Below are 230,686 nucleotides of genomic sequence, written 5' to 3' on the forward strand. Positions count from 1 at the left end.
GTTCCTCGATGATGTCTTCTGGCAGAAGGTCAGGTCTGGTACTTGCAATCTGGCCTACTTTGATGAAAGTGGGGCCCATTTCTTCCAGAAAGAGGCGGATTCGTTCTCCGCGCGTCTTTTCGACATGTGTGCCATCCTTTTTGAGCAATATTTTCTTCGGCAGGGACAGAACCTCATCAAGTCCCAACTCTTCTACGATAAATCCGAAACCACTTTTGGAGAAGGCCAAAGCAATCTCCCGGTATCTTCTTATATGTTCGATCCTTTTTTTGAATATCATTGCGGGCCTCCCATGTTTTTCCGAACCCGTCTCCTTCTAGTATATGGTGAGGGGTAGGTGTCCATCTATTGTAGCCTGATTTTCAGGATTCATCAAAATAATTATAGTAGATTGCATGAAGCGCCCTCTGGGCATCTTTTTGGGCCACGGCGAACATCATGCTGATCTCTGAAGCCCCCTGGTTGATCATACTGATGTTGATGTCATTTTTACTAAGGGCGACCGTTGTCTTTGTAGCGACGCCGATGTGATGTTTCATTCCTTCTCCGACTATGATGATCAGTACAAGGTCGTTTTCGACATGTATCGACTCGGTTTCAAGCGTATCTTCGATATCAGCGATGACCGCCGCCAATTTATCATTGCCTTCGAACTGATTAGATCTGAGTATGATGGATAGATTATCTATACCCGAAGGGATATGTTCATAGGAGAGGTCATGGTCCTCCATGATCTGCAGCAGCCGTCTTGTAAAACCGACTTCCCGGTTCATGAGGTATTTATTCATTGTGAGCGATGTGAAGCCCTCATCGCAGCTGATGCCGATGACCGGCATCCGGGGTATATACTCCCGTTCGGCTACAATCTTCGTTCCCTCTATTTCCGGGGCGTTCGTATTGCGTATCATGATGGGGATATTATGTTTATAGACAGGTTCCAGTGCTTCATCGTGGAATACGCCGAACCCGGCATATGACAGCTCACGCATTTCGCGGTAGGTGATCTCCTCGATTTTATGCGGCGATCTGATACGGGACGGATCGGCCGAATAGATGAAGCTTACATCCGTAAAGTTTTCGTAGAGTGATGCATTAACCGCACGTGCCACAATGGCCCCTGTAATATCCGATCCTCCTCTTGGGAAAGTGACGATCTGACCGCTTTTTGAATATCCAAAGAATCCGGGGATCACCACGACTTGGCCGGCGTCCTTCAACTTTTCCAGTCTGTCATAGGATTCGGGAAGCAGCAGTGCATTGGAAGGTTCATCCGTCACCAGTATCCCCGCTTCACCAGGGCACATATAAGTGGCATCGACCCCTATTTTATTCAAATACGCGCTGACCAGCTGCGCATTAAAATCCTCCCCGCATGATTTCAAAGCGTCAAGCAGGCGCTTCTTCTCATTGATATCCGCCAGATATGAGCGCAATATTTCTTCATATTTCTCCAGCAGATGGTATTCCAGTCCAAGTTCATCGACCATTGCGGCAAATCTTCCTATGATATCCGTGATGATCTCTTCGACCGGCAGGCCGGCAGTATGATTGGCATGTAGGGCAATCAGCATATCCGTCACCTTCGTGTCGCCAGTGCTTCTTTTGCCGGGAGCGGAAACGACCGCAATGCGGCGTTCACTGTCACTTTTCATTATATCGGCAATCTTTTTGACTTGTGCTGCATTACAGAGGGAACTGCCTCCAAACTTAGCTACCTTCATCCCTTTGCACCTCTACTTTTCTGAATTTTAAAAACAATAATACATCAAAAATCATATAATGTGTACCCTTATTTGAATTGCTGCTTGAATTATCCGCCTTTTCTCTCTAATATATAGTCTTATATGAAAGTATGATTGGAGAAAGGTGATGGTGACATGAAAGTGGCAATACTTGGTATGGGAACGGTCGGTTCCGGAGTGATGGAAGTCATTCGGATGAACCGTCAGGAGATTGAGAGGCAAATCGGGGCCAGCTTCTCCATCAGCCATGTTCTGGTCCGGGATAAATATAAGGAACGCGGAGTCGAGCTTCGCGGTGTGACGATAACGGATGCCATCGATGAGATCCATGCTGCAGATATTGATGTAGTGGTTGAAGTGATGGGCGGCATGGCGTCCACCCGGGACATGCTGCTCGAATTCCTTGAGAAAGGGGTGCATGTTATCAGCGCGAATAAAGATATGCTGGCCGAACATATCGATGAACTGGCTGAAGCCGCAAACAGGAATGGTGCCATGCTGATGTATGAAGCCAGTGTAGCAGGCGGCATACCTATAATTAACGGTATAAGTCAAGGACTGAACGCGAACCGCATACAGGAAGTGATGGGGATACTGAACGGCACCACCAACTACATATTGACCAAGATGACTGGTGAGGGCTGGGATTACGAAAAAGCGCTTGACGCCGCCAAGGAGAAAGGATATGCAGAAGCTGATCCGACAAATGACGTGGCCGGTTTCGATGCCCAGAGGAAAATTGTGCTGTTGTCCCGGCTGGCCTACAACCGCAAGGTGGATATCGGGAAAGTCCGGGCACAAGGCATCGATTCAGTAGAACTGAAAGATATAGAGGCAGGCAGGAGTGCCGGATTGACGATGAAGCTGATCGGCCGGAGTACATTCCATGATGACCGTCTGTCGATTGAAGTGGCGCCCGTCTTCCTGCCGGATGATCATCAGCTTTCTACAGTATCCAACGAGAAGAATGCAGTATATATAAGCGGCAATGCGGTAGGGGAAACGATGTTCTACGGGCCGGGTGCCGGTGGCAGGGAAACTGCATCCGCTGTAGTATCCGACCTGATCAGCTGCCTCAGGCGCATGGAGTGCGTTGAACGGAATATTGTGCCAGCACACGAGGCGGTCATCACAGAAGATGCCAGTCCCAAAAGATTCTACGTCCGGTTCACCGTTGACGAAATATCCGCCGGGGAACAGTTATCGCAGCACGGCATAGATTATGAACTCATCGAGCGCGGGGAAGCGGCTGTGATCATCACTTCCGCGATCAAACCGGAAAAGCTGCGGGCATTGGTGGAGAATAATGACAGCATTTATGTAACCTATAAAGTGGAAGGGGATTGATTCAATGCATTGGAACGGTCTGATTGAAGAATATAAAGCATATCTGCCGGTGGACGATGACACACCGCGCCTTACCCTATATGAAGGGGGGACGCCTCTTATCCGGCTCGATGCACTGAGCCGGAAGTTCGAAGCAGAACTCTATGCGAAGGTGGAAGGCCACAACCCGACGGGTTCCTTCAAGGACAGGGGGATGGTCATGGCAGTTGCCAAAGCGAAGGAAGCGGGTGCCCATACAGTCATCTGCGCATCGACCGGCAACACTTCAGCTTCAGCAGCAGCCTATGCTTCTCGGGCAGGGCTCAATACCATCGTGGTCGTGCCGGAGGGCAAGATTGCTCTAGGCAAGCTGGCCCAGGCGATGATGTATGGCGCGGAAATCATATCCATCCAGGGGAATTTTGATGAAGCATTGAAGGTCGTTCGTAAAATCGCTAAAAAAAATGACGGCATCACGTTGGTCAATTCAGTCAATCCATATCGATTGGAAGGACAGAAGACGGCAGCTTTTGAAATTGCTGAAGTCTTAGGGGCAGCACCGGATTATTTGACGATTCCAGTTGGCAATGCGGGTAATATTTCAGCCTACTGGAAAGGGTTCAAGGAATATGATGCCAAAAATAATACTGGCCTACCGAAGATATACGGATTCGAGGCAGAAGGAGCTGCGGCCATCGTCAATGATCGGGTGATTGAACAGCCCGAGACGGTCGCCACGGCAATCCGGATCGGCAACCCGGCAAGCTGGTCGCTGGCTGTAGAAGCCCGCGACGAATCAGGCGGTCTCATAGAATCGGTGACGGATGAAGAGATTCTTGCAGCCTATGAAATGTTGGCAGCAGCCGAGGGTATTTTTGCAGAACCAGGATCCAATGCCAGCACAGCAGGCATGATCAGAGCGCTTGAAGAAGGTAAGATCGAAAAGGGCGCCACCGTCGTCACAGTCCTTACCGGCAATGGGCTGAAGGATCCTGAGACTGCGATGGAACAAATCATAAAGAAGCCGAAGCTATTGCCGAACGATGAGAGTCAGATCATTGAGTACATTGAAAGTCTGGGTGAAAATGATGCACCACTTTAAGGTACCGGCCACCAGCGCCAATCTCGGTCCGGGCTTCGATTCCGTCGGGCTGGCGCTTGAAAAGTATCTTTATATAAAAGCAAAGGAAGGCTCCGGATTCAACATTATATTCGAGGATGATTTTCTTGATGTGCTGCCGCATGATGAGAGCAATCTTGTCATAAGGACAGCCCAGGATATCGCCCGGAAATATGGCTGCGGACTGCCCGGTCTTGAGATTCGGATGGGCAGTGATATTCCGCTCAGCCATGGGCTGGGTAGTTCGGCTTCTGCGATAGTGGCTGGAATTGAATTGGCTGACCGGTTTTGCGGGCTGGGCCTGACGGCTTATGATAAGGTGTTCCTTGGCAGTGAAATAGAGGGCCATCCTGATAATGTCGGACCTGCAGTTACAGGCGGGCTGTTCGTCGGTTATTATGATGGGGAACTGTTCTACCACGTATTGGATGTCGAAGGTCTGTCTGCAATAATCAGCGTTCCTCCATATGAAGTGGAAACACAAGAAGCCCGACGGGCTTTACCTGAAACATACAGCAAGCAGGATGCCGTACGTCAGAATGCCTTGAATAATGTCCTTCTACTTTCCATTATGAATAATGACTATAGTACGATGCACAGACTGATGACAAAAGACCGCTACCACGAACCCTACCGCCGGCAGTTCATCGCCGAATACGATGAGGTGAGGCGTGTGGCTGAACAGGCAGGTGCCATCGCCACGACCATCAGCGGAGCGGGGCCGACATTGCTGACTTTATGCAAAAGCAATGAAGCTGCTGCAGTATTTGAGCAATTGGACAGCGTTCGTGGCTGTCATCACGAAAAAGTGGATATATGCAGAAAAATTCCCGGGATGTAGACATCCCGGGAATTTCTATCTGCCATTATATTTTCTGACGACCTTCTCGAACAGGTCATAGGAATACTTCTGTGCATCCTTATCATAGATGTAGCTTACAGCCATGATTTCATCTGCACCGAATTTATTCTGGAATAATCTTAGTCTCTCAAGCGCAGTGGCTTCACTGCCCATGATCGCTACAGGGAAGCGGCTTTCGACGATCTGCCTTTCAGGCGGCGACCAGATCGATTCCATGTCTGAAACAGGCGGCTGCAGTTTTTTGCCCCCGCCCCTGATGACATTCAGGACGAATTGCGCCATCGTAGTGGAGAGATGCTTCGCCTCTTCATCAGTATCGGCCATGATAACATTCAGGCAGGCAATCTTGTAGGGTTCCGCCAACTGGTCGGAGGCCTCGAACTCCTGTTCATAGATCTTGAAGGCTGCTTCCATATGATCTGGTGCGAAATGTGCCGCAAAAGCGTATGGCAGTCCCAGACGGGCCGCAAGGTGTGCAGAGTCGGTGGAAGAGCCGAGTATATAGAGCGGGATTTCTGTGCCGTTGCCGGGGAAGGCTACAACCTGGGTCTTTTCATCCGAAAGGTATTTACGGATTTCTTCGACTTCTGAACCAAATGTATAGACGCCATCATGGTTGTTGCGGCGGATGGCAGACGCGGTACGCATATCCGTACCAGGGGCGCGGCCAAGGCCGATGTCCAGACGGTCCCCGAATATGGCGTGCATGGTGCCAAACTCCTCTGCAACGATCAGAGGGGAATGGTTCGGCAGCATGACGCCCCCGCTTCCGACACGGATATGTTCTGTGTGGTGCAGGATGTGATGGATCAGTTGGCGCGTCGCAGAAGACGCGATTGAAGTGGTGTTATGGTGTTCAGCCACCCAGTATCTTTTATAATCTGAACCGTCGACATGTTCAGCGAGGTCGACCATATCCTTGAATGCATCTTTGGCATTTCCGCCCTCACGTACAGGCACAAGGTTAAGAATGGATGGGGTCAGTTGTTTTGACATAGATAGAATCCTCCTTATAATGGACAATTATCATCCATTAGATTTATTTTGTCTAACAATGGGCTTCAAAAGTATAAAAATCTACCGTTCCATGTTAAAATCTTATAATGTATAATAAAGCTATTTTTGGAGATGGGTGATTCTAATGGAAGTATATGCAGACTATGCGGCGACTACCCCTATGGATGGAGCGGTCCGCAAAGCACTCTTGGAAGATGACGGCTTCGGCAATCCTTCAAGCATTCACCGGGCAGGCAAAGATGCCCGGGCCAAAATCGAGAAGGCGCGCAGGGGGATTGCACAACTTTTAAACGCCTCTTCGTCAGAAGTCTTTTTCACCAGTGGTGCCACTGAAGGCAACAATATGGCAATCAGAGGGGTGGCGAACCAATACGTCCGCCCCCATATCATCACGACCGAGATAGAACATGCCTCCGTCCTGAACACATTGAGAAGTCTGGATGCGGACGTCACCTATCTCCAAGCTAACGCGGATGGCGCGATAGATGTCGATGAACTCAAAAATAGCCTGCGGGATGAAACGGTACTTGTGTCGATTATGCTGGTCAATAATGAAACCGGCGTGATGCAGCCGATCTATGAAATACAAGAAGCGTTGTCAGAGCATACGGCTTTGCTCCATATAGATGCGGTCCAGGCCTATGGGCACATGAGGGTAGACGTCAAGGAGCTCGGAGCGGATCTGCTGACATTGAGTGCACATAAGATGTACGGCCCAAAAGGTATCGGCCTGCTCTATAAACATAAAGATGTGAAACTCATCCCGCTCATCACAGGCGGTGGCCAGGAGAAGGAACTTCGCGGAGGCACTGAAAACACCATGTGGATCGAAGGCCTGTCGCTCGCGATGCATCAGGCATCCGATGCAATAACGCGCAGAAGCATACGGGAGATGCAGATTAAAGAGCAGTTCCTCAACTTGCTGACACAATCCGACATTCCATTTGAAGTGAACGGAGACGTCAATAAGTCGGCAAGCCACATCATCAACATCCATTTCCCTTTTGCCGAAGCAGAATTCATGCTGACGGCATTGGACATGGCCGGCATCCATGCTTCAGCCGGTTCCGCGTGCCAGGCCGGCACATTGAACCCTTCCCATGTCCTCACTTCGATGTATGGCGAATCGGACCGTAACCGCCAATCGATACGGTTCAGCTTCTCCTATATGATGACAGATGAGGAAGTGGAAGCCATCGTCACGGCACTTGAAGATATATACGGAAGACTTATGCGTTAGGCATACTCGGAAAGGAAGGATAACATGAATAATTCAGATATAACTGTCGTCGTCGGTATGAGTGGCGGCGTAGACAGTTCAGTGACAGCTAAGCTCCTGAAAGATCAGGGCTATAATACAATAGGCATCTTCATGAAAAATTGGGATGATACGGATGAAAATGGCGTATGCACCGCTACAGAAGACTATGAAGATGTGCGCCTAGTAGCTGAGGAGATCGGCATACCGTACTACTCTGTGAACTTCGAGAAGGAATATTATGACAGGGTATTCGAATATTTCCTCGAGGAGTACAGAAAAGGGCGGACCCCTAACCCTGATGTGATGTGCAACAAGGAGATAAAATTCAAGGCGTTCCTTGATCATGCCATGAAGCTTGGTGCAGATTACGTTGCGACCGGACACTATGCACAAGTCGTGCATGATGAGGAGGGTACAAAGATGCTGAGGGGCATCGATAATAATAAAGATCAGACGTATTTCCTCAACCAACTATCCCAGGAGCAATTATCCAAAGTGATGTTCCCCCTTGGCCACTTGGACAAGAAGGAAGTGCGCAGGCTGGCGCGCGAGTATGATCTGGCCACAAAAGATAAAAAAGATTCGACCGGCATATGCTTCATCGGCGAAAGGGACTTCAAAACATTCCTGAGCAGTTATCTGCCCGCCAATCCAGGGCGCATGATCAATATGGATACCGGGGAAGATAAAGGCCGTCATGACGGCCTCATGTACTACACGATCGGACAGCGGCAAGGTCTCGGCATCGGCGGAGACGGAGGACCCTACTTTGTGGCTGGGAAAAACCTTGAAACAAATGAATTGTATGTAGTATCCGGCTACGACAATGAAGCATTGTCTTCTTCAAGCCTCGAAGCTTCAGACATCAACTTCATCAACCCAGTACCGGAAACGTTTGAATGCACCGCCAAATTCAGATACCGCCAAGAAGATGTACCGGTGACCGTCAAGCAGATGGACGATAGGCTGCTTGTAGAATTCCACGAACCGGCGCGCGCCGTTACACCTGGACAGGCAGTCGTCTTCTATGATGGGGAAGTGTGTCTCGGCGGAGCGACGATAGACCGTATATACAAAGAATCAAAAGAATTGGAGTATCTTGCATAATGACCATCAGATATGAACAGTTGATCAAAGAGGGCAGAACTGAAGAGGCACTTAAGGAGATATTCAAGGAGATAGAGTCATCACCTGAGGAAGAAGCACATTATATCAACGCCGGCAATCTGCTGCATCGGGCCGGCCAAGATGAAGAAGCAGAGCGATTTTTGCAGAAGGCGATCACCTTGAATGAGGCGAGTACGAGCGCCTACTATGCACTCGCGAACGTCTACTTCGATAATGAACGGTTCAAGGAAGCGGTAAGGCTCTACTTGCTGGCCTACACCCGGAACCCAGACGATGGTGATCTGAATTTCATGCTGGCCATGAGCCATGTACACCTGAACGAACCTGAACAGGCCATTCAATTTTTTGAAAAAGCACATGAAGTAAAGCCTGATGATGCGGATATCGCGTTCCAATATGGTCTTCTCTGCTGTCAAGTCGGGCTGTACGGGCCCGGGGAGACCTTGTTGAAGAAAGTATTATCCATGGAAGAGAACGCGGATGCCGAATATAACCTTGGACTGGTTAAGCTCATGAAAGATGATGAAGCGCAGGCGATAAGCCATTTCCAGCGCGCAATAGAGATCCAAGAGGACCATCATCTTGCCCATCATGCACTTGCACGACTCAACGATTGAGAGGACCGGAACGAGGAAGGTGATTCCATTTGGATCAATCTACAATCTACGATGATACATTCATAACAGGGGAAGTGGAGCGCGTCATATTCGTCAGTGAACAGACGCGTTTTACTGTGCTCAAGGTACTCATCAATGAAACGAATACGAACTTCAGTGACGAAGCGATCGTCACGGGCTACTTCCACGCGGTCGCAGAAGGCGACACATATAGGTTCTCAGGCAAAGTGACCCGTCATGCACGTTTCGGGGAACAATTCAGTGCGGACATGTTCAGGAAAGAGCAGCCGACGACGATGCGCGGGCTGATCCAATACCTCTCAGGGGATACGTTTCCAGGAATAGGGGAAAAGACAGCCAAAAAGATCATTGAAACCCTTGGCGTCAATGCATTGAAAAAAATTGCAGATGACCGGAGTGTACTGGATGATGTGGCAGGCTTGTCCAAAAAGAAGCGCGATATGATCCACTACCGCATATTGGAGAACAGCCAGACTGAGCGTCTGGTCATCAAACTGACCGATCTTGGTTTCGGTGCCAGGATGAGTGCTAAAATATTGAAGACCTACCAGGACCAGGCACTCCAGGTGATAGAGAAGGAGCCCTACCGACTGGTTATGGACATCGATGGCATCGGTTTTCATACGGCGGATCGTATAGCGATGAATGCTGGTATCGGTAAAGATGATGTCAGCCGTCTTGAAGCCGGCATCATGTATCTAGTGGAGAGTGTGATCATGTCGGATGGTCATACTTATGCCACACGGGACACTCTTGTCGGAATGACACGGGAATTGCTGAACCATGACGCTGAGCAGTACTTTTCGGACGAGACCATCAACCAGTCGATCGATCAGCTGTCAGACGACGACCGGCTCGTCCAATATGAGGACCGCATCTATGTCCCCTCCCTTTTTTATTCCGAATACAAATCGGCCGAGCAGATCTTCCGCATGATGAATGACCGTTCGGAAGTATCAGCGGGTGAAGAGAAGGCAGGCGAAATCATCGCAGATGTTGGTGAACGCTTCGATATCCACTACAACAATAGGCAGAAATCTGCCATGATCAGTGCGTTGACTGAAAAGATCTCCATCATCACAGGCGGTCCCGGAACAGGGAAAACTACAATAGTCAAAGGCATCATCAGTGCCTACCATGAATTGAACGACTTGAAGCCTGCCGACGAGTATGACGGTGACGAATACCCGATTAGACTCGTCGCCCCCACTGGCCGGGCATCCAAGCGCCTCAGTGAAACTGCAGGCATCAAGGCGTCAACCATTCACCGTATGATAGGTTGGGGCATGGATACCGGTAAGGATGAAGTGATCGACGCAGAAATCGATGCAGACCTCATCATCATAGATGAGATGTCGATGGTCGATACATGGCTGTTCTTTCAGTTGATGCGCAATGTCAAACCTTTCACGCGGCTGGTGTTCGTCGGGGACCGCGATCAATTGCCATCCGTCGGTCCCGGCACCGTGTTCAAAGATCTGATCGAGTCTGGAGTCATTCCGACGACCGAGCTCGATACAATATACCGTCAAGGCGAAGGATCTTCGATCATCCGATTGGCACATGAGATAAAAGAAGGTAGGAAAATGGACATCACCGAAAAGTTCAAAGACCGCCTTTTCATTCCCGCTAAAATGAACCATATTCCGGATATCGTCGATAATGTGGTGAAAAAAGCGGTCGACAAAGGATATGACATGCGTGATATTCAAGTGTTGGCTCCCATCTATAGAGGGGATGCCGGAATCCTGAAGCTCAACCGCATCCTCCAGACCATCCTCAATCCTGAAGCTGAAGATAAAAATGAAATCGCCTTTGGCGATGTCATATTCAGGAAGGGGGACAAAGTCATACAGCTCGTCAACCGGGGTGAAGACAATGTCTTTAACGGTGACTCCGGAGTGATCGATTCCATACTCTTCAAAGATGAAGATGAAGCAGAAAAGGATACGATTCTGGTTGATTATGATGGCATCCATATCGCATACGAACGCAAAGAACTGACGGAATTATCGCACGCCTACTGTACGAGCATCCATAAAGCGCAAGGGAGCGAATATCCGATCGTCATCATGCCGGTCGTCAAAAGCTATCGCCATATGCTGATGAAGAACATCGTCTATACAGGGATCACACGTGCGAAAGAATCCCTTATATTGTGTGGGGACCAAGAAGCATTCTATGATTCCCTGGAGAAAGAGGGCATCCACAGACGCACTTCTCTGTCCGAGATGATCCGGCTGCTCTTTAACAAGGATGATAAGCCGGCAGACGAGATGCCTGAAATCCTGACCGAATCGAAAATGTTCCAGATTCCTGCCATGATAAATATGGAAGGCGTGACACCATACGATTTCAATTGACAGATCCGATGAATATTCCTATAATCAAATCAAGGTTAAAACAAGTGGAGATCCCGAGTGACTGGATTGTGATGGACAGAGACATTGCAGCAGCTGAGAGCAGTGACGCATCCTTTCACGTGCTAATCTCCACCCACTTTATATATATGCAAAGTGATGACTATGTCATAACTTGGGTGGTACCGCGGTTCAGATCGTCCCATATTTTGGGGGGATCTTTTTTTATTTTAAAAACTAAGGAGTGACTGTAATGAAAAGACTGACCGGTAACGAAATCAGGGATATGTTCCTTGAATACTTCAGGGCACACAATCATATGGTGGAGCCGAGTGCACCGCTTGTACCGATAGATGACGACTCCCTGCTGTGGATCAACTCAGGGGTGGCGACTCTAAAGAAGTACTTTGACGGCCGCACCATTCCAGAGAACCCTAAAATCGTCAATGCCCAAAAGGCGATCAGGACAAACGATATTGAGAACGTCGGCTTTACAGCCCGTCACCATACATTCTTTGAAATGTTAGGCAATTTTTCGATAGGGGATTATTTCAAGGAAGATGCGATCCGCTACGCATGGGACTTCCTGACGAACAGCGAGTGGATCGGCTTCGACCCATCACTCCTCTATGTCACCGTCCACCCAGAAGATGAAGATGCCTACAGGATATGGCGGGAGATGATTGGCCTTGATGCTGATCGCATCATCCGCATAGAAGGTAACTTCTGGGATATCGGGGAAGGTCCGTGCGGCCCGAACAGTGAAATCTTCTATGACCGCGGTCCGGATTTCGAACCGGGTGCTCCGGCGGATGAAATGTACCCGGGTGGGGAAAATGAACGCTATCTGGAAATCTGGAACCTCGTATTCAGTGAATTCAACCATAACAAGGATGGTTCCTATACACCACTGCCGAAAAAGAACATTGATACGGGCATGGGGCTCGAAAGGATGGCCAGCATCATACAGGAAGTGCCGACCAACTTTGATACGGATCTCTTCACCCCAATCCTTGCTGAGATCAGTAGGATCAGTGGCCACCGTTACGGCGAAGATGCCAAAGCCGATGTTGCGTACAAAGTGATAAGCGACCATATCCGCACCGTGAGCTTTGCGGTTGCGGACGGTGCACTCCCTTCAAACGAAGGACGCGGTTATGTATTAAGACGTCTGATCAGACGCGCAGTCCGCTTCAGCAAAGAGCTCGACATCAACCGTGCCTTCATGTTTGACCTGGTGGAACCGGTATCTGAAATAATGGAAGGTTTCTACCCGAACGTGGGCGAACGCAAGGCATTCATCAAGGAAGTCATCAAAAAAGAAGAAGAGCGCTTCCTTGCCACGCTTGATGAAGGTATCCAAATCTACGAACAGTTCAAGAAGAAAGCGCAGCAGGATGATAATGTCATCAGCGGCGAAGATGCCTTCAGACTCTATGACACTTACGGATTTCCGTATGAACTGACCAAGGAATATGCAGAGAATGACGGCATGACGGTTGATGAAGCAGGTTTTATCGAAGAAATGAAAGCGCAGCGTGAACGGGCAAGGAATGCCCGGAAATCGGGTGACTCGATGCAGGTCCAGTCTGAAACGCTTGCGCGCCTTACTGCGCCGAGTACATTCACCGGTTATACTTCTAAAAGCGAAGAAGCCGTGCTGCTTCACATCATCCATGCGGATAGCGAGATGGATGCTGCAGAGGCGGGCCAGGACGTGGAACTCATCTTTGACCGTACACCGTTCTATGCAACAAGCGGCGGACAGGTGGCAGATAAAGGGGAGATCCGGGCAGACGGTGCAAAACTTACAGTCAGCTCAGTCTACAAGGCACCGAACGGGCAGAATGTGCATGTGGCACATATCTCGGAAGGTAGACTTTCCAAAGGTGCCACATATGACCTGGAAGTGGATGCAGAAAGCCGTAACTTCATCATCAAAAACCATACTGCAACGCACCTTCTGCACCAGGCGTTAAAAGATGTGCTTGGCGATCATGTAAGCCAGGCAGGTTCACTTGTGGAAAAAGAACGGCTGCGTTTTGACTTCTCCCACCTTGAAGGCCTGAGCGCAGAAGAAACCGAACAGATAGAAAATATAGTGAATGCCAACATCTACCGCAATATGGCTGTAGAGATTGAGGAAATGCCGATAGAAGAAGCAAAACAAAAGGGTGCTACGGCACTGTTCGGTGAAAAATACGGCGACGTCGTCCGCGTAGTGGATATCAACCAGTACTCGATAGAGCTATGCGGCGGTATCCATGTCAGAAACACCGGTGAAATCGGTACTTTCAAGATAGTATCTGAAACAGGCATCGGGGCAGGCATAAGACGTATAGAAGCTGTCACTAGCAAATACGCGGTGGCGTACTACAAAGAGAAGGAAGCAGTTGTAAAAGAGATTGCCAAAAACCTGAAGGTCAAAGATGGCCAAGTCAATAAGAAGGTCTCAGCGCTGCTTGCTGAAAACCAGTCGATGCACAATGAAATCAAGAATTTGAAAGCATCTCGCCAAGATGAAAAGCTCTCAGAGGCCACCCATGAAACCAAGGATATCAACGGTGTGCCGGTGCTTTCCATGGAAGTGCAGACAGAAGATGCCAAGGAACTGAGAGAAACGATGGACCGCCTAAAATCACGGGCCCAAGATGCAGTAATTGCGCTCGGTTCGGTGAATGGCGACAAGGTATCCCTTGTGGTGACAGTGCCTAAATCATTGACCGACCGCCTAAAAGCCGGCGACATCATGAAGGGCATGGCTTCAACAGTGGACGGGAAAGGCGGTGGGCGCCCGGATATGGCACAAGGTGGCGGCACCGCTCCAGAGAATATAACAAGTGCATTACAATTTGTTGAAGACTATATTAAAAGTACTTTATAAAAACAATCAATGCTATACTGATTGAAAAGGGAAGCAACGATGGGAGTGCTGTAATTGAACCAGTTTGATGAAACAATGAAATTCAGTGTAGACGACATGAAAACTGAAAATGTCAAAGACATCATGGCCGTCGTCTACAGGACACTGGAAGAGCGTGGGTATAACCCAATCAACCAGATCGTCGGATACCTCCAAAGCGGTGATCCGGCCTATATCCCCCGGCATAATGAGGCGCGCAATAGAATTCGGCATATCGACCGTGATGAAATAATGGAAGTCCTTGTCAGGAGCTACATCGAGAAGGAAATACATGAATAGGATACTCGGACTTGATGTTGGGACGAAGACCATTGGTGTGGCGCTGAGTGATGCACTCGGGTGGACAGCGCAAGGCGTCACCACGCTCAAAATCGACTACGATGAAGGGATATACGGTATCGAAGAGATCGTCAGGCTGGCGATGGATAATGATGTCGAGAGAATAATCGTAGGATTGCCAAAGAACATGAATAATTCAATTGGAGAGAGTGGAGAGCGTTCAATCCACTTTGCCAAATTGCTTGAAAACGCGTTGCCAGATGTTAAAATAACACTATGGGATGAACGTTTAAGCACAATCGGGGCAGAGCGCTCGCTACTTGAAGCGGACCTCTCCCGAAAAAAAAGGAAGGCAGTTATCGATAAGATGGCCGCAGTATTCATACTGCAGGGCTACCTCGATAACCCGGTCAAAGGAGATTGAACTATGAGTCAGGAAGAAATGGAATTCAACATGGAAGAGGAAATGCTGACACTATACGACGAAGAGGGGAACGAAGTACTTTACCGCAAAATGCTCGAATTCCATCATCCAGGGTTCGATAAGGAATACGTCATTCTTGCAGAGGAAGGAAACTTCTCCAATGAGGATGAAGAGATAGAACTTATTCCGATGATCAATGTACCCGATGGAGATGGCGAAGGCGGTAAGTTCATGCCCGTCGAGACGGATGAAGAATGGGATATGATCGAAGAAATCGTCAATACTCGTATGGACGAACCGGAACAGTAGATTTTTTCTGGAATTACGGATGGCTTCCAATTTTATTGGAAGCTATTTTTGAGATAGGAGTTATACATGAGCAAATACGAAGATATCAAATTTTCAAAGAATGTATCGTCATACCTGTCCTTGTTCGTCATCGCCACGTTGGCGATACTGTTTGTAATCGCGGCCTTCTCCATATATGTATACGTCAAATCTGGGATCGAGCCTCTGGACAGCGATTCTACAGAAGTCAAAGAAGTGAAGATAGAGCAAGGTTCGACAGCCGATAAGATAGGTGAAGTCCTGGAAGAGGAAGGGATCATCAAAAGTGGCATGATGTTTGAATACTACCTTAAACTAAATAGCATCACCAATTATCAGGCCGGAAACTATGAACTTTCTCCTTCAATGGACTTCGAAAAGATTGCAAAGACGCTTGAAACAGGGCGTATCTATCAGGAAATCCAACATAGACTGACGGTACCTGAAGGCTATTCGATAGATGAGATTGCCGCCCAGATGGCAGAGCAGCTGCCTATCAAGGAAAAAGAATTCATGGATCTGATGAATGATGAATCCTACATCAAATCGTTGATTGAGGAATATCCTGATATGCTGTCTGATGCAATACTCGATGAAGAGGTCAAGTTCCCGCTTGAAGGCTATCTTTTCCCTGCAACATATGACATCACTGAGGAAGAACCGAAGGTAAAGGACATTATTGAACAGATGCTTGATGCCACTAAGAATAATTCATACAGCGTCTTCAATTCGAGTGAAGGATATACAATGACTTTTGAAGGCGAGACGAAGGAACTTTCATTCCATGAGTTCCTCACATTGTCTTCCCTAGTCGAAGAAGAGGCGACATCGCTGGCCGACCGCTCCAAGATCGCAAGCGTGTTCTTAAACCGCATGTCCGAGAACCCGGCGATGCCGCTTCAGACTGACCCAACTGTATTGTATGCCCTAGGTGAGCATAAGGAACGCACATTATTTGAAGACCTTGAAGTGGAGGATCCTTACAACACTTACAATATTACAGGCCTTCCACCTGGTCCAATCGCGTCTCCAGGCATGGAGTCTGTACAGAGCACAATGAATCCTTCCAATACAAACTTTTATTATTTCCTTGCAGACAGCGAAGGCAATAACCATTTTGCTGAAACATTCGAAGAACACACTGAAAACAGGGAAAAATATATTAATAACAATTAGCATGTAAAATCGTCTTTTCAACTGGAATAATCTGTGCTAATATGATTCTGACGAACAAAGCAACTGATAACTTTTGTTATCAGTTGTATTTTTTGTATATATGGTGGCTTATATGGACATTTATGAATATATTAAAGAAATGAACACTGAAAAAGAATTATTTCCTGAAATGCTTGCGTATGCACAAGAAAACCGTGTACCCATCATGGACCAGGACGCCCTATCAGTCATGAAACATTATATCCATCTCTCAGGCACAAAAAGAATCCTTGAGATAGGTACTGCCATTGGCTACAGTGCAATGCACATGCTATCGGTAAGCCAGGATATCTCTGTCGTCACTATTGAGAAAGACCAGGATTCCCACGCACATGCTAAACGATTTTTCGAAATGCAAGGTGTGTCAGACAGGGTGAGGAGCCTTTTGGCAGATGCCAAGGAAGTGGTCCCCGAGGAACTTGGTGAACAGAAGTTCGATCTTCTCTTCATCGATGCATCAAAAGGGAACAACGGGAATTTCTTCGATAAGTTCTCTCCTCATGTCAAACCGGGTGGTCTGATCATCATCGACAATATACTGCTTAGAGGATTGGTCACAAAGGAAGAAATCACTGCCCGCGGCACCCGGAGAATGAAGGAGAAGGTGGACGGGTTCAATCGGATGATAAAAGAATCGAAGATGTCTTCAGCCTTTTTGCCGGTCGGCGATGGCCTACTCATAATTACAAAAGATAAAGAGGAGCAAGGCGAATGAGAAAACCAACAGTCATTGGCATAGCCGGGGGTTCAGGCTCCGGCAAGACATCAGTCACACGCAAGATAATGCATGCCTTGGACGGTCACAGCGTCATATTGATCGAGCAGGACTATTATTATAAAGACCAGAGCGATAAAACATTCGAGGAACGGCTGAAGACCAATTATGATCATCCATTTGCATTCGATAATGATCTTCTCATTTCCCACATTGGCCAGCTCATCGAGCGCAAGCCTGTAGAAATCCCGACATACAACTATGAGATCCATACGCGGAGTGATGAGACCATTCTGGTTGAGCCGAAAGATGTCATCATCATCGAAGGCATATTCGCACTTGAGAACGAAGCACTGCGGGATTTGATGGACGTCAAACTCTATGTGGATACAGATTCCGACATCCGTATATTGAGAAGGCTACAGCGTGACATCGAAGAGCGGGGCCGGACGATGGATTCAGTAATCAGCCAGTACTTGAACGTAGTCAGGCCGATGCACCTGCAATTCATCGAACCCACTAAACGCTTCAGTGATGTCATCATCCCTGAAGGTGGCAAGAATGATGTGGCGATTGATCTCATCACGACCAAAATACGCACATTGCTTAACGAATCAAAAATTAACTAGACTTATAATTACTGGAGGCTTATAACCATTATGGATATGAATAAAGAATTTCCAATGACAAAAAGCGGATATGAACAATTGCAGGAGGAACTCGAACATCTGAAAGTCGTAAAACGCCCCGAAGTGGTTGAGAAGATAAAAGTCGCAAGAAGTTTCGGTGACCTCTCAGAGAACTCTGAATATGATGCAGCTAAAGATGAGCAAGGGTTCGTCGAACAGGAAATCACCAAAATTGAAGATATGCTGCGCCACGCCAAAATCATTGAAGACAGCAACAACAATAATGTAGTCCAGATCGGCAAGACCGTCACATTCAAGGAACTGCCTGATGGAGACAAAGAATCCTATCAGATTGTCGGCAGTGCTGAAGCCGATCCGTTTGAAGGTAAAATATCAAATGAATCGCCGATAGCCCAGTCCCTGATGGGTGCCAAATTGAAGGATTCAGTAAATGTACCGCTCCCGAACGGCAATGAAATGAAAGTGGAGATTGTTTCCATTGACTAGGGGACCCATCGGTATCATCGGTGCGATGAAGCCGGAAGTTGACATTCTACTGGAATGGATGGATATCAGCTCATCGGAGGAACTGGCCCATACCACCGCGTACACCGGTGAACTTTTCGGAAGAGATGCGATTGTCGTCGAGAGCGGCATCGGAAAGGTGAATGCAAGCATGATCACCGCACTCCTCATTGAACGATATAACCCAAGCCTCATCATCAACACGGGTGTGGCCGGGGCCTTATCGGATACCCTTGATGTGACGGACATGGTTGTCAGCACGAATGTGCTGCATCACGATGTCGATGCTGTCGACTTCGGCTATGAGCTGGGGCAAGTGCCGGGCATGCCAAAAATGTACTATGCTGATAAGGGCCTCGTGAAGTTGGCGATGACCGCGATTTCCAAAAATCAGGATATAACTGGTCATAGCGGCCAAGTGGTCAGTGGTGACTCATTCATCAGCAATGCGGCCCAGAAGGGCGCCATCCTGCAAAACTTCAAAAAAGCCTATGCGGTGGATATGGAATCGGCGGCCATCGCACAGACTTGCTATCAATTCTCGACGCCATTCGTCATCATCCGTTCGATTTCAGATAGGGCGGATGACAGTGCAGATATGGCTTATGAAGAATTTTTGTCTAAAGCTTGTATTCATTCATCTGAAGTTGTAAAATTATTAATGAAGGACTTGTGACCTGGAGGGATACTCAATGACTTTTCTCATGATCATTTCAATCATCATTACAGTCGTCATCGGTTTTCTGGTTTACAAAGAGACCGAGACAGAGGATAATGACATCATTGAATAGTTAAAAAAGCGCCTTAATTTTTTAAGGGGCTTTTATTTTTGTGATAGAATATAAAAAAACTCACTGGGAGTGCGGACATTGAAGCTTCTTAAAAAATATTTTTTACCAAGCGACTATTTCAGGGAATTCCATAGCATAACGCCTGAATATTTAAAAGAGCGCGGCATACGCGCAATCATCACGGATTTGGACAATACTCTGGTGGGGTTCGACGAACCCGATGCCAATGAAGAAGTGTTGAAGTGGCTTAAGGAGATGAAGGATAACGATATAAAAGTCTCCATCGTTTCTAACGGGAGCCAGCAAAGAGTCGGTGATTTCAGTGACCCGCACGAAATCCAGTATATATACCGGGCCAGAAAGCCCCTAGGGCATTCCTACCGGAGAGCGCTCGCCAATATGGGGGCAGCTAAATCTGAAACGGTCATGATCGGCGATCAGCTTCTGACGGATGTATTGGGGGCGAATCGGACCGGGTTGGAAAGTATTCTGGTATTGCCCGTCAAAAAGAAAGATGGTTGGGCCACTGTGGTCAACCGGAGAATTGAACGCATCATAATGAGATATTTTGACCGTAAAGGTCTTATTCAATGGAGGGACTGACATTTGGAGTCTATTAAATGTATTGGCTGCGGAGCAGAACTGCAGAGCGATGACGAAAAACAACCGGGTTATATACCCGCAAGCGGACTGGAAAAGGAAAATCCGATCTGCAAACGATGCTACCGTCTGAAACATTATAATGAAGTGATGGATGTGGATGTCGATTCCGGAGATTTCATGACGATGCTGAATGCCTTATATGAAACGGACGGTCTGATCGTCAAAGTGGTTGATGTATTCGACTTCAACGGCAGCATCATCCCGTCCTTCAACAGGATTGTCGGGGACAAGAAAGTGGTTGCGGTCATCAATAAGATTGACCTGCTGCCAAAATCGGTCAACCGCAGCCGGCTTGTGCATCGCGCTAAACTCATGCTCAGTGAAGCGGGCATCAAAGCTGTCGACACTGTAGTAGTGAGTGCTATGAAGAATGAAGGGATAGACAAGCTGCTCGAGCGCTTGTCGAAGTTGTCGGAAGGCAAGGACATCTATGTTGTGGGCACGACGAACGTAGGTAAATCGACACTCATTAACCGCCTGATTGAAAACACATCGGGAGATAAAGAAGTGATTACGACAAGCCAGTTCCCTGGAACCACCCTCGACCTCATCGATATCCCACTGGATGGAAATGCGTTCATCTATGATACACCTGGTGTGATGTTGAATTCCCAAATGGCCCATTATGTCTCAAGCGACAGCTTAAAGCATATAACTCCAACTAAAGAGATCAAATCCAAAGGGTTCCAACTGGACTCCGGGCAGAGTCTTTTCATCGGTAACTTGGCGCGTATCGACCATAATTATGGAGAACGCAACAGTTTTAACGTATTTGCACACCACGCGCTTACCATCCACCGGACCAAGACGGATAATGCAGATGAATTCTACAGCAAACATTATAATACTCTGTTGGCGCCACCCGAAATTGAAACACCTTACTTGACCGAGTCCTATGAAAGTCATGAATTCGATATCGAAGAAGATAGTGACATAGAAATAAGCGGACTGTCGTTCATCCGCGTAGGTGGCGGATCTACAGTGACTGTACGCGTGCCTGAAGGTGTGGAAGTCACTTTGAGGCCGACGATATTTAAAGGAGACCAGTAATGGGTAATTATGCAGTAATAGGATTCCCTGTATCGCATAGTCTCTCACCTTTAATCCATAATGCGAATTTCGCTGCTAAGGGGAGGTCTGATGAATACTTGGCGATTGAAGTTGAACCTGACGCGCTTGATGCCATACAGGAGACGGCATCGGCTAATAAACTGAAAGGGTTCAACGTCACCCTCCCACATAAAGAAAGTATCATGAAGCATCTGGATGAGATTGAAGCGGATGCCCGAAACATCGGTGCTGTGAACACCGTGTCCATAAGAAATGGAGTATGGAGGGGCCATAACACCGATGTTACAGGCTATATGAATGCGTTCCATGGCAAGTTCGGTAAAAGTCGACGCAAAGTACTCATCATCGGAGCCGGTGGTGCAGCGAAAGCAGTACACCGGGCACACGCGAACATCGGAGATGACGTGACCATAGCGGCACGCCGAAGTACTGCCATGGAGGGATTTATAACGACGGACTTCTCCTTCACGCTGTTGCCTGAGCTGACTGGTCAAGAAGCATTCGATGTCATCATCAATTCGACACCGGTGGGACTCGCAAATGAAGATCTTGTAGAGGTGTTGGACTTGCCGCAAGGATTATTCGGCGAATCGACAATCGGAGTCGACCTCATCTATAAACCGGAAGTAACGCCATTCCTCGATTATTTCAAGGAAGCAAACCGTATGAACGGCATGCCGATGCTCATCCATCAGGCAATGGATGCATATGAAATATGGACTGGCGACAAGGGAGATTACGAAGCAGTTAATAAAAAGTATAAAGAATATAATGGAGGCCAATCATGAATACACTCACTTCTCGTCAAGTGAAACAATTGAAAGCAGAGGCGCATCATCTAAACCCCATCTTCCAGGTTGGGAAAAATGGAGTCAATGAGAACTTCGTCGAGCAGATCAACGACGTTCTTGAAAAGAGGGAGCTCATCAAAATATCAGTCCTGCAGAACTGTCTGGAGGATAAGGATAATATAGCGGCCCAAATCAGCGAAGCCACGAACAGTCATGTCGTCACCATAATCGGAAAGACGATTGTATTGTATAAAATGTCTGAAGAGAACAAGAAGATCGACTTGGGATGAGGATAGGCTTCTTTGGAGGGACATTCGATCCTGTGCACCTCGGTCATATACATGGCGTCGTTGAGGCTAAGATCGCCCTGGATTTGGATAAGATCATCCTGATTCCTGCAAAACAGTCACCGCTGAAAGATGAATCCACCACTGGTGACAGACACCGTCTTGAAATGTTAGAAAGAGCCGCCGCTCCCTACAAGTTCATGGAAATCCTCGATTGGGAAATTACTCGGGAAGGTATGAGCTACACTTTCGACACCGTCCAATATCTGAAGGAGGAATATCCATCAGATGAGCGGTATTTCCTTATCGGTTCCGATCAATATGAAGGATTCCACAAGTGGCATCGTCATGAAGCGCTGCTTAAAATGATGAATTTCGTTGTAATGAGCCGCCGCTCCGATGAACTGGCCATAGATGAACGCTTCATTGCCCTTAGCCAGCCTGTTATGGAGATTTCTTCTACAGTCATTCGGGAAAGGATAAAAAAAGGGGAAGTGGCAATGCATCAGCTCGAGCCTTCTGTATACCAGTATATAAAGGAGCATCGCTTGTATGAAACATAAAGTGGCGTTAGATATGGTAAAGGCCAAACTACCTGAAAAAAGGTATAAACATTCCAAAAGAGTAGCAGAGACGGCAGTTAAAATGGCTGAAATATTCAAGGGAGACAAAAATAAATGCTTCCTTGCAGGCATACTCCACGATTTCTCGAAGTACGATGAACTGGGCGAGATGTACCAGTACGTCACAAAGTATAAGCTCGACCCTGAACTCCTCAGCTATAAATCTGCGGTTCTGCATGGCCCAGTGGCTGCAGTAAAAATGCGTGAAGAGTACCGGGTGCAGGATGAGGAAATCTACCAGGCGATCATGAACCACACGAGCGGCAGGAGCCATATGTCGCTTAATGAAAAAATCATCTATGTTGCAGATTATATTGAGCCGAAAAGAAGTCAGCCCGGCGTGGAAACGATACGGGAGCTTGTTTTTGATGACCGCAATCTGGATCTTGCGGTCTATGAGATTACTAAAGCCAACATGCAGCATCTATTGTCTAAGGATCAGCCGATCTATCATAAGACATTGGAATGCTTGAATTACTATAATATGGTCAAGGAGTGAATGTATGAAAACCGGACAACTAATCGAACTTTTAGCAGAAGCATGTGATGATAAGCGTGCAGAGGAGATCATGAAATTTGATGTTTCAGGGTCAAGCAGCGTCACCGACTATTATCTTATCTGCGACGCAAGCTCGGACCGCCAGGTTCAGGCGATTGCCGATGAAGCAGAGGATGCGTGTCAAAAACACGGCGTAGAGACGAATATGGAAGGCTATAAGGAAGGTAAATGGGTATTGCTCGACGCAGGCAACGTCGTCCTCCATATCTTCCATAAACCAGAGCGTGAATACTATAATCTTGAGCGTCTGTTCAAGAATGGTGAACGCGTTGAAGTCTGAGTCAACCTACCAACTTTTCAGCCGCCATTATGAGGCACTCACCTATGATCTGCCATATGATCTCTGGCTGGACATCATCAACCATTTCAAAGGGGGGCGGCAAAGTGTCCTGGATATCGGATGCGGTACAGGCCGTCTGACCAGTCAGCTTGATTTCGACAAGGTGACTGGCATGGATCAGTCCCCACAGATGATAGAAGAGGCAAAATCAAAAAATTTGAAGCAAACATCGTTTTTAACTGGAGATATGCTCGATTTCCGCCTTGATGAGAAGTTTGATATGGCAATTGCAACCGTCGATGTGATGAACTACTGCAAAGACCCTAGTGAAGTGGCCCAGGTGCTTAAGAACGTCTACGATCATCTGAATCCAGATGGTATCTTCCTATTCGATATCCATAGCGTCTATAAAATGGAGCATGAATTTAATGATATGACCTATTCGGATGAAACAGATCATATCACTTATATATGGCATGCCATTACAGGTGAGCATCCACTGTCGGTAATCCATGATATGACGTTCTTCGTAAAAGAGGAAGACGGGGACACATACCGTAAAATTGCTGAAACCCATGAGCAACGAACCTATAAGCATAAGGAAATGATTCGGGTAATCAATCAGACTGATTTTTCAATCCTCAATTCCTTCAGTGATTTCTCAATAGATAATCCAGTGACCGATATTTGTGACAGGGTATTCTATGTATTGAAAAAATAAACAGACGGAATGACCTGGCAGATGCCGGGTCATTTTTATTTTTCGAGTTTTATTATTTACTTGCAATGTAAAAAAAGAAAAACGGCCATTTCTCCCCATATATATATGAGAGATTATTCTAGGAGGAAATGCAGTGACTGAATTCATGGAAGTATGCAAAAGGTATAAAATTCCCATCGCTTGTGCGGCCGTGTGTCTAGTGTTTTCGATAATTGTGTTTAAATTAATGTCTTCCAATGAGGAAGAAATGCCGATGAAAGCCTACGAACCTAAAGCTTATGAAGAGTCATCCGATGAAGCCCCTGAAGAAGAGCAAGCTGAATCACAGACAATCATGGTGGAAGTCAAGGGTGCGGTGAAATATCCCGGTGTGTTCGAAGTCCCTAATGACGCCCGTGTAAAAAATGTCCTTGAGATGGCGCAGATCAAAGGGAATGCCGATCTATTGACCGTCAATCAATCCATGAAACTCAAGGATGAACAGGTGGTGTATGTACCAGCTGTCGGGGAAGAAATTGCTGAAGGTCTTGTTAATCAGACGGAAGAAAATGAAGAGGCAGAAGCGCTTGTAAACATCAATACTGCAGATGTAGACGAACTTACGACGCTTAATGGCATAGGTGAAAAGAAAGCTCAGCTTTTTTTGGATTACAGGGAAGAGAACGGGTTGTTCATGAAGCTTGAAGATATAAAGAATATCCCTGGCATCGGCGATAAAACATTTGAAAGTCTGAAACCTTATATTACAATAGATGAATAGGATACAGGAGGGGTAACATGAGAATCAATTGGCATCAGTACTTTCTCGCACAAAGTCATCTGCTCAGTCTGCGGTCGACTTGCGAGCGACTTAGAGTCGGTACGACCATCGTTAAGGATAACAGGGTTATTGCCGGTGGCTACAACGGGTCAGTCTCCGGAGAAGCGCACTGCATCGATGTTGGGTGTCTGCTCGAAGGGGGGCATTGCATCAGGACGATCCATGCTGAAATCAATGCATTGCTGCAATGTTCCAAGTTTGGCGTGTCGACTGAAGGCGCAAGTGTCTATGTGACGCATTTCCCGTGTGTGCATTGTACAAAATCATTGATACAGGCCGGCATCAGCTCCATCTACTATGCAGAAGACTATAAGAATCACCCTTACGCGTTGGAACTCCTTGATAAAACCGGTGTCCATCATGAACGTATCGCATTCGACCGGGAAAACATCCTGGAACTATTCAAACAGGAGTCATGAAGTCGTTCCTGATTTTATTATCACTCGTAAATGCCCATATCATCTGCAATGACCCCTTATTAGGGGCATTTTTTATATCCATAGCCTGTCTGGTCTGCATCAAGAGGATGGAGGGCTATTCATATCTTATTTTCCATATTACTTTGACAGCCATCCTGACGATGGCTGTTTTTATATTGTCTGAAAAACCTGTGCTTGAAACGGTTCAATCCATTACGATAACTGAATACAAATACTACCGTGAAGGTCTGGGGCATATTGCCGAAGCGGACGGGAATAGTCTTGATGTGTATGTACCTGAAGGCATCGAGTTGCCGATAGGCACCCGGTGTGCCGGCCCCTTTCCGGTGGAGCAGCCTGAGGCGACACGCAACTTCATCAAATACGATGCCGTTAGGATGATGGGGGTCAACGGCATGGATGGCCGCATATATATGGATAGTGGGGATCTGGATAGGTGCGGGAGCCACACACAACCAACTTTACATATGAAGATTGCACAGGCACGCGATACATATATGAAGAAGGTGCTTAGAAGTACGGAACACGATTACAAGTATGATATCCTGACGCTGTCGATCGGCAATAAATCATATATAACGTCAGAGTTTTTTGATGCTCTGCAGAAGCTCGGCATCTATCATCTGTATGTCATCTCAGGCACGCACGTCGCTTTCATCGGTGCAGTAATATTCCATATCCTCAATCGATTGCGTCTGGAAGTGGGTACGATCAGGATCATCATGATCGTTGTGCTGCTGCTGTTCCTTGCATTGAACTTTCCAAGCCCGAGCGTATTCCGTGCCGTCTTTATGACGATTACACTATTGCTGCTGTCATTTACAAGGAGTAGACCATACCTTACAGTCATTTCTCTATCTGCGATCATCCAGATAGCCATGAATCCTTGGATTGTCCACCATGCAGGCTTCCAGTTATCATATCTTACGACTTTCGCCATTGTTCTTTCCAAAAACTATTGGATGGGTTATGGCTTCATAGCACAGTTGCTCGGCATTACGCTTATTGCTGAAATTTCTACAGTCGCCACAGTACTGATGCAGTTCAATGAACTCAGCATCAGCGGAATAGTGATGAATATGATCTATGTGCCTGTTTTTACACTGGTATTTTTCCCGATGGTCATTTTCTATAACTGCTTGGTGTTAATGGGTATTCCCGAATCGGTGGATCTTCTATATGCTTTCATGTTCGACAATCTAAAAGGTTCGATCGTATATTTGGCGGATATGATGACCCATCGGATCGCCGTCAAAAATTTAAGTGCCGTGGCGCTGATCATCGTTGTCATCGCCTCCTATTGGATGATGTACGCCCTATGTCTGAGGGAGATGAAATCCTTCATCCTCTCACTTTTGGTTTTCATCACTACACTGTTCACATCTGATGCAATCCATCAATATGACGTCACCGTCACCATGGTGGACGTCGGTCAGGGTGATGCCTTCATCGTGACCGACCATGTGAATGACCGGACCATACTGATCGATACAGGGGGCAAAAGATACTTGAATCCGGACTCGAAGAAACTATCGGTTCAGACCGTACTCCCCCTGTTGAAAGAAGCGGGAATCAACAGTATAGATCTATTGATCCTGTCGCACTTCGACCTTGATCATGTCGGGGAATCAAAGTATATAATGGAGAAACTCGATGTAAAACAGATTTATCTGAATCCGCTCGACCCGAGCTTTAAAGAGTGGTATGCTGATTTGTCCGTAGTGCAAAAGGGCAGGGTGGTGGATGCTATGGAGGCGCCTGAAATTGAAGTAGGGGCCATCAGCATCAGGAAATTATATCCCACCTCCGAACTGGCAAGTGATGATTCCAACCAACACTCACTGGTGTTGGAGGTTTCGGCAGGTGCCTACACCTTCTTGTTTACAGGAGACGCTGATACGGAGGGTGAAACCCAGATCATAGAGCAGTACGGATCAATACATGCAGATGTACTGAAGCTTGGCCATCACGGTTCGAATACTTCGACTGGAGAGGCGTTCATCAAAAATGGGTCATTTACATATGGTCTGGTATCTGCCGGAGTAGACAACCGCTACGGTCACCCCCATGATGAAGTGATGGAGCGGACTGCCCATCTCGAAATGTTCGACACTTCCATACATGGTATGGTCCGGTTCAATATAAAGAATGAAGTGATGTGCGTCGAAACAAAGTTCGAACAGAAAAATCACTGCATAAAAAAAAGAGCTGATTATTCAGCTCTTCATTAACCTGCAACAATCTGGAAAATCTGTGCCACGACGTAGATCGCCGTCAAACCGAGGAAACCGACAACAAAGCCGACACCGGAATCCACGACATCGTTATTCTTGGATTGAACATGTTTTTCGAATTTATTCATGAGATAACCTCCTAAACATATCACTAACATTATATGATATTTAACAAAAAAAAGCTATAATGGATTTAGAATAGACAGAAGGGTGACGACCAATATGGATCGCTTACAGCTCATTTATGGCAATAATGCACTAAGGATATCAGAAAAAGCTAAGAAATTGGCTGAGGATTATGTCGGGGAAGCGGATGATTTCAGCATCGTTGCCCTGAACTACAGGGAATCGACAATCGAGCAGATTATAGAAGAAGCACAAACTTTACCGTTCCTATCGGACAGGAAGGCTATCTTGGTTGATGATGCCTATTCTTTTACAGGAGCTAAAGTTCGCGCTGAAGTAGATCATGATATTGATCTGCTGGTGGAATACATCAACAATAAAAACGATGATGCACTCATCATATTCAAAGTCTATCATGAGCAGCTTGATAACCGTAAGAAGATAACCAAACTGCTTAAGAAAAAAGGCGCCATCACTGAAATGGCCGAGATGACGGAGAATGAAGTCAGAAGTTTCATCAATGCGACAGCTGAAGAATCCGGTGTTGAGGTGGATCCTAAAGCTTTGAACCTGTTTATTGCACGTGTCGGCATCAAATATGATCAAGTCAGGAATGAGTTGGATAAACTCCTCCTCTATACTGATGGGAAGATCACTGAAGAGGCTGTGGAGGAGATAGTCAGTGTAAGTCTTGAAGAGAATATCTTCAGGCTGACCGATCTCATACTATCAGGTCAGAAAGCTGCTGCAGTCAAACTGCTCCGTGCGCTGATGCTTCAGAATGAAGAGCCGATGCAGCTGCTGCATCTGATCATCAATCAGCTGAGGCTGTTGTATCAAGTTAAGCTGATGATGCAGCAGGGCTATCAGGGGGACAATATAGCGAAAGCCCTGAAGGTGCACCCCTACCGGGTGAAGTTGGCTGCACGGGAAATAGGCAAATACCGCCAGGATGAATTGGAGCAGAAGATGGTCAAATGCCGCGATATCGACTATAAGTTCAAATCCAGTTACCTGAACCGTCAGAGCCTGTTTGAGCTCTTTATCCTGGAAATATAAAAAGGCCTCCGAGTGGAGACCTTTCTTCATGAATAAACCCCTTCACAGAGGAGGGGGTTTATTTTGTCATCAATTTTGATTTCAAGCGGGATGCTTTATTATCATGGATCAAGTTCTTTTTAGAAGCTTTATCTACGTATTTAACAGCATTGGAAACGAGTGTTTCCGTATTTTCCGCATTATTTTCTTTTGCAGTCATGGCACGCTTGACAGCAGTACGCATTTCATTTTTCTGAGCAATGTTTTGACGTTGAGCTTTATCAGTCGTCTTTACTCTTTTGATTGCTGATTTAATATTAGCCATTGCATTCACCTCCACCTTGTAGTTGTACAACATTGATTGCAACAAGAAGTATTTTATCAAACATCGCACCCTTATGCAATATAAACAGAAAAGGAATTGAATGAAATTGTTATTGTTGCTATAATACAACCATTGCTATTAGAGAAAGTTGGAAGATATATGAATGATCAAGAGCGTCTGGAACGACAGGAAAATATACGTAACTTCTCCATAATCGCCCATATTGATCACGGCAAGAGTACTCTTGCTGACCGCATCCTTGAAAACACCAAGTCGGTCACATCAAGGGAGATGAAGATGCAGCTGCTCGATTCCATGGATTTGGAGCGCGAGCGCGGCATAACAATCAAATTGAACGCAGTACAGCTTAAATATACCGCAAAAGACGGGGAAGACTACATCTTCCACCTTATCGATACGCCGGGACACGTCGATTTTACATACGAAGTCTCCCGTTCATTAGCCGCGTGTGAAGGTGGCATCCTTGTTGTGGATGCCGCGCAGGGCATTGAAGCACAGACTCTGGCCAACGTCTATTTGGCGTTGGATAACGATCTGGAACTGATTCCGGTCATCAACAAGATCGACCTCCCGGCAGCTGAACCCGACCGCATCGCCCAGGAAGTGGAAGACGTCATAGGCTTGGATAAGGATGAAGCCATACACGCTTCCGCCAAGGCAAATATCGGCATTGAAGAAATTTTGGAACGGGTTGTAGAAACAGTGCCACCGCCAAACGGCGATCCTTCTGCACCATTGAAGGCACTTATCTTCGACTCGGTCTACGACCCTTACCGCGGCGTAATTTCCTCAATCAGAATCGTCGATGGTACAGTAAAGCCTGGTGACAAGATACGCATGATGGCCACCGGTAAAGAATTTGAAGTGGCTGAGATAGGTATCAATACGCCTAAGCCACTGCCCGTGCAGGAATTGACTGTCGGAGATGTAGGCTATTTGATGGCTTCGGTCAAAAATGTCAGTGATTCTCGCGTCGGGGATACGATTACGTCTGCCGATAACCCAGCAGAAGCGCCTCTTCAAGGGTACAAAAAGATGAATCCCATGGTCTACTGCGGTATCTATCCGATAGATGCCAACAAGTACACTGACCTTAGGGAGGCATTGGAGAAGCTCGAATTAAATGACTCTTCACTGGTCTACGAACCCGAGACATCACAAGCACTCGGCTTCGGTTACCGGACAGGATTCCTCGGGCTCCTTCACATGGAGATCGTCCAGGAACGGATTGAACGCGAATTTGGCATTGAACTGATTGCCACTGCGCCATCCGTAATCTATGATGTCTATATGACAGACGAGACGAAGGTGACTGTAGATAACCCTGCAGAAATGCCGGACCCGCAAAAAATTTCACATATCGAAGAACCATACGTCAAATCCACAGTCATGGTCCCGAATGACTATGTAGGCGCAGTAATGGAATTGTGCCAGAAGAAACGAGGAAATTTCATCACCATGGATTATCTTGATGATATCAGGGTAAATATTATTTATGAAATTCCCCTTTCAGAAGTAGTGTTCGATTTCTTCGATCAGTTGAAATCACAGACTAAAGGCTATGCTTCATTTGATTATGAACTGATAGGCTATAAGGAAAGCAAGCTTGTCAAGATGGATATCCTGCTCAACAATGAAAGAGTAGATGCACTGAGTGTCATCGTACACAGAGACTTTGCCTATGAACGCGGCAAGACCATCGTCGAAAAACTTAAGACTCTCATACCCCGTCAGCAGTTCGAAGTGCCTGTCCAAGCTTCCCTCGGCCAAAAGATCATTGCCAGGACGAACATCAAGTCAATGGGCAAGAATGTTCTTTCCAAGTGTTACGGAGGGGATATCAGCCGGAAGCGTAAACTGCTCGAGAAGCAGAAGGAAGGCAAGAAGAAGATGAAATCGGTTGGAAGCGTCGAAATACCGCAAGAAGCATTCTTGGCCGTACTTAAAATGGATGAAGACTAAAAGCCACTACAACAGTGGCTTTTAGTTTTGATTGGAGAGTAAATCATGACAGAAAGCCTATATATCCACATACCGTTCTGCAACAGGATTTGCACATACTGCGACTTCAATAAGGTGCTGATAAAAAATCAGCCTGTCGATCAGTATTTAGATGCACTGATTGCTGAACTTGAAGGAATTGAACAAACGAGCCTCAGAACTGTATTCGTCGGTGGGGGCACACCAACTGCCCTGACCGAAATGCAGCTCGATCGCCTACTAACAGTCATCAACAATCGATTCAACATAACGGAAGAATTTACTTTCGAAGCCAATCCGGATGAATTGACGCCAGGTAAACTGGACGTCCTCAATACCCACGGCGTCAACCGCGTGAGTCTAGGCGTGCAGACATTCAATGAAGATCTGCTTAAAGTTCTGGGCCGTTCGCACGGTTACCGGGACATCTTCAATGCCATAGATCATATGGAGAAGATAGGGTTGAACAACTACTCATTGGATCTGATGTATAATCTGCCAGGCGAAACGATGAGTGACTTAGACGACAGCCTGAGCCATATCGCCTCCTTAAAGCCAAAGCACATTTCATGGTATTCGTTGATCATAGAACCCCATACGATCTTCTATAATCAAATAAAGAAAGGCAAAATGACTGTGGATGACGATGATGTGGAAGCTGAGAAATATTTGTATGTAATCGATGGATTGGATGCACTGGGTTATCCGCAATACGAAATTTCAAATTTTTCCAAGCCGCAGTACGAATCGGAACACAATAAAACTTACTGGAAAAATGAACCTTATTATGGGGCCGGCGCAGGAAGCCACGGCTATATAGATGGAACAAGGTACTATAACATCAAACCGGTGAACCATTATATAGAAGCGATGAAGGATTCAGGTGATGTCGTCAAAGAGAAAATCGTCCTTGAAAAGAAAGCACAGATGGAAGAGGAGATGTTCCTTGGCCTGAGGATGAATAAGGGTGTCGACATGATACGCTTCGGTCAAAAGTACGGTCCGATTGACGATGTGTATGGTGAAGTGTTGGGGCGTCAAATTGCTGCTGGACATCTGGAACAAAATGGCGGCTACGTTTCACTTACACAGAAAGGCCGGCTTGTGGGCAACACCGTTTTTATGGATTTTCTTCTTGATTGAGCGTTTTTGAATTTATTCAAACTTATGGATTGACATTCTTTGACCATTTTGATAAATTAATATTGGCACTTGAGGATATGGAGTGCTAATGAGGTGAGGTCAATTTTAACCTATAGACAGGAGCTCATACTTTTTTCGATAGTTGATGATTTTCTGAAGGTCATGATGCCGATCAGTTCCAAATATCTGATCGACAAGTATAACCTGGATATCTCTTCAGCAACTGTGAGGAATGAAATGGCCAAGCTCGAAGCGGATGGCTTCTTGACTAAACCACATACCTCAGCAGGTCGTATACCGGCAAGGAAGGCGCTGAGATTCTACATCGATAGACTCAACCAGCAGTTGAGCACAGACAGTGATGCACTCGACTTCACTTTCCTGCCGAAGATGGAAAGGGAGATGGACCGCAATCAGATGAGCCGTTCCCTGGCAGATATGATCAGCGGCACCACCCAATACCTGACACAGGTTTCCTTATCAGAAGAAGATGAAAAAGTAAAAGGCCTTTTGCTTACACCCATTACCACACACACACTATTATTGATCATCGTGCTTCAATCAGGTGCGATCCGAAAAATTCCAGTCAACATGGAAGACGCAATCACGGTACCTGAGTTAGAAAAGCTGGGTAACGAGCTGAATGTGCTGACGTTCGATCAGCCGATCAGCAGATTGCCGGAGATCATCCATGCAATGAAAGTCAGACACGCGCTCAATGGCTTGAAGACGAACCTTGCGCGGGCAGCTGCAGAAGCTGCCGGCGAGCCGGGACAGATAGTGGGGCATTCCGGATTCAACCATCTGATCCATCAAATAAGCAGCGACATCAGCACTTTGCAGCTGCTCTATGACGATATGGAATCAGATCAGTTGAATGAATTGATTGATCTCACTAAAATAGATGGCGTTGATGTCTATTTCAGTGATGAATTGAATCGGGACTATGATTCCATTTCAGTCATTGCGACGGACTTTCATGTAAACGGCATGAGCGGCAACTTGATGATAATCGGTCCAGAATTGATGGGGTACAAAAAGGTAATCGGATTGATGTACGCCATCCGGAACCAGGAAATGAAAAAGGAGTGATTGTAGTGACAAAAGATAATAGCGAAGAAACAGTGGCGAAAAAGAATCATGCCGAGGATGAGGACATAATCATCGAGCATGAGTCGACTGAACAGGAACAATCTGGAATCGAGGCCGACAGTGCTGAAGTGGTATCAGATGACGAATCAACCCAATCAGAAGCCACACAAAAGGACGAGGAAATCGAAGCGCTTAAGCAGAAGCTGGAAGATGAAGAGAACAGAAATCTGAAACTGCATGCTGAGTTTGATAACTTCAAGCGCAGGAATCGTCAAGAGATTGAGAACAACAACAAATACAAACATCAGAAGATTGTGGAAGATCTTCTCCCGATCATTGATAATTTTGAGCGGGCCCTTAAAATCGAGGGGGACTCCGAGTCTTTCGTATCACTCCACAAAGGTGTTGAAATGGTCTACAATGATCTTGTCAATACATTGATGAAATATGAAGTGACGGAAGTGAAAAGCGTCGGAGAAGATTTCGACCCGAATTTCCACCAGGCGGTCATGACCGAGTCTTCTGATAAAGAAGCCGGCATCATCCTTGAGGAATTCCAAAAAGGTTATATCCTGAAGGACCGGGTCATCCGTCCGAGCATGGTTAAAGTAAGCGAATAAAACTTTCCATCGACACGAATGAAGTAACACCAATCAACCAAAATGGAGGAATTTTGTAATGAGTAAAGTTATCGGAATCGACTTGGGAACAACTAACTCTGTAGTTTCTGTACTGGAAGGCGGAGAACCAAAAGTCATCCAGAATGCAGAAGGCAACCGTACGACGCCTTCAGTAGTATCTTTCAAAGATGGTGAGAAACAAGTAGGTGAAGTCGCTAAACGTCAGGCGATCACAAACCCTAACACAATCATGTCCATCAAGAGACATATGGGTACTGAACACAAGGAAACAATTGAAGGCAAAGATTATACACCTCAAGAAATTTCAGCTATGATTCTTCAAAACCTTAAAGAAACAGCAGAAAGCTACCTTGGGGAAAAAGTTGAAAAAGCAGTTGTAACTGTACCTGCATATTTCAACGACTCCGAGCGTCAGGCTACAAAAGACGCGGGACGCATTGCAGGAATGGAAGTTGAGCGTATCATCAACGAGCCGACTGCAGCTGCATTGGCGTATGGCCTGGATAAAAAAGAGCAGGATGAAAAAATACTCGTATTCGACCTTGGCGGCGGTACTTTCGACGTTTCCATCCTTGAACTCGGAGATGGCGTATTCGAAGTGCTTTCAACAGCAGGTGACAACAAACTTGGTGGTGACGACTTCGACGACGTAGTCATCGATTACCTGGTCGAGTCCTTCAAGAAAGAAAACGGCATCGACTTGTCTAAAGATAAGATGGCGACACAGCGTCTTAAAGATGCGGCTGAGAAAGCCAAGAAAGATCTTTCTGGAGTATCTTCCACACAAATCTCCCTGCCGTTCATCTCAGCAGGAGAAGCAGGTCCACTACACCTTGAAGAAACTCTGACAAGAGCCAAATTCGAAGAATTGTCCAGAAACCTGGTCGAGCGCACTATGGGCCCTGCACGTCAGGCAATCAAAGACGCAGGCATCAGCACAAGTGAAATCGACGAAGTAATCCTGGTCGGTGGTTCAACCCGTATACCTGCAGTTCAAGAAGCAATCAAGAAAGAAACAGGCAAGGATCCAAACAAGAGTGTCAACCCGGACGAAGTTGTCGCAATGGGTGCTGCAATCCAAGGCGGAGTTCTCTCTGGTGATGTTCAGGACGTTGTACTGTTGGATGTTACACCACTTTCCCTTGGTATCGAAACAATGGGTGGCGTATCCACTGTCCTGATCGAGCGCAACACTACAATCCCGACAAGCAAATCACAAGTGTTCTCAACAGCAGCGGACAACCAGCCGGCAGTCGATATCCATGTGCTGCAAGGTGAGCGCCCGATGGCTGCAGACAACAAGACACTCGGCAGATTCCAATTGACGGATATCCCACCAGCTCCACGAGGCGTACCTCAAATCGAAGTGACATTTGACATCGACAAAAACGGTATCGTAAATGTTGCAGCTAAAGATCAAGGTACAGGAAAAGAGCAGAAGATCACAATCGAATCCAGCTCCAACCTGTCTGATGAAGATATAGACAGAATGGTTCAGGAAGCTGAAAAGAATGCTGAAGAGGATAAGAAGCGCCGCGAAGAGGTTGATTTGAGGAACGAAGCGGATCAACTCGTATTCACTACAGACAAGACGATCGAAGATCTTGGCGACAAAGTGGAAGCGGACGAAAAAGAAAAAGCTGAGAGTGCAAAAGAAGAATTGAAAACTGCGCTTGAAGGTACTGACATCGAAGATATCAAAGCGAAAAAAGATGCACTGGAAGAAATCGTCCAAGGCATGTCCATGAAACTATACGAGCAGATGGCTCAGGAACAGCAAGCCCAAGAAGGTGCAGAAACAGAAGGCACGCAAGATGACGATGTCGTTGATGCAGACTTCAAAGAAGTGGATGACGAAGAAGATAAAAAATAAGCAGAACCATAATTTCAATTGAGGAAAAGTCAAAGCCAAACGCATTGGCTTTGACTTTTTTAAATGATATAGTATACAGGTTGGAGGCGATAGTATGGCAAAGAAGGATTACTACGAGGTGCTTGGTGTCAGTAAAGATGCTTCAAAAGATGACATAAAGAAAGCATACAGGAAACTGTCCAAGAAATATCACCCTGATATAAATAAAGAAGAGGGCTCAGATGCTAAATTCAAGGAGATATCTGAAGCTTATGAAACATTGAGTGATGAAAACAAAAGGGCGCAATACGACCGCTTTGGCCATGAAGGCATGAATCAGCAGTTCGGTGGCGGTGGTGGATTCAGCGGCGCCGGTGGCTTTGGAGGCTTTGAAGACATATTCAGCTCATTCTTTGGAGGCGGCGGCAGAGTGGATCCGAACGCTCCAAGAAAAGGCGATGACCTTCAATACACCATGACAATCAGTTTTGAAGAAGCAGTGTTCGGGATCACAAAAACCATAACAGTCAAAAAAGAAGTGCAGTGTGAAACTTGTGACGGTTCAGGTGCAAAACCTGGTACATCCAAAACGACATGTAAGATGTGTTCCGGAGCTGGCCGTGTTGCAGTCGAACAGAATACGCCGTTTGGCAGGATACAAACCGAACGCACATGTCCAACTTGTCAAGGTACAGGTGAAGAAATTGAAGATCCATGTAACGTCTGTAAAGGCGCCGGCACTGTAACTAAAGATGTCGAAATCGAAGTCACTGTGCCTGAAGGTGTCGACAATGGACAACAAGTCAGACTACAAGGTAAGGGTGAACCGGGAGTAAACGGTGGCCCGTCAGGCGATCTCTATATCGTCTTCCGTGTCAGAGCCGATTCCAAATTCACAAGAGATGGCGATGACATCCACTATGAACTGCCGATTTCATTTGCCCAGGCTGCTCTTGGCGATGAGGTGACGGTGCCGACATTGAATTCTGAAGTCGTCCTGACTGTACCGGCCGGTACACAAACGGGCAAACGTTTCCGCCTTAAAGAAAAAGGCGTCAAAAACGTCCACGGCTATGGTTATGGCGATCTCTTCGTAACAGTAAAAGTTGTAACGCCGACCAAGCTTTCTGAGAGGGAAGTTGATCTGTTCCGTCAATTGGCTGAACATGGCGGTGAAGACATACAGGAGCAAAACGAGAATATTTTTGATAAAACAAGACGATTTTTTAAGGGTGACTGATCATGAAGTGGAATGAAGTGTCAATCCATACAAAAGAAAGCAATGAAGAGTCATTCTCAATTTTTCTGAATAAAATATCCAAGGGAGTGTCGGTTGAACACTCCCTCGATATTTTGAAACGCAAAATAGATGACTTCGACGATAAATATCGCCTTGACCCGAAAGATTACCCGGAGAGTGACATCCGGATTGTCGTCTATTTCGATGAAACAGTAGATCTCGATGATAAGATGAATTCAATTCGTTCCTTTATCGATGAAGAGCCATTGGATGCCAAAGAGGATATAAAAGTAGCGGTAAAGCAGATAGATGAAGCCGATTGGGAGAATGAATGGAAAAAATATTTCCATAGTTTTCGCGTTTCAGAGCATTTCGTCATAGTTCCTTCATGGGAGCTTGATGAGTATGAATTTATGGAAGATGATAAATTGATCAAACTGGATCCTGGCATGGCTTTCGGTACAGGGGACCACCCCACGACGAGCATGTGTCTTAAGCTGGTCGAGAGGATCGTCGGACCAGAACACAAGATCATCGATGTCGGAACAGGCTCCGGCATTTTGACGATCGGTGCGCATCTCTTGGGGGCAAGGGACCTCAAAGCCACCGATATTGATGATCTTTCAATAAAAGTGGCCCGTGAAAATTTCGAGCTGAACGACTGTGCGGACGATATTGTACTGGAGACCGGTGATCTGTTGAAAGATGAGACGGAACAGTATGATATCGTCATCGCCAACATTCTCGCGCATATCGTCGATGATATGATCGATGATGCCTATAGCCGTCTGAATGACGGCGGGCGATTTATCGCTTCCGGCATCATAACCGAAGCAGAAGAGGGAATCACTTCCCATATGAGCGCAGTAGGCTTCGAAATAGAAGAAGTGCTAAGAGAGAATGGGTGGGTCAGCATATTGGCCCGCAAGGTGTAGCACCATGCAGAGGTATTTCACAAAAGACGTCATCGAAAAAGGGAAAGCTTTCGAGCTTCCTGAGTCAGATGTGCATCATGTCAGAAATGTGATGCGTTTTAAGCCCGGCGATACTGTCCATATGGTAGATGCCTCAAGACAGACGTATTTATGTAAGTTGCTTACAGTGGAAGAGACGGTGAGTTTCATGCCTGTGGGATTGATCGAAGAATCCCCTGAACTTCCAGTTGATGTGACAGTGCTGTGTCCACTTTTGAAAGGTGAGAAATTTGAATGGATGCTCCAGAAGGCAACGGAACTTGGCGCCCACGCTTTTCAGATATATACAGCGGATAGGTCAATCGTCAAACTGGATGATAAGAAACGGCGGAAACGTCTTGAACGGTTTGAGAAAATCATCAAGGAAGCGAGCGAACAGAGCCGACGCCAAATCATTCCAGAAATAGGATTTGGGGCTGGCGTCGATCAACTGGACTTCGAACAGTTCGACCATGTATTCTTCGCCTTCGAAGGAAATGCAGGGGAGCGTGCAGCCAGTCTAGCCGAAGTGGCAAGCGAAGCTGTAGCTGGCGACCACATAGCCATTATCATTGGACCTGAAGGCGGTTTCAGTGAGCGTGAGATAGAAAAATTATCGCGTTTTCACTCAGTCCATCTAGGCCCACGTATTCTGCGCGCAGAGACAGCTCCGTTATATGCGCTGTCAGCCATCAGCACCATATTCGAAGCACCGCCGGCTCCATTGAAGTAACGTGCCGGCTGTGCTATATTTGGTGCAGATGTACGACAAATTCTATGAAGAAAGATCTGATTTTAATGACTGAAAAAACAATTGCATTCCATACACTTGGTTGTAAGGTAAACCACTACGAGACGGAAGCGATGTGGCAACTCTTCAAAAATGAAGGGTATGACCGCGTGGATTTTGACCAGAACGCTGATGTGTTCGTCATAAATACGTGTACCGTAACGAATACCGGAGATAAAAAAAGCAGACAAGTCATCAGACGGGCCATCAGGAAAAATCCGGATGCCGTAGTTTGTGTGACAGGATGCTACGCCCAGACTGCACCAAAGGATATCATGGAGATTCCAGGAGTAGATATAATCATCGGCACAGAAGACCGCGATAAGCTGATTGGCTATGTCAACCAATACCATGAGGAACGCCAACCGATCAACGGTGTAAAGAACATCATGAAGAAACGTACATATGAAGAGATGGATGTGCCGTACTTCACGGATAGGACACGTGCCACCTTGAAGATACAGGAAGGATGCAACAACTTCTGCACATTCTGCATCATTCCATGGGCACGGGGCCTTATGCGTTCAAGAGACCCGGAAAAAGTCATTGAACAGGCGACTCAACTGGTCAATGAAGGCTATAAGGAAATCGTCCTCACAGGCATCCATACAGGGGGCTACGGAGAAGATCTCAAGGATTACAACCTGGCCCAGCTGCTGCGTGACCTTGAAGAAGTGGAAGGCTTGAACCGCCTCAGGATTTCAAGCATCGAGGCGAGCCAGTTGACCGACGAAGTCATCGATGTCATCAATGACTCGAATAAGATAGTCCGCCACCTCCATATACCGATACAATCAGGTAGTGATACGGTCTTGAAACGCATGAGACGCAAGTACACGATGGAATTCTTCGAGTCACGCATCATCAAATTGAAAGAAATCATGCCGAATGTCGCCATCACAAGTGACGTCATAGTCGGTTTCCCAGGAGAAACAGAAGAAGAGTTCATGGAAACATATGACTTCATCAACCGTCACCATTTCTCTGAACTGCATGTATTCCCGTATTCGATACGTACAGGCACACCAGCCGCACGCATGACGGATCAGGTGGATGAAAATGTGAAGAATGAACGGGTCCACCGCCTGATTGAGCTCTCTGACCGCCTGGCGACAAGCTATGCCGAACTGTTCAAGGATGATGTGCTTGAAATCATACCTGAGGAAGAGAAAGATGGTAAGCTCATCGGCCACTCGGATAACTATCTGAAGGTGGAAATAGAAGGGGACGCCTCCTTGACGGGTGAGCTCATCAAAGTGAAGATTACTGAACCAGGTTACCCAGTCAGCAAAGGGGAAGTAGTTAAAGTCCTCGAAAAACCGATGGTTAAAGCCTATGCCTATCTGGAGCGCACGATTTAGTTATTTGACGTGAGACAATAAAAAAAGATCATCTGTTGATCCTAAAGTAATGGAGTGGAAGAATGGAACTTTCAAAATATATCGATCATACACTGCTTAAACCTGAAGCAACCCAAGATCAGATTTTCGAACTTTGCAAGGAAGCAAAAGAATACGACTTCTGCAGCGTCTGCATCAATCCAGCATGGGTGGCAACTTCAAGAGACCTACTGGAAGACAGCAACGTCAAAGTATGTACAGTCATCGGCTTCCCGCTTGGAGCCTCTACTTCTGAAGTTAAGGCGTTCGAGACGATGAATGCTATTCAAAATGGAGCGGATGAAGTGGATATGGTCATCAATATCGGAGCACTGAAGTCAGGAAATGAAGATCTAGTCTATAATGACATCAAATCCGTATGCGATGCAGCCGGTCAGGAAGTGCTCGTCAAAGTCATCATCGAAACTGCGCTTTTAGACAGTGATGAGATCGTTAAGGCGTGTGAACTGAGCAAGAAAGCGGGTGCTGATTTCGTCAAGACATCCACTGGATTCAATGGTGAAGGCGCCAAAGTCGAAGATGTCGCCCTGATGAGGATGACTGTTGGAGAAGATATGGGAGTCAAGGCCAGTGGTGGCGTACGCTCCTTTGAAGATGCCAAACTCATGATCGAAAGTGGCGCAACGAGAATCGGTGCATCTAGCGGTATAGCGATCGTAAACGGTGGCCAGGGAGAAAGCAGTTATTAATTAGCGGTTGACCCAATTTTCTCTATATATTATAATGTATAAGTACATAGTAGATGCTATGTAATAAGTAAGCTTTTTGTTATCCGGAGGGAGGGAATACGATGTCTAAAACAGTAGTTAAGCAAAATGAACCTATTGAAGACGCGCTGCGTCGTTTCAAGCGCACAGTTTCTAAAAGCGGCACGATCAAGGAAGCTCGTAAAAGAGAATTTTACGAAAAACCTAGTGTAAGACGCAAAAAGAAATCAGAAGCTGCCCGTAAACGCAAATTCAAATAGGTCGACTCCCTCTGAATAGTCGATATATAGAGACAGCACTTGTGTGCTGTCTCTTTTTAGTGGAATCGATTTTATAATAGTATGTTTTAATGTATAATGAACTTAATGGAGGGATTCAAATGGCGATACTAGATTCATTTTTGCTCGGAAGTTTAATCACAACCTTCAGAGATGTCGTAACTATGCCATTGATTGCCTTTATTTTACTATCCATATTCTTTTTAGGTTTGATCTATCAGTTGTTTTCCGAGAACTTCAATTTACTTGGCCTCCTCTCCTTCCTCTCAATTATCGTGTTTTATGCAGGACACCTTCTTGTTGGAGATTATAATGGATTATCACTCTCGCTCTTTATTTTGGGCATGATGTTCATAATAATCGAGTTTTTTGTAATCGGTGCCATACTTGGCATTTTGGGTGGCCTGATGCTGCTTTTTAGTATCTTGCTTGTAAGTGATGATATGCTGCTCTTCAGTATTTTCTTAGCTACCATCATTTTATTGGCATTAGTCGAATGGGTGATATTTGTGAAGTTCAAAAAGAAGAAAATTCCTTTTTTGAGCCGTCTGATTTTAGAGGATGCCACAGATAAGGAGTCTGGTTATACGTCATTTGATGACCGGTCGTATCTGCTCGGGGAAGCTGCTAAAACGGTTACTCCGCTCAGGCCATCAGGAACAATCAAGTTTGGTGACCAGCGTATCGATGCTGTTGCAGAAGGTGCGTTCATTGAAGGGAATGTAGATGTAAAAGTGATACATGTCGAGGGAACGCGCGTAGTCGTCAGACCATTAGAAGAATAATGAAAAGGAGCGTATCATATGAATCTTATGTTTATTACAGGATCAGGATTGATGATCATCTTTTTGGTCGTCATTGCATTCATTGTAATTTCCTTCTTCCTGTCCTTCGTGCCGATCGGGCTATGGATTTCTGCCATAGCTGCAGGCGTTAATGTAGGTATTTTCTCGCTTGTCGGAATGAGGCTCAGACGGGTCAAGCCGAAGCGAGTCATCGAACCGATGATCAAGGCACATAAAGCCGGCCTGAAAGTGTCGACGAACCAGTTGGAGTCGCACTTCCTCGCCGGTGGTAACGTAGACCGTGTTGTAGATGCGCTTATTGCAGCGCAGCGTGCGGACATCAACCTTACGTTTGAACGGTGTGCAGCCATTGACCTTGCAGGCCGTGACGTTTTGGAAGCAGTGCAGATGAGCGTCAATCCTAAAGTCATCGAGACACCTTTCATTGCGGGTGTTGCAATGGACGGGATCGAAGTCAAGGCGAAAGCGCGCATCACCGTCCGCGCCAACATCGAACGTCTTGTCGGTGGTGCGGGTGAAGAAACGATCGTTGCACGTGTAGGTGAAGGCATCGTTTCCACAATCGGTTCCTCAAAACGCCATACAGCTGTACTTGAGAACCCTGACAGCATCTCAAAGACGGTATTGGCTAAAGGACTCGATTCCGGTACGGCGTTTGAAATTCTGTCGATAGATATTGCTGATGTGGACATCGGCAAGAACATCGGTGCGGATCTTCAGACTGAACAGGCTGTGGCCGATAAGAATATCGCCCAGGCTAAAGCAGAAGAACGCCGTGCCATGGCTGTCGCACAAGAGCAGGAAATGAAAGCACGCGTAGAAGAAATGCGCGCGAAAGTGGTCGAAGCAGAGTCTAAAGTACCACTTGCGTTTGCACAGGCACTTGAAAGCGGCAACATCGGAGTCAGCGATTACTATGATCTTAAAAATGTCGAAGCGGATACAAACATGCGCGATTCGATCAATAAAATGACTGACCCGACACGCAAAGATCAAGATGAATAGGCTGTGATACTATGGAAATACTTCCTCTGCTTATATTTTTGGGCGGTATCATCTATACAGCGATCGCCAGCCAAAAAGATAAAAGCAAAGATAAGGAGCGGAATATTGATCCGAGCAAGATGGAGCGTCCGACCAGCAAATCTGCGCCAAGAAGAAGACAGCCGAATACGTCAGAAGAATCAAAAGGCATGTTTGGCGATCTGATGGGCGAGATTGAGCGTCGTATGGGCACCGGAGAAGATAGCAAGACTCAGCCTGTTCGTCAAGAACAACCAACCGAACAATCTTCCAGGCCAGCGTCTACCCGAGGCGAACGCCAACCGAGGGAACGCCGCTCCAGTGAACGTACTTCATCTGGGCGTACGTCCAGCCGCACAATGGAAGATAAAGTGAAGAACACAAGGGCTGGGCGTCAAGAACAGAATCTTGAACGCGAAGTGAGGAACACAGATTGGGCTGAGAGAGTAAAAGAGGAAAGTCAATCCAGAATGGGGCAGTCACGAAGTCGTAATGCTCCGATAGAAGTTGGTAAACCAGAAGCAGAAACAGAGAGAAGCACTGCTGGTAAAAAGGAAAAAACAAAATTGAAGAAAAATGGTCTTACATTTGAGGCACATGATGTCGTCAACGGCGTCATTTTTTCTGAAATACTTGGTAAGCCCAAATCGAAGAAATAACATCCGCATTTGCGGGTGTTATTTTTTTTGATTGGATATGATTAATATTGATTATAAAAGATTGATTTTGATCGAATTTTACTATACAATTCATTCAAGAGGGTGATTAAATGCTCACGTCAAAAAGATATGAAATCATAATGGACCACCTTGCCAAAAATGGAACTGCCTCCGTCAAAAAACTTGTCGAATTGACTAAAAGCAGTTCAGCTACTGTAAGAAGGGATCTATCATATCTAGAGGATGAAGGCGCCCTTCAACGGGTACATGGTGGGGCAACAAGCAGAAAAAACGAGAGAGAAGAAGATTATGGGGAAAAATCCGTAAAAAACCTCTCGAAAAAAATCAAAATCGCTCAAACGGCTGCTTCATTGATTGAAAATGGAGATGTCATTTTTATCGATGCAGGAACCACGACCTACGAAATGGTACACTTCATCAATCAAGAGGACATCACGATTGTGACGAATGGCATCACCCTGATAGAACCGTTGGTCAGAAACGGGCATGAAACACATGTTTTATCTGGCAGAGTGAAACCAGCGACCAAAGCAGTCGTGGGGCCTGAAGTCATAGAGAAGATCAATCATCTCAGTTTCGATAAGTGCTTCGTAGGGGCAAATGCCATTTCGGCTGAACATGGTTTATCGACACCCAAAGAAGCAGAAGCGTTCATAAAGAAGAGTGCCATCCGTCAGTCCAACGTGGCATATGCACTGGTCGACAGTTCGAAATACAACCGTAATGCATTCGTCCATTTTGCCGATATAGAAGAGACGGCGATAATTACCGACGATGCCTCCCACGGTTTCCTTAAAGCAATTCAATCAAGGACAAATATAATAGGGGGTGCCAGCCAATGATCTATACAGTAACGTTCAATCCATCCGTGGATTATGTAGTAAGGTTGAAGGAATTTGAAATGGGTGCACTCAACAGAAGTTCTGATACTGCCAAATACGCAGGCGGTAAAGGCATCAATGTATCCCGCATTTTGAATGAACTCGGTGTTGAAACGACCGCACTTGGATTCGTAGGTGGATTCACCGGAGATTTCATTGAATCCACATTGTCAAAAAGCGGCATTAAAAATGATTTTTTAAGGGTGGAAGGAGATACCCGCATCAACGTCAAATTAAAGACGGATGAGGAAACTGAAATAAATGGAGCAGGACCTATCATCACAGATGATGATCTCGCCAAGCTCGAAGATCAACTCACATCCTTGAATGAGAGTGACCATGTCGTGTTTGCCGGCAGTGTCCCCTCGAACCATAAGGATGTGTATGAATTTTTGAGCAGTCTGCTCCATGAGCATAATATCGGCTTCAGCATCGACACTGAAGGGCAAAAGCTAGTATCAACGTTGAAGTATCACCCTTATCTCATTAAACCCAACGACGTCGAATTGGAAGAGATAGTGGGCCATAAACTCAGTACGCAGGTAGAGAGGATCAGTGCCTGTCGTGAGCTTCTGTCGCAGGGGGCTTCAAATGTATTGCTGACACTCGGCAGTGAAGGGGCGCTATTTGTCAACGCCGAGGCTATTTATCGCATGCCACCTCCACCGGGAACGCTAAAAAACTCTGTAGGTGCAGGCGACTCTACAGTCGCAGGTTTCATTGGTAAAAAGGGAAGGGGACTTGAAGCACAGCTTAAATATGCAGTGGCTTCAGGAAGTGCCACAGCTTTCAATGACGATCTTGCCAAAAGATCGGATATTGAGCATTTAGTGGATATGATAGAACTCCAATCGATAGAAGAGGTGAAATGATGAGAATAACAGAGCTGCTGACAAAAGATACAATTAATATGTCTGTCCGTGCCCAGGACAAGGGTGCGGTCATAAAAGAACTCGCTGAAGGTTTGGAACAGACAGACAAAGTGACGGACTCAACGCGTTTCATTGAAGCAATCCAAAGACGGGAAAATCAAAGTACGACAGGTGTCGGTGACGGCATAGCAATTCCGCACGCCCAGACGTCCGAGGTGAAGACACCAGCAATCATGTTTGGACGCAGTACTGATGGGATAGATTATGATTCGATGGATGGACAACCAGCTTATCTGTTCTTTATGATCGCTGCACCGGAAGGTCAAGCGACGACCCATCTCGATGCACTAGCGAAGCTCTCTACGATATTGATGAATGATGAAGCGCGCAAACAGTTGATGGCGGCATCGACCAAAGACGAGATATTGGATACCATCGATCATTTCGACGACAGTTCACCTGCAGAAGAAATAACCGATGAATCTTCTGACAAACCTTATGTGGTCGGCGTCACAGCGTGTCCAACGGGTATTGCGCATACGTATATGGCAGCCGATGCCTTGAAGAAAAAAGCAGGCGAGCTGGGCTATGATATCAAAGTGGAGACAAACGGCTCAGCCGGTGTCAAAAACGAACTGACTGAAGCGGATATAGAGAAAGCGGCAGGCGTCATCGTCGCTGCTGATACGAATGTCAACATGTCACGCTTTGACGGCAAAAACGTTGTCGAAGTTCCGGTGGCAGACGGCATCAAGCGCCCCGGTGAACTGCTCAATCAGGCACTTGATTCTTCGAGATCGCCATATGCAGCTGCACAATCGGGCAAACAGCTTGAAGATAGCCAGACCTCCAAAGGAAAATCTTCGATTTATAAACATTTGATGAACGGCGTCTCCAATATGCTGCCATTTGTTGTTGCTGGCGGGATATTGATAGCGGTCAGTTTCATGTTCGGCATCCATTCAGCAGACCCGGATCACGAACAATACAGTCCTTTTGCAGAGATGATCAATTTCGTCGGTGGAAATGCCTTCCAACTGATGATCCCGATCCTTGCCGGTTTCATCGCCATGAGTATCGCTGATAGGCCGGGTCTTGCTCCAGGTATGATCGGCGGCCTTATGGCGTCTACTATGGGGTCAGGTTTCCTCGGTGGTCTGATCGCCGGTTTCCTGGCCGGTTATCTGATGGTCGGCATCAAAAAATTGCTTGAGGGCTTGCCGCAGACGTTGGATGGTTTGAAGCCAGTACTGCTCTATCCGCTGATCGGTGTGTTTTTGACAGGACTGATCATGTATTATATCGTCGATCCCCCGGCGAGTGCATTGAATGAATGGATGAATACATCTCTCAGCAGCATGAGTGGCGGAAACATCATCCTGCTTGGGGCCATTGTGGGTGGCATGATGGCGATCGATATGGGTGGCCCTATAAACAAAGCCGCTTATGCATTCGGCATTGCAGCACTTTCAGCAGGCAACGCAGAACCGATTACTGCAGCAATGATAGGTGGGATGGTACCGCCTCTAGCAATTGCATTCGCGACCATGATGTTCAGAAATAAATTTACAGAGGTTGAAAGATCATCCGGCCCGACGAACCTGATTATGGGTGCTTCGTTCATAACGGAAGGTGCGATACCTTTCGCTGCAGCTGATCCGCTCCGCGTCATCCCGACGATGGTCATCGGTTCCGCTACAGCAGGCGCGCTTGCGATGGCTTTCGCAACAACGGTGAATGCACCCCACGGCGGACTGTTCGTTGCACTGACGATTGGTGAGGGGAGACTAATGTTCCTCGTATCACTGTTGATAGGCACGATAGTTTCAGCATTATTGCTCGGATTGTTCAAAAAAAGAGTGGCCTAACTCTTCAAAGTTCTATATAAAGAATAATACCGGCCGCATCCATCAACCTGGATGCGGCCGGTATTATTTCTCTGGAGGATTGAATCCATGTCAGAAATATATAGCCTGCATATCATAATAGCTTATACATATATAGTTCATTGACCATTTTGCCGTTAATTTTCAAAGACTGTACTTTCTCACCTTCCGTTTTAAACCCCATTTTCCGATAAAGTTTCAAGGCAGGCACATTGTTCTCGATGACCGTCAGTTCCAGTCTTAAAAGGTTATTATCCCCTGCCCAGCCGAATATCTTCTGAAAAAGGCGGGTCGCGATTCCTTTGCCACGGTACGCTTTATCTACACCCACCACGAGGGAGGCACGATGTCTGTTCCTATTGAGTTTTCCCCGAAAGGCTGCTATAAAGCCGATAAGTTGGCCTGACTCCTCTGCAACATAAAAGATGGTTGAAGCATCATCATTCAGTTTCACGAGTGCGCGGCGTTGTTCTGCTGTTTTCATCTTTCTTTCTCCCGGGTCATGGAGCATGAATCCGGAGTCGTCCAATTTTTTATTCAAGGCGAGGAAATTTTCAGCATCGCTAATGGTCAGGCGTCTTATATGCATCGAGTCACTCCCTGTTTAGTTCTTATGGTATGCATAAATATCTATATGAGTTGGTTTGATGATATGATACCAGAAAATCAAAAGCTTTTCAGTAATCAGATGAATCGAATCTTTAAGCCATTATATTCAAAGGCTTAGAGCACAAGTGATATTATAGAGAAGTAAAGGATTTAATCATTCACTTGGTTTATTCAACGGTTACAAATGTATTAGACAGAAACCAGGTGGATTTATACTACATGAAAAGGATGATCAAGATGGGTAAATTGGATGAAAAAGTTGCAGTCATTACAGGAAGTGCGTCGGGAATCGGTAAAGAAATCGCCAAAACTTACGCCGAAGCGGGTGCTAAAGTCGTCATAGCAGACTTCAATGAAGAGGCGATGAATGATACGGTCGATGAATTCAAATCTCAAGGCTTTGCTGTGCATGGCGTTAAAGTGAATGTCGCTTCCAATGAAGAAGTAGAAAATATGATTGATGTCGCCATAGAGGCATTCGGCAGGGTAGATATCCTGGTCAATAATGCAGGCGTGAGTGACAACATGCAGGCAGCCGAAAATGTTACAGATGATGTATGGAACCGGGTGATGTCGATCAATGTCGATGGCGTCATGTATGCAATGCGTAAAGTCATTCCACACTTCAAAGAGAACGGCGGGGGCACAATTGTAAATATGGCTTCAATCACCGGACTGACGGGTGGTCGTGGAGGATTGACCTACACTGCTGCCAAACACGCAATCGTCGGCATGACGAAAAATGTTGCGTCCCACTACGGGCCTGAGAATATCCGGTGCAATGCATTGGCGCCAGCGGCTGTCCAATCAGGGTTCTCAGCTGGCATGAAAGATGTAGACGAATTTGGCATGGAAGCATCAACGAGGGGTGTCAACCTCATGCCGCGGGCTGGCACAGTGGAAGAGATTGCGAATATTGCCTTGTTCCTTGCCTCTGACGATTCAAGTTACATCAACGGTGTAGCACTTGCGGCAGATGCAGGATGGAGCGCATATTAGTAGCAAAAATCTAAATACCATCAAATATGGCTTGCAAAATCCATTTCAATAGAAAGAAGCCCTTTAAAAACTAAAGGGCTTCTTTTCCATATATAATCGATCGGACAAAATCAGGCATTCTGATTTGCAAAGCGTTTCGACAGTTGTTCCAACAGGTCAGGCTTATCGTCACGGTGCATGATGACTTCAATGAAGGTCATCGATTCTGAATTATCTTCTGCAGTCTTCAAGGCTTCTTCAAGCTCAGTCTCAGTTTTGACTTTAAGTGTCAAAGTTTTACCTTCAGGATCGAATACTTCAGGAAGTTTCATGTAGTCCCACATCGGTATGTCGTTATAGGGCTGGTTTTCACCATGGATGGCACGTTCAACAGTATAACCATCATTATTGATCAGGAAGATGATCGGTTTGATCTGTTGTGCGAGCATTGTCGACAGTTCCTGCGCGGTCAGTTGGAATGAGCCATCCCCGATAAGGAGAATGTTCCGACGGCGCATATCTGCAAGTTGAGATCCTAGTAGGGCAGGCAGTGTAAAACCAATTGAACCCCAGAGCGGTTGTCCGATGACCATCGTATCTTTCGGTATCGGCATCGTTGCTGCGCCATAGTAGGCAGTGCCTTGTTCCGCAAGTAGGATATCCTTTTCTTTCATGAAAGAAGATAGGCGTTCAAAGAAGCGGTTTTGTTGAAGATTCTCTTCTTTAGCTTCATATGTGCCAGATTTAAGCTGCTCGTGCAGGGACTTAATGTCCATCGATTCAGGGTCTTTTTTGCTGACTTTCCCACTCAGTGCAGACAATGCGTCGTGCATTGTGATAGGCGCGTGTTTCTTTTCTGTCGCTTTTACGGAGAAAGGTGAAATCTGAATGACGTTCTTTTCTGAGAAGTTGTAGGAGAAGCCGCCTGTCGTCGAGTCGGTCGGTTTGGCTCCGATCTGTATTATGCAGTCGGCTTCGTCCACGCGTTGCTGCAGGTAGGGCGCACTCAGTTCACCATTATAGACGCCGATGAACTGCGGATGTTCTTCATTGAATACCCCTTTGCCGCCACTCAAAATCGTAACCGGGATGCCTGTTTTATCAGCGAACTGAAGCAGTTCTTCCCGATTTTCATAGCGGTTCACTTCATATCCCGCCAATATGACAGGCCGATTTGCTTCATTGATCATGGGTGTAATTTCAGCAAGCATCTGCTCTAATGCCTCCTGGTTGCTGTCGGCCACTTCTTCATGAAGTGGCGATGTTGGCTTACTTGCCGGCTTATTATATACATCAATCGGCAACGTAATATGGACAGGGCGCTTTTCAGTCAAACAGGCAAGCAATACCCTGTCAATTTCATGAGCAGCATTCTCCTGCGTCAAGAAAGTCTGGGCCGCAGTCACTTCCTGAAACATTCTGGAAAAGTGATCAAATTTGCCGTCGCCTAATGTATGATGGACATAAAGTCCGTTATCCATCACTTTTGTCGTCGGCGCACCTGAAATTTTAACTACAGGAACATGCTCGGCATAGGAACCAGCAATTCCATTGATGGCACTTAATTCACCGACACCGAACGTTGTACTCAAAGCAGCAATGCCATTGATGCGAGCATAACCGTCGGCAGCATAAGCGGCATTCAACTCATTGCGGTTACCCACCCATTCCATGCCTTCATGGTCGATGACATCATCCAGGAAAGCCAAGTTGTAATCACCTGGTACGCCAAACATATGGCGGATGCCAAGCTCTGATAACCGATCTAATAGATAGTCTGAAACAGTATACTCATATTTCACTCTTAACACCTCAAATTAGTATTTTGTTGTGCATTTTTAATAGAACCATAGTCTGATGGCTGGGTCTTCGCTTCATAACGCACTAGATTCCAACCAACTTATGTCTGATTAAAGAGTAACATCAGCATCATTATAGGTCAATGTTATTGACCTATAAAAGATTAGTGCATTTAAAGGCTCCCGACTCAGCATAAAGACACTATATTCTGATATTCTTTTACAAGGAGGTAATTGCACTATGGATAAAAATCGTGAAGACCAGTTAAATGAGACACTTATGCTTTTTTATTTTGCATATCGGACATTTATAAAAGAACCTGACCGCATCCTCTCGCAGCACGGCATCCATCGTCTTCATCATCGAATTCTATTTTTTGTCGCCAGACAACCGAAGATCAGTGTCCATGAACTTTTGGATACATTAGAAGTGACTAAACAGGCGCTGCATGCCCCGACACGTCAACTGGTTGAGATGGGTTATATGACGAGTGAACCTGCATCATACGATCGTCGTGTTCGTGAATTGAAACTGACAGAAAAAGGGGAAGCGCTTGAAAGACAATTGAGCGATGTTCAAAGAGGTAAAATGAATGAAATCTTTGAGTTGATGGGATCAGACAGCGAGGAAATCTGGAAAGAAGTGATGAAAAACATCATTGCGGTTGATGAGCCAAAAACCGAAGATGGAAGTACCACTTGAAGTGGACACATTAAAACATCCCCCGGAGAAATCATATGCTGATTCCCCGGGGGATGCTCATTTTAATTATTAAAATGGAAACTCCCTTGTTTTCTTCTGGACTGAAATCCATTTTTTCTCTGTAAACTCATCGACGATATATGGACTTCCGAATCGGCCGATACCGCTCTGGCGCATACCGCCGAACATAGCAGTCGGTTCATCCTGGACCGGCTGGTCATTGATATGGGTCATGCCGAATTTGAGCTCAAGCGCATATTGGCGTGCTTTTTCTTCATCTTGTGAGAATATGGCAGAGCTGAGCCCATATTGGGTATCGTTTGATTTTTTGATGATATCATCATCGGATGATCCCTTGATTATTATAGCAATAGGAGAGAACATTTCAGTCTGTGCCAGTTCGCTGTCATTCTCTACATTACCGATTACAGTAGGGGTCAATACATTACCTTGTTGTTCGCCTTCAAGCAATATATCAAAACCGGAATCTTTAGCAGTCTGGATATTATCGAGAGACTTCTCCATCTGCTTGCTGTTGATCAGTGGACCAACGACCACTTCTGGATCTTTAGGGTCTCCGTATTTTATATTTTTGGAGCGCTCTACGAATTTTTCTGTGAATTCATCATATAGATCTTCGTGCACGATGATGCGGTTGATTGCCATACATATCTGTCCTTGGTGCAGATACTTACCGTAGATCGCTGCATCCACCGCCTTATCGACATCCGCATCGCTCATGACTGCCATCGGACCATTGCCGCCAAGTTCCAGGGAGACTTCTTTCAGCAACTCACCGGCAACTTCACCGATGTGGCGTCCGACAGGTGTAGAACCGGTAAAGCTTACATGGCCGACGACGTCGTGATTGAACATGATATCGCCAATGACGCTGGAACGTGAGAGGATGGAATGGAAGATGCCAGCAGGCAAGCCCGCTTCCTCAAATGCCTTGGCGATGACTGAACCGGATACCAGTCCACATTGTATATCAGCTTTATGCACGACAGCATTGCCGAGTGCAAGGGCAGGGGCAATCGTCCTCATGGATAGATATAATGGAAAGTTGAATGGTGCAATCGAGGATATGACACCCTGCGGCAAGCGATAGTTCTCATTGACCTTATCAGGGATGATCGATTCCTTTTCTTCAAACTTGCCGATTTTATCGACCATCGTCAGCGATTCCTCCATGACGCCTACAGTCAAGTTGAATTCAAGTCCTGCTTTAACTGAAGTACTGCCGGACTCTAGCGTAAGCATTTCCACGATATCCTTTTCATTATCCTTGAAATATTGGATGGCCTTCTCCATCACTTCTTTTCTTTTGGCGGGATTTTTACCCCATGCATCTTGTGCGTTGGCTGCACCTGTGAACGCTTCTTCGACTTGATCGACAGAAGCCATGGTGGCTTCGGCCAATGTTTCACCATTATATGGATTCGTCATTTCAGTCTTCTTCTCATCAGCACCATCAACCCATTCGCCGTTAATGAAACTTTTGTTGAGTTTTTGATATTGATTCATGATTTTCCTCCTATATTTACAGCACTGCAATAATTTAATGCAGGCTACTGATTAATCACGTAGTATTGCAACCGGATAAACATCGGTTGACTCTAAAATCATATTCCCTTACTTTACACAACTAAACTCAGTTCATCGTATTGTAACAAATCTTTGAATTTTACTTATTCCATGAGTATATCGTTTCACAAACATAGTGAAATCTGGAATAATAAAGATAATCCCAACAACAAGGAGCATCATATTAATGAAACGATTAGAAGACAAAGTACTTATCATTACCGGAGCGGCACAAGGCATGGGCAAACTGCATGCTGAAAAAGCAGTCGCACAAGGCGCAAAAGTTGCAATTACAGACATCAATGAAGAAAAAGGGCAAGCTGCTGCGAAAGAGCTTGGCGAAAACGCTCTATTCATCAAGCATGATGTGTCTAATGAAGAAGACTGGAAAAATGTAGTTAATCAAGTCGTAGAGAAGTTCGGGCATGTAGATGTACTCGTGAACAATGCCGGTATCACTTACAATAAAGGACTTGAAGATACTTCACTTGATGATTATATGAAAATTGTAAACATCAACCAAGTTTCCGTCTTCCTCGGAACTAAAACGGTAGCACCTCTCATGAAAGAACAGAAAAATGGTTCCATCATTAACATCTCTTCAATGAATGGATTGGTAGGGGGCGCTCCAGCATACACTGATACGAAGTTCGCTATACGCGGACTTACGAAAGCAAGTGCACGTGAATTGTCTCCATTCAACATCAGAGTAAACTCTGTTCACCCAGGTGTAATCCAGACACCGATGCTTGAGCAAGAAGGTGTAAAAGAAGCGGTTGAAGAATTTAAGAAGACAATCCCTATGCGCCGTGTTGCACAACCTGAAGAAGTTTCCGATATGGTGGTATTCTTAGCTTCAGATGAAGCAAGATACTCTACTGGTTCAGAATTTGTCATAGACGGCGGTATTACAGCTCTGTAATGACAGATGAAAAAAGGATGTTCACAATGAGCATCCTTTTTATTATGGGGTATTCTGTATTGAAGGGCCTATAAAATAAAGATCGGACCTTCTACCTCTCCAGGAATTCCACCGGAAAATCCACTTTGAATATCTGTTTCAATTTGGATAAGCCCCGCGCTTTCTGATCACTTGATGTTTTGAGCTCTGCTTGTTCTATGATGGCAGAGTATGTGCTGTAGTTTTTAGTGCTGGCGTCGAAATCTTCAAAAATGATGTTCAATTTTTGCGAATCCTCTTGGAAGACCACCTTGAGTTCGTCTTCTTCCAAGGCATACTTTCCTTCGGCATCCTTCATGTACGGTGTTTCAACCGTTCCTTCCTTGAAAGTAAGGACGGTCAACCCTTGGTGATTACTTTGACCGCTAGGAAGAGTGGTTGGATAGATAAGATTGAATGATCTGCCTGAAAGTTCATCTGCTTCATTGCCGCATCCCGTAAGAAGGCATGAAGCTAGAAGTGTGAGAATAATGGCTAGGTTTTTCATACGCATGCACTCCATTGAATAGTGAATTGCTCAGGTTAAAATAATCCTCTTATAAGCAGAAACTTTAGCGCGAAATGCGGGGCCTCAACTTATTGAATAGTCAGATCATTTACTTTATGGTATGTTCAATGATAACGGTTTTACTATTATATTCCAACCCTAGAAGGGAATAAGGAGAGGTGCTGTTCAATGAATGGAATCCATGGTTCACCGATTGATGAACAGACGAGATGCATCCATTACCATTCCGAGAATGACATCGTAGCAATCAAGTTCAAATGCTGTAATACATATTATCCATGCTACAAGTGCCACCAGGAAGAAGCGGATCACGATAGGGAAGTATGGCAGAAAGAAGAATTTCATACATCTGCCATACTGTGCGGATTGTGTGGACATATCCACACAATCCGTGATTACTTATCACGATCCAGTTGTGCAAATTGTCATACTGCCTTCAATGAAGGATGCGCGCTTCATCATCATATATATTTCGATGTCTAGATGATTGTCTATTTGAGTAGCTTCTTAGATAGGGGCGAGACGCCGAGGCTTTGTATCACCAGCGAAGCGAGGGTCGCTGCAAATGCCAGTGAGATGATCATTGCAGAGTCTGAGGAGTCCGTTTGGGAATACAGACTCAGTATCAGATAGACCGACATCGAGCCCTTCAGTCCTGCCCATGAAATCAGGGTGGACTCGCGCCAACTTATATGATGGCGCCATTTTGGGAATATCTGCGTAGTCGACATGATGATGATGAAGCGGGTCACGAGTGCCAGAATAAAGATGATGATGGCAAAAACCCATGCGTCGAAGATGAGGAATTTAGCCGCTTCTATACCGATCAGTAAGAAAAGAAGGGACAACACAGATAGTTCAACGACTCCCCAAAACCCATCAAGCGCCTCCCTGAAATGATCTTCTTTGCTTGCACGGCTGTACTCGAACGACAGCATGATACCGGCAAAAATTGTTGCGAGGACACCAGATACGCCAACGGCTTCAGCAAGGTTGAATAAGCCATAGGCCAAGATGATGCTAAGCATGACTTGATACTGCCTGTTATGGATGAAGTGTACTGCCTTACTCATCAGCCAGCCAAATGCAACGCCGAGTAGCGTACCACCTAGGGAGACGAAGAGGAATTCCCCGAGGAAAGTGAATACCCCGAATGTCTGGCTCCCGGTATACATGCCGGCAAGCGTACTGAAGATGACGATGCTTGTGCCGTCATTGATCATGGATTCGCCCTCAACGACATCCGCCACTTTCTCATCGTCTGAGGCGCTCTGTATGATCGATACAACAGAGACAGGGTCGGTCGGAGTGAGAATTGAAGCAATGACCAGTGCACCAAGAAGGGATATGGAGACGAACGGACCGCTTAAAACGTAGATAGCGGCGCCGAGTATCGCCACCGTCAACATGATTCCGATAGTGGCAAGGAATGCGATGATGCCGACATTCTTCCGGAACTTATCAGCTGGAAACTGATAGGCAGATGTAAATAAAAGGGCAGGCAGGAAAATATGATAGATAGTGTTTTCAGTCAAGTTGATGGATGAAAAGTAGGGGATGAAATATAAGCCGATGCCGATCAGCACAAGGACTACCGGCACAGGAAAACTATTCTTCTTTTTGTCTATTGTAAAGATCATATAGCCAATCAACAGCAATATGATCAATTGTGAAGCAGTCATGGTGCCACCTCCTGGAGAATTTAAATTAAGATACTTTTAATGACTTCTGTCAATAAAAACCATTGCTGCTTCTAAGTCTGGATCTTCAGTGATATGACGGGGGTTCCATGGGATATTAATATCCGGCTTAACAGCAGCATCCCACTCGGATATAGCGTTCCCGTCAGGTCTTTCCGGCATTTTTGAAGTAGGATAATACAACTCAAATAGACCGGCCCATTCTTCTATGACAAGGTTGGAGTAGACATTGACGCCTGCGGTAGCCCTTCCCACAACTGTGGCTTTTGGAGAATCTTTGCAAAGTTCCAAGAAACCTTCTGTAGCACTGCCTGAAGTTACATCCGACAAAGCCACTACTTTTTTTGGATATCTGGTGCCGCTGATTGATATCACTTCATCTTCTTCATCTAAAAATCTAAAGCCTTCACCTACATTGTCATACATATTTGTGATGTAATCGCTCAGATCCTTTTCAGCTTCCTTGTCATCCAAAGTTTTAATGAATCGTGATACCAGTCTCTTTGTCAATTCAGCATTGCGTTTTGTACAATTGAACAATTGCCGGGACTGCTCGAGTTTGACGGTGTTGTCACCTTCAGGGTACAGGTAGGGTAGCAAGCCTTTGAATGATTGAGCATTGCCCCCTGCATTCTGTCTGACATCGACAATCATATTACAGGCACGTGAAATTTCCTCTTCATGCCTTCTTATGAATGAGTTTGCTTTTTCAGTATCCGAAAAAGAGGGGAGCCTCAGAAGAAGGGTGGCATCATCCAGCCATGTCCGTCGGAATGGTATCGGGTTGAATCGAGATTGATGCGCCGTCAAATCAAATGTATGAATGCTGCCATCTTTCTTCTCGGTAGTGCATGTGGAATATTTGGAGATGATTGGAGTCCAATTCTCTCTCTCATGGATGCTATCTAACAATTCCCTTGAGTGTCTGACTGCTAAATCTCCAATCGGTTCATAATCTAAAGCCAGAATCGCATCACCTGTTTCAAGGTCTGTGTTGTCATCTGATTTTGTAACATATAAGCGGTTTTTAAATCGTCTTGTTCTGAACCCGATGTCACGTATCTCATTATTTTTTATCGTGAAGTAGACATGCTTATCCTTAAAATCTACTAGATAATCATTCACGATCTCTACAAACTTATCTTGTGTCAGTGAGCCATCTGCTGTCATATTGAGAATTTTTGACTTGAATTTTTCCGGATTGTCCCATCCTTTTTTGTCCAGATGCCCCGAGTAGTCGTTATGCATGATTGATATAATTTCATCAAAGACTTCACAATACATATTGCCCCTCCTGTCTATATTTTAATCGTCTGGAGAATCGGCGGCCAATCTGATGTAGATGGCAACCGCACCCCATTTCTCTTCTTGTTCGCTACTGTATATGTCATAAGTGTTCCGGATCATTTCTGCGATTGTTTCACCGCGGTCATTACCAAGCTCTTTGCCACTTATACTGGTGTACATATCCTTAAAAGTAGGGTAAGTCTCCAACTTTTCCACAGTCACTGTTACAGATTGATCCTCTTCAGGCAGTACAGTGAAGTGTATCGTATCATTAGGTTTTAATTTGCGTCTCTTATCATCATTCAATCTTACTTCCACAGTTTTATATCCTGACTGGATCATGTTGAAGGGGGTTTTGAATAGGTGCATATGGTGTTCCATCGGTTCCACTCCAGATTCTATAGATAGTTAATTCTTCAATAACTAAGAAGCCACAACCGTTGAATCAAAAATATGATACTCTTTAATCGATCGAATAATCAGTCTATTAAGTCTTAAAATATGCTTCAGAAAGAGTGTAATGATGAAAAAATCTGTAGTGGCATTACTGGCCCTCTCTGTCGTGTGCATTGCATTTGCTGCAATCTTTGTGAAATTATCAGCAGCCCCTGCGAGCATCATCAGCATGTACCGAATGCTGTTTGCTGGCATTTTGCTGTCGCCGATTGTCTTCGAGTACAGGCGAGAATTATCGAGGCCCAGCATAAAAGAGTGGTGGGCGTTGATGGCGGCGGGGCTCTTCTTGGCCATGCATTTTGGATTCTGGTTTGCTTCGCTTCAGTTGACATCCGTTGCAAGCTCAACTGTCATCCTTGCCTTGCAGCCGCTTGTCGCAATGGTTGCCGCCTACCTTTTATACAAAGAGAAAGTCTCGGCAAGGATGCTAACAGCCGTCTTCACCTCATTCTTTGGTGTTGTTCTCATCAGCTGGGGTGATTTCAGCTTCACGGACTTGAGTGCCATTTTTGGGAACATGCTTTCTTTTCTCGGCGTCATGGCTGTTGTGGCGTATTTTTTGATAGGCCAGAATACAGTCCGGAATCTTACGCACTGGGTCTACAGTTTCCTTGTATTCAGTATTGCCGGCATATTTTTGTTGATCTACAATATTGTGACTGGTACTGAACTAATCAGATATGAATCCCGGGAATGGGGCTTGTTTCTTCTGCTCGCACTCCTTCCGACAATTGCCCATGTGATATTCAATTATCTGCTTAACGAGTTGAGTCCTGCGACTGTTTCCATGGCTATGCTTCTGGAACCTGTGGGGGCATCATTTCTTGCCTATTTCATACTCTCCGAAAGTTTGACGCTGCTTCAAGTGGTAGGTGGCTTAATTGTATTGACCGGTGTTTACTTCTTTCTATTCAGTCAGCATCGTGAAAGGCATGCAAGAACTCTTTAAAATTCAGTGTGCGCTTCAAATTCTGCCTTTTCCAATCTGAACTGTTCAAAACTATATTCAGCAACTAGAGCATAAAGCAGCAGTCCCAAAAAGGCGATGGCCTGATGGAAAAAGGTATCGACAAGAAGCATTATGACGGCTAATAGGACGATTAATATGACTAAGGACAGTGTGCGCCATAGGGTAGAGCGTATGATGATATACTCTTCATCGGCCACCTTGAGCGTATTGCTTCGGGACAATCCGCGGGAAACGCTCAGTTCTGCAACAGGGCGCTCTAGTTCAATTTCCTTTTCTTCTTCATGGTAGATTCTATCGATTTTTTTGTCGTCAGCCTTGATGTTCAAACCTGTACCCATTCCGATTGAATTGGTACTTCTTTTAACCGTGATCGTCATTATGATTACGCTCCGTTTCTATATATGGGCCTTTCATGTCGAGTATATCAAATAAATATTATAAAGGCCGCCATCTGCAGATGAATAGAAAAGAAAAATAGCATGCTGCTGTAAAGAAGGATAATCATTGGTGGTTGGTCAGCATTCCATTTCCTGTATGCTATTGTTATCATTAAGTAAAAAGAGGGGGACTTTATGGTTGCTACTACACAAATTATTTTTATGGTAATGGCAGGCTTAGCTTCGGTTCTGCTACCGTTTGTCTTCATCCTTATATTAAGGCGCAGATTCAAGATCCGCTGGATCCCTATATTGATCGGTGCGGCGATCTTCATCTTATTCGCTATGGTGCTTGAGCAGATCAGTCATTTTCTGGTGCTTAAGCCCGCAATGGATGGCACGATTTCGCTGCTTGAAGAATCGCCTTGGCTCTATGTGCTGTACGGTGTACTGGCTGCGGGGATATTTGAGGAGACCGGGCGTCTTACAGCTTTTCTGATGATGAAGCGCAAATACAAAAGAATGGATTCGGCAGTATCCTACGGCATCGGCCATGGCGGCATTGAAGCCATCATTGTTTTAGGACTCGGCATGCTGAATTCAGTCGTCTTCAGCATTATGATCAACAATGGCAGCAGTGCGGTCGATAACCTGCCGCCAGCCCTCATCGAATCGATTGCAGGCACATCATCCTTCACCTATATACTTTCGATTGTGGAACGAATCTTTGCGATCACTGTGCATATCGGCCTGTCCATCATTGTATTCACATCTGTGATGAAGAAAGGGAAATGGTGGCTGTTCCCGGCAGCAATCGTGCTGCATGCATTGACGAATGTGACAGCGGCCATGATGCAGGCTGGTCTTTTGGAGAATATGTGGCTCATGTATGCCGGGTTGATGATAATGACCGTGATCATCGGGTGGATAGCATATAAACTAGTGGTACAGGACGGTAGATTGGATTCAAATCAGCATGACGCATCATTCTAAAACTTATGTAAAAAGGCCACATTTATTGAAGGGAGACAGTAAAATATCGAGGTCGGTGATAGGGTCCCCGGCCTCGATACAATGTTTTTCAGAGGATCATGGAATTACAGATCCATTTTTTCGAAGGCATCTACACCAGCTCTGGATACTTTAGTATCATTTTCGACACTGCTGCCGCTTACGCCCACGGCACCGATGACCTTGCCATCTTTTTCAAGAGGGAAGCCGCCCCCGAATACTACAATCTTGCCCTGGTTGGTGGTGTTCAGACCATAGAGTTCGGCATTCGGGACCGTTGCCTCTGCGAGATTCGAAGTCGGCATCTTCAACGCTACAGAAGTCCAGGCTTTGTTCTGCGCGATATCAATACTTGCGAGCCAGGCATCATCCATGCGATGTGTCGCAATCAGATTACCTCCCTCATCCAAAACAGATATCACCATGTTAACTCCGATATCTTCTGCCTGCTTCTCAGCCGCTGCAATAATCTCTTTTGCGACTTGAAGATTTACCTTGCCCATTAAAACATCCCCTTTATCAATTTTGATGATGCGTTGATGCTTATATAAGGCGCCTTGCTTATACAAATGATTCATGGAGCTGTGAAACACCCATATTAACCATGAATATCTCCATTCTATGTTATTCTTAATATTCAGTCAAATGAATTGAAATTTACCTCATTTAATTTTGAAAATGTATCTGAGACTGATTATATATGAATATCTGCTAGTCAAAAGATGATATGATGAACAGTAAATTTACACTTGAAGTGCTGGTTAAAAAAATACAAGGAGTAGAGATTATGAAAACAAATTGGGCAGAAACCTACTATAGAAAACAATTTGAATTAATGACATCCAAGTCCGCCTACCCGCCCAGTTACTTCTTTGAAGAAGAGGTTCCAGTATTGCTCGAACAAGTAGGGAGGCCTTTTACAACGGTCTTGGAGTTGGGAGCAGGACGCGGTGATATAGCAAATATACTGGCGCGCCGCGATAGAGAAATAGTAACCGTAGAATTGGTGGAGGAAATTTGTGATTATGCGAAAAAACATGCTCATCAAAATGTTCAAGTGCTGTGTGGCGACTTCAATACAATAAAGTTACAACAAGATTTCGATCTGATTTTGTACCTTGATGGATTTGGTGTCGGCAATGACTACGATCAGTCATTTTTGCTGCAACGGATCTTCAATTGGCTGAGTGATGATGGGTACGCACTAATAGATATCTACCAGCCTCTATACTGGCAAAAAATCGCTGGACAGGAAATGTACCCGTTTGGTATAGGAAACATTATTCGAAAGTATGATTATGACGAAACCGGAAATAGAATGACCGATACTTGGTGGGAAAAAGGCAAAGAGAAAGAAGCGATCACACAATCCCTTGCTTGCTATTCACCCGAGCAGATTTATACGCTCTGCAAAAAGGCAGGATTACAGATTATAGCCTATTATCCTTCAGGAGCAATGGATTTTGAGACAGGCGCATTTCAAAAAATCGCATCGTTGGATGAGTGCCTGTCCTATCGGATCAAATTAAAGAAGAAATAAGGTGGAAAGAACTTTCCGTACAGCAATCTGAAGCTCACTTTTTATGGTCAATATCTGGTAGAAGGACTGTCCACCATATTTTGACAGACTATGGCAGAGGCATAATTTTTTGCTTAAAGGGTAAAGTCACTAATAGATGTTCAACTATTGGGAGGTTATAAAATGGCAAGAATGATATTTCAATCACCAGGCAAATATGTCCAGGGAGCGGGCGTGTTAAAGGAGCTGGGTGAGGAAACCCGTAAACTGGCCAAAAGCCCACTGATTATAGCCGATGATATGGTTTGGTCGATCACCAGCGAAACAATTATAAAAAGCTTTAAAGATACCGATATAGATTTTGACTACGAAGCCTTTAATGGCGAAGCCTCGGAAAAAGAGATTGATAGGTTGAGTGAAGCGGCTGAAAATAAGGGCTCTGATGCAGTGGTTGGGGTAGGCGGCGGTAAGACGCTGGATACTGCAAAAGCAATAGCTGACAGTCTGGAAGCGCCAGTCATAATTGTTCCGACAACAGCTTCAACTGATGCGCCGTCAAGCTCGCTTTCTGTAATTTACTCAGAATCCGGTGAATTTACAGGTTATAAGTTTTATGATAAAAACCCTGATCTGATCATCATCGATTCGCAAGTAGTCGTAAATGCTCCGATAAAACTTTTTGCTTCAGGAATGAGTGATGCCATGGCGACTCTGGTAGAAGCAAGAGCAGCCCTAAAAAGCCATGGTGAGAACATGGTAGGGGGACAACCTACCTTGGCTTCGATTGCCATTGCGGAAAAGTGTGAGGAAACATTGTTCAAATATGGTGATTCTGCGTACCGAGCTGCATCCAAAGGTTTGGTGACACCTCACGTCGAAGCGGTTATAGAAGCGAATACACTGCTTTCAGGACTTGGTTTTGAAAACGGCGGATTGGCTGCAGCCCATGCCATCCACAATGGTTTCACTTCTCTTTCAGGAGAAATCCACAATCTCTCGCACGGGGAGAAGGTAACTTATGGCACTCTTGTACAATTAGTCCTTGAGAATGCTTCAGATAAAACATTGCATAGATATATCGATTTTTACAAGAGTATAGGCATGCCTACTACCCTAAAAGAAATGCATCTGGAAAATACCAGTTTCGAAGATCTTGTTAAAGTTGGAGAGCTTGCGACAGATCCTGGAGATACGTTTTCTAACTTGAACGATAAAATCACTCCTGAAGAAATCGCTAATGCAATCCTTGCGGTGAATGAAATAAGCACATCCAATGAATAACTGAAACAATTAATCCCGATTAATGCACATGTTACAAAAATGTGCATTGATCGGGATTTTTCAACTGGCACCAAAATATAAAGCTAATCCTATTCTTCTATCGATTATGCATCCTTTCGATCAGGGGCTGTGTTCCGCCAGTATTTATAAGAAATCCAGGTCGACACCAACACCGCAACCCAAGCAATGACCAATACTGTGCCGTGGAAAATTGATGGGTTTGATGCAAATGCTCCCAACGCAACTAGAGAAATTTGACCGGGTATGGAAGCAACAAAGGTGGCGGACACGAATGCATATTGTTTCACACCTAAAGCACCAGCTCCATAATTTATTGGCCAGTAGGGCAATGCAGGCATTAACCTTACAGTGCACATTGCCCAGAATCCTGCATTGCTTAGGTAATTTTGTACGATGGTACTGTGGCGGCCTAAAAGACGGAAAACGATGCGCTGGCCTAAAGCACGAGCTAACCAGTAACCGATCCAGGAACCGAGCATCACGCCGGAGAAGGAAAGTAGTGTTCCTTCTATCAAGCCATACAGGGACCCTGCCACCAGGGCTGGCACCGTTACGGGAATAGGTGTGATGGCTATTGCGGAAGTGATTCCGAGAAACACTAGCCAGCCGGCCCAACCATAGTCAAGTATGGTTTCACGCAACGCTTCTGGTGAGGGCAGTTCCATATTGAAGCTCACCCAAAGCAGTGATGCACCCAATACAACTAGAACAATCAGAGATCCTACTGAACGGAGGGAAAATAAACTAGTATTTTCATTTTCTGCAGTCATGATTTTCCTCCTGTCATTTCGACGTTGAATCGTAATTTTTTTCTATCGGAAGTACGGTGGGTACTTCCGGGTTCTTCGATAATACTTGTAAACTTCATTTTAATTTCTCCTTGATTCTATTTCGTGTATCCTCTGACGGTTACTTTATTTAAAGTCCCGACTATAGCATTAAAATTGCCTGGTTGGTCTCCTGAATAAACGGATGTTCACTGAAATAACAGCAATACAGTACACTTTCCGTTAAACGTACATTATACATTAACTCGCCTCGTCGTTGTTATCTATTGTGATTATACGAAAAATTATATTTAGTTATTTCTCTAAAGAGAGGAACTTGATATTCGAAATGGATGAACATTTCTGGCTGGGCGTATCAAGATGCAAAATGCCATAATCCTTGATCCTCCCTTCTTTATAATTTTCCTATCGCATCATTAATGACTGAAAATACATACAATTGAATTAATTATAAATGTAAGTTATCCTTAAATTGGAAATAATCATAATCAATGAAAGGAAGTTGTTGGATTAAGAGATCAGTTTTTCTCAGTTCGACATTAGTAGCGGGGACATTGATGTTTACAGGATTAAGCGGTACAGCACAAGCAGAAGAGGAAGCCGGTGCCAAAACGGTCTGGGGGGAAGTACTGCCTGCTGAAACCGATCCGGATGGAGATGGCTGGGCGAACACGGATTTTGATCCGACTTGGATGTCCCAGGAATCTCAGGACAAAATTAATGAGTTGGCCTATAAGAAGGACTTTGGAGAATTGTCTCAAGTAGAATTTAATGAAGCTGTGGCAGCACTTTTCCAAAAAGAACAGCAAATGCAGGCCGAACAATCCAATATGGATGGTCAGGAACAAGACATGGATTCAAGTCAAAATATGGACGGCATGCAGGAGGACCTTGCCAATCTCGCCATGTATTCACCGCAGACACTGAATGAAGCGCCATTGCAGGAAACCCCTTATCATCATAATTTCAACTATGATGGTTACGAATTTGATTTCTCTTACGACGGCATGTATTGGGAGTGGGTATATGGCACGAACAAGAATTTCACAGCGTATGAATTAATTGATCTGGCACATAATAACCCCGAGCAATTGAATGAAACCCCAGTGCTCAATGGCACTTATGATTTTCATTTAACTGATCAGATGGGTGAATATGTATATCATTTCTCTTCAGACGGATCAGAATGGACTTGGTCATACGAGAGAAAATAGTGTGAGTTTTTAGGTGTAAGACAGAAAATGCTGCAGGTTATACAACCTGCAGCATTTTTATGGTCATCGAGATAGAATGGGCCTGACTGCTTTACTCTCCAAAAAAATTAAGAGACTGAGGCTGATATATTACGGGTAGAAAGATAATAAGTGGTTGAAAAAATCGAATGAATTCAATATAAGGAGCGTTTTGATGCGATTAGTTTTATTTTCAATTTTATCGTTACTCATACTTTCAAGCTGCCAATCAGACGCAGCATCCGATGATGAGGCTGATAGTACAAAAACCGGTACAGAAGAGGCGTCAGTGCAGGATTCTGGGGACAATGCCGATACCAACGCTTCAGAGAACGAAAAAAACAATGAAGAGCCGGATGCTGGTGCTTCGTCAGAAGAACCAACTGAAGAAAGCAAGAATAATAGAAATGAGTCAACAACAGAAAGTTCCGACGGCCAAACAGATGAGAGTAATAATAAGCAGAATGCAACTGCATTCGACATCCACTCCAACTCAGTGCAGCAGACATTATTTGATCCGGACGGTGTAAAGACGGAAAACCTGACATTTTCACAAGATGTCATTACTGAAGGGATGTCCCGTGCAGAAGTAGAGGCACGATACGGGTCTTATGATCTGATTTACCCAGGGCATGGTGGACCTGTAGTCATATATGGCAATCTGGGCGTCAATTATTCAGACCCCGGTCCATTTATAAATGAAGATGAACAGACAGAAGAAACGGCGAATCCAGAAGAGAATACTGTAACCAATGTAATGTATTATGCCGGATTGCCGTATGAAAAAGTGGTCGATGCATTAGGCACACCGGATGTCGATGTGTATGAAACAGAAGGCGGACCTGTGAGCGGCCAGCAATTGATGAAATATGAAATAGAAGACAAGGAAGATTCCACAGTCATCGGTACTTTTTGGCTGCATGATAATGAAGCCGGCGAGAAGATCGTTGATATAATGACGATGGATGATGTGCCTGATGATGTTGAACAGGTTGCCGACCCAGACTCCGAAGAGACAGGCGAATTGAGTGAGGAAGAGAAAAGAATCACTCATTTTATAGAAGGGTATATTGAAGAGTTGATGGCCTACTACAATGGTAATGCAGAAGACATTATGACCTTCACTCGCGAAAACTCCCCTAATTTTGAAAAAATCTCTGCCAATAAAGATTCAGGAAATTATCGGAACCATGAAACTTACGGTATAAATGTTAAAGATGTTACTCAATCGGATGGGAATACCTATGAAGTAACGACCACCAGAAAATATTCACATGCAACCTCCAACGGAAAACGATTAACAGAAGTAGAATATAGTATCGTTGAAACACCACAAGGATTTATGATTTTCGATTACCAAGAAGTCAATAATGAACCTGTTGATTAAATATATTTATATTTTACCAAAGTAAATAATTAAGCAGTCGCGAAAAAGGCCAATTTTACCGCGACTGCTTTTATGTTTTTCATTCGTCAAAATAAGCTAGACAGTTCATTGCCTCTTATGAAAACCAATATTCTTCTAAACATATCCAATAATTCAATGATTTACTAAGTATGTTGATGGCTTCTGGGAACTTACAAATCAAGCTATTTATTCTTACCTTTGATCAGCCGTCATACCTGATATGATATAAATAAATAAAAAGAAGATGCCGAATGCGATTGCTAAAAAGAGAGATACGACTGGAATAATATTGCTTTCTGTTTTTTTTAGAAGACTCCATACAGAGAAAATGAAGGATAACACTAATAATATAATAATTATTGATATTTCTATAGTTGTATTTAATCCAATAAGGGTTCCCCTTAACATAATAACCATAAAGAGAATGATGGAAAGGAGTATACTATATAATGAGGCTTCACCCATCCAAGACAACCTTTTCATATAGATTCTATATCTCCCTTCAATATCAGTATTCCAAATTTCTTCACTTTAATCACACTGATTTTAAAACTAATGTACATAGTCATCAAAAATTATATTACAACAATATTTTCTCTTTCAAAACATTATTAAGACAAACCTTCAAATTCAATAAAAGCCAAATAAAATAGTATATGAATGGTTATCAAACGTTCCTGTATTAAGTGTTTTTTGCAGATTATGATCAACATTGAATTATATTTTTCGTAATTTCCTATCTACGCTGAAACTTTATATGCAATTAAATAAAATGTTTAAATGTTTAAAATATTTGTTACACTTACATTATACCAAATAATTACATATATCGAAATCGCCATGACTTTATAATATGATTTCAATATCGATAACTGGTAAAGCTGGCAACTTCATCTCAGTCCATAGGTGACGTACTTATTCTCGTAAATATACTGATTTTAAAGATCATAATTATAGAGGAGCGATCATCAAATGAGTTTTAAAGACTATATATTAATAGGCCTCTCTTTTTTACTTACGGTCCTGTTATCCGGATGTGAAGGAGAATCTGAACCCCCTAAAGAGTACTATAAGTTAGACGACGACATTGAAGCGATCGGAGATATACTCGGAGAACAGGATATTGTCATCCTCGGTGAAAGTACGCATTGGTCATCAGAAATCGCGAAACAAAAAACTGATCTTATCGATTACTTGGCTGAAGAGCATGGTTTCAATAAGTTATTTTTGGAAACAGGCGACTCAGAATTTAATTACTATCAAGAGAGTGGTTTGTCAGTGATAGATGGAGTAGTGACTCAGTACCAACACGAGTCATTTGAAAAGTACTTGGATGGGACAGTTGATAATGTCGAAGTACTGCCTATGGATTGGTCCCCCTATATTGCAGGCTATAGTGCCAGTTCTGTTTCCCTCTTGGAAGAAAATATTGTGGAGGAAATTTCTGAACATGACCTAGATCTTGCCGAAGAATTTAAGCGGTCGGAATTCGCCTTACGATATTGGTTTTCTAAAGGGGTATTCCAAGGAGAAAAAGTAGGGCGTTTGGAGCAGCCTACCAATGTATATGAGAATATTAAAACCCAAACCTTCTTTAGTGAATTAACTTCAGCGGCACAAAATTATATCATATCAAGACAGGAAAACATTGAAAAGTACTACTCAAATATTACCTTTAAGAATGGGATGGCAGAGTATAACGATTATCGTGAAATTGGAATGTCTGAGAAAGTGTTGGAGCAAATGGACCGTAATGACAAAGCAATTGTTTGGGTTGCGAATCTGCATTCGAATTATGATGTGACCTCTATAGAGTATCTCAGTGAAACGTTTGTAGAGCAAAATGAAGATGAGCGCGTGGAATCTTTTGGTGCGTTGTTACGAGAAAGTAAGTATAGTGTATATAATGTAGGATTATTTTATAATGCATCCGACGATTATGAATTCTATCCTACGGATTATGTTACACCGAGAAAAGAGAAGGATAGTATATTAGAGGGGTATATCGGTAACCGCCTTCAGGAAGATGTTTTCATCGATTTTGCTACGAGCGATTTTATCGAAAAAAATCAATATACAGCTTATTGGGTCGGATATCACGATTATAAAATGATACCCCAGGAACAGTTTGATGGATTGATATACATGGATCATATAAAGAAATAGAGGATGGATATAAAATGGAATATTCATCAATATACTTATATCCAAAATAGGGTGCATTATGAATCAGTAAAATTACAGTGTTAAAAGGCGACATTTTTAATAAGAAAGGCGGTCATTAAGTGGATAATTCAAAATCAAAGAGTGTCATCCTGATCGGCGCAGGTGTATTGAGCGGCACATTCGGTTCATTTTTAAAGAATATAGAACCGGACTGGGATATCAAAGTTTTCGAAAAGTTGGATCAGCCGGCGATGGAGAGTTCGAATGAAAAAAATAATGCTGGAACAGGTCACGCAGCATTGTGTGAACTGAACTATACAGTCGAACAGGAAGATGGCTCGATAGATATCGAGAAGGCAAAAGAGATAAATGAACAATTTGAAGTCTCTAAGCAATTTTGGGCACATCTAGTTAAAAATAATGAAATACAAAATCCACGGGAGTTTATACATCCATTGCCTCATATAAGTTTTGTCCAAGGCACGGATAATATGAAATTTTTAAGAAAACGGTATGAAGCATTGTCTCCGCTGCCGATGTTCGAAGGTATGGAGTATTCAGAGGATTTCAATGTATTGAAGAAATGGATGCCTCTGATGATGGAAGGACGTCCATCCGATCAGCCTGTCGCGGCAAGTAAAATTAATTCGGGCACCGATGTCAATTTTGGTGAACTGACCAGAAAATTAATGAAAAACATCAGTGAACATGACAATGCACAAGTTCATTATAATCATGAGGTGCTTGATTTCGAGAGAAGAAGAGACGGCAAGTGGGGCGTCAAAGTGCGTAACCTTGAGAATGATACAGTCGATTATCACGTGGCGGATCATATCTTTATCGGGGCCGGTGGCAATGCAATACCGCTGCTCCAGAAAACAAAAATTCCTGAGAGCAGAAATCTTGGTGGATTCCCTATAAGCGGCGCATTTCTAGTCTGCAGCAATCCTGAGGCAGTCAAAAAGCATAACGCCAAAGTTTATGGGAAAGAGCCACCGAACACGCCGCCTATGACTGTTCCGCATCTGGATAGGCGCTATATCCAGGGGGAGGAAAGCTTGTTGTTCGGTCCTTTTGCGGCGATTGGACCCAAATTCCTTAAAAACGGCTCCAATTCAGATCTCTTCAAATCCATCAACCCGAGTAATGTAGTGACGATGCTTTCGGCAGGCATCAAGAATATGCCTCTGGTCAAATATTCCATTGAGCAGGTCATGATGGATAAGGAGGACCGGATGAAAGAATTGAGGAAATTCGTTCCCGATGCAAAAGATGAAGATTGGGATCTGCTAGTAGCCGGCAAGCGTGTACAAGTGATCAAAGATACTGAAGAATACGGGAGAGGCTTTATTCAATTCGGGACTGAAGTCGTGCATTCCAAAGATAATTCGGTCATTGCTCTGCTGGGTGAATCACCGGGCGCTTCTATATCTGTATCTGTCGTGTTGGAAGTCCTGGAGAAAAATTTCCCACAGCATAAAAGGAAATGGGCGTCCAAAATAAAGGAAATGATTCCTTCATATGGACACTCTTTGATAGAAGACAGTGAATTGTTGAAGGAAATCAGAGAATCAAGCTCCCGAGAACTTGGCCTGGAACAGTAATATACTTTCGCGAGACATTTATAAGCCTATTAAAATATGTATTCTGAAGGCCAACGTATGACTTACGCCATACGTTGGCCTTTTTCGTATATATGGATTTAAAATATCCGGTCAAGAGGACAATGACAAAATTATTTACAATTTATTTCTTGTATTGCATAATAATTTAGAGTAACCTAAAAATCATATTCATGCTCATGAAATGAGTATAATACGATTGTCAACAAATCGGATGGGGATTCTTTATCCTCTGTTGATGGTTAAGATCTGTCGGGCAATCGTAATTTACTAAAGGGATGTTACCCTATTGGATGAGTTTAAGGCGTAACGAATAATGGTTATAGGAGAGATAGGAGATTAACTAGATATTTTAAATATTTATACAAGGAGGATTCATGCAGCATGTTTGATTATTTTCTGGGATTGAACCCAATTTTACAAGCAACTATTGCCACACTCTTTACATGGGGCATGACCGCCCTTGGTGCAGCACTTGTTTTTGCAACGAAAGGTTTTAACCAGCGATTCATGGACAGTATGCTCGGGTTTGCCGGAGGGGTCATGATTGCTGCGAGTTTCTGGTCTTTACTGGCACCGGCGTTGGAAAAGGCTGAAGGCGGTGCTTTACCGGTTTGGGCGCCAGTCGCAATCGGCTTTTTAGCTGGTGGTGGTTTCCTCTGGCTGGCCGATAAGCTTCTCCCACACCTTCATCCGGGATTGGCCATGGAGTCGGCAGAAGGTATTAATCCCGATCGAAAAAGACGCAGCACGCTTCTTGTCCTAGCCATAACATTGCATAATATTCCAGAGGGACTGGCTGTCGGGGTTGCATTCGGAGCTGTTGCCGCTGACTTGCCATCTGCCTCACTCGGAGGCGCCATAGCGCTGGCAATTGGTATCGGTATTCAAAACTTCCCTGAAGGTTTGGCCGTATCGATGCCGCTCCGGCGTGAAGGGATGTCCAGAAGGAAAAGTTTCGCCTACGGACAAGCATCCGGCATCGTTGAACCCATCGCCGGGATTACGGGGGCGCTTGCAGTCATCGTCATGCAGCCTCTGCTGCCCTATGCATTGGCTTTTGCTGCAGGCGCGATGATTTTCGTTGTCGCTGAAGAAGTCATCCCTGGCTCCCAGGAAAATGGAAATACTGATCTTGCCTCCATGAGCCTTATGATCGGGTTCACCATTATGATGATTCTCGATGTTGCACTAGGATAGACAACATTCGACTACATCAGATTAATGAGAATGTTAGTAAGTAGCCCCGTCATTTAACAAATGACGGGGCTTTTGTATTTAAGGAAAGGTTAAAATCTTCTGAATGACCTGCAGTTGAGCGGGCCCATAAATAGGTATTACTGAACATTTCATCATCTTCTCCAAATAACGAAAATCATGTACACAATTTTTTTGAAATTTAGTGCCTGTCATCAATCTATAAAGAAACATGTTTCCTCTGATGAGTCCTAGAAGCCATTTAAATATAGAAGCAGACAGAGAGATGAAAATTCTTATGGGTTTTCGTCTCTTTTCTATTTATTCGAGCGCTTGTAAACAATAAAAATTGACCGTGGTCAAGGAATTTATTCTGTAATCGACTCATAATGGAATAGAGGAGATGAAAGCCGATGAATTGGACTATCTACCAGACGCTGCTCTGGATCCATATATTTTTGGCTATAAATTGGGTAGGGGGGCTCCTTTTCGTCGGATGGGGTGTTTTTCCTTTGTTAAAAATTTTCCCCCTGCAGGATGCAAGAAGGACAATAAAGGCCATAATGAAACATAGTCATTATCTTTTCACGATGATTGGCGCTGGAGTCATCCTGACGGGGATTCTGCTCGGAACATGGCTCGGGCCTGTGAAAAGTTTCGGTATGATATGGCAGACCCATTACGGTATTGTGTGGTTTTCAGCTCTCATCATAGGCGTACTGACTTTGATTTGGGGTACTTTTATCGGTTATCCATACGCTATGCGCGTACTTTCTGAAGGTACCATTTGGGAGGCTGCGTCCACGGGAGACTACACTCCGCTGATACGTTCATTGGCAGGCCTTGTTTTCGTGGAAAGTGTCGAGGGAGCGGGCTTCATTGTTCTGCTCACGCTTATGCTCATGCTTTAGAAAGGGGATATGTATTATGGCTCATCTATTGGGATACAGGAATATGGCTTCCGACTTCAGTTACCATTCCACCTGGTTCCGCATCATCCGTCCGGTTACTTTGACGGCATCAATCATGCCGGTGACTGCCGGGACGCTGATTGGCTCACATCTTACAGGACTCAATTTTTCGCATTTCATAGTAGTACTTATCACCAGTGTACTGATACAGGCAGCAGTTAATATGCTGAATGATTATTTCGATTTCATGAAAGGCCAGGAGGAAGGAAAATGGTATGCCCACAGTCAATACACCTCGTTTTTGACACCGCATTACAGGCAGGTGCCGTATGTTTCGGCTGTGCTCGTTTTCATCGTTTCGATCCTCACACTGTGGCTTGCTGCCAATAGCAGTTTCTGGATCATTCCACTTGGCATCACCGGGCTCGTGTTAGGCTATTGCTACTCATCGGGCCGACGTTCACTCTCAAGTCTCGGACTTGGTGAAGTTGCAGCCGCCATCTCCCTGGGGCCGCTTCCCGTCATCATTGCGATGCTTGTACAAGGTGCCGGGATGGATTGGATGATGCTGATATATCCGCTCCCATTCGCATTACTGATGGCAACGATGGTATTGACCAACAATATCCGCGATATAGAGAAGGATTGGTCGACACGGAGGACCATTGCCATCAGAATCGGCAGGGAAAGAGCCATAATCTTGTTGGCTGTCCTCCTGATTCTGACTTATATCAGCAGTCTTCTGGTCTATTCATCAATGTGGGTACTCCTGTCACTCCCCGCAGCAGTTGCGCTCATACACCGCTTCTATAAATCGGAAGGCCATAATCCCATGGAACTCGCTGCCTTGCACCATGTAGCACACAGCGCAGTAATCATATCAGCCATTATACTTATGTTTTGACGAAAAGCTACGCATTCAAAGGAGATGAAGGGAATGGAGAAAAAATATATTGGATCTGCACTGAAATTCAATGAAGAACGGTTCACAAAGATAAATGTATTCAAGACAATCGACTGTACGGTATTCGTCCTGAATTTTTTGTCTGGCCAAAAGATGCCCGAGCATAAGCATCCAGGATGTGAACTATATCTGAATGTTTTGAAGGGCGAGGGGAGGTTTACTGTTGACGGAGAAGAAATTTCTGTAACGAAAGATGATGTCATCCATATTGGAGGGGATGAAATGATAGGCTTCCTGAATGACAGTGAAGCTCAAGTCTCCATTTATGTGACGATGAACAGAATTAGTCAACATCAGTAATGACCCGTTGGAAAAGGGAAGTCTGTGCCATTTTAAGGTACAGGGTTCCTTTTTGATTGTGTAGATGCACCTTATTCTTCATCATCCCCTGCCAGACCCAGTTGCTTTTCCCCATCTATTCTCCACAAGTACTTTCATGAATCATCTGAAACAACCTTAACCGATATCTTTTACATGATTCCTCATATTCTTACAGGATATTCAAAAAGAGTGCCGAAAATTGATCTGCGTTAAGTTAATTAGACATAGAGTGTCCTATATTGAAGATAGAAGGAATTAATCAAGTCTGCATACATAATTCAAACTCTGGAGGGAGTAACATGCAAAGGTATATTTTAGGTAAAAAGAATATGATTACAGTAATAAGCGGTTTTCTGATCATCTTAGGTTTCTTTGGACATTTTGCCTTGGACAATGCCACTCTGTTTAATGGGGCCCTCATCATCGCATCCATTCTCGGAATCGCCCCGATTGCCATTCAAGCCTATCAGGCGCTCAAAGTGAAAGTCGTCAGCATTGACGTGCTGGTGACCATTGCGGTAGTTGGGGCGGTCCTGATCCAAAACTATGAAGAGTCCGCCATCGTAACCTTCCTATTCCTATTCGGCGCCTATTTAGAACAGCGTTCTTTGAATAAGACGCGTTCTGCCATCAAGGAATTGACTGAAATAGCACCAGAGCGAGCATTAAAACAGGCAGCAGACGGGGAGTTCGAAGAAGTGGATATATTCGATGTCGATGAAGGTGACATCCTATTGGTCCGGACTGGATCGAGCATCCCTGTAGATGGCACCGTGCTGACCGGTGAAGGATACATCAATGAAGCGAGTATCACTGGAGAGTCGGTCCCGGTCACTAAAGGGGAGGGGTTGGATGTATTCGCAGGCACCATCCTAGAAAATGGGACGATTCAAATTCAAGCGGATCGTGTCGGGGAAGACACCACTTTTGGCCGCATCATCGAATTGGTCGAGGATGCGCAGGATTCCAAGTCAGAAGCAGAACGGTTTATCGATCGGTTTTCCAAATACTATACTCCAGCAGTGTTAATTATTGCGGTTGTAATCTGGCTCTTTACACAAAATATAGAAATGGCCATCACCGCTCTTGTTTTAGGATGTCCCGGCGCGTTAGTCATCGGCGTCCCGGTCTCCAATGTATCCGGAATCGGAAACGGTGCCCGCAACGGCGTACTTTTAAAGGGCAGTGAAGTCATCAATGATTTCAGCAGGGTAGACACAATTGTTTTCGATAAGACAGGTACCCTCACGGTAGGCAATCCTGAAGTGTCAGAGAAAGCGTTTTATGGCACAGAAGCCGAGAAAGATACGATTTTGAGCTACTTGGCCAGTGTCGAAAGGGAATCAGATCATCCATTGGCAAAAGCTGTGTTGGCAGATATCGGAAAAACGGAAGCATCTCCAGTAACCGGCACTGAAGTCGTAAAGGGCGAAGGTATTGTTGCCATGGTCAATGGGCACCGCGTGGCTGTCGGAAACGCTGCGTTGATGGAGAGAGAAGATGCTATATTGAGTCCACAAGCCAAGAAGGATATCACCCGTTTCGAAAAGAATGGGAACTCGCTGGTCCTGACTGCCATCGATGGTGAATTGAAAGTGCTCATAGGCATTCGAGATCAGGTCAGACCCGGCGTAAAACAAGAACTACAAAAACTGAAACGGCTCGGTGCAAAGAACTTGGTCGTCCTCTCAGGCGACAACCAGGGCACAGTGGACCTAGTAGCGGGCGAACTGGGTTTGACCGAAGCACACGGCAATATGCTGCCGGAAGATAAATCTGCCTATATAAAAGAGATGCAGAACGCCGGTCAGATTGTGGCATTTGTCGGAGACGGCATTAATGACAGCCCATCCTTGGCGCTTGCGGACATCGGCATTGCGATGGGCAGCGGGACAGACGTTGCGATTGAGACTTCGGACGTCGTCTTGATGAAATCAGATTTCAGCCATCTGGCCCATGCAATGGGGCTGACGCAGTCAATTGCGAGCAACATGAAGCAAAACATCGTCATTGCCGTCGGTGTTGTCCTCGTATTGTTTGCCGGGCTGCTGTTCAGTGACTGGATGAGCATGTCCATCGGAATGTTAGTACATGAACTCAGCGTTTTTGCAGTCATCTTGAATGGTGTCAGACTCCTCAGCTATCGTCTGAAGACACCATCTCCTCAATCGACAAGAAACGCAGAGGAGAAGCGATCTTCGCAATTAGATGCTCAACAATAGGAATGAAACTTGATATGGATCAATTTATTAATGAAGCAACCGGGTTATACTAAAGATAGAAATAAAGGAACACTTCAAATTTAAAAGGAGAGATTGGTTATGCAAAAAGCAGTTATTAATCTAGAAACGCTCACTTGTCCATCATGTATCCAGAAAATAGAAAATGCACTCAAAGGATTGAGCGGCGTTGAAAAGGACAGTGTCGAAGTCATGTTCAACTCAAGCAGAGTAAAGGCAGAGTTTAATTCCGAAGTGACGACAATTGAAGCAATTGAAAAAGCTATTGAAGATTTAGGCTATCCAGTTATTCGCTCGAGAGTTAAAGCAGCATAGGGGAGCGGAGAATACAGAAGGTATGAGATATTACCGACCTGCACCTCTGTCAGGCAGCAGATCGGTAAACTCAATTTGAGAGTGACTTGTATCATAAATTAAAATGAGCCAGCCGTCTTTTTAAAAAGATAGGCTGGTTTTTCGTGTTGTATGTGCAGAACATAGTTTAAGATAAATACGATTTATCTTTTTAAATAATTTCAAAAATAGAATGGTTTTAAGAGTTACTCTAATTTAAATAGATGAGAGCCTATAGATTCATTTGAATTTTTCAAGACGATAAAGACCTTCTTCATCCACTTCACCTAAACCATTTTTAAAATCATATCCCATATTTAAATAAAAGTTCAAAGCAGTTATGGAAGCAGGTATTTCAATACGATTTGCTCTTATGAAATATTCATCAGCTTCCAGGGTCTCCATAATTCTCTTCCCAACTCCTTTGCCTTGATAGTCAGGAGAAACAAAGATTGTAAACAAACTGCTTTCATTCTCACTTCCCCAATACGCACCTATAGAACCGACTCCAACAATCTTTTCTGTATTTTCATCTACAAAGACGTAACAGTTTGTGAATTGAGCTCTTTCAATAAAGAAGTTTTCATCCATTTGTCTTACTTGATCTTCAATATATTTTTGGGAGTAGTCTTTAATATTTGTTTGCTTTAACGTTTGCCTCACCAATTCTGAAATCTCCTTAGCATCTTCATTAACAAAACGCCTACATTGAATCATATGAATATCGCCTCTAATTTATTTTGATATCATTTAACAATAATCCAATCCCACTTTAAGATATAGCGGTTGAATATATCGAAACACTCTAAAATGAATTACTAGTCTTCATTATTTAATGCAAATCCATTAAGGAAAATTTCCAGAATCTCATTATAAATTTCTGGTCTATCCAAGTGTACTGTGTGACCAGCAAAAGGGATGACTGCGGTATGTATCTTGGGGTTCATTTCTGGATATTTGATAGCACCTATTGTTTCATTGACATTTTGTTCCCCGATAATAAAAAGGGTGGGGCAATGTATCATAGATAAATCTGAAGTGGTGTTGAAAGGATACCAATCGGGATCTTGTGTAATCTTTAGCAGTGCTTGCCAGTTACCCTTATGAATTGTGTCAAAATAGTTGAAAGTATCAGGATTTTTCAACACCTGTTCTATTTGCTCCGTTTCATTTTGATTTATTTTTTCCCAATCAGAAGGTTTTTCTGGCATGATGCCCGATAAAGTTAAACTGCTTACCATGTTGGAGTATTGTTTGGCAAATACGAGACCGACAAGCGCCCCTAATGAACATCCTACAATATGCGCTGAACGAAGATCCAATGCATCAAGCGTCTCTGCCAGATCACAGGCAGAGCGGTTAAAATAATCGGAAAAATCATCGGATATTGACTTTCCATGCCCCCGCAAATCGGGAAGTATCACTTGGTAATTTTGATTGAAGTACTCTCTTTGGAGGTCGAGTTCAGCCTTTCCGGTCTGCAATCCGGTATGTAGAAAAATAATAGGCTCTCCGGTACCTGTCACTTCTGTATTTAAGATTATAAGGATTCACACTCCCATATTAATATCTAAAAATTAAGATTTATCTGTTATACTCATACTATACCAAATAATTACAAATACAGGAATGATTAATCAGCGATAGGGGGCACATGGTAATTAAGCAAATGAACTAAGGAGGTTAGGAAAAAACTAGAATTATGAAACGCTTTGAGGGAATGGATTCTATTCTGAAGGGATGAAAGCCATTCATCAAGAGTAGGTGGGGTATCTTTCAACGGTTACAGAATGCATGTGTTACTGAGAGATACTTAAATTTAATATATATTGGAGTGTTTATATGAAACCACAAGTCCTTTTGGTCGGCACCTATCACTTTACTTCAAACCTCGATATGGTGGCCCACATCGACACATTTAATGAGGGAGAAGACCAGCATCAATTACAAGAACTGATAGATCTACTCGCTGACTTTAAACCGACCGCTTTAGCAGTAGAAATTACAAAAGATAAGCAAAAATTGTTGGACGATGAGTACCAAGCATATTTAAGTGATAAGTCCATACTCGAATCAAATGAAGTTCATCAAGTGATGTATCGGCTGGGTAAGCATCTGGATATGGATAGACTTAATGCAGTAGATTGGATGGATTCAGTCGGCAATAGAGGTATGGGAGATGTGATGGAGTGGGCGAAACTTCATCAACCCAATGTATATGATGAAGTCTATGGTATGTTCATGAAGAATAGCCAAGTTGAAAATAACAATACAATCATTGAGAACCTTAAAATCATCAACACAATAGAAAATACATGTGATAATCATCGTGCCTACATGAGGTTAGCCCAGATCGGTGAGGGGACAGATTATATAGGAATCGATTGGTTGCGATGGTGGTATCAACGGAATTTGATTATATATAAGAATATAATGGAACTTATTCAAGCCAAGCACGATAGAGTACTACTATACATCGGGGCAGCACACTTACATCTTCTAAAACAGTTTTTAACAGAATCCAGGCAGGTGGATGTGGTGGGATTTAATGAGGTCTAAGCATTTGAACGTTGATGTTAAAGCGACTTTCAGCTACTTTTATAAATTTTAATCTAATCGTAAGTATACATAATATTTCGCTCATATTGTTTGACGCTGAGCACTGTAATCGTCACCAGTATGATCCCCATACCAAATAATTGGATGAATCCAAGTTCGGCCCCCAGAATGAAGACACCAAACAGCGAAGCCGTCACCGGTTCCACCATGGCGACCATGGAAGCATTCGTCGGCGTCGTCTGACGGACGCCGATTACATAGATGATAAATGACAGACCGGCACCCACCACACCAAGCAACAGAAACCACCATATGTCATCAGAGGTCAATACATTCAAAGTCTCAGTTATATCTATGAACCCCAAAAGAATGAGGCAGAATGCTAAAAAGGCGACGGTCAATACTGTCTGTGGACCTCCGATGGCTGAGGCGTTTTTGAAGCCGAAGATGAATAGGGCATATGACAATCCGGCAATCAGTCCCGCCACCACACCGAATATGCCAGTTGAAATGGAAGCCGGGTCATAAGCACCGGTAAGCAGGACAATGCCGACGACAACGGAGAAGACGCAAATCCACTTGAACCACGTTGACTGTTCCATACCGAAGAGGAATGAAATAAACAGGACGAATATCGGTGCCGTGTACATCAAAGTTGCCGCCACAGCGACGCTCGAATCTTGGATGGTCAGGAAGTAGAAGGTGAAGTTTCCCGCTACCCCGATACCTCCGAGCACCGACCAGAGATGAAAACCCAACGAGGTGATCCAGTTTTGCCGGAAGCGGGTTATGAACCATACAAAGAAGAATATGAACCCGACAACCCCTCGATAAAAAGAGATGATCAGGGGGTCCCACCCTTTTTCCATGAGTATATCCGCAATGCCACCGCTGATCCCCCAAAATACGGCAGCCAACATGACAAGCGCAATGCCGGTGTATTTCATGGTTACGTCCTCCCCAGATTCAGCCTGATATAGAGCAGCCTGATAGAGCAATCTATACATACACTTTCAGATACATAAAAAAATTTCTCGGATCATCTGTTTCCGGAGCTTTATCCTCAGTTATTCCCAAAGGAAGCTTCCATCACACGTGTTCTTTAAATTTTACAATCGATTTAATAAGAAACTTTTCTGTAAGTTTAAAATTTATAGCCGTTCAGAAAAAAAGGCGATATCCTTAATGACTATGCTTTAAAATGTTATCTCCCAGATAACAATAAGAATAAGATGTGGCAGGCTGATTATTTTTAGCATAAAGTACTATAAATTCATTTTTAGAAGAGGAAGCTAGTCATGAAGAAAGCTATACTGATTGCTGTACTTATGGTTTCCGTTTTTCTTACTGTGTGTAGTTCCGAAGGGGACTCCAAAGAGGATTGAAAAAAGCGGTGAAGCGGAAACCATTATAATAAGTAATTTATGAATTTTCTCAATATCAAAAATTAATATTTAACTATTTAAAACATTTGGTATTCTTATCTTTTACCAAATAATTACATATACCGAAATCAACCAAGACTTAATAGTCGAACGCAGTGCCTGGTTGGTGTGGCATTCTTGTAAAGTGGCTGTACATAAGAGAAGGAGTAATCATTAAAATGAAACTTAGACAATGTAGATTAATCACTATTTCACTTTTACTGCTCATTCTGCTATCTGGGTGTCGCGGAGCAACTGAGCCTACTAAAGATTACTATGACTTGGAGTCGGACATTGAGTCGATTGGTGATATCCTCGGAAAACAGGATATTGTCATACTGGGAGAGAGTACGCATTGGTCAACTGAAATCGCGAAGCAAAAAACTGATCTCATCGATTACTTGGCTAAAGAGCACGGGTTCAACAAGTTATTTCTGGAGACAAACGACTCAAAGTTTAATTATTACCAAGAAAAAGGGTTGCCAATGACAGACGGGGTGGCTGCCCAATATCAACATGAAATATTTAATAAATACTTGGATGGCAGCAATAAAAGCATTCAAGTGTTGCCGATGGATTGGGCGTCTGGATATGCAGGTAAACGTGCCAGTTCCGTCTCAATTTTAGAAGAGAACATCGTTGATGAAATTTCTGAATACAATCTTGGGCTTGCAGAAGAATTTAAGCGCTCGGAGTTCGCCTTACGGGACTGGTTTTCTAAAGGGTTATTAAAAGGAAAAAAAGTAGGGTATTTCAAGCGCTCTACCAATGTATATGAAGCTATCAGAAGCCAGGTTTTTCTTACGATTAGTCAATAGATTACAAGCATATATTCCATATTTTTCATCCCTATCCAGCGGGGCGCCCCGCTGGATAGGGATGTCGGCATGCCAAATAGGCCCTGCTTTTTCAGTTTTTTCGGAGCAGGGGCTGTGGTATACTTGAGTTACGAATTGACGCAGTGGTGGGTGGCCACAGCGTAATCATATCGCTGTCCAACGGTGACAAGATGGAAGAGGCACTTCAAAAACTTGTTCACACAGGCGATGCAGGCAACCTTATGGTGTTTACCATGGGGTTGCTTTTTTAGTTTCCGATAGTAGTCCACCAGATGGTTATCCGCGTGCCTCTGGTTCCGGATCATATTCTCGATCATGTAGTACAGGATTTTCCTTAGATGCTTATTGCCGCGCCGATTGATCTTATCCTTGTACAGAAGGGTGCCGGATTGATGGCGGCGGATGTCGATGCCGGTATAGGCATTCAGCTGATTGGCCGTGTCGAACCGGCGGATGTCTCCGGCTTCAGCGATGATACGGACCGCTGTAATGTCTGCAATCCCTGGAAAGCTCTTCAGGATATGGTATTCCGCCTGTTCCTGAGACATGGCGACCATTTGCTGGATGAGCCGGTGCTTCAGCTCCAGCAGGGTCTGACAGCGTGCAGCATAGTTTCTGAGCTGTTCAATTCGGACGTCATCTGTAGACAGTGCCGGATAGGCATCTGCGGCCGCCGACATCAGCTGATCGGCTTTCTCTTCTGCGCGTTTTCGGGACTGGCGCTTCCCGGTGCTGCCGAGGATCATATTCTTCACTTTCGTTCTGGACAGCACAGTCACCCGATCCGGATGCGGAAACAGTTGGAGGATGGAAAGATACAGGTCGGAAGTTCGGGTAAAGAGCTGCTCCAGTTCCGGGAAGGTCATCTGAACCAGGGCATGGATCCGGGTTCTCAGTCGGACAATCTCCTGCTCCAATTCAGCGTAGTGGCGGGAGAGGCTGCGCATTTCTTCGTAATACCCTTCTTGAACCTGCTTGTTGCGGGGCGGATGGGTAAAACAGGCCTGGGCGAGTTTATGGGCATCACTCCGGTCCGTCTTGTGCATCCGCATGGACAGGCTCTGCATCTTGGCCGCCAGTGGATTGAGCAGCGCATACTCGAACCCGCATGCCTGCATGAAGCGTTCCAATGCCTTTGAGTAGACCCCTGTGGCTTCAAATACAATATCAGGCAGGACGCCATCCTGTTTCCGTTGCGTCTCAATCTGGATCCGGACATTATCAAAAGCCGATCTGGTATGCGTGATATCCCCTTCAAATATACAGTGCTGCCAAGCATCATAGACGACCATGTAGCTGTGTCCCATACTGACATCAAATGCGATGACACTTTTCATTTGGTTCTCCTCCTTTGTTTTAAGCAGAAGTGACCACGTATCCTCATCGATTCCCTTTTCTCATACTCGATCTCGAAGATCCCACATACTGAACCTGATTCAGATAAGGATAGTGGAGCTGGCCCGTTTTTATTCCGGATTCTAAATCCTAAAACCTCGTCGACCTGATCTCCACTCCTACTATATGAAAATAGTACCACAGGACCTGGCCGGGTCCTGTGGTACTAATCTTAGTATGTTTTTATTAAATTAACTCCGGAAACACAAAACTATATCATTTCAAGACAGAGAAATATTGATAAGTACTATTCAAAGATTAGTTTTGAAGATGGAGTCGCTATATACTACGACTATCGAGAGATTGGGATGGCAGAGAAGGTATTAGAACAAATGACTAAAGACGATAAAGCCATTGTATGGGTAGCGAATGGGCATTCTAATTATGATGTGACGTCCATAGAATATACTAATGAATTATTCGTCGAGCAAAAGAGAAGCGAGCGTGTAGAGTCTCTCGGAGCGTTGCTTCGAGAGAGTGACTACAGTGTGTATAATGTAGGTTTATTCCACAATGAGGCAGACAGTTATGCACTCGTTTCTGAGGACTATGTCACACCAAGAAAAGAGAAAGATGAGGCATTAGAAGGTTATATCGGGAACCGGGTTCAAAGCGACGTCTTTATTGATTTTGCCAGCAGTGACTTTATCGAAGAAAATCAATATACAGTTTTTTGGGAAGGGTTTTTTGACTCCAAAATGGTACCTCAAGAGCAATTTGATGGACTGATTTATATCGATCATATAAATAAATAAGATAATTGAGCATGTATAAACATCAAACACATTCATTGAAACTAATAATAAATAGGGAATTGATTCAACTTATGAAACTAAATAATGTAACATTTTTGAATAGCGATATGAAATTTGAAACAGGTGAGTTTTTAATAAAAGATAATAAAATAGTTTTTGATTTAAATGTTGAAGATGAAGAGGATACAATAGATTGCAAAGATTATTTCGTAATCCCGGGACTTATAAATGCTCATTTTCACAGCTACTCACCTTTAGCTAAAGGATTGATGCAGGAAATGGCGCTTCAAGATTGGGGCAATACATCAGAGCAAGGGAAAATACAACAACTACTATTCGATTACTTAGAAAATGAGATTTCAGAAAAAGAGTTTGGGTACATTGCTCAAAAGAGCTATATTGATATGGTCAAAAATGGAGTGACCTTTATAAGTTGTCAAGGGCAACTTAAAATTGTAGGTTTTCGGCAATCTAAAAATGTAGGTTTTTGACAATGTAATTTGTGGAGGAAAGCCTAAGTGTGTTTCATCCGGTATGACTTACCTTTAATTTTATAAATCTTTACATGGTGGACCATGCGGTCCAGTATCGCTGCGGCCGTTTCCGGACTTTTGAATAGTTCACCCCATCCAGAGAGTGCGATATTGGTGGTGAATATCGTTGAATGGGTTTCATAGCGCATGTTCAATAACTGGAAGATCAAGTCGGCTTCATGCTTCTGAATGGGGAGGTAGCCGATTTCATCAATAATCAACAGCTCGTATCTGGCATACCGTCTGAGCACACGCTCAACGGTCCCTTTTTCATAAGCGGCCCGAAGTCGGATCAACAACTCATGGCAGTTGATGAACAGCGTGCGTTTCTCCTGACGGCAGGCTTCGACCCCCAGAGCAATCGCCAGGTGGGTTTTACCGACACCAGGGCTGCCGATGAAGACAATGTTCTCTTTAGATTCCATGAACCCCAGATGTTTCAATTCAAGGACGGCCGTGCGGTTCAGGCTGGGTTGAAAATCAAAATCGAACGTATCGAATGTCTTCACTTTAGGAAAGCGTGCGCGGTGAATCGCACGCGCCATCTTCTTTTCTTTTTGAAACTTCATTTCTTTGTCTGTGATTTCCAGAAACGCACTCGTCAGCGACATGTCTTCTGTATGAACCTTATCCAACAACACCGGATAATATTCACGCATATTATTTAAACCGAGGGCTTCAAAATTGGACAGAAGCGTTTGATAATCACTCATGGACACCATCTCCCACCGCATCATATAACTGCAGGGATTCATGGATATACGCATGGATATCATCGTCCGGCCGACCAGCCAGCAGATCCGACTTCAATATGTTGAACATATCTGCCTGATTATAATTGAATCTTTGGGTGGTTAACGGGTGTGAACGCACCGTTTCTCCGTTATAATAAATGTGTATGTTGTCCTCAGTATCCGACAGTTCAATCTCAACCGTCTTTCCAATATACTGGGGATCTACAGAGTACTTACATTTACGGAACTGAACCATCGCCTCTTTAGAGACCACTCTCGTCAATTGGTCTTCAAAGTACGGCTTCAACAGGTCTTCAGGGAGTGGATGTAGGTGCTCTTTTTCTTTATCCAGCCACAGTGCGTCGGGGATGGCGTCGGTCGCCTGGGAGACTTCCGTATTGAGTTCATGACACAAATCATGGACGATATGGATCAAATCCACACTGTCATCGAACTCATGGTTATAGACCCGCAACCGGTCCATCGTCCGTGCCAGTGCCTCGACCATCCCTTTGGTCTGGGGACGGTATGGCCGGCAGGCAATGGGCTGAAAGGCGGCATCCTTACTAAATGCGTAGAACCGTTGATTAAACACGACCTTATTATATTGGGTGCTGGATTGATCCACCACAGTCCGCATATTATCAAACCAGATCTCCCCCGGTACGCCGCCAGTGTGGTGAAAGGCATCGTCCAGACATTCAAACAAGGTGTCCTGATGGCGATCAAAGGTCAATGTGATGTATTTCTTGCGGGAAAACGACAGGACGTATAAGAATATGTTGAAACGGAAGATCTCGCCGTGCCGGCTGATTAAAGTCATGTCTTCTTTCCAGTCCACTTGCCCGGCTAAACCGGGGGTGTGGGTCACGCGCATGGTTGCCTGCTTCTGACGGGTTTTCCTCTCTTTTCGACAGTACTGCTTCACCAGACTGTAACTCCCGTCATATCCCTTTTTTTCAATGAATTTAAATATACTATACGCGCTGCACTGGATTTCCAGTTTGTCATGGATGATTGGTTTAAATTCATCCAGCTTACTTTTTCTCTTCACCCGTTTTTTCTTCTCTGGGTACTGTGTCTCTGCTTCATAGGCCGCTTTCACCGTCCGGTAATCGCAGCCATACTGCCGGGCCAATGCGGCAAAGTTGGGTTTGATACCATCGTTCATAAATTTCCTGACTCCTTCGCGTACGTCTTTTCTCATGAATATCCTCCTTCGATGTCATAAGAAAAGCATACAAAAAAATGTAGGTAAACCAACAATTTTCAATTGCCGATTTCCTACATTTTAATACTGCCATTTACATAAGTGACTCAGACCCACAATCCCCCCAGCAACTAAGTGATGTAATGAATGAGATAGGCATACGAGGGATGATTGATACGTATGAAGAAATTGGAGATTATTATAATAAGTCACAGGGGAACATTCTATTTGGAACCCATTTATTAGAAGAAGAAGACATGACTGAAGATGAATTGTTTAATTTGAAAAAGGTAAAAGATAAATATAATACTATTATGATGACGCACTGTTTAGAGAATGAGTGGAGATCTAATATAGTTAAATCCAAATTTGGTAAATCAAGCATCGAACTTTACAGTGAAAGGAATTTACTTGATGATAAAACAATTCTTTTTCATGGCGTTTATATGTCAGAAGAGGATATCGAGTTGGTAGCAAAACATAAAAGCTCTGTTGTTCATTGTCCTCTTTCAAATTTGGATACTGGCGCGGGAGTTGCAGATGTTAATGCCATGCTAGAGAATGGTGTGAATGTTTGCTTAGGTACTGATTACGCTCATACTAATGTATGGGAGTTAATGAGGTTGGCATATTACTTACTGAAAATAAATAATCATGTTGATAAATATAGCGTTGAAGAGATTTTTAGAATGATGACTATTAATGGTGCAAAAGCATATAAATTACAAAATGACATAGGAAAAATTAAAGATGGTTATAAAGCTGATTTAGTTTTTATTAAAAAAGATGATGTAGATCTAGAACCACTGCTGAATAGAGAAAGCTTTTCCACCTATCTCTATAATTTATTATTTTACAATAAAGCCGATTCAATTCATCACGTGATGATTGATGGAAAGTGGATTATGAAGGACAGAAAATTGGAAACATTGGATGAAAAAAAAGTTGTGAGTAGATATAATCAAATTGCAGAGGGATTTTTAAATTATTTAAAAGAGCATAATTATTGAACTAGCGAATTGCACTATTTGTATCTATTCAAAGTTGGCAGATTGCTTTTGTTTTCTAGAAACTCTTCCTCAATACCATTGATATATTATTATATTCAGTAATAACAGTGTCGTATAATATGACGCTATATTGTATACTCCGTAAGAGGAAGTGTTGAAATGTCGTCATTATATTTCTACGTGGGTGTCGTGTTAATCATTATCATTGTCACGATAATTATATCCATAACTGAAAACAGAAAAAAACGAGTCATAGTTAAACAACTTTGGGAACAAAACGCCAAGTGGTTGGAATATAATGAGACGTTCATTAATTTTGATCATTTCTATCGAAATCTAATTGCAGATGGCAATGTCAGTCGGGAGTTTGAAGTCGATGATGTGACGTGGCATGACTTGGATATGGATTCACTTTTTAAAGAAATCAATCATACGTTCACCACGGTGGGGGAAGAACGTCTCTATGCGGCATTGCGAAATGTGGGGGCCTGCGAGGATGTTGACGAAAATTTCATTGCGAGGCTGAACACCGATCAACCTTGGCGGGAAAAAATCACATGGATTCTGTCGAAGTTATCCAAACAGCCAAACTCAGACACTTCAAAGTACTTCACACACTATACGCCATCGGGCTCAGTACGTTATCAACCTCTATACGCATTTCTAAGTGTGCTGCCTGTAGTCGGCATAGGGATGCTGCTCATTAACTTCCTTTTAGGGATTTTAGTTATAATCGGTGCATTATTATTGAACATGGTGATTTCATACCAGCATAAATCGAAGTATGAAAATGAATACTCAGATTTATTCTATGGTTTAAATATTATAAGTGTGGCGACTCAACTTAAACCGCATTTTCACGATATGCTGAATACTTCCGTCAACATTGAAGATGGGGTCAAGCATTTACAGTTGTTCAGTACGTTATTGATTAATGAAGAGGCCGATCAGAATAATATACTTCTTCAATTATTGACTGGTGTTAAACATGCATTTATTCTGGATTACCATGTTTGTCATTATATTATTAATACTCTTGTTAAAAATAAGGATACATATGAAAAGTGCTGGCATCTGGTTTCTACAGCTGACTTGAACTATTCCGTGGCAATGTGGCGAAGGCAGTTGCCTTATTATGTTACCCCGAATGCAGTGCAAGATGAAAGTATGGTAATACATGACGTATATCATCCATTGATTACTGAACCTATCAGCAATTCAATTGATTTGAGACAAAACATCCTGCTCACCGGATCGAATGCCTCCGGCAAATCCACTTTTATGAAATCATTGGCTGTGAATGTCATTCTGAGTAATGGCATCAATACCTCAACCAGTGGCTACTTTAAATATGTGCCTGGTAGAGTGTTGTCTTCAATGGATATTTCAGACAGTATCTCGGAAGGGGATAGTTATTTTATCAGTGAAATCAAATCATTGAAAAGGATAATCGAAGCCCTAAATGGCAGTAATGCTCATTTCTATTGTTTCATTGATGAGATATTTAAAGGGACGAATACGAAAGAACGTTTGGCAGCAGCAGAAGTGCTGCTGAGATTTTTGAGTACGCATAGGAGAATTTCTTTGGTGGCAGCCACTCATGATATAGAATTGACAGAGACACTATGTGATGAAATGGTGATGTACCACTTTTCTGAAGTGCTTGAAGGCGATGATATATTCTTTGACTATCAAATTAAAAAAGGGCCAGCCCAAACATCCAATGCGCTAGAGCTACTTAGAATATTTAACTTCCCAAAATCGATTTATAAGGACTCTAAACAAATTCTAGAAGAATATTATTAAAATACAGTTTTTTTCAGGTCATACGCTTCAAAAACCGCCCGAACAACACAATCCCCCCTAAACCATATTTCAGGTTAGGGGGATTGCTTAATTTTAAGGCGCCTAAGTGTAATGTAGGTAGCATTAGCTTATTAAAAACATATCAGAATTAACTCTACTTTGGCCATGCTAGATAAATAGCAAATATAATAAAGATGATTCCGAACACTAATGAAATCTTATATAGTGAATTATGTGTTCTACGAGAAATACCTAGGACAGTCAAGTAAGCGCCGAGTATGAATGACAAAATCATTATATAGAATCCCATTTTTTCATTCCTTTTCAAGATTTTTAAGAATTCGTGATGTCAGCTTTCATTTAAGTTTAAATTGCTGAATGACAGGTGTGATGAGTCCTTTAAATGTAATAACATTAGCTAGCTAGAGGCTAGAGAGTGCGACATAATATATTGACCGATCATTCCTCACTGGCTTCTTGTGAACGCAGGCGATGTCGATAGCCATATGTGCTTTCCTTCATTACATTCTCGTCCTGAACACCCGCTCCGATTGCAGCTACAACTGTTGAAAGTGATGTGGCGAACCATGCTAGCTTAAGGTAAAAGCGGATGTCTATCTGTTCTAATCCAATATTCCTTATTATAAAGTCAGGTGGTAGCAGCACAAGGGAACCGGTCAGGAACATCAGATACAACACAGTGAAATAAAACACCAATGATATAACCAGCGTTACGACTGTCGCACCGTTATATAACTTCAAAAATCTTTTATCCTCACCTTCTTCCAGCCTTTCCCATAGACCATGGGAGATAATGATCCACACTAGCATACTGGTTAAAGCGAATATTGAAACAGCAATCATCCTCCAGATAGAGAACAAATCGCTTAGGCTCCACATGGTAGAAAAGATCATACTGAAGGAACCTGTCGCAAAAGCAAGTGCTACTACTGAGCTCAAAACCCGCATCATGTTTAAAGGATTATTCGCCCAAGCCATTCCACTGATCAGTCGGAAATATCCCCGCAAATTATTCTTCATTTGATATATTGAATGCTCGGAATCGGTGGCATCGTTATGACTTTTCTCATAATAAAGTGTATTGAATTTAAAATATCGGTTGAATATCCTTTTCAAATTCCTACGATTCTCTTCATTTGATTCGGTGGATTCCTTGTCATTTTTTGCCTGGACCGAAGTGATCAGGGTCACGATGGTCTCGAGAACACTCTGTTTGTTAGGAGGCCAACCGTAGGCGGGCAATGACACCAATCCAACCTCAGTGGCTTCATTTATATCTATGCCGATAATATTCTCGTTATGGTATAACGGGAGATCTGTGATGAAAATAGTATAATCCCAATCCCTATCTTGGTAATATTGATCTGTTTTCTGAAACAACTCCTTCGTCAGCTCTGCATAACTCGTAAGTGGGTCTACATGGACGCCAACTTCCCATTCATGTTCTTCTTCAAATTCCTCGGAAAGCACCTCCGGTAATTCTTCCTTTATTTTTCTTGCAAGTTCATCTGGCGCACCAGGCGCTGCGACGATGCCAACATATCTCTTGCTCATATCAATCATCCTCTGACTTATCATGAGTTTGTTTTGTGCCTGCATGCTCTTCGGTCTGTTCTTCTTTTGTAGTTTCTTCATTTTCTTCTTCTATTTGCTTATACCGGTACATTTGTCTGTAGGAATACGTCACATTCTGAATCGTTCCTTCATCTTCGACAGTGGAGCCCAAGGCACCTGCCAGAACTCCTGCAGAGGCAGAAAACCATACGAGATTTAAATAATCCATCCATTCCACATCAGGCTCAATCTTAGTCCAGGTTTCAAAAAGTCCCATCGGAACAAATACGACAACTGATATTACAAGCAGCAGAAAGACGACCAGGTAGTTTACGATTGTAATAAACAACAAGGTGGCCAATGTGGTGAAGTTGTATAGATAACGATATGACCGCTGGTTTTTACTGGAAACCAATTCCCATAGATCATGAGCGTATATCAACCATCCAACCACACCAAAGATCGCGATGAACGTCAGCAACACGAACCGCCACAAGGAATAATCCAGACTCAATTCCCAAGGTATCGAAAAGATGGAGATGTATGTACCTGTGGCAAATGATAATGCAACGATAGTCTTAAGGTTGCTTAAAGCCGTCCATGGCTCGTTCGTTAAAGTCATGCCTGCAACAAGTTTACTCCATCCGGCTACCGTCGATTTCCGTATGTACCGCTTATTGCTCACCTCATCTTCAGAAGTCGACACTTCAGTGATCTGATTGATGAAGCTCAAGCGTATGCCCTCAGGGGTTTCAGATAAATCTTTGCGGTGTAGCCATGTAATGTGATGCATTAGTAGATTCTGCAGTTTTTTCTTAACCCTAATGGCGCCAAGTGACGGCACTGAAAGCAGTGATATCGTCTGGTCATAATTCACTTCTGAAACGACGATCTTATTACTGGATATACTGGGGAGGTCACTGATTGCGATTGCCAAGTCCCATTGGTTATCCTCTCGGATGGCTTCCGCTTTTTCGAATGTCTGATTGATGAACTCGGCGGAGGCAGCTAACGGATTGGTCTGATAATCAAATTGCCAATCCACTTTGTCATCAATATGTTTACTGGATAGTTCGCTCAAATCTTTCAGCATCCCTTTTATTAACTCTTCAGGAAGACCGGGAGCTGTGATGAGACCCACGACAACTTTTTCCACCAGCTCACTCCTTTCATCAAGACTTGATATTATAGCTGAAAACAAGCGGTTGTTAAGGGTATCGCTTATATTCATCTTAAACTGGCATTATCTATTTTCAACTATTTTACTGCAGTAGAACTTAAGGATAGTCCTTTAGAACAAATCCACTGATAAGTATGCACCATTGAAATGCGGGGAGGTCGAAAATAAGAAATGTTGAAGAAAGATATTTGTATGCATATATCCATTATACCCATGCAGCTGAAAAATAATTAAAGGCGTCCATAATTATAGGGATAAACCCATTGTGTGACCTGTGCGAGGGGAGTGGTGCAAGCGTTTATGAAGGCGCCGACAGGGAAAATTAAAACTATTAATAGGAAACTAGGAGGCAATTAGGATGGCTAAGACAATCTTGATTACAGGTGCAGGATCAGGTTTAGGAAAGGGTACAGCGCTTGGCCTTGCGCGCGAAGGGCACACGGTCATTGCCGCTGTTGAAAAAGAGGAACAGGTTGAAGGGTTGCGTGAAGTAGGAAAAGAAGCGGGTGTAGATCTTGAAGTCTTCAAAATGGATATCACAGACGCATATGATCGCGAAGCCATGAAAAAATATGATTATGATATCTTCGTAGCCAATGCGGCAATCAATGAAGGGGGACCGATATGGGAGATGCCGATGGAGAACATCAGACGATTATACGAAATCAATGTATTTGGTACCCTTGAAACCGCTCGTATCGCAGCCGAACATTTTGTAGAGAAGCGGCAGGGTAAAATCATTTTCGTATCGTCCAAAGCGGAAAAGATGAGCTCTGCCTATAAAGGACTCTATTCATCCTCCAAGCATGCCATCGGTGCCATAGCGAAAGCGCTGAAGCAGGAGATGGAAGCGTTCAATGTCCAGGTCGCCACCATCAATCCCGGCAGATTCGGCACCGGCTTCAACGACCGTGCAGTCGCAGCAAACTGGAAATGGTATGATGAAGAGAAGCATCACACTTCAAAAGATAAGCTGGAAGCAAGCGGAGATAGTCTGAATCACCAGATGGATCCACAGCTGATGATCGATAAGATGGTGGAAGTCATTCCTAAAGACCATCATAAATTCAGGGTCGTCTACCCGGAAGACACGGCAGAAGATATGCGTAGAGAAGAGCAGAAGGACTGGGAGACTGATATATAGGATAATAGGCTACCAGACGTATAGAGGAGTCGGGAAAAGTTCTCGACTCCTTTACCATTATGATGTCTTTTAACCATCAACTATTTTATTCTGCTACGTTCAACCAATTTCCAAGCTATCGGTCCCAGTATAAGCAAAAGAATCAACGGCATCAGAAGTACGCCGAATGTAGATGAGCCAGTAAGCCCGTGGTTGGTAATTTCGACATATAGAACTGCAAATACAATCAACGTCCCATTTGATGTTAAATTGAGTAATATTCTGCTGTTCAAATAGAACTCCCTGACATTAGAGGCGTCCATACGTTTTGGATAATTATGCATTTCCGGAAACCGCTCCAACGCCTTGAGTCCCGGTATCAAGAGCAGTGGTATGACGATGAGGACAATTATTTCATACTTCGATCCATATCTATCCACCTCACCATCTGCTCCAAAGTGAGCGGGTACTTCTGCAGGTAGGGATGGGAAGGTGATGATTACATAGATTAGGGCTCCGATGAAAATAGTGTAGCCTATGACATTTGCGGTCTTTTCAGTCAAAGTCTTAGGTATGTCGATTTTTGGTCTTTCTTTCATGTTAATTACCTTTCAGCAGATTTAATATAGTAGCCTAGAGTCATTCGTTATCCATTTGATGCCCGTTTGACGATTTATATATTTCGGCTGAAGAGAGCCAATATAAAAATTGTTTATATGGATAATACGTTGTGCCGTTTAATATTATTTTAGGAGCATTTGGATGCTTATCTAATAAGTCATCAATTTCTTCTTTATCTAAACTGAAGTATATTGGCAAATCTTCTTTCTTTATAAAATTGGTGGCGGGATGTTCGCTATCAGGCTTACCCATATTTTTGAGGCCATCCCCAATAAAATATCCCATAAAACCCAATCCGACTGCCAAAATAAGCATACTTACCACTAATCCAGATAATTCTATTTGCATTTCGCTTACTCCCTCTCATTCTATTTTAATTATTTTATTTTGGAATTTTGATCATCACCAAATAAGAAGCCTAATCCAATCGCAAAGGTTATTGTGTTAATGATTCCTAATGAAATGGATAAAACCTTTTTCATGACTTACCCCCTTCTACTAAAGTTTTTCTCAGATGTCATCACTTAAATTGAAAATATAACAAAATGAATATGATATAACCGTACTTTCAATTTCATAATTCCCACTTACATTTTGGACAAGTCTCTTGTTCTTCTTTTGAAAAGTATAGTGTGAGGCAATAGGCCTACTTTGCTAGATATCTAAATGTTTAGATATATTGTTATACTGATAGTGTACCAGATATTTAGAAAGGGGGAGGTAAATTTTGGAGCAAGCTATATTTATTATCGCGCTTTCTTCTTTTTGCCTTGCGGTACTATTGATGGGAGTAAATTGAAACTGTAAGCCGTCTTGCAAGATAAAATAGTATATAAATCAGCCAGAGACTCACAGTGGTATAGTCCAAATGCATCACGCCTGTAACCATGTAAATAATACACAAAACTAGGGCGTCCACATAAACAAAGGGGAGCAGTGTCTATGATTAAAGTAAAGCACGTCAACTGGATCGATCTGGATAAAGGAAGCATTGAAGTCAAGGATGTGACATTCCAATCAGATGAGGAGAGGGAAGTAGATGGTACAGGAAAATATCTGATGCCTGGTCTGGTGGATATGCATACTCACATTACACCAGTCAGTGCGAAGCATTATTTGGCAAGTGGTGTGACCTCAGTAAGAAATACCGGTGGCAACTATGAACTTATCCAGATGATGGATGATATCGCACCGCATGTATACGCGACTTATCGCTTCATCGATGGTGAACCTGGGCTGTGGGGGCCGACTTCCTTTGGCAATGTCTCCACCAATGACATCGATACAGCAATGGAGGCTGTCGAGGAGCTGTATAACCAAGATGCGAAGTTCATCAAAGTGTATGGCCATATCCAGGAAGATGTCTTGGGTGCTGTAGTGAAAAGGGGAGGCACACTTGGACTCGAGGTTGCGGCTGATCTGCTGCATTCCAAGGTCATCGATGCAATGAAGGCAACAGAGTATGGGGTAAAGTGGCTCGAACATGCATCGAGCATCGTCCAACACCTTTTTCCCGGCTATCACAGCCAACTTTCAGACGAAGCGTTTGATACGATTACGAGCAAGCCAATAGATACTGATAGGCTGAATAATTTATTGTCGTACCTTCTTGAACATGAAGTGAAGTTGGTGCCCACATTGACACTGTACCGGCACTTGGCAGAAGGGTGTACATTCAACCCGCCTGAATTGGTGTCATCCAAGCAGATGAAGCTGGTTGAAGCGGATGAGCAATTATCTATAAATACTCAGTTCGAAACCATTGATGCGCAGCTTAGTGAAGCGTTCAAGAAACGCCAAAAATGGGAGTATGAACAAGTGAAGCGGGTTACAGGTAAGTATCTTGAAAGGGGCGGGGAAGTATATATCGGCACCGATGCACCTGCAGGTACGTGGGTGTATCCCGGGCTTAGTATGATTGAAGAGCTGAATGAATTTAAGGACTTTAGCTTGGCTGATTTTGAAATATTGAGGAAGGCGACAATTGAAGCCAAAAAGATTGTAGGGGAAGACGATGGCTACATATTACTCAACCAGAATCCATTGGAAAATTTTGAACATATCCTCGACATCGATGCCATTTTCTTGGCGGGGAAGATATTGATGTATGAGGATATCAAAAACCATCAAGTGGACAGCTATAGCATGATGAAGAAATTTGAAGAAATTGAGGAGATCTACAGGCAACAGTAAACGAAGCAAGCTGCTCCTTTAGAATATGTGTAAACTTAATGGCTAACTTAAAGTTATTACTAACTTTATATTACTTGAATATATAGAAAAATCTGTATATGCTGAAGTAAACAGTTCAGAAATGAGGAGATATAATGAGTAAACTTGTCCCTCCATTCACGCAAGAAACTGCCGTGCAGAAAGTCCGTATGGCCGAAGATAGTTGGAACAGTCGTGACCCGCATAAAGTATCCTTGTCTTACACAGAGGATAGCCGCTGGCGGAACCGCGCCGAATTCCCAACTGGCCGTTCAGAAATCGTAGAGTTTCTCGAAAGAAAATGGGCTAAGGAGCTCGACTATCGATTGATTAAGGAACTTTGGTCATTTACCGAAGACCGCCTTGCAGTACGGTTTGCATATGAGTGGCATGACGATAACGGGAATTGGTTCCGATCATACGGAAATGAGAATTGGGAGTTTTCTTCAGATGGCTTGATGAAGCAACGCTTTGCATCCATCAACGATCTGCCGATCAGCGAATCAGAACGAAAATTTTATTGGCCGCTTGGTAGACGACCCGATGACCATCCTGGATTTACCGAACTTGGCCTATAATTTGTATTTCTTTTGCTGGAATATAAACGTATATTATTCATAATACCCCCAAATGAGTCTCTTTGTTGGAGAACTCACTTTGGGGGTGTTTTATGTGACATTTTAGGTTTCCAGTTTAATTTTCAATCGAAGGTGTAATTAAAATACACCCTAGTCATACATTTAGAACCTAGCAGTGGAGACAACGCCACACTGTCTAATTAGGGTCTACTCTAATCAATCAAAAATTTAAGAGAGAAAACACATCTACAAATTTTATAATCAGAAATTATTTTCTAATTATAAATGAAAAACTTTCTTAAATTATTTTTATATGTTTAAGAAAGTTTATGTTGATCTATTAAGAAGGGTTTAGATTTAAGATTATTTAATAAAAAACATTTGTCGAATTTTTTTGGTATGATAAAGGCTTAGGAAGAAAAAGTTATATTTTATAATAAAATGTCATAGGTATAAAGGATGGAATATGAATATTAAAAAGATTTTTTTTATACTCTACGATTTAGGTTTCTCTTTGTGGACACTTAGTATGTTACATAAAGAAGCGAGTGAAGCTCAATTAAACGAATTATTAAAAGGAGAATATTTGGAGTTGCAATTTTCTTTGGGGATTTTCTCAAATAAAGAAATTGAACTAATCACTTCAAAGAATCTCAAAGAAAGTACCATGCATATCGAGGAAAAACTGCAAGAGTTTGCAAAAGAAAACATAAAATACATTTATTTTTATGAGAACAGTTATCCGAGTAAGTTAAAGTCTATCCCACATCCCCCGTTTTTTCTCTTTTATAAAGGACAACTTGAATTACTTGAAGATTATTACTCATGCTCGATAGTTGGTACTAGGAAACCCACGGAGAATACTCTGAATGAAATAGAACTGACAGTTACAGAAATGGTGAAATCTAAAATTATCATAGTAAGTGGACTAGCTTTGGGAACAGACATACAAGCTCACAAAACTACTTTAGATAATGAGGGTATAGCAGTGGCAGTACTTCCAAGTCCTATTAACGAAGTAACCCCTAAAAGTCACCAGCACTTCGCTCAAAAAATAATTAATACAGGTGGTTTATTAATAAGTGAATATTATAAGAATGATTTTAAGAAAACCAATTATATTAATAGAAATAGAATAGTATCAGGTTTAAGTAATGCAGTTATAATAGCTGAGTGTTCAGAAAAAAGTGGAACAATGCACACTGCTCGATTTGCTTACAAACAAAAAAAGCCAATCTTCTGTTTTAACAATAATTCTACAGGAGTAAGGAAAATACTTTCTAGCGATAGTGCAAAAATTTATACCGGAATTCATAATTTACCTATAGAATAATAAAAGTTTATAAAGGGGTTAATTCTTTTGTCTAAAATTATAGTACTTACAAGGTTAACAGTTTTTGATGAAGATTTTATTATGTATGCTGAAATAAATGAATTCTTAAGCCAATTAAATAATGAAGGCCATACAATTGTAATGTTGTCCCATAGCTATCATAGTTTAGAAAGAATGAAATCCATATTTAAAGAGAAATTCAACTTCGAAATTACCTGTTTATTTAGAAATGATTTCAAGACTACTGTAGATAAAGATGATGCAAAGAACATCATTTTCATAGGTAGCAGTGATGAAGACCTTTATTTAACAGCGCCGAAAAAAGTTTTGATTATTAACCCTGGATGGAGTGTTAAAAAAGGTGGCTTACCAGCTAAATATAGTATTACACTTGAAAGCCCATTACAACTTTTAGAAGCAATTAAGATCATTGCTAATCAAAATAAATGGTATTTTGAATTAGATATAGATGAAAATACTAAATTACTTGCATTAACCTCCGCAAACACCTATAACAAAGACACTACAGAAGTTGAAATTCTTGAAGGTTTTCAAAGATTGTTAAAATCTGGAGATAGGAAATACTTTAACACATTGTATTTTCATTTAATTTCAGGTGTTATGAAAAACGACTTACTTAGAGAAGTCGGACTTTGGGGGAATTTTCCTTCTTCAACAGGCAAAATGAATGAAGAAATAGAGGAATTAAAAGAACGTTGTCGCTATTTAACGGGTCTAAAAATGAAGGAACCTTTATTTATTAGACATACTACTGGATCGTCTACACTTGATTGGACAACTCCTATGAGGGAGGCTATTGTTAAATCAAAAAAGTAGGCGATTTTTTTATGACAAGAACAAGAAGAACCTTTACCCCAGAGTTTAAACTACAGATCGTGCGATTATTTGAAAATGGTAAACCAAAGTCCGAAATTGTACGGGAATATGATCTAACCCCTTCATCATTGGATAAGTGGGTCAAAAATCATCAGGCGACAGGCTCTTTCAATCATTTAGATAACTTATCAGATGAGGAAAGAGAAATGAGAATGCTTCGGAAAGAAAACCAGCAACTTAAGATGGAAAATGACATTTTAAAGCAAGCAGCGCTGATCATGGGACGAAAATAGATGTCATTCGTGAGAATGCCAAGAAATATTCAGTATCAGCAATGTGTAAAGTCCTAAAAATCCCAAGAAGCACCTATTATTATGAGCTGAGCAAACAGACTGTTGATGATTCAGACGATATCATCAGTCATAAAGTAGTTGAAATATTTAATATGAATCGTCAGTGTTTTGGAACCCGTAGAATTAAATATGAGTTAAACAAACTTGGACTCAAAGTCTCTCGAAGACGTATCGGTCGTATTATGAAATCAGAAAGATTGGTATCGTCTTATACTTCATTGAAATATAGAACTTATCCATCACCATCAAATGAGCGGAATATCATGAATAATCTCGGTAGAAATTTCATTAGAAAGGCACCAATGGAGGTGCTCGTCAGTGATTTGACCTATGTAAAAGTATCTGGAAAGTGGCATTACATATGTGTATTTATTGATCTATTTAATCGTGAGATTGTCGGACATAGTACAGGTCCGAAAAAAGATAGCCATCTCGTGTCAGCAGCGCTGAGTGCCATTAAGCATGATTTAAGACAAGTTCAAATGTTCCATACAGACCGTGGAAAAGAGTTTGATAATTATCTGATTGATGACGTGCTTGATACATTTGGCATACAAAGATCACTGAGTATGAAAGGCTGTCCTTATGACAATGCTGTTGCTGAAACGACATTTAAAGCGATGAAAACTGAATTCATCAGACAATATAATTTTAAATCTCTACAACAGTTGAAAATTGAACTATTTGATTATGTAAATTGGTATAACAATATTAGACCACATGGTGCGCTAGGTTATATGACACCGAAGGAGTATAAGAAAGAACTCTATATAAACTGTCTAGAATACTGTTGACATACCATTGTATAATATCCCACATAACAAACCTCCATTAATAATTTATTATTAATTCTAATACTCAATAAAGTACAAAAAAATTAGTGTATAAAAATCGACCGTTATATTAACTTATTAAAAATTTTACGGAAACTATACGTATAGATAATATGTGTCAATAGATAATGCTACAGAAACGGAAAAAATAAGAGTGACTTTTCATGAGTTAGCACATTACCATCTTCATGGCGTAGATACCTATTCTTCCATTCATATTAAGGAGATGGAAGCAGAAATGATAGCGCATGTCGTATCGTCTTACTATTCGCTCGATTATGTAAATCAGTGGATCAATCATTTACTAGAAGCGAACCCCGAAAAGTTATAAAAAGCATTTGGAAACATAAAAAAAACGAGTGAACAATTAATTCACGGTGTTGATGTTCAAATAGAATATATTAGTCAAAATGAGTTACAGAGTGCACGCATTGAAGCATTTAATTCCAAACACGTTCATGAGAATACTTATTTAAATCAAGAGGTTCAAGAATAAATAGAAAATCCCACACAAAAATATGTTACTATGTTAGGAATCAAAGAAGAAGTCAGTAAGTTTTCTAGTACATTATAAACGTTTAGCGAGAAGTATAGTGAAGAAAATGTGAATGATTATGTATTCATTCATCACAACGCAGGAACGTACTCGATTAAAACGCGAGACGCATTTGAAGCATAATACTACCATAACCCCTTTTTAAAAGAAGACCAAACGTTATTAAACACAACACAAGTGGGGACACTTGTTACCAAATATAAAGAAAAAGTCAGTTACGACGCCACCGTGACATGGAATATGAATAAAGAAGACAAACAATAAGAAACGACGAGGATAGAAGTCATTATTTTATCCTCTTTTTTATTTGAATGGAAAGAGAATGATATCATGACAACAGTAATTATCGCAAAAAAATCTTCACAAGCAAAAGTTTATTTTAAATAACGAGTAGTATCTTTTCTTGTAAGTGAACATTTTTAAAAATTAAAAATAATTAACTAGGATACAGAGAGAGTATTCTCAAAAATATCAAACAGCTGTAAACTTAATAAATTAATATTAGGCTCTATTAAAGTATGCTTTATATAACTTTAAAGTTTTTTTAATTTTTTCTTATCAAAAATTTTAAATTCCTCATTAAATAAAGGCAGTTGATAATAATCATTTTCTGCTTTATTTAAATTTTTGTCTAATAAGCATTTTATTAGTTGAAAGAATTTAAAAGTTGACAGTTAACACCGAAGATGGCATATTAAGTAAAGTTAAAAAATATGTAGGGAAGGCAATGAAATTGAAATATTTACAAATTAAATCGGCACTAGATATTATTTTTAGTGTAATACTTATTGTACTAATGACTCCTGTTTTTTTAATTATCGGGATATTTATTTTTCTAGATAGTGGTTGGCCTATTTTCTTTAAACAAAAAAGGGTGGGTAAAAATGGAAAAATATTTAATATGTGGAAATTTAGGAGTATGCCCTTAACTCACAATAATCACCCCAATGTAAATAGAGAGTGGACTAATGGAATACCAGATGATTTTATATATGAAACAAGTAGTCCTAAAGGAATAACAAAATTAAGTTATTTTTTAAGAAAAACGAGTTTAGATGAACTTCCACAATTAATTAATGTTATAAAAGGAGATATGAGTTTTATTGGACCAAGACCAGAAGTGCCAGAATTTACTCGGTATTATAACCAAAATCAAAACAACAGACTAAAGGTAAAACCAGGTTTATCAGGGCTTGCTCAAATTAACGGACGATCATCTATTACACATGGCGAGAAAATAAAGTGGGATAATACATATGTAGAGAATGTATCTTTTACATTAGATTTTAAAATTTTATTTAAAACATTTTGGAAAGTGGTAATGCGTAAAGATAGTTATTAAGGAGAGTGACTAAAATGGAAAAAGAAATTCAACTAAAAGATATTCTGAGATCTCTTAAAAAAGGATGGCTATACTTAATTTTTATTCCACTACTATTTGGAGCGATTGGTTTTCTTTTCAGTAAGTATTATATTACCCCAATATATTCATCTAAAGCCGAATTATTAGTAAACACTGTTCAACAAGATAGTGAAAATCCATTAGATGTAGATACAAATTTAAGATTAATTACAACATATGAGGGGATTATTAAAAGCTCAAAAGTTCTAGAAACGGCTAGTGAAAATAGTGAAAATGAGTACAAGGAAAGTCAATTAAGAAAAGGGTTAAAAGTAATCACCCATTCTAATAGTCAAATCATTGGATTGGTTATGGAATCTGATTCTCATAAAAAAGCTGTTGAAATGGTCAACTTATATGCAGAAACTGCAAAAGAAGAAATTCCTAAAGTAATGGGGATAGATAATATAAAAATAATGACAGAAGCACGAGTGTCTAAAAACGCTAAACCAATCTCACCGAATATCTTATTTAACACGGCCGTAGCTTATCTAATTGGGTTAGTTTTAGTTGTTCTTGTTAGAATATCATTAATCTATAAAAATTTATAAAAAAATTATAAGAGGTGAAGGTCTTGTTGAAAACAAATAATACAAAACAAAAATATATGAACACATTTTTGTTTTTAATTACTTTGGCTAGTTCAATAGTTTTTATAGAACCTTCACCTTATGACTTATTAATTATTTTATTATTACTAATTTCTTTAATTTTTTCGTTTGTCAAAATAAGCTAGACAGTTCCTTTTCACCCATGTAACTCAAAAAGACTTCCAATGGTGTCCGGTAGTTCAATGATTTTCTCGGTATGTGGTTTCTTCTTGAAGCGACAGACGAGACAAATATCTGATCGACCGTGTTGAAATCCATGTCTTTGGGCAGTCCATCCTTTCTGAGCAGGCCATTGGAATGTTCATTCAATCCCCGTTGAGACGGTGTCCCTGGGTCGGCAAAGTAGATGGACAGATCGTTCTGGTTGCTCATCGATTGCCAGTTGGAGAATTCCTTACCACAGTCGAAAGTGATGGACTTGAACAGGTTTCTGGGCATCTCTTGACACCACGTATTGATGGCAGACTCGATTGCCTGTGCCGTCCGGCCTTCAGGCTTCAAGGTGATAATGACCTTAGACAGGCGTTCAACCAGCGTGATGACGGCACTCTTGTGGCGGACACCGACGATGGTATCTCCCTCGAGATGGCCGAATTCTTCATTGAACGCCGGGTAGTCAGTTGTTCTTTCAGAGATGTTTCGCCTGAAGGCCTGTCTGCCCCGGCGTTCCTGATGGCCATTTGGTTTTCGCTTGCCTTGCATCGGCAGTGTGGCTACATCAAAGGTTTTTCGTTTGAACATTCGATACAGTGTACGGCCCGAGCAGTCAATTGGCATCTCCTGCCGACCGACAATCACATCCGGTGTCCAGCCTTGCGCCACCTGCTTTTCAACATGTTTCTGCTGATCGGTCGGTAGAACAATCCGTTTTCTACCACACCGGCTTTTGTTTTCCTTATAGCGCCGATAATACTCCAGCGCAGTGTGCCCGTCCTTGAGATATGCGATGACATTATGGACCGTCTGACGGGCACGCCCAATCCGTTTCGCAATCTGTGAAGTCGGGGTCTCTTGATGGAAATAGGCTTCTATGATTACTAGCTCGTCCGTGGTAATATGGGTGTAGGTCATGCGTGATCACTCCTATGATTTTCTTTGGTCGGAAAACTCATTTTGAGTGTATCACGCGTGACCCTTTTTAGGTGTCTAGCTTAATTTTACAATCGGCGTTTTTAGAACATATCGATATTATGATTCTCATTTTTTACCTATTTTTTTGATGGTTTCTTATATAATCACGAATTTAATTTCTTTATTTTTTATAAAAGACATTTCTACTGCCTTTCTGTTTTTTTCGATTACAATGTACTGCATAGTTATGTGGTTAGGGTATGTAGGAATTTTATCGTATTTAGATATCAGGAGTTTACTTACAATATTTAACGCATACACACTTACAGCAGTAGTTGTTTCTGTTATAGGAATTGTTGCTTATTTTTCTAAAATTGAATCATTAGATTTTTTATTATATGGGTCTGCACGTATAAAAAGTTTTTTTAAGGATCCAAATGTTTTTGGTCCTTTTTTAATTCCCCCTGCAGGATATGTCCTTTGGCGCAGTTCGAAAAAAAATATAACCATATTTAAAACTATAATATTAATATTAACTTATATTATATTAACGACTGGCGTATTGCTCAGCTTTTCAAGAGCTGCATGGGGAAATTATGTTATTGTAATGACTTTTTTTATTTTATTTGTTAATAGTAAATACATAAACAAATTAAAATTAATTATAATCTTGATTGCTATTTTAGTCCCTTTTCTGAATTATTTAATAAATAATACAGAAGCTGGAGAACTATTTAATCGTAGAACTTCTCTTCAAACATACGACGAAGATCGTTTTAGCGAACAACAAAAAGCAATAGATTACTTAGAATTATATCCTCTAGGCTTTGGTCCTGGGCAGTCAGAAGAGTTTTTAAAACAATCCACACACAGTTTATATATCAGAGTATTTACTGAAAATGGGTTTATTGGTGGTCTTATCATTATATTATTTTTAATTACCACGCTCCTACGGAGTCTTGTAATAAGTAGACAAGCACCAGAAAAATATAGAGAATTTTATAAATTAGTAACGATATGTATTATTGGGATAATTTTTAATAGTTTTTTTGTAGACACTCTGCATTGGAGGCATTTATGGTTTCTCTTAGCGATTCCATGGATGAATATTAAAAATAAAGGATGAAATCATATGAAAATTATTCAATTCATTACCCATATGAATGAACGTGGTGGTGCGCAAAATCATGTGTTAGAACTATCTAAGGCAATGCATCAAGAGGGCCATGAAGTGATTGTTATGAGTTCTGGTAATTCTGAAATTGTTACTCAACTTGAAAAAGAAGGGATTCAGTATGTACCGATTTCTTCTTTAATAACCCCCATTAATATAATTAAAGACATTTCTTCTTTGTATAAAATAAGAAAAAAAATTAGAGTGTTAGCTCCTGATTTGGTTGCAATACATTCTTCAAAAGCAGGTATTTTAGGAAGAATAGCTGCTTATTCTTTAAATATTCCAACGGTATTCACTGCACATAGTTGGTCATTCTCTCCATTTAACAATTTTTTTAAAAGAAAATTGTTTTTATTCCTTGAGAAATATATTGCTAAAATAACTAATGGGATTATCACTGTCTCATACAATGATTATCTAATTGGATTAAAACATAATATAATAAATAAAAAAGCGACACGAGTCATCCACAATGGTATAGAAGATGTGAGATTTTGCAGGAACGACGACGTAAGAGATACATTACATTTGATTATGGTTTCACGATTTGCTCACCCTAAAGATCATCACCTATTACTAACAGCTTTAAAGAACATAGAGATTGATAATTGGGAATTAACGTTAGTAGGAGACGGACCAAATTTGAATGTTATTAAAGACTATGCCAAACAGTTGGATTTAGATAAAAAAATCATATTTACAGGAGAAAAAAATAATGTGATTCCATATTTAGAAAAATCTGATGTTTTGTTATTAATTAGTAAATCTGAAGGATTGCCGATTAGTATTATAGAAGGTATGAGAGCAAAACTTCCAATAATCGCTTCAGATGTGGGAGGAATCAAAGAGTTGATAGAAAATAAAAAACAAGGGTTACTTGTAAACAATAATGTAGAAGAAATTTCAAATGCGCTTAAAATGTTACTTAATGATAACAAATTATTAAAAAAATATGGTGATTCATCTTATGAAAAATACTTAGAACATTTTACTTTTGATAAGATGTATAAAAAAACAATTAATTTTTATACACATGTTTTAAATAAAAAATAGGAGAGTAAGTACGTGGAAAATTTTATAAAAGATGTTTTTTATCGATTAGGGGTTTATAGATATGCAAAAAAACTATTATTAAAGCCATATCTGTTAATGCAATCGACTGCTTTTAAACGTAATGCAAAGCCTGCTTTAGAAAAAATGACAACCACTTTAACAGAAAATAATTATACATATTGGTTAGAATTTGGTACTTTATTGGGTGCTATTAGAGAAAATAAAATTTTATCACATGATGCAGATATTGATTTAGCCATGCCTAGAGAGGTATATGACGATTACATTGAAAACAAGATAATTAATGCAGGATTTAAAAAAATAAAAGAAGCACGCTTATTAGATAATACTTTAATAGAAGTAACTTTTAAATATAAAACTGCTCAGGTAGATATATTTCTTGCATATAAGAAAAACGATAAAATAATATTTTATGACTACATGACTACAAAAGACTTGAGTCCCAACGAATGCATTAAAAAATATGGTGGTTTGATTGTTTATGAAAATGTAGTAAATAATTTCGAATTAGATAAACATTTGATGTACGAGAAAAAATTACCAATTCCAGCAAACTATCACGAACATTTAATTGAATTATATGGATTGGATTATATATACCCAAATAAAAATTGGAGTGGCGCAGATAGAGAAATAAGAAAAAAAGTTGATTTTTACGCAAAAGTTTATTACGAAAGTTAGTGAGATAATTGAATAATACTTTGGCCGAAAAAAACGTTTCTAGGAATCATGTGGATGACTATTGGAAAATTCGCACAATTTATTCTACAATTTATATCTTTATTTCTTTTGGTCCGTTTATTGAAACCGGAAGATTTCGGAATTGTCTCAGCAGCAGGAGTTGTAATATCATTAGCAAAACTTTTTTCTTTAATAGGAGTTGGCCCTGTACTAATACAACGTCCTCATATAACTAAATCTCATATAAAAACAGGGTTTACTATTACTCTGATTTTTAGTGTGGCATGTGCTTCTATTATATTTTTCATGTCTGATTTTATAGCAGATTTATTGAATATAAAAGAAACGAGTTTAGTACTAAAATTAATTACTATCATTTTTATAGCTAAGGGTTTCTCTACAATTTCAGAATCTTTGATTCAAAGAGATATGAATTTCAAAATTATTATAAAAATCGATATTATCACATTTATTTTATATTCAAGTTCAGCTATTTTACTTGCTCTATTACATTTTAATTATTGGGCATTGGTGTTGGCATTAATAATTCAAAATGTTTTAAAAGCTATATTATTATATATATATAAACCATATCCTTTAAAATTTCAAATTAATAAAAAAGAATTTAAAGAATTTATTTTTTTTGGGGGTGGATTTACAATTAGCAAGACTGCTAACCAATTAGCTAAGGAATTAGATAAACTTGTTGTAAGTCGATCATTTGGAGCATATACTTTAGGTCAATATGATAGAGCATATCAATTGTTAGTCGCTCCTGCCAATTTGTTTACTAAGATTATAGATGCAGTATTATTTCCAGCTATTTCTAAAATGCAAACTCAGAAAGAAAAAATAGCATACATATATGAAATGAACTTATCATTAATATCCTTTTTGACTATTCCTAGCAGCATACTTATGTATTATTTAGCAGAAGAAATTGTGTATGCTATATATGGGAGTAATTGGATATCTATCGTACCTATTTTTAAAATATTAATTATAGGGTTAATGTTTAGAACGAGTTATAGAATTAGTGATTCTTATATACAAGCACTGGGTTTAGTTTACCAATATTCTGTGATAAAAATAATTTACGCTTTTTTAATATTAGTAGGAGCTTGGTATGGGAAAAATTGGGGAATAGAAGGTGTTAGTATTGGCGTATTATTGGGAATCTTAATTAATTATTTGTTAATGACTATATTAACTATAAAAAATTTAAAAATTTCAATTAAAAAATTAATACTGGCACATAAACCAGTATTTTATGCCATATTAATGGCTTTTTTATCAATAATTATTATGGAAAAAATTACTAGTTTTTTAAATTTGTTATTTATGATAGAGATTTTGTTCACATTTGGTATATATATAATATTTCTATTATTGCTATATTTATTTAACTCAGAGAAATTTTATGGTGAACATTTTTTATGGATTAAAAACCAGATGATGATTCCTTTAAGAAATTTTATAAATAAATAAGAGAGGTATTTATTTTGAAAGAAATTAAAATAGCTTTTATCGGTGTAGATGGCACTGGAAAGTCAACGATCGCAAATATATTAAAAAATAAGTTGGATGAAAAAATTGAAATACAGCATATGGGCGCAAATAAGTCTGCTGAAACAAAATTTAGAAAATATATTGTGCAGAAAAAAAAGGACAACGTATTTTTCAAAATTTTAAGTGGAGTGTCACTCTATTATGATCGATGGTACCGTGTTATAAAAAATGAGAGGAAAAAAGGAGTAATTATTTATGATAGACATCCATTATATAATCCTATAGACGCTAGAAAATTTAAAAGGATTTTAGATAAGGTTATATATTCTTTAATGCCTATGCCACACTTAATTTATTATTTTTATTGTGATGTTAATACTTCTATCCAAAGAAAACCTTCAGAGTTTGAAAGTGAATACTCAATAATAGAACTTAAAAGAAAGAAAAAGATTTTTGATTATAAATATTTAAAAAATAAAAATATAAAAAAAATAAATACAGATCAATTAGGCGAACAGCAAATTATACAAATGATTACTAATGACTTAAAAAATAAAGGTTAAGGGAATAGAAATGAAAGTAATTGAATTTACTGGGAATCCAGGTTCTGGAAAAACAGCGTTATATAAAGCATTATATACATCAATGAAAAAAAATAACTTTTGCGTAGATTCAGATGATATCACTAAAATTTTAGGGTTTAAAAGAAAGAATAAAATAATAAAATATTTGATGTTAATAATTTATATCTTTAAAGAACCTAATCATGCAAAACCCTTTATTCATATTTTTATTGCGCAAAAAAAATATTCATGGCATAATTTTCGTTTTTTAATAAATGCTATGGAACATTTTTATATAGGTTTATTAATTAAAAATGAATATGAGAAAGTCGATTATATAATCTACGATTCAGGTATATTACATAAATTATGGTCTTCTACTAAATACGGTGAGTTGATAGATAGGGCTTATTTCGATAGTCTAGTGAATGAAATATCTATGCATTTGACAATTATAAATATTGAAGTAAAAGTGGGTAAAAGAATATCAATAGAAAGGATGCAAAAGCGTTTGAACAAAACTAGTATTTTCGATCATCTATCTTCGAATGATATGTTAAATGCTTTAACGTCAAATGAGAAACAACTAGAAAAAATGCAAAATGCTATTAATAAAAATAAGAATATTTTAAAAGTTAAACTAAATGGATTAAATTCTATAAATTACAATACCAATATAATTTTAAATGAAATTAATTATAAAACGTTAGGTTAAGGATCTTTAATGAAATTTAAAAAAATCACAATTAGTTTCTTGGTGGTATTTACACTGACAATACTAGCAAAACTTATGGCTTTTCTATCTGAGTTAGTTATAAGTTATTACTTAGGGACTTCTTATAAAGCAGATGCATTCAACACTTTGAATGGAGTTCACTTAATTTTATATCCCATGCTTAGCCTAGGAATATGGGCAGTTTTTTTGCCCGTATACAAAAAAATAAGTGTTACTATTAATGTGAAAGAAGCAGATATTCTAGCCAATAAAATCCTCAATTTATTTATTTTAATATCATTAGTATTTTCCGTAGTTCTATTTTTTTTCGCAGATATTATTGTGGGTATGGTAGCTCCTGGATTTAATCATGAAACTAAATTATTAACTACAGATTTGCTACAAATCGTGTCTATTCAATATGTTTTTATTATTATTGCTTCTATTTATTCAGCAATGTTAGAAGCTCATAAAAAATTTTTCGCGAGTAAAATCAGAGAAATTGTATCATATCTTCCACTATTTATACTTGGATTTTTTTATTACGATGAATATGGAGTAAAGGTTTTTGCCTATGCATTAGTATTTGGCAGTATTTTAAGATTTTTGATCGTATTGCCATTCTTAAATTGGGGATATAAATTTAGAATAGATTTAGATTTAAAAAATAAAAATGTTATTGAAATTTTTAAAAATTTTCCAGCAGCGATTACTAATGCTGCAGTCATACAACTGAATACTTTAGTTGACCGAATGTTATCTTCAACTTTAGAAATTGGAGCAGTATCTAGTTTAAGCTATGGACAAAGATTAGTAAATGTCTTCAATGGAATAGTATCTACAGCTATTGCTACGGTATGGTATCCAACCGCAACTGAGTTAGTAGCAAAAAATGAAAAAAGAGAACTTAAAAATCACTTAATAAAAATTATATATTTAATATCTGCTGTGATGATTCCAGTAACTTTTATTTCTGTTTTCTACAGTGCAGATATAGTGAGTACCATTTTTGAACGCGGTGCGTTTGAACAAAAATCTGTTACTTTAACTTCTTTAGCCTTTACTGGATATATCCTAGGGTTATGTTTTTATAGTTATAAAGAAATAATAGATGTCGTTTTTTACTCGAATGGTGATACAAAAATGGTAATGAAAATCAGTATAGTTACTGTTTTATCTAATATAATATTAAATTTAATTCTCATAAACATACTTGGTGTTTTTGGGTTATCTTTGGCGACTTCTTTAGCTTCGATGATTGGATTTATATATTCTTTTTTTAAAATAAAAAAATATGTAAATATACATGCGAGAGAAATCACAAGTGAATTAATTAAAATAATCGTTGCTTCTTTAATTTCTAGTACTATTGCTTATATTATTTATAAATATTTTATGTTTGCGTTGCTGTTAAAACTTTTAAGTAGTGTATTCATTACAATAATATTTTATAGTCTCTTTTTAATTATTTTTAAAGCTAAAACTATAAGAATAATTATTGGTTACATCAAATATTAGAATTATTATTTTGTCCATAAGTTGCACGTGCTCCATTTTTTCTGAGAAAATGTTTATCTAACAAAGTTTGATTAATGGCCTCAAAATTATTAGAGAGTAATTTTGCATTAAATGTCATTTTTGCTACTTCTTCCAAAGCAATAGCATTTTCAAGTGAATCTAAGGCAGATTTTCCCCAAGTAAATGGACCGTGTTGATTAACAAGGACACCCGGTATATCTTGAGGCATTATATTCAAATCTGAAAATATTTCGTAAATAACTCTTCCTGTGTTTCTTTCATAGTTATAAAGAATTTCATTATCTGATAATTTTCTTGTGATTGGAATACTGCCATAAAAATGATCTGCATGAGTTGTTCCGAGTGGAGGAATACTTATTCCAGATTGTGCGAAAGAAGTTGCATACGATGAATGTGTATGTGTAATGCCCTTAATGGTAGGAAATTTATTATACAAATAAAGATGAGTCTCCAAATCGGAAGATGGATTTAAATCGCCATCGATAATTTGTCCATCTAAATTTACGATTACAATATGTTCAGGTTTTAATTGTGAATAGGGGATACCGCTAGGTTTAATGCCAATGACATTTAAATCTTTATCTATCTCACTCACATTTCCCCAAGTTAAAGTAACTAATTGGTTCGTTTCTAGCAATTTATTCGCATCGCTTACATTTTTTTTAAGTTGAAAAAACATAATAATCACTCCTAATAACAATATATCAAATTACAGTGTTATTAGAAATAGAAAGGAAACAATAATGAAAATTATCATCACATATGGTACGTATGATCTACTTCACAAAGGACATTTAAATCTGTTAAGAAGAGCAAAAGAGTTAGGAGATTATTTAATTGTAGGTTTATCCACAGATGAATTTAATAAAGTAAAAAATAAAAAAGCTTATTATAACTATTCACAAAGAAATCAATTATTAGAAGCGTTGCGTTTTGTTGACGAAGTCATTCCAGAAGTATCAGATAAAGAGCAAAAGTTAAATGATATTAAAAAATATAATGTACATACATTTGTAATGGGAGACGATTGGAGGGGTGCGTATGATTATTTAAAAGAGTTTTGCGACGTAAAATATCTTCCAAGAACACCTAATATTTCGACTACACGTATTAAAAAAGATTTAAAAAAATTCAAATAATAGGAGATAGAAATGAAGGTTTTAATTACTGGAGGAGCCGGATTTATCGGTTCTCATTTGACTAAAAAATTATCAGGAATAGGAAATAAAGTATATGTGTTAGACAATTTATCAACTGGAAAATTATCTAATATATCTTTTTTACCTAAAGAACAAATTTTTATTGAAAATTTTGAGGATAAACAATTTGTAGAACAACTTATAAAAACATATGATTTTGATTATGTCATTCATTTAGCTGCAGTAGTGAGCGTTGTAGAGACTGTTGACAACCCTTTAAAATCTCATGAAGTCAACGTAAATGCGACTATAAATCTTTTAGAATCTATACGTTTGTATAGCAATAATATAAAAAAAATAATTTTTGCTTCGTCAGCAGCTGTATATGGAAGAAACGATCAATTGCCAAAATCTCTTGAATCTAAAATAGATATTCGTTCTCCATATGCGATTCAAAAATTCACTTCAGAGCAGTACATGAAATTATATCATGATTTATATAATCTTCCTACTGTATCATTACGCTTTTTTAATGTGTATGGACCGTTACAAAATCCTTATTCTGATTATTCAGGAGTATTGTCAATTTTAAAGAGAAGTTTTATTAATAAAACTGAATTTAAAATATTTGGAGATGGTCATCAAACTAGAGATTTTATTTATATTGACGATTTAATACGAGGAATCTTAATTGTATTAGATAATGAAGAAACAACAGGAAAAATATATAATTTAGGTACAGGGACTTCTATGTCTCTTAATGAAATGTATCTTATATTTAAAAATAAATTTGGTTATGATATTCCTCTTAATTACGTATCACCCCGGAGAGGAGATGTCAAACATTCTGTAGCAGATATTAAACGGATCAAAGAGTTGGGGTTCAAACCTTATCGATCTAGAATAGAAAATTTACACAAATATATATTATTCGATGAAGATAATAAATAGTATTAAAACACAAAAAGAAATGTTTATATTCTCCCTTTAATGTTGATTTTACCACTCAATTTAAAGGGAGTTTTTATATAAAAATGATAAACATAAGTTTGAATTTTAAAATTTACAATGAAGTAACAACTAAATTATGCGACATTTTAAAGTTCATAAAACGACCGTTTTTTGGAAAGTTTATCTAAATCAAATTTAGTTTTATATAACGGGAATATTCTCTTTAGAAACTTGTTTAAATATCAGTTTTCATTTACTTAAAATTTACGTGAGTTTTTGTACTAGAAGAAAATATACTTTGTTTGGATAAATATAAAGTCTGTATCTAACCTAAAGTAGAGGGGGAGATACAGACTTTTTTTAAGGCGTGAAAGTAACAACATTTATATTCTCAAGAAATTACGATGATTAACGTATTGTTATTAATGTGTCTCGGTAAAGTTAGGATGGATCGTGCATTATTCTTCAATAGCTGTCTTGATGCTCGAAGCTATCAGCTGCCAAGCCTCTTGAGCCTTTTCTTTTGGGCCGATATGCGTGAACGCATGGATGCAGTTTATGAAGAGGTGATCTTCGACACTTACTCCAACTGCTTTTAATTTGGCAGCATACATTTCCGCTTCTGGTCTGAACGCATCATGCTCTGCAATTATGATAAGTGCAGGAGCCAACTGGCTGTTTATATCGGCATAGACGGGGGAGGCCAGGGGGTGTTTGGCATCTTCCTTTTTAGGCACATAGCACAGATTCAAAAAGTGAGCGACTTGTGGGAAGCGTGCGCGCCACTTGTTGGGCTCGGGTTTTTCTGAGAATGGTGTGGCAAAATCAAGCATTGGAGAAGAGAGGACTTGGAGGAGGGGTTGTTTTTCGCCAATTTCTTCAAGATGGAGGCACAGAGCGGCTGCGATATTACCGCCTGAGCTCTGGCCACCAATCATTATTTTATCGGCATCGACTTTCAAGTCATCTGCACTTTCCTTCATCCACTGTAGTACTTCATAACATTGTTCAATCGCCTTGGGAAAAGGATACTCGGGTGCTTTCACATAGTCGATGTTAAAGACGACACATCCCGTCTGACTTGCCAGGAAGCGGCAATAGGGATCATCCATGTCCTTGTCATTCATGATGAAGGCGCCGCCGTGGAGATTGATGTAGACGGGCCGCTTCTTTTGTTTGTCTCCCAATGGATAGTAGAAGGACACTGGAGTCGGCCCTATGGATGTCTCAACTGTGAAATCCGTTTTGGCTTCTATATGTTGATGATCGACCATGGGTGCTTTAATCGCTTGATCGGGGAGCGCCCGTAATAGTTTCGCGATGATGGTTTTAATGATAACTGACTCACTTCTTTCTCTGCTGTGATGCAACAATGGTTGAGGAATGCTACATAACTCCAGTCTCCAAAAGTATAGCTGGCACTATCCCTCAATTAATAATGGGTCCTGTGGATGGGCGAGTAGGGGAGCTTAGAGACAACATTCACTTGAGGGTTATCTTCCGTCCTCTCCAATTGACGGAGCGCAGTATGTGTACCCGGAATAGGGAATATACGAATACTCCTGCAAAGAATGTAAAGAGGATAGGGTGGAAGAGGAAGATAAACCTTTTGAAATTCCCGCTTCTTCGGGCGAACCCCATCGTTTGAAATGCGTAGAGTAGATACAACAAGCCCGTGAGCACGATGGCTACTGGGTCCATTGCCACAAGGGAAGAGATCAATGCGCCGGCACTTATGAAACTGCCGGAAATCCAGATGATGGTCATCATCATGACGAGAGGGTGTGTGGATTGTGAACCGAGCGCAAAACTTTTACACCAGCCGTCTACAAGACTTTTGAATCCTTCAGGGTACATGCGGAAAGATATGACGCCTTTACCGCCAAGACAATAAACAGGTAAATCTTCATCTAGAAAAGCTTCGCCCAGTGCGAGATCATCCATTAGCGCGCCCTCGATTTTCTTATGTCCGCCTGATGCAAGGTAATCGTCCCTATTGGATAAGATGGTCGGGCCGAATGAGCCTGCTGGCTTGAATCGGCGCCCCCATATGGTGAAGACGTTCATGCCCACAATGACGATTATGTTGAAGATCGCGGATAGATTTTCATACATATCTTTGATGTGATGGAATGGCTGCAAGGATAACAGGCCCCTTGCGCCTTTTTGGCGATAGAACTCGAGCAGATGACCCAGACTATCTGGAGTGGTGAAGTGTGTGTCGGCATCGAGGAAAAGCAGCCATTCTCCTTTTGAATGCTGCACACCGTGCCAACATGCTGCTGATTTCCCGGCACCCTCCTGCGTCGCTTCATTACACAGCACGGTGGCCCCGAAAGATTGCGAGATGGACATTGTATCGTCCATAGAGTCATCATCGACGACCAGCACTTCAAATGCTTTGAAATTCTGATGCTGCAAGGATTCTAATAGGGCGGGGATCCTTTCCGCTTCATTCCTTGCCGGAATGATGATGGATACAAAAGGCATGTTGGCATGCCTCCCTTGGCTGTGAGGAAGTGGCAGCTGCCAAAACATGAGGATCCCCACCAGAATTGTGAGTAGCCCCAATATGATACTGACCATCATAAATTGTTCCCTCTCTTCATTCAGTGATCATTCGTGGTTCATATTTCATCTGTCATCCTGCATGAGTGCGTCTGTCGCAATCTTTGCAGACATCAGTACAATCGGCACGCCTGCACCTGGGTGCGTGCTGCTGCCTATGAAGTACAAATTGTCACAGCTCGGCGACTTGCTTTGCGGGCGTTTATGGATACTTTGTGAAAGGGTAGGCTGGAGCCCGAAAGCAGCCCCATTATACGCATTGAATCTGGATGCGAATTCATGTGGTGTGAAATGGGTTTCGGTGACGATTTCCTGCTCAATGTTCTCGAAGCCCTTTATTTTCTTCAGAGTATCCAGGATATATGTGCGGTAGTAATCAATCGTTTCATCATTCCACTCATAGTCTGCTGTGGCGACATCCGATACCGGCATCAGTATATACAGTCCATCTTTGCCTTCCGGTGCAAGCGTGGGGTCGAGTTTCGATGCAATATAGACATAGAATGATGCATGTTCGAGCTTCTTGCCATCAAAAATATCCTGCATGTTCTTCTCAAGCTTTTCATTGAAGATGAAGTTATGGACATGCTCGACGTCTTCGTACTTCCGGTCCATTCCCAAATACAGCAGGAAGCCGGAACAGGAGTATTTCATACCCTCAATCTTCTTGTCTGTGAATTTCCCCTTGGCCTTAGGTGCTTTCACCAGATGCTTCATCGCATACGGAAAATCTGCGTTGCAGACGACAAAATCCGCTTCGACCTTCCTATCATCTATAATGATGCCATCTGCCTTATTGTTGTCGATGGTTATTTCCTGCACCGCGCTTCCGTAGTGCACCACACCGCCAAGTTCTTCAAAAAGCCTTTCCATGGACGATGCCATCGTATACATGCCGCCTTTAATGAACCATATCCCATATAAAAATTGAATCATTGGGATCATCGAATAGAAAGAGGGGCCATTAAATGGGGACACTCCGATATACAATGTCTGGAAACCGAAGATCTGTTTTAGGCGTTCACTTTCAATATACCTTCCGATGAAATTATCAGCAGTGCCGACCAGTTTCACCTTTGGTGCTTTTTTAATCATGGAAAGGTTATAGACATCCTTTCTGTTATAGAAAGGTCGATTAAGGATGTTTTCCATGGCAAAAGTATAGCCTTTATATATATCACTCATATAGTGAAGGAAGCCTTCGACATCCGCTTCATTGATGGCATTGATGGTTTTGGTCAATGCAGTCAGATCGGATGAGATGTCTATCGGTTCATCGGGCTTATCGCTGAAGTAGACCCGATACATGGGATCCAATTTCTCCATAGGGATATAGTCATCAGGGTCACGTCCGCACAGCTCGAACACTTCCCGGTATAATTCCGGCATCATGACGATGCTCGGGCCGAGATCAAATTGATACCCATCCTTTTCTATGCGGTTCATTTTTCCGCCCGGAGTGGATGCCTTCTCATGGATTTCCACCTGATAGCCGGCGTACTGCAGTCTGATGGCGCTTGCCAGTCCGGCAACCCCGGCCCCGATGACGATCACTTTTTTACTCATGGTTATTCCCCGTTCCTAAAGCATATTCAATCCTGTTTATATTGTAATGCGCTGTGTACAGTGTTTTGGTATGTAGGCCGACAGTTGAAGCTGTCTGTTTATGACAACATCTTTTCAATGCGGCCGCGGTTGTACCGCTGGGTGATGATGAAGGGGAGGTTGAAGACGACTGCATAGACGATCATCAGAAAACCTGCCAGAGGCGGATTCCATAAAAAGAACAGTGGAGCGGGTAGAATGGATGCCCAGTGCGTCAGCTCGGCCCGCTTCGTCTCTTCGGCAAAAGTCTTAAGCTCTGATCGATTCACCCCGTGCAACGTCTTTTTCTGATACCCTTTTTTAAATAGGGAAGCGCCGTCGATCAATCTGCCTTTCCATGATTTCACGCGGAATAGGCGATGCCAAAGATTTCCTGAATCTTCCCATCGATAGATGCGCGACCAGAAAGCATTGTTCTGAAAAGAAGCAAGCGGCAGTTTGAAGCACAAGACTGAAATGATCATATGGAAAAAGAACCATGCGATTATATCAAGGATGATGGTCCAAAATAGGGGGAGCGAGATCATTTGCATGGCTTGGCCTCCTAATCGCTTTTATTATTCGAAACAGGCTTCTGTACCCCTGCCTTTAACACTAGGGTGATTCCAGGGGAGTTGGGCATCACTCTTCCTCTGAATCCCTTTTGACAATCTTATCGGCAACATGCTGACCACTCAGCGTCACCATCGGCATACCGCCGCCTGGATTGACCGTGCCGCCGACAAAGTAGAGGTTATTATAGTGGGGGCTTTGCTTCGGGTGTTTGAACCCTTTATTCTTTTTACGGTCCGATAGGGTGCCGTAGATCGCCCCGCGGTCTGATCCATATGCGCGCTCGATGTCTTCTGGTGTCCATATATCTTTTGTGACAATGTTCTGCCGAAGGTCCTGAAGGCCCATCCTTTCAAGCTTGATCAAGGTTTGTTCCGCAAACCGCTCATAGTCTTCAGCGGTAAAAGGTTCATCCTGGATATATGGGATGTGGGGGAGGACCTTCAAGTTTTCATGGCCTGGCGGGGCCTGGTTTGGATCGGTCTTATTGACGTTGACGAGATAGATGACGGGGTCATCCGGCAGTTCATGGCGTTGGAATATCTTGTTCATCTGTTTCTTCATATCTTCTGCAAAGAAGAAGTTATGATGCGCAAGCTGAGGATAGCTTTTCTTTACCCCCAGATGCATGATGAGTCCGGAGCTGGCCGGTTCGAATTTCTTTTTTATCTTCTCGACATAATCCTTGTTCCCCCCGATCAGCTTTTCGTAGGTCGGGATGACTTCCATATTCGAGACGTAGTAGTCTGCCTGCAAGTCTGTGCCGTCTTCCAAAGCAGCGCCGATGATTTTGCCATCTTCATAGTGGAGGGCCGTAATCTGCTGGCCGGTATGGAATGTCACGCCGACCTCTTCGGCGAGCTGCACAAGCCCTTTGGCAAGATTACCCAGACCGCCCGGCACATACCACACGCCCTGGTCATGCTGCATATATATCATCATGTTCAATACAGCAGGCGCATCGTAGGGGGAGGACCCGACATATTTGATGAAATAGGACAGCATATCCTTCAATTGGTCATTGCTGATCCGCCTGTCGATGCCCTGATAGATCGTCGAGAATAGATCGAAGCCCTTCAAAGTGCTGATCAACCCCTGGTACTCCATGATGTCCTTCTTATCATCGACCCCTTTGAAGTAGCTGTTCTCGGTCGTATGGTAAAGCTTCTTGGAATACGCAAGCAGATCTTCATACTGTTTAATATCCTTATCACTCAATGATGGATTCTGCTCGCGCATATCTTTTAGATCCTCATACAGATCGATGACATTGCCATCCGGGAAGAAGGAGCGCCACTGGTGGTCGAGCTTAATGGTCGGCACGTAATCTGCCATCCTTTTCTCGCTATTAGTAAATAGCGTTTCAAATACTTTCGGCATGGTCAGAATGGAGGGACCAAGATCAAACCCGAAGCCATCCTGCTCCAGACGATTCACCTTCCCGCCCAAGTGGTCATTCTTTTCATATAGAGATACCTTGTATCCTTTTTGGGCCAGGGAAATCGCTGCAGACAGGCCGCCGAGCCCGCCGCCGATTATCAATACGCTTTTTTGTGGCATTCGACACATCTCCTTATATAGAAACGATTAGTTACACTGTATTACGCATCTTACGTTTACAGCAATGATATCACAGTGATTGAGTGTACAGAATTATTATAATTATCTAGATGATTTTAAATATCTATCTTAATTTATATACCGTAACCGTAGAAAATTGATGGAATTGATCATCCAAAATGGTATAAAAAGACGATTCATGCAGTCGTTCACATGAATCGTCCATTTGTCATTTCCGGTTGATTATTATTTGCCGCCGTCGAAACTACGTTTGGCGAGCTCCCGTTCATAGATGAAGAGGGCATTGTTGTCGTCTTTGATGCGCTCGATATAGTCGATATGGCGCTCGAATGTGGCTTCTTCCTCAACCTGTTCATCGAGGAACCATCTGACGAAGGACAGTGTCGCATATTCTTTTTCTTCAGTCGCGATATCAGAAATAGTGTAGAAGGATTCCGTCACTTCCCTCTCTTGTGCCAATCCTGCCTTGAAGGTGTCGATGATAGAATCATAATTCACTTTTGGAGCAGGAATCTCTTTAAATGTGGCGTGCACGCTGCGATCATTTAAATAATTATAGAGCTTCATGGCATGGAAGCGTTCCTCTTCCGCCTGCTGAATATAAAAGTTCGCAAAACCATCATAACTTCTATGCTCGCAATAAGCGGCCATAGCCATATACTCGTGAGCTGCCGCAAATTCATTATTCATCTGATCATTCAATTTTTCTGTAAGTTTTTCCGATAACATACTATAAACACTCCCTTTAGACGATTTAGTTATATTTACCCTCTTCTGATCAAATATATCATTTTTAAGAACAAAAATTTAATGTCGTCCCTTTATCCCTTCAGCAATAGAGGGAGGACTTCCAGCAATCAGTTAAATCGAAAAAATCACTGAAAAACAGAATTTCTTGTGATATCATTTAATTTGTCAATTATTTGAATTCCGAATAATATTTTAAACGAATGAAAGGAGTGTAATGTATGCCGGAATCTACAGTGGCCATTACGGAGCTGAATAAAAAGATCGGACGTAAAACCATCATTAAAGACCTTGATTTTACCGTGCGTCCGGGAGAAGTATTTGGCTTCATTGGACCCAATGGAGCAGGCAAGACGACGACCATCCGAATGATGGTTGGGCTCATGGGCATCACAAGCGGGGATGTGATCATCCAAGGCAACAGCATCAAAAAGAACTACAAGCAAGCAATCAGTGAGGTCGGTGCCATCGTCGAAAACCCTGAAATGTACCCGTTCATGACCGGTTGGCAGAACTTGAAGCACTTTGCCCGCATGTCACAAGGTGTGACACAGGAACGCATCAATGAAGTGATCCGTCTCGTGGGCCTTGAAAATGCGATCAAAACGAAAGTGGCGAAGTATTCTTTAGGGATGCGCCAGCGTCTCGGCATCGCCCAGGCTCTGCTGCATAACCCATCGGTCCTCATATTGGATGAGCCGACGAACGGCCTTGACCCCTCAGGCATAAGGGAAATACGCAGATACATACGTAAGCTGGCGGTTGAGGACGGTGTTTCTGTCATCGTCTCGAGCCATCTATTGAGCGAAATCGATCTGATGTGCGACCGCATCGGGGTCATTAAAAATGGTGAAATCATCGCCATCAAGGACTTGAACGAAGTAGATGAAACAAAGGTGCATACCGTCAAACTCACCCTCGAGCCAAAGGAGCAGGCGATCGAACTGCTCAAGCTTGAAGAGACAATTAAAATAGTGGATACGACCGATCAGATTCAAGTTGAAATGAACCAGTCCGACATCCCGCAACTGATCACAAAACTGGTGGCCGAAGACATCGCCGTTTATGGTGTGGATGCGGCCAAATCAACATTGGAAGAACGATTCCTCGAGATGATTGGAGAGAATGTCATTGAATAGAATAATGAGCCTGATCAGAAACGAACTGTCGAAAATCTACATCATGAAATCAACTTGGATTATGTACGCCTTCCTGTTGGCAGCGGTCGTCTTCAGCCTGGTGATGAACACCGTCACCGATTCGGTTGACACTGAAACGTCCTATTCGGACGACTGGAAGACCGAGCTCGAGGAAGAGAACGAGACGCTGATGCAGGAGATCGAAGATGAAAAGGAAGAAGATCCGTTCATTGAACAGAGAAATATGCAGCAGATAGAGGAGAACACCTACAGAATCGATAATGATGTGCGGCCTTCCGGCTATCATGCCGGCAATTTCGTTTTGGATAATCTATTCGGCTCTTCGCTGATCAACCTGTTCACCATCATTGTTGCAGGAGGGATTGTGGCCAATGAGTTCAGATGGGGCACCATCAAGCAACTGCTGATCCGCCCGATCCCGAGAGCGACGATCTTGTTGTCGAAATATATAGCTGTATTGTTGTTTGCGTTGTTGACCATGTTGAGCCTGCTCGTGATGACTTTTATCATCGGTGCAATCATGTACGGATTGCCATCAGCTGGTCCGGAAACGTTAGTGAACCGACCTGAAGGCCTGTCCCATAACGGCGTGATGTCCGAAATAATGCTCCAATACGGATTTAAGCTGATAAACATAATCGTGCTCGCAACGTTTGCATTTATGATATCGAGCATATTCAGGAGCAGTGCCCTGGCGATCGGCATTTCGATGTTCCTGATGTTCGCCGGCACGACGGCTTCAGTGGCCATGTCCCAGTACGCCTGGTCTAAATTCGTACTGTTTGCCAACACCGACCTGGCGGTCTACTTCAACAGCATGGGGCCGATAAGGGAAGAGATGACCATAGGGTTCTCAGTTGCGGTCATTGCCGTCTATATGCTCATCTTCATCGTTGCGGCGTGGAGTGTCTTCACTAAACGCGACGTCACATAACCACTAGGAACACGTAACGAGATAAATCCCGTCACATGTTTAATTGCATATGCCACAAAGAAAGGACACCTGCTATTCAGCAGGTGTCCTTTAATGGTTATAGATCTTTCAGCAGCTCATGAGCCGCTTCATTTTTGCGTGGCGCCCTTTTGAAGAGATATTCGCCATTACGTACAGAACAGAGTACTTCCGCTCTCTCACGGATGGCTTCGTATGCGTCTTGTGCATCGAGTACGATGAAGTTGGCCGGATTCCCCACTTCCAACCCGTACGCTTCAATGTTCATGACTTTCGCGCCATTATAGGTGATGAGATCGAACGCTTTGTTGATCTCATCGATGTGGGTGTAGTGGGCGAGATGGATGCCGTTATCGAGTATATTCATCATGTTTCCGTTGCCGAGCGGATACCAGTAGTCGGCTATGGAGTCTTGTGCGAACGCGACCGTGTTGCCGTTTTCCAGGAGCTCTTTGACGCGCGTCAGTCCCCGACGCTTCGGATAGGAATCCGCGCGTCCCTGGAGGTGGGCATTCTCTGTGGGACATGAGATGAAATTGATCTGGGACGCCTTGAACAGTCCCATCATCTTCGATGCATAGGAGCCATCGACCGAGCCGAAGCTGCATGTGTGGCTCGCCGTCGTTTTCGGGCCGTAGTCCTGTTCCATGGCGAGTGCATTCAGCACTTCCAGGAAGCGGCTGTTGGGATCATCGTTTTCGTCACAGTGGATATCTATCATGACGTCGTATTTGACCGCCAAGTCCACAATGCGCCTCAATGATTCGACGCCGTATTCATAGGATATTTCAAAGTGGGGGATGCCACCGACGACATCAGCGCCCATGGTCAATGCTTTCTCAACCAGCTGTTCTGCGCCTTCGTACCGGAAGAACCCTTCCTGTGGAAACGCGACGAGCTGGAGCGTGACAACATCCCTCAGCTCTTCTTTGAGCTTCAGCAGTGCCTTCATGCCGGTGAGGTTGGGGTCGGTCACGTCGACATGCGTCCGGATGTATTGTACACCGTGGTTCATTTCTTTACGGATGCCCTCTAATGCACGTTCGCGTACCATTTCCTCGGTCAATGACTTCTTGTTGTCGCTCCATCTCTGTATCCCTTCGAACAGGGTGCCTGAGCGGTTTGCGTTGCCTTCGCCCAATCCGGAAAAAATATAATCCAGATGGAGGTGTGGGTCGACGTAGGGTGGCAGTACCAATTTCCCTTCAAGATCAGTAACGGTGTCGACTTCTCCAACATCCGGCGCGATTGATTTGAACTTCCCGTCGTCGACCAGAATTTGCTGGGGCCCTTCTGTTCCATAAATGTTGGCGTTGATGAATTTCTTCATTGCGATTTACCTCGTTTCTGTTATTGCTTGATTCAATTTTATTATATTTATCCGATAACCATATTAATTATCGATCAATACCCAACTTCTACGACCGCATTGACGATATACATCAGATCATTTTTATCATTCTGGTCTTCCAGATAGATGCCGCTTGAAGTGGCAAGACCGCCGTCAAGCAGTTCAACTGTAACCGTACCGTACGGAATCATACCTTTGACCGCTTCAACATCCAGGCGATCATGATCCATCGGCAGACCAAGCTTCACATTCACCTTCATGTTGGAGAGGTTGTTCTCAGGCAGTATGTTTCTGATGCCCGGCATCGAATTATAATGTAGGGCATTCTCCACAGCCCTACGGGCCGCCACATTTATATCCTGGCCATGCACGTCGGTGCCGGTGCCTGTTTCGATGAAAACAAGTTGTTTCATAATCAACACTCCCTGTATCATTTTTTGTATCCACCATTACTATACCGTTTATGGTGGCGTAGGAACAAATTTTTCGGGCAATTAAAAGCTGTACACCTGTAAGTTATAATTTGACTGAATATTCAGAAGGGTATAAGATGGATATATGTTCCATATTTTGGACTTATGTAAAGCGGATAAAGCCATTCGGCTTATCATATAAAAACCTTGGAAAGGAGATGAAATTTAAGCACCTTGTCGCTCTTGCATTAAGCTGTTCAACAAAACATATTACGCAGTGCTTGTGCACTGTCAGGAGGGGTATCATGCAAGGAAACCGTGGTGTAGTCTATACAGGTAATGGTAAAGTTGAAGTTCAGGATATCAGTTATCCCGATCTCGTATTGAGGGATGGGCCGGGTGTGCCGAAGGAAAACGTCGGCAGGAAATGTGAACACGGCGTCATCCTGAAAGTCATTACAACAAACATATGCGGCAGTGACCAACATATGGTAAGGGGACGGACCACTGCACCGGAAGGAATGGTGCTCGGTCATGAAATACTGGGAGAAGTGATTGAGGTCGGCCGTGATGTCGAATTCGTCAAGAAGGGCGATATCGCATCTGTACCGTTCAACATAGCGTGCGGCCGTTGTGTAATGTGCCGTGAACAGAAGACGCATATCTGCCTGAATACAAACCCTGAACGGCCAGGCGCCGCATATGGGTATGTCGACATGGGTGGGTGGGTCGGTGGCCAATCCGAATACGTGATGGTGCCATATGCCGACTTCCAGCTGCTCGTCTTCCCGGATAGGGAAGTCGCAATGGAGAAGGTGCTGGATCTGACGATGCTGTCGGATATATTCCCGACAGGCTATCATGGTGCATACTCTGCAGGCGTCAGGACAGGCTCGACCGTCTACATCGCCGGTGCTGGCCCTGTCGGCCTGGCAGCAGCCCATTCAGCGCAACTGCTCGGAGCATCTAGGGTAATTGTCGGTGATCTGCAGGACGATCGCCTCAAACAGGCGGAGAGCTTCGGCTGTGAGACAATCAACGTTTCTAAGCATGACCGTTTGGGCGAACAGATCGAAAATATCCTCGGCACCGATCAAGTCGACTCTGCTGTGGATGCGGTCGGATTCGAAGCTTATGGCCAGGAAGGTGAAGACAAACCAGCAGCGGTATTAAACAGTATAATGGACGTCACCTCTGCCGGTGGCAGCCTTGGCATTCCAGGGTTGTATGTTACAGAAGACCCAGGTGCAAAGGATAAAGATGCACAGCAGGGAAGCCTAAAGGTCCGTTTCGGTCTGGGTTGGGCGAAGGCACATACATTCGTCACCGGACAGACGCCTGCAATGAAATACAACCGCGATCTGATGAAGGCGATACTATCAGGCCGAGCGGAAATCGCGAAAGCCGTTAATGCGACTGTCATCAGCCTTGATGAAGCACCAGGCGGTTATGAGGACTTCGACAAAGGAGCGGCTAAGAAGTTCGTCATCGACCCACATGGCGCACTCAAATAAATAGGCCACTCAATTTAAAAAAACCTGGATGAAGTAATCCCTTCATCCAGGTTTTTCTGCGTCTTCCGGCAAACGTGGAAACGTTTGAAGTCGTTATTCGATGATTTTTTTAAGGAACTGCTTGTCTTCAAGCTCAAGGAAGTCCACACCGAATAACACAAGAATGGAAATTCCAGCCGTCCACAAGATGACGCTCGCCGTCACCCACCAGAATGTCGCTTTCCTGCTGCCTCCGAGAATGACTGCCATCAGGGCAGTGAAGTGGCTGCCGACGAAGAAGGGGCCGATGAACGCCAGACCCGGCAGACCATATTTATGCCAGATCTTCTCGGCACGCTGTGATTTACCTGAGCCATTTTTGCCTTTCGCTTCCCGTCGCCTCAAGTACCAATTTTTAACCCGGTCGATTACTACGACGAGCAGCAGCAATGTGACCAGATTGCCGATGATGCCGATGAGCAGGGTCATCGGGAAGTTCATGCCGCTCAGTATGCCAAGCGGTACGATGACGAATGATTCGAACAGTGGCACTGCAGAGAGCACAAAGACGAAAAAGTAGGCGATAAGTAGAGATGAATTCATGACTTTCCTCCAAACCATGCAGCATTATAGAGACAGCATCGATGTTTTATATTTCTCCAATCATACACGAATGCGGGTATCCCATCAAAGGAAGCACACTTTCTGGCATGCTTATCAACTCCTATAAAAGGGAATAAACTACTATCATTCAGGTGAGGAGGATTAAGATGGCAGTGGATATCAAAAAAGGTGAAAATATGCTGTTTGTCGGGGAGGATGAGCTCGATCCCCAGGCTAAAATGGTTTTCGAAACGGACGCAGAAGGGGACTATGTCGTGACACATACAGAAGTGTCAAGCGACATGGACGGGGAAGGCATCGGCACACAGCTTGTAGAAACCATGGCTGATTTGGCGGCTCAGGAGAAACGCAAGATTACACCGCGCTGCTCCTTTACAAGGAGTGTCATGGAGAATGATGATAAGATGAGAAAAATGATTAAAGATTAAAATGCACGCCGGGGATGAATATTCCCCGGCATTTTATGTATAATGGATGGCAGTGAAAAAATGAAAGGATGAAGGATAGTGGCAAAAAGTGTCGTACTCGCCGAAAAACCATCCGTAGCGCGGGATATAGCGAAAGTGTTGAACTGTCATAAAAAAGGCAATGGATTTTTAGAGGGGGATAAATATATTGTAACGTGGGCGCTCGGTCATCTTGTGACACTGGCCGACCCTGAAAGCTACGATCAGAAATACAAGACATGGAACCTCGATGACCTCCCGATGCTCCCGGATCCGCTCAAGTTGACTGTCATCAAGAAAGCGGGCAGGCAATTCAATGCTGTAAAGTCACAGCTGATACGTAAAGATATAGATAAAATCATCATCGCAACGGATGTTGACGTATCTCTATAAAAATTTATGTACAGTACCTCAAATATTATCCACCTTATAATGTTACTAGGTATACAATAGTATTTTATTAGCTGTACATAAAGGAAACATGCACATAAATCTATATATTTTTATTATTTATGTGCACTTTTCTTATTTTAATAGATTTAAATAGATTTAAAAACTATCTAGTACTCATCTCTCTAACATTAATTCGGGTAGTCTGAAATCCAGCTTTGTCAAATTTATATCGTGTATAAAGTGAAACTTGGTCACTATGTGTAGATAATATAACTTGATAGTTTTTAAAGTCATTTTTGAGTAATTCTATAAAAGATACCATATTCATTTCATCCATAGTTTGAACAGGGTCATCGATTAAGAGTGTTTTGATTCCATTATGATTATAAACTTTATTTAAAGATAATGTTAGAGCCAAAATAGTGGCAGATAATTGACCAGAACTAAAAGTATGCACTATATCATGATCAGTACCTTCTGGAGGAACAAACCTAAGAGTATTAATTTTTGACTCATTTTGTCTATTATCATAGAGAAATACACCTATACCACGTTGATAGTGCTGAAGGATTTTACCAGTATATATGAAGAAGGGTACTTCTATTTCTGATATCATTTCTGAATTATGAAGGTTTATTTGTTTATTATATACATCTAAGGATCTTTTAATAGATTCATACGCTTCTTTGAGTTTGTTATGTTTCTCAATCAACTTAGTGTACTCCTGATATTTTTGGTTAGATTGTAAAAAATATAAATAATTAATATAAGCTTTCTTTTGTTCAAATTTTGAGGTTTGAATCTTGTCGATTAAAGAATCATCTTTCTTAAATGTATTTATATATAGATCTTTCGATTCTTCAAATATTGTGGAATCAAATGAGTTATTATCATTCAGTTTTTCTTTAAGTCTATTTTTCAAAACGTTAGCTTTCTGTGAGAGGTCATCAAAATTATCCAGCTGTTTATATACTAAATCGTTGATATCGATACCTAGACTATTAAATGTTTCTGCAACTTCCTCTTTATTAAAGCCTTTATCATCGTACATTTTTAAATGTGAGTAGATTTCATCATCTATGAGTTTACTACTATACGTTTCTATATCTATTACTAAGTTGTTTATTATATCATCGTATAATGCTTTAACATGTTGTTCTGATATCTTAGACGATTCATCTAGTTGCATTTTTAGCAATTCAGTTTGATTTGATAAAACCTTGAGTAAATTGGCATGGTTCTCCCATTCTTGACCACATAAGGGACAGGTACTATTATCAATCCCATGACTTTCAACATTATGGTTTTCTATTAAAGATTCAAAACTTCTCTTAAGTCGCTCTCGTTGGTCGAGTAAATCTTTAATCATACTTGATACCTGATTAGTATGTTTGTTTAGGTTTTGTATAAGTTTTAATCTATCATCTAACTTTTCTCTTGTGACTGGCAAGTTAAAATGTTCATATAACAAATCCCAATTAATATGTTTGTTTAGAATTTCATGGCTTTTCAGTGACTTAATAATATCACTTAGATTTCTTTTTAAATAATGCTCTGCATTAATCTTTTCCATAGATTGATGGTGATGGAAAAGTGTTATGACTTGCTCAATTTTATAATCACTATAGATTAATTCATTAATGTGATTATTCATTAAAAGTTGCTTAAAAGAAGTGAAATTACTGATAAGGTACTTTAAAGTATTAATTCTATTAAAGTAAGTCTCTTTTAGCTGAATGTTTAAATTGTTAATTACACGATTATCCCAGGACTCTTTTTGATTTACTTCATCTGGCAAAAGTTTGAAGTATTCAATTTTTTCTGCTTCTGGATTTTCACTTGGTAGATTTGTATCTCCTTCATAATCCTGTATTCTTTTAAATAGATTTCGAAGATTTTTCGACATTATATTCTTTGCTTTTTCTAATTTATTGCGTTCATTTATTTCTTTTTCTATATTAAATAAAGAACTTATTATTGCCATTCTCTCTGTTTCTGAACGCTTGAGAAAATGAGAACTATCTTCTTGTTCTATGTAATTATAGAGTCCATAAGTATTTTCAAAGTCGTTTAGGTCGATGATTTCTTTGAAAGATTCTTTTTTATTTTGGTTAGATAAATCATCTTCAATGTCATCCAATAAGTGAATTGTACTTTTAAAAAATTCAGGTCTATTCTCTTTTTTTCGATTTGATAAATGATCTATTTTGCGGCCAATAGTTACCTCGTAATTATTTTCAGCATCATCAAGTGTTACTTTTAAAATTATGGGTTGGTTTTGATCTTTAGCATATAAATAATCCTCATAACCTATATTCCCATCTGTGATTTTTGTTTGTACTGTCCTGCGTATTTGGCCAGTCAATACTAGCTCTATTGCGTCAAAAATTGAGGTTTTTCCAAAACCATTTGGCCCATCTAATATTGTAAGGTCTTTATTTTTTAAATCAATATACCAAGAGTCAATTCCTTTAAAATTTTCAATAATAAGTTCTTTAATTTTATAATTCACCATTTTCCACCTCTAAGCTTTTTAATATTTCGTCCCAACTGATACCTTCTAATGGCATATCTAAAATATTCTGTATAATATTTTTATCTATTGGTGAAATCTCTGTATCTATTTCTTCAGATAAATTAGGTAATGATTTATCATCAATATCAAGTGTTATGAATGGGAGTTTTATAATTAGTTTAGAAACAATATCATATGTCTTAGCTTCATCTGTTGATAGACTTGAACTGTCTTTTTTGAAAGCAGAGAAGAAATCTTTATCATTTATTACAGAATTAATAAATTCAATAATACTACGGCCAAGAGTTGATTCAAGAACTAATGGTTCTGATTGACCTTTAACAAAAGGCAGTACATATTTTTTGAATTTAAAAGGATCTTCTTCATACTTATAAACTAGTTTTTGAAAATCATCACTATACTGAGAAGTAGGTCTCTCCACCAATAATAACAAGGATAAATTTTTATCAATCCCGGGTATTTCATAAGCATTGAGTATATCTTCGAAAAAGTCGGAAATTATTCCATCAATATCTTCTGTTTTCAATTGATCTTCGGTAAGTTCAACAACTAAATAAAAATCAAAGAAATTTTCATCATGCCGAGTGGCAAATAAATATTCGAGACCATGTGTTTTTATTCCTAAATTTTCTATAATATTAAAATTACTTTCACTGAAAATAGATTTTATGATACTAATCATCCAAATACTCCTTTTTGAAAGTATTTATACTTATAAATTTTATATTTTTGGGATCTGTAATACTATCGCGGTTGTCATGGTCGGTAACTATATTTGAGTTAGTATCTGATTGTATCTTAGTAATGGAACCTTCGAACTCATTATCTATATCTTTATTAATATAGCCGTCAATATCGTATAGTAAAGAAAACATATCATCGTCTGTTTTTAAATTCTTTATGATACTTTCACCTCTATTTTTATAAGCACTAGGGCCACTTCCTTGAAGAGTAGAAAGGCTGAAAAATAAATGTTTTGAGTGGATGTTGTATGAAGTTTTTGGTTCTTCTGGCAGATTAATAACTTCAGCAAGTTCAATTATTGCGTGTAAAAAAATCTCACGTACTGCTGAAGGCTCCATTAAATTTCTGAGTTCTGAGAGAGTTGCCTTTTCTTTATGTTGAAGCGAGATGTGGGGTGCTAACTTTCTACATAATAAAAAAAAGTTTTCTGCGTTGAAAATTTTCAGTTGGTCTAAATGAAATTTCAATAATTCGCTAGGCTCATCCTCAAGTTCATAATCAATATAATATGTATAATATTGATCTATAATATCACTTAACAATAGGCTGGAAATAGTTTTTGGAGTTATATCAAATACACTTTTATTATTTAATATCTGAGTAAATTGTGTAAAGTCTATTAAAATTTTCCCTTCAGGGTTTTCTTTCTGGTGTTGTGACATGACTACTTCATCGATTAAGTTAATAAAGTTAGAGTACATAAACTCTCTGTTTTCCTCATTTTGAAATTGTGTGGAGTTTAAATTATCACTCTGATTAGAGTAATAAGTCTGGATTTCAATTAAAATCATATCTTTGATATCTTTGAATTTTATAGCACGTTCAAATTGAATATCTCCTTGATGAGGGAATATGCCCCCGTCTGTTGAAACTTTGAACTTTTTAAAAAGTTGATCAAATGTGTTTTCTTCAATAATTAAATCTTTGTAATCACTAAGGGACTTCTTTTTGTTACTGACATCGAAATCTTTAATTCCTGAGTATATTTCACCTTGGTCAAAGTCTTTTAGTTTTGAAGCAGTATGTAAGTTAACCTCTTTTATATTATTGTCATTTGCAAGTTTTCCCAGTAAGTCTATAATAGCAGCTTTATAACCACCAATTGTCTTCATTTCAGGTTTTGCTTTTACCTGATGAAGAGAAATATAGTTGTTACTCTCTAAGATTGAGAAATCTTCTAAGTGTTCAATCTCTAATTTTAATCTATTAATCTTATGAGCGTTTTGTCCTTGTATACAGAAGTTTATGTATTTTAAAGTTGTGTAAATCGCGACCTTTCCTTGGTATGTATAACCATTCCAACTAGAGGATGCATCGTGAGTAGTTTGGTTAACTATACTGTCTTTATTCGCATCAGATCCAGAACTTTTCATCTCATCTGCCATCTAATCCCTCCTATTTCTGAAAGAATTTCCATAAACAAATATCTTAATATTATAATCCCGTAGTTATTGAAAAATGCATTTTGACACGTTACTTAACAGTATAACTTAAAAAATGAATAAAAAACCCTCTGTTAGAGGATTTCTTATTCTTTGAGCTTGGATAATACCTCCGCAAAAGGGTTGTTTACAAATTCATTATCTTGATTATTAATATATTTATTAATATCCTTCTTAGATACCTTAGACTTCTGGTGTTTTTTTCGCCTTTTTTCAAAAGTAGATAGTTTCTCCCGGTGTCCACAAACACATGTAAATGTTTGTCCATCACCTTCACCATAGAGTTTTAATCGTTTTTTACAGTTAGGGCATCTGGCATTAGTGTTTTTATAGACGTTCTTTTTATGATTACATGATTGGTTTTTACACCTTAAAAATTTGCCCTGTCTATTTTCTATTTCTAGCATAAAATCATCACATTTAGGGCATTTAGTTCCAGTGATATTATCGTGTTTAAAAGTTTCATCCATGTTCTTAATCTGTTGAACAATATCTTTAGTATATGACTTTATTTCAGAAATGAATTGATTTTTTTCCAACTCTCCATTTTCGATTTTGAGCAGTTTATCTTCCCATTCTGCCGTTAAAGATGCGGAACGAAGATCTTCAGGGGCAAGATCCAGCAGTTGTTTCCCAGTCTTAGTTAGGTGTAGATATTTCCCTCTTTGTTCTATATACCGACCATTTATAAGCTTTTCTATTACATCAGCACGTGTTGCTACAGTACCAATTCCTCCAACAGCTTTAAGTGTCTTTGTCATTTTTTGATCAGTTTCTTCCATGTATCTAGCTGGATTTTCCATCGCTTTTAATAGTGACCCTTCTGTATGTCGTTCAGGAGGTGACATACTTCCTTCTTTAAGAAGAAGCTGACCTTTAATATGTTGCCCTTGTTTAAGGTTGCTACCTTTGTTACTTTGTTTCTCTCCGTAAATCTCTTTCCAACCTAGTTTTGTAGTTAGGTTTTCTTTAGCGACTAGTGTTTCTCCGCTTACTTCTGCTATTATTTTTATTTGTTCATATTCAAAAGGCTCGCTAAGTACTGCCAAAAATCTCTTTATTACTAAATCATATATTTTTCTTTCATTGGTATCCAATGCATCAATAAAAACAGCCTCTTCTGTTGGAATGATTGCGTGATGATCACTAACAGCTTTATCGTTTACTACTGATTTTGGTAAGTGAAAAGTTTTATGAACCAACTTACTAGCGTATTTGTTATATTCACTAACACTGCACGCTTTAATTCGGTCTTTAAGTGTCGGTACAATATCTGATGAAATTACTCGAGAGTCAGTTCTTGGATATGTTAAAACCTTATGTCTCTCATAGAGTTGCTGCATTATGCGTAACGTCTGTTTCCCGGAAAATCCGTAGATTTTATTAGCATCTCTTTGTAGCTCAGTTAAATCATATAGCTGTGGTGCAAATTTTTTCTTCTGACTCTTTTCAATAGAATTTATAATTGCTGTATGGTTATTCATTTTATTATAAAGATTGTCTGCTTGTTCCTTATTAAAAATTCTGGAATTATTTTTATCATCATTCCAGAGAAAATTTATGCCATTGTTAGACTTAAAAGTAACTTCATTATATTTTCTTGGGGTGAAGTTTTTTATTTCTTCTTCACGTTGAGCTATTATACCTACAGTTGGTGTTTGCACTCGTCCTGCAGATAATTGAGCATTAAACTTTGTAGTAAGGGCTCTTGTTGCATTTAAGCCAACGTACCAATCTGCTTCAGATCGTGCTACAGCTGCATGGTATAAGTTTTCATACTGTTTACCATCTTTTAAGTTTTTGAAGCCTTCTTGAATTGCTTTATCAGTCACTGATGAGATCCACAGTCGTTTAATTGGCTTATTTATATTAGCTTTATCTATTATCCATCTCGCAACCAATTCTCCTTCTCTTGCGCTATCGGTTGCTATAACGACCTCATTTATATCTGAACGGTTCATTTGCCTCTTTATTGAATTGAACTGTTTATTGGTTTTTTCTTACGATTAGTCAATAGATTACAAGCATATATTCCATATTTTTCATCCCTATCCAGCGGGGCGCCCCGCTGGATAGGGATGTCGGCATGCCAAATAGGCCCTGCTTTTTCAGTTTTTTCGGAGCAGGGGCTGTGGTATACTTGAGTTACGAATTGACGCAGTGGTGGGTGGCCACAGCGTAATCATATCGCTGTCCAACGGTGACAAGATGGAAGAGGCACTTCAAAAACTTGTTCACACAGGCGATGCAGGCAACCTTATGGTGTTTACCATGGGGTTGCTTTTTTAGTTTCCGATAGTAGTCCACCAGATGGTTATCCGCGTGCCTCTGGTTCCGGATCATATTCTCGATCATGTAGTACAGGATTTTCCTTAGATGCTTATTGCCGCGCCGATTGATCTTATCCTTGTACAGAAGGGTGCCGGATTGATGGCGGCGGATGTCGATGCCGGTATAGGCATTCAGCTGATTGGCCGTGTCGAACCGGCGGATGTCTCCGGCTTCAGCGATGATACGGACCGCTGTAATGTCTGCAATCCCTGGAAAGCTCTTCAGGATATGGTATTCCGCCTGTTCCTGAGACATGGCGACCATTTGCTGGATGAGCCGGTGCTTCAGCTCCAGCAGGGTCTGACAGCGTGCAGCATAGTTTCTGAGCTGTTCAATTCGGACGTCATCTGTAGACAGTGCCGGATAGGCATCTGCGGCCGCCGACATCAGCTGATCGGCTTTCTCTTCTGCGCGTTTTCGGGACTGGCGCTTCCCGGTGCTGCCGAGGATCATATTCTTCACTTTCGTTCTGGACAGCACAGTCACCCGATCCGGATGCGGAAACAGTTGGAGGATGGAAAGATACAGGTCGGAAGTTCGGGTAAAGAGCTGCTCCAGTTCCGGGAAGGTCATCTGAACCAGGGCATGGATCCGGGTTCTCAGTCGGACAATCTCCTGCTCCAATTCAGCGTAGTGGCGGGAGAGGCTGCGCATTTCTTCGTAATACCCTTCTTGAACCTGCTTGTTGCGGGGCGGATGGGTAAAACAGGCCTGGGCGAGTTTATGGGCATCACTCCGGTCCGTCTTGTGCATCCGCATGGACAGGCTCTGCATCTTGGCCGCCAGTGGATTGAGCAGCGCATACTCGAACCCGCATGCCTGCATGAAGCGTTCCAATGCCTTTGAGTAGACCCCTGTGGCTTCAAATACAATATCAGGCAGGACGCCATCCTGTTTCCGTTGCGTCTCAATCTGGATCCGGACATTATCAAAAGCCGATCTGGTATGCGTGATATCCCCTTCAAATATACAGTGCTGCCAAGCATCATAGACGACCATGTAGCTGTGTCCCATACTGACATCAAATGCGATGACACTTTTCATTTGGTTCTCCTCCTTTGTTTTAAGCAGAAGTGACCACGTATCCTCATCGATTCCCTTTTCTCATACTCGATCTCGAAGATCCCACATACTGAACCTGATTCAGATAAGGATAGTGGAGCTGGCCCGTTTTTATTCCGGATTCTAAATCCTAAAACCTCGTCGACCTGATCTCCACTCCTACTATATGAAAATAGTACCACAGGACCTGGCCGGGTCCTGTGGTACTAATCTTAGTATGTTTTTATTATAGTCGTTCTTAAATTAGAAGGAATCATAGGTAGCTCTTCTAAGTTCCAAGTTCTATATTTAGTATCGTATGATTCTGGGTCTGCAAGAGTAACTAGATGACCAAGTGCCCAAGTTATAATATACTTGTTTCCTTCTAAATAGCCATCGCCTTTTTTATTACAATCTAGTACACGTGCAATATCTCTAGCTACAGAAGGCTTTTCAGCTATAACTACACTTTTCTTCATTACTCATTCAACGTCCTTTCAAAAATGATTGATAACAATTATATCATAGGAAATATAAGGGAGGTTTTATGAAAGTTAAAAGTCATTGATTTATTTAACAACACAATTCCAAAACGATTCTGACATTTATTGCTATTACATTGTTATGAATTAGGGTTAAGTGTATTATTGAAGTGAGTTAATTCTTACATGGTAGTACTTTAATTTAGATAAAACATTTTATAGATAGTGACATTAACTTTAATGCATAAAGAATAGAGGTAATGAGATGTCAGTTATTGAATTAGAAGATATGGTAATAGATATAGTGAACAAAGATAACCATTCAAATTTCATCTATGATTTTTTGAGTGTTTATAACATACCTAAAGCAACGATTACTAGATTAAAATCTGGAAATCAAAATTTAACTAAAAGAGATGACGAAATTCATTTAAAAAATAGATTATGGTATAAAAAAACCGATGGTAATAAAATTTTTGATGCTTTTGTTGATGTGGAAGAAGAAGTAAAGGAGCTGTCTGCAAAGCCACGATATATTATTGTGACTAATTTTGAAAACTTCCTTGCTAAAGATACTAAAACTCAAGAAGCGCTTGATATTGATTTTAAAGATCTACCACAATACTTTGAATTCTTTTTGGGATGGATGGGGATTGAAAAGATTAATTTTGATAAAGAGAATCCAGCAGACATTAAAGCTGCAGAAAGATTTGCCAGGATATACGATACTGTTAAAAGAGAGAATGAAGATATTGTAGCTAGTGAAGGCTTTGATATATTCTTTATGAGACTTTTATTCTGTATGTTCGCGGAAGATACGGATATATTTAAACGAGGAAGTTTTACAAATACCATTAAAACTTTGACAAAATCAGATGGATCAGATCTTGATTATTTTTTCCACGAACTTTTTGATATCTTGGATAAAAAAGATCGAAAAGAAGTACCAAAACATTTAGCAGATTTTCCATATGTAAATGGACAGCTATTCTCAAAAGAACATCAAAGTATAAAATTCTCTTCTAAATCAAGAAAACTAATAATTGAATGTGGAGAATTGCTTAACTGGACAAAAATAAACCCTGATATTTTTGGTTCGATGGTCCAAGCAATTGCTACTAATGAAAATCGTAGCCTGTTGGGAACCCACTATACAAGTGTACCCAATATTATGAAAGTCATAAAACCTTTATTTTTAGATGATCTATATCGAGAATTTGAACGCGCGTATGATAATGTAAAGAAACTAGATTTATTGAATGAGAGACTCGGTCAAATTAAGTTTTTTGATCCAGCTTGTGGATCAGGTAATTTTCTAATAATTACATATAAAGAACTTAGGATATTAGAGATTAAAATATTATTAAGAAAACGAGAGCTAACTGAAAATTTAATGTATCTTCCTTCAGTGACACTTGATCAATTCTTCGGAATTGAAATAGATGATTTTGCTCATGACGCTGCTAAATTATCTCTTTGGATTGTCGAACATCAAATGAATATGGAACTAGAAGAAATTTTTGGTTATAAAGTTCGTGCTACTTTGCCCTTACAATCTGTAGGAGATATCAGGTGTGCTAATGCTATAAAAATAGAATGGAGTGAAATATGTCCTGTAACCACAGGCGAAGAAGTTTATGTTTTTGGTAATCCTCCATATCGTGGTTCTAAGAAGCAAAGTAAGAGCCAAAAATCAGATATGAATACTATTATAGGAAATATTAAAAATGGGAAAATGTTAGATTATATCTCTGCTTGGTTTTTATTAGGTGCAAAATATAGTCAAAAAACAAATGCAAAGGTAGCTTTTGTATCTACCAATTCAATTACTCATGGGGAGCAAGTTTCTATTCTTTGGAATGAGATGTTCAAACATAATATACAAATAAATTTTGCATATACCTCTTTTAAATGGGAAAATAATGCAACAAATAATGCAGGAGTAACTGTTGTAATTATCGGATTTAATCAAACTAATAATCATAAGAATAAGGTTTTATTCACTAATGAAACTCAGAAAGTAGTTAAAAATATAAATCCTTATCTAGTAGAAGGCAAAGACATCCTAGTCACATCAACTAAGAAATCAATCTCAAATTTACCAAGACTAAGGTTTGGTAATATGCCCAATGATGGTGGCGGCCTTCTTTTTACACGTACAGAATATTTAGAAGCAATAAATCAATACAATGAATTAATTCCATACTTCAAAAAGTTTAAAGGATCGGTTGAGTTTATTAATGATGAACCAAGATATTGTTTATGGCTAGACGAAAGAAAATATGAAGAAATAAAAGATAACCCTATCGTTAAAGATAGAATCTTAATAACTAAAACACATAGAGAAAATTCACGAGATACAGGTACTAACAAACTCGCTTTAAGGCCTTGGGAATTCAGAGACACCCACGAATCAGAACAGTACTCTATAGTCGTCCCAGCTGTTTCTTCAGAGAATAGATTCTATATTCCTATGGGAATTATAAGTGCGGATACAGTAATTTCAAATCGTGCATATGTGATTTATGATGGCGATATTTTTCTCCTTGGTGTACTAATGTCGCGTATGCATATGACATGGGTAAAAGCTATCGGTGGCAGACTAAAGACTGATTATAATTATTCTGCAGGACTATGCTATAATACGTTCCCATTTCCTAAAGTTTCAACTGTAAGACTAAATAAAATTAGAGAGGCAACTTTAAATATATTGGACATAAGAGAAGAACAAGGAGGTTCTCTTGGTGAATTGTATAGTCCTGAAACTATGCCGAATGAATTAAAAAATGCTCATATTGAACTTGATGATATCGTTGATAGAATTTATCAAAAAAGAGAGTTTATCAATGATGAAGAACGTTTAGCTGTCCTTCTTAATTTGTATCAAGAAATTACAAAAGTGTAGGTGTTTTAATGGAGAAATTAATAGAGATAAACTATAACCAGACAGGGAAAAGTAAACACGAAAATGATTATGGAATGCGTGAAATGCAAGCAAGAGCATTTGAAAAACGAGAGTCACAATATTTGTTGGTTAAAGCTCCGCCAGCTTCTGGTAAGTCGAGAGCTTTGATGTTTATTGGTTTAGATAAACTGATTAACCAAGGATTGAATAAAGTTATTGTTGCTGTACCAGAGCGGGCAATAGGAGCATCTTTTAAAAGCACTAATTTAAAAAGTAGTGGTTTTTTCGCAGACTGGGAGGTTAATCCTAAAAATAACCTTACAAGTCCTGGCGGAGATAAATCTAAAGTAAATTCATTTGTAAGATTTATGAATTCTGATGATAATATACTTGTTTGTACTCACTCAACACTTCGCTTTGCATATGAAAAACTAGATGACAAAGTATTTGATGAATGCCTGATAGCTATAGACGAGTTTCATCATGTGTCAGCAGATGTAGACTCTCGTTTAGGAGATGTATTACGTAACATTATCCGTAATTCTTCCGCACATATAGTTGCTATGACGGGCTCTTATTTTAGAGGTGACTCTGTGCCTATTTTATCTCATGAAGAAGAGGAGTTATTTGATAAAGTCACTTATACATATTACGAACAGCTAGATGGTTATGAACATCTCAAAAGTTTTGGTATAGGTTATCATTTTTATCAAGGGAAATACACAACCGCCATACACGAAGTACTAGACACCAATTTAAAGACCATTATCCATATCCCGAATGTAAATTCTGGTGAATCTACAAAAGACAAATATGATGAGGTTAATCGTATTATCGATTTAATAGGTGTTGTTGAATACCAGGATGAAGAAACGGGCATAATATTTGTGAAACGACACGAAGATGGAAAAATGCTGAAAATTGCAGATTTAGTTGATGATCAACTTGATCGAGAAAAGGTAGTTGAATATTTAAGAAATATGACAGAGTTAGATGATTTAGATATCATTATTGCTCTTGGAATGGCAAAAGAAGGCTTTGATTGGCCCTATTGCGAGCACACTTTAACAGTGGGATATCGCGGTTCTCTAACAGAAATTGTTCAAATTATCGGCAGAAGTACTCGAGATAGCTATAATAAGTCTCACGCGAGATTTACTAACCTAATTGCACAACCTGATGCAGAGGATGATTTGGTTACTTACAGTGTAAACACTATGCTTAAAGCTATCTCAGCTTCATTATTGATGGAACAGGTACTTACACCTGATTTTAAATTTAAGCGTAGAAAAGATGATGGAGAAAAAACATCGGGCAAAGAGGGAGAATTATTTGTAAAAGGTTTTAAGGAACCATCGACTGAGAACGTAAAAAAAATTATAGATAATGATATTAATGATTTGAAAGCTCAAATTTTCCAAGACCCTCAAGTCCAAAAGTCATTTACAGGCGATGTAGAGCCAGAAGTATTGAATAAGGTGTTAATACCCAAAGTGATTCAAAAAGTCTATCCTAAGCTAACTGATGAAGAAATAGAAGAGGTTAGGCAGCATGTCGTACTGGACACTGCACTCAAAGGTTCAAAAACAGAGGAAGTTGGGAATAAAAAGTTTATAAGAATGGCAGATAAATTTATTAATATCGAAGATCTTGAAATCAATCTTATAGACTCTATTAATCCATTCCAGAAAGCTTATGAAGTTCTATCTAGAGAACTGGATGCACCAGTATTGAAAATAATTCAAGAGTCAATAGAAGCTAAGCGTATAACTTTTGATGAGTCTGAATTGGTATATATTTGGCCTAAAGTAGAAGAATTCTTTCAAAGGAATGGCAAACGTCCAGATTCAAGCTCTACAGATCCTATCGAGAAAAGAATGGGAGAGGCAGTACTCTATATGCAGGAGCTAAGGAGAAAGAAAGAAAATGAACAATAGATATCATTCAATTGATGAAATAATGAAAAGTGATTTATTCGAAGATATAACATCAAAAACTAAGAAGATCAATAAAGTAAGTTATGATCCAGAAATAGAAAAGTTTAGAGAGATTATAGATTTTGTAAAGGAAAATGGAAGAGAACCTTATAAAGTTGATAACAACTGGGAAGAACGGAAATTAGCTAGTCGTTTAATTGGTATACGTAAAGATGGTGAACGATTAAACTATTTAAAGCAGTATGATGAAATTGGGTTATTGGGACAAAACAAAAAAGAAACAAAAATACCCGAAGTGAACTCTGTTGAGGATATTCTTTTGAGTGGGTCTTCTGAGTTGTTGAGAGATAGTTCATTGGAAAACGGTAAGAAGTCCATCTTTGACACAAGCTCAATACGAAAACCTATGACAATGCCAGGTTACATAGCTAAACGAAAGAAAATTAAAGATTTTGATAGATATGAGAAATTATTCAAAGCTTGCCAGAAAGATATTGCGGAAGGTAAAAGAAAACTTTTACAATTTAGAAATGAGCAAGATATTCATCCAAATAACTTTTATGTTCTAAATGGGGTTTTACTTTATGTTGAATCAGTTGGAGAGCGAAAAAAAGTTAATAATAAAACTAATGCAAGATTAAAGTGTATATTTGAAAATGGGACCGAATCAGATATGTTACTGCGGTCTCTAAGTGCAGAGCTATATAAAAATGGTAGAAGAGTGACTGAAAATGAGAATACTCTTTTAGACAATATAGGTACGGATGACGTGGCTACAGGATTTATTTATGTACTTAAATCTTTAAGTGAAGATGTTCAAATTAGCTCTATTAAAAATCTATACAAAATTGGTTTTACCACGGGAGCAGTTGAAAATAGGATAAAGAATGCAGAAAAACAGGCAACTTTCCTCTACGCACCAGTTGAAGTAGTTGCAACTTATCAAGTGTTTAATTTGAATGTGAGTAGATTTGAAACATTACTCCACCGAATACTTTCTCATAAGAACGTTAATATTTCTATAGTAGGACCGAATGGCAAAACAGTAGTTCCTAGAGAGTGGTTTGTGTCCACCTTAGAAGAAGTTGAAGAAGTGATTAATGACATTGTCATGAAAATCAATCTATAAAAAAATTAGTTTCCAGTGTCCTTTAATACTCAATCAAGAATGGATATAGTTTTAGAGAGTATTTCAAAATTGATAAATATAATAGGAGCTAAAATCCTTTAAATTAGGTATTTATGAGGGCTAAAGATCTTAGGACTCTTAGGCTGAGACTTATGTTTCAGCCTGTTTTTTTTAAATATAATAACGATATTATTTCTGTATTATATGAATTTTATATTTTTAATCTTTGTTTCCAGCCCTGCTTTGCCTGCTTCATATACGTATCTATATGATTGATCTTCTGTTATGTTACTGATTAACTCCAATTTACCTAAGAGAATTAACGTTGTTAATATATCTATTTGTTCGAAGTTATTATCATACACATCTTTTAGATGTTTATTGAAATCAATAGTGATTTCTTTAAATAAGTTGTCTAGATCTATATTACTTAAGTGTAAACGACAGTTATAAAATGTAGGAAATCGGCAATTTAAAATTGTTGGTTTACCTACATTTTTTAGTATGCTTCTCTTATCCGGAAGAAAGGAGACAGATGGATGAGAGCAGACATACGCGAAGGAGTGAGACGCTACGTGAATGACGACATCAAACCCAATTTCGCTGCACTGGCCCGACAGTACAACTGTGACTATCGAACGGTGAAGGCAGCGTATGAGGCGGCAAGACATCCCCAACCCGAAAGGCAACGGAAAAGGAAACGAAGCAAACTGGATACATATGCGGAGATCATCGACTCGAAACTGGAACTCCAATGCAGCGCCTACAGTATCTACACCTTCATCCGCAAGCAGGGTTATGATGGCAGCTATAGCCTCGTCAAGCAGTACTGCCGGAAAACCCGGCAGGAGAAACAGAAGAAGGCGACCATCCGGGTGAGCTATTCCCCCGGCCTGGCGGGCCAGGTGGACTGGAAGGAGGATATGACGCTGGTGAGCCGGCAGGGAGAGATTTTCCGATTCAACATATTTTTGTATGTATTGTGCTACTCGCGGAAGAAGTTCATTACCCTGACTTTTGAACGCAGTCAGGACACGCTGTTCAGCTGCCTGGATGATGCATTCCATCACACTGGTGGCGTACCGGAGGAGATCTGGTTCGACAATATGCGGACGGTGGTGAACCAGCCGAAGAGCCAGTATACGGATGTCCAGTATCACCCCCGGCTCTATGAATTCAGTAAGGATGCCGGATTCCAGCCCATTGCCTGCCGGCCCTATCGACCCCAGACGAAAGGCATGGTGGAAGCACTGGCACGGACGATGGACCGGCTGCGGGTCTATAACCATGAGTTTGAGGGTACCATTGAACTGCTTCACATTGTGGATGAACTCTGTGAGGAACTGAATACGGAAGTGTCCCAGGCCACAGGGGCGCGTCCGGATGATCTGTGGCATGAAACAGAAAAAGAGTACCTGCACACATTGCCGGAGAATCTGCTGGCCCCCTACTTCGAAGACCAGATTACCCGGGTGGTCTCGAAGGAAGCCATGGTGCAGTTCCGTCAGTGCAAGTACTCCGTGGATCCTCGGTATATCGGGAAGACCGTTGACATCGAACTCTCCGATACCGAGGACACCATACACATCCATTATAACGGAGAAATGATTCGTTCACATCCACTGACGACCGATCGATTGAATTATACAGCGGAAGACGCATTCCATATTCTCAAATCCGATGTATTTGCCGACCGCCCGGATGAAGATATCCATGCATACATCCAGGAATCATTGGCATTATATGACCAGTTGGAGGTGGAATCATAATGAGTGACTACCAGCAGCTACTGCTGAATTTCGAACGCCTCGGTTTGAATCATATGCAGGCACATTTCCCGGCATTCATGGACCAGGTCAATCAGAAGGAGACCACGCTGACTGCGGCCCTGCTGGAGATGACGGAAAAGGAGATCGGTTTTCAGGATCAACAGAAAACCGATCGTGTCATCCATAGAGCCCGTTTCCCAAAACTGAAAACCTTCGATGCCTTTGATTTTGATTTCCAGCCCGGTCTCAATCGAATGGAGATATTGGATCTCAAGCATCTTGGCTTTATGGCGCACAGTGAAAATATCGTATTCATCGGCAGTCCAGGGGTGGGGAAGACCCACCTGGCCACTGCCCTCGGTGTGGAAGCCTGCCGCCAGGGCAAACGGACGCTGTTCATCAACTGTCATGAACTATTACTCAGACTGCGTACCGCCTACGACAAAGGCACCCTTGAACGGGTGCTGAGGCGATATGCCCGGTATGAGCTCCTGATTATTGATGAAATCGGATATCTGCCTATTGAACGACAGGAGGCCGACCTGATCTTCCAACTGTTGAACATGCGCTACGAGAAACGGTCCACCATCTTTACCACCAATATCGCCCTGTCCGGCTGGGGCGAACTGTTCAAAAGCCCTGAGACCGCCGCAGCGATTCTGGACCGGATTGTGCATCACGCAAAGATATATAAAATAACAGGCAGATCATATCGTCTGAGACGAGATCCGTCTGCTTGAGCAATCTGGCACTCTACATTTTGATTGTCGAAAACCGACATTTTTATTTTGCCCTTAACCTACAATTTTAAGTTGCCCTTGACACTTAAGTTTAAAAAGGACTTTTTATTGTCTTTAGACTGTAGTTCTAAGTTGTTGTCAAGAATCTTTTTTAAATAATAATAATAGGCACTATGTTCTGACCCTCGTTCAAGAGTGGTGATAATATAAGAACTAAATTCTGTTTCATCGAAATAGTATAAAGCAGTATAATATATATATAACTCTTCTATTTCATCCAGCATTGCTTCATCGATGTAGCTTTTCCCACGCATACTTGTTATAAAATATTGTTTAAGTTGCGCTGGCATATTCTTCTCTTGAATATAATCATTTATATTATTTTTCAATATTTTCACCCCAGTTTTTATATTCCCATATTATCATATATCACTGCTTATGTAGACTATAGTCAGTAGACCTGAAGCCACATTCCTTTAAGAATTAGAATAAAGGAATGTGGGGATAGTTATGGAGATTGATAAAGCATTTGGCGAAGTATTAAAACAAAAAAGAGTACATAATTCAATTTCTCAAGAAGAATTAGCATATTTAAGCAATTTAGATCGTACTTTCATAAGTATGCTTGAAAGAGGGAAGAGACAACCTAGTTTAAAAACTATATTTGTTTTAGCTGATGCATTAGAAACTCTCCCTAGTCAGCTTATAAGTGAAGTGGAGAAAAAATTAAAATTATAAAATAATATAAGAACAGAGGCACTAGATTCGTGCCTCTGTTCTTATTCTTCAATATCAAAATCCTCTAATAGAATGTTCATATTCTTACGTTGCTGTTCTTCTTTCTCCCGGCTGGATTCTTCTTTTGGAATATCGGGAAAAAATGAATTTAAGTTCTCAATAGATATATTTTTATCTTTATTAAGATCCATGTTAATTAACTTTTCTTTAATGTTGAATTGATTAACTGCTGATTCTTTTATATCCTGTAGGTGAGGATACATACTTGAAAGAATTATATTATTATATAATTCTTCATAATGTCTCGCGCGATATTCTTGCTTATTTTTCTCTTCTCTTAGTAACTTATTGTCATCAATGTACTGTTTATATTTTTGTTCATTTTCTTTTAATTTTTTGAGTTCATTATACATATCGTACAGTAAGATCTCTAAATCCAGTAATTCATTTTTTAAATTATTATTTTCAATATCATGCCTTTTTAAAATGAGATCGATACTTGGTAATAATGAATCGTTTAAGTCATTTGGCGAGACTTTAGTTATGACAGGGTTATTTAATTCTTCAATATAGTTTTTCATACGTCTGCTCCACGTATTTCTGCCAATTTTGGTCTCTCTTTCGAGTAAAGAAGGTGTTAACTTTTCTCCATGAAGTCTATACTTTATATCCAAAGCAAGTCGCATTAATTGTTCATCTGTCCATTCGCTAGGTCTTCCACGGCGCTTCTTTAGTTTATTCTCTTTCAAGTGCTTCATCCTCCAATAAGTTGGAATCAATAGTTGCTTTTTTATCCATGAAAGCTGCTAATTGTTTTGATGTAGATTTTAATAAATCATTATTTCCTTGTATATAAGTTTTAGAAAGATTCGTTGATAAATCTCGCATCAGTATTATTGATTCTTTAATTTTCACACTTAAGTCATCAGAAGTATTCGTCAACCAATCAATAGCTTCTTCTCGCTCGTTAATTGCTGGTTTAAATGCAAACTTAGGACAGAATTTACAATACTCAATGCATGTATCCGGAAAAACAGATTTCTCTTCTGTACAAAACCCATATTTCACTCTACCAACAATTTTATCTAAATTATATTGATTAATATCGATAGTTCTGCCTTTATCATAAATATATCTTTTCCATCCGATAATCCCGCCCTCCATGTTATTACTGATTTTATTTTCTATTTGGTTTTGAGACAGGCGATAAACATAAGACTGTGAAAAATGTTCTGCATGAGAATAATAGCTGTATTGGCTTCTAATTTCATCATGTCCTGCCATTCTGGCTATCGATAGCATATTAAAACCTTGCAGAGCCATGTTAATAATTGCAAAATGTCTTGTGTCACCGGATTTAATTCTATCTAGGTTATAAATACCATATTTTCCTTCAACAATATTCTCATAAAACTGTTTTTTCATTAGATCAAAATCTCTTCTATTTATTCTTTCATTTTTTTTAGTATATTTCTTTTGTCTGAAGGCATATAGTAACTCAACAGGTAACAAATACTTTGATTCAGATTCAACAGTAGCCAATTGAAAAATAATGTTTTTCATCAACTTATAAGTTGATTCATCGATTTCGATTCTTTCAATTTGGTCTTCCGATATATTATACTCTGTATTTTTCTGTTTTATTCTCTGTATTTTAATTCTGTATGGTGAAATATAGTTTGCATTGAATTCTAAACAGTCCTTCTTTAATGATAAAAATTCAGTTGGTCTTAAAGGAATAATATTAGTTAGAAGCCACCAAAGCTTTATTGGTAAATACTCTAGTGTGTCTTCTGTAGAGTTATTTTGAAAGTAATCATTTAAAACTTCATCAAAAGTAATAATATCTTCGAATGCTGGTAGGTTTCTTTGAAGTTTCTTTTTAGAAAGATGACCATTACAAAGATTAATTATCTTTTTTGAAAGAGGTATTTTATAGAAAGACATAAAACTCTTAACCACAGTTAAAAGATGATAGCCTTGGTACGAATAATGTTGTGTTTCTTTGGTTAAGAGCTTTTCTAAACTATCGGTATCATTAAATCCTTCACTTGCTAGTGTAGCTTTTTTTAAAGCAATCACTTCATTATAAATAGTTAATGATTTCCTTCCAGATAGCAACCGGGTAATAGTAAATTTTTTTAATGCAAGATTTATCTCAGGATATCTATCGATATCAAATTTTATTGGTATGTAGTGATTATTGATATCGCAGGAAAGTTGCCATTCAGTTTGTTTAAATGAACCAGTGATGGATTTCTTAGATGAAAGTTGTTTAAACAAAACTTCATATTCGACTGTATCAAATGTATTAAAATCGACATTTTGTCGTTTCTCGATAATATTATTATTGTTAAATTGACTGACTATAGCTTTTATTTCCATAAGTTCACCTCTTTTTATTCCAGTTTAAGCTTATGAGATATCTTATTAATTTCATCCCACATTTTTTGGGAGGGTATATATGTGTTGACCACTTCATTTCCAAATGCTAATCGTGCTTCTTTCCAAACAAACAAGGTATGGAGCAAAAATTTTGTCTCTCTCTTCATTAGAAGATGATTTTCTTCCTCCTTAAGCCTCTTTATAAGACGTAGCATTTCCTCGTTTAATTGAATTAAGATGAGGTTGTTTGGTATTACATATTCACAAGAGAAACAATTTGTAAGTTGTGGATTTATACAACTGGGTGAAATCAAACATTGAGCATTTTCATTCTTGGAAGGAAGATTTCCTCTGGATAGTTTAACCAATATCTCTTGTATTTCACTTTTAGTATAACCCTGAAGTTTTGAAACAAGATTTTTTCTTTTGTTATACATTTCTTCTAAAAAACTCTCAATATTTTGATTGCTTTCGTTAGATGGTAAAGTTATGTTTAATGTAAATTCAGCAAGGTTTTCTAAATGACTTGGAGAGACATTATCTCTAACATTTTCAATTAATCTAGTCCGGTCTTCCAGTGTATGATGTACATGATCCAAATGGTTTAAATATATAATCAGATAGTTGTATAGCCACCCAAAATGACCACGTTTAAAGAGATTATAGGCAACACGATTAATTGAACCATCTTTATTTGTAGCCTGAATGTAACGACGAGTAGAGTCACCCCTATTATGAGACCGAGAGACTTGTGTTAAATGTAATGCAAGATCACTATCCTCACCATCTTCTTCTGCTATAGAATAGAAAAGATACGTTGCTACAGTATTATTCATTTTTCGTGAGCTAAATAAAAAATCATACTTGTTGTCAAGTTTGTCAAAAAACCTTTTATGACTTATCTTGCCTTCAGTTCTGATATTATTATACTTGCCTTCAGTAAAAGTATTTAAAATTAAACCACTCTCAACACTCCTTCTGTGTAATTCAGAAATCACTAAACCATATGCAAGTGGTTCTTTTAAATCAGGCGAAACAATGAAGGTCAAAAGTTCATCAGTTTTATTACTTCTTTGGTGTCTATAGTGTATATAAAGCTGCTTTATTACAGATTCAATTTGAAAATCCGTTAGATGATTATCGTTGAACCATTTTAAATCATCTATATCAAGATGTTGAAGATTAATATTGGGTGTTTTTAATATTAGATCCTGTCCTCTGATAAAATCAGTCATAAGCAAAATAGTATAAACCCACATATTTGCATAACTTCTATTATTAACTGAAGAAGGAATATGAATATTAACATTTTTTACATATTGGTAAATTTCAAAAAATACCTCTGGACTATATAATTCTTTTGTTTTTTCTCGGAATCCATTAGATAGTAATGAAAATTCAATCTCAGGATCAATAGCTTTTTGATTGTAAACATATTTTAAAAATAAAATCAGAATTTTCTTCTCCCCTTTTTTAAATGAAGAAGAGTCTTGAAAAAAGCTATTGATTTCTTCAGTAGATAACAAGAATATCTCGTTATTCATATTGCTAACTATTTTTTTGTAAAATCTTTTATACAATAAAATTCTATCTCTCACATAACGATTACTACCTTTTATTTTGTTTATCTGTTGTGAACAGTACTGTTTAAATAACTTCTTAGTTTCCGTTAGTTCTATCTTAGTGTCAAAATTATCAACAAACTCCTTTAATTCTTTTGCAGCGACACTGGGTGTATAGTCTATCTTTCTGTTCTTCGATACTTTCTTCATTTGGAATTCTTCAATTTCTTTTTTGGGAATATACCAAGTGTTATTGTGTTTAAAGGAGTGGGGGAATTGATTATAAGAGTTAATCAATTCTACTATGTTAGCACTATTTTTATAACCTAATTTTTTGGCTGCCTCTTTAACAGTTAAAGAGTTTTCTATGTCTAATTCTATTTTCTTTCTGTAAATTAAATATTTCTCATACTCTTTTATAGGAACCCACCATTGGTTTCCATATTTCATTGACTGATTAAATGTGTTGTCTTTGAACAATTTATGCACTTCGTATCTGCTTATATTCAAATTGTCGGAGATATCTTTAGCAGAAAGGTAATCTTTGACTAATGGATCGTCATTTAACTTAATTCTTTTATTACTATTATATTTGCTTCTTTGCATCTTCAGAGCATTTTTCTTCTTTACTAAATGGCTTTCAAAATTTTTTAAATCGTCTTTATGTACTCGCCAACTACCATTTAGTTTTAATGACTTGGGAAATACGCCAGCATGAATATAGCTTAATATTGCACTCCTGGACTTTTTGAGTATAATCATTATTTTATCAATACTTAAATAATCATTATCATAATATATCTTTTTATATTCGTCGAAATCTGAACGAGGTATTCTCCATTTTCCCTGAAACTTAAAAACATTAGGAAAGATGTTTCTTCTTATTAGTTCAGATACTGCGGCATTTGAACTCAAGCCAAGTTCTATTGCTGCCTCAGTTGTGCTCAGCGATTGAAAACTTTTAGATTTGTAGTTTTCAATGTCAGATAGAGGAATTCTCCATTTTCCATTAAGTTTAAACGCATTAGGAAAAATAGACAGATTAATTAAATCGATTATTGAAGTCGTATTATTATATCGAAGTATTTCCATAGCTTCTTTGGTATCAATAGAATTTTTTCTTTTATCTAAAATATTTTTAATATCATTTAAAGGTATTTTCCATGCTGAATCTTGCTTATAAGCATTAGGGAGTGCTTTCTTCTTTATTAGATGAAGCACAGCAGTAGTTGATCCAAGGCTTAGTAATTTTGCTGTTTCTTTAGTAGTTAGCAGTTTATTTTTGTCAAAACTCACTATAAATCACTCTTTTCTTGAGATAAGTCTAGGCATATATTTTTCATGTAGATTAGAAAATTTGTCCTCAATCTTTTTATGGATTCTTTCGGTAGAAACGATATATGTGAGTGAAGAATCAATGCTTGAGTCGCCTCGCAAGTGGGCGATTTCATATGGGTTTTCAGCTTCTTCAGCAATAATATTAGTAAAGGTGCCACGCCCAATATGAGTTGACCACTTCATATATCTTAAATGTTTAGCAATCAGTTTTTGTTCACTGTCACCATGGTTTTCTAGTAAGCTTATAAAATGACCTTTTACTTTTTCAAAGTATTGACGATAACTTCTTTGAGACATGGCTTTACCATCTCTGTTTACAAATAAAGCATTAGTGCCATCTTTAGTTCTATAAAGTTTAATATGATCACGAAATAGACTGTGTCCCCAACCATTTATCTCAAGTACCCTTTGGCTGCGTTCTTTTTTTACAGATGAATGTTCCTTTAAATCAGTTCTAAAATTTTGGTTTTGAAGTTTTAGAATATAATCACCTTCCTTCATTCGTCGGGCTACTTGTACTCTCTTTAAATTAATAACCTCAGAAACTCTTAGTCCTCCAAAGATTTGAAAGTAAATCCCCAGGGCAATAGGCTTAGCTACAGATATTGCAACTTCTAACAGCAGAGGGATATAATTAACGGGTAATGTATGTTCTATCTCTTTAGCTTCTCTTGACGGGTACATAGGTTTGAAAGGAGATTCTATATATAATCCGAAATGTGATTCCTTTTTCTCAAAGCTATTCTTGCTAAAGGAGTCTATAACATTAATACTGACTAACCAAAAATAAAAATGGGTCAATGTTCTCTCTACATCCTTAACTGTATCCCTCCTCACCCCAGATGATGAAAGATTGTTTAAATACTGGGTGCCGTGTTTTATTTTTAAATCGCTTAACAAGGTTATATTAAGGTTTTTTTGATTTTCTACTAAGTAGTTAAGGAATTTAACTGTGTTATTAGAATGTTTTCTTTGGGTGTTGTATTCTTTATTTTTCCAGTTATCGGTAATGAACTGACTTAAAGGGTGAATTATATGGGTGTTCGAAGCAATGTTTTTAAGACCTATTACTGCAAAGTGCTTTTTTTCAGTCTTACCATTACTTAAAAAAATACTATCGACCCATGCTGAGGTTGTACTAAATTTAATATTTTTATTATTATCAAACTGTATAATATTTTTAGTGTTCAATTTACATTCTCCTTTTATCAATTTATGAGTAAATCCTTATTTATAAGATCACCCATAGTTTATTTGTATATTGAGTATATTTCTATAATATACCTCAAAAGGTCTTTCGTTTATGAAATACTGACTGATAAAAACTATTTATTTTTAGAATAATGTACAGTTTTTCATATTCATACTTTCTAGATATTCATTTGAGGATAATTTTCTACTCTAGATTAATGTACAGTATATTTTAAATTGATTCCACTTGAAACTGTTTATATAAAGGGATTTAGAGTATCTTATGATTTAGTTTTTATGTACACTTTAATTATGTACAATTATATTCAGATAAGCCGGCCGTGAAGGGGAGCTTGTGGCCCGTTGGATCATCAAAAAAGCAAAAGTACAAAAGCCGATTGAACGGTTGTGGATCTCTTCAGTGACGGATAAGGCGATCAGGGAAGGGTTCAACAACTTGAAACCCGGCAAAAATTATGAAGATCTCTATGAAGCGGCTGTAGCGCGTTCTGAGGCGGACTGGTACATCGGACTCAACGCTTCCCGGGCTTTGACGACAAAATTCAATGCGCAGTTGAATTGCGGCCGCGTCCAAACTCCGACGCTTGCGATCATCGAACGCCGCGAACAGGAAATCAAACATTTCAACCCCAGGACATACTATGGCATAGAAGCATATGCACACGGTTTGAAGCTGACATGGCAAGATGATAAAGGCCAGACGCGCAGCTTCAATAAAGACGCTTTGGACCGTACCATGCAGAGAATTGAAGGCGAAGTATTTAAAGTCGCTGTCATCACACATAAAACGAAGAAATCTTCTGCACCTGGTTTGTATGACTTGACGGAACTGCAGCGCGACGCCAACAGACAATTGAATTTTTCGGCAAAGGAAACGTTGAATGTGCTGCAGAGCCTATACGAGCGCCATAAGGTCGTCACCTATCCACGTACCGACTCAAGGTATATTTCCGAAGATATCACCCCCACGCTCCCCGAAAGGCTCAAAGCGGCAGGCATCGGCGAGTACCGGCCCATCGCAACCAAAATATTGCGCAGTGGCATAAAGGCCAATAAATCATTTGTCGATGACAGCAAAGTCAGCGACCACCATGCGATCATACCGACTGAGAACCATGTGCATCCTGCAGACTTCAATGAAAGGGAAAAGCGCCTCTATGATATGATCATAAAAAGGTTCATGGCTGTGCTGCTCCCGGCACATGAATATGAGCAGGTGACGGTGAAGGTGAACGCCGGGACCGAGCATTTCACGGCTCAGGGCAGCACCGTCAAGAAAGAAGGATGGAAAGCGGCCTATAAGAATCATCGTGAAGATCCGGGGACTGAGCAGAAGAATCAGCAGCTCCCTGAATTGAATGAAGGCGATATCCTTGAAATTGACCGCATCAACCAGACATCCGGACAGACTAAAGCACCATCACGGTTTACAGAAGCCACCTTATTGTCGGCAATGGAAAATCCAACCAAGTACATGGAGATGGACGACAAGAAACTTAAGAACGTATTGGATGCGACAGGTGGGCTTGGCACAGTCGCAACACGTGCGGACATCATTGAGAAATTATTGAACGCCTTTATGATTGAAAAACAAGGTCAGGAACTTCGCACGACTTCAAAAGGGCGCCAGCTGTTGGAACTGGTCCCGGATTCGCTGCGCTCACCGGCCACTACAGCCATATGGGAACAGAAACTTGAGCAAATCGAAAAAGGTAGGCTGGATAGGGAGACTTTCATCAAAGAAATGAAGGCGCACACCAAAACGATCATCCAGGAGATAAAGGCGAGCGACAAGACGTACAGACATGACAATATTTCAAGCAGATCATGCCCTGACTGCGGAAAGCCGATGCTTGAAGTCAATGGCAAAAAAGGCAAGATGCTCGTATGCCAGGATCGTGAGTGTGGCCACCGCAAAAATGTTGCGCGCATCACCAATGCCCGTTGTCCGAGATGCAAGAAGAAGATGACTTTAAGTGGTGAAGGCGAGGGCCAGATATTCACATGCTCCTGCGGATACAGGGAAAAACTATCAGCGTTCGAAGCGCGCAAAAAGAAACAGGACCGCGGGAAAGTCGATAAAAAGACAGTGAAGAAGTATATGCAGAAGCAGGATGACGAAGCACCGATCAATAATGCCCTGGCAGAGCAGTTGAAAGGCTTGAAGCTTGATGACTAGATAAGTGGTGGTTTGCGTTATCGAGATGTCTATGGCATAATGTCGTGCATGCATGGAAGACCATGGACTCATTCACGAGCCTCCATATGACGAATGTATAAAGGAGAGGTACCTTGACACAGTGTAACAATTGTGGAGAGAACTGGAATTTTAAACATGTCATGACACAATATCTGGCATTCAATCCATCAATGGACTGTCCGTCATGCGGTGAAAAGCAGTACTTGTCCAGCAAGTATGCCAAAAGATGTGTGGCTGCCACGCTGCTGCTGCCCATCCTCATGCTGCTGCCCGCTTTTTTTGAAATATCCATCGTGGCGATGGCAATTATGTTTGCAATCGCCCTGATCGCCATAGTTTCCGTCCATCTGTTTACGGTTGAATTGATGTGCGAAGATGAAAGATGGCCAGGGCGTCTATATGACCGCATGGCAGACAGATGAAATAAATGAAGACAAGGAAGGCTCCCTTCCTTGTTTTTTTATTCACAAAAGTGTCGGTTTCGCCGCGTCCTGCCTCATTATGGGACTGCTATGATTGAAGCAGGAGGTGTCGGGATGAAATTCAAGAAACAGAATCAGCACGGTGCATGGGCCATGGTATTCATGCCGCTCATAATAGGCATGGTCGCCGGAGGCTTTCATCTTTCTCAGTTATTTTATATGGCAGGATGGTTGATGATATTCTTTATGGCGGATCACATCCTCCATTTCATCAAACGGTTCAAACGAAAGGAATATGGCTATTTGAAAGCAGCAGCCCTGTTCTTTGCAGCTGCCGCATTGCTCTTTGTCTACCCGCTCATCACCGAATACCGGATAATCTTCTTCTTTATGGCGATGATTCCATTCGGTATGGTAAATGCGCGCTATGCCTATATCAAAAAGGAGCGTGCCTTGGTCAATGATGTTGCAGCCATCATCATCTTTTCAATAGCAGGCGGGGGCATTGCATTTTTGAATCTACATACATTTACAAGTGGTATCTTCTTCACCATGCTGATCAGCTTGTTATTTTTCATCAGCACTGCATTATTCGTCAAAACGATGATCAGGGAAAAGAAGAACAGGATATTTAAAATCATTTCCTTTTCGTATCATACGGCACTTTTTATACTGATGATGTGGTGGCACTGGTTTTTGGCAATCGCATTCATATTCAGCCTGATCAGGGCTGTTCTCCTGTACGGCAGGGGATGGAAGATGAAGCGGATCGGCATCCTCGAAATCATCCATGCCATATGGGTGACGTGCTGGGCGATCATCTATCTTGTCTACGTCATATAGATGAAATGAAGATTCATCAATCGTCATTCATTCTGATATAATTAATCATGAATATGAAAAAGATTGGAATGACGAAGATGGAACGGGACACCTTGTACGAATCGGCTAGAGAAATACTCAATACTAAAAGGACCACCCGCAACGGCAAGTTGGGCCATGTCGCGAGCGCCATTTTAACCCGCACGGGCAATATTTATACAGGAGTAGCCATGGACCTGCCTTCATCAATCGGCTTCTGTGCAGAACATGCTGCAGTGTCCGCTATGGTGACGGCTGGGGAGTACGATATCGCAAGCATCATCGCCGTCTATGAGAACGGTGATGTCATGGCCCCATGCGGCAGGTGTCGCGAATTGATCAACCAGGTAGGGGAAGATAATTATGACTGCACAATCTATCTTCCTGACGGGCGAAGCGCATCCCTCCGGCAGTTATTGCCGGAACGCTGGGATGTGCGATACCTGAATTGAAGGGTGGACTATGCTAAAATTTGAGGGGAATTGAACGAAAGGGGGAGAATGATGGCTAATTTCAATGACATAAATGCAACGGCGCAAGGGAACACCAAACGTCTGGTGAAGAGCGTGCCGGATGTGATGAAAAGCTTCAAAGACCTGCAGGAGGCAGCCTACAAGGACGCAGCACTTGATACGAAGACTAAAGAGTTCGCTGCCTTATCCTATGCCATAGCAGACAAATGCGAAGGTTGCATCGGCGCACACGTCAATAAATTGATCAAACTCGGCGCGACCCGCGATGAAATCGCTGAAATTGCAGGCGTCGCCATCGTCATGGGCGGGGGCCCGGGCAGTGTATACGGTGGTAAAGCGTTACAGGCCTACGATGACTCCATGGAAAATCAAAGGTAATGAAATAACACAGACCAGGGTAGAGGCTACTCCGGTCTGTGTTTATTTTTTCGGCGCATGATGACGATTTTAATTGCGATATCAATTACTTATATTTTTGTTACTTAGGGCTTGATCAGTGTATTTTAAGCGAATCGGTGTGCTTACGAATCAATTGCAGTCAAGGGGACTTAGTGGTAAATTAAATGGGAGAAACTTTCACAAAAAGGGGTTTATGAATGTCTAACACCATAAATATGGACAGCCTCGAAGAGGCACAGGCACTATTGGGTGCAAATGATCAGCACATCTCATTCCTGGAAGAGGAATTCGGCGTCACCATCCATACACTGGGCAATGAAATCACTGTCGAAGGCAGCTCAGAAAAAAATGTTGGAATGGCTGAAGATGTGCTGAGCAATCTATTGAAAATCATCCAGCGGGGTATGGCGGTCAACCTCCGGGACGTCCAGTCGGCCGCCCTTATGGCCCAAAAAGGCACAATCGAATACCTTGCTGATCTTTATAATGAAGAAATTGCACGCGATCAAAAAGGCAAAAGCATCCGTGCCAAAACAACGGGTCAACGGCTCTATGTCGAAAATATCAAGCGGCATGATCTTACATTGGGCATCGGCCCGGCCGGTACAGGCAAAACGTTCCTTGCCGTCGTCCTCGCGTGCCAGATGCTCCGTGACAACAATGTAAAGCGCATAGTGCTCACAAGGCCGGCAGTTGAGGCTGGAGAGAACCTCGGCTTCCTTCCAGGTGACCTCAAGGAGAAGGTAGATCCATACTTGCGCCCGCTCTACGATGGTCTACATGCCGTACTCGGAGTGGAACAGACGGACCGTCTGATAGACCGTGGGGTTATAGAAGTTGCACCACTTGCATACATGCGCGGCAGGACGCTCAACGAAGCATTCGTCATCCTCGATGAAGCGCAGAATACCACTCAAATGCAGATGAAGATGTTTTTGACCCGTCTTGGCTTCGGTTCCAAGATGGTCGTCACAGGAGATGAAACGCAGATCGACCTACCGGGATCCACTAAAAGCGGCTTGGTTGAAGCCGTCAGAATTTTAGGCGACGTCAAAGGGGTTGCGGTCAACAGAATGGATGAAACGGACGTCGTCAGACATCCGCTCGTCTCTAAAATCATCAAAGCTTACGAGAAGGAGTGAACGGAATGGTCAATATAGATTTTCTCGACGAACAGAATTTCACAGACGACACAGAGAAGAAAGAGATAGATTCACTTCTTAACTTTGCATATGAACACCTCGATGAAACCGAGTCTGCTGAGATCAGCATATCGTTTGTCGACCAGGAGGAAATCAGGGCGCTCAATAATGACTACCGCGGCAAGGATAGTGTCACTGATGTCATCAGTTTTGCGATGGAAGATGAGGATGACAGCCTCATCCACGAAGACGCGCCAAGGATGCTTGGCGACATCATCATCTGTACTGACCGTGCAAAGGAGCAGGCGGAAGAGTACGGACACAGCTACAAACGCGAGTTGATGTTCCTGAGCCTCCACGGTTTTTTGCATCTGCTGAAATACGATCATATGGAAGCGGAAGAAGAAAAAGAGATGAATGAAACCCAAGATAGGATATTGGATGCTTTCGGCATTCCCCGTAAGAACTGATATGAAATGGTTGGACCGCTTCAAGTATGCTGTAAACGGCATACGGCAACTACTGGAGAAGGATAGCCATTTCGCACTGCATACAGGCTTTGGCTTGATTGCCGTTATGGCCGGGGCGATCATTGGCATAGACAGGGTGGAATGGCTGTTCATACTCAGTGCGGTGTTTTTTGTATTAGTGGCTGAAGCCTTCAATACTGCGCTGGAAACGGCGGTGGATCTTGCTGAACCGGGCCGCCATCCACTGGCGGGTGCCGCCAAGGATATGGCAGCAGGCGGTGTGCTGCTCTCAAGCATATACGCTGCAAGCGTCGGATTGATTGTCTTCATACCTTATTTGATTTGAACAGGGAGAGATTGCGATGAATGATGGAATTTATAGAGGAGAGTGGCTGGAAGAGGTCAAAGTGGCGCAAAGCCGTGCCTATACGCCGTATTCCAAATTTAATGTAGGTGCATTGCTGGTTACACAGGATGATGAATATATTTATGGTGCCAATATCGAGAATGCCGCGTATCCCGCGACGATATGCGCCGAGCGCAGTGCCTTAGTCAGTGCGTATTCCAACAACATCAAAACATTCAAGGCGATCGTCATCATTACAGATGCAGAGGAGCCAGCAAGCCCTTGCGGGACATGCCGCCAGGTGATGAAGGAACTGTGCGATGACGATATGCCAGTCTATATGACGAACAAGGCAGGGGAAGTGATCAAGCGTACGGTGGATGAACTGCTGCCGCTTGGTTTCTCAGGAAAGGATATGGATCTATGAGTGAAAAAGGGTTTAAATCAGGTTTTATAAGTATCATTGGACGGCCGAATGTCGGTAAATCGACGTTCATGAACAAAGTACTGGGGCAAAAAGTCGCCATCATGTCGGATAAGCCACAGACCACACGCAACAAAATCCAAGGGGTCCATACCACTGAAGACAGCCAGATGATCTTTATCGATACCCCTGGAATCCACAAGCCGAAGCACCAGCTGGGCGAACACATGATGAAGGTGGCCCGCAATACGCTAAGGGAGACGGAAGTCATCCTCTTCATCATCAACGCAGCTGAAGAAATCGGCCGGGGTGATGAATACATCATCGATATGCTGAAAAACAATGACACCCCAATCATCCTCGTCCTCAATAAAATCGACCTGGTCCATCCCGATAAATTAATGGAACAGATTACAGTCTATAAGGATAAATTGAACTTCAGCGAAGTCGTGCCGATCTCTGCCTTGCAGGGCAATAATGTCGACCATTTGTTGTCGGTCATCGAAAGCTATCTTCCTGAAGGGCCGATGTACTATCCCGAAGACCGGATAACAGACCATCCGGAACACTTCATCGTCAGCGAACTCATACGTGAAAAGGTTTTGCACCTGACCAGCCAGGAAATTCCGCATGCAATCGGCGTTGAAGTCGACAAGATGAAGGCAGATGACAACGGCACCGTCCATGTGACTGCGACAATCTATGTCGAACGCGACTCGCAAAAGGGCATGGTGATCGGCAAGGGCGGTAAGATGTTGAAAGAAGTAGGACAGCTTGCCCGCTATGATATCGAGAATCTGCTCGGTAGCAAAGTCTTCCTTGAGTTGTGGGTCAAAGTCCAAAAGGACTGGCGCAACAAAAGCCAGTTCATCCGTTCGCTCGGATACCGCGATGAGGAGTATTAGAAAGAAATGATTTTTCAGCAAAAAGGCATCATGATCCGGCAGACGAACTATAGTGAGTCCAGCCGGATCATTACTGTGCTGACCGAAGACGGCACCCAAGTGCCGATGATGGCAAGGGGGTTCAATAAGCCAAAAAGCCCCTTTATAGTACTCAGGCAGGGGATCAAGGAAGTCCTATTCACATACAACCGCTTCAAAGGCATCGGCACGTTGAATGAAACCGATGTCGTCCAGCCCTTCAAGTACATCAACAACACATTTTCAGTCTATACGTATGCCTCCTATATCGTCGAACTGATCATCCGTGCCCTTGAAGAAGATCAGCAGCAGGAAAGTTTCTACCGGCTGCTCATCAAAAGCGCCTCCCTTCTGGAAGATAAGAGTACGCCCGCTGCAGTGACGGCCTTTGCAGCAATTAAGATGCTGCCGTACTACGGGGGACAGATGAATGTGGATGAATGTGCCACCTGCGGCAGTCGTGACCGTTCGCGCTTCTCGCATTACTCATTCAGCTATCATGGTGTGATATGTGCGGACTGCTTCAACGAAGACACGGGTGTGCGTTCGGTCCCGGTCAAAAGCCGGGTCTTGTATCTTGCAGGCTATATGAAACACGTCGCACTCCACAATGTCGAGTCCATCAATGTTACTGATGAGAATGGCAAGGCGTTGCTGAAGTTCGTGGAAATGATCTACGATGAGTATACCGGAGTATTCTTCAAATCCCGAAAACTCATTGAAACATTATAGAAAAATCCCACAGTACCAGCCTGAATGGTGGAAGATGAACAGACCTTCCACCATTCAGGCTTTTTATCTACAATCAATTCATGACTATCGCCGCACATTATGGATGACAGTACATGTTGGCTATTTGAATTTCATGCATGAAGACCGCTTCGCAGGGTAGAGATAAGGAAGAGAAAAAAGGAGGGCTATAATGGATATTGGAATCATTGGTGCTGGCGCGATCGCAAACGTGATGCTCAAGCGGATCAATGGCGACCAGCATGAGAACCTTACGATCAAGAGTGTGTTTGTAAGGAATGAAGAGAAGTACAATCATCTGGAAGATGAATTTAGTGTGCAGCTGTACACCGACTTGGAAGCGTTTCTGGCATCGGGCATCGACATTGTAGTCGAAGCGGCCGATGTTGCAGCTGTCAAGGCGCGTCTGCCGGAAGTACTCAAGCATAAGGACGCCATGCTGGTCAGCGTCGGTGCATTGGCTGATGGTGAGCTTGTAGCTGACCTCATGCAGACCGCGAAAAAATATGACCACACCCTGCACCTGCCGTCCGGCGCCATCGGTGGTTTGGATCTGCTGCAGAACGTCCAGTCACATGGTGAACTGGAACGTGTGCGGTTGACTACGCGTAAACCAGCCTCATCACTCAGCTATGAGGACGCCGAATCGGAGAAGGTGATATTCGAAGGCAAGGCAGCAGATGCCATCACCCACTATCCGAAGAACATGAATGTCTCCATCATCCTCGGAATGGCTGGTGTGGGCATAGAGGAAACGGAAGTGACATTGATCGCTGACCCCGAAATTGACCGGAATATCCATCAGATTGAAGTCGAAGGGGCGTTCGGCAACGCGGAATTCAAAATAGAGAATCGTGCCCTACCTGAGAATCCTAAGACGAGCTACCTTGCGGCCATCAGTATACTCGGCACTCTTGAGCGCCTCAACAGACATTTCAGTATTGGATGATTATCCAAGCATATAAAAATCGCACTCGTTCCCCTAGAGGAATCAAGTGCGATTTCTTTATATGCTGGCGCGGCTTGCCATTTTGGCCGCTGGTTATTCTAATATTTCATTTTGTCTGCAAGGAAAGCGTTCAGATCATCTATGCTGACCCGCTGCTGTTCCATAGTGTCACGGTCCCTTACCGTCACTTTCTGGTCTTCCAGTGAATCGAAATCAAAAGTGATGCAGTAAGGTGTACCGATTTCATCCTGACGTCTATATCTTTTGCCGATTGACTGGGACTCATCGAATTCTATGTTGAAGTCGCCTGCGAGCTTCTCATAGACTTTGATTGCCTCTCCACTCAACTTCTTGGATAGCGGCAACACTGCTGCTTTATAAGGCGCAAGCTGGTGGTGGAATTTGAGCACCGTGCGCTTCTCGCCATTATCCAATTCCTCTTCATTGTACGCATCACACAGGAACGCAAGCGTGACGCGGTCGAGTCCAAGGGAAGGCTCGATGCAATAAGGGATATATTTCTCATTCGTCTCCTGATCATGATAGGTCAAGTCTTCGTTCGAATGCTCCATATGCTGACGCAGGTCAAAGTCCGTACGGCTTGCGATGCCCCAAAGCTCTCCCCAGCCGAACGGGAATTTGTATTCGATGTCGGTTGTGGCGTTGGAGTAGTGGCTGAGTTCATCCTCATCGTGATCGCGGAGCCTTGTATTCTCTTCTTTCAAAGAAAGGTTTTTCAACCAGTCTGTTGCGAAGTTTTTCCAGTAATCCTGCCATTCCATTTCAGTGCCCGGCTTACAGAAGAATTCGAGTTCCATCTGATCGAATTCACGTGTCCTGAATGTAAAGTTACCTGGCGTAATCTCGTTACGGAATGATTTACCGATCTGGCCGATGCCAAACGGCAATTTCTTGCGCATCGAGCGCTGGACATTTTTGTAGTTGACGAATATACCTTGGGCCGTTTCAGGTCTCAGGAAGATCTCGTTGGTCGAAGACTCCGTCACACCCTGGAACGTTTTGAACATCAGGCTGAATTGTCTGATATCGGTATAGTTGTGCGCGCCACAGTTCGGGCATCTGATATCGCGGTCGTCGATGATTTTCTTCATTTCATCAAAGCTCAGGCCATCTGCAACGAATGAATCGTCTTCCTCCTGGAGGACGTCTTCAATGAGTTTATCTGCGCGGTGGCGTGTATTGCACTCCTTGCAGTCGATCATCGGATCGTTGAAGTTGTTGAGGTGCCCTGATGCCTCCCAAGTTTTCGGATTCATCAGGATTGCAGCATCAAGTCCGACGTTGTACGGTGATTCCTGGATGAACTTTTTCCACCAAGCCTGCTTTACATTATTTTTCAGTTCAATGCCAAGCGGTCCATAGTCCCAAGTGTTGGCCAGGCCGCCATAAATTTCACTGCCTGGGAACACAAAACCTCTGGACTTCGCCAAATTTACGATTGTTTCCATTTCCATTTGATTCGACTCCTCACTTTATCTTTTGTCATAGCGAAAGATGGTGAAAAATATAAACGTCCCCGGATAACAGTATTGTTATCCGGGGACGAGCCAAGCCCGCGGTTCCACCCCAATTAGTGTAAACACTCCGCTTTTATATATTTTCTGATCATCATATGCCAATTTCGGGTGTTAAGCTCGCACCATCCTTAACTCGCTTCACTATCATTATAGCCAGTCATCCACTTTTGTGCAACGATTTGCTTGTATTTCTTTATTTGCCTGAATGTATTATAATTATCCTGTTGGGAGTGAGCGCATGGAACTTAATGAGAGACAGGAAAAGATACTTAAAATCGTAAAGCAGCATGGGCCCATAACCGGCAGTAAAATTGCCGAACAGCTGTCCTTGACCAGGGCGACCTTGAGGCCCGACCTGGCAATACTGACCATGAGTGGCTATTTGGATGCGAGGCCGCGTGTCGGCTATTTCTATACCGGTAAAGAATCCGAGGAAGTGATGACTTCAAAAGTACGCAACATCCTTGTCAGCGAGGTGCAGAGCGTACCGATCCTGATTAAACAGGATACTTCCATCTATGAAGCGATCGTCAAAATGTTCCTTGAAGATGTGGGCACATTATATGCAATCGATGAAGACCAGTCGCTGGTCGGCGTAATTTCGAGGAAAGATCTTCTGCGTGGGACGATGGGCTCGAACGATATCGAAAAGGTACCCGTCAGCGTCATCATGACACGTAAGCCGAATATCACAATCTGTTATCCGAATGATCTGTTGATCTACGCAGCCAATCAACTGATCGAAAAACAGATTGATTCACTGCCCGTAGTCGAAGAACATGACGGCGTCGATAAAGTCATCGGCCGCGTCACGAAGACCACCATCACACGGGCATTCGTCAATCTAATGGAATAAGGAAGTGTTTCAATGAATAAAATCAAAGTGATCATCGCATCCGATTCGGTTGGGGAGACTGCTGAGCTTGTCGCCAAAGCCTGTCTCTCACAATTTGAAGTCGACGAATCAGAAGAGGTACTGATCAGGTACCCTTATATAGAGTCAGAAGAAAACGTCGATGAAGTGATCGACCTGGCCAAGAGTAAAGGGGCCATCGTGGTCTTTACGATCATCACGCCGGAGATACGGGCATACTTGAAGAAGGAGCTTGAGGCTGAGAATATCTCCAATGTCGATGTCATGGGACCGCTTATGAATATCCTTAAAGAAGAGACTGAGGATAAGCCATATTACGAACCGGGAAGGGTGCACCGCCTCGATGAAGATTACTTCAAGAAGATAGAAGCAATCGAGTTTGCAGTCAAATACGATGATGGGAAGGATGCCCGTGGCCTTGACAAGGCTGATATCGTATTGATAGGCGTATCACGCACCTCAAAGACTCCACTTTCTCAATACTTGGCCCATAAAAAATATAAAGTGATGAATGTGCCACTCGTCCCTGAGGTGACACCTCCCCGTGAAATCTACAATATCGACCCTGGCAAATGTGTCGGCCTTAAAATAAATGCGCCTGCACTCAATAAAATCCGAAAAGAACGGCTTACCCAGCTCGGCCTGAAGGATACGGCCAATTATGCAGATGACCAGCGCATCCAGGAAGAACTCGATTACTTCAATGAAGTGATCGGCAAAATAGGGTGCCCTGTAATAGATGTCTCGGACAAGGCGATTGAGGAAACGGCGAATGAAATTTTGGATTACGTCGAAAAAAGACTTGAATATAAGGATTGATGCAAGTGAGGATACCTGAAGAGACAGTGGAAGCAGTAAAGCAGGGGACCGACATCACCGATCTCGTCTCCAGTTACATCAAACTGGAGAAGCGGGGGCGGAACTATGTCGGTCTCTGCCCGTTCCATAATGAGAACACCCCATCCTTTACAGTAAGTCCGGATAAGCAGATCTGTCACTGCTTCGGCTGTAAGAAGGGCGGTAATGTATTCCAATTCTTTATGGAAGCCGAAAATGTCGCTTTTTCTGAAGCAGTCCGCCGTCTTGGGAAACCGCTCGGCATCGAAATAGAGAAGCAGGAAAGCAATGTCGACGATAATGAAATGCAGTTCATCAAAATGCATGAATATCTGACTGACTTGTATCATCATGTCCTGATGCACACAAAAGAGGGCGAGACCGCACTCGAATACCTGGAGGACCGGGGTTTTACACCGGAAATCATCCGCAGGGAAAAAATTGGCATCGCACCAAGCATGAAGGATTTCACTAAAAACGCATTGACTGAAAAGGGCTTCAGCCTTGAAATGGCTTATCAGGCAGGCCTCATTTCAAGGAATGAGGAAGCATTCACCTACTATGACCGCTTCAGCAGCAGGATAATGATCCCCATCCTGAATCATCAGGGCTATAATGTCGGCTATACCGCACGGAGCCTCGATGGACGCGAACCGAAATACCTCAACACCCCCGAAACAGCGATCTTCCAAAAAAGAAGGCTGCTATACAATCTGAATGATGCGCGCAAGGCGATCAGAAGTCATGATGAAGTCATTTTGATGGAAGGACACCTGGACATCGTCAAAGTCAAGATGACGGCTGTGCAGAATGTAGTCGGGCTGATGGGTACTGCGCTCAGCGATGAGCATATCCGGATGCTGCATCGGCTCGCCTCGAACGTGACGCTTATGTTCGACGGGGATGGGGCTGGGCAAAACGCCCAGTTGAGTTTGGGTGAAACGCTGTTGGAAGCAGGTCTCGATGTATTCATCATCTCGCTGCCAAAAGGTATGGACCCTGATGAATATATCGAACAGAATGGCCGCGAAGCCTTCGAAGATCTAGTGCGCAGTGAAAAGCGCCACTATATCCATTTCAAGGCGGAGTATCTGTTGGAAGAGAGCATGAATAACGACATGGCATTTTCAACCAACTTGAAGACACTTACCGGCCATATGAAATTCGTCAAAGATGAAGTCATCCGTGAAAGGCTTATCCAGCACATAAGCCAGCTCTATAAAATAGATGCCAAATCACTCGGACAGAACATTCCTGCACCGGCGAAAAAAGGGAGTGGTGCACCCCGGATTCAAAGCAGGCAGATTCCATTGCGTGAGCGTAAAGAACGGTATCTTCTCAGGGCATTGATGCAGGATGTTGGCTTGTTTAAACGTTTTCAGGAATCAATTGATGCTGAAGTGTTAACCAGCTCTTCTTATTATGGTATATTTAAAGGGTTGTGCACTTACTTTGACAAACATGAGGCCTTTGATATATCATCATTCAGCCAGTATATTGATGGCGACCATTTCAGTGATGCCGTCGAAATCGATGGCTTGCTGATCCATGACGATATCACGGGTGATGAAATCAATGATTACATTGAAGATCTAAGTGGTATTAGAAATAGTGAGAAGGAGAAGCGCTCTCTCTATCTGCAGCTCCAGGAAGCAGAAAACAGCAATGATATAGAGCTTCAGGTAAAACTAGTGCAGCAATTGAATGAATTGAACAGTCGCTATAAAAGATGATTGTGAAGTCTGAATAGGAGGGCTTTAAATGGCAGATAAAAATGTACAAACGACCGATACAAAAGAAGTTGAACTGCTCACGACCGTAGAGCAGGTCAAGAATCATCTTGTTGAAAAAGGGAAGACCCAGGGCCATCTGTCGCATGAGGAGATTGCTGACAAACTGTCCAGTTTCGAATTGGATGCGGATGCGATGGATGAGTTCTTTGACGAGATAAACGAAAATGATATCCAACTCATCAATGAGAAGGATTCGACGGATTCCGACGAAAAACTCAACCTCCACGATATGAGTGCCCCGCCAGGCGTCAAAATAAATGACCCGGTCCGGATGTACCTGAAAGAAATCGGGCGTGTGGATCTTCTCAGTGCGCAGGAGGAAATTGAACTGGCAAAACGCATCGAAACGGGCGACGAAGTCGCGAAGAGTCGTCTGGCAGAAGCCAACCTGCGTCTTGTGGTCAGTATAGCGAAGCGCTATGTCGGCCGCGGCATGCTGTTTCTTGACCTGATTCAAGAAGGTAATATGGGACTTATTAAAGCAGTGGAAAAATTCGACTTCTCCAAAGGATTCAAATTCTCCACTTATGCGACTTGGTGGATTCGCCAGGCAATTACGCGCGCCATCGCCGACCAGGCGAGGACGATACGTATCCCAGTCCATATGGTCGAAACGATCAACAAGCTGATCCGTGTACAACGTCAGCTTCTCCAGGACTTGGGTCGCGAACCGCTGCCTGAGGAAATTGGTGAAGAAATGGATCTTCCTGCAGAAAAAGTCAGGGAAATCCTGAAGATTTCACAAGAGCCCGTTTCCCTTGAAACGCCGATTGGGGAAGAGGACGACAGCCATCTCGGAGACTTCATCGAAGACCAGGAGGCCCAGAGCCCTTCAGACCACGCAGCATATGAGCTGTTGAAGGAACAGTTGGAAGATGTACTGGATACACTTACCGACCGTGAAGAAAATGTGTTGCGTTTGAGGTTCGGCCTAGATGACGGTAGGACACGTACACTGGAAGAAGTCGGAAAAGTGTTTGGCGTGACCCGCGAGCGGATCAGACAGATTGAGGCGAAAGCGTTGAGGAAATTAAGGCATCCAAGCAGAAGCAAGCGCCTGAAAGATTTCATGGACTAGGAAAACTGTCAAGAGTGTAATATTTTAGAAAAAAGCTTTTGACTTTACGCATATTTAATATACAATTATATATGTGAATATGTATATGGAATGACATTAGGGAGGTTGTTTTATGAATCGTAATCCGATCGTGCCTTTTATACTTATCATTTTCCTCGGCATCGGCTTGATTTTCTTGCTTTCTTCCCAGGGCGCCAACAACGATGGTGGCGAAGGTGAAGGTGAAGAGACGGCCAGCGAAGAGAGTGGAAGTGGTGAAGGCGGCGAAGAAGGTGGCGAAGCATCTTCTGGAGATTTTGACGCTGAAGGTTTTGCAAAGGATAACTGTGCTTCTTGTCATGGACAGGACTTCTCAGGTGGCATGGGACCTGCACTAGCAGGTACAGGCCTTTCTGAAGAGGAATTCTCTGGTACAGTAAGAGAAGGACCAGGATCCATGCCACCATTCAGCGAAGACCAGATTGGTGATGAAGACCTGTCTTCACTCCACAAGTTCTTCTCTGAGCAATAATTAAACGGAACTTCCACACTCTGTGTGGAAGTTTTTATTTTGAATGGAGGAATTTTGATGCTTGATGCACGCCTCGACGCAGTACTTGGGTATGTCGATGGAGAGGTTTTGCTTGATGTCGGTTCGGACCATGCCTACCTTCCGATAGAAGCAATCCGCCAAGGTAAAGTTTCATCCGCAATATGTGGCGAAGTGGTCGAAGGGCCGTTCAAATCCACAATCAGGAATATCGCCGCTGAAGGCATGACAGCACAGATTGAAGCGAGATTCGGGTCTGGTCTTCAAGTTGTTGCAGAAGGGGAGAAAGTGGACACTGTGACAATCTGCGGCATGGGTGGCCCTTTGATTGCAGAGATATTAAAAGAGCGGCTTCACCGCTTGGCCAATAAACCACGCCTGGTCCTCCAGGCAAACATCCATACTTATCCGATCAGAAAGGTGCTCGCTGAATCAGGCTATAGAATCATAGATGAAACCGTAATACAGGATGGCCATCATTTTTATGAGATCATAGTCGCCGAAGCGGGTGAGGTCGAATATGATGAACAGTCACTTACATTTGGTCCTGTCCTTCTAGAAAAACGTGAAGCTGCGTTTATAGAAAAATTACAGCGGGAATTAAGCCATCAGGAGAAGATATTAAAGAATCTTCTTGAAAATTCCAATGATGCAGCGAAGATAAATGAAGTCTCACTTAAAGTGGAACAGCTGAAAGAGGTGCTTTTAAAATGAAAATTAAAGAACTCATGGAAGAACTCGATCAGATAGCGCCATTTGCGGAAAGCGAATCATGGGATAATACAGGGTTGCTTGTCGGGGACATGCAGGATGAGGTGACGAGTATCCTGACGACGCTTGATTGTGCCAAGGAGACGGTCGATGAAGCGGTTTCTAAAGGTGCCAATGTCATCATTGCCCACCATCCCCTGATTTTTGCCAAAATGGATGCCGTTGTCGAGTCTGGTGTGGGTCGTATCGTACGTCAGTTGATCAGAAATAACATCAATCTGATTGCCATGCACACCAACCTGGATCATCAACCTGATGGTGTCAGCCATATGATTGCAGAAAAATTGGGGTACACGGACACAGAAGTCCTGATCAGTAATGAACGGGACTATAAGAAACTGCGTGTGACCGTACCAAAATCGTCTGCCGAACAGCTGAAGAAAGATCTGGCCGCTGCTGGAGCAGGCAACCAGGGAGAGTACTCCGAATGCTTCTTCGAACATCCTATAACAGGTCAATTCAGACCAAGCGAAGGGGCAGATCCTCACATTGGTGCATCAGGCCGACTTGAGCATGTCGAAGAATACATGATTGAGGCCATATTCGAAGTGCAGGATGAGAATAAGGTGATGCAGGCCCTGCTTGCTTCGCATCCTTATGAAGAACCTGCCTATGATATGCTGTCGTTGAAGCTTCCGAGTGACAAAGGCCTCGGCGTCTCATTCGATTTCAACGGGTCGCTTATGCAACTGGCGTCTCTAATAGAGGAGAAGACCGGCACTCCAATCGTAAACATGGTAGCTGCCGACCAAAATCAAATAAGCAAAGTCGGGATCATCGGCGGGTCAGGCATGTCGTATATAGAAGAAGCTTTTGGACAGGGGATAGATGTTCTTGTGACAGGAGATGTCAAATATCACGAAGCCTATGATGCAAAGCTTGCTGGCCGCAGTATAATAGATGGCGGCCACTATATGGAGAGTGTTATGGCTGAAGGGCTCAAGGCACTGATAGAAGAGCGCATGACAGTTGAAGTGCATGCCACTGAAGTATCCACCAATCCTTTTGCAAACTAAAAAACGGGGCACATCGTGTGCCCCGTTTTTTTAGTCCATTATTTTTACTGGTTTTGCTTTTTTGATCTTAGGCAGTATTTTGGAAGTCGGCACCGTGGATTGCGGTGCTGTTGCATTCGCCTTATCATATTCTTTGATGTAGTCGATTACTTCTTTAACGATTGGAGTTGGCGTCGATGCACCTGCAGTGATTGCCACACTATCAATATTTTCGAGCCACTCATTCTTCAATTCATCAAGTGAACTGATGCGGTAGGCATTAGTGTGGGCGATTTCTTTGGAAACTTGAGCCAATCTGTTCGAGTTGTTACTTTTCGGGTCCCCGACGACTATAAGCAGTTCAGCCTCCTGTGCCTGCTCGGCAACCGCTTCCTGACGGACCTGGGTCGCCATGCATATCTCCTTATGCACCTCGATGTGCGGGAACTGAAGCTTGAGCTGATCCATCAGATGACTGACGTCCCACGTACTCATCGTCGTCTGATTGGTCACGATGAGCTTCTTGTCCTTGAGGGATTCCGGCAGCGTTTTGACATCTTCTATTGTTTCCACGAGATGTACGTTATCGGGTGCGACGCCGATAGCGCCCTCTGGTTCAGGGTGATTTTTCTTACCGATGTAGACAACGTCATAACCATCAGCTGTGCGTTCCCGGATGAGTTGGTGGGTGACTTCGACGTCCGGGCATGTTGCATCAATGCACGTCAGCCCCTTTTCCTTGGCCCGTGCCTTGACCTGGGGCGAGACACCGTGTGCTGTAAATATTACAGTGCCTTCATCTATGCCCTCCAGAATTTCCAGACGGTTGGCACCGTCCAATGTGACGATACCCTCTTCTTCAAACGCATCTGTCACGTGTTTATTGTGCACTATCATTCCCAGTATATATATCGGGCGAGGCAGAGTCTTGTCCATGGAAGCATTCTTGGCGATCACCATTGCATCCACAACACCATAACAGTAGCCACGCGGGCTTATTTTAATAATATCCATGAAGTTTATTCCTCCCTTACAGGCATTATAACTGAAACCAACTGAATTTGAAATCAACACGCGGTATGAATGGTGTAGATTAAGGGAAATGTTTCAGTTATAATAAATGTTGAGTTTATTTAAGAAATCAGGTGAAGCAATGAGTAATGCATTCAAAAGATTCAATTTCAGCGATAAGATGCTGAATGCAATCGATCGTATAAATTTCACGCACCCCACACTGGTGCAGGAACGCGTCATCCCGAAAGTGCTGAAAAAGGACAACGTGGTTGTCCAGTCCGAAACGGGAAGCGGGAAATCCCATGCCTTCCTGTTACCGATCATACATGAAATCAACCCAGAGAGTCCCCGCACACAAGCTGTAATCCTGGCACCGACCAGAGAGCTTGCCAAACAGCTCCACCAAATGACACTCGGCATATTGGAGAGCTATCCGGAAATTACCGCCAAGGCGTTTATAGGCGGGACAGACATAGAACGGGACACACAAAAAGCCTCCCATGCGCCCCATATCGTAATCGGTACGCCGACAAGAGTCAAGGATCTGCGGGATAACGGAGGATTGAACCTGCGTCATGTGACGCGCCTCGTCATAGATGAGGCGGATTTGATGATCGACCTCGGTTTCCTGGAACAGATAGACAGCATATCTTCCTCAGTCGATGAAAAATCCCAGTTCCTCGTATTCTCTGCAACAATACCTGAGGCACTAAGGAATTTCCTCAGAAAATATATCGGGGACACCGAAGTGATCGTCATAGACCAGCCGAGGAACAAGGCTTCCATCCACTACAGCCTTGTGCCGGTCAAAGGGGACGATAAAGCCAAGAAAGTGTTGGAGCTCACCGAAAACATCACGCCATACATCGGTCTCATCTTTGCGAATTCCAAAGAGCGTGCCGATGATCTGTTTGATTACCTAAACAGCAACGGGGTGAATGTCGGTTTGTTCCACGGTGGCCTGAAGCCCCGTGAACGGACGAAGGAAATCAGGAAAATACGGAGTCTTGAATATGAATGGATTGTGGCGAGTGATTTGGCTGCCAGGGGCCTTGATATAGATGGTGCCTCCCACGTCATCAACTACGATATTCCAAAAGATATAGAATTCTTCACGCACCGCATTGGACGTGTGGGACGTGGCAACTATACAGGTACTGGAATCACCATCTACACGCCGGAGGATGAGCATCTCATCAATCTACTGGAGTCCAAAGGCTATGCATTTGTGCATGAAGACATCAAAAATGGTGAACTGACCGAAATCAAATCCAGAACAGAGCGTGCCAAACGTAAAAGGCGCGAGTCCCATCTCGAAAATCAGCTCGTAAATAAAGTCAAGAAACGTAAGAAAGTCAAACCAGGCTATAAAAAGAAGATGAAGTCCGAACTCGATGCGCTGAAAAGGGAAGAGCGCATGAAACATGCCAAACGCAATAAGAAAAAAAGATAGGTTGGAAAGGTGATACAATGCTTATAGGATCACATGTCTCGATGAGTGGGAAAAAGATGCTGGAAGCAGCCAGCATCTCAGCTGCAAGTTTTGGAGCGAGTACTTTTATGATCTATACCGGTGCGCCCCAGAACACGAGAAGAAAGAAGATAGAAGACTTGAATATAGAAGCCGGCAAACGCCACATGGCGGATAACGGCATTTCGAATATCGTCGTCCACGCGCCCTACATCATCAATATCGCAAATTCCGAACGGGAAGGGGTCTTTGAACATGGTGTAGAGTTCCTTCAGGAAGAAATCGTCAGAACAGAACATCTAGGTAGCAGACAGATCGTCCTACATCCCGGCAGCCATGTCGAAACAGGGGCTGAGCGCGGCATCCAGTCGATCATCGATGGATTGAACCAAGTGCTTGAGAATGACCATGATGTACAGATAGCTCTTGAAACGATGGCCGGAAAGGGAACGGAAGTCGGCCGTACATTTGAAGAGTTGGCTCAGATCATCGAAGGTGTGGAACATGATGAACGGTTGAGCGTCTGTTTCGACACATGCCACGTCCACGATGCCGGTTATGATATCGTCAATGATTTCGAAGGCGTGATGGAGGAATTCGACCGCATCATCGGCAAGGACAGGATTAAAGTCCTCCACATCAACGACTCTAAGAACGAACGCGGTGCGCATAAGGACCGCCATGAGAATATCGGTTTCGGACATATCGGTTTTGACGCCCTGCACCACATCGTGCATCATCCTGATTTCAAGGATATCCCTAAAATACTTGAAACCCCATTCGTCGGGCCGGATAAAAAGAATAGGGTAGCACCTTACAAACATGAAATTGAAATGCTTAAAGAGGGTACATTCAATCCATCCCTTAAAGAAGAAATAAATCCTATGATCGCAGATACAGAAGCACAATAGAGAGGAAGGCTCAGGCCTTCCTCTCTATTTTATTTCGTAATCATTCCTATTTACAAACTGTAATGATTCTTCTATAATATTATGATGATCATAAATCGAAGGAGCAACCACCATGGAGCATCCCATTTTCGAACTGAAAAATATTTCATATGTCTATAAAGACAAGATGGAAACGACCCAAGCTTTAAAAGATATTAATCTGAAAGTACACAAAGGAGACTTTGTAGCACTCGTGGGACCAAATGGGTCGGGCAAGACGACCCTCATCAAATTGATCCTTGGAGTCTTGAAGCTTCAGACTGGGGAAATATACATCAACGGCAAAAGCCTGCGCCACTTTCAGGCATGGCAGGAAGTCGGCTATGTATCACAGAAATCCAACAGTTTCGCAAAAGGATTCCCAGCGACTGTCAGTGAAGTCATACTGAGTGGCCTGACAAAGTCCAAAGGACTGTTCAGCCGTTTCAAAAAAGAAGACTACGACAAGCTGGATGAAGTGCTTGCGCTTTTGAACATAGTGGAGCTGAAGGATAAGAACATTTCCCAATTGTCGGGCGGCCAGACCCAGCGTGTCTTCATCGCGCGTGCACTGATCAACAGGCCGAGCATACTCGTGCTTGATGAACCGACCGTCGGAATAGATGCCAAGCATGTAAAGGAGTTCTATGACGTGTTGCTCCGCCTTAAGGAACAATCCGTGACGATTCTCCTGGTCACCCATGACATCGGTGTAGTGGTGGACCATGCCAACGAAGTGGCGTGCCTCAATGAACACCTTCACTTCCATGGCAGCAACCATGAGTTCAAAAATCTTGGGGAAGCAGAACTTTCGAAGATTTACGGCTTTCCGCTGCAGTTGGTCTCCCACGATCATGAGAGGAGCTGCTGTGAATGATTCAGGCATTCTTTGAATATGACTTTATAAGATACTCAGTCATCAGCGGCCTGATCGCCGGATTGATTGCACCACTCATTGGTACATTCATCGTCATCAGGCGCCTTTCCCTGATTGCAGATGCACTCAGCCATGTGACGCTTGGTGGCATTACATTCGGGGTCTATCTGTCCTCCCTTATCGGCACGGCCATAAATCCCCTGGTTACCGGTATATTGTTTTCGATACTCGGTGCTCTAGGGATTGAACGCCTCCGTACAGTCTACAAGCATTATCAGGAGCTCGCCATTCCAATCATCATGAGCTTTGGTGTGGCATTGAGCGTATTGTTTCTGTCACTGGCGGATGGCTTCAATCAGGATCTCTTCGGCTATCTGTTCGGGAGCATCAGTGCCGTCAACTTGTTTGACCTCACATTGATCGCTTCAATCGGGGTCATTGTATTGGTCTTCATATTCTTCCTATACAAAGAGATGTTTCTAGTGTCCTTCGATGAAGAATATGCAGATGTGATGAACATCAGCAAATGGATCCATTTCCTGTTCATCGTGGTCGTTGCACTCGTCATCAGCGCTTCGATGAGGATTGTCGGCATACTGCTTGTCAGTGCTTTGATGACCCTGCCCGTCGCTTCTGCCATGCGTGTCACCTCAAGCTTTAAGCAGCTTATGGCAATGAGCGTCATATTTGGTGAAATTGCCGTCATCATCGGACTTTTTATAAGTTTTCATCTGGATATTTCACCAGGCGGCACAATCGTACTTGTATCATTAGCTATCCTCATGGGTGCCATTATACTGGATCACATAGGAGTGAAAAAAGATGGGGAACAATCTGAATCAATATAAAGATAAATTAAGAAAGAATAAGCTTAAAGTAACTGAGAAAAGGATGCGCATGATTGAAACGCTTCTTGAAGGGGACCGTTACATGAGTGCAAAAGACATCCAGGAGATTCTTAAACCAGAGTACCCTGGCATGAGCTACGACACCATTTACCGAAACTTGTATACCCTAAAAGATATTGAAGTCCTTGAGCAGACGACATTATCCGGGGAAATGCATTATAAGATAGCCTGCACGACACATCACCATCACCATTTCATCTGTGATGACTGTGGTGAGACGAAAGTCATCCGCTACTGTCCAGTGGAAACATGGCAGAGCGAGTTGGAGGATGTCGAAATAAAAAACCATAAAATAGAGCTTTATGGTTTGTGTGGCGCATGTAAGGAAGCCAGAATCTATTAGATTCTGGTTTTTTGTTGACCTAATAGTACATAGTGTGTATATTATATATATACATTATGTACGGGGGAGGTGATGGATCTGGATATAAAAATTTCAAATCAGGGTGATGTACCGATATATGAACAGTTGAAAAACGAAATCATACGTCACATTATAACTGGCACATTGAAACCGGGGGAGCCCCTGTTATCGATGCGGGCTCTGGCAAAGGAACTGAGCATTAGTATCATCACTACCAAACGAGCGTATCAGGATCTTGAAGCTTCAGGGTATGTATATTCCGTCGTTGGGAAGGGCACATTTGTTAAGGAACAGGATAACGAAAGTAGAAGAGAACAGATATTAATCGAAGTTGAAAAGAAATTGAAAGACCTGATTTCAACCGCGAATAAGATCGAGTTGTCTACTGAAGAACTGATGGAGATGATGAAAGTAATGGAGGGAGAGCAATAATGAATGCTTTAACCATCACTGGATTAAACAAGGATATGGGACGATTCAGATTGAAAGATATTACGCTAAACATCAGGAAAGGATATATCACTGGGATGATAGGCGAGAACGGTGCAGGAAAATCCACTTTAATTCAGCATATATTGTCATTGAAGAAACAGGATGAGGGGCAGATTAGCATATTGGGCCAAGACCTCGAGACGGAAAGGGAAGCACTGCTGAACCGCATTGGAGTGGTTATGTCGGAAAACTATCTCCCTCAAAATATCAGCCCGAAAAAACTTAATAAACTTTTGGCAGTCTACTATAAAAATTGGCGGCCCGATAAATTCTTTAGCTTTTTGAAACGATTCAACATAGATGAAGCAAGCAAAATAAAATACTTTTCCACCGGGGAAAAAGCGAAGCTTTCCATTGCTGTTGCGTTGAGCCATGAGGCTGAACTACTGATTTTAGATGAACCAACTTCAAACCTTGACCCGACATTCAGGAGAGAATTGCTAGATATTTTGCAGACACTCATGATGGAAGAAAATACAACTATACTCTTCAGTACCCACATTACCACAGATCTCGAGAAAATTGCCGACTATATCGTAATGATAGATGAAGGGGAAATAGTGTTTGATATGGAGAGAGAAGTACTTTTTGACTCCTATAAAAAAGTGAAGGGAGACCTTCAAATTATCGAAGATGCGGATGAACTATTAATCGGTACAACTACGAATGCACTCGGTTTTGAAGCAATGACAAGAGAACATCAAGCCCTTGAAGAGCTCTATGGAAATAAAGTGTTAATTGAAAATCTGACTATAGAAGAAATTATGTACTTCTTAAAAAATACGAAAAGAGGGGTAGATAATGAATAAGCAACTCTATTTGAATATGTTCTTGTCCAAGTGGATATGGTATTTCGGCATGTCCGTAATCTTTATAAATCTTTTCACCACGATTTTCATATCAGATTATAAAGAAGTACTAATGCCGTTCATCGATTTGTTAAATATTATTGCAGTACTTTACACAACTTCGAGTTATCTGAGCATCCATCATATGATGAAGCAGGATGGCAACCATCACTTCTACTTTTCACTGCCTAACACGAAAAGAAATATCATCACAGGCGACTATCTTTACTATATACTCATGATGGCTTTGACAACCGCTATTTTTGGCAGTTACATGACGCTTACTCAGACCACCTATTATGCATATGGTTTTGTAATGTTAATGGGTATAAGCCTTATAATGATGAGCTTTTATTATCTTGGCTTTGCAAAGTATTGGCTGCGATATCTGTTTACTGGATATTTTATATATGGGGTCCCTATGGTGTTGACATGGTTATTTCATTTTATGCCCCTGGTCAATATCAGTCAGATGGACAAGAATATGCCGGGAATGAATTTTTATCTCTATCACTTACCAGTCTATACTATCGTTTTCGCCATAATGCTACTCATCCTCAGCTATGTAATTAACCTCCAGAACATAAGGAAATATGATATGGCATAATATTTCTTCGAAGAGTTTTTTGCAACGATTGTTAAAGGTATCTTTCCTGTCAGTATACTATGTTCCAATCAGTTGATTTATGTGGCACAAAAAAGTCCCGGCAACCAATTTAAGTTGTCCGGGACACTTTGCTGTGTTATTTATTTGCCGCTTCTTCTTTGGCTTTACGTTCTTTTTCGTAATGTTCTTCAGCCAGTATATCGATTTCCTTCTTGAGCTCATCGACCATCGTTTCTTCCGGCACTTTTCTGACTGTCTTACCGTGCATGAAAAGAAGTCCTTCCCCACGGGCACCTGCTATACCGATATCCGCTTCGCGAGCTTCGCCTGGTCCGTTTACTGCACAACCAAGTACCGCCACTTTAAGCGGTGCCTTGATGGATGAAATATATTCTTCCACTTCATTCGCGATTGAAATCAAGTCGATCTCGATACGGCCACATGTCGGGCATGCAATGAGAGTGGCTGCGTTACTTGCCAGACCGTAGCTTTTCAGAAGTTCTCTTCCGACTTTGATCTCTTCAACAGGATCGGCAGATAGGGATATGCGCATCGTATTGCCGATGCCGCGTGAAATGATGGCACCGAGTCCCGCAGAACTTTTCACAGTACCGGCAAATAGGGTACCACTCTCAGTGATGCCGAGGTGCAGCGGATAATCAAATGCTGCTGCCGCTTTCTCATACGCTTCTATCGCCAAGTTGACGTCTGAGGCCTTCATGGAGACGATGATATCGTGGAAATCAAGGTCTTCCAAGATCTTGATGTGGTGCAGGGCACTCTCCACCATGCCGTCGGCTGTCGGATAACCGTATTTTTGAATGATGTGTTTCTCAAGACTTCCGGCATTGACGCCGATGCGGATCGGGATGCCTTTCGCTTTACACGCCTTCACCACTTCTTCGACTCTCTCCCGGCGTCCGATATTGCCTGGATTGATGCGGATTTTATCTGCGCCGCCTTCTACAGCGAGAAGGGCGAGCTTATAGTCAAAATGGATGTCCACAACGAGTGGAATATTGATCTGTTTTTTTATTTCTGGAATGGCGAGTGCATCTTCCTCTTTAGGACATGCAACACGTACTATCTGGCATCCTGCTTCTTCAAGACGATTGATTTCTGCGACTGTCGCTTCGACATCATGTGTCTTTGTCGTCGTCATGCTTTGGATGATGATCTGATCGGAACCGCCGATCGTCAAATCGCCAACCTTTACAGGTCTTGTATTAGTACGATGTGTTATTTGGGACATAATCAAGCTCCTCATGTATATGATGATACTCTAAATCACTAGCAATTATACTAGAAACCGGCCAGAAATGTAAATGTAATGCCTACTGATTACGTTTTCATGACCGGCAGTTTCCTGAAGTAATGGATATAGAACGGCAACGTCAAAAGATATAGGGACCAGAGCATGCTTCCCGAAAGCAGCTCGACTAGAGCCATCGGCAAGAGGATGAACGCAGTTGCAAAGGAAATGAATTTGTACCAGTTCATAAAGCGCGATTTCCGTTTCAGCAATGCCGAAGATGTATGGAAGAGATAGGCAAGGATCGACATGAAGATGACGCTAAAGAACATGACCACAAATATAAAGAAGACCACATATACTGACACGTAGAAATAAAGGCTTGAAGATTGTTGGGATATGAAAGTCTTGAGCCCCTCATCATCCTTGACGTCGCCGATATAGGAATAGTCGAACCCAGTGTTTTGCACATCACGGATGTATATGCCGTCTTTTACGAAACCGATCAGAACATTGCGATCTTCTACTGAATCGGTGGCGACTTCACTGCTGAAAAGGACATCATTCCCTTTTATTGACACAGTTTCATCCTCACCGACGTATTGGCCATCTACAATGGAGAATTCCGGAATTTCCGATTCGATGTCTGCAAGTCCAGCCGCAGCATTGGCACTTTGAAAAAGCGCAATGATGTTCGGCAATGCGATAAGCAATGAGATGACGAATATATTCAACAGCATGTGTTTGAAGTTTGCCGTTCTAAAAAGCGGGTATTTCTCAAATGTAAGCAGACGCTTGTAAAAAGTGAACAGTTTCATCTTGTAACGCTTCCTTTTGTACTAATGTATTGTAGTGCAGGCGTCACTCAGCCCTTAGGCTGAATAATCCATACCAATGTGCAATACATTTGTCATTTTATCATTGAATTGATATATTTGGTATGTAAACAAATCACTATGGAGGGGAATTTACTATGGCTTTTGAACTACCAGAACTACCTTATGCATATGATGCGTTGGAACCACACATCGATAAAGAAACGATGGAAATCCACCATACAAAGCATCATAACACCTATGTAACTAAACTCAATGACGCTGTCAAAGGCACAGACCTTGAAAGCAAGTCCATTGAAGACATCATTAAAAATCTGGATTCAGTTCCTGAAGACAAGAAAACAGCAGTGAGAAACAATGGTGGCGGACACCTTAACCACTCACTATTCTGGGAGCTCCTCACTCCAGAAACAAAAGAACTCTCTGGTGAACTCAAAGACGCAATCGAATCCAAATTCGATTCTGTAGACAAATTCAAAGAAGAATTTGAAGCAGCAGGTGCTGGACGCTTCGGTTCCGGCTGGGCTTGGCTCGTTGTAAACAATGGTGAGCTCGAAATCGTATCTACACCTAACCAGGACAACCCAGTAACAGACGGCAAGGCACCTATCCTCGGTGTTGACGTTTGGGAACATGCCTACTACCTGAAATACCAAAACAAACGTCCAGAATACTTGAAAGCTTTCTGGAACGTCGTCAATTGGGATAAGGTAAGCGAATTGTACAGCAATGCTAAATAATTCCAAGCAATGGGAATGGGACGGGCAACCGTCCCTTTTTTAATTTCCAGAACCAAAGATTCCATAATGTGATAGAATGACATTACATATTTTTCAGGTAAAAGAGGATGAGTTTTATTGAAAAGAGCCAAAACCAAGAGTCTTGAAACCATAAATAATCAAGTGATGAAATCCAGGATAAACATAATCATGCTGATCGTCTTCCTTCTTTGCCTGGCACTCATATTCCGCATAGGTTATCTGCAGATCGTCAAAGGGGATATGTACCAGGAAGAGGTGGAGAATGCCCAGTATGTAGAGATCAACCAAAATGTGCCGCGCGGTGAAATATACGACCGGAATGGCAACTTGCTTGTCGGCAATGCTTCCAAGAAAGCCATCTATTTCACCCGTCACCGGAATATGTCCTCCGGTGAAATAATGGATGTCGCCCTGAAGTTATCGGATTACATCGAGATGGATACTGAAAACATCTCCCTTAGGGATAAACAGGATTATCTGATCAACCGTTATCCGGAAGAAGTAGAAAAGATAATGAAAAAAGAACAGACCTTACTCGATAATGGCAATATTTCACAAAAACAGTTCAATGAAGAGTTATATAGGCAAATCGATGACCAACAGCTATCAGACATTCTGTCAGAAGAAGATCTCAACACGATCGCCGTCTTCGTCGAGATGGTCAACGCCCGGGAACTCAATCCTGTAGTCGTTAAGAGTGAGGACGTGACCGAGTCCGAGTTCGCGGCCGTGAATGAGTCGCTTGATTCATTGGAAGGCATTTCCACCGGGATGGACTGGGAACGTGAATATCCGTATGACTCCACCCTTAAGACCGTTCTCGGAGAAGTATCCTCATCAGAAGAAGGGTTGCCAAAAGAACTGCTCGATTACTATATGGCAAGGGGATATTCGCGTAATGACAGAGTAGGTAAAACCTACCTTGAATACCAATATGAAAATGTTCTGCGCGGTGAAAAGGCACAGGTTAAATATTCCACCGACAAATCAGGTAAAATACTTAAGCAGGAAACGGTCAAGAAGGGGGAGCCGGGCGATGACCTGTATCTCACCATCGATATCGAACTTCAACTTGAACTTGAAGAGATTGCCGAACATCACCTCACATCCCTCAGAAAGATGGCTGAGGAAGTGGCGGCACGCAATAATAGGACCGGGGAACTCGATTACACGATCATCCCGGAATATTTGAACACAGTTGTTCTTGTCGTGCAGGACCCGAATAATGGGGATGTGCTGGCCATGGTCGGAAAACAGCTCGATGAAAATGGTGAAATCGTCGATTACCATTATGGTGCGCTTACCTCAACCTATCCGGTAGGTTCCTCCATAAAAGGTGCCACAGTCACAACCGGCTATCAAAATGACATCATCGAGCCGGGGGAAGTGATGATCGATGAGCCCCTTAATTTTGCAGGGGATGATACAAAATCTTCATTCTTCAACCGCGACAGCAAAGTTGCGATAGATGACCAGGAAGCGCTGATGGTCTCTTCCAACGTCTACATGATGAAGATCGCCATGGGGCTGGCAGATTTCAGCTATACACCGGGAATGTCATTGCCGACGGATATTACAGGTGGCGCGAACAAATTGAGGAATGGCTTGAATCAATTCGGCCTCGGGGTGTCGACGGGCATTGATCTGCCGAACGAAGCCACCGGGCTCAGTCCGGATCTGACAAACAACCCATCAAATTTATTATCCCTATCCATCGGACAGTATGACACGTATTCTGCACTCCAACTGTCCCAGTACATGTCCACCATTGCAAATGGCGGAAACAGGGTTGGACTTCATATGGCAAAAGAAGTGCGCAGTGGAGATGCCAACGGGGAAGGGACACTGCTGCAATCCTTCGATGGCAAAGTGCTGAATACTGTACTGTATTCTCCAGAAGAGCTGGAGCAGATCCATAAAGGGTTCTATGATGTGTTCAACACGCATGACACCGCAACGAATCGATACGGCACCGGCTGGGATGCCTATCATGAGCTCGAACCAAAGGCTGCAGGCAAGACTGGTACGGCCGAGACAGAATTTGAAGGAATAGAGGTCCTGAACCAGACATATACAGGCTACGCGCCGTATGATGATCCGGATATGGCATTCGCCGTCATCTTCCCGAATATGCCCTATACGGTTCCTTTCTTCCCTGGACAGTACTTAGGCCGCGATGTCGTCAATAAGTATTATGAACTCTATTATGAGCAGTCACCTAAACCGAATTATCAATATAATACAGATACTTTTTATCCGAAACTCGTGTACGGACAGTAAGGCACCTTTAAAGGTGCCTTATTTTTTGGATTTATAGTGCTTGAGATGGCGGTGTATAATAGTTATTGCAACTGACGGCTTTTGATTTGACGGTGGAATGATTATAATGAAAGATAGAAATGAAATGCGGAAAGAGAGGCTTTTGAAATGAATAAGAAAGATATGCGAAAAGAGATGATGGACAGGCTGGCTTCGCTCGATCCTTCTGACAAGAAGCGCAAGGAGGAAACTTTAAAAACCAAGCTACTTGAATATATCAGTCAATTGAACATCACTTCAGTCGGCATCGTGCTGTCGATGCCGCACGAAATGGATACCGATGGCATCATCAGTCAATTGAAATCGCAAGGAATAGAAATCTATACACCCGTATGCAACTACGACCAGAAAGTGATGAACTTCTGCGAGTTCTCTTCTTTTGATGCGGTTGTAAAAGATGAAAAGGGATTGAGGGTGCCAGAGGATGCCGAGCGCGTCAACAATGCACCTGGTCTCATCCTGGTCCCAGGCCTCATCTATTCTCAAACCGGCTACCGGATCGGATATGGGGGCGGGTATTATGACAAGTTTCTGGCAAACTATACCGGCCTGAAAGTATCATTACTTTTTGAAGAGCAGCTTGGTGAAGTCATTGTCGAACCCCATGATATCCCTGTAGATATATTGATTACACCAGAGCGTACGATAGATGCAGCAGAGAAGAGAAATGAAGATGCCTGATATATGGCGCACCGCCTACGAAGTGACCCGTTATACAGATTATACGTTTTACGATTTCGACCAGAGTCGTGAAGTGATATGGCTTAAAAACGATAAAAAAGCGAGTATGATGTGCCTGCATGCCACAAATGTAGACACATCATCTGAGGACGCCGTCGACTATATACTACACCGCCTGTTTATCCGCGGTCAGCATGGGGTGGTGCGTCATGTTGAAAGTTATTATCCTGATGCGGACGGGGCGTCCGAACGATTCGAAGCGGATGGCGTAGAGATTACCCACGAGGGGATCAAAGACTACGGCACTCTGATCGATAATCCTTTCTATAGATTAGACTTGAAATATAAACAATCCAAGCCTGCCGCGCATTACCAGAAACGATTGTTGAGCCGGCATCCTTTTGAACGCTATATGATCCGCTTCACTCCGATGACATATTTATTGACCGCAATCAATCTGGTTGTGTTCCTGCTCAATCTCATCCTTATCCATATAGTCGGTTCCTTCCAGCTTACAGAGCAGCTGGCTGTCAGCCACTCTGCAGTGGTTTCCGGGGATTTATACAGACTTTTGAGCAGCAGCTTCCTGCACGTCACCGTCGAGCATTTCCTGTTTAACATCTTTGCTTTATTCATAGCCGGAAAATTCATAGAAGTGCTCTATGGAAAGTGGCGCTTGGCCATCGCCTATGTATTGACAGGCATACTATCAAGTCTCTTTTCACTGGTGTTCATCACTGAAGGGGCTTCCCTCGGCGCGAGTGGGGCAGTATACGGCCTGATCGGCATTCTGATTGTACATCTGTTGATCAGAGGTAAAATCGACTTGAAGCTGCTTCTGCAGGTCGCCATTTTATTTGTGGTATTATCATTCATCTCCCAAATCATGGCGAACATCAATCATTATGCGCATTTCGGTGGACTTCTGCTTGGGGGATTGCTTGGCATACTGTTTAACCGTCAATATTTCAAACGGGTGTGGGCCATAGCATCCATTTCTCTGCTGGTGTTAATTGCAGCAGTCTCATATTTTATGGTGATGGGCTCGGACGCAGAACCGTCGCATAACCAGGAAGCAATGTCGAAGCTTCAAGCCGGGGACTATGGTGCAGCACTTGGCATCGTCACTGAAGCGGTTAATGAAGGTGATGATACAGCAGGTACCTACCACGTACTCGGACTTATTGCTGAGTACACGGGAGACTATGACCTTGCTGAACAGTACCATGAGAAAAGCTTTGAGATGAATCCGAAACATGAGTGGGCAGTGAAGCACAAGCTGCTTAAACTCAGAAAGGATAAAGACTATGAAGCCATGGGCCGAATTCTGGACGACTTGAACATTAAGAGAATTAAAGACGAAGAATTGAGGCTCATCACCAAGGAGTATTATGGAAATGAATAAGGATCTAAACCACATCAACCAACTGCTGAGACGTTTTGGCATATATGTATATGATAGGGATAGGAGCAATATGCTCCTTATGATGGAAATGGAAATCAAGGAATTATACAAGGCCGGGCTGCTCGATAAGAAAGAATATGCCGAAGCCCTGTTGATTCTAAGACACAGAAAGGACGGCTGAGCATGGATAATATATTGGCGGCAGATATAGGGGGTACGACCTGCAAACTAGGATTATTTTCGGATGATGTGGAATTGCTCCATAAATGGGAAATTCCAACAGAAACACTGCCAGACGGGGGCAGGATACTGGAAGATATCTATGAAGCTTTCATAAAAGAGACCGCGAATCATGGCTTGGACTTGACGGATATTGCTGGTGTCGGTCTCGGAGTCCCAGGCCCGGTTGATTTTAAAAATGGCATTATAAACGGTGCGATCAACTTGAATTGGGATGGTAAAAAGCCAATTTCATATGAATTTGAGAAGATGAGCGGCATCCCAACAATCGTGGATAACGATGCCAATGTTGCAGCGCTCGGTGAGCAGCATAAAGGAGCTGGAAGCGGGTATGACGATGTGGTCATGGTGACGCTCGGTACAGGAGTTGGAGGCGGTATCGTCGTCAACGGCCTGCTTGCTCATGGTCATGGAGGCGCTGCAGGCGAGATCGGCCATCTTAACGTTGATACGAAGAGGAGGTTCCAATGCAACTGTGGCAAGAAAGGGTGTCTTGAGACGGTGGCCTCTGCCACAGGTATTGTGAACCTTGCCAGACATCATTTTCACAATGGTGTGGAAACCACACTCTCTAAAGCCCTGGAAGAAGGCACGGTAACATCCGCGGCTGTCGTTGAAGCGGCAAAGGTCGGGGACACGCTCGGCATGAGGGTACTTGACGAAGTCGCCGGGTTCATTGGTCTTGCGTTGAGTGATATATCCGTCCTCACCAACCCGAATTACTTCATAATCGGTGGCGGCGTCAGCCGGGCCGGTGACATTCTTATGGATGGGATACGAAAGCATTATAGGCGGCTCACTTTCCCACCAGCCTATGAAAATACTGAGATCGTCTTTGCTGAACTCGGTAACGATGCAGGAATATACGGAGCCGCACGGCTCGTGAAACAATTTTTAACATAAAAAAAGCAGCCAAGTAGACTAACCTAATTATTTGAGACAATATAAAACACCTTCGAAATGGTACAATGTTCATCAAGTACTGAATCGGAGGTGTTTTTGCATGGGCAAAAACGTATATTCAAGTGAGACCAAGTGGGCAGTGGTCAAAGCGAAAATGGCGGGTGAATTGACTACAAATGAAATTATGGAGAAATACGGCATCAAGAATAAATCTCAAATTTCCACATGGGTCAGATGGTATAAGCAAGGGGAACTTTATCGATTTGATCAACCGATTGGAAAGCAGTATACCTATGGACATGGTCCTGAAGAGCGCTCAGCTGATGAACGAAAAGATCGTCAGATTGAACATTTGAAGATGGAGAACGATATTTTAAAAAAGTATATGGCGATCGAAAAGGAGTTGAAAAAGAAATAGTTCTGACACTTGTTGAAAGAATGCAGACCAAATACACGATTACTGCCATTTTAAGTGCATTGCTTGTGCCGCGTTCAACCTACTACCGATGGCGATCGGAAGCCACTGATTCATCGTTGACCGATGTCGAGCGGACAATCATTGATATATGTGAGTCGACGAAGTATCGATACGGCCATCGCAAGGTGAGAGCGTTGTTGCAGCGAGACTACAATATCAAAAGGAATCGGAACACTGTGCAGCGCATCATGCAGAAATATCATCTACAATGCCGGATTAAGCCGAAAAAGAAATGGCAGTCACAAGGGGAAACCATTATTATCGCACCCGATCGAATCAAGCGTGACTTTCAGGCTGCCGCGCCCAACCAAAAATGGGTCACGGACATTACTTACATCCAATACGGGCGCACTGTGCAGTACCTGTCAACGATTATAGATCTTTACAACAATGAGATTGTCGCAGCCAAATTGTATAATCATCAGCAGACGCCATTAGTGCTGGATACACTGAAAGAAGCTTTGGAGAAACGGGCACATCCTAAAGGCGTGATCATTCATTCGGACCAAGGGAGTGTGTATACATCATATGCCTATCAGTCATATGTAATGGAAAATAATCTGGTGAGCAGCATGTCCAGACGCGGGAACTGTTGGGATAATGCGGTCATCGAATCGTTCCATTCTAACCTGAAGTCTGAAGCGTTTATATACACCAGATTCAATTCACTCAGTAATGTTGAGACGATTTCACGTGTGAATCAATACTTAAAGTACTATAACGAAGAAAGAATACAAGAAAAATTAGGCTACCTTCCTCCAATTCATTTTGGAGGAAGGTAGCCTAATGAAGGTGTTTTATATGTGTCTCATACTGCTAGGTCAGTCTACAAGGCTGCTTTTTTTATTAGAGGAAATCGCTGATGCTGTAGCTTTCGGAAAAACCGAAATTGTCTGATGTGATGATGCGTTTTGCGACGTAGGCAGCGACTTTCGGTGGATATAGACGATTGGAAGATTTATGCTTTCTGAAGGTTTCAAGGTCCGGGAACTCTTCAGGGTCCGCAGAACGGATTTCCCCCTGCATATCCGTATCGACAACTCCGGGCCTGTAGGTGGCGGTGAATATCGGGTAGTCCAACCGATCCATCTCTTGGCGTAGAACATCACTCACCATATTTACTGCCGCTTTAGAACTGCAATATGCTGACCAACCTTCCATCGGATTTAAAGCAGCGCCACTGGAAACCGTAAGGATGCGTTTCGCAGCTTGAATGTCACTAAAGGCATTGACATAGCCTTTCATCAACAGTGCTGGGGCCAGTACATTGATTTTATAGTTTTTCATGAATCCTTGAGCATCCATGTTCGCAATGGAATGAACCGGCCCTACGATGCCTGCATTGTTGATCAAGTATATCTCGTCCCCTTTTTCCGGCGAGATGGAATTGAATATTTCAGGCAACATCTCTTCCAATTTCTGTTCATCCAGGAAATCCACATGAAATTCTTTATAAAGCTCAACATCCGTTTCGACTTTGGAACGGGAGATGCTGATAATCCGATCTTCCCTGAAGATGTCAAGCATAGCATGGCCAAGGCCACGGCTTGTTCCGGTTATAAATACATATCTCATACTAAACGCTCCTTTTATTCAGTTACTGATGATTATAGAGTCAACTGAAATATTTGTAAAATGCTGAAATGCAGATAAATGAATAAATATACTTGATTACGAATGTTTATAATGATATTATTTAAATTATTCTAAAGACGAGGGGATGTATGAAGATGAATGAAAAAGTAGTATTGGCCTATTCAGGCGGTTTGGATACAAGTGTGACAATTCAGTGGTTTATAGATAAAGGATACGATGTTGTGGCGTTGTGCCTAGATGTCGGAGAAGGAAAAGACTTAGATAAGGTCCAACAAAAAGCTCTGGATATGGGGGCGATTGAATCATATGTGATTGATACTACAAAAGAGTTTGCAGACGACTTCGTTTCTTATGCAATTTATGCAAATTCTATGTATGAAGGAAAATATCCACTAGTATCTGCATTGAGTCGCCCTTTAATCTCCAAGAAACTCGTGGAAGTTGCACACCAATCCAATGCAGACTATGTCGCCCATGGTTGCACAGGTAAGGGCAACGACCAAGTCCGCTTTGAAGTGGCCATCAAAAGCCTTGATCCTGCACTTAAGGTTCTTGCACCAGTACGTGAATGGACATGGAGTAGGGAAGAGGAGATCGATTATGCCAAAGAAAAGCAGATTCCCATCCCGGTAAACCTCGACTCGCCTTATTCGATAGACCAGAATCTGTGGGGCAGGAGCAATGAATGCGGTGTGCTTGAGGATCCTTGGGCCAAGCCACCGGAAGATGCATATGATCTGACCAGAAACATCAAGGAAACCCCTGACGAAACGGAAGAACTTGTACTGCATTTTGAAAATGGACTGCCAAAAGCCCTCAATGGTGTGTTCTACGAGTTGGATGAACTGATCATCAAATTGAATGAGATTGCCGGAGTCCACGGTATCGGGAGGATAGACCATGTCGAAAACAGGCTCGTTGGTATCAAATCACGCGAAGTGTATGAGACACCAGGTGCGAAGGTGATCCTTACAGCGAAGCACGACCTTGAAACGATCACATTGACAAAAGACATTGCGCACTTCAAACCATCCATCGAGCAGAAATTCACAGAGCAGATCTATAACGGGCTGTGGTTCTCCCCATTGTCGGAGTCCCTCAGGAAAATGCTTAAAGACATGCAGCAGCCAGTTAACGGCGAAGTACGCCTTGAACTGTACAAAGGCAATGTGACGGTCACCGGCAGGCGTTCCGACAACAGCTTGTATGATGAAAAACTTGCAACCTATACCAATGAAGATGCTTTCAATCAAGATGCTTCTGTAGGGTTCATTGAAATTTTCGGATTGCCGACCAAAGTAAAGGCGATGCTTGATAACGGTGTGAAACTTTATGACTAAAAAGGCATGGGGCGGAAGATTCCAAGGCGAGTCACTGGGTTGGGTGGAAGCATTCAATGCTTCCATCCATTTTGACAAGATACTCATCGAGAAAGATATAGAAGGTAGTATTGCACATGCAACCATGCTGGAGAAGAAGGGGATTTTAAGCGAAGACGAAGCAGAACAGATCATCTCCGGGTTAAAGGCGGTGATGGAGGATTTCAATGCGGGGCGGATGGAACTGTCCGTACAACATGAAGACATCCATATGAATGTCGAACGCGCACTGATCAATAAAATCGGGGAGGTGGGCGGCAAACTGCACACAGGGAGAAGCCGTAATGATCAGGTGGCGACAGATATGCATCTATACATCAAAGAACAAGTAGAACATATTATAGAAAGCATCAATAGTCTAAAAAAGACCATACTCGCACTTGCCGAGGAAAATATCCATGTCATCATGCCTGGCTACACTCACCTTCAAAGGGCACAGCCAGTCCTCTTTTCGCATCATATCATGGCATATTTCTGGATGCTGCAAAGGGATGGGGAGCGCTTCAGGGAGTCATTGAAGCGCATCGATCTATCACCGCTTGGAGCGGGGGCAATCAGCGGCACGACATTCGATATTGATCGCGAGATGACCGCCGACCTCCTTGGCTTTTCCGATATATACCAAAATAGTATGGATGCCGTCAGTGACCGTGACTATATCATTGAAACCCTTTCAAATATCAGCCTCGTGATGATACATCTGTCGAGGTTATCGGAAGAAATCATCTTCTGGATGAGCGAAGAAGCGAATTTCATTCAGCTGTCCGACCAATTCACTACCGGGAGCTCCATGATGCCACAGAAGAAGAATCCTGACATGGCAGAACTGATCCGCGGAAAAAGCGGACGGACGACCGGTGCCCTGATGGGCATGTTGATGTTGGTCAAAGGCCTCCCCTTGACCTATAATAAAGACCTTCAGGAAGATAAAGAAGGAATATTTGATGCAGTGACGACTGTTTTGGGGTCCCTAGAGATAATGAACGGCATGTTGGAGACTCTGTCCATAAATGAGGAAGTGCTAGAGGAGACGGTATCAGAAGATTTTTCAAATGCTACAGAACTGGCTGATTATCTGGTGCAGAAGGGAGTGCCTTTCAGAAAGGCTCATGAAGTGGTGGGGAAACTTGTTTTAAAGTGCATCCATTCCGGCAAGTACCTCAAAGATCTTAACCTAGAGGAATTCAAGCAACATCACTCTTCAATAGAGGACGACATCTATGATCAACTCTACCCCCGCACATCAGTTGACAGAAGGAACAGCCGGGGCGGCACCGGCACAGAGGCAGTAATCGCACAGATGAAACGTGCCGAAGCACTACTGAAATGACAAAAAAGGCAAATCCTCTAGAGGATTTGCCTTTTTTATATAAACGGTCCAGCCTAGTGCCCGAGGTCTGGATAACCGTATGTAAATATAGTCGCGATTGCGAAGAAACCAAAAGTGGCAACTGTTGCTAGACTGAAAAGTACCGCCAACAGATTTTTATTTTTGACTGCCGCCACCAATCCCCATATACCGACGATTGAAATCATCAGCATCAGCAGGGAAAAAGTGTTGATCCCGATATGGATCGACACGCCGCCAATTTCAAAAAGCTCACCCGTATCAATGAATGGCATGATGCTCAACCTCCCATAATCTCTTTATTCTCATATATATTGTATAATTAAAAATGTACTTTGTCGAGGAGATTTTAAGGAGGATCATTTATGGAAATAAGAACTTTACCCCTTGGGCCATTGGAAACGAATTGTTATCTGCTGCGTGAAGGAGAAGAGGTACTGATCGTCGATCCATCTGGAGAGCCTGAAAAGATCAAGGAGGCTATCGGGTTGGATCAGACCGTCAAAGGGATTTTGCTGACCCACGCCCATTTCGATCATATCGGAGCACTCGAAGATATCGCCAATCATTATGATGCTAAAACCTGGATGGGGCGCCCAGAGCTTGAGTGGCTTGCCGACCCGGCAAAGAATGGGTCGGCCAAGTATACGGACATGGGCTTGCCTATTATAACAGCCGATATACAGCCAATACCTCTAGAAGAAGGTCGTCATTCGATTGGTAAGTTTGAGTTCGAGGTCCTTTATACACCGGGCCATTCACCTGGAAGCTTAAGCTATCTTTTTAACGACTTCATCGTTTCAGGTGATGTCCTGTTCAACGGTGGGATAGGAAGGACAGATTTATATCAAGCAGACCATAGCACTTTGATCGACAGCATCCGCAGCAAGATGTATATGCTCGATGATGAGATCGTTGTATACCCAGGGCACGGCCCGGAGACCACCATCGGGTATGAAAAGAAGACAAATCCTTTTGTGAGGAAATAGAAAAAGGACCGTACAGATTTGAATCTGTACGGTCCTTTTAAACATGATCAACCAAATCTCGGCTCGAGTAAAAATGTAGTGAAGTACGTAAAACCTACAAAGAAAAGGACGAGGTATGCAGCAAAAACGTACATGTACATCCTTTCTGTCAATTTCATGTAACCGAGGAGAATGAAGAATCCGGTTTGCGCGAGAAACAGCAATGTCATCGCCATCATGTCACCGACATAGAAGAGGATTGCAAATACACCAGTCCAAAAGCCGAGTGTCTTGAATACTTTATCCATAAGAACAGTCCTTTCATCCTTACTTTACATATCATAGTCAATTATAAATAAAGAAGATATTAAAGTAAATACTAAATAAATCAAATGGTTTGGAATCCATTTCCATTATTCACTATTATACAACAAAAACTATGCCAATAAGGGGAAATTCATCAATTTATTTCAGAAAAGATCAATTCCTTCACTTTTACCCATATATAAGGTGGAGGTGAAGAATGAAAAAGCTTATAGAAACGATTTTAAAAGATGCAATGCTTGAGGAGGCCACGGATGTCCACTTGACATCTGAAGGTGAAATGGCGCATGTGAGGATCCGTTGCCTCGGAAAGATGCAGCTGCTCGAAGTGATCGACATTGAAGTCTATAGGCGAGCCATCAACTATCTGAAATTCATTGCAGATCTCGACATCAACGAACATCGTGTCCCGCAGAGTGGCCGCACCGCAATCCTGATTGATGAAGAAGTCGTCAACCTAAGGGTCAGTACACTACCAGTCTCGCTTATGGACGAAGTGGTCGTCATACGAATCCTCAACCTGATGGAAGATAAGGCATCGAATGAACTATTCAGCACCACTTCTGAATACGACTTCTTCCAGGACTACATCAACCGGCAGCAAGGTCTGATTCTGTTCACAGGTCCCACCGGTTCCGGGAAATCGACACTGATGCATCGGTTGATCAGGGAGATCGCAGCAAGAGGGGAACGGCAAATAATCAGCATTGAAGACCCGATTGAATATGAGCAGGAAGGGATTGTACAGGTTGAGATCAATGAAAAAGCACAAATCGACTACGAGCCTCTGCTAAAAGGTGTGTTGAGGTGTGACCCGGATGTCATAATGTTCGGGGAGATAAGGGATGCTAATATCGCGTCCAACCTACTTAGGGCAAGTTTATCGGGACACCTTGTATTCAGTACATTCCACAGCAAATCTGCTGTGGCCGCACTCAGTCGCCTTAAAGATTTTGGGCTCTATGATGAAGAGATGATACAAAGTATCTCATTGATCATAAACCAGCGTCTCATCCATACTCAAAAAGGATCTTATATCATTTATGAAACGCTTGGAAATACAGAGATACAAGAGTTTTTGAAGACCGGTTCCGTTGTTTATGGGACACTGCACGACCGCCTGATCCTTATGCTTGATGAAGGGGGGCTGAATGCGGATGAGTTTAGGTTTTACGAGGATAAATTCAAATAAACTCGGCAAATATGATGCCCACTTTCTGATCAAGCTCGCTGATTTGCTTGAAACTGGCTTCACTATGCAGCAGTCACTGCTTTTCCTGTTGGAACAATATGATGTGCTGAAACCAAAAGATCGACTGCAGATGATAGAGGCCGTCCGAGAAGGAAAAAGCCTTGGAAAATTACTTAAGGATATGGGATATGGCAATTCAGTCATTATCCAAATTGCATTTTCTGAAATACATGGGAAAGTATTGGAGACGTTGCGAGAATCTGCAAGGTATATCGAATACGTGAGGAATACGCGTTCGAAACTGCTTAAGGCGTTGCAGTATCCTTTGTTGCTGATAACAATTTTTGTAGGGCTTCTATTGACCCTCAATTTTACAGTCATCCCCCAATTCAAAAGCCTTTACAGTGCCATGGGCACACAATCTCAAGGGATTGTGGCACTGCTCATCAAAGCGCTTGATGCGTTGCCTATAGCACTCCTGGTGTGCTTTATAACCGGAGTTGTGGCTTGTATTGCTATATCAGCTATCTTTTCCATCAAGGACGTGGCATTGAAATCTCGTATATTTACCAAGATACCTTTAGTGAATTATTTTTTTACCGGCTATCAGACATATAGGTTTTCACGGGAGTTCGGCTATTTTCTGAATAATGGACTTGAAGTGAAGGAGATTCTTGACCTTTTCATTCATCAGGAAATAAATGGCTATCTAAGATATATGTCGGAGTCCATAAAGGATGGCTTGATGAATGGTGAAAGCCTGTCACTTGTCCTGGGCGAGGTAGAATTGCTTGATGCCAAATTGGCTGTGTTCGTCAGTCACGGCGAACAGAACAGCAGCGTCGGCAAGGAGCTTATCATGTTCAGCGAATACACGTTGGAGCGTCTTATCATGTATGTGGAAAATATAACGAAGAAGATACAACCCGTAATCTTCGCAATACTCGGAGTCCTCATCATCTGCTTATATCTGATTATAATACTACCGATATTCCAGATGATGTCTGCGATAAACTAGGAGGAAACAGATGAAAAAATATTTTAAAGGAAAAATGAAGGCAAACGGTGAAGAAGGATTTACTCTGATTGAAATGCTGTTGGTGCTACTGGTCATATCAGTGCTGATCATACTGATCATTCCGAACATAGCGGCCCAAAGTGCAAACGTCCAGGACACAGGATGTGAAGCGCAAGTAAGGATGGTCCAGAGCCAAGTGGAATCCTATACATTGAACGAGGGCGCGCCGCCTGCTTCAATCAATGCACTCGTACCTGAGTATTTGACCGACGACCAAGTTACATGTGCGAACGGAGACACCATTGCCGTCACCAATGGCAAAGCAGCACGCACGCCATGATGGTTTTATGCTTCTTGAAATGATGCTGACATTATTCATCGTCAGCATCATATTGCTTATTGGCGTAGTCAGTATACCTGACTACGAAGCAGGCGGGACAGAAGGGGACATAGAACGGATAAGCCATTTCTTCTATAACGCCCAGACGGAGGCGATGGCTTCAAAATCTTATAATATTGTCGATATCGACCGTGCCGGCAACACTTTTCATCTACGTAGCCGGGATGGCAATATACTTAATTCCTATACACCTGAGTGGTGCCAGCTCAATTCAGGCGGGCTCGAGCGCATCATCTTTAAGCCAGATGGTGATGCGAACAAGTTCGGCACCATAAGTTTAGACTGTCCAGGTTCTTCTGTAAGATTCATTTTCCAGATTGAGAGGGGGCGGTTCCGTGTCGAATGAAAAAGGGTTCATGCTGATTGATGGACTGCTTGCGATGCTGTGCCTCAGTATCATTGCCGTCACTCTGGTGCCGGCAGTCATTACAATTCAAACTACAGCCGAAGAAGCGCAGATCCAACTGGAATTACATCGGACGCTATACATTGAGTTACTCTCCTACGATGATCGGGAGACATTCATCAGTCAGACCGAGAACTGGGTTGTCGAAGGAGGCAGAATATGTGGCAAAGCGAGCGGAGAATGCATCAAAATCAAAAAATGATTCAGGATTCACTTACCTAGAAGTACTTGTCAGCTTGGGCATCGCTACTTTTATAATGGCTCTATTGCCTTCATTACTCGCGCTATTCAATTATGAAGAAGAGGAAATGGAGTTCGAACATGATTTTTTCATAATCGATATCAGCCAGTCATATAAGGATAGTACAGCCACTGATTATGAGCCGAGCCAGGAATCCATTGTTTTCATGGATAAGACAACTAAAGTACGCTATAGAAGACATGGCTCGAGAATCATTAAGACAGTGGGGGACAAAGGTTACGTTACGGTAATGTTCAATGTCACCGAATTTAAGGTTGAAGAGACGGATGAGTCCATCATCCTCTCGTTTCTCGGGAAGGGAATGGAAAATGAAGAACAGATTACATTTATCAAATGAAGGTTTCTTCAGCTTCTCGATGTATATTGTATTGATATATATGGCAGGCGTGTACTATCATTATCATAACCGCTTCATGATGATCATTGAAATACAATCCAATTTCATCGAAATCTATAATACGCGGATACAAGATATACTGGGGTGAGGATATGATCCTTATAGGCTTTATGGGGAGCGGGAAGACTACGGTCGCAAAATTGCTTGGGGCACATATGGAAAGGGAAGTCCGTGACCTTGATGAAGAAATCGTAAAATCCTCAGGGATGACCATCCCCGAAATATTTGCAGCTGAAGGTGAGACAGGTTTCAGGGTACGTGAATATGATGTCCTAAAAGCACTGCCTAAGCAGGACATTCTTGCGACAGGCGGAGGCGTGGTGACGTATGCAGCCTCAAGAAGGCTTCTTATGGAGATGGATCAGCCGATCATCTATCTTCATGCAGATTTTCCAACGCTTTATAATAGGATCCGTGAGGATATGAACAGACCTTTAGTAAAAGATAAGGCATCGGTGAAGAAACTATACGAAGAACGTCTTGATCTATACCGCAGCACTTCAGCAATTGAGATCGATGCCACTTCAACCCCAAAAACCGTCGTCGATCAGATAATGCAGACCCTTTAATGCACTTTCCTAGACAATGAATTAAAGCGCTTGCTATTTTCTAAAAATTGGGGTTATAATGTAGTCGTAAAGACAATTAAAAATTTGCGAATGAACAATGCTCGAGAGAACGAGTTATCGTCGCCGAAGGAGCAAACCGTAATGGTGAATCTCTCAGGCAAAAGAACAGCATTGGGACGCATTCCTGAAGGCATATCAACAGGGCAGCTATTGGCTGTCCTGTTTTTTTATTATCCAAAGGAGGAATAGAAATATCATGTCTGAACTTAAAAAGACGCCGCTGTATAACTATTATAAGGAAGCCGGGGCAAAAGTCATCGACTTTTCCGGTTGGGCTCTGCCGGTCCAATTCAGCAGTATAAAAGAAGAACATAAGGCAGTAAGGGAGAGTGCAGGCCTTTTCGAGGTGAGCCACATGGGCGAGATCCTTGTAGAAGGGAAGGAGTCTGAAGCATTCCTCAATTATGCACTGACGAACAATGTCGAAAAACTTACCGACACAAAAGCCCAGTACACCATGTTATGCAACGAGTCAGGTGGCGTCATAGACGACCTCGTCATCTATAAATTGGAAGATGAGAAATATCTTCTGGTAGTCAATGCCGGAAATACTGATAAAGACTATGAATGGCTGACCTCCATAAAAGGATATGATGCGACTGTCAAAAATGTCACTTCCGACTATGGACAGATCGCCATCCAGGGACCTAATGCACGTGAAATTGTGCAGAAGCATACCGATGAAGATATCAGCGAAATGAAGATGTTCCGTTTTAAAAAGGATGTTGAGATCGGTGGCTGTAATGTAATCCTTTCACAAAGTGGCTACACAGGAGAGGATGGCTTCGAGATATACTGCGACAGCTCAGATACGGAGAAACTCTGGAAACTTTTCGTCGATGAAGGCGTAACCGAATGTGGACTTGGGTCTAGGGATACCCTCAGACTGGAGGCAGGTTTGCCACTTCATGGTCAAGATCTCACTGAGGATATTTCACCGATTGAAGCTAAAGCAGGCTTTGCCGTGAAAACCGACAAAGAGGACTTCATTGGAAAAAAAGTGCTCAAGCAACAAAAAGATGAAGGGGCTCCAAGAAGACTCGCCGGTTTTGAACTGCTTGAGAGAGGAATTGCGAGAACCGACTATGAAGTGACGGATGAAGAAGGAAACAAGGTAGGATATGTAACAAGTGGCACCCAATCTCCAGTCACCAAAAAATCCATCGGCTTTGCTCTTGTGGATACTGACTTCTTTGAACTCGACAAAACGTTCAACGTCAAAGTCCGCAACAAAGATGTGCCGGCTAAATTCGTGAAACCCCCGTTCCATAAAAATTAAAAATAGAAGGAGTGTATCAATTGAGTCACCGCTATTTGCCGTTAACTGAAAAAGATAAGAATGCAATGCTTGAAACGATTGGCATAAAAGATGTTTCCGAATTGTTTGAAGACATCCCTGAGAGTGTCCGGTTCAAGGGTGAATTGGACATTAAAGAAAAGAAGAGTGAAACATCCCTTTTGAGGGAACTCACCAACATCTCCAAAAAGAACATCACTACAGAAACACATACCTCGTTTCTGGGTGCGGGCGTCTATGACCATTACATCCCGACAGTTGTGGATCATGTCATCTCGCGTTCGGAATTCTATACTGCCTATACACCTTATCAGCCAGAGATCTCCCAAGGGGAACTGCAGGCGATCTTCGAATTCCAGACCTTGATTGCAGAGCTCACAGGTATGGACGTGGCAAACTCTTCTATGTACGATGGACCGACTGCCTTTGCTGAGGCCGCAACAATGGCTGCCGGCCAGACAAAGAAAAAGAAAGTAGTCGTATCGAAGGGTGTTCACTATCAGGCGATTGAAGTGCTTAAAACTTATTGTAAAGGCCAAAACATTGAAGTAGTGGAAGTTGATCTCAATGGATCCTATACCGATCTTGAAAAACTCGCTGAAGCGTCTGATGAAGATACGGCAGCGGTGATGGTGCAATATCCGAACTTCCTCGGTTCCATTGAAGATCTGGAAGCGATGGAGGAGATTGCCCACAAGCATAAGGCATTGTTCGTCGTAAACAGTAATCCGCTTGCACTCAGCCTTCTTACACCTCCAGGTGAGTTTGGGGCGGACATCGTCACTGGTGACACACAAGTGTTCGGCATACCGGCACAATTCGGCGGCCCTCACTGTGGTTATTTTGCAGCCACTAAAAAGCTCATGCGTAAAATGCCAGGCCGCCTCATTGGGCAAACTCAGGATGACGAAGGCAACCGTGGATTCGTACTCACGCTACAAGCCCGTGAACAGCATATAAGACGGGATAAGGCAACAAGCAACATCTGTTCCAACCAGGCCCTGAACGCGCTGGCATCTTCGGTTGCGATGAGCGCCTTGGGTAAAAATGGTGCAGTAGAAATGGCTGAACAGAATATCCAAAAGACCAACTACATGAAGAATAAGCTGAAGTCTGCCGGATTTACAATCCTGGATGGTCAGTCTTTCAATGAATTTGCAGTAAAACTCTCAAAAGATGTCGACGAAATCAATGATGAACTACTTGAATACGGCTATATCGGCGGTTATAACCTAGAGAAAGTGGACGCTGATTTTGCGGGCTATATGCTTGTAGCTGTTACAGAATTGCGCACTAAGGAAGAAATAGATGGATTTATCGAAAGGTTGGGTGAATACAATGCTTAAGGGATCCAGTCCTTTGATTTTTGAAAGAAGCATAGAAGATCGCTTTGCCTATTCGCTTCCGGATCTGGAAGTGGAAAAGGCGGATATCAGTACGATTATAGACGATAAATTCGTCCGGAAGACAAAGGCCGAGTTGCCGGAAATAAGTGAACTTGACCTGATGCGTCACTATACTGAACTATCCAACAAGAACTACGGCGTCGACTCCGGATTTTATCCGCTCGGTTCCTGTACCATGAAATATAATCCGAAAATTAACGAAAAAGTTGCCAGGATGCCAGGTTTTGCACTCAGCCATCCACTCCAGAGCGACAAGACGATACAAGGTTCCCTTGAAATCGTCTACGATATGCAGGAACACCTCAAAGAGATTACTGGCATGGATGAAATCACATTGCAGCCTGCTGCTGGTGCGCAAGGCGAATGGACGGCACTGATGATGATCAAAGCCTTCCATGAAGACAATGGAGACTTCAACCGTACTAAAGTGATCGTACCGGACTCGGCTCACGGAACAAACCCGGCAAGTGCGGTAGTAGCAGGGTTTGAAGCCGTGACTGTAAAATCCAATGACAAAGGGCTCGTTGACATCGAGCACCTGAAGAGCCTGGTAGGCGATGATACAGCTGCAATAATGCTCACGAACCCGAATACCCTTGGACTGTTTGAAGAAGATATTCTGGAAATGCGTGACATCGTCCATGAAGCGGGCGGTAAACTTTACTATGATGGCGCCAACTTGAATGCCATCATGGCTAAAGTACGCCCTGGAGATATGGGCTTCGATGCGGTCCACTTGAACTTGCACAAAACATTTACAGGTCCGCATGGCGGTGGTGGCCCTGGCTCAGGGCCAATCGGAGTCAAATCAGAATTGGCGAAGTATCTTCCTAAACCGATCGTCGTCAAGAATGAAGACGATTCCTACAAAGTCGAGCATGATGTGCCTAAGAGCATCGGACGCGTAAAACCATTCTTCGGTAACTTCGGCATATTCCTGCGGGCATATACGTATATTCGCACCATGGGGCCGGACGGTCTCAAGGAAGTATCGGAAATTGCGGTCCTTAATGCCAACTACATGATGAGAAGGCTTGAAGGTACATTCGAACTTCCTTACAAGCAACATTGTAAACATGAATTTGTCATCAGCGGTTCCAGGCAGAAGAAAATGGGAGTGCGTACACTCGATATGGCAAAACGTCTGCTTGATTTTGGATATCATCCGCCGACGATCTACTTCCCACTCAACGTTGAAGAGTGCATGATGATAGAACCGACGGAGACGGAGTCCAAGGAGACACTGGATGGATTTGTAGACACCTTGATCGGTATCTCCAAAGAAGCTGAGGAAGATCCAGATATCGTCCTTGAAGCCCCTCATACTACTGTGGTCGGTCGCTTGGATGAGACTCAGGCTGCCAGAAAACCAGTGCTGAGGTTCCAACGTGATGACATTGTAGAAGAGAAATAAAATAATGGCCCCGGCTCATCGAGCCGGGGCCATTATTTTATTATTTGTTTTTGGACTTGATTTTGCCAGTCCATTTGCTGATGCCGTTTTTCAGCATGTAGACATCTTTAAATCCTGCTTTCTTCAACATCTTCCCAGCCCTGTAAGGCAACCTCCCGGTCTGATCATACAGATAGACAGGCATGTCCTTCCTAAGGGAATTCATCTTCATGGAGAAATTCATCATGGGAATATTCCTTGCACCCATAATATGTCCATATTCATATTTCTCTTTATCCCTCAAGTCTATGAGCTGAACTTTCCTCAAATCTTTTTTAAATTCTTCCTCTGTAAGAGGTTTGACGCTCTTCATATTCCTGTAGCCGTTCACTACCAGAAGAAGGATGATGACGATTGACGCCAATAGAATAATCAACCAAGTATCCAATTTGTATCTCTCCTTAAAAATTTCACATAAGCTTATTATAAAGATGTTCGACACAATTTAAAAGAGAAAATGATGAGGAACATCTAGTGGGGATAATCACTGAAGCGGGGTGGAGGGGACGATGTACGAACTTAGGCTGGTCGGTTGATTGGCAGACAATGTTTAAAGATGATAAAAAAACTGCCCAATTCCGGGCAGTTTCATTATTTGCGATTCCTATATCTGCGTTTTGATTTTCTGAGTGCGCGCTTATATTTTCTTTGGCTCGGTGTCAATATAAAGAAATAATATATTCCATAGAGGATAAGGCCGATGATCAGCAGGGTCACCAGCGAATTGAGTATCATTCCCATGAAATAATCCAGGTTGGTTACAAGGCCGATTGCAGCTATGGCAAGCACCAGGTACATCAAAAATCGTTTCATCTATTTCACACTCCTTGATAATCTGTTGAATGAGGCGATGGCCACTTCAACTTGCTTATGATCGGGTTGTTTAGTAGTCAGCAGCTGCAGCAGTAGTCCAGGTAGGCCGAACCATTTAAGGACCGGCACATGCCTTACCTTATTTGTGAACTGAAGGAACTCGAAGGACAATCCGATGACTACCGGTATCAATGCCAATCTGTTGAGGATTCTGACATAGAAGGGATCTACCGGCACGAACATATAGACGACAAATCCTACAAGTACGGTGAATAGTATGAAGGAACTGCCGCATCTATAGTGCAGCCTTGAATGGTGCTGGACGTTCTCCACCGTCAACAGTTCATTATCCTCGAAAGTATTGATGACTTTATGCTCGGCGCCATGGTATTGAAACAGGCGCTTGATCATGGGAGTCATCGAAATGGCGTAAATATAGAGAAGCAGCAGAATAAGCTTGAAGAAGGACTCCAAGGCGACTTGCCCAGCATGGGAAGTAACAACCCCTGAGAAGAATTCGGCTATGAAGACTGGTATGAGGGTGAAAAGGGTTTTTCCGACCAGAAAAGAAAGTATGCCTATCAGAATGGTGGACAAGACGATTTTGGACTTATTCGCTTCCTGCTTCTCCGCTTCAATGTTCATGTCATCTGATGGATGCCTTTCATACCTTTCAGAGGCGAAATCCATATGTTTCATCCCATATATACTTGATTCAATAATGGCCACATTCCCCCGCAAGATAGGAATTTTCTTTAGTTTCTGAACCCAGTCCTTTTGCGGACGGTCCATTTCGAAATAATCTATGGAATCGTCATTGCGGCGGATGGCGGTCACCATCTTCCTGGACGACTGGAACATTACCCCTTCGATGACGGCTTGACCGCCATATTTCGTATTGGTCATCAGTCCACGCTTCCTTCATCAATAGTATTCATTTACTTGCTTAAGCTGATCGAGGCCTTCCTTGAACAGATCAGGATCATCATTCTCTATACCCCTGTTCAAAATATCGATTGCTGCAAGGATTTCGTCGTTGGCCAGTAGAATGGATTCATGCCGGCGTTTCAGGTAATCATCCAACTCAACATCAGTGGTTTCATCATTATAGTCTTCTATCGTACGTGATATCTGTTTTTCGACTTCTTTGAAATTGGACTGGAGGTTTTGGGGCGATTCTTCGTTTTCCCTTATCATTTTGTCCAGCTCATCAAAAGAAGATTCCATTTCCGAAGCATACGATTCGATATCCTGTACATACTTGCTTATGTCGGGATTACCCCTTATTTCTTTCATTTTGGAAATTTCCTGCTCCAGATTCTCAAGGCGCTGTGTATTCTTCTGGAGCGAGACTTCCTCAGTCTGCAGAAGCCGCTTCAACTCCTCGTTACGCTCATTCGCCTTTTTTAAATCCTGTTCTACCGGGTTCCCGCTACAGGCGCTCAGGAACATCACCGACAGTATGATCGACATCATTCGTTTCATAATCTGATTCTCCTAATTTTCATTGTATAATGATATCATGTTACACCAAAAGATGATATTGTTTTGCAAATTACAAAAAAGTCGGGATATAAGCGATATTGCATGATTCTATTACTGAAATAAAGGTTGTTTTGATGTAGAATGTAATCTGAAAGGTGGAGTATAAGCATATGATCAAATTTGATAAAGTGAACACCCTTTTAGAAGAGAACAACTTGGATGCACTGCTCATCATGAGCGACTACAACAGAAGATACTTGAGTAACTTCACAGGGTCAAGCGGTGCTTTAGTCATCACGAAGGAGAACCGATACCTGATTTCTGATTTCAGGTACGATGCGCAGGCCAGGGCACAAGCTGAAGGGTTTGAATTCATCCTTCAGGATAAAGGTCTCCTTGATTTCACAGTGGAATTCATCAAAGGGAAAAACCTTCGTACCCTTGGTTTTGAGGGCCATCATATCAATTACAATACTTCTGAAAAGCTGGCTGAAAACTTTGAAATTGTGCCTTTGACGAATGAGATTGAAAAAATCCGCATGTTCAAGACACAAGAAGAGGTTTCCATAATCAAAAAAGCGTGCGAAATAGCCGATGAAACCTACGATCACATATTGAAGTACATTAAGCCAGGGATGAGTGAACTCAACGTGCGCAACGAAGTTGAGAATCACATGCGCAAACTTGGAGCGGAAGGTTCAAGTTTTGATATCATTGTAGCCAGCGGCTACAGGGGTGCACTCCCGCATGGTGTGGCTTCTGATAAAATCATAGAGGCCGGCGAGATGATCACACTTGATTTTGGAGCATATTATAATGGGTATGCATCTGATATAACCCGCTCGTTTGGCGTCGGGCACGTATCAGAAGAAATGGAGAAGGTACACAACATCGTCCTGGAGTCCCAACTGGCTGCACTTGATGAAATCAAAACAGGGATGACCGGTCGGGAAGCGGATTCGGTTGCGCGTGATATCATCACGAAACACGGCTATGGAGATAACTTCGGTCATTCGCTTGGACATGGGTTCGGTTTGGAAGTGCATGAAATGCCGAGCTTGGCGAAGTCCAGCGAAACCGTTCTCGAGAAAGACATGTGTGTTACAGTAGAACCGGGCATCTACATTGAAGACGTAGGCGGCGTAAGGATTGAAGACGACTGCCTCGTTACAGATCAAGGTCTTGAGAAACTTTCACACAGCAGTAAAGAGCTGTTCATCATCTAAATCAATGAGAATACAGGAGGAATACTATGATTTCAGTCAACGATTTTAAAACAGGACTCACAGTAGAAATAGAAGGGGGCTTGTGGCGTGTGGTCGATTTCCAGCATGTCAAGCCAGGTAAAGGCGCCGCCTTCGTCAGAAGCAAACTCAGGAACTTGAGGACAGGGGCCATCCAGGAAAAAACGTTCCGCGCAGGTGAGAAGGTGGGTAAAGCCCATATCGATAACTTGAAGATGCAGTATCTGTATGCAGATGGAGACAACCACGTCTTCATGGATAACAATACATTCGAGCAGGTGGAGTTGGATGCTTCGGCACTTACTGATGAGCTCCAGTACCTGAAGGAGAACATGAATGTTTCCCTGATTATGTACGAAGGGGAGACACTCGGTGTCGAACTGCCTAAAAACGTAGAACTCAAAGTAGTTGAAACGGAACCGGGAATCAAAGGTGATACAGCAAGCGGCGCGTCTAAATCCGCGACTCTTGAAACAGGACTTCAGCTCCAGGTGCCACTCTTTGTAAATGAAGGGGACACACTTGTCATCAGTACTGATGACGGCCATTATGTTTCAAGAGCCTAGAAAGTGAAAGCAGAGTAGCCTCTGCTTTCATTTTTTACTTGAATTGGTATGACCACTTGCGTAAAATACAAGACAGAAATTTTGAAAGTTAAGGAGCCTGAACATGAAACATGAATATATTGACTCACTGATAAGTAAAATGGAAAAAGCTTCACTCACCGAATTGACATATAAGGATGAGGAAGTTGAAATCAAACTTAAGCGCGGAGGAGAACCGGAGCAGTCTGCAAGACCGGCTGCTGTGCCTTCAACACCGGCTGCAGCAGAAGCACAGCCGCAGCAGCCATCACCTGAAGAAGAGGGCAAGGTGATCAAGGCTCCAATGGTCGGAACATTCTATAAAGCAGCTTCTCCAGAGGCGGACCCATATGTGAAAGTAGGGGATAAAGTCGATAATTCCTCAGTAGTGTGCATCCTTGAAGCAATGAAGCTGTTCAATGAAATACAGGCGGAAATTTCCGGTGAAATCACAGAGATACTTGTCGAAGATGGAGACATGGTTGAATACGATCAGCCATTGTTCAGAGTACGATGATCAAAAAGATACTGGTTGCAAACCGCGGAGAGATTGCTGTAAGAATCATCAGAGCGTGCACTGAGTTGGGGATAGAATCCGTCAGCATCTATTCTGAAGCAGATAAGGACAGCCTACACCGGAAAATCGCCACTGAATCCTACTGCGTCGGTCCAAAGCTTTCAAAAGACAGTTACCTCGATATGATCAGCATCATCACGATAGCCAAAAAAAGTGGATGTGACGCCATTCACCCGGGCTATGGGTTTTTGGCTGAAAACAGCGATTTTGCAGAAATGTGTGAAGTATCCAACCTTATTTTCATCGGTCCTATGCATGAAACGATTTCATTGATGGGTGTTAAGGATGTTGCTAAAGATACGATGAAGAAAGCGGGCGTACCTACCGTACCCGGCAGTGAAGGCGTGGTGGCTTCTGTAGAAGATGCAAAGAAAATCGCTGAAGAAATCGGTTATCCGGTCATTATTAAAGCAAGCCATGGCGGCGGGGGTAAAGGTATCCGGGTGGCGAGGGATGAAGCTTCCCTTGTCCAAAATTATAAGATGACTGAACAGGAAGCAGAAAGTTCCTTCGGCAATAAAAGCCTCTATATCGAAAAGTACATTGAGAATTTCAGACATATAGAAATTCAGGTGCTCGGAGATTATCATGGCAACGTCGTACATCTTGGTGAACGCGATTGCACCATCCAAAGGCGGATGCAGAAATTGGTGGAGGAAGCGCCGAGTCCGGTACTTTCTGAAGCAAGGCGTGAAGAGATAGGGCAGACGGCTGTGACAGCTGCAAAAAGCATCGATTACATTGGAGCCGGTACCATCGAGTTCATCTATGACTTGAATGACGACAGCTTTTACTTTATGGAGATGAATACGCGCATCCAAGTGGAACATCCAATTACGGAAATGATCACTGGTGTAGACCTTGTCAAAATGCAGATTAAGATTGCAAGAAGAGAACCCATGCCGTTTAAACAGGAAGAAATTGAATTTAAAGGGCATGCGATTGAGCTGCGCGTCAATGCGGAAAATCCATACAAAAATTTCATGCCTTCCGCCGGCAAGATTACCGACTTCATGGTGCCAGGCGGCTTCGGCGTAAGACTGGATAGTGCCTGCTACGCTGGATATGTCATTCCTCCCTACTATGACTCCATGATTGCGAAACTGATCACTTTTGCGCCATCAAGGGAAGAAGCCATCAATACCGCACTGCGTGCACTTGGAGAATTCAAGATTGGCGGAGTCGATACGACAATTCCGTTCCATATGAACTTGTTGAATCACGAATCATTCAAGAACAATGACTATAATACAAACTTCCTGTCAAACCATGATATAATGAATTGACGAGGTGATTAATATGATTATTGAAGAAGATAAAGCAAATCTTGGACGCATCGAGATTTCACCCGAAGTACTTGAAGTGATTGCAAGTATTGCCGTAACTGAAACAGAAGGCGTGCATGCATTGCATAACAACTTTGCCAGCGGCAACTTCGAGAAAATCGGCAAAAAATATCGTGGTCGCGGGGTCAAAGTAGACAGTAAGGATAAGGAAGTGCGACTTTCAATCTACGTGACGCTTGACCAGAGCCACAATGTGCATGGAACTGCCGAGAACATACAAAAGAACGTCACCCAGACCATTATGAACATGACGGATAATATTGTAAAAGAAGTCAATGTCCATATCGTAAATATCAAATAGATGATTAGATGGTGTTATTAATGAACCGACATGAACAACGAAAGAAAATATTTCAAATACTGTTCCAATTGGATCATGGACTTGTGAGCCTAAAGGATGTATCATTCCACGATCTGTACCAAGAATACCCGTACATCAAGTCAATCGTGGATTATCATTCAGAACATAAGTCTAGGATAGATGACGAAATTAAAAATCATCTGACCAGTTACACTTTGGAACGGATCCCGAAAGTTGAAAGGAATATTTTGAGGACAGCCATTTCTGAAATACTTCATGGTGATTCTCCCAAAAAAGTAGTAATCAATGAAGCGATCATCCTTGCGAAACAATACGGGGAGAAGGATGGCTACCGCTTTGTCAACGGTGTCCTCAAAAACTTTATTTTTGAAACGGATGAAAATACGGATGGAGCACAGTAAATATCTTTCCGTAGGTGCATTGACAAAGTACCTAAAATATAAGTTCGACCAAGATCCGTATTTAACGCGTGTCTATTTAAAAGGTGAGCTCTCGAATGTCAAACATCATTCGAGTGGCCATCTATTTTTTGCATTAAAGGACAAAGATGCCGTACTTCGCGGAGTGATGTTTTCGCGTAATGTCCACGCATTGAAGTTTCAGCCGGAGGAAGGGCAGAGCGTACTCATCGAAGGCAGGGTCAGCATTTTTGAAAGTAGTGGCCAATACCAGATCTATGCAGACAGCATCGAAATGGATGGCATCGGCCTGCTTTTTGAAAAGCTTGAAAAGGATAAAACCGATTTACGAAATCAAGGGTATTTTGATGACAAACATAAAAAAAAGATTCCGGAGTACCCCAAGAAGATTGCCATAATCAGTTCCAAAACTGGTGCAGCACTGCAGGATATGGTCACTACGCTTAAACGACGCTATCCTCTTGTTACAGTGACGATCTACAATACGTTGATGCAGGGCAGTAAAAGTAGGACGACGGTCATTCGAAGCCTTGAAGAAGCGGATGAATCGGGAGCGGATACCATAATTCTAGCAAGAGGGGGCGGATCCATAGAAGATTTATGGACTTTCAATGAGAAAGACGTCGCACTGGCTGTATTCAACATGAAGACCCCCATCATCACAGGCATCGGGCACGAAACAGATACAACCCTTGTCGACTTCGTTTCTGATTTGAGAGCGCCTACACCAACAGCAGCTGCAGAAATATCCGTCCCTGACCGTGTCGATATTTTCGAAAAGCTTAGTCAGACGGAAAAATTCCTGGCCCGCAGCATCAATCAAAAAATCACATCCGATAAAAATCGGTTGTCGACGCTTTCTTCCTACTATAAACTTAAAAACCCAGACCTTCTGTACGATCAGCAGACGGAAAAACTGGTCGCACTAAAAGATAGCCTTGATTCAAGAGTTACATCAAAGATTCGTGAAAGCGGCTACCGTCTGTCGAATGCAAAAGAGGGCGTAAGATATAATACGCCGACCTTTAAAATCAGAAGAGGCGCCGAAATATTGGATGCCTACACTGCAAGCCTTGATAGGACACTCAAGGTGAAGATTGAATCATCACGGCAAACATTGGGGGCATCACTAGATCGCCTCAATTCGCTGAGTCCGTCAAATGTGTTGAAGCGTGGATATTCCTACACCACCAACGAAGGTCAGGTCGTCAAAACAGTGGATGCGGTAGGTGATGGGGACATCATAGAAACGACATTAAGGGATGGTACTGTCCTATCCAAAGTAACAGAGGTGAGAAATGATGCCGGAAAAGAAAAATGAAACATTCGAAGAAAAGATGAACCAGCTGGAAACAATCGTAAAAAAATTGGATGAAGAAGAGGTCTCACTAGAAGAATCGCTTGAACTCTACCAAAAAGGAGTAGAACTTACTACAGAGTGCGACAAGATACTCAAAAATGCAGAACTGAAGGTTGAAACACTTAACAAGAAAGGGGCAGAAGATGAAGAATGATATGAATGAATACCTCATAAAAGCTGAGTCTAGAATCCTTGCCCACCTTCAGACGAATCGTGTCTCTAAAACAATCGAAGAAGCCAGCAGCTATTCCATTAAGGCTGGCGGCAAAAGATTTCGACCCTATCTGCTTTTTGCCGCACTCGAGTCATTGGGTGCTGACCTGGAGAAGGGTGTCGGCGCAGCAGCGGCGGTGGAAATGGTACATACATATTCCCTTATACATGATGACCTTCCAGCCATGGATGACGACGACTACCGGCGTGGCGAGCCCACAAACCATAAAGTATATGGTGAAGCTGCAGCGATACTCGCAGGAGACACCCTACTGACCGAAAGCTTTCACCTCATAACTTTGGATACCCGATTGGATCCAAAACAGAAAGTGGAGATCATCTCTCAATTGTCGGAAAAAGCAGGGCAGAATGGCATGATAGGTGGACAGATGCTCGATATAGAAGCGGAAGGCAAAAACATCACCTTTAACGAGCTTGAGGATATTCATCATTACAAAACAGGACAGTTGATCGTCCTTCCCATAAAAATTGCATGCATAATTGCTGAGGCCAGTGATTCTGTTATGGAACCGCTCCTTGAATTCGGCGATAAACTGGGCATCCTCTTCCAAATACGGGATGACATTTTGGATGTGGAGGGCAACCTTGAAACTACCGGCAAAGAAACAGGTAGTGATGCACGGAAAAATAAGATGACCTATGTGAGGACGTATGGTCTGGAAGGCGCGAAGAAAGAATTAGATAAATTAACTGGAGAAGCGGAAACGATACTCCATTCACTTGCAGATGAAATAGATATTTCCCATCTGGATAGGGTGTTGCAACGCTTTGCAGTAAGAGATAAATGATAATTCATCAGTATGAATTATCATTTTTATTTTGACCTTTACATAAAAGTGGTATAATTGGCATTAGTAAATTTAAAGGTGGTTGCTATATGAATCTATATAGTATAAAAGAACCCTCATTCCTGAAAGAGATGGATGAAGGGGAACTTAAAATACTAGCACAAGACATCAGGGATTTTCTAATCGAGTCATGTTCTAGGACAGGCGGCCATATCGGAGCGAACTTAGGGGTCGTAGAATTGACCCTTGCACTTCATAAGCACTTCAATTCTCCGGAGGACCGGCTGATCTTCGATGTAGGCCATCAAGCCTATATCCACAAGATATTGACTGGACGCATAAACGATTTTGATTCCTTAAGGCAATATAAAGGCTTATGCGGATTCCCAAAATTACGTGAATCTGAACATGATGTCTGGGAAGCAGGACACTCTTCAACGAGTCTCTCTGCTGCGATGGGCATCGCCAAAGCGCGTGATATAAAAGGTGAAAGTAACCATGTCGTTCCTATCATTGGAGACGGTGCATTGACGGGCGGCATGGCTCTGGAAGCATTAAACCACATTGGTTCCGACCGTACCAATATGACCATAATACTAAACGATAATGAAATGAGCATTGCCCCGAATGTAGGGGCAGTCCACAATATGCTTGGCAGAATGCGTACCAATACCCAATACAACAGGGTCAAGCATGACATTGAAGATTTCTTAAACCGTCTTCCACAAGTAGGCGTCAAGCTAAGGGATATGGCCGATAGGATCAAAGACAGCATGAAATACCTTATAGTGAATGGTATCTTCTTCGAAGAACTTGGCATCAAATATCTCGGTCCTGTAGATGGTCATGACTTCGAAGAGTTGTCGAATGCAATCCAGATATCCAAAGATTACAATGGCCCCGCCGTAATCCACGTCATCACTAAAAAAGGCAAAGGATATCATCCAGCAGAAGATGACAAGATGGGCAAGTGGCATGGATTGGGACCTTACAAGATCGATACGGGAGAAGTCCTTGGCAGTAAATCGACCCCATCTTGGAGTGAATTCATGTCAAACACTGTTCTTGAACATGCCAAAAACGATGATAGGATTGTTGCTTTAACTCCTGCAATGCCTGTCGGCAGTAAGTTGACGAAGTTCCAAAACGAACTGCCGGAGCGTTTCTTTGACGTCGGCATTGCAGAGCAACATGCTGTTACAATGTCAGCTGGCCTTGCTGCAAGCGGTATGCGACCATATCTGGCCATATATTCAACATTCCTTCAGCGCGGCTTCGATCAATTGTTGCACGATGTCGATAGACAAAACCTGAACGTCTTCATAGGCATTGACCGAAGCGGTCTCGTGGGTGCTGACGGTGAGACCCACCAGGGTGTCTTCGACATCAGCTTCATTACCCCGTTGCCGAATATGACCTTGATGATGCCAAAAGATGAGATCGAAGCATCACAGATGATCGACTTGGCATTCAGCCATGATGGACCTATTGCACTGAGGTATCCAAGGGGCAATGTAAAAGGTTTGAAGCAGGGAGGTAATTCCGAAATCCTCGAGTACGGCAAATGGGAGTTGATGTCTGAAGGTGACGATATGACCATTATCTCCTTCGGACCTACGCTTGACCTTGCACTAGAAGCTTCAGATACTTTGAAAGGTGCAGGGATTAAAGCCGGTGTAGTCAATGCCCGATTCCTTAAGCCAATGGATCATCAGATGCTAAACACACTGGGCAGCAATGGGAAACCTATCCTTACAGTCGAAGAATCAATGTTGACTGGTGGGCTGGGCAGCATGATCGCAAGTTATCTTGCGGATAATGATTACAATAACGCCCTCCACAGAATTGGTATCGATAATGAATATATCGAGCATGGGGATGTAGGGAAGCTTCTTGAAGACATCGGTATTACAGCCGAAAATATAGTCCTTCAGTCGAAGCTGCTGATGGAGCAGGCAAATGCCAAGCAAATCAAGAATTGATCAGCATGTGCATCAGCACTTCAACTTAGGCACTCTTGAAGAAGTCAGACGTATAATAATGGCTGGAAAGGTTTTAAACAACAATGCCCCCATATATAAACCTTCAGAAATGATTGACCCAAGTAAAGCTGATATTCGCTTCAGGAACATAAAGCCTTATGTTTCCCGTGGAGGAATAAAGCTCAATCATGCAGTACAATATTTTGACATTAGCTTAAATGATAAAGTAATGATAGATGTGGGCAGTTCAACAGGCGGTTTCACTGATTGCGCCCTGCAAAAAGGTATAAAACATGTATATGCAGTCGATGTAGGTACCAATCAACTTGATTATAGATTGCGCGTCGATGACCGGACTACCGTGATGGAACAGACTAATTTCAAAGATACATCCGCAGGCGACTTTGCAAGTTTGCCGGATGTCATCTCAATAGATGTCTCCTTCACTTCTGTAGTACCAATAATCAGGCATATCACACATCTGTTCGCTCATGACTACGAAATCATCGCCCTCATCAAACCGCAGTTTGAATCCTATATGGAAGAGAGGGAAACCGATGGTATCATTACTTCCAAGGCGACCCATCAAAATGTGGTCACCCGTGTAATGGATGAGTGTCTTTCCCTCTCTCTTTCAATAACAGGATTGGAACGTTCTCCGATTACGGGAACGAAAGGCAATATTGAATATCTACTTCATCTTAAGCACAGAAAAGACAGTGTTGAAAACTCAGTCGAAGAAAAGGACATCCAGCGCACCATCTGGGGCTGATGTCCTTTTTTTATATTATAATCATTCATTTTATGATATTATGTGTATAAATATACATGAATGGTATAAGGAGGCTTACTGATGTCCAATAAGTCCATCAGACAAATCAAGATACGGGAAATTATAACCAACAATAAAGTAGAGACCCAAGAAGAGCTTGTCGAAAAGCTGAATGCTTATAGTTTTAATGTGACACAGGCCACTGTCTCAAGGGATATAAAGGAATTACAGCTGATTAAAGTACCGGCCCCAGACGGTTCATATGTCTATAGTATGCCCAAGGACCGCAAGTTCCATCCACTTGAAAAGCTGGGCAGATATCTTATGGATAGTTTCGTCAAGCTCGATTATACCGGTAATATGCTTGTTCTAAAGACATTACCGGGTAATGCCCATTCCATCGGTGCGATAATCGATCAGCTTGACTGGGAAGAAGTCGTTGGAACCATCTGTGGAGATGATACATGCCTGCTTATATGCAGAGATCAAACTGCACAGGAAGAAATCAGGGATAGAATCTTCAATCTGATCTAAACTGGAGTGTTTATTTTGCTCATAAGACTTAAAATTAAAAACCTTGCGGTACTGGAAGACATTGAATTGGACTTCGACAGTGGACTCACCATCATTTCCGGTGAGTCGGGGTCGGGAAAATCAATGATTATAGAAGCTATCAGATATCTCTACGGTAAGCGTGCGTCCATAGAAGATATCCGTTATGAAACAAAGGGAGCGGTTATTGAAGGTGTCTTTGACCTGCCTTCAACCGAGGCGGTACAGCATCTCCTCAAAGAAAATGACATTCCTGAAGATGAACTCTACATCATCCGCAGGGAAATCATGCAGAACAGGAAAAGTATCATAAAAATAAATTCACGCATGGTCACTTTAGGCGCATTGAAAGAAATAATGTCTGAAGTCATTAGCATCCATTCCCAATCTTCTCAATCAGAAGCTCTAGAGTACGGCCAGCACATCCTTTATTTGGATCGCTACATCGATCTGGAAAACAGACCTTCCTTTAAGGAATACAGGCAGAATCATCAAAAATACAAAGCTTTGGAAGCGAAAATAAAAGAACTGGAGTATAAGGATAAGAACCGGGTACAACAGTTGCAGATGTATAGGCATCAATTCGATGAATTGGAAGAAATGGGACTTGAAGAGGGCGAGGAGGACAAGCTGATAGAGGATATAGGTTACCTTGACAACTATGAGAAGATAAACGGCAGCCTATCCCTGATCAGCAATCAATTAAGCGCAGAATATGCACCGCAGACCATACTTTATGACATCACCAATCATATCGAGACATTATCCAATTTTGATGAGAGCTATAAAGAATTCAATGATATATTGGTCGAGTCATATCATTTGTTGAATGAACTGGACAGCAAAGTCTCAAGTGACCTCTCAACCTTGGACTATGATGAAGAAACACTTAACCTCAAGCAATCCAGACTATCAAGCATCAATTCCCTAAAACGCAAGTACAATATGACGGTTGATGAACTTATGGACTACCAGAGCAAGCTGGAGCGCGATATTGCAGAGCTTGAGAACATTGCCCAATCCTTTGAAGCACTACAGGAGGATAGGGAGAAAGCATTGAAGGAAATGGAGCATCATGCTAAAGATCTCCATGATTATAGAGCCGAGCAGAAGCACTTTTTGGAAACGCGCATAAAAAAAGAACTGCATGACCTTGATATGCCAGCGGCTGATTTTGAAATCGGCATATCAGAATCGAATTTTGATGAAAGAGGCTATACCGCTGTAGAGTTCCTGATTTCAACAAATGCCGGCGAACCTTTGAAATCAATGAACCGCATCGCTTCAGGCGGAGAGATAGCCCGGGTGATGCTCGCGCTTAGGACCATCTTTACTGAATTCGATGCACAGACCCTACTCATACTTGATGAAATCGATACAGGAGTAAGCGGACAAGTGGCAACCCGAATGGCCCAAAAGATGGCGCGTCTTTCCAAGACGAGGCAAGTCATCTCCATATCACATCTACCGCAAGCAGCTGCAATGGCAGATCACCATCTCTATATAACTAAGGAGACATCTGATCACCGCACATCCAGCCATGCAGAATATCTCAATCAGGATGAGCATGCATATGAAATTGCGAGGATGCTCAGTGGTTCAGATATATCACCTGCCGCTTTAGAAAACGCCAAAACCTTAATAAAAGCAAAAAATGAAGAGACGCTTTAATGCGCCTCTTCATTTTTTTCGTTTCCTTTCCTCCCAGGCGGGAGGCTTGTCGACCATTTTCATATATTTTTCCTTGGCACGGTTCTGTCGCTGTTCACGATGCAGGATATATCCTCCAATGAACCATATGCCAAAGATCGCAATCAGCAGCCCAACGATGAACTGGACTACTGTAAGGGTAAATGGATCATTGACGATGCCGAATACACTATCCCTCATATATTTGATGCCAAGTCCTGCCATTATGACCGGAATGACAAGGATAAGGAGCGCAATGATTTTTTTCATTAAACCACCTGTCTAAAATTTATTAAGTCCATTATAACTCAAGTCAGTCACATATAAAAATGATCAATATTTTTAAATGTTTAGAGTATTTCAAGTTTAAGTAATGCCGTGTAATTTGATTTTCGTATCTGTATAATAATAGCTGAGGGGAGGGAATATAGTGGACTTCGATGAAATATTCAAAAAAGAATCAAGTAAAATGATAACGCTTTCAATATGTAGAGCTGGGGATATCACAGTATTGGAACCTGTCATCAAACTTATTGAAAGCCATAATATCAGATGCCATCTCATTGATGACCGTCCGAAATTAGAACGTCTACTCGATTCTATGGGGCAGGCGGAACTGCTTGAAAGCAATCTCTTCATCCATCATGTCACGGATGATGAAGAAGCGGCCCATAGTGCCTTACGCCTCATCGCCCAGGGTAAAGCCGATATATTGGTAAAAGGCATGGTGCCGACCGCGACACTTCTTAGGGAAGTGCTGAAAAAAGAGCATGGGGTAGTCGAATCGACCATGCTGAGCCATGTCGCCCTGTTCGATCCGCCGAATTACCATAAAGCTTTATTGCTCAGTGATGCGGCAATGAATATTGCCCCTGACCTGGAACAGAAGAAACAAATAATCAACAATACGTCTGAAGCAGCCCAAATGCTTGGCATCAGCAAACCTAAAGTCGCGCTGTTGTCGGCTGTCGAGAAAGTGACAGATAAGATGCCATCGACCGTAGATGCACACGCGTTAGTTGAAATGGGAACTCAGGACTTCAAATATGATATTATAATGGAAGGGCCACTTCAATATGATCTGGCAATTTCTAAAAAAGCTGCAGCTCAAAAAGGGGTGCAATCCGAGGTAGCGGGCGACGCCGACATTCTGATAGCCCCTAATATAGAAGCTGGAAACATTCTCTATAAGTCACTGGTGTATTCAGCTGAAGCCAGGGTCGCTTCCGTGTTGACCGGGGCCCGGGTCCCAATCGTCCTTACATCACGTGCCGATAGCTCTGAAGATAGATTCAATTCCATCAATCTGGCAATGGCACTATCAAAATAATTAAATGGAGTGGTAAAAATGATATTCGAAAAAATGGAACAATATGATTATGAACAACTGGTCTTCTGTCACGACGAAACAAGCGGTTTGAAAGCAATCATCTGCATTCACGACACAACACTTGGTCCAGCACTGGGCGGGTGCCGTATGTGGAACTACGAGACCGAAGAAGAAGCAATAGAAGATGTACTCCGTCTGGCTAGGGGCATGACGTATAAAAATGCAGCAGCCGGCCTGGATCTCGGGGGCGGTAAGACAGCTATCATAGGAGATGCTTCCAAAGACAAGTCAGAAGCTTTCTTCAGAGCATTGGGCCGTTACATACAGAGCCTCGGTGGCAGATACATCACAGCGGAAGACGTCGGCACAACTGTAAGCGATATGGACCTCATCTATCAGGAGACCCCTTATGTCTGCGGAGTGAGCGAATCATACGGCTCAAGCGGTAACCCTAGCCCGATGACTGCTCTCGGCGTCTATATGGCGATGAAGCGTACAGCGAAAGAAGCTTTTGGAGACGACTCCCTGAGCGGAAAAACTGTAGCTGTACAAGGCGTGGGCAACGTTTCCTATGGCCTCTGCAAATACCTTCATGAGGAAGGTGCCAAACTTATCGTCACAGATATCAATGAGGATGCTGTGAATCGTGCCGTCACTGATTTCGGCGCAGAAGCAGTAGGAATAGACGACATCTACTCTGTTGATGCAGACATCTTCGCACCTTGTGCGCTGGGTGGCATCCTAAATGACGACACAATTCCTGAACTGAAAGTGGCGGCCGTTTGCGGCAGTGCCAATAACCAGCTTCTCGATGATGATAAGCATGGCCGTATGCTGGAAGAGAGAGGCATCATATATGCGCCTGACTATGTCACAAACTGTGGTGGCGTGATTACAGTAGCGGATGAACTTCAGGGCTATAATGCAGAACGTGCCGAAAGTAAAGTGCGGGGCATATACGATCAGATGGATAAAATCTTCTCCATTGCAAAGCGTGACAACGTGACTCCGGCAGTTGCTGCAGATCGGTTGGCAGAAGAAAGAATCAAGAGCATGATGCACGTCAAAAGTACTTTCTCCCTAAATGAAATGACACCTCTCAGCAGGAGGTAACCCATTTGACATATAAAATCCTGGTGCTCAACCTTGGGAGTACATCGACAAAAGTGGCCATCTATGAAGACGACAGGCCACTTGCTTTCGATACATTGAAGCACCCAACTGAAGAAACCGTCAAGCCTTTAACCGATCAGACCGAATTTCGACTTGAAGCGGTTCGCACCTTCCTTAAAACACAACGTGTACCACCAGAAGAAATTGATATCGTCAGCGCCAGAGGTGGGCTTCTCAAACCGATTTCAGGCGGAACCTATAACATTTCACAGGAAATGATCGATGATTTGAGGTCAAACAGATATGGTAGGCATGCTTCTAACCTGAGTGCATTGATTGCCGATCGGTTTAGGGAAAAATACGGATGCAAAGCCGTGATTACAGACCCTGTGGTAGTGGATGAGCTCGTTGAGGAAGTACGCATGACCGGCCTTAAGGAAATCAGGCGCAAGTCGATTTTCCATGCATTGAATCAAAAGGCTGTAGCGCGCAAGTATGCGTATTCCATAGGCCGGAATTACGAGGATATCAACGTCATCGTATGTCATATGGGAGGCGGTATTACAGTGGGTGCCCACGCCCATGGACGGGTAATTGATGTGAATGATGGACTGGCAGGGGAAGGACCGATGAGTCCAACACGAACTGGCACTCTGCCGAATGGCAGTCTGGCTAAATTTATGGAGGATAACGCCATGGACTATGATGCGGTCGTGGAAACATTGACCAAATCGGGTGGTTTCGTCTCATTGGCCGGAACACAGGACGCGCTGGAGCTTGAGAAAATGGCAATAGCTGGTGATGAAAAGGCAATCGCTATATACCAGGCGTTAGCTGTTCAAATCGCTAAAGAAATCGGCTCACGGGCTTCTATACTGAAGGGCGAAGTCGAACAGATCATATTTACCGGCGGTTTGGCACACAGCACTTATCTCATTGATCTCGTACGGCCGTATATTGCATTCATCGCGCCGGATACCATCTATCCTGGCGAGGAAGAAATGCAGGCGCTTGCAGAAGGCGGCTATCGGGTGTTGAGCGGAGAAGAGGAAATGAAGAGATATGAATAGGAGGAAAACGAATGGCGCATGAATATGACCTAGTTATACTTGGTGGCGGTACTGCAGGCTATGTTGCAGCGATCAAAGCCAGCCAACTGGGTTTCAAGACTGCACTTGTTGAAAAGGAAAAATTGGGTGGCACCTGCCTCCATAAAGGCTGCATACCTACTAAAAGCCTCCTGCAGTCAGCGGGCACCGCAAATGCCATGAAAAATGCAGACACCTTTGGCATAGAGTCGGTAACACCTGTAGTTAATATGGCTAAAGTGCAGGAACGCAAAATCGCTGTCGTCGACCAAATGTATAATGGTGTAAAACACCTTATGAAAAAGCATGCCATTGACGTCTATAATGGTTATGGACGTATATTGGGACCTTCCATCTTCTCACCGATGGCGGGGACAATTGCAGTGGAATATCCTGAAGATGAAGAGCGGGAAAGCGATATACTGGTAAATCAACATGTATTAATCGCAACAGGCTCATATCCACGCCCATTGCCAGTCCTTCCCTTTGATGGCAAAGTTGTACTCTCAAGTGATGATATGATGACCCTAGAAAGCATCCCTGCTAAAATGGCAATCATCGGTGGCGGCGTGATTGGCCTTGAATTTGCAAGTCTGATGAATGATCTCGGTAGTGCTGTAACGGTAATTGAAGCGGGGGATCAGATCATCCCCCTGGAAGATGGGGATATCGCCAAACAGCTGAAGCAATCATTAGAGTCTAGAGGCATCACATTCAAGACCGGCCATGCGCTGGATGAATCAGACATAGAAGTAGGGGAGGACACCGTCAGCCTTGCAATCGATGACGACGAACCAAGCGTCTTCGATAAAGTGCTTGTGGCGATTGGTAGAGCTCCTAATTCTGCTGATATCGGGTTAAACAATACTAAAATCAAACTCGATGGCGGTTACTTGACCGTTAACGAGAACTACCAGACTGAAGATAAGCACATTTATGCAGTCGGTGATGCCATCGGCAACCTTCAACTGGCGCACGTAGCAACTAAAGAGGCAATCAATGCCGTCTTGCATATGGCAGATAATAAACCTCATCCAGTGGATTACAACGCTGTACCAAGGTGTATCTATACCTCGCCTGAGGTTGCCTCTATCGGCATGACTGAAGCTACATTAAAATCAGAAGGCATTTCCTACAATGTCCATAAAGTTCCGTTCGCCGCCATCGGTAAGGCAGTCATCAGTAATGGCTCAAAAGGGTTTGGCAAGATTCTCACGGATCCGGATACAAAGGACATTTTAGGGATTTCATTAATCGGACCGGAAGCAACTGAGCTTATAAACGAAGTGGCACTCGCCAAATTCCTGGACGCTTCTGCGCTCGAACTTGGTTCAGCCATCCATGCACATCCATCCATCGGCGAAGTTCTGATGGAATTGGGACTCAGCGCCGAAGGTCAGGCCATCCATGTATAAGGAGGAGATTTATCGTGTTGGATTATAGAGAAGCGGGGCTCACTCCCGATGATTTAAAGGAAATGTATAGGACTATGCACCTTGCAAGAAGATTGGATGAGAGGATGTGGCTTTTGAACCGTGCCGGGAAACTGCCTTTCGTCATTTCGTGCCAAGGTCAGGAAGCGACTCAAGTAGGGGCAGGGTATGCGCTCGATACAGCGGTTGATGTAATCAGCCCCTATTACAGGGACCTCGCCCTAGTGACGCATTTCGGCATGACGGCTGAAGAGACCATGCTTTTTGCTTTTGCCAAAAAAGGTGATATTTCAAGTGGCGGCAAACAGATGCCTTCACACTTCAGTAAGAAAAGTAATAACATCATGACCCAAGGTTCCTGTGTTGCGACCCAGGTCCTTCATGCAGTCGGTGCCAGCTTCAAGTTCAAGATGGATGACGAAAAGCGCGTTGCTCTGACGACACTCGGCGAAGGATCATCGAACCAGGGCGACTTCCACGAAGGGTTGAACTTTGTAGGCGTACATAAACTGCCGTTTATATGCATCATAGAAAATAATAAATACGCCATAAGTGTACCGGTGGAGCTTCAATATGGTGCAGACAAGCTGTCCGATCGTGCAATTGGATATGGAATCCACGGAGAGCACATTGACGGCAACGACCCGATAGCCGTCTATAAAGCTGTCAAAGAGGCTAGGGAGCGTGCAATGAATGGTGAAGGCGGCACTATTATAGAAGCAATGTCGACAAGGCTGACCGCTCATTCGTCGGACGATGACGACAGCTACAGGGAAAAAGGTGAGCTGAAAGAAGAGGATTGCCTCATGCGGTTTAAAGCCTACATCAAAGAGTATGAAGTTGCCGATGACGAATGGTTCGAAACTCTCGAAGCCGAAGCGAAAAAGATCGTCACCGATGCGACCAAGGCAGCAGAAAAAGCGCCTTATCCGGATGCTAGAGAAGCGCTGACGCATGTATATGAGGAGGTAAACAATGGCTAAGACATCCTATCTGCAAGCAATACATCAAGCACTGGATTATGAGATGGGAAGAGATGATAGTGTATTTGTACTGGGGGAGGATGTCGGCAAAAAGGGCGGCGTCTTCAAAGTGACTGAAGGTCTCCAGGAGAAATACGGAGAAATGCGCTGTCTGGACACACCTCTTGCAGAATCGAACATTGTCGGGACCAGCATCGGCGCTGCGATGATGGGCAAAAGACCTGTTGCCGAAATACAATTCGCAGAATATATTCTACCTGCGACAAATCAGATTTTAAACGAAGCGGCGAAAATCAGATACCGTTCCAACAATGACTGGAATTGTCCGATGGTGATCCGTTCTCCTTTCGGCGGCGGCATCCATGGTGCTCTTTACCATTCGCAGTCGATAGAAACGATATTCACTTCAACTCCCGGGTTGAAGGTGGTCATACCATCCACTCCTTCCGACGCTAAGGGGCTGCTCATTTCCGCAATACGTGATAATGACCCGGTGCTCTTCTTCGAGCATAAGAAGGCATACCGTCTCCTTAAAGAAGATGTTCCTGAAGGCGAATATACTGTCCCGATCGGCAAAGCTGACGTCAAGCGTGAAGGCGATGACATTACAGTCATAACTTACGGGCTTTGCGTCAATTATGCCATGCAGGCTGCCGAGAGACTTTCCAAGAAGGGGTATGAAACAGAGATCCTCGACTTGCGCACCATCTATCCTCTGGATAAGGAAAGCATCATAGAAGCGGCATCCAAAACAGGTAAAGTACTTCTGGTGACTGAGGACAATCTCGAGGGCAGCGTGATGAGCGAAGTGTCAGCTATTGTAGGAGAGAACTGCCTATATGATCTCGATGCTCCGATAATGCGTCTGGCAGGACCAGATGTCCCGGCAATGCCATATTCTCCGCCGATGGAAGATTTCTTCATGATCAATCCGGACAAGATAGAAGCCAAAATGATGGAACTTGCCGAACACTAAGGAGGAAAAGAGTAATGGAAAAGGTGCTTATGCCAAAGCTTGGTGAGAGTGTCACTGAAGGAACGATAGAAAAGTGGCTGGTGAAGCAAGGCGATAAAATAGAAGAATATGAACCTTTATGTGAAGTCATAACCGACAAAGTCACCGCCGAGGTCCCCTCTGTATTTGACGGTACAATCAAAGATTTGCTCGTTGACGAGGGGGATACTGTTGAGGTAGGTACGCCCATCTGCATGATGGAGACGGAAGGGGGTTCAAATACAGAGCCCGTGTCAGACCCTGAGGAGTCAAGCGTAGGGACGGCAGATGAGAATCCTGAAGAAGAAAAATCCACAAAGACTAAAGGGCAGAAGACGCGGATTTCTCCTGTAGTCATGCGCTTAGCCGAAGAAAACGATATCGATCTTAAAACGGTTGAAGGTAGCGGATTTGAAGGTCGGATTACGAAGAAAGATATTATAGCTGCGATAGAATCCGGCAACACCGGTCAGGTGGAGCCTAAACAAGAAGAACATAAAGAGGCCGATTCTCCAAGCCGCACTGAACCTGTGGCTCCTATAGAAACTCCTACGACCCCGGGTGAAGAGATTCCGGTAACAGGAGTACGCAAAGCAATCGCCAATAAGATGGTTCAATCCAGTCAGGAGATTCCACATGCTTGGCTGATGATGGAAGTCGACGCGACCAATCTAGTCAATGTCAGAAACAAGCATAAGAATGCTTTTAAAGAAAGTGAAGGATATAATCTGACGTTCTTCAGCTTCTTTGTAAAAGCTGTGGCTGAAACCTTGAAAGAGTATCCTATGCTGAACAGTTCATGGCAAGGTGATAAGATTGTCGTCAATAAGGATATCAATATCTCCATTGCTGTCGCAGGAGATGATAAGTTGTATGTCCCTGTAATCAAGAATGCGGACGATCTGTCGATTAAAGGGATAGCAAAGCAGGTGAGCGAACTTGCCTCTCTCGGTCGTAGGCATGCACTGACTCAAGACCATATGAAAAACGGCACCTTTACTGTCAACAACACGGGTGCATTCGGATCGGTTCAATCAATGGGAATCATCAACCATCCCCAAGCTGCCATACTGCAAGTGGAATCAATCGTTAAGAAGCCTGTGATCATAGACGATATGATCGCAGTAAGGGACATGGTCAACCTCTGCTTATCCATTGATCACCGCATATTGGATGGTCTCGTGGCGGGACAATTCCTGAAAGCAGTCAAACAGCGTATTGAAGCCTATTCCATCGAACATACTTCAATCTATTAAGCTTTACAAAAAGAGTGATTGAATATAGAATTGAGTCATCAAATCCTTTGCATATGCTTTGGATCATAAGGACTGGAAGAAGGGATTTTTGCAATGAATATGGATTTCAACATGTACATGAATGATATTGTCACTACTGCAAGAAGCGAAATGAGGGAAGCGGGCTATACTGAAATGACGACGCCTGAAGAAGTGGATGAGCACCTCCTGAAGGAAGGGACGGCTTTGGTGATGGTCAATTCAGTCTGTGGTTGTGCCGGCGGAATTGCACGTCCGGCAGCAAAGCATGCACTCAACTATGATAAGCTTCCTGACCAACTGCTTACGGTCTTTGCCGGACAGGATAAGGAAGCCACTGAGCATGTCAGGGAAAAGGCACCAGATTTCCTGCCTTCTTCGCCATCATTCGCACTCTTCAAAGACGGTAAGATTGTAGATATGATAGAACGCCATAACATTGAAGGCCATGAAACCATGAGTGTAATCATGGATCTGCAGGCTTGGTTTGAGGAGCACGGCAAAGATATCTGATATAATAAAAAGAGGTCCCGAGGGACCTCTTTAATTTGATTAAATCGCAGTGAGCATGCTGATGCCGAAAAGCACACCAGAAATCACTATCAGAAAGATCATAAACCAGATTACTACTCTCTGCATTTTCTTATTTTGCATGGAATCATCCTCAATTTTTTACTCTTTACATTATAATACACTGAACATCCACAATCAACTCAGTAACAGGAGGAACACACAATGAATCAAGAAAGATTGACTTCGCAATTCATGGAAATGGTCCAAATCGATTCCGAAACTGGAGAAGAGAGGGAAATTGCAGATTATCTGCTGAAGACCTTCAGGGAAATGGGTGTCGAAGCAGAAGAAGACGATACCCAAAAGGACACGGGATACGGTGCAGGCAACATCCTTGTGAGGATGGCCGGCAACACTGAAGCTGAACCACTTTATTTTACGGTTCATATGGATACGGTGGCACCCGGAAAAAATGTTAAACCAGCCATCGAAGATGGTTATATCGTAAGTGATGGGACTACTATACTTGGTGCAGATGACAAGGCCGGAATTGCAGCCATCATAGAGTCCATCCGCACAATCAAGGAATCTGAAATCCCACATGGCGATATTGAATTTGTAATTACCGTTGGAGAAGAATCTGGCTTGGTCGGAGCCAAGGCATTCGACGCATCACGTTTGAAGAGTCGTTTCGGATATGCCATAGACTCTACAGGTAAAGTCGGCACCGTAGTGACTACGGCACCGACCCAAAGTAAGATTGAAGTGAACATCCATGGTAAGAAAGCACATGCAGGTGTAGCACCTGAAGAAGGCGTCAGCGCCATAAACATTGCAGCCAAGGCAATCAGCCAGATGAAGCTCGGTCGGATAGATTCAGAAACTACAGCAAATATCGGCCGATTTGAAGGTGGTGGCGCAACCAATGTCGTGACGGACCATGTATACCTGCTTGCAGAGGCACGTAGCCTTGATGGCGATAAGATGGAAAAACAAGTGGCGCATATGAAAGATGTATTTGAAACCACTGCCTCTGAGATGGGCGGACATGCAGAAATCAAGTCCGAGGTCATGTATGCTGCATTGGATGCTGGGAAAGAGTCTGAAGTAGTGACTACAGCTGTCAAAGCCATCGAAAAAATTGGCAGGACACCGGACTTAATCAGCCTCGGGGGCGGCAGTGATGGCAACATCTTCGTAGGACACGGAATAGACACAGTAATACTCGGAGTCGGATATGAAAACATCCACACTACCGAAGAACGCATCCCGGTCGAAGAGCTCGTCAAGGTCGCTGAACTCGTTACAGGCATCATCAAAGTCCAAAGTGATAAGGAGTAGCATATATGCTGTATGATATCGGAGTGGTCGGCTTGGGGGTTATGGGCACAAATATCTCCAAGAACATGGCCCGGAATGAATTTGATGTTACTACATTTGACTTTTACGAAGATGTGAGAAAAAACAGGACTTTGGAACTGAAGGAAGAAGGAGTATCGGTTTCTTCTTCTTTAGAATCATTCGTAAAGAGCCTTAAAAAACCTCGCAACATATTGCTTCTCGTTAAAGCAGGAGAAGTGACTGATAATACCATCTCACAAATAGCCCCCTTGTTGGAGGAGGGGGATACACTGATAGATGGCGGTAATGAACAGTATGAGAATACACAGCGTCGCAACGGACAGTTGACAGCAATGGGCATCAACTTCATTGGCATGGGAGTCAGTGGAGGAGAAGAAGGTGCATTGAATGGTCCTTCTTTAATGCCCGGCGGTCAAAAGTCTGCCTATGATAATGTTAAGGATATACTGGAAAAAATTTCAGCCAAGGCAGATGATGGTAAACCATGCGTCACCTATATCGGCAATAATGGTAGCGGCCATTATGTCAAGATGATCCATAACGGTATAGAATATGCAGACATGGAACTCATTGCAGAGAGCTACTATTTCATGAAGCATGGCCTCCGCATGAGTAATAAAGAGATGAGTGAAGTGTTCGATGAATGGAATCAGGGCGACCTAAACAGTTATCTGATTGAAATCACTGCACGCATCCTTGAATTCAAAAATGAAGACGGTGAATATATCATTGACCTCATCTTGGATAAGGCCGGGCAAAAAGGCACAGGCAAATGGACTGGTATAGAAGGTCTGAAACTCGGCATTCCACTTTCCATCATTACAGACAGTGTGTTCTCAAGATGCCTCTCAAGTCTGATTGATGAGCGTGCGCAGATCAATCAGGCGTATGATGCCGAAATGGGAGCCCTCCCGCAAGAAGACAAGAATGAAATTCTTGAAGATCTAAAAAATGCCTTATATATAAGTAAACTGATGAGCTATTCACAAGGTTTCCGCCTATTGAAAGAAGCAAGTGACATCTATGAATGGAATCTGCAGTTGGGGGAGATTTCCATGATCTGGAGGGCCGGATGCATCATCCGGGCGCACTTCCTTGAAGAGATCAATAGAGCATATGAAAAGGACCCTAAACTCGACAATCTGCTTCTTGATGACTATTTCAAATCTGTGGTAAAGGAAGCACATCCGAGTCTAAGGAGCATTGCCATCAAGGCGATTGAAAATGAAATTCCAGTGCCTGGTTTCTTGAGTGCCCTCTCTTATTTTGACAGCATGAAACAAAAACGTGTGTCCAGCAATATGATTCAGGCCCAACGTGATTACTTTGGTGCACACACCTATGAAAGAATCGATCAGCCAGGCGTCTTCCACACCGACTGGCAATAGTAAAAAAACGCAGTGTGATGTTGATTGAAGTCAACTTCACACTGCGTTTTTATTAATCAGATAAACGTTGCCATACTTGTACTTTACTATCCTCAGAGAAAAACAATCCTCTACTTTTGATCAGCTCCATGGAATAGGAACAATTCAACTCGCGATCTTCCTTGAATCGCCATCTACGGAATATATAACGGTAGATGTCTTCGCTGACGATCTCCGGATCCCCTTCAGACTCGAAGATGACATAATCTCCAGATTCCGTATAAGTCTCTTCAAATGGTGCAGGGGAGAGGGAGGAAACACCGATCATCAATTCCATCTTACCTCCTATATATCTTTCAAGAAGTATGATGCCTTTTATATGACCGTCATTATACTTGAGTAGCTCCTCCAACACATGGTTATCTTCAAGATATGATAAAAAGTCATACTTCATCAATGTACTATAATGGTCTACTGAGAAACGGCGGACGGCACCTATGATTCTGAACCCTTCAACATGCTGCTCAGTGGAACGGTATTTTGGTCGTTCAACCGGAACCACTTCAAAAGATATGCGTTCTGTAAGATCCAAAGTTTGAAAATACTTCTCAGTTTCGTAGGGCGATATCCCAAACGCTTCACGATATGTTTTCTTAAACTGTTCTATATCGTGAAAGCCATACTGCTTGGAGATATCAATCAATCGTCTGTGCCCCGCCTCTAATTCATATGCAATCTCTGTCATTTTACGCCTCATCTGATACTCGTAAGGGCTGAACCCGACCAATGAAGAAAAAATTGTGATGAATGATTTAGGTTCTACGGACATATCAAGAAGTACCTCATCATAATCTATATTCTCCCTGATATGATCTTCTATATATATAATGAACCTCTCTACAAAATTTACTGTTTGCATATTAACCTCACTTCATTTCTATACATTCCACCATTTGAACCCATCTTTCGAGAGGAGCAGATTGCTTTTTACAGGACCATCAGAGCCTGCCCTGTAGTTTGGGAACGGAGCGATGTCAGACTCCCATACCTGGTTAATCGAATCTACAAATTGCCAGGCATTCATCAACTCTTCATAGTGGGTAAAGTTTGCTGCGTCCCCGTTCAGACAGTCATATATCAGATTCTCATACGCATCTACTGTACGCGCAAGGTCTTTATTGTCGATTGCATAGGAGAGTTTAATCTCCTTTGTATCCTTTTCACTGCCATGGTCTTTGACGTTAAGTTGCAAAGAGATGCTTTCGTCAGGCTGGATGCGTAAAATGAGAAGGTTTTTAGAGAGTACATCGTCCTGCTCGTTTTGATAATACAGGTTTTTTGGCACCTCTTTAAATTCCACAACGATTTTCGTCTCCTTATTCCTCATCCTCTTGCCGGTACGGATATAGAAAGGGACGCCTGCCCATCTGAAGTTATCTATGAAGAGACGGGCGGCAATGAAGGTCGGAGTGTTGGAGGTTTCGCTGACATCTTCTTCATCCCTGTATTTGCATACATACTCACCATCTACTCTTCCTTCATCATATTGACCGCGTACAAAATGATTCTTTACATCCTTTTTATCTATTTTCCTAATGCTCTTCAAAACTTTTATCTTTTCGTCCCGTATATCATCACTGCTTAAACTGATCGGGGGTTCCATGCCAAGAAGTGAGACGATCTGCATCATATGGTTTTGGAACATATCCCGGACTGCGCCACTTCTTTCGTAATATTCACCACGACCAAGTACACCTAAGGATTCGGATGAGGTGATTTGGATATTTGAGATGTAGTGGTTGTTCCACAGTGGTTCGAACAAACTATTGCTGAACCGGATGACTTCAATGTTTTGCACCATCTCTTTCCCCAAATAGTGATCTATTCTGTATATTTCATGTTCTTCAAATGTTTTGGAGATGTCCTCGTTCAGTCTATAGGCACTTTCATAATCCCTGCCGAATGGCTTTTCGATTATCAGTCTCTTATAACCTTTGGTCTCTGTGACACCTGAACGTCGTAGATTATCCGTAATGACCGTAAAGAATTGAGGAGGCATCGCCAAATAGAACAATCTGTTCCCCTCTGTGTCGATGGACGCCTCTACACTCTCAAATTTATCCTTCAATGTCGAATAGCTATCGACATCGGTAATATCTACCTGCACATAATGAATGCAGCTCAAAAAGGAGTCCAGCCCTTCGAGACTTTCCAGCTTTTCGTTGTCCTGCAGGGAAATGCGTACCACTTCCCTGAAGTCTTCATCATTCATATCTTTACGTCCTATCGCCAATATGGCGAAATCATGTGTCAATGAACCTTCCTGGAACAGATGGAACATGGATGGCAGAAGTTTTCTTCTGGAAAGATCCCCCGTAGCGCCAAACAATGCGATGGATGCTTTAAATGATTGGGTCATATGCAAACAAGTCCTTTTATCAAAAATTTTCTTATATTATTATTCCACTGTATTCTGAAAAACACAACTCCATAACTATGATATAATGAACCAACATTTAATGATAGGTGATTGCATGAAATTTAAAATACTCGGCTCCGGTGCGGGCATACCTTCGAAATCAAGAAATACCCAAAGTTATATATTGGATGTGGTCGAGGAACTCAACCAATATTTCCTCATTGATGCTTCTGAAGCACTACAGCATCGCATCATGAGCACAACGATACGACCGGCTAAAATCAAACACATCTTCATCACCCACCTCCATGGAGATCATATCTTCGGCCTGCCGGGGTTTCTCTCTTCTCGTGCCCACCAGGGCGGGGAAGGGGTGCCTTTATATATTTATGCACCTGCCGGCTTGAAGGAGTGGGTGGAGCTGACCTTAAGGACAAGCGCTTCACATTTGAACTATCCGATTCACTATATAGAGGTTGCACATAATATGGAGTTTGACGCAGATGGTTTCAAAGTGAAATCCTATCTGCTGGACCACGCCATTGAGAGCTACCTTTATGTATTCATTGAACCAGACAAGCCAGGCGCCCTAAAAGATGAACAATTGAAGCGACTTGGCATACAGCCTGGCCCGTTCTATAAAGAGATAAAACAGTCGGACACTTTTGAATTTGATGGACAGATATACAATACGTCAGAATTCATGAATCCCCCGACAGAAGGCAGAAAAGTGGCAGTCCATGGTGATACAAGGGTGATTCAGCATCCGGATTACTTGGATTTGGTTGATGGATCAGACCTTATCGTCCATGAGGCAACATATCTCGATGGAGAGGGCGAAAAAGCACATCTTTACTACCATTCCGAAATGTCAGAAGTACAAAAAAACTTTTCATCCATTTCATATGGAAAGCTCATATTCAGTCATATCAGCAATCGATATGATCAGGAGCAGATCAACAGCATCAGTAGCACGCTACCTGAAAACATGCTGCTAGCCTATGACTTCATGGAAATCACCATCCCACGTGATTCGCAATGAAGCTAGTGATTACCTGCCGATATTTTTCAGGGTTTCGGTTGAAGCTTTCAACGTGACCACCCCGATCGGGATACCAGGCTGCCTTAGGCGCCTTTTTTCTTTTATACAGTTCTTTTGTGTGCGTATATGGGATGAATTTATCAGGTTTTGAATGGATGAAGAGTATCGGTTGCCTGATGTTGTCCACCACCCGGTGTGGGGAAACTTTAAAGAGTGAGAATCGGCTTCTCAGGCGGAAGAATATATTTGTGAATATGAGTACTAGAGGGGATCCAATTTTTGTATATTGGCTGAAGATGTGGGTGAGTTCATCTCCAAAAGTGGAAAATGAAGCATCCGATATATAGAATTCAGCGCGATTCGATAATTCACCTGCATAGAGCAGCATGGTGGCCGCTCCCATGGATTCTCCGTGCACACCCACCTGTATATCAGGTCCGTAGTGGTCAAAAAGGTATTCTATCACTGTCTCTAGATCATATTTTTCGTAGAAGCCGTAAGTCGAATGGAGTCCACCTGTGTTCCCATGTCGCCTCGCATCGTAGATTACGCAATTGTAGCCCATATCTGTGAACATATTGAGGTATTTTATGGAACTTATTTTATTCTCCGTCACGCCATGGCACAAGACCACCCATTTGTTTGTTTCGTTAGGGTGGGTGAAGATGGCATTGATGCTGTAGTCGAATTTAGAAGATATGAGGATATCATCTTGCGGAAGCTTTTTGAATTCGTTCATATCGAGCCTCTTAGCACGCGTTTCCCTGCGTTTGATGATCTCGACATCCCGCAGTTTAAAGAAAAGGATTTGGCTTGAAGCGTAATAGCCAAGTGAGATAAGTAATACGAGAAGGGAGCCTGATAGTCCGACTCCCCATTTTATGAAACTCCTCATGCACGATGCTCCTCATATTTGATTATTTTCACCGCATCGAGAACTGCCTTATATTCTTCCTGTGACAGGTCTGGCATTTTATTGTAGCTTTCGATATTCGACTCCAGCTGTTTCAGACTGCTCACCCCATTGACTATGGCAGCTTCATTATATCTCAGGAACGCATAGGACAAAGCGGTTAAATCATCTTCCACTTCACTCAGACGTTCCAGGCTCCCTTTCAGATCTTCGCAGGAATAATCGAGGAACCCATCAGGGAATTTTTCTTCAATGACACTTCTCCAGCTACTGCTGAGGGCGCCCTTCATGACTGGTCCGCGTGCCAGGATCGCAACATCTTCTTTAAGGGAATTTGAAACTTCCAATGGGCGGTTATCCAATGGGTTGAACTGCATCATGATTGTCGACATGTCGCTGTGGCGCAAGTAATAGTCGATGACGTTCAGCCGTATCGATGATATGCCGTAGCTTGTGATCAACCCTTCCTGCTTCAGATCGTCAAATGCACTGATGGTCTCGTCTTTATTATCTTCAATGGTGCCACCATGAAGTTGGTATAGATCAATGTGATCTACTCCAAGACGGTGCATCGAGTCTTTTATGGCTGATTTGATATGCTTTGGGGTAGGGTTCCATCCTATTTTCTCCTGGGTCTTCTGATCGAATTCATTTCCTCCCTTTGTCGCGATGGTGAAATCATAGGTAGAGCGGAAAACATTCAGTATTTTGCCCAATTCCTGTTCGTTTTTCCCGAACTGATAGAGATCGGCAGTGTCAAAATGGGTGATCCCCGACTCCAATGCAAATTGAATGATTTTCTCCATCTCATTTTTATCGTCGAGTGGCAGATTCATACATCCCAAGGAAAACTCGGAAATGTTCAATCCATCTTTTAAATTTAGTTGTCGCATATGGTTCTCCCTCCATTGAATATGTGATTTGATTATACCAATTCAGACGCCCAAGTTGCACATATTTGCCTTTATTCATACGTCTGAAAACTATATGGCAGGCCATACGTGTGTTAATATAAACATATGGTTTTAAAAGAACTCAATAATGGAGCGTAATGAAATGGATAATGACCAACAATATGATCACCTTAAAGAAAAACTGATTTCAAGCGAACGAATTTTTGACGGCAAAGTAATTAAAGTGGACCACAGTCGGGTGAAATTGCCGAACGGCGCCGAAGCTGATAGGGAGATCGTCTATCATAAGGGTGCGGTATGTCTGATTGCGGTACAGGACAACCAGATGCTGTTTGTCAGACAATACAGGGTCTCAACGGAAGAATTCCTGCTCGAAATCCCGGCAGGCAAAATCGAGGAAGGCGAAGCACCTATTGAAACGGCTAGAAAAGAGCTGAGGGAGGAAGTTGGCGGGACCGCCGGGGAACTGAAAAAAATTCAGTCTTTCTATGTGTCTCCTGGATTTTCCAATGAATATGTCCATCTTTATGAAGCGGCAGATGTATCCTTCAAGCCGCAGAAACTGGACGATGATGAATTCCTCGACATTGTGAAGATCGATCTCGATCAACTGAGGGTGGAACTCGAAAGTGGGGCATTCAAAGATGCCAAAACAATCGTCGCAGTTCAACATGTGTTGGCCACCCACAATTTATAATCATTTTAAACACCTTTAAAATTTTATACAAATCCGTTATAATGTCTGTGATTATATTACAAAGTGGGTGAACCCGTGGAAAATAGGATTCAAAGAATCAAAGAGACACTGCAGGGTGCCCAATACAAACTGACCCCTCAGAGGGAAGTCACGGTGCGGGTCCTGCTCGAAAATGAAAGGGATCATCTGAGTGCAGAGGATGTCTTTCTTAAAGTGAAAGATAAATACCCGGAAATCGGCTTGGCGACCGTCTATCGTACATTGGAACTTCTAAGTGAGCTGAAAGTGCTCGATAAGATCAATTTCGGGGACGGGG

At 42.5% G+C, this 230,686-nt stretch carries 234 protein-coding genes, 2 pseudogenes and 1 riboswitch (2 of these 237 only partly in view); of the genes and pseudogenes, 172 read left to right on the forward strand and 64 right to left on the reverse strand.

Features of this window, described 5'->3' with window-relative positions; translation table 11 throughout:
- Together ACZ43I_RS04880 and ACZ43I_RS04885 are read right to left on the reverse strand one after the other, a co-directional pair.
- Positions 1–280 carry the beginning of an ABC1 kinase family protein gene (locus ACZ43I_RS04880; RefSeq protein WP_344700971.1) on the reverse strand. Its footprint begins 1,403 nt before the window's first position, so the window shows 280 of its 1,683 coding nt (coding positions 1–280); the start codon lies at positions 278–280; its stop codon lies off the left edge, out of view.
- Between the two features lie 82 nt (positions 281–362).
- Positions 363–1,721 carry an aspartate kinase gene (locus tag ACZ43I_RS04885; protein WP_344700970.1) on the reverse strand — a complete coding sequence of 453 codons (1,359 nt, stop codon included), beginning with the start codon at positions 1,719–1,721 and terminating at the stop codon, positions 363–365.
- Between the two features lie 156 nt (positions 1,722–1,877).
- Here ACZ43I_RS04885 and ACZ43I_RS04890 point away from each other — a divergent pair, with 156 nt between their 5' ends.
- From ACZ43I_RS04890 to thrB, 3 genes are read left to right on the forward strand one after another with little or no spacing between them, the layout of a single operon-like run.
- Positions 1,878–3,089, forward strand: coding sequence for a homoserine dehydrogenase (locus tag ACZ43I_RS04890; protein WP_344700969.1), 1,212 nt, complete (start codon positions 1,878–1,880; stop codon positions 3,087–3,089).
- Between the two features lie 4 nt (positions 3,090–3,093).
- Positions 3,094–4,170 (forward strand): threonine synthase, encoded by a 1,077-nt coding sequence (thrC, locus tag ACZ43I_RS04895; RefSeq protein ID WP_344700968.1) that lies wholly within the window; start codon positions 3,094–3,096, stop codon positions 4,168–4,170.
- Positions 4,127–5,029 carry a homoserine kinase gene (gene thrB, locus ACZ43I_RS04900; protein ID WP_344700967.1) on the forward strand — a complete coding sequence of 301 codons (903 nt, stop codon included), beginning with the start codon at positions 4,127–4,129 and terminating at the stop codon, positions 5,027–5,029. Before thrC ends, thrB begins: the two co-directional genes overlap by 44 nt.
- Before the next feature lie 15 nt (positions 5,030–5,044).
- On the opposite strand, the gene ACZ43I_RS04905 is transcribed toward thrB, so the two are convergent.
- Positions 5,045–6,046, reverse strand: a complete 1,002-nt coding sequence (locus ACZ43I_RS04905) for an LLM class flavin-dependent oxidoreductase (protein WP_344700966.1) — start codon at positions 6,044–6,046, stop codon at positions 5,045–5,047.
- Positions 6,047–6,191: 145 nt separating this feature from the next.
- Between ACZ43I_RS04905 and ACZ43I_RS04910 the strand changes: the two genes are divergently transcribed.
- From ACZ43I_RS04910 to ACZ43I_RS05025, 24 genes are all read left to right on the forward strand, one after another.
- Positions 6,192–7,307 carry a cysteine desulfurase family protein gene (locus ACZ43I_RS04910; RefSeq protein WP_344700965.1) on the forward strand — a complete coding sequence of 372 codons (1,116 nt, stop codon included), beginning with the start codon at positions 6,192–6,194 and terminating at the stop codon, positions 7,305–7,307.
- Positions 7,308–7,331: 24 nt separating this feature from the next.
- Entirely contained in the window at positions 7,332–8,435 is a 1,104-nt protein-coding gene (mnmA, locus tag ACZ43I_RS04915) for a tRNA 2-thiouridine(34) synthase MnmA (protein ID WP_344700964.1), read from the forward strand.
- Positions 8,435–9,073: a tetratricopeptide repeat protein gene (locus ACZ43I_RS04920; RefSeq protein WP_344700963.1), complete on the forward strand. Its 639-nt coding sequence runs from the start codon at positions 8,435–8,437 to the stop codon at positions 9,071–9,073. Before mnmA ends, ACZ43I_RS04920 begins: the two co-directional genes overlap by 1 nt.
- Before the next feature lie 29 nt (positions 9,074–9,102).
- Entirely contained in the window at positions 9,103–11,457 is a 2,355-nt protein-coding gene (gene recD2 / locus ACZ43I_RS04925; RefSeq protein ID WP_344700962.1) for an SF1B family DNA helicase RecD2, read from the forward strand.
- Between the two features lie 250 nt (positions 11,458–11,707).
- A complete protein-coding gene (gene alaS, locus ACZ43I_RS04930) occupies positions 11,708–14,338 on the forward strand; it encodes an alanine--tRNA ligase (protein ID WP_344700961.1) in 2,631 nt (876 codons plus the stop codon).
- A 54-nt stretch (positions 14,339–14,392) separates the two neighbouring features.
- Positions 14,393–14,656: an IreB family regulatory phosphoprotein gene (locus tag ACZ43I_RS04935; RefSeq protein WP_344700960.1), complete on the forward strand. Its 264-nt coding sequence runs from the start codon at positions 14,393–14,395 to the stop codon at positions 14,654–14,656.
- Positions 14,649–15,080, forward strand: coding sequence for a Holliday junction resolvase RuvX (gene ruvX / locus ACZ43I_RS04940; protein WP_344700959.1), 432 nt, complete (start codon positions 14,649–14,651; stop codon positions 15,078–15,080). The genes ACZ43I_RS04935 and ruvX overlap by 8 nt, the downstream gene beginning before the upstream one ends.
- Positions 15,081–15,083: 3 nt before the next feature.
- Positions 15,084–15,389 (forward strand): DUF1292 domain-containing protein, encoded by a 306-nt coding sequence (locus ACZ43I_RS04945; protein ID WP_344700958.1) that lies wholly within the window; start codon positions 15,084–15,086, stop codon positions 15,387–15,389.
- Positions 15,390–15,455: 66 nt separating this feature from the next.
- Positions 15,456–16,583, forward strand: coding sequence for an endolytic transglycosylase MltG (gene mltG, locus ACZ43I_RS04950; protein ID WP_344700957.1), 1,128 nt, complete (start codon positions 15,456–15,458; stop codon positions 16,581–16,583).
- 112 nt (positions 16,584–16,695) lie between these two features.
- Positions 16,696–17,337 carry an O-methyltransferase gene (locus ACZ43I_RS04955; RefSeq protein ID WP_344700956.1) on the forward strand — a complete coding sequence of 214 codons (642 nt, stop codon included), beginning with the start codon at positions 16,696–16,698 and terminating at the stop codon, positions 17,335–17,337.
- Complete coding sequence (gene udk / locus ACZ43I_RS04960; RefSeq protein WP_344700955.1) at positions 17,334–17,966, forward strand: uridine kinase; 633 nt, start codon at positions 17,334–17,336, stop codon at positions 17,964–17,966. Before ACZ43I_RS04955 ends, udk begins: the two co-directional genes overlap by 4 nt.
- A gap of 30 nt (positions 17,967–17,996) precedes the next feature.
- Positions 17,997–18,473: a transcription elongation factor GreA gene (greA, locus tag ACZ43I_RS04965; RefSeq protein WP_344700954.1), complete on the forward strand. Its 477-nt coding sequence runs from the start codon at positions 17,997–17,999 to the stop codon at positions 18,471–18,473.
- Positions 18,466–19,167 (forward strand): 5'-methylthioadenosine/adenosylhomocysteine nucleosidase, encoded by a 702-nt coding sequence (locus ACZ43I_RS04970; RefSeq protein WP_344700953.1) that lies wholly within the window; start codon positions 18,466–18,468, stop codon positions 19,165–19,167. Before greA ends, ACZ43I_RS04970 begins: the two co-directional genes overlap by 8 nt.
- Before the next feature lie 193 nt (positions 19,168–19,360).
- Positions 19,361–19,885, forward strand: coding sequence for a YqeG family HAD IIIA-type phosphatase (locus tag ACZ43I_RS04975; RefSeq protein WP_344700952.1), 525 nt, complete (start codon positions 19,361–19,363; stop codon positions 19,883–19,885).
- A gap of 3 nt (positions 19,886–19,888) precedes the next feature.
- Positions 19,889–20,995, forward strand: a complete 1,107-nt coding sequence (yqeH, locus tag ACZ43I_RS04980) for a ribosome biogenesis GTPase YqeH (protein WP_344700951.1) — start codon at positions 19,889–19,891, stop codon at positions 20,993–20,995.
- The gene (gene aroE, locus ACZ43I_RS04985; RefSeq protein ID WP_344700950.1) at positions 20,995–21,804 is read left to right on the forward strand and encodes a shikimate dehydrogenase; all 810 of its coding nucleotides are present in this window, start codon (positions 20,995–20,997) and stop codon (positions 21,802–21,804) included. Before yqeH ends, aroE begins: the two co-directional genes overlap by 1 nt.
- On the forward strand, positions 21,801–22,097 hold the full coding sequence (yhbY, locus tag ACZ43I_RS04990) for a ribosome assembly RNA-binding protein YhbY (RefSeq protein WP_344700949.1): 297 nt from the start codon (positions 21,801–21,803) through the stop codon (positions 22,095–22,097). The genes aroE and yhbY overlap by 4 nt, the downstream gene beginning before the upstream one ends.
- A complete protein-coding gene (gene nadD, locus ACZ43I_RS04995; protein WP_344700948.1) occupies positions 22,094–22,657 on the forward strand; it encodes a nicotinate (nicotinamide) nucleotide adenylyltransferase in 564 nt (187 codons plus the stop codon). Before yhbY ends, nadD begins: the two co-directional genes overlap by 4 nt.
- Positions 22,647–23,216, forward strand: a complete 570-nt coding sequence (gene yqeK, locus ACZ43I_RS05000) for a bis(5'-nucleosyl)-tetraphosphatase (symmetrical) YqeK (RefSeq protein ID WP_344700947.1) — start codon at positions 22,647–22,649, stop codon at positions 23,214–23,216. Before nadD ends, yqeK begins: the two co-directional genes overlap by 11 nt.
- Positions 23,217–23,220: 4 nt before the next feature.
- Positions 23,221–23,556, forward strand: a complete 336-nt coding sequence (gene rsfS / locus ACZ43I_RS05005; protein ID WP_344700946.1) for a ribosome silencing factor — start codon at positions 23,221–23,223, stop codon at positions 23,554–23,556.
- Entirely contained in the window at positions 23,546–24,277 is a 732-nt protein-coding gene (locus ACZ43I_RS05010) for a class I SAM-dependent DNA methyltransferase (RefSeq protein WP_464761747.1), read from the forward strand. The genes rsfS and ACZ43I_RS05010 overlap by 11 nt, the downstream gene beginning before the upstream one ends.
- 133 nt (positions 24,278–24,410) lie before the next feature.
- Positions 24,411–25,037 carry a helix-hairpin-helix domain-containing protein gene (locus ACZ43I_RS05015; RefSeq protein ID WP_344700945.1) on the forward strand — a complete coding sequence of 209 codons (627 nt, stop codon included), beginning with the start codon at positions 24,411–24,413 and terminating at the stop codon, positions 25,035–25,037.
- 17 nt (positions 25,038–25,054) lie between these two features.
- A complete protein-coding gene (locus ACZ43I_RS05020) occupies positions 25,055–25,516 on the forward strand; it encodes a ComE operon protein 2 (RefSeq protein ID WP_344700944.1) in 462 nt (153 codons plus the stop codon).
- Positions 25,517–25,623: 107 nt separating this feature from the next.
- Complete coding sequence (locus ACZ43I_RS05025) at positions 25,624–27,768, forward strand: DNA internalization-related competence protein ComEC/Rec2 (protein WP_344700943.1); 2,145 nt, start codon at positions 25,624–25,626, stop codon at positions 27,766–27,768.
- Here ACZ43I_RS05025 and ACZ43I_RS05030 read toward each other — a convergent pair.
- The gene (locus ACZ43I_RS05030) at positions 27,765–27,899 is read right to left on the reverse strand and encodes a YqzM family protein (protein WP_344700942.1); all 135 of its coding nucleotides are present in this window, start codon (positions 27,897–27,899) and stop codon (positions 27,765–27,767) included. The genes ACZ43I_RS05025 and ACZ43I_RS05030 overlap by 4 nt on opposite strands.
- A 94-nt stretch (positions 27,900–27,993) precedes the next feature.
- Here ACZ43I_RS05030 and holA point away from each other — a divergent pair, with 94 nt between their 5' ends.
- Positions 27,994–28,956: a DNA polymerase III subunit delta gene (gene holA / locus ACZ43I_RS05035; RefSeq protein WP_344700941.1), complete on the forward strand. Its 963-nt coding sequence runs from the start codon at positions 27,994–27,996 to the stop codon at positions 28,954–28,956.
- Positions 28,957–29,014: 58 nt separating this feature from the next.
- On the opposite strand, the gene rpsT is transcribed toward holA, so the two are convergent.
- Positions 29,015–29,260 carry a 30S ribosomal protein S20 gene (gene rpsT / locus ACZ43I_RS05040; RefSeq protein WP_344700940.1) on the reverse strand — a complete coding sequence of 82 codons (246 nt, stop codon included), beginning with the start codon at positions 29,258–29,260 and terminating at the stop codon, positions 29,015–29,017.
- A 159-nt stretch (positions 29,261–29,419) separates the two neighbouring features.
- Between rpsT and lepA the strand changes: the two genes are divergently transcribed.
- From lepA to ACZ43I_RS05125, 17 genes are all read left to right on the forward strand, one after another.
- Entirely contained in the window at positions 29,420–31,243 is a 1,824-nt protein-coding gene (gene lepA / locus ACZ43I_RS05045; protein ID WP_344700939.1) for a translation elongation factor 4, read from the forward strand.
- 45 nt (positions 31,244–31,288) lie between these two features.
- Positions 31,289–32,404, forward strand: coding sequence for a radical SAM family heme chaperone HemW (hemW, locus tag ACZ43I_RS05050; protein WP_425568273.1), 1,116 nt, complete (start codon positions 31,289–31,291; stop codon positions 32,402–32,404).
- 93 nt (positions 32,405–32,497) lie between these two features.
- A complete protein-coding gene (gene hrcA / locus ACZ43I_RS05055) occupies positions 32,498–33,496 on the forward strand; it encodes a heat-inducible transcriptional repressor HrcA (RefSeq protein WP_344700938.1) in 999 nt (332 codons plus the stop codon).
- 5 nt (positions 33,497–33,501) lie between these two features.
- Complete coding sequence (grpE, locus tag ACZ43I_RS05060) at positions 33,502–34,116, forward strand: nucleotide exchange factor GrpE (protein ID WP_344700937.1); 615 nt, start codon at positions 33,502–33,504, stop codon at positions 34,114–34,116.
- A 58-nt stretch (positions 34,117–34,174) separates the two neighbouring features.
- Positions 34,175–36,010, forward strand: coding sequence for a molecular chaperone DnaK (gene dnaK, locus ACZ43I_RS05065; protein ID WP_344700936.1), 1,836 nt, complete (start codon positions 34,175–34,177; stop codon positions 36,008–36,010).
- A 94-nt stretch (positions 36,011–36,104) separates the two neighbouring features.
- Complete coding sequence (gene dnaJ / locus ACZ43I_RS05070; protein ID WP_344700935.1) at positions 36,105–37,229, forward strand: molecular chaperone DnaJ; 1,125 nt, start codon at positions 36,105–36,107, stop codon at positions 37,227–37,229.
- Between the two features lie 2 nt (positions 37,230–37,231).
- Positions 37,232–38,164: a 50S ribosomal protein L11 methyltransferase gene (prmA, locus tag ACZ43I_RS05075; protein ID WP_344700934.1), complete on the forward strand. Its 933-nt coding sequence runs from the start codon at positions 37,232–37,234 to the stop codon at positions 38,162–38,164.
- A 4-nt stretch (positions 38,165–38,168) separates the two neighbouring features.
- The gene (locus ACZ43I_RS05080; protein WP_344700933.1) at positions 38,169–38,915 is read left to right on the forward strand and encodes an RsmE family RNA methyltransferase; all 747 of its coding nucleotides are present in this window, start codon (positions 38,169–38,171) and stop codon (positions 38,913–38,915) included.
- Positions 38,916–38,980: 65 nt separating this feature from the next.
- Positions 38,981–40,333 carry a tRNA (N(6)-L-threonylcarbamoyladenosine(37)-C(2))-methylthiotransferase MtaB gene (gene mtaB, locus ACZ43I_RS05085; protein WP_344700932.1) on the forward strand — a complete coding sequence of 451 codons (1,353 nt, stop codon included), beginning with the start codon at positions 38,981–38,983 and terminating at the stop codon, positions 40,331–40,333.
- 62 nt (positions 40,334–40,395) lie between these two features.
- Positions 40,396–41,061, forward strand: coding sequence for a deoxyribose-phosphate aldolase (gene deoC, locus ACZ43I_RS05090; RefSeq protein ID WP_344700931.1), 666 nt, complete (start codon positions 40,396–40,398; stop codon positions 41,059–41,061).
- A 101-nt stretch (positions 41,062–41,162) separates the two neighbouring features.
- The gene (gene rpsU / locus ACZ43I_RS05095; RefSeq protein WP_344700930.1) at positions 41,163–41,339 is read left to right on the forward strand and encodes a 30S ribosomal protein S21; all 177 of its coding nucleotides are present in this window, start codon (positions 41,163–41,165) and stop codon (positions 41,337–41,339) included.
- A gap of 119 nt (positions 41,340–41,458) precedes the next feature.
- Positions 41,459–42,142, forward strand: a complete 684-nt coding sequence (locus ACZ43I_RS05100) for an NfeD family protein (protein WP_344700929.1) — start codon at positions 41,459–41,461, stop codon at positions 42,140–42,142.
- Between the two features lie 51 nt (positions 42,143–42,193).
- Complete coding sequence (gene floA / locus ACZ43I_RS05105) at positions 42,194–43,168, forward strand: flotillin-like protein FloA (protein ID WP_380570309.1); 975 nt, start codon at positions 42,194–42,196, stop codon at positions 43,166–43,168.
- A gap of 11 nt (positions 43,169–43,179) precedes the next feature.
- The gene (locus ACZ43I_RS05110) at positions 43,180–43,845 is read left to right on the forward strand and encodes a hypothetical protein (protein WP_344700928.1); all 666 of its coding nucleotides are present in this window, start codon (positions 43,180–43,182) and stop codon (positions 43,843–43,845) included.
- A gap of 110 nt (positions 43,846–43,955) precedes the next feature.
- Complete coding sequence (locus ACZ43I_RS05115; RefSeq protein ID WP_344700927.1) at positions 43,956–44,708, forward strand: DeoR/GlpR family DNA-binding transcription regulator; 753 nt, start codon at positions 43,956–43,958, stop codon at positions 44,706–44,708.
- Entirely contained in the window at positions 44,705–45,619 is a 915-nt protein-coding gene (gene pfkB / locus ACZ43I_RS05120; protein ID WP_344700926.1) for a 1-phosphofructokinase, read from the forward strand. Before ACZ43I_RS05115 ends, pfkB begins: the two co-directional genes overlap by 4 nt.
- Complete coding sequence (locus ACZ43I_RS05125; protein WP_344701052.1) at positions 45,619–47,487, forward strand: PTS fructose transporter subunit IIABC; 1,869 nt, start codon at positions 45,619–45,621, stop codon at positions 47,485–47,487. Before pfkB ends, ACZ43I_RS05125 begins: the two co-directional genes overlap by 1 nt.
- Positions 47,488–47,599: 112 nt before the next feature.
- On the opposite strand, the gene ACZ43I_RS05130 is transcribed toward ACZ43I_RS05125, so the two are convergent.
- Positions 47,600–48,094: a GNAT family N-acetyltransferase gene (locus ACZ43I_RS05130; protein ID WP_344700925.1), complete on the reverse strand. Its 495-nt coding sequence runs from the start codon at positions 48,092–48,094 to the stop codon at positions 47,600–47,602.
- Between the two features lie 257 nt (positions 48,095–48,351).
- Here ACZ43I_RS05130 and ACZ43I_RS05135 point away from each other — a divergent pair, with 257 nt between their 5' ends.
- Positions 48,352–49,113: a glucose 1-dehydrogenase gene (locus ACZ43I_RS05135; RefSeq protein ID WP_344701050.1), complete on the forward strand. Its 762-nt coding sequence runs from the start codon at positions 48,352–48,354 to the stop codon at positions 49,111–49,113.
- A 110-nt stretch (positions 49,114–49,223) separates the two neighbouring features.
- Here the strand turns inward: ACZ43I_RS05135 and ACZ43I_RS05140 are convergent, their stop codons facing one another.
- Positions 49,224–50,894 carry an alpha-keto acid decarboxylase family protein gene (locus tag ACZ43I_RS05140; RefSeq protein ID WP_344700924.1) on the reverse strand — a complete coding sequence of 557 codons (1,671 nt, stop codon included), beginning with the start codon at positions 50,892–50,894 and terminating at the stop codon, positions 49,224–49,226.
- Between the two features lie 238 nt (positions 50,895–51,132).
- Here ACZ43I_RS05140 and ACZ43I_RS05145 point away from each other — a divergent pair, with 238 nt between their 5' ends.
- Complete coding sequence (locus ACZ43I_RS05145; RefSeq protein WP_344700923.1) at positions 51,133–51,594, forward strand: MarR family winged helix-turn-helix transcriptional regulator; 462 nt, start codon at positions 51,133–51,135, stop codon at positions 51,592–51,594.
- A 69-nt stretch (positions 51,595–51,663) separates the two neighbouring features.
- Here the strand turns inward: ACZ43I_RS05145 and ACZ43I_RS05150 are convergent, their stop codons facing one another.
- The gene (locus ACZ43I_RS05150) at positions 51,664–53,121 is read right to left on the reverse strand and encodes an aldehyde dehydrogenase family protein (RefSeq protein WP_344700922.1); all 1,458 of its coding nucleotides are present in this window, start codon (positions 53,119–53,121) and stop codon (positions 51,664–51,666) included.
- Positions 53,122–53,368: 247 nt separating this feature from the next.
- On the opposite strand from ACZ43I_RS05150, the gene ACZ43I_RS05155 reads away from it, so the two are divergent.
- The gene (locus ACZ43I_RS05155) at positions 53,369–54,103 is read left to right on the forward strand and encodes a glucose 1-dehydrogenase (protein WP_344700921.1); all 735 of its coding nucleotides are present in this window, start codon (positions 53,369–53,371) and stop codon (positions 54,101–54,103) included.
- Positions 54,104–54,194: 91 nt separating this feature from the next.
- On the opposite strand, the gene ACZ43I_RS05160 is transcribed toward ACZ43I_RS05155, so the two are convergent.
- Complete coding sequence (locus ACZ43I_RS05160; protein WP_344700920.1) at positions 54,195–54,629, reverse strand: hypothetical protein; 435 nt, start codon at positions 54,627–54,629, stop codon at positions 54,195–54,197.
- Between the two features lie 189 nt (positions 54,630–54,818).
- Here ACZ43I_RS05160 and ACZ43I_RS05165 point away from each other — a divergent pair, with 189 nt between their 5' ends.
- Positions 54,819–55,133 (forward strand): CHY zinc finger protein, encoded by a 315-nt coding sequence (locus ACZ43I_RS05165; protein ID WP_344700919.1) that lies wholly within the window; start codon positions 54,819–54,821, stop codon positions 55,131–55,133.
- 8 nt (positions 55,134–55,141) lie between these two features.
- Here ACZ43I_RS05165 and ACZ43I_RS05170 read toward each other — a convergent pair whose 3' ends face one another.
- From ACZ43I_RS05170 to ACZ43I_RS05180, 3 genes are read right to left on the reverse strand one after another with little or no spacing between them, the layout of a single operon-like run.
- A complete protein-coding gene (locus ACZ43I_RS05170) occupies positions 55,142–56,332 on the reverse strand; it encodes a cation:proton antiporter (RefSeq protein WP_344700918.1) in 1,191 nt (396 codons plus the stop codon).
- A 36-nt stretch (positions 56,333–56,368) separates the two neighbouring features.
- Positions 56,369–57,634, reverse strand: coding sequence for a S41 family peptidase (locus ACZ43I_RS05175; protein ID WP_344700917.1), 1,266 nt, complete (start codon positions 57,632–57,634; stop codon positions 56,369–56,371).
- A gap of 21 nt (positions 57,635–57,655) precedes the next feature.
- A complete protein-coding gene (locus ACZ43I_RS05180) occupies positions 57,656–58,018 on the reverse strand; it encodes an ASCH domain-containing protein (RefSeq protein WP_344700916.1) in 363 nt (120 codons plus the stop codon).
- A gap of 139 nt (positions 58,019–58,157) precedes the next feature.
- Between ACZ43I_RS05180 and ACZ43I_RS05185 the strand changes: the two genes are divergently transcribed.
- Positions 58,158–59,042 carry a DMT family transporter gene (locus tag ACZ43I_RS05185; protein ID WP_344700915.1) on the forward strand — a complete coding sequence of 295 codons (885 nt, stop codon included), beginning with the start codon at positions 58,158–58,160 and terminating at the stop codon, positions 59,040–59,042.
- Here ACZ43I_RS05185 and ACZ43I_RS05190 read toward each other — a convergent pair.
- Entirely contained in the window at positions 59,039–59,440 is a 402-nt protein-coding gene (locus tag ACZ43I_RS05190; protein ID WP_344700914.1) for a hypothetical protein, read from the reverse strand. The two genes, ACZ43I_RS05185 and ACZ43I_RS05190, sit on opposite strands and share 4 nt — an antisense overlap.
- A 195-nt stretch (positions 59,441–59,635) precedes the next feature.
- Here ACZ43I_RS05190 and ACZ43I_RS05195 point away from each other — a divergent pair, with 195 nt between their 5' ends.
- Positions 59,636–60,433, forward strand: a complete 798-nt coding sequence (locus ACZ43I_RS05195; protein WP_344700913.1) for a YhfC family intramembrane metalloprotease — start codon at positions 59,636–59,638, stop codon at positions 60,431–60,433.
- Positions 60,434–60,537: 104 nt separating this feature from the next.
- Here the strand turns inward: ACZ43I_RS05195 and ACZ43I_RS05200 are convergent, their stop codons facing one another.
- Entirely contained in the window at positions 60,538–60,954 is a 417-nt protein-coding gene (locus ACZ43I_RS05200; RefSeq protein ID WP_344701048.1) for a GlcG/HbpS family heme-binding protein, read from the reverse strand.
- 284 nt (positions 60,955–61,238) lie between these two features.
- On the opposite strand from ACZ43I_RS05200, the gene ACZ43I_RS05205 reads away from it, so the two are divergent.
- Positions 61,239–61,991, forward strand: a complete 753-nt coding sequence (locus tag ACZ43I_RS05205) for a class I SAM-dependent methyltransferase (protein WP_344700912.1) — start codon at positions 61,239–61,241, stop codon at positions 61,989–61,991.
- 162 nt (positions 61,992–62,153) lie between these two features.
- Positions 62,154–63,251 (forward strand): glycerol dehydrogenase, encoded by a 1,098-nt coding sequence (locus ACZ43I_RS05210; protein ID WP_344700911.1) that lies wholly within the window; start codon positions 62,154–62,156, stop codon positions 63,249–63,251.
- 104 nt (positions 63,252–63,355) lie between these two features.
- On the opposite strand, the gene ACZ43I_RS05215 is transcribed toward ACZ43I_RS05210, so the two are convergent.
- Positions 63,356–64,042 (reverse strand): TVP38/TMEM64 family protein, encoded by a 687-nt coding sequence (locus ACZ43I_RS05215; protein ID WP_344700910.1) that lies wholly within the window; start codon positions 64,040–64,042, stop codon positions 63,356–63,358.
- A gap of 575 nt (positions 64,043–64,617) precedes the next feature.
- On the opposite strand from ACZ43I_RS05215, the gene ACZ43I_RS05220 reads away from it, so the two are divergent.
- The 10 genes from ACZ43I_RS05220 to ACZ43I_RS05265 all read left to right on the forward strand — a co-directional run bounded on the left by ACZ43I_RS05220 (position 64,618) and on the right by ACZ43I_RS05265 (position 76,436).
- On the forward strand, positions 64,618–65,274 hold the full coding sequence (locus ACZ43I_RS05220) for a hypothetical protein (protein ID WP_344700909.1): 657 nt from the start codon (positions 64,618–64,620) through the stop codon (positions 65,272–65,274).
- 193 nt (positions 65,275–65,467) lie between these two features.
- A complete protein-coding gene (locus ACZ43I_RS05225; protein WP_344700908.1) occupies positions 65,468–66,679 on the forward strand; it encodes a hypothetical protein in 1,212 nt (403 codons plus the stop codon).
- 993 nt (positions 66,680–67,672) lie between these two features.
- Positions 67,673–68,866, forward strand: a complete 1,194-nt coding sequence (locus tag ACZ43I_RS05230) for an erythromycin esterase family protein (protein WP_344700907.1) — start codon at positions 67,673–67,675, stop codon at positions 68,864–68,866.
- A 119-nt stretch (positions 68,867–68,985) separates the two neighbouring features.
- Complete coding sequence (gene mqo, locus ACZ43I_RS05235) at positions 68,986–70,470, forward strand: malate dehydrogenase (quinone) (RefSeq protein ID WP_344700906.1); 1,485 nt, start codon at positions 68,986–68,988, stop codon at positions 70,468–70,470.
- Between the two features lie 402 nt (positions 70,471–70,872).
- Complete coding sequence (locus ACZ43I_RS05240; RefSeq protein WP_344700905.1) at positions 70,873–71,688, forward strand: ZIP family metal transporter; 816 nt, start codon at positions 70,873–70,875, stop codon at positions 71,686–71,688.
- 410 nt (positions 71,689–72,098) lie between these two features.
- A complete protein-coding gene (locus tag ACZ43I_RS05245) occupies positions 72,099–72,596 on the forward strand; it encodes a hypothetical protein (protein WP_344700904.1) in 498 nt (165 codons plus the stop codon).
- A 16-nt stretch (positions 72,597–72,612) separates the two neighbouring features.
- A complete protein-coding gene (locus ACZ43I_RS05250) occupies positions 72,613–73,500 on the forward strand; it encodes a prenyltransferase (RefSeq protein WP_344700903.1) in 888 nt (295 codons plus the stop codon).
- A 33-nt stretch (positions 73,501–73,533) separates the two neighbouring features.
- Positions 73,534–73,860 carry a cupin domain-containing protein gene (locus tag ACZ43I_RS05255; RefSeq protein ID WP_344700902.1) on the forward strand — a complete coding sequence of 109 codons (327 nt, stop codon included), beginning with the start codon at positions 73,534–73,536 and terminating at the stop codon, positions 73,858–73,860.
- Positions 73,861–74,180: 320 nt separating this feature from the next.
- Complete coding sequence (locus ACZ43I_RS05260) at positions 74,181–76,103, forward strand: heavy metal translocating P-type ATPase (RefSeq protein WP_344700901.1); 1,923 nt, start codon at positions 74,181–74,183, stop codon at positions 76,101–76,103.
- A gap of 99 nt (positions 76,104–76,202) precedes the next feature.
- A complete protein-coding gene (locus ACZ43I_RS05265; protein WP_344700900.1) occupies positions 76,203–76,436 on the forward strand; it encodes a heavy-metal-associated domain-containing protein in 234 nt (77 codons plus the stop codon).
- A gap of 258 nt (positions 76,437–76,694) precedes the next feature.
- Here ACZ43I_RS05265 and ACZ43I_RS05270 read toward each other — a convergent pair whose 3' ends face one another.
- Both ACZ43I_RS05270 and ACZ43I_RS05275 read right to left on the reverse strand, forming a co-directional pair.
- Positions 76,695–77,171 carry a GNAT family N-acetyltransferase gene (locus tag ACZ43I_RS05270; RefSeq protein ID WP_344700899.1) on the reverse strand — a complete coding sequence of 159 codons (477 nt, stop codon included), beginning with the start codon at positions 77,169–77,171 and terminating at the stop codon, positions 76,695–76,697.
- A gap of 101 nt (positions 77,172–77,272) precedes the next feature.
- Entirely contained in the window at positions 77,273–77,980 is a 708-nt protein-coding gene (locus ACZ43I_RS05275) for an alpha/beta fold hydrolase (protein WP_344700898.1), read from the reverse strand.
- Between the two features lie 316 nt (positions 77,981–78,296).
- On the opposite strand from ACZ43I_RS05275, the gene ACZ43I_RS05280 reads away from it, so the two are divergent.
- Positions 78,297–79,013 (forward strand): DUF5694 domain-containing protein, encoded by a 717-nt coding sequence (locus ACZ43I_RS05280; protein WP_344700897.1) that lies wholly within the window; start codon positions 78,297–78,299, stop codon positions 79,011–79,013.
- Between the two features lie 53 nt (positions 79,014–79,066).
- Here ACZ43I_RS05280 and ACZ43I_RS05285 read toward each other — a convergent pair whose 3' ends face one another.
- Positions 79,067–79,960 (reverse strand): DMT family transporter, encoded by an 894-nt coding sequence (locus ACZ43I_RS05285; protein ID WP_344700896.1) that lies wholly within the window; start codon positions 79,958–79,960, stop codon positions 79,067–79,069.
- A gap of 656 nt (positions 79,961–80,616) precedes the next feature.
- On the opposite strand from ACZ43I_RS05285, the gene ACZ43I_RS05290 reads away from it, so the two are divergent.
- Entirely contained in the window at positions 80,617–81,255 is a 639-nt protein-coding gene (locus tag ACZ43I_RS05290) for a hypothetical protein (RefSeq protein ID WP_464761748.1), read from the forward strand.
- A 128-nt stretch (positions 81,256–81,383) separates the two neighbouring features.
- Here ACZ43I_RS05290 and ACZ43I_RS05295 read toward each other — a convergent pair whose 3' ends face one another.
- Entirely contained in the window at positions 81,384–82,613 is a 1,230-nt protein-coding gene (locus ACZ43I_RS05295; RefSeq protein WP_344703124.1) for an IS110 family RNA-guided transposase, read from the reverse strand.
- A 339-nt stretch (positions 82,614–82,952) separates the two neighbouring features.
- On the opposite strand from ACZ43I_RS05295, the gene ACZ43I_RS05300 reads away from it, so the two are divergent.
- Complete coding sequence (locus ACZ43I_RS05300) at positions 82,953–83,426, forward strand: erythromycin esterase family protein (protein ID WP_464761759.1); 474 nt, start codon at positions 82,953–82,955, stop codon at positions 83,424–83,426.
- Between the two features lie 71 nt (positions 83,427–83,497).
- Positions 83,498–83,917 (forward strand): amidohydrolase family protein, encoded by a 420-nt coding sequence (locus tag ACZ43I_RS05305; protein WP_344700894.1) that lies wholly within the window; start codon positions 83,498–83,500, stop codon positions 83,915–83,917.
- A 23-nt stretch (positions 83,918–83,940) separates the two neighbouring features.
- On the opposite strand, the gene istB (ACZ43I_RS05310) is transcribed toward ACZ43I_RS05305, so the two are convergent.
- The gene (gene istB / locus ACZ43I_RS05310; RefSeq protein WP_239416364.1) at positions 83,941–84,672 is read right to left on the reverse strand and encodes an IS21-like element helper ATPase IstB; all 732 of its coding nucleotides are present in this window, start codon (positions 84,670–84,672) and stop codon (positions 83,941–83,943) included.
- The gene (istA, locus tag ACZ43I_RS05315) at positions 84,665–85,900 is read right to left on the reverse strand and encodes an IS21 family transposase (protein WP_344703131.1); all 1,236 of its coding nucleotides are present in this window, start codon (positions 85,898–85,900) and stop codon (positions 84,665–84,667) included. Before istA (ACZ43I_RS05315) ends, istB (ACZ43I_RS05310) begins: the two co-directional genes overlap by 8 nt.
- Before the next feature lie 146 nt (positions 85,901–86,046).
- Here istA (ACZ43I_RS05315) and ACZ43I_RS05320 point away from each other — a divergent pair, with 146 nt between their 5' ends.
- The gene (locus ACZ43I_RS05320; protein ID WP_344703300.1) at positions 86,047–86,913 is read left to right on the forward strand and encodes an amidohydrolase family protein; all 867 of its coding nucleotides are present in this window, start codon (positions 86,047–86,049) and stop codon (positions 86,911–86,913) included.
- 189 nt (positions 86,914–87,102) lie between these two features.
- Positions 87,103–88,719 carry a MutS-related protein gene (locus ACZ43I_RS05325; RefSeq protein ID WP_344703301.1) on the forward strand — a complete coding sequence of 539 codons (1,617 nt, stop codon included), beginning with the start codon at positions 87,103–87,105 and terminating at the stop codon, positions 88,717–88,719.
- 459 nt (positions 88,720–89,178) lie between these two features.
- Here ACZ43I_RS05325 and ACZ43I_RS05330 read toward each other — a convergent pair whose 3' ends face one another.
- Together ACZ43I_RS05330 and ACZ43I_RS05335 are read right to left on the reverse strand one after the other, a co-directional pair.
- A complete protein-coding gene (locus tag ACZ43I_RS05330) occupies positions 89,179–90,294 on the reverse strand; it encodes a 5,10-methylene-tetrahydrofolate dehydrogenase (protein ID WP_344703303.1) in 1,116 nt (371 codons plus the stop codon).
- Between the two features lies 1 nt (position 90,295).
- Positions 90,296–91,450 carry a hypothetical protein gene (locus ACZ43I_RS05335; RefSeq protein ID WP_344703306.1) on the reverse strand — a complete coding sequence of 385 codons (1,155 nt, stop codon included), beginning with the start codon at positions 91,448–91,450 and terminating at the stop codon, positions 90,296–90,298.
- 382 nt (positions 91,451–91,832) lie between these two features.
- On the opposite strand from ACZ43I_RS05335, the gene ACZ43I_RS05340 reads away from it, so the two are divergent.
- Complete coding sequence (locus tag ACZ43I_RS05340) at positions 91,833–92,618, forward strand: SDR family oxidoreductase (RefSeq protein WP_344703307.1); 786 nt, start codon at positions 91,833–91,835, stop codon at positions 92,616–92,618.
- An 80-nt stretch (positions 92,619–92,698) separates the two neighbouring features.
- On the opposite strand, the gene ACZ43I_RS05345 is transcribed toward ACZ43I_RS05340, so the two are convergent.
- Complete coding sequence (locus tag ACZ43I_RS05345) at positions 92,699–93,196, reverse strand: DUF1648 domain-containing protein (protein ID WP_344703308.1); 498 nt, start codon at positions 93,194–93,196, stop codon at positions 92,699–92,701.
- 40 nt (positions 93,197–93,236) lie between these two features.
- Positions 93,237–93,566 (reverse strand): DNA-binding protein, encoded by a 330-nt coding sequence (locus tag ACZ43I_RS05350; protein WP_344703310.1) that lies wholly within the window; start codon positions 93,564–93,566, stop codon positions 93,237–93,239.
- Positions 93,567–94,160: 594 nt separating this feature from the next.
- Between ACZ43I_RS05350 and ACZ43I_RS05355 the strand changes: the two genes are divergently transcribed.
- From ACZ43I_RS05355 to ACZ43I_RS05385, 7 genes are all read left to right on the forward strand, one after another.
- Positions 94,161–95,411: an amidohydrolase family protein gene (locus tag ACZ43I_RS05355; protein WP_344703311.1), complete on the forward strand. Its 1,251-nt coding sequence runs from the start codon at positions 94,161–94,163 to the stop codon at positions 95,409–95,411.
- 134 nt (positions 95,412–95,545) lie between these two features.
- Positions 95,546–96,007: a nuclear transport factor 2 family protein gene (locus ACZ43I_RS05360; protein ID WP_344703312.1), complete on the forward strand. Its 462-nt coding sequence runs from the start codon at positions 95,546–95,548 to the stop codon at positions 96,005–96,007.
- Between the two features lie 466 nt (positions 96,008–96,473).
- Positions 96,474–97,340 carry a DNA-processing protein DprA gene (locus ACZ43I_RS05365; protein ID WP_344703313.1) on the forward strand — a complete coding sequence of 289 codons (867 nt, stop codon included), beginning with the start codon at positions 96,474–96,476 and terminating at the stop codon, positions 97,338–97,340.
- Positions 97,341–97,367: 27 nt separating this feature from the next.
- Complete coding sequence (locus ACZ43I_RS05370) at positions 97,368–98,177, forward strand: hypothetical protein (protein ID WP_344703314.1); 810 nt, start codon at positions 97,368–97,370, stop codon at positions 98,175–98,177.
- Positions 98,178–98,188: 11 nt separating this feature from the next.
- A protein-coding gene (locus ACZ43I_RS05375) for an IS3 family transposase (protein ID WP_344703116.1) occupies positions 98,189–99,324 on the forward strand; the annotation gives its coding sequence in 2 pieces (ribosomal slippage) (positions 98,189–98,435 and positions 98,435–99,324; 1,137 coding nt in all).
- Between the two features lie 1,322 nt (positions 99,325–100,646).
- Positions 100,647–101,261, forward strand: coding sequence for a sugar transferase (locus tag ACZ43I_RS05380; RefSeq protein WP_344703149.1), 615 nt, complete (start codon positions 100,647–100,649; stop codon positions 101,259–101,261).
- A 14-nt stretch (positions 101,262–101,275) separates the two neighbouring features.
- Positions 101,276–101,872 carry a YveK family protein gene (locus tag ACZ43I_RS05385; protein ID WP_344703147.1) on the forward strand — a complete coding sequence of 199 codons (597 nt, stop codon included), beginning with the start codon at positions 101,276–101,278 and terminating at the stop codon, positions 101,870–101,872.
- Between the two features lie 171 nt (positions 101,873–102,043).
- On the opposite strand, the gene ACZ43I_RS05390 is transcribed toward ACZ43I_RS05385, so the two are convergent.
- The gene (locus tag ACZ43I_RS05390) at positions 102,044–103,003 is read right to left on the reverse strand and encodes an IS30 family transposase (RefSeq protein WP_380710055.1); all 960 of its coding nucleotides are present in this window, start codon (positions 103,001–103,003) and stop codon (positions 102,044–102,046) included.
- Between the two features lie 247 nt (positions 103,004–103,250).
- Between ACZ43I_RS05390 and ACZ43I_RS05395 the strand changes: the two genes are divergently transcribed.
- The 7 genes from ACZ43I_RS05395 to murJ are packed head-to-tail and all read left to right on the forward strand — an operon-like array spanning position 103,251 to position 110,240.
- Positions 103,251–104,129: an O-antigen ligase family protein gene (locus ACZ43I_RS05395; RefSeq protein ID WP_464761749.1), complete on the forward strand. Its 879-nt coding sequence runs from the start codon at positions 103,251–103,253 to the stop codon at positions 104,127–104,129.
- A 6-nt stretch (positions 104,130–104,135) separates the two neighbouring features.
- On the forward strand, positions 104,136–105,233 hold the full coding sequence (locus ACZ43I_RS05400) for a glycosyltransferase family 4 protein (protein ID WP_186088628.1): 1,098 nt from the start codon (positions 104,136–104,138) through the stop codon (positions 105,231–105,233).
- A 12-nt stretch (positions 105,234–105,245) separates the two neighbouring features.
- A complete protein-coding gene (locus ACZ43I_RS05405) occupies positions 105,246–105,935 on the forward strand; it encodes a LicD family protein (protein ID WP_344702033.1) in 690 nt (229 codons plus the stop codon).
- Positions 105,936–105,989: 54 nt separating this feature from the next.
- The gene (locus ACZ43I_RS05410; protein ID WP_188349281.1) at positions 105,990–107,423 is read left to right on the forward strand and encodes a lipopolysaccharide biosynthesis protein; all 1,434 of its coding nucleotides are present in this window, start codon (positions 105,990–105,992) and stop codon (positions 107,421–107,423) included.
- 14 nt (positions 107,424–107,437) lie between these two features.
- Positions 107,438–108,007, forward strand: coding sequence for a nucleoside/nucleotide kinase family protein (locus tag ACZ43I_RS05415; protein WP_344702039.1), 570 nt, complete (start codon positions 107,438–107,440; stop codon positions 108,005–108,007).
- Positions 108,008–108,017: 10 nt separating this feature from the next.
- Positions 108,018–108,722, forward strand: coding sequence for a P-loop NTPase family protein (locus ACZ43I_RS05420; protein WP_344702041.1), 705 nt, complete (start codon positions 108,018–108,020; stop codon positions 108,720–108,722).
- Positions 108,723–108,731: 9 nt separating this feature from the next.
- Positions 108,732–110,240, forward strand: a complete 1,509-nt coding sequence (gene murJ, locus ACZ43I_RS05425) for a murein biosynthesis integral membrane protein MurJ (protein ID WP_344702043.1) — start codon at positions 108,732–108,734, stop codon at positions 110,238–110,240.
- Here the strand turns inward: murJ and araD are convergent.
- A complete protein-coding gene (gene araD / locus ACZ43I_RS05430) occupies positions 110,230–110,940 on the reverse strand; it encodes an L-ribulose-5-phosphate 4-epimerase AraD (protein WP_188349277.1) in 711 nt (236 codons plus the stop codon). The two genes, murJ and araD, sit on opposite strands and share 11 nt — an antisense overlap.
- Before the next feature lie 64 nt (positions 110,941–111,004).
- Here araD and tagD point away from each other — a divergent pair, with 64 nt between their 5' ends.
- Together tagD and ACZ43I_RS05440 are read left to right on the forward strand one after the other, a co-directional pair.
- Positions 111,005–111,400, forward strand: a complete 396-nt coding sequence (tagD, locus tag ACZ43I_RS05435; protein ID WP_344702045.1) for a glycerol-3-phosphate cytidylyltransferase — start codon at positions 111,005–111,007, stop codon at positions 111,398–111,400.
- Positions 111,401–111,412: 12 nt separating this feature from the next.
- Entirely contained in the window at positions 111,413–112,351 is a 939-nt protein-coding gene (locus ACZ43I_RS05440) for an NAD-dependent epimerase/dehydratase family protein (protein WP_344702047.1), read from the forward strand.
- 458 nt (positions 112,352–112,809) lie between these two features.
- On the opposite strand, the gene ACZ43I_RS05445 is transcribed toward ACZ43I_RS05440, so the two are convergent.
- The 6 genes from ACZ43I_RS05445 to ACZ43I_RS05470 all read right to left on the reverse strand — a co-directional run bounded on the left by ACZ43I_RS05445 (position 112,810) and on the right by ACZ43I_RS05470 (position 119,386).
- Positions 112,810–113,721 carry an alpha/beta hydrolase gene (locus tag ACZ43I_RS05445; protein WP_461046331.1) on the reverse strand — a complete coding sequence of 304 codons (912 nt, stop codon included), beginning with the start codon at positions 113,719–113,721 and terminating at the stop codon, positions 112,810–112,812.
- Between the two features lie 112 nt (positions 113,722–113,833).
- Positions 113,834–114,940 carry a glycosyltransferase family 2 protein gene (locus tag ACZ43I_RS05450; protein ID WP_344702051.1) on the reverse strand — a complete coding sequence of 369 codons (1,107 nt, stop codon included), beginning with the start codon at positions 114,938–114,940 and terminating at the stop codon, positions 113,834–113,836.
- A 45-nt stretch (positions 114,941–114,985) separates the two neighbouring features.
- On the reverse strand, positions 114,986–116,485 hold the full coding sequence (locus tag ACZ43I_RS05455) for a phytoene desaturase family protein (RefSeq protein ID WP_344702053.1): 1,500 nt from the start codon (positions 116,483–116,485) through the stop codon (positions 114,986–114,988).
- Positions 116,486–116,583: 98 nt separating this feature from the next.
- The gene (locus ACZ43I_RS05460; protein ID WP_344702055.1) at positions 116,584–117,057 is read right to left on the reverse strand and encodes a glycosyl-4,4'-diaponeurosporenoate acyltransferase CrtO family protein; all 474 of its coding nucleotides are present in this window, start codon (positions 117,055–117,057) and stop codon (positions 116,584–116,586) included.
- An 88-nt stretch (positions 117,058–117,145) separates the two neighbouring features.
- Positions 117,146–118,636 (reverse strand): phytoene desaturase family protein, encoded by a 1,491-nt coding sequence (locus ACZ43I_RS05465; RefSeq protein WP_344702057.1) that lies wholly within the window; start codon positions 118,634–118,636, stop codon positions 117,146–117,148.
- A gap of 246 nt (positions 118,637–118,882) precedes the next feature.
- Positions 118,883–119,386: a ferritin gene (locus ACZ43I_RS05470; RefSeq protein WP_344702059.1), complete on the reverse strand. Its 504-nt coding sequence runs from the start codon at positions 119,384–119,386 to the stop codon at positions 118,883–118,885.
- Positions 119,387–119,625: 239 nt separating this feature from the next.
- Here ACZ43I_RS05470 and ACZ43I_RS05475 point away from each other — a divergent pair, with 239 nt between their 5' ends.
- Both ACZ43I_RS05475 and ACZ43I_RS05480 read left to right on the forward strand, forming a co-directional pair.
- Positions 119,626–120,543: an ABC transporter ATP-binding protein gene (locus ACZ43I_RS05475; protein WP_344702061.1), complete on the forward strand. Its 918-nt coding sequence runs from the start codon at positions 119,626–119,628 to the stop codon at positions 120,541–120,543.
- The gene (locus ACZ43I_RS05480) at positions 120,536–121,498 is read left to right on the forward strand and encodes an ABC transporter permease (RefSeq protein ID WP_344702063.1); all 963 of its coding nucleotides are present in this window, start codon (positions 120,536–120,538) and stop codon (positions 121,496–121,498) included. The genes ACZ43I_RS05475 and ACZ43I_RS05480 overlap by 8 nt, the downstream gene beginning before the upstream one ends.
- A 97-nt stretch (positions 121,499–121,595) precedes the next feature.
- On the opposite strand, the gene ACZ43I_RS05485 is transcribed toward ACZ43I_RS05480, so the two are convergent.
- Together ACZ43I_RS05485 and ACZ43I_RS05490 are read right to left on the reverse strand one after the other, a co-directional pair.
- On the reverse strand, positions 121,596–122,846 hold the full coding sequence (locus ACZ43I_RS05485) for an amidohydrolase family protein (protein ID WP_344702065.1): 1,251 nt from the start codon (positions 122,844–122,846) through the stop codon (positions 121,596–121,598).
- 74 nt (positions 122,847–122,920) lie between these two features.
- Positions 122,921–123,280: a Lin0512 family protein gene (locus ACZ43I_RS05490; protein WP_344702067.1), complete on the reverse strand. Its 360-nt coding sequence runs from the start codon at positions 123,278–123,280 to the stop codon at positions 122,921–122,923.
- A gap of 305 nt (positions 123,281–123,585) precedes the next feature.
- Here ACZ43I_RS05490 and fdhA point away from each other — a divergent pair, with 305 nt between their 5' ends.
- Complete coding sequence (gene fdhA / locus ACZ43I_RS05495; RefSeq protein ID WP_344702069.1) at positions 123,586–124,794, forward strand: formaldehyde dehydrogenase, glutathione-independent; 1,209 nt, start codon at positions 123,586–123,588, stop codon at positions 124,792–124,794.
- Between the two features lie 93 nt (positions 124,795–124,887).
- Here the strand turns inward: fdhA and ACZ43I_RS05500 are convergent, their stop codons facing one another.
- A complete protein-coding gene (locus tag ACZ43I_RS05500; protein WP_344702071.1) occupies positions 124,888–125,376 on the reverse strand; it encodes a small multi-drug export protein in 489 nt (162 codons plus the stop codon).
- Between the two features lie 167 nt (positions 125,377–125,543).
- On the opposite strand from ACZ43I_RS05500, the gene ACZ43I_RS05505 reads away from it, so the two are divergent.
- Together ACZ43I_RS05505 and ACZ43I_RS05510 are read left to right on the forward strand one after the other, a co-directional pair.
- Positions 125,544–125,825, forward strand: coding sequence for an N-acetyltransferase (locus ACZ43I_RS05505; RefSeq protein ID WP_344702073.1), 282 nt, complete (start codon positions 125,544–125,546; stop codon positions 125,823–125,825).
- A 78-nt stretch (positions 125,826–125,903) separates the two neighbouring features.
- Positions 125,904–126,218, forward strand: a pseudogene (locus ACZ43I_RS05510) (toprim domain-containing protein); the annotation flags it as partial.
- A 181-nt stretch (positions 126,219–126,399) separates the two neighbouring features.
- On the opposite strand, the gene ACZ43I_RS05515 reads toward ACZ43I_RS05510, so the two are convergent.
- The 6 genes and pseudogenes from ACZ43I_RS05515 to ACZ43I_RS05540 form a co-directional block, all read right to left on the reverse strand.
- Positions 126,400–128,751, reverse strand: a complete 2,352-nt coding sequence (locus ACZ43I_RS05515) for an AAA family ATPase (protein ID WP_344702075.1) — start codon at positions 128,749–128,751, stop codon at positions 126,400–126,402.
- Positions 128,738–129,454, reverse strand: coding sequence for an ABC-three component system middle component 1 (locus tag ACZ43I_RS05520; RefSeq protein WP_344702077.1), 717 nt, complete (start codon positions 129,452–129,454; stop codon positions 128,738–128,740). The genes ACZ43I_RS05515 and ACZ43I_RS05520 overlap by 14 nt, the downstream gene beginning before the upstream one ends.
- Positions 129,447–130,901, reverse strand: coding sequence for an ABC-three component system protein (locus tag ACZ43I_RS05525; RefSeq protein ID WP_344702079.1), 1,455 nt, complete (start codon positions 130,899–130,901; stop codon positions 129,447–129,449). Before ACZ43I_RS05525 ends, ACZ43I_RS05520 begins: the two co-directional genes overlap by 8 nt.
- Positions 130,902–131,044: 143 nt before the next feature.
- Positions 131,045–132,919, reverse strand: coding sequence for a DNA topoisomerase 3 (locus ACZ43I_RS05530; RefSeq protein WP_464761750.1), 1,875 nt, complete (start codon positions 132,917–132,919; stop codon positions 131,045–131,047).
- 184 nt (positions 132,920–133,103) lie between these two features.
- Positions 133,104–134,333, reverse strand: coding sequence for an IS110 family RNA-guided transposase (locus ACZ43I_RS05535; RefSeq protein ID WP_344703124.1), 1,230 nt, complete (start codon positions 134,331–134,333; stop codon positions 133,104–133,106).
- A gap of 239 nt (positions 134,334–134,572) precedes the next feature.
- A pseudogene (locus tag ACZ43I_RS05540) lies at positions 134,573–134,809 on the reverse strand (DNA topoisomerase III); the annotation flags it as partial.
- A 268-nt stretch (positions 134,810–135,077) separates the two neighbouring features.
- Between ACZ43I_RS05540 and ACZ43I_RS05545 the strand changes: the two are divergent.
- The 5 genes from ACZ43I_RS05545 (at position 135,078) to istB (ACZ43I_RS05565) (ending at position 143,292) form a co-directional block, all read left to right on the forward strand.
- Positions 135,078–137,717 carry a DNA methyltransferase gene (locus tag ACZ43I_RS05545; protein ID WP_344702084.1) on the forward strand — a complete coding sequence of 880 codons (2,640 nt, stop codon included), beginning with the start codon at positions 135,078–135,080 and terminating at the stop codon, positions 137,715–137,717.
- A gap of 8 nt (positions 137,718–137,725) precedes the next feature.
- Positions 137,726–139,654: a DEAD/DEAH box helicase gene (locus ACZ43I_RS05550; protein ID WP_344702086.1), complete on the forward strand. Its 1,929-nt coding sequence runs from the start codon at positions 137,726–137,728 to the stop codon at positions 139,652–139,654.
- Positions 139,644–140,783, forward strand: coding sequence for a GIY-YIG nuclease family protein (locus ACZ43I_RS05555; protein ID WP_344702087.1), 1,140 nt, complete (start codon positions 139,644–139,646; stop codon positions 140,781–140,783). The genes ACZ43I_RS05550 and ACZ43I_RS05555 overlap by 11 nt, the downstream gene beginning before the upstream one ends.
- 539 nt (positions 140,784–141,322) lie before the next feature.
- Positions 141,323–142,552, forward strand: a complete 1,230-nt coding sequence (gene istA, locus ACZ43I_RS05560; protein WP_344702089.1) for an IS21 family transposase — start codon at positions 141,323–141,325, stop codon at positions 142,550–142,552.
- Positions 142,552–143,292, forward strand: coding sequence for an IS21-like element helper ATPase IstB (gene istB / locus ACZ43I_RS05565; protein WP_344702091.1), 741 nt, complete (start codon positions 142,552–142,554; stop codon positions 143,290–143,292). The genes istA (ACZ43I_RS05560) and istB (ACZ43I_RS05565) overlap by 1 nt, the downstream gene beginning before the upstream one ends.
- A 59-nt stretch (positions 143,293–143,351) precedes the next feature.
- Here the strand turns inward: istB (ACZ43I_RS05565) and ACZ43I_RS05570 are convergent, their stop codons facing one another.
- The gene (locus ACZ43I_RS05570; protein ID WP_344702093.1) at positions 143,352–143,681 is read right to left on the reverse strand and encodes a hypothetical protein; all 330 of its coding nucleotides are present in this window, start codon (positions 143,679–143,681) and stop codon (positions 143,352–143,354) included.
- Between the two features lie 121 nt (positions 143,682–143,802).
- On the opposite strand from ACZ43I_RS05570, the gene ACZ43I_RS05575 reads away from it, so the two are divergent.
- On the forward strand, positions 143,803–144,030 hold the full coding sequence (locus tag ACZ43I_RS05575; RefSeq protein WP_340719175.1) for a helix-turn-helix domain-containing protein: 228 nt from the start codon (positions 143,803–143,805) through the stop codon (positions 144,028–144,030).
- Positions 144,031–144,071: 41 nt separating this feature from the next.
- Here the strand turns inward: ACZ43I_RS05575 and ACZ43I_RS05580 are convergent, their stop codons facing one another.
- Genes ACZ43I_RS05580 through ACZ43I_RS05595 form a run of 4 tightly spaced genes read right to left on the reverse strand, consistent with a single transcriptional unit; the run spans position 144,072 to position 150,506 of the window.
- Positions 144,072–144,779: a hypothetical protein gene (locus tag ACZ43I_RS05580; protein ID WP_285336400.1), complete on the reverse strand. Its 708-nt coding sequence runs from the start codon at positions 144,777–144,779 to the stop codon at positions 144,072–144,074.
- On the reverse strand, positions 144,766–146,415 hold the full coding sequence (locus ACZ43I_RS05585) for a tyrosine-type recombinase/integrase (protein ID WP_344702097.1): 1,650 nt from the start codon (positions 146,413–146,415) through the stop codon (positions 144,766–144,768). Before ACZ43I_RS05585 ends, ACZ43I_RS05580 begins: the two co-directional genes overlap by 14 nt.
- A gap of 14 nt (positions 146,416–146,429) precedes the next feature.
- Complete coding sequence (locus ACZ43I_RS05590; RefSeq protein WP_344702098.1) at positions 146,430–149,273, reverse strand: helix-turn-helix domain-containing protein; 2,844 nt, start codon at positions 149,271–149,273, stop codon at positions 146,430–146,432.
- A 6-nt stretch (positions 149,274–149,279) separates the two neighbouring features.
- Positions 149,280–150,506 carry a site-specific integrase gene (locus ACZ43I_RS05595; protein WP_344702100.1) on the reverse strand — a complete coding sequence of 409 codons (1,227 nt, stop codon included), beginning with the start codon at positions 150,504–150,506 and terminating at the stop codon, positions 149,280–149,282.
- 355 nt (positions 150,507–150,861) lie between these two features.
- Here ACZ43I_RS05595 and ACZ43I_RS05600 point away from each other — a divergent pair, with 355 nt between their 5' ends.
- The 12 genes from ACZ43I_RS05600 to nadX all read left to right on the forward strand — a co-directional run bounded on the left by ACZ43I_RS05600 (position 150,862) and on the right by nadX (position 159,886).
- Positions 150,862–152,706, forward strand: coding sequence for a DNA topoisomerase 3 (locus ACZ43I_RS05600; RefSeq protein WP_425568350.1), 1,845 nt, complete (start codon positions 150,862–150,864; stop codon positions 152,704–152,706).
- A 113-nt stretch (positions 152,707–152,819) separates the two neighbouring features.
- The gene (locus tag ACZ43I_RS05605) at positions 152,820–153,149 is read left to right on the forward strand and encodes a TIGR04104 family putative zinc finger protein (protein WP_344702102.1); all 330 of its coding nucleotides are present in this window, start codon (positions 152,820–152,822) and stop codon (positions 153,147–153,149) included.
- Between the two features lie 114 nt (positions 153,150–153,263).
- A complete protein-coding gene (locus ACZ43I_RS05610; protein ID WP_344702104.1) occupies positions 153,264–153,992 on the forward strand; it encodes a YwiC-like family protein in 729 nt (242 codons plus the stop codon).
- 68 nt (positions 153,993–154,060) lie between these two features.
- The gene (locus ACZ43I_RS05615; protein ID WP_344702106.1) at positions 154,061–154,462 is read left to right on the forward strand and encodes a cytidine deaminase family protein; all 402 of its coding nucleotides are present in this window, start codon (positions 154,061–154,063) and stop codon (positions 154,460–154,462) included.
- 48 nt (positions 154,463–154,510) lie between these two features.
- Positions 154,511–154,861, forward strand: a complete 351-nt coding sequence (locus ACZ43I_RS05620; protein ID WP_461046309.1) for a carboxymuconolactone decarboxylase family protein — start codon at positions 154,511–154,513, stop codon at positions 154,859–154,861.
- Between the two features lie 218 nt (positions 154,862–155,079).
- Positions 155,080–156,024, forward strand: coding sequence for a PhoH family protein (locus tag ACZ43I_RS05625; protein ID WP_344702110.1), 945 nt, complete (start codon positions 155,080–155,082; stop codon positions 156,022–156,024).
- Positions 156,025–156,029: 5 nt separating this feature from the next.
- Complete coding sequence (ybeY, locus tag ACZ43I_RS05630; protein WP_344702112.1) at positions 156,030–156,494, forward strand: rRNA maturation RNase YbeY; 465 nt, start codon at positions 156,030–156,032, stop codon at positions 156,492–156,494.
- A 1-nt stretch (position 156,495) separates the two neighbouring features.
- Positions 156,496–156,840 carry a diacylglycerol kinase family protein gene (locus ACZ43I_RS05635; RefSeq protein WP_344702114.1) on the forward strand — a complete coding sequence of 115 codons (345 nt, stop codon included), beginning with the start codon at positions 156,496–156,498 and terminating at the stop codon, positions 156,838–156,840.
- A gap of 16 nt (positions 156,841–156,856) precedes the next feature.
- Positions 156,857–157,267, forward strand: a complete 411-nt coding sequence (gene cdd, locus ACZ43I_RS05640) for a cytidine deaminase (RefSeq protein WP_344702116.1) — start codon at positions 156,857–156,859, stop codon at positions 157,265–157,267.
- Positions 157,264–158,169, forward strand: a complete 906-nt coding sequence (gene era, locus ACZ43I_RS05645) for a GTPase Era (RefSeq protein ID WP_344702118.1) — start codon at positions 157,264–157,266, stop codon at positions 158,167–158,169. The genes cdd and era overlap by 4 nt, the downstream gene beginning before the upstream one ends.
- A 6-nt stretch (positions 158,170–158,175) precedes the next feature.
- Complete coding sequence (gene recO / locus ACZ43I_RS05650; RefSeq protein ID WP_344702120.1) at positions 158,176–158,919, forward strand: DNA repair protein RecO; 744 nt, start codon at positions 158,176–158,178, stop codon at positions 158,917–158,919.
- A 190-nt stretch (positions 158,920–159,109) separates the two neighbouring features.
- Positions 159,110–159,886: an aspartate dehydrogenase gene (nadX, locus tag ACZ43I_RS05655; protein WP_344702122.1), complete on the forward strand. Its 777-nt coding sequence runs from the start codon at positions 159,110–159,112 to the stop codon at positions 159,884–159,886.
- 98 nt (positions 159,887–159,984) lie between these two features.
- Here the strand turns inward: nadX and ACZ43I_RS05660 are convergent, their stop codons facing one another.
- Positions 159,985–161,361 (reverse strand): glycine--tRNA ligase, encoded by a 1,377-nt coding sequence (locus ACZ43I_RS05660; RefSeq protein WP_344702124.1) that lies wholly within the window; start codon positions 161,359–161,361, stop codon positions 159,985–159,987.
- 301 nt (positions 161,362–161,662) lie between these two features.
- Between ACZ43I_RS05660 and ACZ43I_RS05665 the strand changes: the two genes are divergently transcribed.
- The 7 genes from ACZ43I_RS05665 (at position 161,663) to ACZ43I_RS05695 (ending at position 168,322) form a co-directional block, all read left to right on the forward strand.
- Positions 161,663–162,280, forward strand: a complete 618-nt coding sequence (locus ACZ43I_RS05665; RefSeq protein WP_344702126.1) for a helix-turn-helix transcriptional regulator — start codon at positions 161,663–161,665, stop codon at positions 162,278–162,280.
- Between the two features lie 12 nt (positions 162,281–162,292).
- A complete protein-coding gene (locus tag ACZ43I_RS05670; RefSeq protein ID WP_344702128.1) occupies positions 162,293–163,117 on the forward strand; it encodes a pyruvate, water dikinase regulatory protein in 825 nt (274 codons plus the stop codon).
- Positions 163,117–164,868, forward strand: coding sequence for a DNA primase (gene dnaG, locus ACZ43I_RS05675; protein WP_344702131.1), 1,752 nt, complete (start codon positions 163,117–163,119; stop codon positions 164,866–164,868). The genes ACZ43I_RS05670 and dnaG overlap by 1 nt, the downstream gene beginning before the upstream one ends.
- A gap of 28 nt (positions 164,869–164,896) precedes the next feature.
- Positions 164,897–166,006 (forward strand): RNA polymerase sigma factor RpoD, encoded by a 1,110-nt coding sequence (gene rpoD / locus ACZ43I_RS05680; protein ID WP_344702133.1) that lies wholly within the window; start codon positions 164,897–164,899, stop codon positions 166,004–166,006.
- A 112-nt stretch (positions 166,007–166,118) separates the two neighbouring features.
- Positions 166,119–166,517 (forward strand): c-type cytochrome, encoded by a 399-nt coding sequence (locus tag ACZ43I_RS05685; protein WP_344702135.1) that lies wholly within the window; start codon positions 166,119–166,121, stop codon positions 166,515–166,517.
- 57 nt (positions 166,518–166,574) lie between these two features.
- Positions 166,575–167,249 (forward strand): tRNA (adenine(22)-N(1))-methyltransferase, encoded by a 675-nt coding sequence (locus ACZ43I_RS05690; RefSeq protein WP_344702137.1) that lies wholly within the window; start codon positions 166,575–166,577, stop codon positions 167,247–167,249.
- Positions 167,246–168,322 carry a Nif3-like dinuclear metal center hexameric protein gene (locus ACZ43I_RS05695; RefSeq protein ID WP_344702139.1) on the forward strand — a complete coding sequence of 359 codons (1,077 nt, stop codon included), beginning with the start codon at positions 167,246–167,248 and terminating at the stop codon, positions 168,320–168,322. The genes ACZ43I_RS05690 and ACZ43I_RS05695 overlap by 4 nt, the downstream gene beginning before the upstream one ends.
- Before the next feature lie 30 nt (positions 168,323–168,352).
- Here the strand turns inward: ACZ43I_RS05695 and ACZ43I_RS05700 are convergent, their stop codons facing one another.
- Complete coding sequence (locus ACZ43I_RS05700) at positions 168,353–169,315, reverse strand: 4-hydroxy-3-methylbut-2-enyl diphosphate reductase (protein ID WP_344702141.1); 963 nt, start codon at positions 169,313–169,315, stop codon at positions 168,353–168,355.
- Between the two features lie 139 nt (positions 169,316–169,454).
- On the opposite strand from ACZ43I_RS05700, the gene ACZ43I_RS05705 reads away from it, so the two are divergent.
- From ACZ43I_RS05705 to ACZ43I_RS05740, 8 genes are all read left to right on the forward strand, one after another.
- Positions 169,455–170,768 (forward strand): DEAD/DEAH box helicase, encoded by a 1,314-nt coding sequence (locus tag ACZ43I_RS05705; RefSeq protein WP_344702143.1) that lies wholly within the window; start codon positions 169,455–169,457, stop codon positions 170,766–170,768.
- 17 nt (positions 170,769–170,785) lie between these two features.
- On the forward strand, positions 170,786–171,697 hold the full coding sequence (locus ACZ43I_RS05710; RefSeq protein ID WP_344702145.1) for a deoxyribonuclease IV: 912 nt from the start codon (positions 170,786–170,788) through the stop codon (positions 171,695–171,697).
- A gap of 112 nt (positions 171,698–171,809) precedes the next feature.
- Positions 171,810–172,592 (forward strand): metal ABC transporter ATP-binding protein, encoded by a 783-nt coding sequence (locus ACZ43I_RS05715; RefSeq protein WP_344702146.1) that lies wholly within the window; start codon positions 171,810–171,812, stop codon positions 172,590–172,592.
- A complete protein-coding gene (locus ACZ43I_RS05720; protein WP_344702148.1) occupies positions 172,589–173,440 on the forward strand; it encodes a metal ABC transporter permease in 852 nt (283 codons plus the stop codon). The genes ACZ43I_RS05715 and ACZ43I_RS05720 overlap by 4 nt, the downstream gene beginning before the upstream one ends.
- Entirely contained in the window at positions 173,415–173,843 is a 429-nt protein-coding gene (locus tag ACZ43I_RS05725) for a Fur family transcriptional regulator (RefSeq protein WP_344702150.1), read from the forward strand. Before ACZ43I_RS05720 ends, ACZ43I_RS05725 begins: the two co-directional genes overlap by 26 nt.
- 72 nt (positions 173,844–173,915) lie before the next feature.
- Positions 173,916–174,296 carry a GntR family transcriptional regulator gene (locus ACZ43I_RS05730; RefSeq protein ID WP_344702152.1) on the forward strand — a complete coding sequence of 127 codons (381 nt, stop codon included), beginning with the start codon at positions 173,916–173,918 and terminating at the stop codon, positions 174,294–174,296.
- Positions 174,296–175,165, forward strand: a complete 870-nt coding sequence (locus tag ACZ43I_RS05735; RefSeq protein WP_344702154.1) for an ABC transporter ATP-binding protein — start codon at positions 174,296–174,298, stop codon at positions 175,163–175,165. Before ACZ43I_RS05730 ends, ACZ43I_RS05735 begins: the two co-directional genes overlap by 1 nt.
- Positions 175,158–175,811: a hypothetical protein gene (locus tag ACZ43I_RS05740; protein ID WP_344702156.1), complete on the forward strand. Its 654-nt coding sequence runs from the start codon at positions 175,158–175,160 to the stop codon at positions 175,809–175,811. The genes ACZ43I_RS05735 and ACZ43I_RS05740 overlap by 8 nt, the downstream gene beginning before the upstream one ends.
- 136 nt (positions 175,812–175,947) lie before the next feature.
- On the opposite strand, the gene ispG is transcribed toward ACZ43I_RS05740, so the two are convergent.
- Entirely contained in the window at positions 175,948–177,063 is a 1,116-nt protein-coding gene (ispG, locus tag ACZ43I_RS05745) for a flavodoxin-dependent (E)-4-hydroxy-3-methylbut-2-enyl-diphosphate synthase (RefSeq protein ID WP_425568351.1), read from the reverse strand.
- Between the two features lie 89 nt (positions 177,064–177,152).
- Complete coding sequence (locus ACZ43I_RS05750; protein WP_344702160.1) at positions 177,153–177,881, reverse strand: DUF1189 family protein; 729 nt, start codon at positions 177,879–177,881, stop codon at positions 177,153–177,155.
- Positions 177,882–178,036: 155 nt separating this feature from the next.
- Here ACZ43I_RS05750 and ACZ43I_RS05755 point away from each other — a divergent pair, with 155 nt between their 5' ends.
- The 8 genes from ACZ43I_RS05755 to ACZ43I_RS05790 all read left to right on the forward strand — a co-directional run bounded on the left by ACZ43I_RS05755 (position 178,037) and on the right by ACZ43I_RS05790 (position 185,468).
- On the forward strand, positions 178,037–178,639 hold the full coding sequence (locus ACZ43I_RS05755; RefSeq protein ID WP_344702162.1) for a superoxide dismutase: 603 nt from the start codon (positions 178,037–178,039) through the stop codon (positions 178,637–178,639).
- 117 nt (positions 178,640–178,756) lie between these two features.
- Positions 178,757–180,940, forward strand: a complete 2,184-nt coding sequence (locus ACZ43I_RS05760; RefSeq protein WP_344702164.1) for a peptidoglycan D,D-transpeptidase FtsI family protein — start codon at positions 178,757–178,759, stop codon at positions 180,938–180,940.
- Positions 180,941–181,087: 147 nt separating this feature from the next.
- Positions 181,088–181,660 (forward strand): 5-formyltetrahydrofolate cyclo-ligase, encoded by a 573-nt coding sequence (locus ACZ43I_RS05765; protein WP_344702166.1) that lies wholly within the window; start codon positions 181,088–181,090, stop codon positions 181,658–181,660.
- Positions 181,629–183,065: a rhomboid family intramembrane serine protease gene (locus ACZ43I_RS05770; protein WP_344702168.1), complete on the forward strand. Its 1,437-nt coding sequence runs from the start codon at positions 181,629–181,631 to the stop codon at positions 183,063–183,065. The genes ACZ43I_RS05765 and ACZ43I_RS05770 overlap by 32 nt, the downstream gene beginning before the upstream one ends.
- Positions 183,058–183,246, forward strand: coding sequence for a YqgQ family protein (locus ACZ43I_RS05775; protein WP_344702170.1), 189 nt, complete (start codon positions 183,058–183,060; stop codon positions 183,244–183,246). Before ACZ43I_RS05770 ends, ACZ43I_RS05775 begins: the two co-directional genes overlap by 8 nt.
- 2 nt (positions 183,247–183,248) lie before the next feature.
- Entirely contained in the window at positions 183,249–184,208 is a 960-nt protein-coding gene (locus ACZ43I_RS05780; protein WP_344702172.1) for an ROK family glucokinase, read from the forward strand.
- A 100-nt stretch (positions 184,209–184,308) separates the two neighbouring features.
- Positions 184,309–184,626 (forward strand): helix-turn-helix domain-containing protein, encoded by a 318-nt coding sequence (locus ACZ43I_RS05785; protein WP_344703118.1) that lies wholly within the window; start codon positions 184,309–184,311, stop codon positions 184,624–184,626.
- 2 nt (positions 184,627–184,628) lie between these two features.
- Positions 184,629–185,468 (forward strand): IS3 family transposase, encoded by an 840-nt coding sequence (locus ACZ43I_RS05790; RefSeq protein WP_344703120.1) that lies wholly within the window; start codon positions 184,629–184,631, stop codon positions 185,466–185,468.
- 64 nt (positions 185,469–185,532) lie between these two features.
- Here the strand turns inward: ACZ43I_RS05790 and ACZ43I_RS05795 are convergent, their stop codons facing one another.
- Positions 185,533–186,261 (reverse strand): SDR family NAD(P)-dependent oxidoreductase, encoded by a 729-nt coding sequence (locus tag ACZ43I_RS05795; protein ID WP_344702819.1) that lies wholly within the window; start codon positions 186,259–186,261, stop codon positions 185,533–185,535.
- 155 nt (positions 186,262–186,416) lie between these two features.
- Here ACZ43I_RS05795 and ACZ43I_RS05800 point away from each other — a divergent pair, with 155 nt between their 5' ends.
- Together ACZ43I_RS05800 and argH are read left to right on the forward strand one after the other, a co-directional pair.
- Positions 186,417–187,622 (forward strand): argininosuccinate synthase, encoded by a 1,206-nt coding sequence (locus ACZ43I_RS05800; protein ID WP_344703086.1) that lies wholly within the window; start codon positions 186,417–186,419, stop codon positions 187,620–187,622.
- On the forward strand, positions 187,615–188,991 hold the full coding sequence (argH, locus tag ACZ43I_RS05805; RefSeq protein ID WP_344702820.1) for an argininosuccinate lyase: 1,377 nt from the start codon (positions 187,615–187,617) through the stop codon (positions 188,989–188,991). Before ACZ43I_RS05800 ends, argH begins: the two co-directional genes overlap by 8 nt.
- A gap of 53 nt (positions 188,992–189,044) precedes the next feature.
- Here the strand turns inward: argH and ACZ43I_RS05810 are convergent, their stop codons facing one another.
- Positions 189,045–189,284 (reverse strand): DUF2759 domain-containing protein, encoded by a 240-nt coding sequence (locus ACZ43I_RS05810; RefSeq protein ID WP_344702821.1) that lies wholly within the window; start codon positions 189,282–189,284, stop codon positions 189,045–189,047.
- Positions 189,285–189,374: 90 nt separating this feature from the next.
- Between ACZ43I_RS05810 and ACZ43I_RS05815 the strand changes: the two genes are divergently transcribed.
- Positions 189,375–189,998, forward strand: coding sequence for an MBL fold metallo-hydrolase (locus tag ACZ43I_RS05815; protein WP_344702822.1), 624 nt, complete (start codon positions 189,375–189,377; stop codon positions 189,996–189,998).
- A gap of 47 nt (positions 189,999–190,045) precedes the next feature.
- On the opposite strand, the gene ACZ43I_RS05820 is transcribed toward ACZ43I_RS05815, so the two are convergent.
- Complete coding sequence (locus tag ACZ43I_RS05820; protein WP_344702823.1) at positions 190,046–190,285, reverse strand: DUF2626 family protein; 240 nt, start codon at positions 190,283–190,285, stop codon at positions 190,046–190,048.
- 215 nt (positions 190,286–190,500) lie between these two features.
- Here ACZ43I_RS05820 and comGA point away from each other — a divergent pair, with 215 nt between their 5' ends.
- The 11 genes from comGA to gcvPB all read left to right on the forward strand — a co-directional run bounded on the left by comGA (position 190,501) and on the right by gcvPB (position 198,722).
- Positions 190,501–191,493, forward strand: coding sequence for a competence type IV pilus ATPase ComGA (gene comGA / locus ACZ43I_RS05825; protein WP_344702825.1), 993 nt, complete (start codon positions 190,501–190,503; stop codon positions 191,491–191,493).
- Complete coding sequence (gene comGB, locus ACZ43I_RS05830; RefSeq protein ID WP_344702826.1) at positions 191,459–192,511, forward strand: competence type IV pilus assembly protein ComGB; 1,053 nt, start codon at positions 191,459–191,461, stop codon at positions 192,509–192,511. Before comGA ends, comGB begins: the two co-directional genes overlap by 35 nt.
- A 10-nt stretch (positions 192,512–192,521) precedes the next feature.
- Entirely contained in the window at positions 192,522–192,851 is a 330-nt protein-coding gene (comGC, locus tag ACZ43I_RS05835) for a competence type IV pilus major pilin ComGC (RefSeq protein ID WP_344702828.1), read from the forward strand.
- Positions 192,814–193,257 (forward strand): type II secretion system protein, encoded by a 444-nt coding sequence (locus tag ACZ43I_RS05840; RefSeq protein ID WP_344702830.1) that lies wholly within the window; start codon positions 192,814–192,816, stop codon positions 193,255–193,257. The genes comGC and ACZ43I_RS05840 overlap by 38 nt, the downstream gene beginning before the upstream one ends.
- Positions 193,247–193,519, forward strand: coding sequence for a type II secretion system protein (locus tag ACZ43I_RS05845; RefSeq protein WP_344702832.1), 273 nt, complete (start codon positions 193,247–193,249; stop codon positions 193,517–193,519). Before ACZ43I_RS05840 ends, ACZ43I_RS05845 begins: the two co-directional genes overlap by 11 nt.
- A complete protein-coding gene (locus ACZ43I_RS05850) occupies positions 193,479–193,916 on the forward strand; it encodes a competence type IV pilus minor pilin ComGF (protein WP_344702834.1) in 438 nt (145 codons plus the stop codon). Before ACZ43I_RS05845 ends, ACZ43I_RS05850 begins: the two co-directional genes overlap by 41 nt.
- Positions 193,888–194,064, forward strand: a complete 177-nt coding sequence (locus ACZ43I_RS05855) for a hypothetical protein (RefSeq protein WP_344702836.1) — start codon at positions 193,888–193,890, stop codon at positions 194,062–194,064. The genes ACZ43I_RS05850 and ACZ43I_RS05855 overlap by 29 nt, the downstream gene beginning before the upstream one ends.
- 4 nt (positions 194,065–194,068) lie before the next feature.
- The gene (locus ACZ43I_RS05860; RefSeq protein WP_344702838.1) at positions 194,069–194,545 is read left to right on the forward strand and encodes a shikimate kinase; all 477 of its coding nucleotides are present in this window, start codon (positions 194,069–194,071) and stop codon (positions 194,543–194,545) included.
- A gap of 90 nt (positions 194,546–194,635) precedes the next feature.
- Positions 194,636–194,724, forward strand: a riboswitch (glycine riboswitch).
- 74 nt (positions 194,725–194,798) lie between these two features.
- Entirely contained in the window at positions 194,799–195,884 is a 1,086-nt protein-coding gene (gene gcvT / locus ACZ43I_RS05865; RefSeq protein WP_344703088.1) for a glycine cleavage system aminomethyltransferase GcvT, read from the forward strand.
- A gap of 20 nt (positions 195,885–195,904) precedes the next feature.
- Positions 195,905–197,248, forward strand: a complete 1,344-nt coding sequence (gene gcvPA, locus ACZ43I_RS05870) for an aminomethyl-transferring glycine dehydrogenase subunit GcvPA (RefSeq protein WP_344702840.1) — start codon at positions 195,905–195,907, stop codon at positions 197,246–197,248.
- The gene (gcvPB, locus tag ACZ43I_RS05875; RefSeq protein WP_344703090.1) at positions 197,241–198,722 is read left to right on the forward strand and encodes an aminomethyl-transferring glycine dehydrogenase subunit GcvPB; all 1,482 of its coding nucleotides are present in this window, start codon (positions 197,241–197,243) and stop codon (positions 198,720–198,722) included. Before gcvPA ends, gcvPB begins: the two co-directional genes overlap by 8 nt.
- 40 nt (positions 198,723–198,762) lie before the next feature.
- On the opposite strand, the gene ACZ43I_RS05880 is transcribed toward gcvPB, so the two are convergent.
- The 4 genes from ACZ43I_RS05880 to ACZ43I_RS05895 form a co-directional block, all read right to left on the reverse strand.
- Positions 198,763–199,149: a rhodanese-like domain-containing protein gene (locus tag ACZ43I_RS05880; RefSeq protein WP_344702842.1), complete on the reverse strand. Its 387-nt coding sequence runs from the start codon at positions 199,147–199,149 to the stop codon at positions 198,763–198,765.
- Positions 199,150–199,352: 203 nt separating this feature from the next.
- Complete coding sequence (locus ACZ43I_RS05885; protein WP_344702844.1) at positions 199,353–199,574, reverse strand: SA1362 family protein; 222 nt, start codon at positions 199,572–199,574, stop codon at positions 199,353–199,355.
- Positions 199,575–200,480, reverse strand: coding sequence for a DUF1385 domain-containing protein (locus tag ACZ43I_RS05890; protein ID WP_344702846.1), 906 nt, complete (start codon positions 200,478–200,480; stop codon positions 199,575–199,577). It lies immediately after the preceding gene.
- An 18-nt stretch (positions 200,481–200,498) separates the two neighbouring features.
- Positions 200,499–201,059 carry a hypothetical protein gene (locus ACZ43I_RS05895; RefSeq protein ID WP_344702848.1) on the reverse strand — a complete coding sequence of 187 codons (561 nt, stop codon included), beginning with the start codon at positions 201,057–201,059 and terminating at the stop codon, positions 200,499–200,501.
- A 170-nt stretch (positions 201,060–201,229) separates the two neighbouring features.
- Between ACZ43I_RS05895 and ACZ43I_RS05900 the strand changes: the two genes are divergently transcribed.
- The 13 genes from ACZ43I_RS05900 (at position 201,230) to recN (ending at position 212,910) form a co-directional block, all read left to right on the forward strand.
- Positions 201,230–202,285, forward strand: coding sequence for a M24 family metallopeptidase (locus tag ACZ43I_RS05900; RefSeq protein WP_344702850.1), 1,056 nt, complete (start codon positions 201,230–201,232; stop codon positions 202,283–202,285).
- Between the two features lie 26 nt (positions 202,286–202,311).
- Positions 202,312–202,869: an elongation factor P gene (efp, locus tag ACZ43I_RS05905; protein WP_344702852.1), complete on the forward strand. Its 558-nt coding sequence runs from the start codon at positions 202,312–202,314 to the stop codon at positions 202,867–202,869.
- Positions 202,870–202,972: 103 nt separating this feature from the next.
- On the forward strand, positions 202,973–203,404 hold the full coding sequence (gene accB / locus ACZ43I_RS05910; protein WP_344702854.1) for an acetyl-CoA carboxylase biotin carboxyl carrier protein: 432 nt from the start codon (positions 202,973–202,975) through the stop codon (positions 203,402–203,404).
- On the forward strand, positions 203,404–204,750 hold the full coding sequence (accC, locus tag ACZ43I_RS05915) for an acetyl-CoA carboxylase biotin carboxylase subunit (RefSeq protein ID WP_344703092.1): 1,347 nt from the start codon (positions 203,404–203,406) through the stop codon (positions 204,748–204,750). The genes accB and accC overlap by 1 nt, the downstream gene beginning before the upstream one ends.
- 13 nt (positions 204,751–204,763) lie before the next feature.
- A complete protein-coding gene (locus tag ACZ43I_RS05920; protein WP_344702857.1) occupies positions 204,764–205,111 on the forward strand; it encodes an Asp23/Gls24 family envelope stress response protein in 348 nt (115 codons plus the stop codon).
- Between the two features lie 20 nt (positions 205,112–205,131).
- The gene (nusB, locus tag ACZ43I_RS05925) at positions 205,132–205,533 is read left to right on the forward strand and encodes a transcription antitermination factor NusB (RefSeq protein WP_344702859.1); all 402 of its coding nucleotides are present in this window, start codon (positions 205,132–205,134) and stop codon (positions 205,531–205,533) included.
- Positions 205,520–206,872, forward strand: a complete 1,353-nt coding sequence (gene xseA / locus ACZ43I_RS05930) for an exodeoxyribonuclease VII large subunit (protein ID WP_344702861.1) — start codon at positions 205,520–205,522, stop codon at positions 206,870–206,872. Before nusB ends, xseA begins: the two co-directional genes overlap by 14 nt.
- A complete protein-coding gene (gene xseB, locus ACZ43I_RS05935) occupies positions 206,853–207,065 on the forward strand; it encodes an exodeoxyribonuclease VII small subunit (protein ID WP_344703094.1) in 213 nt (70 codons plus the stop codon). The genes xseA and xseB overlap by 20 nt, the downstream gene beginning before the upstream one ends.
- Complete coding sequence (locus ACZ43I_RS05940; protein ID WP_344702863.1) at positions 207,055–207,933, forward strand: polyprenyl synthetase family protein; 879 nt, start codon at positions 207,055–207,057, stop codon at positions 207,931–207,933. The genes xseB and ACZ43I_RS05940 overlap by 11 nt, the downstream gene beginning before the upstream one ends.
- A gap of 89 nt (positions 207,934–208,022) precedes the next feature.
- Positions 208,023–209,915 carry a 1-deoxy-D-xylulose-5-phosphate synthase gene (gene dxs, locus ACZ43I_RS05945; RefSeq protein WP_344702865.1) on the forward strand — a complete coding sequence of 631 codons (1,893 nt, stop codon included), beginning with the start codon at positions 208,023–208,025 and terminating at the stop codon, positions 209,913–209,915.
- Entirely contained in the window at positions 209,893–210,687 is a 795-nt protein-coding gene (locus ACZ43I_RS05950) for a TlyA family RNA methyltransferase (RefSeq protein ID WP_344702867.1), read from the forward strand. The genes dxs and ACZ43I_RS05950 overlap by 23 nt, the downstream gene beginning before the upstream one ends.
- 81 nt (positions 210,688–210,768) lie before the next feature.
- Positions 210,769–211,221 (forward strand): transcriptional regulator AhrC/ArgR, encoded by a 453-nt coding sequence (ahrC, locus tag ACZ43I_RS05955; RefSeq protein ID WP_344702868.1) that lies wholly within the window; start codon positions 210,769–210,771, stop codon positions 211,219–211,221.
- A gap of 6 nt (positions 211,222–211,227) precedes the next feature.
- Positions 211,228–212,910: a DNA repair protein RecN gene (recN, locus tag ACZ43I_RS05960; RefSeq protein WP_344702870.1), complete on the forward strand. Its 1,683-nt coding sequence runs from the start codon at positions 211,228–211,230 to the stop codon at positions 212,908–212,910.
- Between the two features lie 9 nt (positions 212,911–212,919).
- Here recN and ACZ43I_RS05965 read toward each other — a convergent pair whose 3' ends face one another.
- Positions 212,920–213,198, reverse strand: coding sequence for a DUF2627 domain-containing protein (locus ACZ43I_RS05965; RefSeq protein ID WP_344702872.1), 279 nt, complete (start codon positions 213,196–213,198; stop codon positions 212,920–212,922).
- Positions 213,199–213,358: 160 nt separating this feature from the next.
- Between ACZ43I_RS05965 and ACZ43I_RS05970 the strand changes: the two genes are divergently transcribed.
- The 8 genes from ACZ43I_RS05970 to ACZ43I_RS06005 all read left to right on the forward strand — a co-directional run bounded on the left by ACZ43I_RS05970 (position 213,359) and on the right by ACZ43I_RS06005 (position 221,656).
- The gene (locus tag ACZ43I_RS05970) at positions 213,359–214,258 is read left to right on the forward strand and encodes a phosphate acyltransferase (protein ID WP_344702874.1); all 900 of its coding nucleotides are present in this window, start codon (positions 213,359–213,361) and stop codon (positions 214,256–214,258) included.
- Between the two features lie 18 nt (positions 214,259–214,276).
- Positions 214,277–215,371 (forward strand): Leu/Phe/Val dehydrogenase, encoded by a 1,095-nt coding sequence (locus ACZ43I_RS05975; RefSeq protein WP_344702876.1) that lies wholly within the window; start codon positions 214,277–214,279, stop codon positions 215,369–215,371.
- Positions 215,372–215,376: 5 nt separating this feature from the next.
- Positions 215,377–216,441 (forward strand): butyrate kinase, encoded by a 1,065-nt coding sequence (buk, locus tag ACZ43I_RS05980; protein ID WP_344702878.1) that lies wholly within the window; start codon positions 215,377–215,379, stop codon positions 216,439–216,441.
- An 11-nt stretch (positions 216,442–216,452) separates the two neighbouring features.
- Positions 216,453–217,874 carry a dihydrolipoyl dehydrogenase gene (gene lpdA / locus ACZ43I_RS05985; RefSeq protein WP_344702880.1) on the forward strand — a complete coding sequence of 474 codons (1,422 nt, stop codon included), beginning with the start codon at positions 216,453–216,455 and terminating at the stop codon, positions 217,872–217,874.
- Positions 217,875–217,888: 14 nt separating this feature from the next.
- Positions 217,889–218,875 carry a thiamine pyrophosphate-dependent dehydrogenase E1 component subunit alpha gene (locus tag ACZ43I_RS05990; RefSeq protein ID WP_344702882.1) on the forward strand — a complete coding sequence of 329 codons (987 nt, stop codon included), beginning with the start codon at positions 217,889–217,891 and terminating at the stop codon, positions 218,873–218,875.
- Positions 218,868–219,851: an alpha-ketoacid dehydrogenase subunit beta gene (locus ACZ43I_RS05995; RefSeq protein ID WP_344702885.1), complete on the forward strand. Its 984-nt coding sequence runs from the start codon at positions 218,868–218,870 to the stop codon at positions 219,849–219,851. The genes ACZ43I_RS05990 and ACZ43I_RS05995 overlap by 8 nt, the downstream gene beginning before the upstream one ends.
- Before the next feature lie 14 nt (positions 219,852–219,865).
- The gene (locus ACZ43I_RS06000; RefSeq protein ID WP_344702887.1) at positions 219,866–221,125 is read left to right on the forward strand and encodes a dihydrolipoamide acetyltransferase family protein; all 1,260 of its coding nucleotides are present in this window, start codon (positions 219,866–219,868) and stop codon (positions 221,123–221,125) included.
- 93 nt (positions 221,126–221,218) lie between these two features.
- A complete protein-coding gene (locus ACZ43I_RS06005; RefSeq protein ID WP_344702889.1) occupies positions 221,219–221,656 on the forward strand; it encodes a BrxA/BrxB family bacilliredoxin in 438 nt (145 codons plus the stop codon).
- 39 nt (positions 221,657–221,695) lie between these two features.
- Here the strand turns inward: ACZ43I_RS06005 and prli42 are convergent, their stop codons facing one another.
- Positions 221,696–221,797: a stressosome-associated protein Prli42 gene (gene prli42 / locus ACZ43I_RS06010; protein WP_344702891.1), complete on the reverse strand. Its 102-nt coding sequence runs from the start codon at positions 221,795–221,797 to the stop codon at positions 221,696–221,698.
- An 81-nt stretch (positions 221,798–221,878) separates the two neighbouring features.
- Here prli42 and ACZ43I_RS06015 point away from each other — a divergent pair, with 81 nt between their 5' ends.
- Together ACZ43I_RS06015 and gndA are read left to right on the forward strand one after the other, a co-directional pair.
- Positions 221,879–222,997 (forward strand): M20/M25/M40 family metallo-hydrolase, encoded by a 1,119-nt coding sequence (locus ACZ43I_RS06015; protein ID WP_344702893.1) that lies wholly within the window; start codon positions 221,879–221,881, stop codon positions 222,995–222,997.
- A gap of 5 nt (positions 222,998–223,002) precedes the next feature.
- Positions 223,003–224,406 (forward strand): NADP-dependent phosphogluconate dehydrogenase, encoded by a 1,404-nt coding sequence (gndA, locus tag ACZ43I_RS06020; RefSeq protein ID WP_344702895.1) that lies wholly within the window; start codon positions 223,003–223,005, stop codon positions 224,404–224,406.
- Between the two features lie 52 nt (positions 224,407–224,458).
- Here gndA and ACZ43I_RS06025 read toward each other — a convergent pair whose 3' ends face one another.
- Together ACZ43I_RS06025 and zwf are read right to left on the reverse strand one after the other, a co-directional pair.
- Positions 224,459–225,304: an AraC family transcriptional regulator gene (locus ACZ43I_RS06025; RefSeq protein ID WP_344702896.1), complete on the reverse strand. Its 846-nt coding sequence runs from the start codon at positions 225,302–225,304 to the stop codon at positions 224,459–224,461.
- Positions 225,305–225,322: 18 nt separating this feature from the next.
- Positions 225,323–226,804 carry a glucose-6-phosphate dehydrogenase gene (gene zwf, locus ACZ43I_RS06030; RefSeq protein ID WP_344702898.1) on the reverse strand — a complete coding sequence of 494 codons (1,482 nt, stop codon included), beginning with the start codon at positions 226,802–226,804 and terminating at the stop codon, positions 225,323–225,325.
- A gap of 115 nt (positions 226,805–226,919) precedes the next feature.
- On the opposite strand from zwf, the gene ACZ43I_RS06035 reads away from it, so the two are divergent.
- On the forward strand, positions 226,920–227,846 hold the full coding sequence (locus ACZ43I_RS06035) for an MBL fold metallo-hydrolase (RefSeq protein ID WP_344702900.1): 927 nt from the start codon (positions 226,920–226,922) through the stop codon (positions 227,844–227,846).
- Here ACZ43I_RS06035 and ACZ43I_RS06040 read toward each other — a convergent pair.
- Complete coding sequence (locus ACZ43I_RS06040; protein ID WP_344702902.1) at positions 227,821–228,741, reverse strand: alpha/beta hydrolase; 921 nt, start codon at positions 228,739–228,741, stop codon at positions 227,821–227,823. The genes ACZ43I_RS06035 and ACZ43I_RS06040 overlap by 26 nt on opposite strands.
- On the reverse strand, positions 228,738–229,652 hold the full coding sequence (locus tag ACZ43I_RS06045; protein WP_344702904.1) for an aldo/keto reductase: 915 nt from the start codon (positions 229,650–229,652) through the stop codon (positions 228,738–228,740). Before ACZ43I_RS06045 ends, ACZ43I_RS06040 begins: the two co-directional genes overlap by 4 nt.
- Before the next feature lie 163 nt (positions 229,653–229,815).
- Here ACZ43I_RS06045 and ACZ43I_RS06050 point away from each other — a divergent pair, with 163 nt between their 5' ends.
- Positions 229,816–230,370: an NUDIX hydrolase gene (locus ACZ43I_RS06050; protein WP_344702906.1), complete on the forward strand. Its 555-nt coding sequence runs from the start codon at positions 229,816–229,818 to the stop codon at positions 230,368–230,370.
- Positions 230,371–230,445: 75 nt separating this feature from the next.
- Positions 230,446–230,686, forward strand: the 5' portion of a protein-coding gene (gene fur, locus ACZ43I_RS06055) for a ferric iron uptake transcriptional regulator (protein ID WP_344702908.1). 212 nt of this gene lie beyond the right edge of the window; only the first 241 of its 453 coding nucleotides appear in the window; the start codon lies at positions 230,446–230,448; the stop codon falls past the right edge of the window.

Source organism: Salinicoccus jeotgali, from assembly GCF_055379195.1.

Excerpts from the sequence above, each read along its gene's own strand:
- ACZ43I_RS04885 (WP_344700970.1), bottom strand. The coding sequence starts at position 1,721 with ATGAAGGTAGCTAAGTTTGGAGGCAGTTCCCTCTGTAATGCAGCACAA.
- ACZ43I_RS04890 (WP_344700969.1), top strand. The coding sequence starts at position 1,878 with ATGAAAGTGGCAATACTTGGTATGGGAACGGTCGGTTCCGGAGTGATG.
- thrC (WP_344700968.1), top strand. The coding sequence starts at position 3,094 with ATGCATTGGAACGGTCTGATTGAAGAATATAAAGCATATCTGCCGGTG.
- ACZ43I_RS04905 (WP_344700966.1), bottom strand. The coding sequence starts at position 6,046 with ATGTCAAAACAACTGACCCCATCCATTCTTAACCTTGTGCCTGTACGT.
- ACZ43I_RS04910 (WP_344700965.1), top strand. The coding sequence starts at position 6,192 with ATGGAAGTATATGCAGACTATGCGGCGACTACCCCTATGGATGGAGCG.
- mnmA (WP_344700964.1), top strand. The coding sequence starts at position 7,332 with ATGAATAATTCAGATATAACTGTCGTCGTCGGTATGAGTGGCGGCGTA.
- ACZ43I_RS04920 (WP_344700963.1), top strand. The coding sequence starts at position 8,435 with ATGACCATCAGATATGAACAGTTGATCAAAGAGGGCAGAACTGAAGAG.
- alaS (WP_344700961.1), top strand. The coding sequence starts at position 11,708 with ATGAAAAGACTGACCGGTAACGAAATCAGGGATATGTTCCTTGAATAC.
- ruvX (WP_344700959.1), top strand. The coding sequence starts at position 14,649 with ATGAATAGGATACTCGGACTTGATGTTGGGACGAAGACCATTGGTGTG.
- ACZ43I_RS04945 (WP_344700958.1), top strand. The coding sequence starts at position 15,084 with ATGAGTCAGGAAGAAATGGAATTCAACATGGAAGAGGAAATGCTGACA.
- mltG (WP_344700957.1), top strand. The coding sequence starts at position 15,456 with ATGAGCAAATACGAAGATATCAAATTTTCAAAGAATGTATCGTCATAC.
- ACZ43I_RS04955 (WP_344700956.1), top strand. The coding sequence starts at position 16,696 with ATGGACATTTATGAATATATTAAAGAAATGAACACTGAAAAAGAATTA.
- udk (WP_344700955.1), top strand. The coding sequence starts at position 17,334 with ATGAGAAAACCAACAGTCATTGGCATAGCCGGGGGTTCAGGCTCCGGC.
- greA (WP_344700954.1), top strand. The coding sequence starts at position 17,997 with ATGGATATGAATAAAGAATTTCCAATGACAAAAAGCGGATATGAACAA.
- aroE (WP_344700950.1), top strand. The coding sequence starts at position 20,995 with ATGGGTAATTATGCAGTAATAGGATTCCCTGTATCGCATAGTCTCTCA.
- yhbY (WP_344700949.1), top strand. The coding sequence starts at position 21,801 with ATGAATACACTCACTTCTCGTCAAGTGAAACAATTGAAAGCAGAGGCG.
- nadD (WP_344700948.1), top strand. The coding sequence starts at position 22,094 with ATGAGGATAGGCTTCTTTGGAGGGACATTCGATCCTGTGCACCTCGGT.
- yqeK (WP_344700947.1), top strand. The coding sequence starts at position 22,647 with ATGAAACATAAAGTGGCGTTAGATATGGTAAAGGCCAAACTACCTGAA.
- rsfS (WP_344700946.1), top strand. The coding sequence starts at position 23,221 with ATGAAAACCGGACAACTAATCGAACTTTTAGCAGAAGCATGTGATGAT.
- ACZ43I_RS05020 (WP_344700944.1), top strand. The coding sequence starts at position 25,055 with ATGAGAATCAATTGGCATCAGTACTTTCTCGCACAAAGTCATCTGCTC.
- ACZ43I_RS05025 (WP_344700943.1), top strand. The coding sequence starts at position 25,624 with ATGGAGGGCTATTCATATCTTATTTTCCATATTACTTTGACAGCCATC.
- ACZ43I_RS05030 (WP_344700942.1), bottom strand. The coding sequence starts at position 27,899 with ATGAATAAATTCGAAAAACATGTTCAATCCAAGAATAACGATGTCGTG.
- holA (WP_344700941.1), top strand. The coding sequence starts at position 27,994 with ATGGATCGCTTACAGCTCATTTATGGCAATAATGCACTAAGGATATCA.
- rpsT (WP_344700940.1), bottom strand. The coding sequence starts at position 29,260 with ATGGCTAATATTAAATCAGCAATCAAAAGAGTAAAGACGACTGATAAA.
- lepA (WP_344700939.1), top strand. The coding sequence starts at position 29,420 with ATGAATGATCAAGAGCGTCTGGAACGACAGGAAAATATACGTAACTTC.
- hemW (WP_425568273.1), top strand. The coding sequence starts at position 31,289 with ATGACAGAAAGCCTATATATCCACATACCGTTCTGCAACAGGATTTGC.
- dnaK (WP_344700936.1), top strand. The coding sequence starts at position 34,175 with ATGAGTAAAGTTATCGGAATCGACTTGGGAACAACTAACTCTGTAGTT.
- dnaJ (WP_344700935.1), top strand. The coding sequence starts at position 36,105 with ATGGCAAAGAAGGATTACTACGAGGTGCTTGGTGTCAGTAAAGATGCT.
- prmA (WP_344700934.1), top strand. The coding sequence starts at position 37,232 with ATGAAGTGGAATGAAGTGTCAATCCATACAAAAGAAAGCAATGAAGAG.
- ACZ43I_RS05080 (WP_344700933.1), top strand. The coding sequence starts at position 38,169 with ATGCAGAGGTATTTCACAAAAGACGTCATCGAAAAAGGGAAAGCTTTC.
- mtaB (WP_344700932.1), top strand. The coding sequence starts at position 38,981 with ATGACTGAAAAAACAATTGCATTCCATACACTTGGTTGTAAGGTAAAC.
- deoC (WP_344700931.1), top strand. The coding sequence starts at position 40,396 with ATGGAACTTTCAAAATATATCGATCATACACTGCTTAAACCTGAAGCA.
- rpsU (WP_344700930.1), top strand. The coding sequence starts at position 41,163 with ATGTCTAAAACAGTAGTTAAGCAAAATGAACCTATTGAAGACGCGCTG.
- ACZ43I_RS05100 (WP_344700929.1), top strand. The coding sequence starts at position 41,459 with ATGGCGATACTAGATTCATTTTTGCTCGGAAGTTTAATCACAACCTTC.
- floA (WP_380570309.1), top strand. The coding sequence starts at position 42,194 with ATGATCATCTTTTTGGTCGTCATTGCATTCATTGTAATTTCCTTCTTC.
- ACZ43I_RS05110 (WP_344700928.1), top strand. The coding sequence starts at position 43,180 with ATGGAAATACTTCCTCTGCTTATATTTTTGGGCGGTATCATCTATACA.
- ACZ43I_RS05115 (WP_344700927.1), top strand. The coding sequence starts at position 43,956 with ATGCTCACGTCAAAAAGATATGAAATCATAATGGACCACCTTGCCAAA.
- pfkB (WP_344700926.1), top strand. The coding sequence starts at position 44,705 with ATGATCTATACAGTAACGTTCAATCCATCCGTGGATTATGTAGTAAGG.
- ACZ43I_RS05125 (WP_344701052.1), top strand. The coding sequence starts at position 45,619 with ATGAGAATAACAGAGCTGCTGACAAAAGATACAATTAATATGTCTGTC.
- ACZ43I_RS05130 (WP_344700925.1), bottom strand. The coding sequence starts at position 48,094 with ATGCATATAAGACGCCTGACCATTAGCGATGCTGAAAATTTCCTCGCC.
- ACZ43I_RS05135 (WP_344701050.1), top strand. The coding sequence starts at position 48,352 with ATGGGTAAATTGGATGAAAAAGTTGCAGTCATTACAGGAAGTGCGTCG.
- ACZ43I_RS05145 (WP_344700923.1), top strand. The coding sequence starts at position 51,133 with ATGGATAAAAATCGTGAAGACCAGTTAAATGAGACACTTATGCTTTTT.
- ACZ43I_RS05150 (WP_344700922.1), bottom strand. The coding sequence starts at position 53,121 with ATGAATCAATATCAAAAACTCAACAAAAGTTTCATTAACGGCGAATGG.
- ACZ43I_RS05155 (WP_344700921.1), top strand. The coding sequence starts at position 53,369 with ATGAAACGATTAGAAGACAAAGTACTTATCATTACCGGAGCGGCACAA.
- ACZ43I_RS05160 (WP_344700920.1), bottom strand. The coding sequence starts at position 54,629 with ATGAAAAACCTAGCCATTATTCTCACACTTCTAGCTTCATGCCTTCTT.
- ACZ43I_RS05165 (WP_344700919.1), top strand. The coding sequence starts at position 54,819 with ATGAATGGAATCCATGGTTCACCGATTGATGAACAGACGAGATGCATC.
- ACZ43I_RS05170 (WP_344700918.1), bottom strand. The coding sequence starts at position 56,332 with ATGACTGCTTCACAATTGATCATATTGCTGTTGATTGGCTATATGATC.
- ACZ43I_RS05175 (WP_344700917.1), bottom strand. The coding sequence starts at position 57,634 with ATGTATTGTGAAGTCTTTGATGAAATTATATCAATCATGCATAACGAC.
- ACZ43I_RS05180 (WP_344700916.1), bottom strand. The coding sequence starts at position 58,018 with ATGGAACACCATATGCACCTATTCAAAACCCCCTTCAACATGATCCAG.
- ACZ43I_RS05185 (WP_344700915.1), top strand. The coding sequence starts at position 58,158 with ATGATGAAAAAATCTGTAGTGGCATTACTGGCCCTCTCTGTCGTGTGC.
- ACZ43I_RS05190 (WP_344700914.1), bottom strand. The coding sequence starts at position 59,440 with ATGACGATCACGGTTAAAAGAAGTACCAATTCAATCGGAATGGGTACA.
- ACZ43I_RS05195 (WP_344700913.1), top strand. The coding sequence starts at position 59,636 with ATGGTTGCTACTACACAAATTATTTTTATGGTAATGGCAGGCTTAGCT.
- ACZ43I_RS05200 (WP_344701048.1), bottom strand. The coding sequence starts at position 60,954 with ATGGGCAAGGTAAATCTTCAAGTCGCAAAAGAGATTATTGCAGCGGCT.
- ACZ43I_RS05205 (WP_344700912.1), top strand. The coding sequence starts at position 61,239 with ATGAAAACAAATTGGGCAGAAACCTACTATAGAAAACAATTTGAATTA.
- ACZ43I_RS05210 (WP_344700911.1), top strand. The coding sequence starts at position 62,154 with ATGGCAAGAATGATATTTCAATCACCAGGCAAATATGTCCAGGGAGCG.
- ACZ43I_RS05215 (WP_344700910.1), bottom strand. The coding sequence starts at position 64,042 with ATGACTGCAGAAAATGAAAATACTAGTTTATTTTCCCTCCGTTCAGTA.
- ACZ43I_RS05220 (WP_344700909.1), top strand. The coding sequence starts at position 64,618 with ATGTTTACAGGATTAAGCGGTACAGCACAAGCAGAAGAGGAAGCCGGT.
- ACZ43I_RS05225 (WP_344700908.1), top strand. The coding sequence starts at position 65,468 with ATGCGATTAGTTTTATTTTCAATTTTATCGTTACTCATACTTTCAAGC.
- ACZ43I_RS05230 (WP_344700907.1), top strand. The coding sequence starts at position 67,673 with ATGAGTTTTAAAGACTATATATTAATAGGCCTCTCTTTTTTACTTACG.
- ACZ43I_RS05240 (WP_344700905.1), top strand. The coding sequence starts at position 70,873 with ATGTTTGATTATTTTCTGGGATTGAACCCAATTTTACAAGCAACTATT.
- ACZ43I_RS05245 (WP_344700904.1), top strand. The coding sequence starts at position 72,099 with ATGAATTGGACTATCTACCAGACGCTGCTCTGGATCCATATATTTTTG.
- ACZ43I_RS05250 (WP_344700903.1), top strand. The coding sequence starts at position 72,613 with ATGGCTCATCTATTGGGATACAGGAATATGGCTTCCGACTTCAGTTAC.
- ACZ43I_RS05255 (WP_344700902.1), top strand. The coding sequence starts at position 73,534 with ATGGAGAAAAAATATATTGGATCTGCACTGAAATTCAATGAAGAACGG.
- ACZ43I_RS05260 (WP_344700901.1), top strand. The coding sequence starts at position 74,181 with ATGCAAAGGTATATTTTAGGTAAAAAGAATATGATTACAGTAATAAGC.
- ACZ43I_RS05265 (WP_344700900.1), top strand. The coding sequence starts at position 76,203 with ATGCAAAAAGCAGTTATTAATCTAGAAACGCTCACTTGTCCATCATGT.
- ACZ43I_RS05270 (WP_344700899.1), bottom strand. The coding sequence starts at position 77,171 with ATGATTCAATGTAGGCGTTTTGTTAATGAAGATGCTAAGGAGATTTCA.
- ACZ43I_RS05280 (WP_344700897.1), top strand. The coding sequence starts at position 78,297 with ATGAAACCACAAGTCCTTTTGGTCGGCACCTATCACTTTACTTCAAAC.
- ACZ43I_RS05285 (WP_344700896.1), bottom strand. The coding sequence starts at position 79,960 with ATGAAATACACCGGCATTGCGCTTGTCATGTTGGCTGCCGTATTTTGG.
- ACZ43I_RS05290 (WP_464761748.1), top strand. The coding sequence starts at position 80,617 with ATGAAACTTAGACAATGTAGATTAATCACTATTTCACTTTTACTGCTC.
- ACZ43I_RS05295 (WP_344703124.1), bottom strand. The coding sequence starts at position 82,613 with ATGAAAAGTGTCATCGCATTTGATGTCAGTATGGGACACAGCTACATG.
- ACZ43I_RS05305 (WP_344700894.1), top strand. The coding sequence starts at position 83,498 with ATGAAACTAAATAATGTAACATTTTTGAATAGCGATATGAAATTTGAA.
- istB (WP_239416364.1), bottom strand. The coding sequence starts at position 84,672 with ATGAGTGATTATCAAACGCTTCTGTCCAATTTTGAAGCCCTCGGTTTA.
- istA (WP_344703131.1), bottom strand. The coding sequence starts at position 85,900 with ATGAGAAAAGACGTACGCGAAGGAGTCAGGAAATTTATGAACGATGGT.
- ACZ43I_RS05320 (WP_344703300.1), top strand. The coding sequence starts at position 86,047 with ATGAATGAGATAGGCATACGAGGGATGATTGATACGTATGAAGAAATT.
- ACZ43I_RS05330 (WP_344703303.1), bottom strand. The coding sequence starts at position 90,294 with ATGAGCAAGAGATATGTTGGCATCGTCGCAGCGCCTGGTGCGCCAGAT.
- ACZ43I_RS05340 (WP_344703307.1), top strand. The coding sequence starts at position 91,833 with ATGGCTAAGACAATCTTGATTACAGGTGCAGGATCAGGTTTAGGAAAG.
- ACZ43I_RS05345 (WP_344703308.1), bottom strand. The coding sequence starts at position 93,196 with ATGAAAGAAAGACCAAAAATCGACATACCTAAGACTTTGACTGAAAAG.
- ACZ43I_RS05350 (WP_344703310.1), bottom strand. The coding sequence starts at position 93,566 with ATGCAAATAGAATTATCTGGATTAGTGGTAAGTATGCTTATTTTGGCA.
- ACZ43I_RS05355 (WP_344703311.1), top strand. The coding sequence starts at position 94,161 with ATGATTAAAGTAAAGCACGTCAACTGGATCGATCTGGATAAAGGAAGC.
- ACZ43I_RS05360 (WP_344703312.1), top strand. The coding sequence starts at position 95,546 with ATGAGTAAACTTGTCCCTCCATTCACGCAAGAAACTGCCGTGCAGAAA.
- ACZ43I_RS05365 (WP_344703313.1), top strand. The coding sequence starts at position 96,474 with ATGAATATTAAAAAGATTTTTTTTATACTCTACGATTTAGGTTTCTCT.
- ACZ43I_RS05380 (WP_344703149.1), top strand. The coding sequence starts at position 100,647 with ATGAAATTGAAATATTTACAAATTAAATCGGCACTAGATATTATTTTT.
- ACZ43I_RS05385 (WP_344703147.1), top strand. The coding sequence starts at position 101,276 with ATGGAAAAAGAAATTCAACTAAAAGATATTCTGAGATCTCTTAAAAAA.
- ACZ43I_RS05390 (WP_380710055.1), bottom strand. The coding sequence starts at position 103,003 with ATGACCTACACCCATATTACCACGGACGAGCTAGTAATCATAGAAGCC.
- ACZ43I_RS05395 (WP_464761749.1), top strand. The coding sequence starts at position 103,251 with ATGTGGTTAGGGTATGTAGGAATTTTATCGTATTTAGATATCAGGAGT.
- ACZ43I_RS05400 (WP_186088628.1), top strand. The coding sequence starts at position 104,136 with ATGAAAATTATTCAATTCATTACCCATATGAATGAACGTGGTGGTGCG.
- ACZ43I_RS05410 (WP_188349281.1), top strand. The coding sequence starts at position 105,990 with ATGACTATTGGAAAATTCGCACAATTTATTCTACAATTTATATCTTTA.
- ACZ43I_RS05420 (WP_344702041.1), top strand. The coding sequence starts at position 108,018 with ATGAAAGTAATTGAATTTACTGGGAATCCAGGTTCTGGAAAAACAGCG.
- murJ (WP_344702043.1), top strand. The coding sequence starts at position 108,732 with ATGAAATTTAAAAAAATCACAATTAGTTTCTTGGTGGTATTTACACTG.
- araD (WP_188349277.1), bottom strand. The coding sequence starts at position 110,940 with ATGTTTTTTCAACTTAAAAAAAATGTAAGCGATGCGAATAAATTGCTA.
- tagD (WP_344702045.1), top strand. The coding sequence starts at position 111,005 with ATGAAAATTATCATCACATATGGTACGTATGATCTACTTCACAAAGGA.
- ACZ43I_RS05440 (WP_344702047.1), top strand. The coding sequence starts at position 111,413 with ATGAAGGTTTTAATTACTGGAGGAGCCGGATTTATCGGTTCTCATTTG.
- ACZ43I_RS05450 (WP_344702051.1), bottom strand. The coding sequence starts at position 114,940 with ATGATGGTCAGTATCATATTGGGGCTACTCACAATTCTGGTGGGGATC.
- ACZ43I_RS05455 (WP_344702053.1), bottom strand. The coding sequence starts at position 116,485 with ATGAGTAAAAAAGTGATCGTCATCGGGGCCGGGGTTGCCGGACTGGCA.
- ACZ43I_RS05460 (WP_344702055.1), bottom strand. The coding sequence starts at position 117,057 with ATGCAAATGATCTCGCTCCCCCTATTTTGGACCATCATCCTTGATATA.
- ACZ43I_RS05465 (WP_344702057.1), bottom strand. The coding sequence starts at position 118,636 with ATGCCACAAAAAAGCGTATTGATAATCGGCGGCGGGCTCGGCGGCCTG.
- ACZ43I_RS05470 (WP_344702059.1), bottom strand. The coding sequence starts at position 119,386 with ATGTTATCGGAAAAACTTACAGAAAAATTGAATGATCAGATGAATAAT.
- ACZ43I_RS05475 (WP_344702061.1), top strand. The coding sequence starts at position 119,626 with ATGCCGGAATCTACAGTGGCCATTACGGAGCTGAATAAAAAGATCGGA.
- ACZ43I_RS05485 (WP_344702065.1), bottom strand. The coding sequence starts at position 122,846 with ATGAAGAAATTCATCAACGCCAACATTTATGGAACAGAAGGGCCCCAG.
- ACZ43I_RS05490 (WP_344702067.1), bottom strand. The coding sequence starts at position 123,280 with ATGAAACAACTTGTTTTCATCGAAACAGGCACCGGCACCGACGTGCAT.
- fdhA (WP_344702069.1), top strand. The coding sequence starts at position 123,586 with ATGCAAGGAAACCGTGGTGTAGTCTATACAGGTAATGGTAAAGTTGAA.
- ACZ43I_RS05500 (WP_344702071.1), bottom strand. The coding sequence starts at position 125,376 with ATGAATTCATCTCTACTTATCGCCTACTTTTTCGTCTTTGTGCTCTCT.
- ACZ43I_RS05505 (WP_344702073.1), top strand. The coding sequence starts at position 125,544 with ATGGCAGTGGATATCAAAAAAGGTGAAAATATGCTGTTTGTCGGGGAG.
- ACZ43I_RS05515 (WP_344702075.1), bottom strand. The coding sequence starts at position 128,751 with ATGGTGAATTATAAAATTAAAGAACTTATTATTGAAAATTTTAAAGGA.
- ACZ43I_RS05520 (WP_344702077.1), bottom strand. The coding sequence starts at position 129,454 with ATGATTAGTATCATAAAATCTATTTTCAGTGAAAGTAATTTTAATATT.
- ACZ43I_RS05525 (WP_344702079.1), bottom strand. The coding sequence starts at position 130,901 with ATGGCAGATGAGATGAAAAGTTCTGGATCTGATGCGAATAAAGACAGT.
- ACZ43I_RS05530 (WP_464761750.1), bottom strand. The coding sequence starts at position 132,919 with ATGAACCGTTCAGATATAAATGAGGTCGTTATAGCAACCGATAGCGCA.
- ACZ43I_RS05535 (WP_344703124.1), bottom strand. The coding sequence starts at position 134,333 with ATGAAAAGTGTCATCGCATTTGATGTCAGTATGGGACACAGCTACATG.
- ACZ43I_RS05545 (WP_344702084.1), top strand. The coding sequence starts at position 135,078 with ATGTCAGTTATTGAATTAGAAGATATGGTAATAGATATAGTGAACAAA.
- ACZ43I_RS05550 (WP_344702086.1), top strand. The coding sequence starts at position 137,726 with ATGGAGAAATTAATAGAGATAAACTATAACCAGACAGGGAAAAGTAAA.
- ACZ43I_RS05555 (WP_344702087.1), top strand. The coding sequence starts at position 139,644 with ATGAACAATAGATATCATTCAATTGATGAAATAATGAAAAGTGATTTA.
- istA (WP_344702089.1), top strand. The coding sequence starts at position 141,323 with ATGAGAGCAGACATACGCGAAGGAGTGAGACGCTACGTGAATGACGAC.
- istB (WP_344702091.1), top strand. The coding sequence starts at position 142,552 with ATGAGTGACTACCAGCAGCTACTGCTGAATTTCGAACGCCTCGGTTTG.
- ACZ43I_RS05575 (WP_340719175.1), top strand. The coding sequence starts at position 143,803 with ATGGAGATTGATAAAGCATTTGGCGAAGTATTAAAACAAAAAAGAGTA.
- ACZ43I_RS05585 (WP_344702097.1), bottom strand. The coding sequence starts at position 146,415 with ATGGAAATAAAAGCTATAGTCAGTCAATTTAACAATAATAATATTATC.
- ACZ43I_RS05610 (WP_344702104.1), top strand. The coding sequence starts at position 153,264 with ATGAAATTCAAGAAACAGAATCAGCACGGTGCATGGGCCATGGTATTC.
- ACZ43I_RS05615 (WP_344702106.1), top strand. The coding sequence starts at position 154,061 with ATGACGAAGATGGAACGGGACACCTTGTACGAATCGGCTAGAGAAATA.
- ACZ43I_RS05620 (WP_461046309.1), top strand. The coding sequence starts at position 154,511 with ATGATGGCTAATTTCAATGACATAAATGCAACGGCGCAAGGGAACACC.
- ACZ43I_RS05625 (WP_344702110.1), top strand. The coding sequence starts at position 155,080 with ATGTCTAACACCATAAATATGGACAGCCTCGAAGAGGCACAGGCACTA.
- ybeY (WP_344702112.1), top strand. The coding sequence starts at position 156,030 with ATGGTCAATATAGATTTTCTCGACGAACAGAATTTCACAGACGACACA.
- ACZ43I_RS05635 (WP_344702114.1), top strand. The coding sequence starts at position 156,496 with ATGAAATGGTTGGACCGCTTCAAGTATGCTGTAAACGGCATACGGCAA.
- cdd (WP_344702116.1), top strand. The coding sequence starts at position 156,857 with ATGAATGATGGAATTTATAGAGGAGAGTGGCTGGAAGAGGTCAAAGTG.
- era (WP_344702118.1), top strand. The coding sequence starts at position 157,264 with ATGAGTGAAAAAGGGTTTAAATCAGGTTTTATAAGTATCATTGGACGG.
- recO (WP_344702120.1), top strand. The coding sequence starts at position 158,176 with ATGATTTTTCAGCAAAAAGGCATCATGATCCGGCAGACGAACTATAGT.
- nadX (WP_344702122.1), top strand. The coding sequence starts at position 159,110 with ATGGATATTGGAATCATTGGTGCTGGCGCGATCGCAAACGTGATGCTC.
- ACZ43I_RS05660 (WP_344702124.1), bottom strand. The coding sequence starts at position 161,361 with ATGGAAATGGAAACAATCGTAAATTTGGCGAAGTCCAGAGGTTTTGTG.
- ACZ43I_RS05665 (WP_344702126.1), top strand. The coding sequence starts at position 161,663 with ATGGAACTTAATGAGAGACAGGAAAAGATACTTAAAATCGTAAAGCAG.
- ACZ43I_RS05670 (WP_344702128.1), top strand. The coding sequence starts at position 162,293 with ATGAATAAAATCAAAGTGATCATCGCATCCGATTCGGTTGGGGAGACT.
- dnaG (WP_344702131.1), top strand. The coding sequence starts at position 163,117 with ATGCAAGTGAGGATACCTGAAGAGACAGTGGAAGCAGTAAAGCAGGGG.
- rpoD (WP_344702133.1), top strand. The coding sequence starts at position 164,897 with ATGGCAGATAAAAATGTACAAACGACCGATACAAAAGAAGTTGAACTG.
- ACZ43I_RS05685 (WP_344702135.1), top strand. The coding sequence starts at position 166,119 with ATGAATCGTAATCCGATCGTGCCTTTTATACTTATCATTTTCCTCGGC.
- ACZ43I_RS05690 (WP_344702137.1), top strand. The coding sequence starts at position 166,575 with ATGCTTGATGCACGCCTCGACGCAGTACTTGGGTATGTCGATGGAGAG.
- ACZ43I_RS05695 (WP_344702139.1), top strand. The coding sequence starts at position 167,246 with ATGAAAATTAAAGAACTCATGGAAGAACTCGATCAGATAGCGCCATTT.
- ACZ43I_RS05700 (WP_344702141.1), bottom strand. The coding sequence starts at position 169,315 with ATGGATATTATTAAAATAAGCCCGCGTGGCTACTGTTATGGTGTTGTG.
- ACZ43I_RS05705 (WP_344702143.1), top strand. The coding sequence starts at position 169,455 with ATGAGTAATGCATTCAAAAGATTCAATTTCAGCGATAAGATGCTGAAT.
- ACZ43I_RS05710 (WP_344702145.1), top strand. The coding sequence starts at position 170,786 with ATGCTTATAGGATCACATGTCTCGATGAGTGGGAAAAAGATGCTGGAA.
- ACZ43I_RS05715 (WP_344702146.1), top strand. The coding sequence starts at position 171,810 with ATGGAGCATCCCATTTTCGAACTGAAAAATATTTCATATGTCTATAAA.
- ACZ43I_RS05720 (WP_344702148.1), top strand. The coding sequence starts at position 172,589 with ATGATTCAGGCATTCTTTGAATATGACTTTATAAGATACTCAGTCATC.
- ACZ43I_RS05725 (WP_344702150.1), top strand. The coding sequence starts at position 173,415 with ATGGGGAACAATCTGAATCAATATAAAGATAAATTAAGAAAGAATAAG.
- ACZ43I_RS05730 (WP_344702152.1), top strand. The coding sequence starts at position 173,916 with ATGGATCTGGATATAAAAATTTCAAATCAGGGTGATGTACCGATATAT.
- ACZ43I_RS05735 (WP_344702154.1), top strand. The coding sequence starts at position 174,296 with ATGAATGCTTTAACCATCACTGGATTAAACAAGGATATGGGACGATTC.
- ACZ43I_RS05740 (WP_344702156.1), top strand. The coding sequence starts at position 175,158 with ATGAATAAGCAACTCTATTTGAATATGTTCTTGTCCAAGTGGATATGG.
- ispG (WP_425568351.1), bottom strand. The coding sequence starts at position 177,063 with ATGTCCCAAATAACACATCGTACTAATACAAGACCTGTAAAGGTTGGC.
- ACZ43I_RS05750 (WP_344702160.1), bottom strand. The coding sequence starts at position 177,881 with ATGAAACTGTTCACTTTTTACAAGCGTCTGCTTACATTTGAGAAATAC.
- ACZ43I_RS05755 (WP_344702162.1), top strand. The coding sequence starts at position 178,037 with ATGGCTTTTGAACTACCAGAACTACCTTATGCATATGATGCGTTGGAA.
- ACZ43I_RS05765 (WP_344702166.1), top strand. The coding sequence starts at position 181,088 with ATGAATAAGAAAGATATGCGAAAAGAGATGATGGACAGGCTGGCTTCG.
- ACZ43I_RS05770 (WP_344702168.1), top strand. The coding sequence starts at position 181,629 with ATGCAGCAGAGAAGAGAAATGAAGATGCCTGATATATGGCGCACCGCC.
- ACZ43I_RS05775 (WP_344702170.1), top strand. The coding sequence starts at position 183,058 with ATGAATAAGGATCTAAACCACATCAACCAACTGCTGAGACGTTTTGGC.
- ACZ43I_RS05780 (WP_344702172.1), top strand. The coding sequence starts at position 183,249 with ATGGATAATATATTGGCGGCAGATATAGGGGGTACGACCTGCAAACTA.
- ACZ43I_RS05785 (WP_344703118.1), top strand. The coding sequence starts at position 184,309 with ATGGGCAAAAACGTATATTCAAGTGAGACCAAGTGGGCAGTGGTCAAA.
- ACZ43I_RS05795 (WP_344702819.1), bottom strand. The coding sequence starts at position 186,261 with ATGAGATATGTATTTATAACCGGAACAAGCCGTGGCCTTGGCCATGCT.
- ACZ43I_RS05800 (WP_344703086.1), top strand. The coding sequence starts at position 186,417 with ATGAATGAAAAAGTAGTATTGGCCTATTCAGGCGGTTTGGATACAAGT.
- argH (WP_344702820.1), top strand. The coding sequence starts at position 187,615 with ATGACTAAAAAGGCATGGGGCGGAAGATTCCAAGGCGAGTCACTGGGT.
- ACZ43I_RS05810 (WP_344702821.1), bottom strand. The coding sequence starts at position 189,284 with ATGCCATTCATTGATACGGGTGAGCTTTTTGAAATTGGCGGCGTGTCG.
- ACZ43I_RS05815 (WP_344702822.1), top strand. The coding sequence starts at position 189,375 with ATGGAAATAAGAACTTTACCCCTTGGGCCATTGGAAACGAATTGTTAT.
- ACZ43I_RS05820 (WP_344702823.1), bottom strand. The coding sequence starts at position 190,285 with ATGGATAAAGTATTCAAGACACTCGGCTTTTGGACTGGTGTATTTGCA.
- comGA (WP_344702825.1), top strand. The coding sequence starts at position 190,501 with ATGAAAAAGCTTATAGAAACGATTTTAAAAGATGCAATGCTTGAGGAG.
- comGB (WP_344702826.1), top strand. The coding sequence starts at position 191,459 with ATGAGTTTAGGTTTTACGAGGATAAATTCAAATAAACTCGGCAAATAT.
- comGC (WP_344702828.1), top strand. The coding sequence starts at position 192,522 with ATGAAAAAATATTTTAAAGGAAAAATGAAGGCAAACGGTGAAGAAGGA.
- ACZ43I_RS05855 (WP_344702836.1), top strand. The coding sequence starts at position 193,888 with ATGAAGAACAGATTACATTTATCAAATGAAGGTTTCTTCAGCTTCTCG.
- ACZ43I_RS05860 (WP_344702838.1), top strand. The coding sequence starts at position 194,069 with ATGATCCTTATAGGCTTTATGGGGAGCGGGAAGACTACGGTCGCAAAA.
- gcvPB (WP_344703090.1), top strand. The coding sequence starts at position 197,241 with ATGCTTAAGGGATCCAGTCCTTTGATTTTTGAAAGAAGCATAGAAGAT.
- ACZ43I_RS05885 (WP_344702844.1), bottom strand. The coding sequence starts at position 199,574 with ATGAAACGATTTTTGATGTACCTGGTGCTTGCCATAGCTGCAATCGGC.
- ACZ43I_RS05890 (WP_344702846.1), bottom strand. The coding sequence starts at position 200,480 with ATGACCAATACGAAATATGGCGGTCAAGCCGTCATCGAAGGGGTAATG.
- ACZ43I_RS05895 (WP_344702848.1), bottom strand. The coding sequence starts at position 201,059 with ATGAAACGAATGATGTCGATCATACTGTCGGTGATGTTCCTGAGCGCC.
- ACZ43I_RS05900 (WP_344702850.1), top strand. The coding sequence starts at position 201,230 with ATGATCAAATTTGATAAAGTGAACACCCTTTTAGAAGAGAACAACTTG.
- efp (WP_344702852.1), top strand. The coding sequence starts at position 202,312 with ATGATTTCAGTCAACGATTTTAAAACAGGACTCACAGTAGAAATAGAA.
- accB (WP_344702854.1), top strand. The coding sequence starts at position 202,973 with ATGAAACATGAATATATTGACTCACTGATAAGTAAAATGGAAAAAGCT.
- ACZ43I_RS05920 (WP_344702857.1), top strand. The coding sequence starts at position 204,764 with ATGATTATTGAAGAAGATAAAGCAAATCTTGGACGCATCGAGATTTCA.
- nusB (WP_344702859.1), top strand. The coding sequence starts at position 205,132 with ATGAACCGACATGAACAACGAAAGAAAATATTTCAAATACTGTTCCAA.
- xseA (WP_344702861.1), top strand. The coding sequence starts at position 205,520 with ATGGAGCACAGTAAATATCTTTCCGTAGGTGCATTGACAAAGTACCTA.
- xseB (WP_344703094.1), top strand. The coding sequence starts at position 206,853 with ATGCCGGAAAAGAAAAATGAAACATTCGAAGAAAAGATGAACCAGCTG.
- ACZ43I_RS05940 (WP_344702863.1), top strand. The coding sequence starts at position 207,055 with ATGAAGAATGATATGAATGAATACCTCATAAAAGCTGAGTCTAGAATC.
- dxs (WP_344702865.1), top strand. The coding sequence starts at position 208,023 with ATGAATCTATATAGTATAAAAGAACCCTCATTCCTGAAAGAGATGGAT.
- ACZ43I_RS05950 (WP_344702867.1), top strand. The coding sequence starts at position 209,893 with ATGCCAAGCAAATCAAGAATTGATCAGCATGTGCATCAGCACTTCAAC.
- ahrC (WP_344702868.1), top strand. The coding sequence starts at position 210,769 with ATGTCCAATAAGTCCATCAGACAAATCAAGATACGGGAAATTATAACC.
- ACZ43I_RS05965 (WP_344702872.1), bottom strand. The coding sequence starts at position 213,198 with ATGAAAAAAATCATTGCGCTCCTTATCCTTGTCATTCCGGTCATAATG.
- ACZ43I_RS05975 (WP_344702876.1), top strand. The coding sequence starts at position 214,277 with ATGATATTCGAAAAAATGGAACAATATGATTATGAACAACTGGTCTTC.
- lpdA (WP_344702880.1), top strand. The coding sequence starts at position 216,453 with ATGGCGCATGAATATGACCTAGTTATACTTGGTGGCGGTACTGCAGGC.
- ACZ43I_RS05995 (WP_344702885.1), top strand. The coding sequence starts at position 218,868 with ATGGCTAAGACATCCTATCTGCAAGCAATACATCAAGCACTGGATTAT.
- ACZ43I_RS06000 (WP_344702887.1), top strand. The coding sequence starts at position 219,866 with ATGGAAAAGGTGCTTATGCCAAAGCTTGGTGAGAGTGTCACTGAAGGA.
- ACZ43I_RS06005 (WP_344702889.1), top strand. The coding sequence starts at position 221,219 with ATGAATATGGATTTCAACATGTACATGAATGATATTGTCACTACTGCA.
- prli42 (WP_344702891.1), bottom strand. The coding sequence starts at position 221,797 with ATGCAAAATAAGAAAATGCAGAGAGTAGTAATCTGGTTTATGATCTTT.
- ACZ43I_RS06015 (WP_344702893.1), top strand. The coding sequence starts at position 221,879 with ATGAATCAAGAAAGATTGACTTCGCAATTCATGGAAATGGTCCAAATC.
- gndA (WP_344702895.1), top strand. The coding sequence starts at position 223,003 with ATGCTGTATGATATCGGAGTGGTCGGCTTGGGGGTTATGGGCACAAAT.
- ACZ43I_RS06025 (WP_344702896.1), bottom strand. The coding sequence starts at position 225,304 with ATGCAAACAGTAAATTTTGTAGAGAGGTTCATTATATATATAGAAGAT.
- zwf (WP_344702898.1), bottom strand. The coding sequence starts at position 226,804 with ATGACCCAATCATTTAAAGCATCCATCGCATTGTTTGGCGCTACGGGG.
- ACZ43I_RS06035 (WP_344702900.1), top strand. The coding sequence starts at position 226,920 with ATGAAATTTAAAATACTCGGCTCCGGTGCGGGCATACCTTCGAAATCA.
- ACZ43I_RS06040 (WP_344702902.1), bottom strand. The coding sequence starts at position 228,741 with ATGAGGAGTTTCATAAAATGGGGAGTCGGACTATCAGGCTCCCTTCTC.
- ACZ43I_RS06045 (WP_344702904.1), bottom strand. The coding sequence starts at position 229,652 with ATGCGACAACTAAATTTAAAAGATGGATTGAACATTTCCGAGTTTTCC.
- ACZ43I_RS06050 (WP_344702906.1), top strand. The coding sequence starts at position 229,816 with ATGGATAATGACCAACAATATGATCACCTTAAAGAAAAACTGATTTCA.